This window comes from Amycolatopsis sp. PS_44_ISF1, from assembly GCF_032335455.1.
Lineage (GTDB): Bacteria > Actinomycetota > Actinomycetes > Mycobacteriales > Pseudonocardiaceae > Amycolatopsis.
In genome coordinates, this window is sequence record NZ_JANUXO010000003.1 from 342,705 (window position 1) to 568,756 (window position 226,052).

Annotated in this window: 210 protein-coding genes, 1 tRNA gene, 3 pseudogenes and 1 riboswitch (2 of these 215 cut by a window edge); of the genes and pseudogenes, 129 read left to right on the top strand and 85 right to left on the bottom strand. The window is 73.0% G+C overall.

Features of this window, described 5'->3' with window-relative positions; all coding sequences use genetic code 11:
• Positions 1-600, top strand: partial view of an aldo/keto reductase gene (locus NYF13_RS27865; protein WP_315660753.1) — the 3' portion only. The gene continues 426 nt to the left of window position 1, outside the view; only the last 600 of its 1,026 coding nucleotides appear in the window; its start codon lies off the left edge, out of view; its stop codon occupies positions 598-600.
• Between the two features lie 24 nt (positions 601-624).
• On the opposite strand, the gene NYF13_RS27870 is transcribed toward NYF13_RS27865, so the two are convergent.
• Positions 625-1,608 (bottom strand): zinc-binding dehydrogenase, encoded by a 984-nt coding sequence (locus NYF13_RS27870; RefSeq protein WP_315660754.1) that lies wholly within the window; start codon positions 1,606-1,608, stop codon positions 625-627.
• 58 nt (positions 1,609-1,666) lie between these two features.
• Positions 1,667-2,251, bottom strand: a complete 585-nt coding sequence (locus NYF13_RS27875; RefSeq protein WP_315660755.1) for an NAD(P)-binding domain-containing protein — start codon at positions 2,249-2,251, stop codon at positions 1,667-1,669.
• A gap of 327 nt (positions 2,252-2,578) precedes the next feature.
• Between NYF13_RS27875 and NYF13_RS27880 the strand changes: the two genes are divergently transcribed.
• Positions 2,579-3,358: an SDR family NAD(P)-dependent oxidoreductase gene (locus tag NYF13_RS27880; RefSeq protein WP_315660756.1), complete on the top strand. Its 780-nt coding sequence runs from the start codon at positions 2,579-2,581 to the stop codon at positions 3,356-3,358.
• Positions 3,359-3,445: 87 nt separating this feature from the next.
• Complete coding sequence (locus NYF13_RS27885; RefSeq protein ID WP_396287732.1) at positions 3,446-6,313, top strand: RICIN domain-containing protein; 2,868 nt, start codon at positions 3,446-3,448, stop codon at positions 6,311-6,313.
• Positions 6,314-6,761: 448 nt separating this feature from the next.
• Here NYF13_RS27885 and NYF13_RS27890 read toward each other — a convergent pair whose 3' ends face one another.
• Positions 6,762-7,502: a DUF4232 domain-containing protein gene (locus NYF13_RS27890; RefSeq protein WP_315660759.1), complete on the bottom strand. Its 741-nt coding sequence runs from the start codon at positions 7,500-7,502 to the stop codon at positions 6,762-6,764.
• 131 nt (positions 7,503-7,633) lie between these two features.
• Positions 7,634-8,035 carry a hypothetical protein gene (locus NYF13_RS27895; protein ID WP_315660760.1) on the bottom strand — a complete coding sequence of 134 codons (402 nt, stop codon included), beginning with the start codon at positions 8,033-8,035 and terminating at the stop codon, positions 7,634-7,636.
• Positions 8,036-8,182: 147 nt separating this feature from the next.
• On the opposite strand from NYF13_RS27895, the gene NYF13_RS27900 reads away from it, so the two are divergent.
• Entirely contained in the window at positions 8,183-9,001 is an 819-nt protein-coding gene (locus NYF13_RS27900; RefSeq protein WP_315660762.1) for a DUF1206 domain-containing protein, read from the top strand.
• A gap of 87 nt (positions 9,002-9,088) precedes the next feature.
• Here NYF13_RS27900 and NYF13_RS27905 read toward each other — a convergent pair whose 3' ends face one another.
• Positions 9,089-9,631, bottom strand: coding sequence for a CHAP domain-containing protein (locus tag NYF13_RS27905; protein ID WP_315660763.1), 543 nt, complete (start codon positions 9,629-9,631; stop codon positions 9,089-9,091).
• A gap of 166 nt (positions 9,632-9,797) precedes the next feature.
• Entirely contained in the window at positions 9,798-10,727 is a 930-nt protein-coding gene (locus tag NYF13_RS27910; RefSeq protein WP_315660765.1) for an XRE family transcriptional regulator, read from the bottom strand.
• A gap of 346 nt (positions 10,728-11,073) precedes the next feature.
• Here NYF13_RS27910 and NYF13_RS27915 point away from each other — a divergent pair, with 346 nt between their 5' ends.
• On the top strand, positions 11,074-13,797 hold the full coding sequence (locus NYF13_RS27915) for a protease pro-enzyme activation domain-containing protein (RefSeq protein ID WP_315660766.1): 2,724 nt from the start codon (positions 11,074-11,076) through the stop codon (positions 13,795-13,797).
• Here NYF13_RS27915 and NYF13_RS27920 read toward each other — a convergent pair.
• The gene (locus tag NYF13_RS27920) at positions 13,784-14,113 is read right to left on the bottom strand and encodes a hypothetical protein (RefSeq protein ID WP_315660768.1); all 330 of its coding nucleotides are present in this window, start codon (positions 14,111-14,113) and stop codon (positions 13,784-13,786) included. The two genes, NYF13_RS27915 and NYF13_RS27920, sit on opposite strands and share 14 nt — an antisense overlap.
• A gap of 105 nt (positions 14,114-14,218) precedes the next feature.
• Between NYF13_RS27920 and NYF13_RS27925 the strand changes: the two genes are divergently transcribed.
• A complete protein-coding gene (locus NYF13_RS27925; RefSeq protein ID WP_315660770.1) occupies positions 14,219-15,226 on the top strand; it encodes a YncE family protein in 1,008 nt (335 codons plus the stop codon).
• Positions 15,227-15,263: 37 nt separating this feature from the next.
• Here NYF13_RS27925 and NYF13_RS27930 read toward each other — a convergent pair whose 3' ends face one another.
• The 3 genes from NYF13_RS27930 to NYF13_RS27940 all read right to left on the bottom strand — a co-directional run bounded on the left by NYF13_RS27930 (position 15,264) and on the right by NYF13_RS27940 (position 16,714).
• Entirely contained in the window at positions 15,264-16,067 is an 804-nt protein-coding gene (locus NYF13_RS27930; RefSeq protein WP_315660772.1) for a methyltransferase domain-containing protein, read from the bottom strand.
• 162 nt (positions 16,068-16,229) lie between these two features.
• Positions 16,230-16,496, bottom strand: a complete 267-nt coding sequence (locus NYF13_RS27935; RefSeq protein WP_315660774.1) for a hypothetical protein — start codon at positions 16,494-16,496, stop codon at positions 16,230-16,232.
• 144 nt (positions 16,497-16,640) lie between these two features.
• Positions 16,641-16,714: transfer RNA gene (locus NYF13_RS27940), tRNA-Ile, on the bottom strand.
• 159 nt (positions 16,715-16,873) lie between these two features.
• Here NYF13_RS27940 and lexA point away from each other — a divergent pair.
• Positions 16,874-17,530 (top strand): transcriptional repressor LexA, encoded by a 657-nt coding sequence (lexA, locus tag NYF13_RS27945; protein ID WP_315660775.1) that lies wholly within the window; start codon positions 16,874-16,876, stop codon positions 17,528-17,530.
• 120 nt (positions 17,531-17,650) lie between these two features.
• Positions 17,651-18,520, top strand: a complete 870-nt coding sequence (locus NYF13_RS27950; protein WP_315660776.1) for an NAD(P)H-binding protein — start codon at positions 17,651-17,653, stop codon at positions 18,518-18,520.
• On the opposite strand, the gene NYF13_RS27955 is transcribed toward NYF13_RS27950, so the two are convergent.
• Positions 18,482-19,057 carry a TetR/AcrR family transcriptional regulator gene (locus NYF13_RS27955; protein ID WP_315660777.1) on the bottom strand — a complete coding sequence of 192 codons (576 nt, stop codon included), beginning with the start codon at positions 19,055-19,057 and terminating at the stop codon, positions 18,482-18,484. The two genes, NYF13_RS27950 and NYF13_RS27955, sit on opposite strands and share 39 nt — an antisense overlap.
• 126 nt (positions 19,058-19,183) lie before the next feature.
• Here NYF13_RS27955 and NYF13_RS27960 point away from each other — a divergent pair, with 126 nt between their 5' ends.
• From NYF13_RS27960 to NYF13_RS27970, 3 genes are all read left to right on the top strand, one after another.
• On the top strand, positions 19,184-20,359 hold the full coding sequence (locus NYF13_RS27960) for a serine hydrolase domain-containing protein (RefSeq protein WP_315660779.1): 1,176 nt from the start codon (positions 19,184-19,186) through the stop codon (positions 20,357-20,359).
• 193 nt (positions 20,360-20,552) lie between these two features.
• Complete coding sequence (locus NYF13_RS27965; RefSeq protein WP_315660780.1) at positions 20,553-21,653, top strand: agmatine deiminase family protein; 1,101 nt, start codon at positions 20,553-20,555, stop codon at positions 21,651-21,653.
• A gap of 6 nt (positions 21,654-21,659) precedes the next feature.
• Positions 21,660-22,229, top strand: coding sequence for a TetR/AcrR family transcriptional regulator (locus NYF13_RS27970; protein ID WP_315660781.1), 570 nt, complete (start codon positions 21,660-21,662; stop codon positions 22,227-22,229).
• 48 nt (positions 22,230-22,277) lie between these two features.
• On the opposite strand, the gene NYF13_RS27975 is transcribed toward NYF13_RS27970, so the two are convergent.
• Together NYF13_RS27975 and NYF13_RS27980 are read right to left on the bottom strand one after the other, a co-directional pair.
• Complete coding sequence (locus tag NYF13_RS27975) at positions 22,278-23,648, bottom strand: fused response regulator/phosphatase (RefSeq protein ID WP_315660783.1); 1,371 nt, start codon at positions 23,646-23,648, stop codon at positions 22,278-22,280.
• Positions 23,649-23,826: 178 nt separating this feature from the next.
• On the bottom strand, positions 23,827-23,988 hold the full coding sequence (locus NYF13_RS27980; protein ID WP_315660785.1) for a hypothetical protein: 162 nt from the start codon (positions 23,986-23,988) through the stop codon (positions 23,827-23,829).
• Positions 23,989-24,760: 772 nt separating this feature from the next.
• Between NYF13_RS27980 and NYF13_RS27985 the strand changes: the two genes are divergently transcribed.
• The 5 genes from NYF13_RS27985 to NYF13_RS28005 all read left to right on the top strand — a co-directional run bounded on the left by NYF13_RS27985 (position 24,761) and on the right by NYF13_RS28005 (position 33,398).
• Positions 24,761-25,816, top strand: coding sequence for a hypothetical protein (locus NYF13_RS27985; RefSeq protein WP_315660786.1), 1,056 nt, complete (start codon positions 24,761-24,763; stop codon positions 25,814-25,816).
• A 68-nt stretch (positions 25,817-25,884) separates the two neighbouring features.
• On the top strand, positions 25,885-30,054 hold the full coding sequence (locus tag NYF13_RS27990) for a polymorphic toxin-type HINT domain-containing protein (protein ID WP_315660788.1): 4,170 nt from the start codon (positions 25,885-25,887) through the stop codon (positions 30,052-30,054).
• Positions 30,055-30,070: 16 nt separating this feature from the next.
• Entirely contained in the window at positions 30,071-30,364 is a 294-nt protein-coding gene (locus NYF13_RS27995) for a hypothetical protein (RefSeq protein WP_315660789.1), read from the top strand.
• A gap of 64 nt (positions 30,365-30,428) precedes the next feature.
• On the top strand, positions 30,429-32,519 hold the full coding sequence (locus NYF13_RS28000; protein ID WP_315660791.1) for an AbfB domain-containing protein: 2,091 nt from the start codon (positions 30,429-30,431) through the stop codon (positions 32,517-32,519).
• A 216-nt stretch (positions 32,520-32,735) separates the two neighbouring features.
• Positions 32,736-33,398 carry a hypothetical protein gene (locus tag NYF13_RS28005; RefSeq protein WP_315660792.1) on the top strand — a complete coding sequence of 221 codons (663 nt, stop codon included), beginning with the start codon at positions 32,736-32,738 and terminating at the stop codon, positions 33,396-33,398.
• A gap of 44 nt (positions 33,399-33,442) precedes the next feature.
• On the opposite strand, the gene NYF13_RS28010 is transcribed toward NYF13_RS28005, so the two are convergent.
• From NYF13_RS28010 to NYF13_RS28080, 15 genes are all read right to left on the bottom strand, one after another.
• Positions 33,443-33,631 (bottom strand): hypothetical protein, encoded by a 189-nt coding sequence (locus NYF13_RS28010; protein ID WP_315660793.1) that lies wholly within the window; start codon positions 33,629-33,631, stop codon positions 33,443-33,445.
• A 132-nt stretch (positions 33,632-33,763) separates the two neighbouring features.
• Positions 33,764-34,585, bottom strand: coding sequence for a hydrolase (locus NYF13_RS28015; protein ID WP_315660794.1), 822 nt, complete (start codon positions 34,583-34,585; stop codon positions 33,764-33,766).
• A gap of 55 nt (positions 34,586-34,640) precedes the next feature.
• Positions 34,641-35,474 carry a carbohydrate ABC transporter permease gene (locus tag NYF13_RS28020; RefSeq protein ID WP_315660796.1) on the bottom strand — a complete coding sequence of 278 codons (834 nt, stop codon included), beginning with the start codon at positions 35,472-35,474 and terminating at the stop codon, positions 34,641-34,643.
• On the bottom strand, positions 35,471-36,373 hold the full coding sequence (locus NYF13_RS28025; protein ID WP_315660798.1) for a sugar ABC transporter permease: 903 nt from the start codon (positions 36,371-36,373) through the stop codon (positions 35,471-35,473). Before NYF13_RS28025 ends, NYF13_RS28020 begins: the two co-directional genes overlap by 4 nt.
• 11 nt (positions 36,374-36,384) lie before the next feature.
• Positions 36,385-37,728, bottom strand: coding sequence for an extracellular solute-binding protein (locus tag NYF13_RS28030; RefSeq protein WP_315660800.1), 1,344 nt, complete (start codon positions 37,726-37,728; stop codon positions 36,385-36,387).
• A 94-nt stretch (positions 37,729-37,822) separates the two neighbouring features.
• Positions 37,823-38,857 carry a D-alanine--D-alanine ligase gene (locus NYF13_RS28035; protein ID WP_315660802.1) on the bottom strand — a complete coding sequence of 345 codons (1,035 nt, stop codon included), beginning with the start codon at positions 38,855-38,857 and terminating at the stop codon, positions 37,823-37,825.
• Positions 38,857-40,197, bottom strand: coding sequence for an ATP-grasp enzyme (locus NYF13_RS28040; RefSeq protein WP_315660804.1), 1,341 nt, complete (start codon positions 40,195-40,197; stop codon positions 38,857-38,859). The genes NYF13_RS28035 and NYF13_RS28040 overlap by 1 nt, the downstream gene beginning before the upstream one ends.
• The gene (locus tag NYF13_RS28045) at positions 40,194-40,973 is read right to left on the bottom strand and encodes a TauD/TfdA family dioxygenase (protein WP_315660805.1); all 780 of its coding nucleotides are present in this window, start codon (positions 40,971-40,973) and stop codon (positions 40,194-40,196) included. The genes NYF13_RS28040 and NYF13_RS28045 overlap by 4 nt, the downstream gene beginning before the upstream one ends.
• A gap of 47 nt (positions 40,974-41,020) precedes the next feature.
• Positions 41,021-41,839, bottom strand: coding sequence for a class I SAM-dependent methyltransferase (locus NYF13_RS28050; RefSeq protein ID WP_315660806.1), 819 nt, complete (start codon positions 41,837-41,839; stop codon positions 41,021-41,023).
• Positions 41,836-43,068 carry a sedoheptulose 7-phosphate cyclase gene (locus NYF13_RS28055; RefSeq protein ID WP_315660807.1) on the bottom strand — a complete coding sequence of 411 codons (1,233 nt, stop codon included), beginning with the start codon at positions 43,066-43,068 and terminating at the stop codon, positions 41,836-41,838. Before NYF13_RS28055 ends, NYF13_RS28050 begins: the two co-directional genes overlap by 4 nt.
• 15 nt (positions 43,069-43,083) lie before the next feature.
• Positions 43,084-43,749, bottom strand: a complete 666-nt coding sequence (locus NYF13_RS28060; RefSeq protein WP_315660808.1) for an HAD-IA family hydrolase — start codon at positions 43,747-43,749, stop codon at positions 43,084-43,086.
• A gap of 614 nt (positions 43,750-44,363) precedes the next feature.
• Entirely contained in the window at positions 44,364-45,221 is an 858-nt protein-coding gene (locus NYF13_RS28065) for an NAD(P)H-binding protein (RefSeq protein ID WP_315660809.1), read from the bottom strand.
• A gap of 58 nt (positions 45,222-45,279) precedes the next feature.
• Positions 45,280-45,885: a TetR/AcrR family transcriptional regulator gene (locus tag NYF13_RS28070; RefSeq protein WP_315660810.1), complete on the bottom strand. Its 606-nt coding sequence runs from the start codon at positions 45,883-45,885 to the stop codon at positions 45,280-45,282.
• Between the two features lie 177 nt (positions 45,886-46,062).
• On the bottom strand, positions 46,063-46,956 hold the full coding sequence (locus NYF13_RS28075) for a carbohydrate-binding protein (protein ID WP_315660812.1): 894 nt from the start codon (positions 46,954-46,956) through the stop codon (positions 46,063-46,065).
• 257 nt (positions 46,957-47,213) lie between these two features.
• Positions 47,214-48,050 carry a LysR family transcriptional regulator gene (locus NYF13_RS28080; protein ID WP_315660813.1) on the bottom strand — a complete coding sequence of 279 codons (837 nt, stop codon included), beginning with the start codon at positions 48,048-48,050 and terminating at the stop codon, positions 47,214-47,216.
• Positions 48,051-48,146: 96 nt separating this feature from the next.
• Here NYF13_RS28080 and NYF13_RS28085 point away from each other — a divergent pair, with 96 nt between their 5' ends.
• Together NYF13_RS28085 and NYF13_RS28090 are read left to right on the top strand one after the other, a co-directional pair.
• Entirely contained in the window at positions 48,147-48,869 is a 723-nt protein-coding gene (locus tag NYF13_RS28085) for an SDR family NAD(P)-dependent oxidoreductase (protein ID WP_315660814.1), read from the top strand.
• A 120-nt stretch (positions 48,870-48,989) separates the two neighbouring features.
• Complete coding sequence (locus NYF13_RS28090) at positions 48,990-49,214, top strand: hypothetical protein (protein WP_315660815.1); 225 nt, start codon at positions 48,990-48,992, stop codon at positions 49,212-49,214.
• Between the two features lie 27 nt (positions 49,215-49,241).
• On the opposite strand, the gene NYF13_RS28095 is transcribed toward NYF13_RS28090, so the two are convergent.
• Positions 49,242-50,084 carry an SDR family oxidoreductase gene (locus NYF13_RS28095; RefSeq protein ID WP_315660817.1) on the bottom strand — a complete coding sequence of 281 codons (843 nt, stop codon included), beginning with the start codon at positions 50,082-50,084 and terminating at the stop codon, positions 49,242-49,244.
• Positions 50,085-50,199: 115 nt separating this feature from the next.
• On the opposite strand from NYF13_RS28095, the gene NYF13_RS28100 reads away from it, so the two are divergent.
• Both NYF13_RS28100 and NYF13_RS28105 read left to right on the top strand, forming a co-directional pair.
• Complete coding sequence (locus tag NYF13_RS28100) at positions 50,200-51,096, top strand: oxidoreductase (RefSeq protein WP_315660819.1); 897 nt, start codon at positions 50,200-50,202, stop codon at positions 51,094-51,096.
• Between the two features lie 39 nt (positions 51,097-51,135).
• Positions 51,136-52,047 (top strand): alpha/beta hydrolase, encoded by a 912-nt coding sequence (locus NYF13_RS28105; protein WP_315660820.1) that lies wholly within the window; start codon positions 51,136-51,138, stop codon positions 52,045-52,047.
• 167 nt (positions 52,048-52,214) lie between these two features.
• Here the strand turns inward: NYF13_RS28105 and NYF13_RS28110 are convergent, their stop codons facing one another.
• Together NYF13_RS28110 and NYF13_RS28115 are read right to left on the bottom strand one after the other, a co-directional pair.
• Positions 52,215-53,183, bottom strand: coding sequence for a LysR family transcriptional regulator (locus NYF13_RS28110; RefSeq protein ID WP_315660822.1), 969 nt, complete (start codon positions 53,181-53,183; stop codon positions 52,215-52,217).
• The gene (locus NYF13_RS28115; RefSeq protein ID WP_315660823.1) at positions 53,159-54,112 is read right to left on the bottom strand and encodes a LysR family transcriptional regulator; all 954 of its coding nucleotides are present in this window, start codon (positions 54,110-54,112) and stop codon (positions 53,159-53,161) included. Before NYF13_RS28115 ends, NYF13_RS28110 begins: the two co-directional genes overlap by 25 nt.
• 200 nt (positions 54,113-54,312) lie before the next feature.
• Between NYF13_RS28115 and NYF13_RS28120 the strand changes: the two genes are divergently transcribed.
• From NYF13_RS28120 to NYF13_RS28150, 7 genes and pseudogenes are all read left to right on the top strand, one after another.
• The gene (locus NYF13_RS28120) at positions 54,313-54,996 is read left to right on the top strand and encodes a tRNA-dependent cyclodipeptide synthase (protein ID WP_315660824.1); all 684 of its coding nucleotides are present in this window, start codon (positions 54,313-54,315) and stop codon (positions 54,994-54,996) included.
• A pseudogene (locus tag NYF13_RS28125) lies at positions 54,993-56,174 on the top strand (purine-cytosine permease family protein); the annotation flags it as partial. The gene NYF13_RS28120 and the pseudogene NYF13_RS28125, both read left to right, overlap by 4 nt.
• Before the next feature lie 105 nt (positions 56,175-56,279).
• Positions 56,280-56,675, top strand: a complete 396-nt coding sequence (locus NYF13_RS28130) for a rhodanese-like domain-containing protein (RefSeq protein ID WP_315661257.1) — start codon at positions 56,280-56,282, stop codon at positions 56,673-56,675.
• Positions 56,676-56,685: 10 nt separating this feature from the next.
• Positions 56,686-57,147: a thioredoxin family protein gene (locus NYF13_RS28135; RefSeq protein ID WP_315660826.1), complete on the top strand. Its 462-nt coding sequence runs from the start codon at positions 56,686-56,688 to the stop codon at positions 57,145-57,147.
• 75 nt (positions 57,148-57,222) lie between these two features.
• Positions 57,223-58,428 (top strand): S8 family peptidase, encoded by a 1,206-nt coding sequence (locus NYF13_RS28140; protein WP_315660827.1) that lies wholly within the window; start codon positions 57,223-57,225, stop codon positions 58,426-58,428.
• 82 nt (positions 58,429-58,510) lie between these two features.
• Positions 58,511-59,689 carry an MFS transporter gene (locus NYF13_RS28145; RefSeq protein WP_315660829.1) on the top strand — a complete coding sequence of 393 codons (1,179 nt, stop codon included), beginning with the start codon at positions 58,511-58,513 and terminating at the stop codon, positions 59,687-59,689.
• A 260-nt stretch (positions 59,690-59,949) separates the two neighbouring features.
• Positions 59,950-60,372, top strand: a complete 423-nt coding sequence (locus tag NYF13_RS28150; RefSeq protein WP_315660831.1) for a MarR family transcriptional regulator — start codon at positions 59,950-59,952, stop codon at positions 60,370-60,372.
• 56 nt (positions 60,373-60,428) lie between these two features.
• On the opposite strand, the gene NYF13_RS28155 is transcribed toward NYF13_RS28150, so the two are convergent.
• A complete protein-coding gene (locus tag NYF13_RS28155) occupies positions 60,429-61,454 on the bottom strand; it encodes a bile acid:sodium symporter family protein (protein WP_315660832.1) in 1,026 nt (341 codons plus the stop codon).
• Positions 61,455-61,551: 97 nt separating this feature from the next.
• Here NYF13_RS28155 and NYF13_RS28160 point away from each other — a divergent pair, with 97 nt between their 5' ends.
• On the top strand, positions 61,552-62,400 hold the full coding sequence (locus NYF13_RS28160) for a LysR substrate-binding domain-containing protein (protein WP_315660833.1): 849 nt from the start codon (positions 61,552-61,554) through the stop codon (positions 62,398-62,400).
• 215 nt (positions 62,401-62,615) lie between these two features.
• Here the strand turns inward: NYF13_RS28160 and shbA are convergent, their stop codons facing one another.
• Both shbA and NYF13_RS36825 read right to left on the bottom strand, forming a co-directional pair.
• Entirely contained in the window at positions 62,616-63,173 is a 558-nt protein-coding gene (shbA, locus tag NYF13_RS36820) for an RNA polymerase sigma factor ShbA (RefSeq protein ID WP_396287755.1), read from the bottom strand.
• A 180-nt stretch (positions 63,174-63,353) separates the two neighbouring features.
• Positions 63,354-63,755 (bottom strand): annotated as a pseudogene (locus NYF13_RS36825) (RNA polymerase sigma factor); the annotation flags it as partial.
• A gap of 445 nt (positions 63,756-64,200) precedes the next feature.
• On the opposite strand from NYF13_RS36825, the gene NYF13_RS28170 reads away from it, so the two are divergent.
• The 3 genes from NYF13_RS28170 to NYF13_RS28180 all read left to right on the top strand — a co-directional run bounded on the left by NYF13_RS28170 (position 64,201) and on the right by NYF13_RS28180 (position 67,187).
• Positions 64,201-64,476 (top strand): WhiB family transcriptional regulator, encoded by a 276-nt coding sequence (locus tag NYF13_RS28170; RefSeq protein ID WP_315660837.1) that lies wholly within the window; start codon positions 64,201-64,203, stop codon positions 64,474-64,476.
• Between the two features lie 377 nt (positions 64,477-64,853).
• Positions 64,854-65,597, top strand: coding sequence for an SDR family NAD(P)-dependent oxidoreductase (locus tag NYF13_RS28175; protein ID WP_315660838.1), 744 nt, complete (start codon positions 64,854-64,856; stop codon positions 65,595-65,597).
• Positions 65,598-65,882: 285 nt separating this feature from the next.
• Positions 65,883-67,187: an LCP family protein gene (locus tag NYF13_RS28180; protein ID WP_315660840.1), complete on the top strand. Its 1,305-nt coding sequence runs from the start codon at positions 65,883-65,885 to the stop codon at positions 67,185-67,187.
• A gap of 92 nt (positions 67,188-67,279) precedes the next feature.
• Here the strand turns inward: NYF13_RS28180 and NYF13_RS28185 are convergent, their stop codons facing one another.
• The 10 genes from NYF13_RS28185 to NYF13_RS28230 all read right to left on the bottom strand — a co-directional run bounded on the left by NYF13_RS28185 (position 67,280) and on the right by NYF13_RS28230 (position 76,181).
• Complete coding sequence (locus NYF13_RS28185) at positions 67,280-68,473, bottom strand: acyl-CoA dehydrogenase family protein (RefSeq protein WP_315660842.1); 1,194 nt, start codon at positions 68,471-68,473, stop codon at positions 67,280-67,282.
• 1 nt (position 68,474) lies between these two features.
• Positions 68,475-69,419: a 3-hydroxyacyl-CoA dehydrogenase NAD-binding domain-containing protein gene (locus NYF13_RS28190; protein ID WP_315660843.1), complete on the bottom strand. Its 945-nt coding sequence runs from the start codon at positions 69,417-69,419 to the stop codon at positions 68,475-68,477.
• Positions 69,416-70,162, bottom strand: coding sequence for an acetoacetate decarboxylase (locus NYF13_RS28195; protein ID WP_315660845.1), 747 nt, complete (start codon positions 70,160-70,162; stop codon positions 69,416-69,418). Before NYF13_RS28195 ends, NYF13_RS28190 begins: the two co-directional genes overlap by 4 nt.
• Positions 70,163-70,169: 7 nt before the next feature.
• Positions 70,170-70,934 carry a crotonase/enoyl-CoA hydratase family protein gene (locus NYF13_RS28200; RefSeq protein ID WP_315660846.1) on the bottom strand — a complete coding sequence of 255 codons (765 nt, stop codon included), beginning with the start codon at positions 70,932-70,934 and terminating at the stop codon, positions 70,170-70,172.
• Positions 70,935-70,965: 31 nt separating this feature from the next.
• Positions 70,966-72,126 (bottom strand): CoA transferase, encoded by a 1,161-nt coding sequence (locus tag NYF13_RS28205; RefSeq protein ID WP_315660848.1) that lies wholly within the window; start codon positions 72,124-72,126, stop codon positions 70,966-70,968.
• Positions 72,127-72,252: 126 nt separating this feature from the next.
• A complete protein-coding gene (locus NYF13_RS28210) occupies positions 72,253-73,161 on the bottom strand; it encodes a LysR family transcriptional regulator (protein WP_315660850.1) in 909 nt (302 codons plus the stop codon).
• A gap of 327 nt (positions 73,162-73,488) precedes the next feature.
• Positions 73,489-74,847, bottom strand: coding sequence for a HAMP domain-containing sensor histidine kinase (locus tag NYF13_RS28215; RefSeq protein WP_315660851.1), 1,359 nt, complete (start codon positions 74,845-74,847; stop codon positions 73,489-73,491).
• Positions 74,844-75,530 carry a response regulator transcription factor gene (locus tag NYF13_RS28220; RefSeq protein WP_315660853.1) on the bottom strand — a complete coding sequence of 229 codons (687 nt, stop codon included), beginning with the start codon at positions 75,528-75,530 and terminating at the stop codon, positions 74,844-74,846. The genes NYF13_RS28215 and NYF13_RS28220 overlap by 4 nt, the downstream gene beginning before the upstream one ends.
• A 49-nt stretch (positions 75,531-75,579) precedes the next feature.
• Positions 75,580-75,759, bottom strand: coding sequence for a hypothetical protein (locus tag NYF13_RS28225; RefSeq protein ID WP_315660855.1), 180 nt, complete (start codon positions 75,757-75,759; stop codon positions 75,580-75,582).
• The gene (locus tag NYF13_RS28230; RefSeq protein ID WP_315660856.1) at positions 75,756-76,181 is read right to left on the bottom strand and encodes a hypothetical protein; all 426 of its coding nucleotides are present in this window, start codon (positions 76,179-76,181) and stop codon (positions 75,756-75,758) included. The genes NYF13_RS28225 and NYF13_RS28230 overlap by 4 nt, the downstream gene beginning before the upstream one ends.
• Before the next feature lie 265 nt (positions 76,182-76,446).
• Between NYF13_RS28230 and NYF13_RS28235 the strand changes: the two genes are divergently transcribed.
• Both NYF13_RS28235 and NYF13_RS28240 read left to right on the top strand, forming a co-directional pair.
• Complete coding sequence (locus tag NYF13_RS28235) at positions 76,447-77,019, top strand: TetR/AcrR family transcriptional regulator (protein ID WP_315661258.1); 573 nt, start codon at positions 76,447-76,449, stop codon at positions 77,017-77,019.
• A gap of 50 nt (positions 77,020-77,069) precedes the next feature.
• Positions 77,070-77,441: a helix-turn-helix domain-containing protein gene (locus NYF13_RS28240; RefSeq protein WP_315660858.1), complete on the top strand. Its 372-nt coding sequence runs from the start codon at positions 77,070-77,072 to the stop codon at positions 77,439-77,441.
• A 55-nt stretch (positions 77,442-77,496) separates the two neighbouring features.
• Here the strand turns inward: NYF13_RS28240 and NYF13_RS28245 are convergent, their stop codons facing one another.
• Both NYF13_RS28245 and NYF13_RS28250 read right to left on the bottom strand, forming a co-directional pair.
• Positions 77,497-78,147 (bottom strand): response regulator transcription factor, encoded by a 651-nt coding sequence (locus tag NYF13_RS28245; protein WP_315660859.1) that lies wholly within the window; start codon positions 78,145-78,147, stop codon positions 77,497-77,499.
• Positions 78,144-79,367 carry a histidine kinase gene (locus NYF13_RS28250; protein ID WP_315660861.1) on the bottom strand — a complete coding sequence of 408 codons (1,224 nt, stop codon included), beginning with the start codon at positions 79,365-79,367 and terminating at the stop codon, positions 78,144-78,146. The genes NYF13_RS28245 and NYF13_RS28250 overlap by 4 nt, the downstream gene beginning before the upstream one ends.
• A 168-nt stretch (positions 79,368-79,535) precedes the next feature.
• Between NYF13_RS28250 and NYF13_RS28255 the strand changes: the two genes are divergently transcribed.
• From NYF13_RS28255 to NYF13_RS28275, 5 genes are all read left to right on the top strand, one after another.
• The gene (locus tag NYF13_RS28255; RefSeq protein WP_315660862.1) at positions 79,536-81,017 is read left to right on the top strand and encodes a glycosyltransferase family 39 protein; all 1,482 of its coding nucleotides are present in this window, start codon (positions 79,536-79,538) and stop codon (positions 81,015-81,017) included.
• Positions 81,014-81,637: a GPP34 family phosphoprotein gene (locus NYF13_RS28260; RefSeq protein ID WP_315660863.1), complete on the top strand. Its 624-nt coding sequence runs from the start codon at positions 81,014-81,016 to the stop codon at positions 81,635-81,637. The genes NYF13_RS28255 and NYF13_RS28260 overlap by 4 nt, the downstream gene beginning before the upstream one ends.
• Positions 81,638-81,882: 245 nt before the next feature.
• Positions 81,883-82,137, top strand: a complete 255-nt coding sequence (locus NYF13_RS28265; protein ID WP_315660865.1) for a hypothetical protein — start codon at positions 81,883-81,885, stop codon at positions 82,135-82,137.
• A 4-nt stretch (positions 82,138-82,141) separates the two neighbouring features.
• Positions 82,142-83,164 carry an aminotransferase class V-fold PLP-dependent enzyme gene (locus NYF13_RS28270; RefSeq protein WP_315660867.1) on the top strand — a complete coding sequence of 341 codons (1,023 nt, stop codon included), beginning with the start codon at positions 82,142-82,144 and terminating at the stop codon, positions 83,162-83,164.
• A 34-nt stretch (positions 83,165-83,198) separates the two neighbouring features.
• The gene (locus NYF13_RS28275; protein ID WP_315660869.1) at positions 83,199-83,867 is read left to right on the top strand and encodes a hypothetical protein; all 669 of its coding nucleotides are present in this window, start codon (positions 83,199-83,201) and stop codon (positions 83,865-83,867) included.
• 36 nt (positions 83,868-83,903) lie between these two features.
• Here NYF13_RS28275 and NYF13_RS28280 read toward each other — a convergent pair whose 3' ends face one another.
• Complete coding sequence (locus NYF13_RS28280) at positions 83,904-84,839, bottom strand: ferritin-like domain-containing protein (RefSeq protein WP_315660870.1); 936 nt, start codon at positions 84,837-84,839, stop codon at positions 83,904-83,906.
• A 135-nt stretch (positions 84,840-84,974) separates the two neighbouring features.
• Here NYF13_RS28280 and rimP point away from each other — a divergent pair, with 135 nt between their 5' ends.
• The 6 genes from rimP (at position 84,975) to rbfA (ending at position 90,947) form a co-directional block, all read left to right on the top strand.
• Positions 84,975-85,502: a ribosome maturation factor RimP gene (gene rimP, locus NYF13_RS28285; protein ID WP_315660872.1), complete on the top strand. Its 528-nt coding sequence runs from the start codon at positions 84,975-84,977 to the stop codon at positions 85,500-85,502.
• Positions 85,499-86,545 (top strand): transcription termination factor NusA, encoded by a 1,047-nt coding sequence (nusA, locus tag NYF13_RS28290; RefSeq protein ID WP_315660873.1) that lies wholly within the window; start codon positions 85,499-85,501, stop codon positions 86,543-86,545. The genes rimP and nusA overlap by 4 nt, the downstream gene beginning before the upstream one ends.
• Positions 86,546-86,685: 140 nt before the next feature.
• Positions 86,686-86,955 (top strand): YlxR family protein, encoded by a 270-nt coding sequence (locus NYF13_RS28295; protein ID WP_315661259.1) that lies wholly within the window; start codon positions 86,686-86,688, stop codon positions 86,953-86,955.
• Between the two features lie 82 nt (positions 86,956-87,037).
• Positions 87,038-90,076: a translation initiation factor IF-2 gene (gene infB, locus NYF13_RS28300; RefSeq protein WP_315661260.1), complete on the top strand. Its 3,039-nt coding sequence runs from the start codon at positions 87,038-87,040 to the stop codon at positions 90,074-90,076.
• A gap of 73 nt (positions 90,077-90,149) precedes the next feature.
• Positions 90,150-90,443: a DUF503 domain-containing protein gene (locus tag NYF13_RS28305; protein ID WP_315660875.1), complete on the top strand. Its 294-nt coding sequence runs from the start codon at positions 90,150-90,152 to the stop codon at positions 90,441-90,443.
• A 27-nt stretch (positions 90,444-90,470) separates the two neighbouring features.
• Entirely contained in the window at positions 90,471-90,947 is a 477-nt protein-coding gene (gene rbfA, locus NYF13_RS28310; protein ID WP_315660876.1) for a 30S ribosome-binding factor RbfA, read from the top strand.
• A 236-nt stretch (positions 90,948-91,183) separates the two neighbouring features.
• Here the strand turns inward: rbfA and NYF13_RS28315 are convergent, their stop codons facing one another.
• The gene (locus NYF13_RS28315) at positions 91,184-91,567 is read right to left on the bottom strand and encodes a hypothetical protein (RefSeq protein ID WP_315660878.1); all 384 of its coding nucleotides are present in this window, start codon (positions 91,565-91,567) and stop codon (positions 91,184-91,186) included.
• 51 nt (positions 91,568-91,618) lie between these two features.
• Complete coding sequence (locus NYF13_RS28320) at positions 91,619-92,503, bottom strand: LysR family transcriptional regulator (RefSeq protein WP_315660880.1); 885 nt, start codon at positions 92,501-92,503, stop codon at positions 91,619-91,621.
• A 100-nt stretch (positions 92,504-92,603) separates the two neighbouring features.
• Between NYF13_RS28320 and NYF13_RS28325 the strand changes: the two genes are divergently transcribed.
• The gene (locus NYF13_RS28325) at positions 92,604-93,947 is read left to right on the top strand and encodes an aspartate aminotransferase family protein (RefSeq protein WP_315660882.1); all 1,344 of its coding nucleotides are present in this window, start codon (positions 92,604-92,606) and stop codon (positions 93,945-93,947) included.
• Positions 93,948-93,965: 18 nt separating this feature from the next.
• Here NYF13_RS28325 and NYF13_RS28330 read toward each other — a convergent pair whose 3' ends face one another.
• Positions 93,966-95,003 carry an SAM-dependent methyltransferase gene (locus tag NYF13_RS28330; RefSeq protein ID WP_315660884.1) on the bottom strand — a complete coding sequence of 346 codons (1,038 nt, stop codon included), beginning with the start codon at positions 95,001-95,003 and terminating at the stop codon, positions 93,966-93,968.
• Positions 95,004-95,028: 25 nt separating this feature from the next.
• Here NYF13_RS28330 and NYF13_RS28335 point away from each other — a divergent pair, with 25 nt between their 5' ends.
• The 13 genes from NYF13_RS28335 (at position 95,029) to NYF13_RS28395 (ending at position 110,003) form a co-directional block, all read left to right on the top strand.
• Positions 95,029-96,039 (top strand): DHH family phosphoesterase, encoded by a 1,011-nt coding sequence (locus NYF13_RS28335; protein ID WP_315660885.1) that lies wholly within the window; start codon positions 95,029-95,031, stop codon positions 96,037-96,039.
• Positions 96,040-96,394: 355 nt separating this feature from the next.
• Positions 96,395-97,744: an MATE family efflux transporter gene (locus NYF13_RS28340; protein ID WP_315660887.1), complete on the top strand. Its 1,350-nt coding sequence runs from the start codon at positions 96,395-96,397 to the stop codon at positions 97,742-97,744.
• 698 nt (positions 97,745-98,442) lie between these two features.
• Positions 98,443-99,255, top strand: a complete 813-nt coding sequence (locus NYF13_RS28345; protein ID WP_315660889.1) for a PhzF family phenazine biosynthesis protein — start codon at positions 98,443-98,445, stop codon at positions 99,253-99,255.
• Positions 99,256-99,442: 187 nt separating this feature from the next.
• Positions 99,443-100,771: an MFS transporter gene (locus NYF13_RS28350; protein WP_315660891.1), complete on the top strand. Its 1,329-nt coding sequence runs from the start codon at positions 99,443-99,445 to the stop codon at positions 100,769-100,771.
• A 686-nt stretch (positions 100,772-101,457) separates the two neighbouring features.
• A complete protein-coding gene (truB, locus tag NYF13_RS28355) occupies positions 101,458-102,372 on the top strand; it encodes a tRNA pseudouridine(55) synthase TruB (RefSeq protein ID WP_315660893.1) in 915 nt (304 codons plus the stop codon).
• A 43-nt stretch (positions 102,373-102,415) separates the two neighbouring features.
• A complete protein-coding gene (locus NYF13_RS28360; RefSeq protein WP_315660894.1) occupies positions 102,416-103,384 on the top strand; it encodes a bifunctional riboflavin kinase/FAD synthetase in 969 nt (322 codons plus the stop codon).
• A gap of 126 nt (positions 103,385-103,510) precedes the next feature.
• Positions 103,511-103,984, top strand: a complete 474-nt coding sequence (locus tag NYF13_RS28365; protein ID WP_315660896.1) for a helix-turn-helix transcriptional regulator — start codon at positions 103,511-103,513, stop codon at positions 103,982-103,984.
• 4 nt (positions 103,985-103,988) lie between these two features.
• Positions 103,989-104,468, top strand: coding sequence for a 2'-5' RNA ligase family protein (locus NYF13_RS28370; RefSeq protein ID WP_315660898.1), 480 nt, complete (start codon positions 103,989-103,991; stop codon positions 104,466-104,468).
• A 131-nt stretch (positions 104,469-104,599) separates the two neighbouring features.
• Entirely contained in the window at positions 104,600-104,869 is a 270-nt protein-coding gene (rpsO, locus tag NYF13_RS28375; RefSeq protein ID WP_091616679.1) for a 30S ribosomal protein S15, read from the top strand.
• A 233-nt stretch (positions 104,870-105,102) separates the two neighbouring features.
• A complete protein-coding gene (locus tag NYF13_RS28380) occupies positions 105,103-107,352 on the top strand; it encodes a polyribonucleotide nucleotidyltransferase (RefSeq protein WP_315660903.1) in 2,250 nt (749 codons plus the stop codon).
• Positions 107,353-107,449: 97 nt separating this feature from the next.
• The gene (locus NYF13_RS28385; RefSeq protein ID WP_315660905.1) at positions 107,450-108,814 is read left to right on the top strand and encodes a pitrilysin family protein; all 1,365 of its coding nucleotides are present in this window, start codon (positions 107,450-107,452) and stop codon (positions 108,812-108,814) included.
• Positions 108,811-109,560: a 4-hydroxy-tetrahydrodipicolinate reductase gene (gene dapB / locus NYF13_RS28390; RefSeq protein WP_315660907.1), complete on the top strand. Its 750-nt coding sequence runs from the start codon at positions 108,811-108,813 to the stop codon at positions 109,558-109,560. Before NYF13_RS28385 ends, dapB begins: the two co-directional genes overlap by 4 nt.
• On the top strand, positions 109,557-110,003 hold the full coding sequence (locus NYF13_RS28395; protein ID WP_315660909.1) for a hypothetical protein: 447 nt from the start codon (positions 109,557-109,559) through the stop codon (positions 110,001-110,003). Before dapB ends, NYF13_RS28395 begins: the two co-directional genes overlap by 4 nt.
• Positions 110,004-110,060: 57 nt before the next feature.
• Here NYF13_RS28395 and NYF13_RS28400 read toward each other — a convergent pair whose 3' ends face one another.
• A complete protein-coding gene (locus NYF13_RS28400) occupies positions 110,061-110,585 on the bottom strand; it encodes a hypothetical protein (RefSeq protein WP_315660911.1) in 525 nt (174 codons plus the stop codon).
• A 181-nt stretch (positions 110,586-110,766) separates the two neighbouring features.
• Here NYF13_RS28400 and NYF13_RS28405 point away from each other — a divergent pair, with 181 nt between their 5' ends.
• Entirely contained in the window at positions 110,767-111,252 is a 486-nt protein-coding gene (locus tag NYF13_RS28405; RefSeq protein ID WP_315660912.1) for a GtrA family protein, read from the top strand.
• Here NYF13_RS28405 and NYF13_RS28410 read toward each other — a convergent pair.
• Entirely contained in the window at positions 111,229-111,783 is a 555-nt protein-coding gene (locus NYF13_RS28410; protein ID WP_315660914.1) for a GNAT family N-acetyltransferase, read from the bottom strand. The two genes, NYF13_RS28405 and NYF13_RS28410, sit on opposite strands and share 24 nt — an antisense overlap.
• A 62-nt stretch (positions 111,784-111,845) precedes the next feature.
• Between NYF13_RS28410 and NYF13_RS28415 the strand changes: the two genes are divergently transcribed.
• Positions 111,846-113,060 carry a DNA glycosylase AlkZ-like family protein gene (locus tag NYF13_RS28415; RefSeq protein WP_315660916.1) on the top strand — a complete coding sequence of 405 codons (1,215 nt, stop codon included), beginning with the start codon at positions 111,846-111,848 and terminating at the stop codon, positions 113,058-113,060.
• 248 nt (positions 113,061-113,308) lie between these two features.
• Here NYF13_RS28415 and NYF13_RS28420 read toward each other — a convergent pair whose 3' ends face one another.
• Both NYF13_RS28420 and NYF13_RS28425 read right to left on the bottom strand, forming a co-directional pair.
• Positions 113,309-114,205 carry a DUF4097 family beta strand repeat-containing protein gene (locus NYF13_RS28420; RefSeq protein ID WP_315660918.1) on the bottom strand — a complete coding sequence of 299 codons (897 nt, stop codon included), beginning with the start codon at positions 114,203-114,205 and terminating at the stop codon, positions 113,309-113,311.
• Between the two features lie 326 nt (positions 114,206-114,531).
• Positions 114,532-115,038 carry a toxin-antitoxin system HicB family antitoxin gene (locus NYF13_RS28425; protein ID WP_315660919.1) on the bottom strand — a complete coding sequence of 169 codons (507 nt, stop codon included), beginning with the start codon at positions 115,036-115,038 and terminating at the stop codon, positions 114,532-114,534.
• A 129-nt stretch (positions 115,039-115,167) separates the two neighbouring features.
• Between NYF13_RS28425 and thyX the strand changes: the two genes are divergently transcribed.
• The 5 genes from thyX (at position 115,168) to NYF13_RS28450 (ending at position 120,726) form a co-directional block, all read left to right on the top strand.
• Positions 115,168-115,920, top strand: a complete 753-nt coding sequence (gene thyX / locus NYF13_RS28430) for an FAD-dependent thymidylate synthase (RefSeq protein WP_315660921.1) — start codon at positions 115,168-115,170, stop codon at positions 115,918-115,920.
• On the top strand, positions 115,920-116,318 hold the full coding sequence (locus NYF13_RS28435) for an ACT domain-containing protein (RefSeq protein WP_315660923.1): 399 nt from the start codon (positions 115,920-115,922) through the stop codon (positions 116,316-116,318). The genes thyX and NYF13_RS28435 overlap by 1 nt, the downstream gene beginning before the upstream one ends.
• Positions 116,319-116,472: 154 nt before the next feature.
• Positions 116,473-117,714, top strand: a complete 1,242-nt coding sequence (locus NYF13_RS28440) for an Nramp family divalent metal transporter (RefSeq protein ID WP_315660925.1) — start codon at positions 116,473-116,475, stop codon at positions 117,712-117,714.
• Between the two features lie 304 nt (positions 117,715-118,018).
• Positions 118,019-119,032: a 4-hydroxy-tetrahydrodipicolinate synthase gene (gene dapA / locus NYF13_RS28445; protein WP_396287737.1), complete on the top strand. Its 1,014-nt coding sequence runs from the start codon at positions 118,019-118,021 to the stop codon at positions 119,030-119,032.
• Positions 119,029-120,726 (top strand): ribonuclease J, encoded by a 1,698-nt coding sequence (locus tag NYF13_RS28450; RefSeq protein WP_315660929.1) that lies wholly within the window; start codon positions 119,029-119,031, stop codon positions 120,724-120,726. The genes dapA and NYF13_RS28450 overlap by 4 nt, the downstream gene beginning before the upstream one ends.
• A 326-nt stretch (positions 120,727-121,052) precedes the next feature.
• On the opposite strand, the gene NYF13_RS28455 is transcribed toward NYF13_RS28450, so the two are convergent.
• The 4 genes from NYF13_RS28455 to NYF13_RS28470 all read right to left on the bottom strand — a co-directional run bounded on the left by NYF13_RS28455 (position 121,053) and on the right by NYF13_RS28470 (position 123,880).
• Positions 121,053-122,000 (bottom strand): EamA family transporter, encoded by a 948-nt coding sequence (locus NYF13_RS28455; RefSeq protein ID WP_315660931.1) that lies wholly within the window; start codon positions 121,998-122,000, stop codon positions 121,053-121,055.
• Positions 122,001-122,041: 41 nt separating this feature from the next.
• A complete protein-coding gene (gene wrbA, locus NYF13_RS28460; RefSeq protein ID WP_315660933.1) occupies positions 122,042-122,656 on the bottom strand; it encodes an NAD(P)H:quinone oxidoreductase in 615 nt (204 codons plus the stop codon).
• Between the two features lie 52 nt (positions 122,657-122,708).
• Positions 122,709-123,530 (bottom strand): lysophospholipid acyltransferase family protein, encoded by an 822-nt coding sequence (locus NYF13_RS28465; protein WP_315660934.1) that lies wholly within the window; start codon positions 123,528-123,530, stop codon positions 122,709-122,711.
• 197 nt (positions 123,531-123,727) lie between these two features.
• Positions 123,728-123,880, bottom strand: coding sequence for a hypothetical protein (locus tag NYF13_RS28470; RefSeq protein ID WP_315660936.1), 153 nt, complete (start codon positions 123,878-123,880; stop codon positions 123,728-123,730).
• 73 nt (positions 123,881-123,953) lie between these two features.
• Between NYF13_RS28470 and NYF13_RS28475 the strand changes: the two genes are divergently transcribed.
• Both NYF13_RS28475 and NYF13_RS28480 read left to right on the top strand, forming a co-directional pair.
• Positions 123,954-126,305 (top strand): DNA translocase FtsK 4TM domain-containing protein, encoded by a 2,352-nt coding sequence (locus NYF13_RS28475; protein WP_315660938.1) that lies wholly within the window; start codon positions 123,954-123,956, stop codon positions 126,303-126,305.
• Positions 126,306-126,402: 97 nt separating this feature from the next.
• Entirely contained in the window at positions 126,403-126,840 is a 438-nt protein-coding gene (locus tag NYF13_RS28480; RefSeq protein WP_315660940.1) for a hypothetical protein, read from the top strand.
• A 57-nt stretch (positions 126,841-126,897) separates the two neighbouring features.
• Here the strand turns inward: NYF13_RS28480 and NYF13_RS28485 are convergent, their stop codons facing one another.
• Complete coding sequence (locus NYF13_RS28485; RefSeq protein ID WP_315660942.1) at positions 126,898-127,419, bottom strand: amino-acid N-acetyltransferase; 522 nt, start codon at positions 127,417-127,419, stop codon at positions 126,898-126,900.
• A 178-nt stretch (positions 127,420-127,597) separates the two neighbouring features.
• Between NYF13_RS28485 and NYF13_RS28490 the strand changes: the two genes are divergently transcribed.
• From NYF13_RS28490 to NYF13_RS28525, 8 genes and pseudogenes are all read left to right on the top strand, one after another.
• Entirely contained in the window at positions 127,598-129,637 is a 2,040-nt protein-coding gene (locus NYF13_RS28490; RefSeq protein ID WP_315660943.1) for an acyltransferase family protein, read from the top strand.
• A gap of 119 nt (positions 129,638-129,756) precedes the next feature.
• On the top strand, positions 129,757-131,265 hold the full coding sequence (gene rimO, locus NYF13_RS28495; RefSeq protein WP_315660945.1) for a 30S ribosomal protein S12 methylthiotransferase RimO: 1,509 nt from the start codon (positions 129,757-129,759) through the stop codon (positions 131,263-131,265).
• On the top strand, positions 131,262-131,963 hold the full coding sequence (gene pgsA / locus NYF13_RS28500; RefSeq protein WP_315660947.1) for a CDP-diacylglycerol--glycerol-3-phosphate 3-phosphatidyltransferase: 702 nt from the start codon (positions 131,262-131,264) through the stop codon (positions 131,961-131,963). Before rimO ends, pgsA begins: the two co-directional genes overlap by 4 nt.
• Entirely contained in the window at positions 131,963-132,457 is a 495-nt protein-coding gene (locus NYF13_RS28505) for a CinA family protein (RefSeq protein WP_315660949.1), read from the top strand. Before pgsA ends, NYF13_RS28505 begins: the two co-directional genes overlap by 1 nt.
• Before the next feature lie 100 nt (positions 132,458-132,557).
• Positions 132,558-133,025: a helix-turn-helix transcriptional regulator gene (locus NYF13_RS28510; protein WP_315660951.1), complete on the top strand. Its 468-nt coding sequence runs from the start codon at positions 132,558-132,560 to the stop codon at positions 133,023-133,025.
• Between the two features lie 242 nt (positions 133,026-133,267).
• Entirely contained in the window at positions 133,268-134,128 is an 861-nt protein-coding gene (locus NYF13_RS28515) for a PspA/IM30 family protein (protein WP_315660953.1), read from the top strand.
• Between the two features lie 596 nt (positions 134,129-134,724).
• A pseudogene (locus NYF13_RS36830) lies at positions 134,725-134,844 on the top strand (hypothetical protein); the annotation flags it as partial.
• 631 nt (positions 134,845-135,475) lie between these two features.
• Complete coding sequence (locus NYF13_RS28525) at positions 135,476-137,215, top strand: allophanate hydrolase (protein WP_315660956.1); 1,740 nt, start codon at positions 135,476-135,478, stop codon at positions 137,213-137,215.
• Here NYF13_RS28525 and NYF13_RS28530 read toward each other — a convergent pair.
• The 4 genes from NYF13_RS28530 to NYF13_RS28545 all read right to left on the bottom strand — a co-directional run bounded on the left by NYF13_RS28530 (position 137,184) and on the right by NYF13_RS28545 (position 140,931).
• Positions 137,184-138,215: a quinone-dependent dihydroorotate dehydrogenase gene (locus tag NYF13_RS28530; RefSeq protein WP_315660958.1), complete on the bottom strand. Its 1,032-nt coding sequence runs from the start codon at positions 138,213-138,215 to the stop codon at positions 137,184-137,186. The two genes, NYF13_RS28525 and NYF13_RS28530, sit on opposite strands and share 32 nt — an antisense overlap.
• 46 nt (positions 138,216-138,261) lie before the next feature.
• On the bottom strand, positions 138,262-138,822 hold the full coding sequence (locus NYF13_RS28535) for a GNAT family protein (RefSeq protein WP_315660960.1): 561 nt from the start codon (positions 138,820-138,822) through the stop codon (positions 138,262-138,264).
• A gap of 435 nt (positions 138,823-139,257) precedes the next feature.
• The gene (locus NYF13_RS28540; protein WP_315660962.1) at positions 139,258-140,061 is read right to left on the bottom strand and encodes a DNA-formamidopyrimidine glycosylase family protein; all 804 of its coding nucleotides are present in this window, start codon (positions 140,059-140,061) and stop codon (positions 139,258-139,260) included.
• Positions 140,062-140,064: 3 nt separating this feature from the next.
• The gene (locus tag NYF13_RS28545) at positions 140,065-140,931 is read right to left on the bottom strand and encodes a ParA family protein (protein ID WP_315660964.1); all 867 of its coding nucleotides are present in this window, start codon (positions 140,929-140,931) and stop codon (positions 140,065-140,067) included.
• Positions 140,932-141,047: 116 nt separating this feature from the next.
• On the opposite strand from NYF13_RS28545, the gene NYF13_RS28550 reads away from it, so the two are divergent.
• The 3 genes from NYF13_RS28550 to NYF13_RS28560 all read left to right on the top strand — a co-directional run bounded on the left by NYF13_RS28550 (position 141,048) and on the right by NYF13_RS28560 (position 144,500).
• Positions 141,048-141,779: a methyltransferase domain-containing protein gene (locus NYF13_RS28550; protein WP_315660966.1), complete on the top strand. Its 732-nt coding sequence runs from the start codon at positions 141,048-141,050 to the stop codon at positions 141,777-141,779.
• Positions 141,780-141,842: 63 nt separating this feature from the next.
• Complete coding sequence (gene dinB / locus NYF13_RS28555) at positions 141,843-143,060, top strand: DNA polymerase IV (protein WP_315661261.1); 1,218 nt, start codon at positions 141,843-141,845, stop codon at positions 143,058-143,060.
• 1,032 nt (positions 143,061-144,092) lie between these two features.
• Positions 144,093-144,500, top strand: a complete 408-nt coding sequence (locus NYF13_RS28560; RefSeq protein ID WP_315660968.1) for a DUF3040 domain-containing protein — start codon at positions 144,093-144,095, stop codon at positions 144,498-144,500.
• A 225-nt stretch (positions 144,501-144,725) separates the two neighbouring features.
• Here NYF13_RS28560 and NYF13_RS28565 read toward each other — a convergent pair whose 3' ends face one another.
• The 3 genes from NYF13_RS28565 to NYF13_RS28575 form a co-directional block, all read right to left on the bottom strand.
• Positions 144,726-147,290 (bottom strand): transglutaminaseTgpA domain-containing protein, encoded by a 2,565-nt coding sequence (locus tag NYF13_RS28565; protein WP_315660970.1) that lies wholly within the window; start codon positions 147,288-147,290, stop codon positions 144,726-144,728.
• Positions 147,291-147,480: 190 nt separating this feature from the next.
• Positions 147,481-148,749, bottom strand: coding sequence for a DUF58 domain-containing protein (locus NYF13_RS28570; protein ID WP_315660972.1), 1,269 nt, complete (start codon positions 148,747-148,749; stop codon positions 147,481-147,483).
• A 24-nt stretch (positions 148,750-148,773) separates the two neighbouring features.
• The gene (locus NYF13_RS28575) at positions 148,774-149,865 is read right to left on the bottom strand and encodes a MoxR family ATPase (protein WP_315660974.1); all 1,092 of its coding nucleotides are present in this window, start codon (positions 149,863-149,865) and stop codon (positions 148,774-148,776) included.
• Between the two features lie 272 nt (positions 149,866-150,137).
• Here NYF13_RS28575 and NYF13_RS28580 point away from each other — a divergent pair, with 272 nt between their 5' ends.
• The 17 genes from NYF13_RS28580 (at position 150,138) to NYF13_RS28660 (ending at position 168,833) form a co-directional block, all read left to right on the top strand.
• Entirely contained in the window at positions 150,138-150,515 is a 378-nt protein-coding gene (locus NYF13_RS28580; protein WP_315660975.1) for a hypothetical protein, read from the top strand.
• Positions 150,508-151,065, top strand: coding sequence for a DUF3558 family protein (locus NYF13_RS28585; RefSeq protein WP_315660977.1), 558 nt, complete (start codon positions 150,508-150,510; stop codon positions 151,063-151,065). Before NYF13_RS28580 ends, NYF13_RS28585 begins: the two co-directional genes overlap by 8 nt.
• 71 nt (positions 151,066-151,136) lie before the next feature.
• Entirely contained in the window at positions 151,137-151,709 is a 573-nt protein-coding gene (locus NYF13_RS28590; protein ID WP_315660979.1) for a PPE domain-containing protein, read from the top strand.
• Positions 151,706-152,482, top strand: a complete 777-nt coding sequence (locus NYF13_RS28595; RefSeq protein ID WP_315660981.1) for an ESX secretion-associated protein EspG — start codon at positions 151,706-151,708, stop codon at positions 152,480-152,482. Before NYF13_RS28590 ends, NYF13_RS28595 begins: the two co-directional genes overlap by 4 nt.
• Before the next feature lie 450 nt (positions 152,483-152,932).
• Entirely contained in the window at positions 152,933-153,364 is a 432-nt protein-coding gene (gene mraZ, locus NYF13_RS28600) for a division/cell wall cluster transcriptional repressor MraZ (protein WP_315660983.1), read from the top strand.
• Between the two features lie 218 nt (positions 153,365-153,582).
• Entirely contained in the window at positions 153,583-154,539 is a 957-nt protein-coding gene (gene rsmH / locus NYF13_RS28605) for a 16S rRNA (cytosine(1402)-N(4))-methyltransferase RsmH (protein WP_315660985.1), read from the top strand.
• On the top strand, positions 154,536-155,246 hold the full coding sequence (locus NYF13_RS28610; protein ID WP_315660987.1) for a hypothetical protein: 711 nt from the start codon (positions 154,536-154,538) through the stop codon (positions 155,244-155,246). The genes rsmH and NYF13_RS28610 overlap by 4 nt, the downstream gene beginning before the upstream one ends.
• Positions 155,246-157,171 (top strand): penicillin-binding protein 2, encoded by a 1,926-nt coding sequence (locus tag NYF13_RS28615; RefSeq protein WP_315660989.1) that lies wholly within the window; start codon positions 155,246-155,248, stop codon positions 157,169-157,171. Before NYF13_RS28610 ends, NYF13_RS28615 begins: the two co-directional genes overlap by 1 nt.
• A gap of 294 nt (positions 157,172-157,465) precedes the next feature.
• A complete protein-coding gene (locus tag NYF13_RS28620) occupies positions 157,466-159,010 on the top strand; it encodes a UDP-N-acetylmuramoyl-L-alanyl-D-glutamate--2,6-diaminopimelate ligase (RefSeq protein ID WP_315661262.1) in 1,545 nt (514 codons plus the stop codon).
• Positions 159,007-160,542: a UDP-N-acetylmuramoyl-tripeptide--D-alanyl-D-alanine ligase gene (gene murF, locus NYF13_RS28625; RefSeq protein WP_315660991.1), complete on the top strand. Its 1,536-nt coding sequence runs from the start codon at positions 159,007-159,009 to the stop codon at positions 160,540-160,542. The genes NYF13_RS28620 and murF overlap by 4 nt, the downstream gene beginning before the upstream one ends.
• Positions 160,539-161,621 carry a phospho-N-acetylmuramoyl-pentapeptide-transferase gene (gene mraY / locus NYF13_RS28630; RefSeq protein WP_315660993.1) on the top strand — a complete coding sequence of 361 codons (1,083 nt, stop codon included), beginning with the start codon at positions 160,539-160,541 and terminating at the stop codon, positions 161,619-161,621. The genes murF and mraY overlap by 4 nt, the downstream gene beginning before the upstream one ends.
• Positions 161,622-161,639: 18 nt before the next feature.
• A complete protein-coding gene (murD, locus tag NYF13_RS28635) occupies positions 161,640-163,046 on the top strand; it encodes a UDP-N-acetylmuramoyl-L-alanine--D-glutamate ligase (RefSeq protein ID WP_315661263.1) in 1,407 nt (468 codons plus the stop codon).
• Entirely contained in the window at positions 163,033-164,523 is a 1,491-nt protein-coding gene (gene ftsW, locus NYF13_RS28640; protein WP_315660995.1) for a putative lipid II flippase FtsW, read from the top strand. The genes murD and ftsW overlap by 14 nt, the downstream gene beginning before the upstream one ends.
• Positions 164,520-165,644 (top strand): undecaprenyldiphospho-muramoylpentapeptide beta-N-acetylglucosaminyltransferase, encoded by a 1,125-nt coding sequence (gene murG, locus NYF13_RS28645; protein WP_315660997.1) that lies wholly within the window; start codon positions 164,520-164,522, stop codon positions 165,642-165,644. The genes ftsW and murG overlap by 4 nt, the downstream gene beginning before the upstream one ends.
• Positions 165,637-167,055 carry a UDP-N-acetylmuramate--L-alanine ligase gene (murC, locus tag NYF13_RS28650; protein WP_315660999.1) on the top strand — a complete coding sequence of 473 codons (1,419 nt, stop codon included), beginning with the start codon at positions 165,637-165,639 and terminating at the stop codon, positions 167,053-167,055. Before murG ends, murC begins: the two co-directional genes overlap by 8 nt.
• The gene (locus tag NYF13_RS28655) at positions 167,052-167,915 is read left to right on the top strand and encodes an FtsQ-type POTRA domain-containing protein (RefSeq protein ID WP_315661001.1); all 864 of its coding nucleotides are present in this window, start codon (positions 167,052-167,054) and stop codon (positions 167,913-167,915) included. Before murC ends, NYF13_RS28655 begins: the two co-directional genes overlap by 4 nt.
• Before the next feature lie 81 nt (positions 167,916-167,996).
• A complete protein-coding gene (locus NYF13_RS28660; RefSeq protein ID WP_315661003.1) occupies positions 167,997-168,833 on the top strand; it encodes an NAD(P)H-binding protein in 837 nt (278 codons plus the stop codon).
• A 93-nt stretch (positions 168,834-168,926) separates the two neighbouring features.
• Here the strand turns inward: NYF13_RS28660 and NYF13_RS28665 are convergent, their stop codons facing one another.
• The 3 genes from NYF13_RS28665 to NYF13_RS28675 all read right to left on the bottom strand — a co-directional run bounded on the left by NYF13_RS28665 (position 168,927) and on the right by NYF13_RS28675 (position 171,549).
• Positions 168,927-169,361, bottom strand: a complete 435-nt coding sequence (locus NYF13_RS28665; protein ID WP_315661005.1) for an OsmC family peroxiredoxin — start codon at positions 169,359-169,361, stop codon at positions 168,927-168,929.
• Between the two features lie 143 nt (positions 169,362-169,504).
• Entirely contained in the window at positions 169,505-170,284 is a 780-nt protein-coding gene (locus NYF13_RS28670) for a DUF1295 domain-containing protein (RefSeq protein WP_396287739.1), read from the bottom strand.
• Positions 170,281-171,549, bottom strand: coding sequence for a cyclopropane-fatty-acyl-phospholipid synthase family protein (locus tag NYF13_RS28675; protein ID WP_315661006.1), 1,269 nt, complete (start codon positions 171,547-171,549; stop codon positions 170,281-170,283). The genes NYF13_RS28670 and NYF13_RS28675 overlap by 4 nt, the downstream gene beginning before the upstream one ends.
• Positions 171,550-171,632: 83 nt before the next feature.
• Here NYF13_RS28675 and NYF13_RS28680 point away from each other — a divergent pair, with 83 nt between their 5' ends.
• From NYF13_RS28680 to NYF13_RS28760, 17 genes are all read left to right on the top strand, one after another.
• The gene (locus NYF13_RS28680; RefSeq protein ID WP_315661007.1) at positions 171,633-172,904 is read left to right on the top strand and encodes an FAD-dependent oxidoreductase; all 1,272 of its coding nucleotides are present in this window, start codon (positions 171,633-171,635) and stop codon (positions 172,902-172,904) included.
• Positions 172,901-173,704: a DUF1365 domain-containing protein gene (locus tag NYF13_RS28685; RefSeq protein ID WP_315661008.1), complete on the top strand. Its 804-nt coding sequence runs from the start codon at positions 172,901-172,903 to the stop codon at positions 173,702-173,704. The genes NYF13_RS28680 and NYF13_RS28685 overlap by 4 nt, the downstream gene beginning before the upstream one ends.
• Positions 173,697-174,317: an ECF RNA polymerase sigma factor SigK gene (gene sigK, locus NYF13_RS28690; RefSeq protein ID WP_315661009.1), complete on the top strand. Its 621-nt coding sequence runs from the start codon at positions 173,697-173,699 to the stop codon at positions 174,315-174,317. Before NYF13_RS28685 ends, sigK begins: the two co-directional genes overlap by 8 nt.
• Positions 174,314-175,078 carry an anti-sigma factor gene (locus NYF13_RS28695; RefSeq protein ID WP_315661010.1) on the top strand — a complete coding sequence of 255 codons (765 nt, stop codon included), beginning with the start codon at positions 174,314-174,316 and terminating at the stop codon, positions 175,076-175,078. The genes sigK and NYF13_RS28695 overlap by 4 nt, the downstream gene beginning before the upstream one ends.
• A gap of 300 nt (positions 175,079-175,378) precedes the next feature.
• A complete protein-coding gene (ftsZ, locus tag NYF13_RS28700; protein WP_315661011.1) occupies positions 175,379-176,680 on the top strand; it encodes a cell division protein FtsZ in 1,302 nt (433 codons plus the stop codon).
• 85 nt (positions 176,681-176,765) lie between these two features.
• Entirely contained in the window at positions 176,766-177,470 is a 705-nt protein-coding gene (gene pgeF, locus NYF13_RS28705) for a peptidoglycan editing factor PgeF (protein WP_315661012.1), read from the top strand.
• A gap of 70 nt (positions 177,471-177,540) precedes the next feature.
• A complete protein-coding gene (locus tag NYF13_RS28710; RefSeq protein ID WP_315661013.1) occupies positions 177,541-178,272 on the top strand; it encodes a YggS family pyridoxal phosphate-dependent enzyme in 732 nt (243 codons plus the stop codon).
• Positions 178,273-178,352: 80 nt separating this feature from the next.
• Positions 178,353-178,946: a cell division protein SepF gene (locus NYF13_RS28715; protein WP_315661014.1), complete on the top strand. Its 594-nt coding sequence runs from the start codon at positions 178,353-178,355 to the stop codon at positions 178,944-178,946.
• A gap of 114 nt (positions 178,947-179,060) precedes the next feature.
• Positions 179,061-179,336, top strand: a complete 276-nt coding sequence (locus NYF13_RS28720) for a YggT family protein (protein WP_315661265.1) — start codon at positions 179,061-179,063, stop codon at positions 179,334-179,336.
• 52 nt (positions 179,337-179,388) lie between these two features.
• A complete protein-coding gene (locus NYF13_RS28725; protein ID WP_315661015.1) occupies positions 179,389-180,237 on the top strand; it encodes a DivIVA domain-containing protein in 849 nt (282 codons plus the stop codon).
• 172 nt (positions 180,238-180,409) lie between these two features.
• Positions 180,410-181,129 carry a hypothetical protein gene (locus tag NYF13_RS28730; protein WP_315661016.1) on the top strand — a complete coding sequence of 240 codons (720 nt, stop codon included), beginning with the start codon at positions 180,410-180,412 and terminating at the stop codon, positions 181,127-181,129.
• Between the two features lie 361 nt (positions 181,130-181,490).
• Positions 181,491-184,661 carry an isoleucine--tRNA ligase gene (ileS, locus tag NYF13_RS28735; RefSeq protein WP_315661017.1) on the top strand — a complete coding sequence of 1,057 codons (3,171 nt, stop codon included), beginning with the start codon at positions 181,491-181,493 and terminating at the stop codon, positions 184,659-184,661.
• 137 nt (positions 184,662-184,798) lie between these two features.
• Positions 184,799-186,430 carry a penicillin-binding transpeptidase domain-containing protein gene (locus NYF13_RS28740; protein WP_315661018.1) on the top strand — a complete coding sequence of 544 codons (1,632 nt, stop codon included), beginning with the start codon at positions 184,799-184,801 and terminating at the stop codon, positions 186,428-186,430.
• A gap of 195 nt (positions 186,431-186,625) precedes the next feature.
• Positions 186,626-188,104 (top strand): potassium/proton antiporter, encoded by a 1,479-nt coding sequence (locus NYF13_RS28745; RefSeq protein WP_315661019.1) that lies wholly within the window; start codon positions 186,626-186,628, stop codon positions 188,102-188,104.
• 154 nt (positions 188,105-188,258) lie between these two features.
• Positions 188,259-188,373: riboswitch (SAM riboswitch) on the top strand.
• 40 nt (positions 188,374-188,413) lie between these two features.
• Entirely contained in the window at positions 188,414-189,784 is a 1,371-nt protein-coding gene (locus NYF13_RS28750) for an aminotransferase class V-fold PLP-dependent enzyme (RefSeq protein WP_315661020.1), read from the top strand.
• 296 nt (positions 189,785-190,080) lie between these two features.
• Positions 190,081-190,641, top strand: a complete 561-nt coding sequence (gene lspA, locus NYF13_RS28755) for a signal peptidase II (protein ID WP_396287757.1) — start codon at positions 190,081-190,083, stop codon at positions 190,639-190,641.
• Positions 190,638-191,564: an RluA family pseudouridine synthase gene (locus tag NYF13_RS28760; protein WP_315661022.1), complete on the top strand. Its 927-nt coding sequence runs from the start codon at positions 190,638-190,640 to the stop codon at positions 191,562-191,564. The genes lspA and NYF13_RS28760 overlap by 4 nt, the downstream gene beginning before the upstream one ends.
• Here the strand turns inward: NYF13_RS28760 and NYF13_RS28765 are convergent.
• Complete coding sequence (locus NYF13_RS28765) at positions 191,561-192,742, bottom strand: AsnC family transcriptional regulator (protein ID WP_315661023.1); 1,182 nt, start codon at positions 192,740-192,742, stop codon at positions 191,561-191,563. The genes NYF13_RS28760 and NYF13_RS28765 overlap by 4 nt on opposite strands.
• A gap of 825 nt (positions 192,743-193,567) precedes the next feature.
• On the opposite strand from NYF13_RS28765, the gene NYF13_RS28770 reads away from it, so the two are divergent.
• The 5 genes from NYF13_RS28770 to NYF13_RS28790 all read left to right on the top strand — a co-directional run bounded on the left by NYF13_RS28770 (position 193,568) and on the right by NYF13_RS28790 (position 200,970).
• Positions 193,568-196,885: a DUF885 domain-containing protein gene (locus NYF13_RS28770; RefSeq protein ID WP_315661024.1), complete on the top strand. Its 3,318-nt coding sequence runs from the start codon at positions 193,568-193,570 to the stop codon at positions 196,883-196,885.
• A 13-nt stretch (positions 196,886-196,898) separates the two neighbouring features.
• Positions 196,899-198,104, top strand: a complete 1,206-nt coding sequence (gene fahA / locus NYF13_RS28775; RefSeq protein ID WP_315661025.1) for a fumarylacetoacetase — start codon at positions 196,899-196,901, stop codon at positions 198,102-198,104.
• Between the two features lie 273 nt (positions 198,105-198,377).
• Positions 198,378-199,418, top strand: a complete 1,041-nt coding sequence (locus tag NYF13_RS28780; RefSeq protein WP_315661026.1) for an LLM class F420-dependent oxidoreductase — start codon at positions 198,378-198,380, stop codon at positions 199,416-199,418.
• Positions 199,419-199,687: 269 nt separating this feature from the next.
• Positions 199,688-200,725 (top strand): exopolyphosphatase, encoded by a 1,038-nt coding sequence (locus tag NYF13_RS28785; RefSeq protein WP_315661027.1) that lies wholly within the window; start codon positions 199,688-199,690, stop codon positions 200,723-200,725.
• Between the two features lie 41 nt (positions 200,726-200,766).
• Positions 200,767-200,970 carry a hypothetical protein gene (locus tag NYF13_RS28790; RefSeq protein ID WP_315661028.1) on the top strand — a complete coding sequence of 68 codons (204 nt, stop codon included), beginning with the start codon at positions 200,767-200,769 and terminating at the stop codon, positions 200,968-200,970.
• Between the two features lie 69 nt (positions 200,971-201,039).
• On the opposite strand, the gene NYF13_RS28795 is transcribed toward NYF13_RS28790, so the two are convergent.
• The 5 genes from NYF13_RS28795 to NYF13_RS28815 form a co-directional block, all read right to left on the bottom strand.
• Positions 201,040-203,415, bottom strand: a complete 2,376-nt coding sequence (locus NYF13_RS28795; protein ID WP_315661029.1) for a glycosyl hydrolase family 65 protein — start codon at positions 203,413-203,415, stop codon at positions 201,040-201,042.
• Entirely contained in the window at positions 203,412-204,143 is a 732-nt protein-coding gene (locus tag NYF13_RS28800) for a beta-phosphoglucomutase family hydrolase (protein ID WP_315661030.1), read from the bottom strand. The genes NYF13_RS28795 and NYF13_RS28800 overlap by 4 nt, the downstream gene beginning before the upstream one ends.
• A gap of 99 nt (positions 204,144-204,242) precedes the next feature.
• Positions 204,243-205,442, bottom strand: coding sequence for an ROK family protein (locus NYF13_RS28805; RefSeq protein ID WP_315661031.1), 1,200 nt, complete (start codon positions 205,440-205,442; stop codon positions 204,243-204,245).
• Between the two features lie 155 nt (positions 205,443-205,597).
• Complete coding sequence (locus tag NYF13_RS28810; protein ID WP_315661032.1) at positions 205,598-206,905, bottom strand: carotenoid oxygenase family protein; 1,308 nt, start codon at positions 206,903-206,905, stop codon at positions 205,598-205,600.
• Positions 206,906-206,908: 3 nt separating this feature from the next.
• Positions 206,909-207,469 (bottom strand): hypothetical protein, encoded by a 561-nt coding sequence (locus tag NYF13_RS28815; RefSeq protein ID WP_315661033.1) that lies wholly within the window; start codon positions 207,467-207,469, stop codon positions 206,909-206,911.
• 80 nt (positions 207,470-207,549) lie between these two features.
• Between NYF13_RS28815 and NYF13_RS28820 the strand changes: the two genes are divergently transcribed.
• The gene (locus tag NYF13_RS28820) at positions 207,550-208,107 is read left to right on the top strand and encodes a PadR family transcriptional regulator (RefSeq protein WP_315661034.1); all 558 of its coding nucleotides are present in this window, start codon (positions 207,550-207,552) and stop codon (positions 208,105-208,107) included.
• Between the two features lie 183 nt (positions 208,108-208,290).
• On the opposite strand, the gene mgrA is transcribed toward NYF13_RS28820, so the two are convergent.
• Positions 208,291-209,319 carry an L-glyceraldehyde 3-phosphate reductase gene (gene mgrA, locus NYF13_RS28825; protein WP_315661035.1) on the bottom strand — a complete coding sequence of 343 codons (1,029 nt, stop codon included), beginning with the start codon at positions 209,317-209,319 and terminating at the stop codon, positions 208,291-208,293.
• A gap of 123 nt (positions 209,320-209,442) precedes the next feature.
• Positions 209,443-209,874: a pyridoxamine 5'-phosphate oxidase family protein gene (locus NYF13_RS28830; protein ID WP_315661036.1), complete on the bottom strand. Its 432-nt coding sequence runs from the start codon at positions 209,872-209,874 to the stop codon at positions 209,443-209,445.
• Between the two features lie 181 nt (positions 209,875-210,055).
• Here NYF13_RS28830 and NYF13_RS28835 point away from each other — a divergent pair, with 181 nt between their 5' ends.
• A complete protein-coding gene (locus tag NYF13_RS28835; protein WP_315661037.1) occupies positions 210,056-210,937 on the top strand; it encodes a MoxR family ATPase in 882 nt (293 codons plus the stop codon).
• Positions 210,934-212,298: a VWA domain-containing protein gene (locus NYF13_RS28840; protein WP_315661038.1), complete on the top strand. Its 1,365-nt coding sequence runs from the start codon at positions 210,934-210,936 to the stop codon at positions 212,296-212,298. Before NYF13_RS28835 ends, NYF13_RS28840 begins: the two co-directional genes overlap by 4 nt.
• Here NYF13_RS28840 and add read toward each other — a convergent pair.
• A complete protein-coding gene (gene add / locus NYF13_RS28845; RefSeq protein WP_315661039.1) occupies positions 212,276-213,259 on the bottom strand; it encodes an adenosine deaminase in 984 nt (327 codons plus the stop codon). The two genes, NYF13_RS28840 and add, sit on opposite strands and share 23 nt — an antisense overlap.
• A gap of 128 nt (positions 213,260-213,387) precedes the next feature.
• On the opposite strand from add, the gene NYF13_RS28850 reads away from it, so the two are divergent.
• A complete protein-coding gene (locus tag NYF13_RS28850; RefSeq protein WP_315661040.1) occupies positions 213,388-213,594 on the top strand; it encodes an antitoxin in 207 nt (68 codons plus the stop codon).
• An 82-nt stretch (positions 213,595-213,676) separates the two neighbouring features.
• On the opposite strand, the gene NYF13_RS28855 is transcribed toward NYF13_RS28850, so the two are convergent.
• Both NYF13_RS28855 and recQ read right to left on the bottom strand, forming a co-directional pair.
• Positions 213,677-214,948, bottom strand: coding sequence for an FAD-binding protein (locus NYF13_RS28855; protein WP_315661041.1), 1,272 nt, complete (start codon positions 214,946-214,948; stop codon positions 213,677-213,679).
• A gap of 62 nt (positions 214,949-215,010) precedes the next feature.
• Positions 215,011-216,852, bottom strand: coding sequence for a DNA helicase RecQ (gene recQ / locus NYF13_RS28860; protein ID WP_315661042.1), 1,842 nt, complete (start codon positions 216,850-216,852; stop codon positions 215,011-215,013).
• Positions 216,853-217,055: 203 nt separating this feature from the next.
• Between recQ and NYF13_RS28865 the strand changes: the two genes are divergently transcribed.
• Together NYF13_RS28865 and NYF13_RS28870 are read left to right on the top strand one after the other, a co-directional pair.
• Positions 217,056-217,484, top strand: coding sequence for a DUF6314 family protein (locus NYF13_RS28865; protein ID WP_315661043.1), 429 nt, complete (start codon positions 217,056-217,058; stop codon positions 217,482-217,484).
• 42 nt (positions 217,485-217,526) lie between these two features.
• Positions 217,527-217,910: a VOC family protein gene (locus NYF13_RS28870; RefSeq protein ID WP_315661044.1), complete on the top strand. Its 384-nt coding sequence runs from the start codon at positions 217,527-217,529 to the stop codon at positions 217,908-217,910.
• A gap of 18 nt (positions 217,911-217,928) precedes the next feature.
• Here NYF13_RS28870 and NYF13_RS28875 read toward each other — a convergent pair whose 3' ends face one another.
• Positions 217,929-218,090 carry a hypothetical protein gene (locus NYF13_RS28875; RefSeq protein ID WP_315661045.1) on the bottom strand — a complete coding sequence of 54 codons (162 nt, stop codon included), beginning with the start codon at positions 218,088-218,090 and terminating at the stop codon, positions 217,929-217,931.
• A 192-nt stretch (positions 218,091-218,282) separates the two neighbouring features.
• On the opposite strand from NYF13_RS28875, the gene NYF13_RS28880 reads away from it, so the two are divergent.
• The 4 genes from NYF13_RS28880 (at position 218,283) to NYF13_RS28895 (ending at position 220,635) form a co-directional block, all read left to right on the top strand.
• Positions 218,283-218,915, top strand: a complete 633-nt coding sequence (locus NYF13_RS28880; RefSeq protein WP_315661046.1) for a hypothetical protein — start codon at positions 218,283-218,285, stop codon at positions 218,913-218,915.
• A gap of 1 nt (position 218,916) precedes the next feature.
• Positions 218,917-219,552: a hypothetical protein gene (locus tag NYF13_RS28885; RefSeq protein WP_315661047.1), complete on the top strand. Its 636-nt coding sequence runs from the start codon at positions 218,917-218,919 to the stop codon at positions 219,550-219,552.
• A gap of 131 nt (positions 219,553-219,683) precedes the next feature.
• A complete protein-coding gene (locus NYF13_RS28890) occupies positions 219,684-220,190 on the top strand; it encodes a mycothiol transferase (RefSeq protein WP_315661048.1) in 507 nt (168 codons plus the stop codon).
• A 70-nt stretch (positions 220,191-220,260) separates the two neighbouring features.
• Positions 220,261-220,635, top strand: a complete 375-nt coding sequence (locus tag NYF13_RS28895; RefSeq protein WP_315661049.1) for an NAD(P)H-dependent oxidoreductase — start codon at positions 220,261-220,263, stop codon at positions 220,633-220,635.
• A 28-nt stretch (positions 220,636-220,663) separates the two neighbouring features.
• Here NYF13_RS28895 and NYF13_RS28900 read toward each other — a convergent pair whose 3' ends face one another.
• The 3 genes from NYF13_RS28900 to NYF13_RS28910 form a co-directional block, all read right to left on the bottom strand.
• Positions 220,664-221,215, bottom strand: coding sequence for a hypothetical protein (locus NYF13_RS28900; protein ID WP_315661050.1), 552 nt, complete (start codon positions 221,213-221,215; stop codon positions 220,664-220,666).
• On the bottom strand, positions 221,212-222,594 hold the full coding sequence (locus NYF13_RS28905; RefSeq protein ID WP_396287758.1) for an ATP-binding protein: 1,383 nt from the start codon (positions 222,592-222,594) through the stop codon (positions 221,212-221,214). The genes NYF13_RS28900 and NYF13_RS28905 overlap by 4 nt, the downstream gene beginning before the upstream one ends.
• Before the next feature lie 65 nt (positions 222,595-222,659).
• A complete protein-coding gene (locus NYF13_RS28910) occupies positions 222,660-223,346 on the bottom strand; it encodes a response regulator transcription factor (protein WP_315661052.1) in 687 nt (228 codons plus the stop codon).
• A gap of 112 nt (positions 223,347-223,458) precedes the next feature.
• Between NYF13_RS28910 and NYF13_RS28915 the strand changes: the two genes are divergently transcribed.
• A complete protein-coding gene (locus NYF13_RS28915) occupies positions 223,459-224,355 on the top strand; it encodes a phosphatase PAP2 family protein (RefSeq protein ID WP_315661053.1) in 897 nt (298 codons plus the stop codon).
• Between the two features lie 207 nt (positions 224,356-224,562).
• Positions 224,563-225,945: a pyridoxal-dependent decarboxylase gene (locus NYF13_RS28920; RefSeq protein WP_315661054.1), complete on the top strand. Its 1,383-nt coding sequence runs from the start codon at positions 224,563-224,565 to the stop codon at positions 225,943-225,945.
• Here the strand turns inward: NYF13_RS28920 and NYF13_RS28925 are convergent.
• Positions 225,917-226,052: the end of a pirin family protein gene (locus tag NYF13_RS28925; RefSeq protein ID WP_315661055.1), read on the bottom strand. Its footprint extends 845 nt past the window's final position; only the last 136 of its 981 coding nucleotides appear in the window; its start codon lies beyond the right edge, outside the window — the gene reads right to left on this strand; the stop codon is at positions 225,917-225,919. The two genes, NYF13_RS28920 and NYF13_RS28925, sit on opposite strands and share 29 nt — an antisense overlap.

Here is a 226,052-nt window from a genome sequence, read left to right on the forward strand (position 1 = left end):
GGCAAGGTCCGCGCGATCGGCCATTCGAACCTGCCTGCGGCGGAGATCGTCGAAGCCCAGTGGGTGGCCGAACGGCGCGGGCTGGCCCGCTTCCGCGCCGAGCAGCCGCACTACTCGATCCTCAACCGCGGGATCGAACGCGAAGTCCTGCCGGTCTGCGAGCGGTACGGCCTGGGCGTGCTGGTGTGGAGTCCGCTGGCGATGGGCCTGCTGGCCGGCCGCCTCCGCCGCGGCAACGCGGAAACGGCGTCACCCGGCCGCCTGCACTGGGCCCGGCGGCACCTGACCGACGAGCGCAAGCTCGACGCCGTCGAGGCCCTGGCCGTGGTGGCCGAGCAGTCCGGGTTGCCGTTGCCGCACCTCGCGCTGGCCTTCGCGACCGCCCACCCGGCGGTCACCTCGGCGATCCTCGGCCCCCGCACCCCCGATCAGCTGGACGAACTGCTCGCGGGCGCCGGTGCGGCGCTTTCCGACGAGGTGCTCGACCGCATCGACGAGATCGTGCCCCCGGGCACCGACGTCGGCCCGATCGACGTGGCCTACCAGCCGCCCGCGCTGGCCCGCCCCGACCTCCGGCGGCGTCCGCCCGGCCTGCGGTGAAATCCTCACCCGGGCCCGCCGGGCTCAGGTGAGGATCACGGTCTTGCCGATCGTCCGGCCGCTTTCGGCGAGGGTGTGGGCCGCCCGCGCGGTTTCCGCGGTCAGTCCGGTGAGGATGGTGGTCACGATCGGACGCAGCCGTCCCGCGGCGACGTCCCGGGCGGCCTGGGCCAGGATCCGGCCCTGCGCGGCGGCGCCGGATCCGGCGATGAGCCGGCTGAAGACCATTTCACTGTGCAGCGAAAGGGATTTCGCGGTGAAGGCGCCCGGGTCGAACGGGGCGGTGAGGTCGAGGGCGGCGAGGTGGCCGAACGGCCGCAGCACCTCGGTGATCCAGCCCAGGTGACTGCTCGTGCCGGTGGTGCAGAGCACCAGGTCGACGTGGCCGCCGAGCTGCGCGGGCACGTCGGCGCGGTGGTCGACGACCAGGTCGGCGCCCATCTTCGCCGCCCATTCCCGTGAGGCGGCGCGGGAAGCCGTGCTGATCACGAAGGCGGGGGTCCGGGTCTTGAGCAGCTGGGTGGCCAGCGAGCCCACGCCGCCGGCCCCGCCGACGACGAGCACCCGGCCGACACCGGGCGGCAGGCCGTCCCCGTCGCGGAACAGCGCCTCCCAGGCCGTCAGCACGCCGATGGGCAGCGACGCGGCGTCGGCGAAGGTGAGCTCGTCCGGCATCTTCGCGACGACCCGGTGGTCGACCGCGACGCGTTCGGCCCAGGCGCCGTCCCGCGTGAGGTCGCCGGTGCCCAGCACGCGGTCGCCGACCGCGAAACCGGTGGCCTCCGGCCCGGTGGCGGCCACCACGCCGGCGAACTCCCAGCCCAGGACGACCCGGTCACCCGGTCCGGCGCTGCGGGTCCGCCGGATCGCCGCCTCCCCGGGGTTGATGCCGATCGCGCGCACGTCGACCAGCAGGTCGCCGGCCCGCGGGCGCGGCTCGGCGACGTCGGTCAGCTCGATCGCGAACGCTTCGAGCGGGTGCGCCCGGGTGTAGGCCAGTGCTTTCACGGTAACGCTGCTTTCACGGTGCTGCTCCGTCCTGTTTGAGGCCCGGCCCGGCGGGGGGTCAGTCCTGCTTGAGCGCGTGCAGGGCCGAGAGCGGTCCGCCGACCTGCATCAGCCGGCCGCCCTCGCGCAGCGTTCCGGCGTCGACCGGCGCGAACCCGATCTCGTCGGCGATCGAGTGGAACGTGTCCTTGGCCCCGTCGTCGTCGCCAGCGTAGAAGAGCAGTTGCCGGCCCGCCGGATGCCGGGGATCGGCGGCGATGTACCGGGCGAACAACGTGTCGAACGCCTTGACCACGCGCGCCCCGGGCGCCTGTCCGGCGACGAACTCGCTGGCCGTCTCCGCGCCGAGCCCGGCCGGCGCCGGGATCGCGTTGGTGGTGTCGACCAGGATGCGGCCGTGCCACGGGGGCAGTCCGGCCAGCGCGTCGCGCACCTCCGCCCACCCGACGGCGAGGAACACCAGGTCCGCGGCGGCGGCCTCCGCGACCGTTCCGGCCGAGGCCAGGGGGCCCAGCCGGGTGACGAGGTCGCGCAACGTCGCCGGGCCGCGGCGGTTGCTGAGGATCACGGGGTGGCCGACCGCCACGAGGTGGGCGGCGATCGCCTCGGCCACCGTGCCGGCCCCGATGGTTCCGCAGTTCATGTCGGGCTCCTCGTCCGGACGGGGTTCTCGGTCATTTTTGATGTTACTCGTCATCATTAAACGGTCAAGGGGTGGCCGGGGGTGCCGATCGGGCCTTGGTGGACGGTCCGGTGCGGGCGGCCCGCCGGTCACGGCTTCCCGGAATGCACCCGAAGGTGGCCCTGTCCCTCCCCGGCCCGCGGGGGCACTGGCGCCGGTGGCCCCGGCGTCCGACGATGGGGTCACCGCGGTGGCGGGCACCGCGCGGGTCCTTCCGGCCGCCGCGATCCGGCGACCCGGCAACAACAGCTAATCCCGGCAACGACAACAGGTGAGGAACATCGGAAAATGAGCAAACTCGCACTGATCACCGGCGCCACCTCCGGAATCGGCCGGGCGTTCGCCGAACGGTTCGCCGCCGAGGGGTACGACCTGGTGGTGGTCGGGCGGCGGCGGGAGCGGCTGGCGGAGTTCGCCGCCGCCCACCCCCGGGTGGAGGTCCGCCCGGTCGCCGCCGATCTGGCCACCGACGAGGGCATCGACGCCGTCGCGGGGATCTGCGCCGCCGAGCCGCTGGACGTGCTGGTGAACAACGCCGGGGTCGCCCACTACAAGCCGCTGGCCGAGCTGCCCGCCGCCGAGGCCCGCGAACTGCTCGGGGTCAAGGTGCTCGCGCCCACGCTGCTGGCCCGGTCCGCGGTCGCGGGTATGCAGGAGCGCGGCCGGGGCACCATCGTCAACGTGGCCGGGATGATCGCCTTCAGCGGGCCGGCGCCGCACTCGCAGATGCCGCGGCGCGCGGTCTACGCCGGCACGCTCGCGCACCTGGTCGCGCTGTCCCAGACGCTCGCCGCGGAGCTCGAGGGCACCGGGGTGCGGGTGCAGGTCGTCTGCCCCGGCGTGGTCGCCACCGAGTTCCACGAGCGGCAGGGGCTGGACCTCGGCGCGGTGCCGCGGATGAGCGCCGAAGACGTGGTCACCGCGTCCCTGCGCGGGCTGGAGCTCGGCGAGGTCGTCTGCGCCCCGGGGGTCGAGGACGCGAGCCTGCTCGACCGGGTCTTCCAGGCCGATCTCGCCGCGTTCGGCGGCCAGAGCCCGGAGCTCGCCGGCCGGTACCGGAACGCCTGACCTCCGACGAACGGCGGTTGTAGAACCGGGTGCGGCCGGGTAGTTGTTGTTTTTACAACGTTGTAACGACGAGCGGAGGCCCGTCCCGTGCCGCTGAACCGCAGACACTTCGTGACCGGGGCCGTCGCCGCCCTGCTGGCCGGGGCGAGCCCGGCGAAGGCCGGGGCCGCCGTGCTCAGGGGGCCGGCGGTGGCGCCCGCCCGGGGCGGGCTCTACGCGCCGAACGCGGCCCCGCTCCAGCCCACCGCGTTCCTCAAGCTCCCACCCGGCGCGGTCACGCCCCGCGGCTGGCTGGCCGGGCAGCTTCGCCGGCAGCTCGACGGGCTCTGCGGGCACTACGCCGAGACGTCGCACTTCCTGGACTTCGACACCACCGGCTGGGTCCATCCCCAGTACGACGGCTGGGAGGAGGTGCCGTATTGGCTGCGCGGCTACATCGACCTCGCCGCCGTGACCGGTGACGCCACCGCGCTGGCCACGGCCCGCCGCTGGGTGGACGCGATCCTGGCCACCCGGCAGCCCGACGGCTTCTTCGGCCCGTCCGGCCTGCGGACCCAGCTCAAGGGCGGGCCCGACTTCTGGCCCCACCTGCCGATGATGCAGGCCCTGCGGACCTGGGAGGAGTACACCGGCGACGCGCGGATCGTGCCGTTCCTGACCTCGTTCCTGCGGTACATGAACGCGCAGGGCCAGGACGCGTTCGACTCGGACTGGGTGTCGGTGCGCTGGGGGGACGGGCTGGACAGCGTGTTCTGGCTGTACAACCGCACCGGCGACGGGTTCCTGCTCGATCTGGCCGACAAGATCCACCGGTGGGGCGCCGACTGGGTCGCCACCCTGCCGAGCCTGCACAACGTCAACGTCGCGCAGGGCTTCCGCGAGCCGGCGCAGTACGCGCTGCGCTCCGGCGACGCCAGCCTGGTCCGGGCGACCTACCAGGACTACGACACGGTCATGGGCGCCTACGGCCAGTTCGCCGGGGGCGGGTTCGCCGGGGACGAGAACGCGCGGCCCGGCTACGGCGACCCGCGGCAGGGGTTCGAGACCTGCGGGATCGTCGAGTTCATGGCCAGCCACCAGCTGCTCACCCGGCTCACCGGCGACCCGGTGTGGGCCGACCGCTGCGAAGACCTCGCGTTCAACTCCCTGCCCGCCGCGCTCGACCCGGCCGGGCGCGCGGTGCACTACATCACCAGCGCGAACAGCGTCGACCTGGACGACGTGCCCAAGACCGAAGGGCAGTTCCAGAACGGTTTCGCGATGCAGGCCTACCTGCCCGCCGTCGACCAGTACCGCTGCTGCCCGCACAACTACGGCATGGGCTGGCCGTACTTCACCGAAGGGCTCTGGCTGGCCACCCCGGACCAGGGGCTGGCGGCGGCCATGTACGCGGCCAGCAGCGTCACGGCGAAGGTCGCCGACGGCACCTCGGTCACCATTGCCGAGGACACGACCTACCCGTTCTCCGAGCAGATCACCTTCACCGTCGGGGCACCGAAGCCGCTGGCTTTCCCGCTGTACCTCCGCATCCCGGCCTGGTGCGCGGCACCACGGCTGACCGTGGCGGGCGCACCGGTCACGGCGCCGGCCGGGCCCGCGTTCGTGAAACTCGACCGGACCTGGAACGACGGCGACGTCGTCACGCTGACCCTGCCGCAGCAGACCGCGGTGCGGACGTGGAGCGCGAACCACGACTCGCTCTCGGTGGACCACGGCCCGCTGACCTACTCGCTGGAGATCGGGGAGCGGTACGAGCTGCTCGGCGGCACCGGGCAGTTCCCGGAGTACGCGGTGCACGCGACCACGCCGTGGAACTACGGGCTGGCCGTGGACCCGGCGACCGCCGCCTCGGCCATGACGTTCGCGGCCACCGGCGGGCCCCTGCCGGACAACCCGTTCACCCCCGGCGCCGTCCCGGTCCGGATCACCGCGCCCGCCCGCCGGATAGCCGAGTGGACCGCGGACGACCAGGACGTGGTGACCCCGCTGCAGGCTTCACCGGCGCGGAGCACGGCGCCGGTCGAGCCGGTCACGCTGATCCCGATGGGCGCGGCGCGGCTGCGTGTCACCTCGTTCCCGACCGCCTCGCCCGAGGGTCACCCGTGGTCGTCCGGCGGCGCGGGGGCGGGCTGGCGGATCGTGAACCGCAACTCGGGCAAGGTGCTGGGGGTGGACCGGATGTCCACTGCGGACAGTGCGCCGGTGGTGCAGTTCGCGGACAACGGCACGGCCGACCACGTCTGGCACCTGGTCGCGAACGGCGACGGCTGGTACCGCGTCCGCAACCACAACTCGGGCAAGGTGCTCGGGGTCGATCGGATGTCCACTGCGGACAGCGCCCCGGTGGTGCAGTTCGCCGACACCGGTACCGCCGACCACCTGTGGCAGCTGATCGACAACGGCGACGGCTGGTGGCGGCTGAAGAACCGCAACTCGGGCAAGGTGCTGGGGGTGGACCGGATGTCCACTGCGGACAGTGCGCCGGTGGTCCAGTTCGCCGACACCGGCACCGCCGACCACCTGTGGCAGCTGATCCCGGACGGCCAGGTGCGGATCGAAAACCGCAACTCGGCCAAGATCCTCGGCGTCGACCGGATGTCCACGGCCGACGGGGCCCACGTCGTGCAGTTCGGCGACACCGGCACCGCGGACCACCGGTGGACCTTCCAGCCCACCGCGGCGGGCTGGCTGCTGATCCGCAACGTCAACTCGGGCCGGGTGCTGGGCGTCGAGCAGATGTCCACGGCGGACAGTGCTCAGATCGTGCAGTCCGGCGACGACGCCGCGCCCGGCCGGGAGTGGCGGCTGCTCGACGACGGCAGCGGCTGGTTCCGGATCGTCAACCGCACCTCGGGCAAGGTGCTGGGGGTGGACCGGATGTCCACAGCGGACAGTGCGCCGGTGGTGCAGTTCACCGACAACGGCACGGCCGACCACCTGTGGCGGCTGCGCTGAGGGCGGCCACGAGCCGGACCGCTCCGCAACGGCGCCGTGCGGGCCGAGGGCGGCACCTTCCAGGGGAGCCGGATCCTGGACCGGCGAAGCCCTCGCTCTTGTCGCCCGGGCCGGGCCGGGGACGTCCGCGGTGTCGGCCGGAGACCGTGATCGCGGACAAGGCGTATCCGCATCCCTCGGCCCGCCGGGCGATGCGGGGACCGGCGGGTCAGCTTCGTCGGCCCGGGGCGGGATGACCGGATCGCCCGCCGCGTCGCCACAGGCTCGCGCGGCGGGAGACCACCACCCGCTGCGTCGAACGCGCTGCTTACTCCCAGGCCGAGCCGACCATCGCCGTCATCGCGCTCCGGCTCCGATGACTCACAGGACACCGCCTGGGCACCCGGGGCCACCCTGGACACCGGCGACCCGGAGCCCGTGCGAGCCCCGCCGGGCCCGGAGCCGGTGATCAGGCCGGGGCGGTGCCCGGGGTGACCGCGCCGATGTCCAGCCCGCCCGCGTGGGAGGGGTTCGCGTCGACCGGGCCGAGGGTCCAGTCGAGCAGCGTGTTGGGGTTCACGTACTCACCGCGCGGGGTTTTCTCCGACGGAGCGGCGAAGGTGAGGCCGTTCGGGGTCTGCTGCTGGTCGTCGGGCTCGAAGGTGGTCCAGCGCAGGGGGATGTAGGCCGAGGAGCCGCCGGTCATCAGGACGGCGGGCGCGTTGGCCGGGGCCTGGTCCTCGACCCGCACGTTGTCCCCGCCGGAGAGCGAGAGGTCGGGCACGCCCTTGAGCAGGCAACGCCGGCCGGGCTTGGCGGTGAGCTGGACGGCGGCGTTGTGGTTGCCGGTCGAGGTGCCGCCGGCGACGACGCGGAGGGCGACGTCGTCGGAGGTGCAGTTCACCGGCGGGGGCGGGGCTCCGGGCGCGGCCTCCGGCCCCACGCCGGGCAGGGCCGCCGGGCCCGGCCGGGCCACCGAGGGGTACGGGGTGGCCGGGAGCGGGCCGAGGCTGGAGGCCGGGGGAGAGGTGGGGGCGTTCGCGCGGGGGCGGCCCTCGCGCGGGGTGGCCGGATCGGCCGGCGAAGCCGAGGTGCCCACGGCCCGGTCCGAGGGCTCCCGGTGCCCGCCCAGCACGGCCGCGGACACCAGCGCCGCGGCGGCCACGACCGTGAACGCGGTGACGAATTGCCAGCGGTACTCCGACAGCATCGAGCGTGACCTCCCCTGAACCGGACCGGGCGAACCTCGTGCCCGGCGAAATTATGCCCTCCGGCCGGACCCGGCCGGGCACCAGCGGTTCGCCGCGCCGCCGCCGGACACCCCGCCGGACCCCCCGCAGGTCAGCGGCGGGACCGGACCGAAACGAAGCTCAGGGCGCACACCGCGGCCCACCCGCCGGCCACGAGCGCGGCGTTGCGCCGGGCCTTCGCCTCCGGCAGCCCGCGGCCGAACACCACGGCGTCGGACGCGTCGCAGGCCACCCGCACGCCGATCGCGACGGTCATCGCCAGGCGGCTCGGCGCGACGGCCATGGCCAGGCCCGACACCAGGTCACGCGCGCCGACCGCGCGCGAGAGGACCGTGGTGGACTTCGACAGCCGCCCGTCCGCCTCGATCAGCCCGCACGGTCCGGCCAGCACCCGGGGCCGGGCCAGCACCGCCGCCCCGTAGCCGGCGGTGGCGGCGCCCAGCAGCCGGGGGAACACCCGCCGCGGGCTGCTCGCCGGGGACAGTTCGGCCATCTTGGTGCTCCGTTCGCCGGGACGTGGTCGTCTGGAGGATACCGGCGATCACCCGGGCGGGAACCCCGGCGCCACTGGGCCTGCTGCCGAGGTGAATTGGGCCGCACGGCCCAGCGGCGCCGGGCTCTCGGTGGGTACCAGAAGGGCATGAACCGGATAACGGGCACGGTCGCACGAAGCGAGAAGACGGACACCGCGCAACTGCTCGGCCGGGTGGGGATGGCCTGTTACGGCGTCGTGCACCTGATCCTGGCCTACCTCGCCCTGCAGGTGGCGTTCGGCAGCGGCGGGCAGCAGGCCGATCAGAAGGGCGCGCTGCAGAAGGTCGGCTCCACCGCGTTCGGGCAGGTGATGCTCTGGGTGCTCGCGATCGGCCTGGTCGCGTTCGGGCTGTGGCAGTTCCTGATGGCCGCCACCGGCTACAGCTGGACCAGCGGCTCGAAGCGCACGCGCAAGCGGATCGGGGCCGGCGCGCGCGGGGTGGTCGTGCTCGCGCTCGGGGTCAGCGCGTTCCGGCTCGCCACGGGCAGCGGCGCGGGCAACTCAAGCGATCAGACCCAGCAGGAGTTCACCGCGAAGCTGCTCCGGCTGCCGGCCGGCCCGGCCCTGGTGGTGATCGCCGCCGTGGCCGTGCTGGGGGTCGCCATCGCCTCCGGGGTCAAGGGCGTGAAGCAGAGCTTCCTCGAAGACCTCGACCCCGGCAACCTGCCCGGCCAGGCGAAGCGCTGGATCGGCTGGCTCGGCACCACCGGCTACCTGGCCAAGGGCGTCGTGCTGGCGGTGACCGCGATCCTGCTGGGCTACGCCGGGTTCACCGCCGACCCGAAGCAGGCCGGCGGGCTGGACGACGCGCTGCGCACGCTCGCGGCCCAGCCCTTCGGCACCGTGCTGCTGACCGTGGTGGCGCTGGGCCTCGCGGCGTTCGGCGCGTACTGCCTGGGCGCGGCCTGGGTGCACAAGCGCTGAGCGCCGCCGGGCGGACGCGGCGGCCCGCCCCCCGGCCCCCGCCATCGGGTCGCCGGGGGACGGGCGGCGGGCCACCGCCGGGGTGGGTCAGCTGTAGAAGTGGATGTAGCGGAAGTCGTTCTTGTTGATGTTGTGCTGCAGGTAGTGCCCGGTGCCGTCCCAGTTGTAGTCCTCGACGGTGACCGTGTTGCCGTTGACGCTGTCGACGATGGCGACGTGGCCGTACTGGCCGGCGTCGGTCTGGGCGGTGGAGCCGACGGTCGGGTTGTTGTCGACCCGGAAGCCGTTCTGGCGGGCGTTGTCGTCCCAGTACTTGGCGTTGCCGTAGTTGGCCGCGCTCTTGCCGTGCCGGGCGATGTTGTAGGCGTTCCAGGACACGCACTCGCGGTTGTACATGTTCCAGTCGTCGACGATCGAGTCCTGGGGCGCGTTGCGCCACTTCGCCGGGTAGATGTCGCCGATGGTCGTGGCCGGGGCCGCGGCCGGCGTGCTGGTGCCCAGCAGCGCGGCCATCGACTGGGCGGCGTGCGGGGCGGCGGTGGCGGGCGCCGCGGTGGCGGCGGGCGCGGTGGCGAGGCCGACGGCGAGAGCGGCGGCCGCGATCAGGCCACGAGTGGTTTTGCGAGACATTGCTGTCCTCTCGGGAAGGTCGGGAATATGCCAATACGGTAATAACCGACATCGCCCGACGGCCAGTTAATGTGGACGAAAGTGCTCCATTGTGAACGGCGACCCGCGCTGAACTGGGGGAACCGCCGAAATCCCGCGCGGGAAATGTGAACGGCGGTGAACGCCGTCAGTCCCATTCCCACTGCAGGCCGAGCAGTCCGGGGCCGGTGTCGGGCACGGCGAGGTGGGCCGTGCCCGAGCCGCCGATCCACAGCGGCTTGCCGGGCCGGCGGGGGCTGTTCAGCGTCGGCTGCCGGTAGGGCACGCAGTGCGGCGGCACCTCGCCGGTGAACTGGACCTGCAGCAGGTACAGCCGCGCGGACCGGGTGAACCGCCGGTGGAACGAGGTCAGCACCGAACCGGACGGGTAGGACCAGGTGTACTCGACGACCGTGCGCTCCCCGGCCGAGAGCCGTTGCTCCAGCAGCAGTTCGCAGACCGTCGCGGTGCTCGCCTCCTGCGGCCGGGTCCGGCCCTGCCGGCAGTACCGCAGCCCGCTCAGCACCGGGCGGGAGGACTCCTCGGCCCACTCGTAGACCACGCAGCGGTCGGTGCGGTCGGTCGTCGCCTCGATCACCAGCGTGGTCCGGACCTCGGCGAGCCGGCGGTGCTCGTCGACCAGCACGTGCTCGTGCACGTCCAGGTAGCGGACCTGGCCCTCGGGCGGGGCGTCCATGGCGGCCAGCGCCGGCCCGCAGGACGGCCACAGCCGGGCGCGGTCCACGGCGCCGGGCTCGGCGTCGGCCATCCGGCCCCGCGGCCGCGGCGGCCCGAGCAGCACGACCAGCGAGCCCGCGGGCAGCCCGATCAGGTCCTCCAGCGCGCGCACGGCCCGCAGCGACTCCTCCCGTTCGGGCCGGCTCCGCCCGCGCCGCCAGTAGCTCAGCGCGGCGCGGCTCACCCGCACGTCGCGGTCGGCCAGCCGCCGTTGCACCTGCTCCAGGCTCAGTCCGCGGACGACGAGGGCGCGGTCGAGCGCTTGGGCGAAGGTGCCGTGGCGCAGCAGCCGGCGCAGTTCGCGGTCCATCGGGATCGCCGCCAGGGTGGTTCCCGTCATCGGACCTCCAAGCTCACTGGCTCCGAGCGTCCGCGGACGGTAGCCGGGTGATCGCGAAAAGTGGTAGGGCCGAAAGGCGGATTCGCCGCATAGCGGATCATTCGGATGCGCACCCCGGTGGTGCCGGTGAACTGAACGACCGGCGCCGGCTGTGGAGATCTGGCTACGGAAATGGCCGCCGGCCTGCTCCGGGAACGGGACCGGGCCAGGTCTCGGTGGACAAGCCCGAACGTTCAGGCCGTCCTTCACCCGGCGATCGGCCGCGCCTACGGTGGGCGGTTCTCCGGTGCCGGCTGCTCGCCCCGTCGGGCCGGAAGACGCCGCTACCGCACCTTCGGAGGCCCGCATGTCCCTGTTCCCCGGCGCGAGCAGGGCAGCCGCCGCGGCGACCACCCTGCTCGTGGCGGCGGCCATGATGAGTGCCGGACCGGCCGCCGCGCAAGCGCGGAACCCCCTCGTGCCGCTGGCCGGCGCGGCCCCGGCCCCGGCCACCGCCCACCGGGACGGCGCGGTCGCGGGCGGGCGCCGGATCGGTGTCGCGGTCGCGCTCAAACCGCACGACGAGGCCGGGTTGAACCGGTTCGTCGCGTCGGTGGGCGACCCCCGTTCCCCGGCCTACCGCCACTACCTGAGCAGTGCGGACTACAACGCCCGCTTCGCCCCCCGGGCCTCCGACGTGGACCAGGTGACGAACTACTTGCGGGACCAGGGTTTCCTGATCACCGGAGTGGCCGGGAACCGGCAGGTGGTCGACGCGACGGGCTCGGCCGGCGCGGTCGAGGCGGCGTTCGGCACCTCCCTCGGGAACTACACCGGTCCCGGCGGGGCGCACTTCTACGCCAACGACACGGCCGCGTCGATCCCGGCCGGACTGACCGGGATCGTTCGGGCGGTGACCGGCCTCTCCGACCGCCCGGTCGCGCACCGGGCCGGGCCCCCGGTGCTGCGGCGCAAACCGGCCGGCGCCGGCCCGGGCGGTCCCGGCGGGGGTTACACCCCGGCCCAGTTCCGCACCGCCTACCGCATGGACGAGCTGTCCGGCGCCTACACCGGCGCGGGCCGGCGCGTCGGGCTGATCGAGTTCGACGCGTTCGAGCAGTCCGATCTCGACGGCTGGACGAGGAACTTCGACCAGCCCCCGGTCCGGCCGGAGGTCGTGCCGGTCGACGGCGGGGTCCCCCGGCCCGGCCGCGATCAGCTCGAAGTCACCCTCGACGTCGAAGCGGTGGCGGCGACCGCCCCGGGCGCGGCCCAGACCGTGTACGAGGCGCCCAACCGCGACGACGCCTGGGTCGACGAGCTGGCGAAGATAGCCAGCGACGACAGCATCACCGTCCTGTCCGGCTCCTGGCTCGAAGGCGAGAAGTGCGGTTCCCCGCCCATCGGGGCCTCGCACGATTCCTACACGCAGATGGCCGCGCAGGGCATCACCCTGCTTTCGGCCTCGGGTGACTGGGGTGCGACCGGCTGCGGCTACGACGGCGACACCAGCACCGTTCAGGCCGACTTCCCGGCCAGCGACCCGCTGGTCACCGGGGTCGGCGGCACGCAGTTGCGCACCGGTGACGGCGCGGGCACCTACCAGGCGGAGAGCTGCTGGAGCGAGGGCGGCTCCGGCCCCACCCGCTCCGGCGGCGGGTACTCGCAGATCTTCGCCAAGCCGGACTGGCAGCCGGGGGACAGCCGGTTCCGTTCGGTGCCCGACGTCGCCCTCGACGCCGACTACGGCGCCGGAGCCCTGTCGGTGTACGTGAACGGCGGCTGGCAGGACGCCGGCGGCACCAGCCTGTCCTCGCCGCTCTGGGCCGGCTACGTCGCCCTGGTCGACCAGAAGGCCCAGAGCGAGGGCAAGAACGCCCTCGGCGCGATGAACCCCACCCTCTACTCGATCGCGGGTTCCCCGCGGTACTCCTCGACCTTCCACGACGTCACCACGGGCGGCAGCGGCACCCACGGCGCCGGAACCGGTTACGACCTGTGCACCGGCTGGGGCTCGATGCAGGGCGACAACCTGGCGGACCCGCTGATCAACGGCGCGGCTCCCGCGCCCGGCCCCGACTTTTCCGTCGCCCCGCCCGCCCCGGTCGGCGTCGAGCCCGGCGAGTCGGTCACCACCGTCATCCCCACCGCCGTCATCAGGGGCAGCGCGCAGGACGTCACGCTGGCGGCCGCCGGCCTGCCGTCCGGGGTCACCGCCTCGTTCGAACCGGCCACGGTCACCGCGGGCCGCTCCTCGACGCTCACCCTCACCGCCGCGGCCACGGCCCCGCCGGGCACCACCCCGGTCACGGTGACCGGCAAGGGCACCGACGCCAGCCACACCGCGACCGTTGCCCTGACGGTCGACCGCGCGGACCAGGGCGAATTCTCCCTGGCCGTCTCACCGGCTCCGGGCCCGGCCGACGCCGGGCAGCCGGCCCAGACCACGGTGAAGGCCGTGGCGATCACCGGGGCCCGAGACGCCACTCCCGAGGCGGCTGGCAGCAGTCCGTCCACAGTGGACGAAAGCCCGCCGGAGACCTCCACCCACGGGAAGGACGACCCGGGGGACAAGCGGTCCGCTCGCGGGCGCGCCGACCTTGAGGAAAGCGGGTCCTGGTCCGGAAACCAGGATTCGTGGGCCGAACCGGACTGCGCCCGGCACCGCCGATCCGGCGACTCTCGGGCGAGCACCCACTCCGGCGCGAGCGAGGCGCATCGGGGCCCCACGGACCCGGCCGGGGAAATTTCCCTGACCGCTTCCGGGCTTCCCGCCGGAGCGGCTGCGCAGTTCGGCCCGGCCTCGATCGGCATCGGCGACTTCTCGTCGCTGACGGTGGCGACCAGCCCGTCGACCCCGGCCGGCGATTACCCGATCACCGTCACCGGAAAGAGCGCGGACAAGACCGGCACGGTCACCTTCGTCCTCGAGGTCCGAAAAGGCGGCCCCGGCCCGTCTCCCGGCAAGTCCGGATCCGGGTCTTCGCCCCCTTCCGGCTCAGCGGACCGGCGAGCAGCGGACTCCGGCGGAAGTCACCCGCCGGTCCCACGCGAGGGGATCTTCGGGCGGCTGAGGGTCAGGGCGCGGTGACCGCCACACCGGCCGCTTCCAGCGCGGCGGCGGTGACGCGGTCCGCGGTGCTCACGCGGACGCCGCACTGGGTCCGCCGGGCCCGGATCGCGGCGCCGGTGATCGCGCGGACCACCAGGGTGGGATCGCCGGTGCCGGTGCGCAGATCCAGCACCACGACACCGCTGCAGAGCTCGTACGCCGCGGCGAGTTCGGCGACCACGGACGGCAGGTCCGGCTCGGTGAGCCGGCCCGAGACGGTGACGGTGATGGTGCCGTCGGCGACCTGCACCCGGATCGAGAGCCGGCTGTTCGTCCGCAGGCCGAATGTCGTCATCGTGGCTCGCTCCTTCGCCGCACGCCGGATGGGTGCGGGTAGCCAGGTTACCGAGTTCTTACACATGGTCATCAACCGGTCGCGCTACGGCTACCGTGGGCGCACATGCGCCGAGAACTCCTGCCGTTCGCCGTGGTCCTGCTCGCCGTCGTGACGGCCTGCGGGTCGCCACCACCGCCGCCTCCGGCCGCGCCGTCGCTGCCCCCGGCGGCGGAACCCGCGCAGTCGCCGCCCACGGCCGCGGCGCCCGCCGGGACGGTCGTGCGCGTCGGCGACCTGCCGGAGGGCATCGTCGCCGACCCGGTCACGCACCTGGTCGCGGTCGGGGTGCGCAACCCGGACCGGCTCGCCGTGCTCGACGCCGCGACCGGCCGCACCACGGCGTCGGTGCCGTTGCCGGGCCACCTGCGCCACCTGCAGCTGGCCGCGCCCGGCGGACCGGTGCTGGTGCCGGACGAGAACTCCAACCGGCTGCTGAGCATCGACCTGCCGTCCGGCCGGGTCACCGGCGAGATCCCCACCGGCTCCTCGCCGCACGACGCCACCCGAGCCGCGAACGGCCGGGTCTTCGCCGCGAACGAGAACGGCCGCAGCGTCGCCGTGGTCGAAGGCGGGAAGCTCGTGCACACCTTCACCGACGTGACCCAGCCGGCCGGGCTGGCCGCGGTGGGGAACCTGGTCGGCCTGGTCGACGTGCGCCAGAACGACCTGTCGGTCTACGACGCGGCCACCCTGACCCGGGTCGCCCGCCTGCCCGCCGGCGGCGGCCCGACCCACGTCGTCGCCGACCGCCGCGGCCACTTCGCGGTGATCGACACCCGCGGCGGCGCCGTGCTGACCTACGATCCCGCGGCCCCCGCCCACGCCCTCGGCCGCCTCGACCTCCCCGGCACCCCGTACGGCGTCGCCTACGACGCGAACCGCGACCGGCTGTGGGTGACCCTGACCGCTCGCAACCAGCTCGTCGGCATCGACCTCTCCGGCGCCGAACCCCGCGTGGTGGCCACCTTCCCGACGGTCCGCCAGCCGAACACGGTGGCGGTCGACCCGGCCACCGGTGTGCGTTACGTGACGGGGACCGTCGAGGGCAGTGTGGAGATCATCCCGGCGTAGCGCCGGTGTCTGCTTGCGACTGTCTACTTGTGACCGTCTACTTGCGACAGAGCACTTCGCCGTGCGGGATGGCGAAGAAGCCGTCCGGGTGCTGCGCCCACTCCCGCCAGCCCTGGGAGATCTCCCGCAGGTCCCCGGGGCTGGCGTGGCCGCCCTCCACCGCCTGCGCGGCGATGCGCGAGTCGAGGATGCGCTCGGCCCACATCCCGCCCCACCGGGCGCGTTCGGCCGGGGTCGAATGGCTCCAGATGGACGCGCTGGGGGTGACGTCGGTGGCCCCGGCGGCGTGCGCCCAGGACAACAGGCGGCGGCCGGCGTCGGGCTCGGCGCCGTTCGCGTGGGAGACCGCGCGGTAGACGGTGCGCCAGCGGTCCAGGCGTGGGTCGGCGGGGAACCACAGAGCGCCGAGGTAGTCGGTGTCGCGCACGGCGACCACGCCGCCGGATCCGGTCACCCGCAGCATTTCGCGCAGCGCGCCGACCGGGTCGCGCAGGTGCAGCAGGACCTGGTGGGCGTGCACCACGTCGAAGCTGCCGTCGGGAAAATCGAGGGCGTTCACGTCGCCGAGCACGAACTCGGCGTTGCCGTGGCCGGCCGCGTGCGCGCGAGCCTGGCCGAGGACCTCCTCGGCGACGTCGAGCCCGGTGACCCGGCCCGGGGCCACCAGCCGCGCCAGGTCGGCGGTGATGGTGCCGGGCCCGCAGCCGACGTCCAGCACCCGCAGCCCGGGACGGAGCTCGGCCCGCAGGTAGGCGGCGGAGTTCTCGACCGTACGCCACTGCTGGGAGCGCACCACGCTCTCGGCGTGCCCTTGACCATAGGACTGCGCGGCGTCGCTCATACCGGCCAAGCTCCCATGGCTGTCCCACATCGTGCAACCATCTTCTCAAGATGCGGGAAAGTCTACTGTGGACAGGAGGTTTGGCGTTGGCGGATAGAACCGCGGGTGGTGGGGCGGGTCGGGCTCGAACCGATGGCCAAGGGATTATGAGTACCGGGCGCCTCAGCGCTGTGCTGAACAGGGGAAACCATGGTCGACGAGGTCCGCGTTGTTCTGCTCGGGTAGCTTGGCGATGACGCTTAGCGAGTTGGTGCGCAGGGTCGCCGTATCGCCGTCGACCGCCCACTGACGGAACATCGCGGCGCCTGCCTCCGTGACGTGATTACCGAGCTCGACGCCGGTACGGTGCACAGTGGACTTCGTCCGCAAGACTCCTGGGTCGCCGGTCTCGACTGCCCGGAGCAGCGTGTCGCGGCTGGCCTTGTTCACCGTGAGTACGTGAGAAGACTGGCCATCTCGGCTGCGATGATCCTGAGCTGGACCGGGCGGGCTTGCCTGCGTTCGATGCTTACGCCCACCGCCTCGGTCACGGCCTGTGGCTGTGTCCGATCAACTTCTTGAGTGGCGAAACCGTGGGGCGGGTCGGGCTCGAACCGACGGCCAAGGGATTATGAGTCCCCTGCTCTAACCAACTGAGCTACCGCCCCGTCGACCGGCACTCGTTTGCTTTAGCACATGAGCCCCAGTTCGATCAAAACTATCACAGGGGCCCGGTCCGGCCCAGGACGCCGCGCTCCGGGCGCGCGGGCGCTGGGCCGGGAGTGCCGCCGCGGGGGTCACGGGCGGTGACGACTAGCATTTCGCCGGTGACCGCCTACGACGACACCTTCGACCACCTGGACGCCTCCTCCCTGCCCCGGCGCCAGCAGCAGATTCTGGTGACGATCCGTGATTGGGTGGTCCGGCACGGGTACTCCCCGAGCACGCGGGAAATCGGGGAAGCGGTGGGGCTGCGGTCGTCCTCCTCGGTCTCCAGGCACCTGGCCAGCCTGGAGGACAAGGGATTCCTCCGGCGCGGCACCACGGTGTCGCGGCCGATCGACGTGCGGCTGTTCCTCGACGGGTCCGCGGCGCGGGAGCAGTCCGGGGACTCGGTGCCGGTGCCCGTGGTCGGCCACATCGCGGCGGGGACGCCGATCTCGGCCGAGGAGCACGTGGACGACGTGCTCACGCTGCCGCGCGGGCTGACCGGGCGGGGCACCGTGTTCGGGCTTCGGGTGCGCGGTGACTCGATGGTCGACGCGGCGATCTGCGACGGCGACATCGTCGTGGTGCGCCAGCAGTCCGAGGCCCACTCGGGTCAGATCGTCGCCGCGATGATCGACGAGGAGGCCACGGTCAAGGTCTACCGCCGCCGGGGCGGCCACGTCTACCTCGAACCGCGCAACCCGGCCTACGACGTGATCGACGGCGACCGGGCCGTCGTGCTGGGCACCGTCGTTTCGGTGCTGCGCAGCGTCTGAGCCCTTCGTCCACTGTGGCCGCACCGCCACCCGTGTTATCGACGATAACACATCCTTGATTCCATCGTATTAACGGTGATAACGTAATTGGCGTTCCACTGTTAATGCGAAAGGCAGCCCATGATCGTCATCACCGGAGCCACCGGCCGGCTCGGCTCGCAGATCGTCGACCGCCTGCTCACCCGGGTCCCGGCCGGGCAGGTCGCGGTCAGCGTCCGCGACGCGGCCAAGGCGGCGGGGCTCGCGGCGCGCGGGGTGCGGGTCCGGGAGGCCGGCTTCTCCGACCCCGCCTCGCTCGCCCACGCCTTCGAAGGAGCTTCGCGAGTCCTCATCGTCTCGTCCAACGATCCCGGCGCGGATGCCGTCACCCAGCACAAAACCGCCATCGACACGGCCCGCGCGGCCGGGGCCGAGCGCGTGGTCTACACCAGTCACCAGGCGTCCGCGGCGGACTCCCGGTTCGACCCGATGCGGAGCCACGCGGCCACCGAGCAGTACCTGGCCGGCCAGAGCGGGAAGTTCACCGCGCTGGGCAACGGCTTCTACGCCAGCACCGTCCCGTGGCTGATCGGCCGGGCCCTGGAGACGGGCACCCTCTCCGCGCCCGCCGACGGTCCGGTGTCCTGGACCGCGCACGCCGACCTCGCCGAAGCCGCGGCCGTCGTCCTGGCGCAGGAGCACCCGTTCGAGGGCGTCACCCCGCCCCTGACCGCCCCGGACGCGCTCGACCTGGCCGAGGTGGCCGAAATCCTGTCCGAGCTGACCGGCCGGACCATCAACCGGGTCGTCGCCGAAGACGACGAGTGGCGGGCCGCCCAGGTCGAGCAGGGTCTGTCCGAGGCCCGGGCCGAGTCCAGCCTCGGCCTGTTCCGCGCCGCGCGCCGCGGCGAGTTCGCCGTGACCGGCCCCGCCCTCGGCGAACTGCTCGGGCGCCCGGCGACCCCGCTGCGCTCACTGCTGGCCGGGTTCGCCGGCCGGCAGCCCGCGTAGCAGAACCCCGAGGAAGAGGTCGAACCGCGGGGCGGACGGGCCGAGGTCGAGCCGGTGCTCCTGGAAGGCGAGCCAGCCGACCACCGAGGTGACGAAGACGTACCAGCTCTGCTGGGCCGTTTCCGGGTCGATCCCGGCGTCGAGGAAGGCCGCGACCACGGCGTCGCGCAGCCGGCCGAGTGCGCCCTCGTTGTGCTGGTGCGGCCGGGAAAGCCGGGTCGCGAACCCGGGCAGCGCGAGGAACTCCCCGTGCATGGCCCGGGCGATCCGCTCCAGCCTCGGCCGCCAGTCCGGGCCGGTGTCCGCCCCGGGGGGCAGGACCCGGTCGACCAGGACCGCGCTGATCAGGTCGAACAGCTCGTCGCGGTTCCTGACCCAGCGGTAGAGCGCGCCGTGGCTGACTTCGAGCCGCCCGGCCAGCTCGCGCATGGTCAGCGTGTCGAGGTTCCCGGCCGAGGACGCGGCTTCCACGATCCGGTCCCGGCTGATCCGCGCCGGGCGGCCCGGAGAGCGGCGCGCCGGCCCCGGATCCGTCATGCCCGGAACCGTACGACACCGGCCCGGCCCGGTGCGACGGGCGTCACCGCGCTGATTAGTGACCAATGGTCATTAAAGCGCTAGCCTGATGGCGTCCGGGTCGGCGCGGAAGGTGGCGAGGTAGGGATGACCGAGGTTCGGGGCACGGTGGCGGCCGGGTACGAGGCCGTCCGCGAGGAGTTCGCGGCGGTGCTGGCGGCGGAGGGGGTGGAACTGGACGCCCAGGTGGCGGCCTACCACCACGGCGAGCTGGTGGTCGACCTGTGGGCCGGTCCGGAGACCGGGAGCGATTCGCTGCTGGGGATCTACTCCGCGAGCAAGGGGCTGGCCCACCTGGTGGTGGCCCGGCTCGTCCAGGACGGGGTGCTGGACCTCGATCAGCGGGTCAGCCACTACTGGCCGGAGTTCGCGGTGCTGGGCAAGCGCGAGATCCGGCTGCGCGAGCTGCTTTCCCACCAGGCCGGGCTGGTCGGGGCGGACGCCGGCTTCACCGTGGAGGAGCTGGCCGACGACCGCGTGGTGGCCGAACGGCTCGGCGCCCAGCGCCCGTACTGGCGACCGGCCACCGCGTCCGGCTACCACGCCCTGGTCATCGCGGCGCTGAGCGGGGAAGTGGTGTGGCGCGCGACCGGTGAGACGGTGCAGAGCCGCTACGCCCAGCTCCTGCGCGAGCCGTACGGACTGGACCTGCACCTCGGGCTGCCCGAGAGCCAGGACCACCGGTTCCGGCCCGTGCAGCCCATGGTGGGCACGCCCGAGCGGCTGCGTGAGCTCGCCGCCGCCGCGACCGCCCCGGACAGCGTCGGCGGCCTGGCCTTCAACCGCCACCACCCGGGCCACCCCGAGGTCTGGGAGCTGCCGAACCGGCCCGTGGTCCGGCGGCGGGGCCCGGCGTCCTTCGGCGGCGTCGGCACCGCCCGTGACCTGGCCAAGGCGTACGCCGCCGCGATCGGCCCGGTCGGGGGCCGGGCCCCGCTGCTCACCCCGGACACCGCCGCGGTCTTCGGCCAGATCCAGTCCGACGGCTGGGATCTCGTGCTGCGCCGGCGGAAAGCCTGGGCGGTCGGCTTCCACGCCGCGGCCGAGACCTACCCGGGGCTGGGGCAGGGTGCCTTCGGGCACAGCGGCGCCGGCGGCCAGCAGGCGCTGGCCGATCCCCGCAGCGGACTGTCCTACGCCTTCCTGCGCCGCCGCTTCCTCACCCCGCCGCAGGCCGACGCCGACCACGACCGCCTCCTGCGGGCGCTGCGCACGGCGGCCCTTGCGGGGTCCGGTCCGGAGCGGGTGCGCGCGGTCGGGTGATCGAGCCGGCCCGAGCGCATGCCGTGGCCGGGGTGGAGCCGTGACCGGACGAGGCTTGAGCCCGCTTCGGTCTTCCCCCCCGTCCGCCTCGGGCTTCCGCCGGCGTCGGCCGGTTGTGGTTCCGCTGCTGACTGAAAAATCAGTCAGGGTATGGTCCCTGGTCGAACCGTTTCGAACGGCAGGGGAGTGGACAGTGGAACGACGTCGGTTCGTCCGGTCGGTCATGTCGCTGGCCGGTGGGGCGCTGGTGGCCGCGTGCGGTGAGCGGACTTCCGCCGCCGCGCCCGCGCCCGGGGTGCGGCGGGTGATGCCCGACGAAGGTGACCCGCACCGGCGCACGTGGATGGCGTTCGGCGTCAGCGACCGGGTCTGGGAGCCGGCCCAGGTGCCCGTGGTCCAGCGGAACCTCGCGGCGATCGCGAAGGCGGTGGCCCGGTTCGAACCGGTGACGATGCTGGTCCGCCCGGCGGAGCGGGACCTGGCGCGCGGGCTGCTCGGCGACGCCGAGGTCGAGCTGGTCGCCACCGAACTGGACGATCTGTGGCTGCGCGACACCGGTCCGGTGTTCGTCACCGGCGGCGCGGCCGTGGACTTCAACTTCACCGGCTGGGGCGGCAAGCAGCAGCACTCGAACGACCGCCGCCTGGCCGGCCTGGTCACCGCCCGGGCGGGCGCGCGGGCCGTCCACACCGGACTGGTCCTCGAAGGCGGCGCGATCGAGGTCGACGGCGAGGGTACGGCCATCATCACCGAAAGCTGCGTGCTGAACCGGAACCGCAACCCGGGATTGTCCAAAGAGGACGTGGAAGACCGGCTCGGCGGGTTGCTCGGCCTGGAGAAGATCATCTGGCTCCCGGGCATCGCCGGGCACGACATCACCGACGGGCACACCGACTTCTACGCCCGCTTCGCCGGCCCGGGCGTGGTGGTCGCCGGGCTCGACCCCGATCCGGGCTCCTACGACCACGAAGTCACCCGGCGCCACCTCGAAATCCTGCGTTCGGCGTCCGACGCGCGCGGCCGTGAGCTGCGCGTCGAGGTGATCGAGGCGCCGACCCGGCTGCGAAGGGAGCCGGCCGGGCCGGACTTCGCCGCCGGTTACGTCAACTTCTACCTCTGCAACGGCGGCGTGCTCGCCCCGGAGTTCGGCGACCCCGAGGCCGACGCCGCCGCGCTGGCCACGCTGCGGCGGCTGTTCCCGGACCGCGAGGTGGTCCAGCTCGACATCGACGGCATCGCCTCGGGCGGGGGTGGCATCCACTGCACGACCCAGCAGGAACCCGCTCTAAGGTGAGCTCCCGTGTCCGAGCGTCAGACCCAGATCCTGCAGGCCGCCGTGCGGGTGCTCGCCCGCGACGGCGTGCGCGGCCTGCGGGTGGACCGGCTCGCGGCCGAGGCCGGGGTGTCGACCGCGCTGATCTACTACCACTTCAAGGACCGGGCCGGCCTCCTGCGCCACGCGCTCGACCACATCAACGAGCGCGCGGTGCGCTACACCGCGCCCGCCTCGGCGGACCCGCGCACGCAGCTCGAGCAGGTGCTGCTGAACGAGGTGCAGGACACCGGCGAGGTCAGGGAAAACAGCATCGCCTGGGGTGAGCTGCGCGCGAGCGCGGTCTTCGCGGACGAGCTGCGCGACCGGCTGCGCGCCGGCACCCAGGAGTGGTCCGACGACGTCTCCGCGCTGATCCGCGCGGCCCAAGCGGCGGGCCGCGCGAAGCCGGAAGCGGAGCCCGACGAGGCTGCGGAGCGCCTCACCGCGTTGGTCGAGGGCTTGAGCGAACGCTGGCTGAGCGGCTCGATCACCGCCGCCCGGGCGCGGGAGCTGCTTTCGGGCGCGGTGGTGGCCGAACTGGGCCCGCCCCGCTGATCGGGGGAACGGCCCGCCGCGCGCCGGTGTCCAGGACGAGGAAAGCCGCTACCGGCGGCGGAACGCCAGCAGCGCGATGTCGTCCTGAGCGTCGCGGCCGAAGCGGTCGAGCAGGCCGTCGCAGAGTTCGTCCAGGCCGGTGTCGTGGGTGACGGCCGCGGCCAGGGCGGCCATCCCGTCGTCGATGGTCTCGCCCCGGCGTTCGATGAGCCCGTCGGTGACCAGCAGCACCAGCGCACCGGGTTCCAGCTGCCACCGGGTGGGCTGCGGGCGGCTCAGCCCGATGCCCAGCACCGGTCCGCGGACGTCGAGGTACCGGGTCCCGCGGGCGTCGGCCGTCAGCGGCGGGATGTGCCCGGCCGAAGCGATGTCGACGGCCCCGCTCTCCGGATCGAGCAGGATCAGGCACATCGTGGTGAGGTCGCGCGGGTGGAAGCGTTGGAGCATGGCGTCGAGACGGTCGAGGATTTCCACCGGGCCGTGGCCCTCCACGGCGTAGGCGCGCAACGCGTGCCGCACCTCGCCCATCACGGTGGCCGCTTCGAGTGAGTGCCCGGTGACGTCGCCGACGGCGATCAAGGTCCGGCCGCCCAGCTCGGCGACCTCGTAGAAGTCGCCGCCGATCTCGGCGTGCCGGGACGCGGGCCGGTAGCGGGCGGCCATTTCGAGACCGGGCGGGCTGGGCAGCTCGCGGGGCAGCAGGCTCTGCTGGAGGGTGACGGCGAGCGAGTGCTCCTGCGAGAGCGCGCGCATGCCCTCGTAGGCCAGAGCCGCCGCCTGGCCGAGCTGGGTGAGCAGGTCACGGTCCTGGTCGGCGGACGCGACGGCACGGTCCACCGCGATGCAGATGGCCGGCGTGGCCGGGGTGGAGCGGGCGAGCACCAGGGTCGAGGCCGCTCCCCGGCGCCAGTCCAGCTCCCGGTCCTCGGCCACCGCGATGCTGGCGTCGGAGCCGAACACCGCGTCGCTGAGGGTGTCGAGGACCGGCGCGGCCTCGGAGCCGAGCCGCACCGGGCCGCCGGGGACCTCGACCGCGGCCGTGCGCAGCACCCCGAGCGGGGTCAGCGCCAGCGCCGTGGCGGCGCCGTCGAGCACGGCCGCCGTGCCCGTCGCGGCCGCGACCAGGAACTCGTCGAAGGTGGCGGCGGAGTTGATCGCGATCGACGCGGCGGTCAGCAGCGCGAGCCGGCGCGCCAGGCGCTCGGCCGCCGCCCGGGCCCGGTAGTACCGCAACGCCGCTTCGACGGTCGCTACGAGCACGGCCGGGTCGACCGGTTCGGTCAGGTACCCGTCGGCCCCGCGGTTGAGCCCGGTGGTGCGGTCCTGCGGCTCGATCGCCGTGGCCGAGATGTGGATGACCGGCAGCGCCGCGGTGCGGGGGTTGCCCTTGACCCGTTCGCACACCTCGAACCCGCTCACGTCCGGCAGGCTGACAGCGGAACGTCGTGACGGAAGTGCTCGAAGTCCGGGTCGATCGGCTTCCGGCCGGGCGCGCTCGAGGCCGCCTTGTGCTTCTCGATGGCCGGGCCGACGGCGCCGCGATCGTCGAACAGGTCGACGATCGAGCAGCCGCAATCTTCGGCTCAGTGCACCGATCTCACTGCCGCTGCGCGACCGTGCCGTGACCGATCAGCCGGCTCAGTTCGGGTCCGATCCGCTTGTGCTGCGTCGTGGTCGTGTGATTCATCGTGATGGGCGCGAATTGCCGCGACAGCCCAGCCGAGACGTAATTTCCCCCGTCGGCGACCACCAGTGCCACAGCGGTCAAGACGGCGGGGACTCCGTCCCGGCAAGTGCAGCAGCGAGCAGGCCGGGTGGTGCAGGGCCCCGGCCGGGACGGGCGCGCCGAGCGGCAACAGCACGGCCGAGGCCGGGCCACGACGGGCCAGCGCGGGCAGCCCAGCGAAGAAGGCCAGGGCGCCGAGAGCGGTGGGCAGGAACGACAGCCAGGCTGCCTAGGGGTATTGACCCGCGTACGTCACAGCGCCGTTTGAGGAGCCCAGGCGCCTCAGGACTTCCGCAGGGTTTTGATGATGGGTGGACCCGGAACCGCCGAGCCGGGCATCACCCAGCTGAAGGCGAACCTACGGCACCGCCACCACCGGTGCGGCCAGCGCCGACTGCCCCGTCCCAAGGCTGCGTCGGGTGGGGGACCGGGTCAGCGCGAACACCCCGTCGGCACCAAGCCGACGACTACGGGCACCAGTAACCGCAGCCGGTCGGGCTCCTTCTGCACAAGCAGGGCCTGCTACTCGGGGCACCGAGCGGAAGCGTGCGCAGGGTAACCGTCCGATATTGGGTGCACGGGATCGAGGGTAACGGGGTTGACGTGGTCGCCCGGGCCTTTCGGGCTTCGTGCCTCCCTGAGGATGATGCAATTGCGGTGTTCGGTTCGCCCACTCGTTTCGTTACCGGATGTCCGGTGGGTTGGCCCGTGATGATCGTCTCACTGGTCTGTGCTAGACCGTTCCATTACCTTCACTTTATCCGCGTTCGGCGATTTCGCCCGCGGTCCCGGGGGAGGGGAACCGATGCGTAAACGCGCGCTGGTGTCTGCGGTCTGCTTGTCGACGGCGATCGCGCTCGGCTCGGCGGCTTCGCCGTCGGTGGCGTTGGCGTCTGCTGCCGCTGTTCAGGATTTCGGTGCGGACAAGGCATGGGTGCAGTACCTGGCGCTCAACGATCCGCGATCCGTCGTGCGCATCTCCGCGTGGCAGGCGTTGCTGTCCAGCGCGCCGGAGGCGGCGATCCAGCAGTTCAAGGATTCCGGTTACGACTATGCGGTCAAGCTGTCCGCGCAGAAGAAGGCCCGTGACGCCGACTTCGCCAGGCGGGTGCTGGCCACCTATCCGGCGGAGTTCTCCCCGGAGGTGCACGCAGCGGCGCAACTCGCGGCGAACAGCCGTGACGACGCCGACCGTGAGCGTTTCGCCAACGGCGGTTTCGCGGCGGCCAAGCAGCGTGACAGCGCAGCCCGCGACGTCAAGGGCGAGCAGGCGAAGGCACTGGCGGAGGAGGACCGGAAGTTCGTCCGTGCCCTCAGTGTCGACGACCTCGGCGAGCAGGTGCGGGTGAGCGCGGCGTATGCCGTTCGCGTCGGCGCGACCGACAGCGACGTCGTCGACTTCTTCGCCACCGGTTGGGCGTTCGGCGCCAAGCTCGACCTGGACGCGCACCGCCTGCGCAGCGCCGACGACGAGATGCGTTGGCGAGCGGCCCTTTCCGGGCTGCTGAGTGAGGCGGCCGCCGCCGAACAGGCCGCACGAGACGCCTCGAGCGACCTCGCCGAGAAGGCCCGCGCCGCCGCGGTGCAGGCGTGGCAGGCCGTCGGCGAGCAGACCACGCCCGCACGTTCCTACTGGGATGAGGCCCGGCTCCTGGCCGACCGGCAGGCCGCCAACTGGACTGCGGTGCTGACCGCGGTGAACGCGGCGAGCGGCCCGAACTGGGCCGCGATGGCCGGACCCGCGCAGGAAAACCAGGGTGCGTGGACCGAGGAAGGCAAGGTTGCCACGCAGCAGGCCCAGTACTGGACCGCACTGCTGCAGCAAGCTCGCGACGGTGAACAGCGCGTCCGCGCCGCCTGAATTCGTTTATTTCGTATTTCTCCGTGCGCTTCAGGCGCATCCGGAATGGTCTACAACAGGGGGATCTGGTGAAGCACGCCCGAAGACTGATGATGGTCTTCCTCGTGTTCGCGGTGTTCGCCGGGCTGGTCCAGTCAAATGCTGCGTCGGCCGTGCCGGTCCGGACTGCCTCGTCGCCGGCCGACGTGCCGGCCGACAGTCCGGCTCGGCCGATGCCGCCGGACCCGTACCAGGAGTGGGACGGCTCCGCGGGCGTGCCGGACTGGGGTGACCCGCGGTTCCGCCAGATCGTGGTGGACAACGCCGAGCTGGCCGAGGACCAGGAGGTTCGCGACGCTGCGGCGGCCGCACTCGCCGCCGGCGGCAACTCGGCCATCATGGACTTCCTCAACCGGGGGATCACCGAGGCGAGGGCCAGGGCCCAGGCCCGCAAGGACGAGACGGCGCGGTCGGAACTGGCGCAGGTACAAGCGTTGCGTGACACCGGTGGCCCGTACCTCAAGGCCGAGGTCGAACGGGTGCTCGCGGGCAGCGCGAACGACCGCAGGCTGTTCCTGGCCTACGGCAAGGACATCGCGGACCAGCGCGACGCCGATACGGCCAAGGGCGCGCAGGACGTGCGCGACCGCGACCGGGCACGCGTGCAGATGCTCGTCGGCGTCGCCGGTCCGGCCGTCCAGCGGGCGGCCCAGTCTGCTTTGGACGGTGGGGACATCGCCGTCGCCGCGTTCCTCCAGACCGGTTACCTGGCGGCGGCCAAAATCGACGCGGAGGCGCGACAACAGCAGATCGAGGACGAGGAGGCCCGCACCAAGGCCGCCGAGGAGCTGTCCGAACTCGCGCGCCGGGCGGCACGCGCCGCGCAGGCCCGCCGCGATCTGCTGGTGGCGCACGGAAACGGCGTTCACGCGCTGGAGAAGTCGTCGAACGCGCTGATCTCGGCGGGGAACGAGGCGCGCAAGGCCGCGCAGGTCCTCGCCGCGAACACCGCGGGCGGTCAGCACCCGGCGGACGCGTTCGACCGGCAGAAGGCGGAGGTCACCCGCCAACTCGGTTACGCACGGCAGGCCGCGACCGATGCGCAGCAGGCCGCGGCGTCGGCGAAGGTGCAGGCGAGCATCCTGATCGACACCGGCTTGACCTACGGCATCCAGTGGGCGCAGATGGCCACCGGAATGGCTGCTGCGGCGCAGGCGGCGGCGAGTGCATCGGAGACCGCTCAGCACGCGATCGACGCGACGGCGTTCACCGACCAGGCCCGTGACGCGCAGGAGAAGGCGCAGCGGCACGCGGAGGAGGCGAAGCAGTGGCGTCTGCACGCCGAAGAGCACGCCCGCGCGGCGGCGCAGATCGCCGAAGCAGCCCGTGTGCAGGCGGAGGCGGCGAAGGACGCGGCGGCGCGGACGAAGTCGGCCCGGCAGGTCGCGGAGGCGGCCGAGGCCCAGGCGTGGGCTGCGGCCGAGCGGGCGCGTACTGCGCGGGTCACCGCGGAGCGTGAGGCAGCCAATGCTGCGGCCGCGCGGTCGACGGCCGAGCGTGAGCGCGCGGCGGCCGCGTCGGCCCGCGCGCGGGCCGATCAGCAGGCGGCGGTAGCGCACTCGGCGCGGGCCGAGGCGGACCGGCAGGCCGGGATCGCGTCGGCGGCCCGGGGTGTCGCCGATGCGGCGAATGGCCGCGCGGCGGACGCGGAAGGTCGTGCGCGGGGCGAGGAAAAGAACGCGGCGGACGCGCGGGACCGGGCGTACCGGGCCGAACGGGAGCAGCGAGCGGCTGAGGCTCGCGCGGCGGCGACGGATGCGATGGCCGCCGCGGCGCGCGGTGGGCAGTATGCGAAACCGGCTCAGGATGCGGCGGATGAGGCTCGCGGCGCCGCGGTGACCGCTCGTGGCGCGGCGGGTGCGGCGCGGGGTGCGGCGAACACGGCGACCGGTGCGGCGGCGGGCGCCCGCGCGGCGGCGACCGAAGCGGGTGCGCATGCGGCCCGGTCTCGGGCCGCCGCGCAGCAGGCGGCCGCGGCGGCGGCACGGGCGAATGCGGCAGCGAACCAGGCCGAGGCCGAAGCGGCCGTGGCACATGCAGCGCGGTTGAAGGCCCAGTCGGCGGCGTCGGACGCGACGTTCTCGGAAGCGCAGGCGACCGAGGCCGCGCGTAACGCCGTTTCGCTGGCCGAGCAGGCGGCGTCGGAAGCGGTGCAGGCGGTCCGGTCGGCTGAGCGGACCAAGGCTGAGGCGGATGCGGCAGCGGCGGAGTCGGTGTCGGCGGCGACGCAGGCCGGGCTGGCGGTACAGGCCTCGGTCGCGGCGCGGACGTCGGCTCAGGCGATCACCGATCCGGCGAACACGGCTATCACGGTCGTCGCGCCGTTCACCGCCGGGGACGTTGGCGCCGACTTCGTGCTGCTGGTGGCGAATCAGGCCAAGGCTGTCGGTGCGGAGCAAGCCAAGGCGGCGCAGCAACGCGCGACCGAAGCACTCGAAGCTGCGCGGCTCGCGCAGGAGGCGGCGGACCGTGCAGCGGGTGAGGTGAAACCGGCTTATGCCGCTTCCGCCGCGGCGGCGCGGTCAGCTGCGGCCGCGGCGAAGTCGGCCGCAGAAGCCCAGCAGTCGGCAGCGGACGCGGCCGTCGACGGCGCCGCCGCCCGCGCAGCCGCCTCCCGGGCGGCGAACGCGGACGCCCAGGCCCATGCGGACGCGGTCAAGGCCCGTGCCGCGGCGAACGCGGCAAGCAACGACGCGGTCATCGCCGGTCGCTCGGCCTCCTCGGCCGCGGCCGAGGCCACCGCCGCCCGAGCGGCCGCCGGCCGGGCGGAATCCGACGCGGCCGCGGCCCGGGGTGCGGCGAGCCGGGCGGAGTCGGACGCATCGGCGGCGGAGACGGCCGCGTCGGAAGCCCAGACCCACGCCGATGACACCGCCCAGGCCGCGCGCAACGCCATGCAGAGCGCGGTCGACGCGGGTCACGCCGCCGACCGCGCCGAGCAGGCGGAGCGGGACCGGCAGGCGTCCGACCGGAAGAACCTCGCCGACCAGGCGGGGCAAGCCGGTCCGGATCTCTCGGTCGGGGATGACGGCGCGCTGCTGGCGGCCTGCCGGGAGCAGACCCGCGATGTCGACCAGTGCCTGGCGGACTACCACTCCGCCTACGACCAGGCCAAGAAGAGCGTTCTCGACTGGATCATCGAAAACGGCGGCGAGGTCCTGCTCGACGTCATCGGGTACACCGACGCCAAGACGTGCTTCGGCGACGGCGATGTAGCTGCCTGCCTGTGGACTGTGGTCAACGTCGGCTCGCTGCTGGCGCTGGTCGCCAAGCTCCCGGCGGTGAGCGGGGCCATCGCGAAGATCGCCGGTGGGCTGACGAAGTTCCTGGAGGGTTCAGCCGCCGGCCAGAAGCTGCTGGAAAAGGCTGGCGACCTGGTCGACAAGCTCAGGAAAGTGTGTGGCGGCAACAGCTTCACCGCGGAAACACCGGTACTCCTCGCGGACGGGCGCTGGCGACCGATCGGGAAGGTAGCGATCGGCGACCTGGTCGTCGCGACCGATCCGGCCAGCGGGCGGACCGAAGCCCGCCCAGTGCAGGAAGTCATCCGCGGCACCGGGGTGAAGTCGATGGTCACGGTGACCGTCGACACCGATGGCGCAGCCGGGGGCGCGACCGCCGACATCGACGCCACGGACGGACACCCGTTCTGGGTGGCCGACCGGCATGGCTGGCTGGCCGCGCGGCACCTGCAGGCCGGGGAGCAGCTTCGCACCCCCGAGGGCCGGTCGGCCACCATCTCGGCCACGAGGGCGTGGTCGGCCCCGCTCGAGGTCTTCAACCTGACGGTCGAAGGCATCCACACCTACTACGTCCACGCCGGCCCGGCCGGCGGGTCGACGGTGGGCGTGCTCGTCCACAACCGGACCGCCTGCGTCGATGCAGGGCTGGACAACGCGTCCGAGGCCAAGATCCGCGAAACGCACATGCCCGGCGGGGCCAAGGCGACCAGGGAGAAGGGCCTCTTCGAGGCGAACGTCGATCTCGACGCGCTGGTCGACCAAGCGAACCTGTGCGCCTGCCTCGGCCCCAACAAGAACGGCAACTTCGAGCGGCTGGTCGATCACGGCAGCCCCGTCGGCACGGTGTCCCAGGATCTCGGTGGGCTGTCGACCAACTGGTACATGATGGTGCAGGACCGATACGGCGGCATCATGTCGATGTACCCGGTCCCCAAGCCGATCCAGGTACCGAACTGAGCCGGAAGAGAAAACCATGGGACTTTCCGTTTATCGGCGCAACCAGGTCCACGACCAGGTGTATCTCGACGATTCGACCGGGCGGTACCTGACTGAGGTGCTCGCTCACGTGCGCCCGGACAGCCTGCTCCACACCGTGGCACTCCACGCCGACACGATGTTCAACACCGTGCAACTGCGCAGGGCCGGCGAAGAGCTCGAGGAGATCGCCGGGCGGAAACCGGAGCTGGCATTCGAAGTGGCGCATCTCCGGGCGCTGTTCGAGTCGATCGAACGGGAACGCGGCTACTTGTGGATCAACGGGGACTGACCATCGGCCTTCAGGGCCGAACCACTGGGCAAGAGGGAAAACAGGGGAAATGAGAGAGCCTGTCATGGACAAGAAGAGAGCCGGCCGGCTGGCCCGTGCGGTGGTCGCCGCTACCACGGCCGGCTTGCTCATCGGACTGGGAGCGCCATTCGCGTCGGCGGCCACCCTGCCGGCTGCACCGCCGACGGCGCCGTCGGTGCCGTCGGTGCCGTCGGCGGAGGTGTTGGCCGAGGCTCCGGCGGGTCCGGCGGCAGCCGCACTGCCGGAGGCGACGCCGGAGGAGAAGGTCAACGCAGTCCGGTCGCTGGGGTTGGACATCGACAACGGCTGGCTCGTGCTGCGTGACCGGGATTTCGTCTTCAAGATCTTCGACACCGCCGACCCGGCGCGTTTCCCGATGGTCAAGGCTGGTGCGCTCCAGGCGTACCGCGACGGAGACACTGCGTCGACGCTGTTCATCCGGTCCGGGGTGACGGACGTTGCCGGGCGTGACCGGGACAATTACGCGCGCGGGCAGCTGGAACGCGATCAGGCTCGGCGGCTGAAGCAGAGCGCCGCGGCGCTCATGGCCATGCCGGTCACCGAGCAGCAGCTCGATCTCGGTTACCGCGACTTCATCTACGAGCTGTGGCATTTCGTCACCGGCTACCCGAAGGTGAAGGCCGCCGCGCTGGCGGCGTTCGACGCGCCCGAGGCGGACCAGAAGACGTTCCTCGCCAGCGGCTTGCTCGCAGCGAAGCGGCAGGACCAGGTGGACGCCGCCAACGCCGACAAGGACCGCACCGAGGCGGAGAAGGCCCGGCTCATCGCCCGTGCCGCGCGGGAGAACGCGGCGACCGTCGTCGGGCTGACGACCACCGATGTGATGCTCGACCTGGCCGATGACTTCTTCATCCGCAAATTGCTGGAGAAGGCCGTCTCCGGGACGCAGGTCGCGATCGCCGGGCAGGCCGCGCTGAACAGTGCGAACCCGGCGGACTGGAAGGCCTACATCGCGAGCGGCATCTACACCGCGCGCGATCGCGATGTCGCGATCGAGAACGAGAAGAAGGCCGCCGAGAACCGGCGGGTCGCACGGGAGATCAAGGCCCGAGCCGAGAACGGTGGTATGCGGCCCCGCCTGGTCGCGGCCGCCGCGGCCGCCCTCGCCGGTTCCGACTCCGACGTCGAGACCTTCCTGCTGACCGGCCAGGATGCTGCGCCGGCGCAGTCGCTGGAGGCGACCACGCGGGGTTCCCGCGGCGGGTACGTCACCAGCAACGGCGGCAACACCTACGTCGTCGGGGGTGACCCCGGCACCCAGGGCAGCGCAAAGCTGACCGGAGCCACCTGGAAGATCAGGGACGGCCTGGCCGACGCGAACTGCTTTTCGCTGGAGTCGACCCAGCTCGCGGGCAGCTACCTGCGGACGGACGGCGACGTCGTGAAGCTCGCCGCCAGTGACGGTGGCACTCCGTTCAAGAACGACGCCACCTGGTGCTCCAGCCCCGGCCAGTCGGGTTCCGGGGTCTCTCTGGAGTCCTACTCGCACCGCGGCCACTTCCTGCGCCACTGGGGCGGCCAGGTCTACGCCGCCACCAGCGCCGACGACGCCGGCTACAACGCCAGCCGACTGTTCAAGGAGGACATCACCTGGTCGGTCGTCGACCCGGATCCGGAGGTGACCACGCCGATCGTCTCGCGCTGGAAGAACGACGACGCCATCCGGGTCATCCTGGGCGCTCCGGTCGCCCCCGAGGTGTACGACGCGTTCAACGGCGGCGTCCGCTACCGCGACTACGCAGGCGGCCGGATGTACTGGAGCGCCGCCACCGGTGCGCACGCGGTCACTGGTGCGGCATTGGAGAAGTACGAAAGCGTCGGCGAATACCATTGGCAGTTGCCGATCATCGACACCACACCCACGCCGAACGTCGCGGGCAGCTTCACGCACGTGGCGAACGGCGGCTCGATCTACTTCTCGCCCGCCACCGGCGCGCACCTGATCTACGGTGCGATCCGCGAGCGCTGGGCCCAGCTCGACTGGGAACGGTCCTACCTCGGCTTCCCCACCGCGGACGAAGCCTCGGTCGGGACCCTGCGCCGCAGCACCTTCGAGCACGGCATCATCGACCACGACCCGGCAACCGGGAAGACCCGGGACTACCGGGCCTGATCCCGAGAACGAATCGGGCCACCCCGCGTCACCCGCGGGGTGGCCCGATTCGTTCTTCCGGACCACCACCGCCGATCCGGCCCTGGCGCTGACTCCTTGCCCGTACCGCTGGCCGCGCCGAGGCACCATCCGAAGTGGACGATGCGGGAAACTCGCGGCGACGAGCCGGTGTGATGGGCTTGACCGGGCGTTCGAGCGGCCTGCTTGGATGTCGAGGTGACCGTGTACGACCTCGCCCGCCGCTTGCCCGCCGTTGCCGAGCTTCGCGCGCTGTGCCGGGCGCTGGCCGCGTTGGACGTCGTGTTGAGCCCTGATGACGACGACCGGTACCACCTCTACGACACTGCGTGGGCGCCGGGCGAGGAGTTGGCCTCCATGCGGGACGGGGCGGGCAACGAATACTCCGTCGTGTTCACGGCCGCGGGTGCGTACGTCCGCGGTTTCGACCACGAGTCACCGATGAGTCCCTACGCCACCGACGACGAGCAACCGTGGCCCGGTGTGCTCGACGCGGTGCCCGAAGTGTTTCGCAAGTGCGTGGCGGAGCCGGCGTTCTCCGACGAGTCCGGCACGCCGTGCGTCACGGTGTGCCTGTGGCGCGAGCACCGCGACACCGGCTGGCAGCACGGGGTCATCGAGTTCCCCGGCGGGGGCGGCGACGGGGCCGGCTGGATGTTCGCGCTGCTGGCCGACGGCACCCCCGAAGCGTTCCAGAAGTGGGCGCAGGGCTACTACGAAAAGCCGATCGACCTCGACGCGGTGCGTCACGTCTACGCCGGGTACCCGCTGACCGCGAATGTCGTGACCGCGCTCAACCCCGCGACCACCCTGGCGGCCATCGCGGACAGCGTCGCCGCGACCGGCTACCCGCTCCGCTGACCGGTGGCCTTCGGTATTCGACGCCGCCAGAGCCCCGGCCTCCGCTACCGACGACCCCGGCCGGAGGTGCTTCGCCGCTTCCGGCGGTAAAACGCGGTGACGATCGGAACAGCCAAGATGGCCAGCGACAACACCACGAGGATCGCGATACCCAGCACGTCGCTGCTGGGCAGCAGGGGCCGGATCAGGAGCGGATAGGCGATGAACCAGATCGCCAGGACCAGCATCTCCACCGCGAAACCCCGCCACTGCCGCTTTCGCCTGGTGACCACAGCCGGCTCTCCTCCCGCTCTTCACGCAAGCCTTCCACAGGAAGCCCGGTCACCGCACCGTGCCCGGTCGCCGGGGGTGTGGGTTCGCCTGGCTCAGCCCAGGTGGTCGTTGGCTCCGCTGACCCAGGCGATGTAGCGCTGGGCGGACCGCCGGACCGCGTTCTTGGCGTCGTGGGGTACTACGCCGCCCAGCAGGCCGTACAGGCGGTCGAAATCGTAGGGTTCGAGCCGGTCGGCGATCTTGCGCACCAGACCCGCGGACAGGGGGATCTTGTTCGGGTAGCTGCGCATGAAGGTCACCCAGCCTTCGGCGGGTACGGGGACGATGGTGTCCCCGGCGAGCAGGGCGCCCCCGGCGGCGTGGGCGAGGTGCGCCACCGCCGCGCCGGGGAAGTGCCCGCCCGCTTCGATCAGGGTGATCCCGGGCAGGACCTCCCGGACCCCGGCCCACTCCCGGATCACCGGATCCTCCCGCCGCACCCATTCGCGGTCCGCGGAGTGGACCAGCACGGGAACGTGGCCCAGCCGATGACTCCAGCTGACCTGGCAGCCGTACATGTGCGGGTGGCTGGCCACGATCACCGCGGCGCCACCCAGTTCGTCCACCTTGGCGGCCGTGGCGGGATCGAGGTGGTTCGGCGGGTCCCACAGCAGGTTGCCCCCGCTGGTCTGGACCAGGTGCGTCCACTGGCCGATGGCGGACGCCGGTTCCCGGTTGAGCCGGTGGACGCCCGGCTCCAGTTTCTCGTGCACCAGGGCCGGACCCCCGGCGGACAGCTCGGCCAGGGTCGTCCAGGACTGGCCCGATCCGGGGACCCATTGCCGCTCGTCCGAACAGATCGCGCACACCCCGGCCGGGGGCGAACCGGTGTCGGGGTGCTCGACCCCGCAGGTCCCGCAGATCCAGATCGTCATGGGACCAGCACGAACCCTCTGCCGAAGCAGCGGCCGAACCGGGCGCGCGGCGCGGTCACTTCAGCCCGGTGCGGGTGAAGCCCTGGACGAAGAACCGCTGGAACACCAGGAAGAGCGTGACCATGGGCAGTACGCTCAGCAGGGCGAACGCCATGGTGCCGCCGTAGTCGGATCCGTACTGGCCCTGCAGGTACAGCAGGCCCACGGGGGCGGTGAAGAGCCGGTTCTCCTTCAGCGCCAGCAGTGGCCAGGCGAAATCGTTCCAGTTCTGCAGCAGGGACATCAGCAGGAGCACGGCCAGGAGCGGTTTGCACAGCGGCAGCACGACGCTGACGAAGGTGCGGAACTGGCCGGCGCCGTCCATGCGCGCGGCGTCGACGAGCTCACGCGGGATCGCCAGCATGAACTGCCGGGCCAGGAAGACGCCGAACGCCGAGGCGACCGCGGGCAGGATCACCGCCCAGTAGGTGCCGTAGAGGTGCAGGGAGATCACCAGCTTGAACTGGGCCACCATGATGACCTGCACCGGCACCATCAGCGTGGCGAGCGCGACCAGGAAGATCGCGTTCGAGCCCCGGAACCTCAGCTGGGCCAGTGCGTAGCCGGCCGCGGTGCTGACCACCACCGTGAGCACGGCCGACACCAGCGAAATGGCCAGCGAGTTGCCGAGCCAGGTGAGCACCGGGTAGGTGGCGAACAGGCTGGTGAAGTTGCCGGTGGTGAGGTGCTCGGGCCACAGCCGCACTTCGCCGTCGAGCAGGTCGGCGCGCGGGGAGAACGCCACCACCGCCATCCAGTACAGCGGGAACAGCAGCACCAGGGCCACGGGTACGGCGATGAGCAGCCGCAGCGTCCGGCGGCGGCGGCGGGCCCGCTCCCGGGGGGTCATCCGGTCACGTCCGCGGTGCGGCCGGTGCGCCAGCGCGCCACGGTGAACCCGAAGGTCAGCAGCAGCAGGACCATGCCGATCGCGGCGGAGTAGCCGTGGTCCCGGGTGGTGAACGCGGTCTCGTACGCGTAGGTCACCAGCACCGACGTCGCGTCCCGGGGCCCGCCCCCGGTCATCACGAACACGATGTCGAACACCTGGAACGAGTAGATGACGTTCATGATCACCAGGAAGAACGACGACGGGCCGACCATGGGCACGGTGATGTAGCGGAACCGCTGCCGGCGGCCGGCGCCGTCGAGCCGGGCCGATTCGTAGAGGACCGGGTCGATGCCCTGCAGTCCGGCGAGGTAGATCAGCATGTTGAAACCCACTCGCCACCACAGGGTGACCAGGGCGACCGACGCGAACGCGGCCACCCCGCCGGACTGCCACTGCACCCCGCCGAGCCCCAGGGAACCCAGCAGGGCGTTGAAGATCCCGTTGTTCTCGTTGAAGACCAGGGCCCCGGTCAGCGCGGTCGCCACGCCCGACACGGCCATGGGCAGGATGAACACCGACCGGAACACCGCCCGGCCCGGCAGCACCGGGTTCAGCAGCGTGGCGGCGCCCAGGCCCAGGGCCATCGACAGCGGGGTCACCACCGCGGTGAACAGGGCCGTGTTCAGTGCGGCCAGCCAGAAGTGGACGTCGGTGGCCAGCCGCACGTAGTTGTCCAGTCCGCTCCAGCGCGCGTCGCCGAACCCGTTGTCCTGCTGGAAGCTGATGGTCAGGGCCCAGAACAGGGGCAGCACCATGAACAGCGCCAGGGTGAGCAGGTAGGGCCCCAGGAACGCCCACGCCGCACGAGCTTCACCGGCTCGACGTCGCCGCCGCGGCCCCTCACCGGGAGAACGCACCGCCACCGGCTTCACGGCCGCCTCGCCGTCGCCGCCGCGATGCCCTCGGCCATGGCCGCGAGGGTCTTGCCGGTGTCCTGCCCGCCCACGAACGCTTCCTCCAGCTGGTCACTCAGCACCAGGTTGATGGCGTCCATGGCGGGCGAAGCGACCTGCGCGGCGTCCTGCGGCTGCACCGTCGCCGCCTGCCCGAGGAAGACCGGGGTCAGCTCCGGCCGGGCGGTGAACCGCAGGTTCGCCGCGGTGAGGTCCCGGCGAGTGGGCAGGGCCGAGGACGCCGTGCAGAACTGCCGCATCGGTTCCTGCTGGGTGACCAGGTCGAGGAACGCCGCGGCCAGCGCGGGTTTGGTGGTCGCCGCGGTCGCCACCAGTGCGTTGCCACCGAGATCGCTGCCCGCGCGCACGTGCCGGGGCGCGTAGGTGGCGCCCCAGGCGAAATCCAGGGTCGAGTTCGCGTCCGGCAGCAGGAACGCGCCGCCGAAGGTCATCGCCGTGGTCTGGGCGTACCAGGTGTCGCTGGCGTAGGTCGTCGCCTTGACCGACGAGTTCGGGGGCACCAGCCCCCGCTGGAAGAAGCCCCGCGTGAAGTCGAGCGCCGCCCGCCCGGCGGCGGCATCGATGGCGGGGGTGCGCAGGTCGGGCCCGAGGAACCGGCCTCCCGCGGCGAAGAGCCACGTCAGCCAGCGCGTGACCCCGGTCGATTGCCAGTTCACCACGAACGGGTAACGGCCGGCCGGCGCGCTCCGCCGCAGCTTCACCGCGACCTGGTCGAACTGCTCCCAGGTCCACGCTTCCTCGGGCGTGCGCGGAACTTCGGTCACGCCCGCGGCCCGAAGCGCCTCGACGTTGTAGAGGATCACCGAGGTGTCGGTGTGGTGCGGCACGCCGAAGGGGGTGCGGCCCACGCACACCGCCTGCCACATCGCCGGGGTGAAGCGTTCACCGAACCCGGGCGGAAGCAGCTTCGAAAGGTCGAGGAGCTGCTTCGCACCGGCGTACACCCCGAAGGTGTCGTAGTCCACGCGGAACAGGTCGGGTGGGCGGCCGGCTTGCAGGCGGGCGTCGATGTTGGTGAAGAAGTTCTCGTACGGGGCGATGTCCAAGGCGACCCGCGCCCCGGGGTGCCGCCGGGCGAACAGGTCCGCCAGCGCGCGGAACGCCGCCAGCTCCGCCTCGGTACCCCAGAGCGCCACGGTGAGCACGTCCGGTTCGTCCGCCGCCTGTTCGCCGGGCACGAAACCGCAGGCCGCCGCCGATGCCGCCGTGGCCACGGCCCCGGCCAGGCGGAGGAAGCGACGACGGTCGGGCCACGCCACCGCACCTTCGCCGCCGGCCCGCCCCACACCCTCGATCACCAGACCATTGTGCGGCGCGGGCGACGTTCGTGCGCTGCGAGCGCTCCCCCCGAAGATCCCGGACGAGGCCGGGCGGGGCGCCTGCCGCCGGCACTCACCGCCCACCCAGCGCTTGGCCCAGCACATCGGAGAACAGCTCCGGCACCTCGATCCCGGCCGCGGCGGCCATCGTGCACAGCACGCTGGCTCGGGCGAACGAGCAGTACAGGCTCGCTTCCAGGAACCACGGCCGCCCGGCCGGGTCGACGCGGAAGTCGAACAGGCTGTACTGGCGGCACCCCAGGGCCCGGTGGCAGCGTTTCGCCGCTTCGCCGACCACGGCGGTGACGGGGTCGGCCGGATCGACGATCCAGGCGTGCGTCTCGTCCTTGGCCACCAGCTTGAGCCGCGGTTCCCGGGAGCCGCCCGCCGCCAGCTTGTCGGCCCGGTGCCGGATGGGTTTGGTGACCGGGTCGACGGCGTACTCCTCCAGGGGCAGGACCACCAGTTCGCCCCCGCGGTCGATGACTCCGCAGCGGACTTCCCGGCCCAGCGGGATGAAGTCCTCGACCAGCACGTCCGGGCCGTGGGCGAAGGCCCCGGCGAGCGCGGCTTCGAGTCCGCCGGGCTCGGTCACCAGCGAGACGCCGGTGGAGTTGTCGGCGTCGGCCGGTTTGACCACGACCGGCAACGGCCGGTCCGTCCGGTCCCCCCGGCGGAGCACGTCACCGGCCGGGACCGCGACACCGGCCGCGGCGACCACGGCTTTCGCCCGGGCCTTGTCCGCGCCGAGGGCCATGACTTCGGGGGCATTGCCGAGGTAGGCGATGCCCAGCAGATCCAGTACCGCGCGGTAGGCGGTCATCCCGGGGCGGCAGAACATCTGCGGCACCGCGACGTCGGGGCGCAGGGCGTCGGTGTGCGCGAGCGCGGCCGGGAACGTCATCGGTGCGGCGGCCGAGATGGCGCTCTCGGAAAGGCCGGACGGGAAGCGCCAGCGGCCGTCCGGGGTCACGTGGGCGTGGAGGACTTCGTACCGCCGCGGATCCCGCACGGACTCGACGCAGTCACGGGCGTAGAGCAGGGAAAGCTCGGCGAAGAAGGCGCTCTCGGCCGATCCGGTGAGGTGCAGCACGCGCAGAGCCGCCATCAGTCACCCGCCGGTTCGACCAGTTTGCCGATGTTGAAGTCGATCCGGTGCCAGTCGCGGCCGGTGACCAGGTTGCGCAGGAGCAGCCCCGGGATCTGCACGTGGTGGACCAGGAGGAAGGGCAGCGGATCGGATCGGTCGAAGATGGCGTCGGTGCCGCGGGCGAACACCCGCAGCCCTTCGCGCAGCCCACGCTGCCGCCGCAGCAGCCGCCACAGCTCGTGGTAGGTCCAGTAGGTCGGCCGGCTGTCCGGCCGCGGCGTGACCGGTGGTGCGCCGGGGTCGAGGTAGGCGGGGGCCAGGCCCGGGTGGTCACGGAAGAGGGTGATGGCCGAATGGGTGCGCGGGTTGCATTCGATCGGGAACACCCGGCCGTCCTCGGCCTGGATGAGGTCGAAGCTGATCTGGCCGGTCAGCCGGTGGAACGAGGCGAAGCGCCGGACCCACGCCTCGATCCCGGGATGGTCGGACCTCGCGTAGTTCACCTGGAACGCGGAGGACGCACAGCACACGTAGACCTTGATCTCGCCGTCCCGCACCGTGGTGTGCACGCAGTACTCCTGGCCGGCGATGAATTCCTGCATGATCCACGGGTTCCGCGGCGAGATCGGCTTGGACCGGGCGTGGGCGGCGGTCTCCGGCCGGGTGGGCCGGGGCAGGGTGGTCAGGTCGAGCCGGTTGACCGGGTCGTAGGCGATGCTCTTGAGCAGGTACGGCCGCTGCCCGGCCGCGAAGTCGAATTCGGTCACCTGCCGGGCTTCGGTGACCCGATGGGAGTCCGGTGTGGACAGACCGGCCGCGCGGGCCATGCGGGTGAACTCGTACTTGTCGTCCAGCGCGCGGACCACCTCGGCCTCCGGGTGCAGCACCGTGCAGTGGGGCTCCAGCAGGGGTTTGGCGAGGGCGTCGTAGTAGCTCGACACCGGGCTGCACACCGGGATGTAGACGTCCACGCCCTCGGCGAGCACGATGTCGAGCAGGGCCTGGGCGTACCCGGGCGCGGTGGGCGGCGGGACGGTGCGGAACCGGTCGACGGCGCGGGAGAACCGGTGCCCGGTCAGCCGGTAGCGGGCCGTCTCCACCAGGATCACGCGGTGCCCGGCCCGGTGCATCGACCGGGCCAGCTGCAGCGCCTTGGTCATCTTGCCGCCGCTGATCAGAATGGTCTTCGACGAGGTGCCGGGGGCAGCAGCGGCGGGCGCGTCGCGGCGCGGCCACACCAGCGCGACGGCGGTGAGGACCAGGTTCACCGGCAGCACGAGTTGCAGCAACGCCAGCGTTCCCAGGGTTTTCGACGCGGTCCGCAGCTTCCCCGGGCCCACCGGTGGGTTCGTCCTCATGGCGTCCCCCGGTAGGCGGCGACCATGCCGCGGTGCAGGGTGCGGGTTCCGACGACGTCGCTGTGGTCGGCCCGGTGCAGAACGCACCCGTTGTCCCACATGACGAGGTCACCGGGCGACCAGGTGTGCCGGTAGGTGCCGGCCTCGGCGGTCGAATGGGCGTAGAGGAACCGGATCACCTCGGCGGCCTCCTCGTCGTCGAGCCCGCTGATGGCCGGGCAGCGTTGCGGGGACGAGAGGTAGAGGCTGGTCCGCCCGGTGATCGGGTGCCGCCGGAAGAGGGGGTGCTCGGCCTCGCTCTCCTGCGCACCGCCCGGATCGACCCCGGTGACCCGGTGGGTGACGGTCCGGCCCGCCAGCCGGGCCCGGAGCTCGCCCGGCAAGGTGTCGAACGCGCGGTACTGGTCGGTGAACAAGGTCTGCCCGCCGCGTTCCGGGACGGTCACGGCCCGCAGCGCGGTGTAGGCCGGAGGTTCGCGCACGTAGCTGGTGTCGACGTGGAACACGCTTCGGGGTGGCTCCGATCGTCCCGCGTTCGTGACCAGGTTGAGGTCCGGGTGCCCGGGCACCGGGGTCTCCCCGGCGGTGAACACCAGCTCGCCGAAGCGGCCCAGGAACCGCGTGAAACCGCGGTCGTCGAGGTCCTGGCCGGGCAGCACGGCGAACCCGTGCTCGGCCAGCAACCCGGCCAGCACACCGATTTCTGCGTCTCCCAGCTCGGCCGGCCGCAGCCGGGTGAGCTCCACCCCGAGCGGCTCCAGCACCGTGATCCGCATGACCGCCTCCCTTTCCGGACCGCCGCCGGGGTGATCCGGCGGCCGGGTCATCGGCCGTCCACCCGGTGGATCAAGGTCACCCCGTCTCGCAGCGGGAGCAGGACCTGCTCGACGCGCGGGTCGGCGGCCACCGCGGCGTTGAACTCCGCGATCGCCGTCGCGTTCGGCGATCGCCGGCCGGTCCACGGCTCGCCCTGCATCAGCGTGTTGTCCACGCACACCACCCCGTGCGCGGACAACAGGTCCCGCTCCAGCACCGTGGCGAGGTAGCCCAGGTACCCCGCCTTGTCCGCGTCGAGGAACACGAGGTCGAACCGGTGGCCGGTCGCGCCCAGCTCGGCCAGCGTGGCGGCCGCGGGGCCGATCCGGACCTCGATCCGGCCGCCGCACCCCGACGCGCGGAAGTGCTCCGCCGCGAAGGCGGCCGCGGCGGGATCGAGCTCGCAGGCCACCACCCGGCCTCCGGCGGGCAGGGCCTCGGCCATGGCCAAAGCCGAGTAGCCGGTGAACATGCCGATGTCGAGCACCCGGCGCGCCCGGGTCAGGTGGACCAGGGTCTTGAGCAGCTGGCCTTCGACGTGCCCGGAGAGCATCTCCCGCTCCAGCACCACCGCGGCCCGGCCGGTCCCGCTCCAGTCGTGCCCGGCCGTCGCCGCGGCCAGCGCCCGCAGCGCCGGTGACTCCGGGGTGGTGTGCCGTTCCAGGTAGGGGTCCAGTCCCGCGGCGAGCTGTTCGGCTTCGCGGACCGCCCGCTCGATCTCGGAGGAGACCCCGGCCTCGTCGAGCAGCGCGGCGAGGCGGTGGAGCCGGGCGGCCAGGATGCCGATCGGGGTGACCGGACGGGCCGCGGGCGGGGCGGCGCTCACGAGGCGGGCCCGATCGCGCCTTCGGCGGCCAGGAACGGATTCAGCCCGATCCCGTCGCGGTCGTAGATCCGGCAGGTCTGCCGGTGCGCGCTCAGCGCCTCGGTCAGCTCGATCTCGGTGAGGTCGTTGACGAAGTCGCAGTGCCCGATCGGGCGCGGGACCGCGGCGCGTTGCCGGCCGTCGCGGGTCTGCACGATCTGGGCGGTGGCCCGCGCCAGCAGCTCGGGGGTCAGGTGCTCGCTGTCGAGCGAGAGCCCGAGTTTGGTCAGCAGCCACAGGATCCGGTCGCGTTCGCCGGCGGAGATGTAGCCCCGCCGCTGCGCGATCGTCGTGGACAGCGCCATGTCGACGGAGATCGCGTGGCCGTGGAAGAACGGGACCGCCGGGGTGAGCTCCAGGGTGGGGCTCCAGGTGTGGCCGAAGGCGATCACCCGGTCCAGATCCAGTTCGTGCAGGTTCGGCACCTCGAGCTCGAGCATCGTCCTGATCGCCCCGTGGGTCAGCCGATCGGCGATCCGGCGCAGCTCCGGGGTGCCGTCCAGATGACCGAAGCGGGTGCTCACCAGATCCTCGGCGTACTTCTCCAGCAGCTCGAACAACTCGGCGTTGCCGACGGTGGCGATCTTGACCAGCTCGGCCATGCCGTTGCGGATCTGCTCGGCGGGCAGCGTCCGCAGGAAGGAGAAGTCCAGCAGCACCTGGTGCGAGGCGTGGAAGGCCCCGAGCCGGTTCTTGGCGCTGCCGTGGTTGACCGCGACCTTGATCGCCACACTGGCGTCGATCAGCCCGATCAGCGTCGTCGGCACCCGGATGTAGTTGGTCGAGCGGCGGAACACCGCGCAGGCGAAACCGGCCACGTCGGTGGTCAGCCCGCCGCCGACGACCAGCACCGGTTCCTTGCGCACCAGGCCGAACTCGCCGAACACGTCCACGATCCGCTCGGCGGTCCGCAGGGTCTTGCCGGTCTCGGAGACCACGAGCGGGTACAGGACCAGCGCGATGCCGTGGTGCTCGAAGTAGGCGCGGATCCGCTCGCCGTAGAGCTGCGCGACGGTGGCGTCGACGATCGCGAGGCAGCGGTTCCACTCGCGGTAGGTCTCGGCGAGCCCGGTGTTCGCGACGTCGAACACCCCGTCGACGAGGGTCAGGGTGTAGCTGATCGGCTGGAGCGCTTCCACGGCGAAGGACGAGTCCGTGGTGGTCAGCGCGTGCGTGGCCTCGGTGGACATGAGGTGGCCTCCCATTCAGCGGTGCTCGCCCGCCGCGGCGAGCTCGCCGAATTCGAGCTGCCGCACGACCTTGGTGTCGCCGAAGTCGTGGTCGCGGGTGTTCTCGTTGGGGAACGCCACCACCGTGATGCCGGCCGCCCGCGCGGCCTCGACGCCCCCGAGGTTGTCCTCGACGGCGACGCATTCACCGGGCTCACGGCCCAGCTCGTCCAGGGCGAGGCGGTACACCTCCGGTGCCGGCTTGGGCTGCTCGGCATCCTCGGCGGCGACCACGACGTCGAAGTCCGCGGCGCGCACCTGCGGTTCCAGCGTGTCCAGCAGCGCCGTGACGTTGGCGCGCGCGGTGCTGGTCACGAGCCCGACCGGCCACCCCCGCGACTTCGCGCCGGCGATGACCTCGGCCACCCCGGGACGCGCGCTCAGCCCGGCCGTGGCCAGGTTGCGCTGGAACAACGCGGACTTGGTGGCGTGCACCGCTTCCGCGTCGACGGTCTCGCCCTGCGACCGGGCGTACTCGGCCACCCGGTCCCGGCCACCGCTCTTCTCCAGCAGGGCGCGATAAGTTTCGGGATCCCATTCCCAGCTCAGGCCGTGCTCCCGAAAGGCTTGATTGAAAGCCTCGCGCTGGAGCTCGGAGCTGTCGGCGAGCGAACTGATGGAGCCGAAAAGAACAGCGAACATGGAAATCTCCAAGGTGGGTGTGCTGATTCTCCAAGGTGCTCCCGGGCGATAGCGCCTTCGGGAGCCTCCGCGTCAGCGGACTTCACGAGCCCTCAAGGATCGGTATTCGAGCCAGGAATGATTCTGGCACGGAAAGCACCGGCGCGCGAACCGGCGGAATCCCCGGCGCGCGCGGTACCGGCGGGAAAATCGGTGGTTTAAAACGGGAAAATCAGCTCTGCGTCAGGATGGCGACCCGGATAGACCAGACCCCGCCCCGTTTGCCGTAGCCGGTGGTCCGGCCTGCGGGTCCGGGGACCACCGGCCGCGAACCATCCGCGGCTAGGCTTTCTCCAGCGACCACCCGGTTTCGCCGCGGCACGGGCGGCACGGGCGGCACGGGCGGCTCGGGCGGCTCGCACGGCTCGGACGGGGGAAAAGAACGGGTCGAACTCGACGATCGTGGACCCGTTACCGCGCGGCTGCACGTGCATAACTCCGGTTTATCGGCCCCAGTGGGTGAAATCCCGGAAATCGAAGGGTGTACCCCGCCCGGAACCACCGCCACCGCCCGGCCGCCGGTGATCGTGCCCCGGCGCGCCGGGCGGGGTGAAAGGGCCCGCCGCCGCCCTCGTTCAGGCGGAGTTCGCATCCGCGAGCTGTCCGGCGACGCTGCGGGGCTCGCGGCCCAGCAGTTCGGCGAGCACCGGGTCGACCGCCGCGAAGCGGCCTTCGCGGGCGGCCTGGAAGGTGGTGAGCGTCATCCGCGCCATCGCCTCGGGAGTGCCGGCGGCGACCTTGGCCGCGATCCAGGTTTCGTCGTCCAGCGTCACGCGCGTGATCTCACGGCCACTGGCCGCCGACGCCAGCGCGGCGACGTCGTCGAACGTCACGGCCCGGCCGGCCGTGAGCGTGACCGGGCCGTCGAAGGGGCGGTCGCCGGCCAGGATGACCGCCGCCGCTTCGGCGGCATCCGCGCGATCGGTCCAGGAGACCGGTCCGTCGGCCGGGGCGGTGATGGTGCCGGTCTGCGGCCACGGACCCAGCAGCCAGGCGAGGCTGTGGGCGTAGAAGCCGTTGCGCAGCGCGGTCCACGCCACGCCCGAATCGGCCAGGAGCTGTTCGGTGGCGGCGTGGTCACGAGCCGGGCGGAACGGGCTGTCGGCCCCGGCGCCCTGGTGGCTGGTGTAGAGGATGCGCCCGGCTTTGGCGGCGACGGCGGCCTCGATACCGACGCGGTGCAGCGCGACGGCGTCGGCGTGCGGGTCGTTGGAGGAGACGAGCAGCACCTGCTCGGCGCCCTCGAAGGAGTGCCGCAGGGCGGCCGGGTCCTCGTAGGACCCCTGGCGGACCCGCACCCCGCGGTCGGCGAAGGGCTGTGCCTTGGCGACATCGCGGACGCTGACGCCGATCTGCTCGGCGGGCACGCGCGCGAGGAGGTGTTCGACGGTGGCACCGTTCAGGGCGCCGGTCGCTCCGGTGACGACGATCACGAGGGTCTTCCTTTCGTTACCGCGGTGCGCCGGGCCCCGCGGAGAGGTTTCGGTGAGTTCAGTGGTCGCGCAACAGCGGCAGGAGGATGTCGTCGACGAGGTGCTCGAGGAACGGTTCGTCGCACGCTTCGCCCGCGATCACGATGCGGTGGACGATCACCGCCGGAGCGACTTCGGCGAAGAGCCCGGCCGCCCGGGGCGAGAGCCGCTCGCCGGGCCGGGCGGCCTCGAGCAGCGGCCCGCCGGTCATCGCCGCCTCGTCCCGGCGCAGGATGCGGCGCATCTCCTCCGCCAGCCGCGCATCGCTGCGCATCCCGGCGAACAGGGCCCCCAGCAGGCCGATCTGCTGCTCGGCGATCTGCCGGCTCAGCCAGGTGACCAGCCCGAGGAGGTCTCCTCTCAGCTCGCCCGCGGCCGGCGGGGGAGGCGTGGCGGGGGAGCGATGCTCGACCGCGGCCGCGACCAGCGCGGCCTTGTCGCGGTAGCGGCGGTAGATCGTCGTCTTCGCGGTCCCGGCCCGGCTCGCGACCGCCTCCATGGACAACTGCTCGTAGCCCACCTCGGTCATCAGCGCCAGCGTCGCTTCGAGGATGGCCAGACCACGGCTGGTGTCGCGCGGCCGCCCCGGGCCGCCCCTGCTCGAACCGGTCGGTGCGCTCCCCACGGGTCACCTCCCTTTCGATACGCTACGGTTTCGTATCGAAAATAACCCGGAACGGTCCCGTGGTCAATTCGGGCCCGGTGGTGTTCGTCTCGTCGGCCGGCTCCTCCGAACCCTCGCGCGCCCCGGCCGGACCGAGGGGATCGGTCCGGCCGTGGCGCGCGAGTGGGCCTGGCGGGCTCAGACGCTGACGCGCCAGTTGCTGTTCGGGGCCGGGACCTCGAACCGCAGCGACGAGCAGTCGTAGCTGCCGGGGTTCGGGTGCGCGGTGGGCCGCAACGGCGAGTTCGACGGGGTCGCCGCCACCCAGCTCCCGCGGACGCGCAGCTTCAGGGAACTGGACTCGAACACCTTGCCCCGGGCGTCCGCGCAGTAGTACGCCTCATCGGTCGAAGGGTCGACCGTCGAGTACAGCTCGAAGATGTCCCAGCCTTCGTCGAGACCGCTCTGGTCGCTCCCGCTCTGGGTGAACAGGGTGTCCCACGCGCCGGTCTTCACGTTGTAGAGCGAGGCGGTCCAGCCGTTGCTGCCGGAATTGGTCTTGACCTCCTGCACGGTGTAGGCCGGGTGCCCGTCCACCGTGCTGGTGTAGCGGGAGAGGAACGAGCTGTCGATGGGCACGACCTTCGCCGGGGACACCGACCGGCACCAGTCCCAGGCCCAGACCTGCCCGGCCTGGCCGAGCCCGTAGGCGGTGACGACCTCGATGCAGGAGTGCCCGGTGGGCTTCACGGTCGGTGCGTAGACGACGTCCGAGCTGTTCGAAATCCGCAGGTCCGGTACCACGCTGTGGGTCACGACCAGTCCGTCCGCGCCCGTCGAGAGCTGGGGCTCGGGTCCCCAGAAGGTGTGCTGCTGCGCGTCGGGCCGGGCGGTGCCGGCCCGGTGCGCCTGGGTCCGGCGCATCTGGAGGAACCGGTCGGCGGCGGGCCCGGCCGCGGCTTTCGCGGCGGCGCCGGTGAGTCCGGGCACCACGCCGCCGGCCGGCGCGGCGGAAGCCGGCGAGCTGCCGGCGGCGGCCGTGACGGCCGCGGCGATCAGGAGGGAGGTGAGCAGGGCAGGGAGTTTCCGCATCGAGGCATCTCCTCGTCGGTGGCGAAGGGCACGCGCGGACGGCGGGGAGGGGGAGTGGGGCCGGTCCGCGAGAACTGGATGTTAGGTCCGCGATTCCGTTACCTGGCACCGACTTTCGGCGGGTCTTCGGTATCACCGCTGGTGGGGGTGGTCATCGGGTTTTTTCCGCCGGCCGGGTTATGCCGCCATTCGGACCAAGACCGCGCCCGCCCCGGGCTTTCGATCCACAATGGACGTCCGGCGCCCGGCCGGGACGCTCAGGCGCGGGCGGCCACGCGGACCAGTGCGGCCAGCGCCCGGGAGCGGCTGTGCGGCGGCCAGGCGATGACCGTCGTCACCGCCGGTGCGTCCAGGACCGGCACGGCGGTCAGGCCCTCGGACAGCGTGGTGCGGCTGGATTCGGGCAGGACGACGGTGGTGCGTCCGAGGGCGATGAGCTGGAACAGCTGCGTCAGGTTGTGCACTTCCGCGCCGGGGCCCTGGGGGTAGCTGCCGTCGGGCCCGGGCCAGCGGGCGAGCGGGAGCTCCGGCCGCCCGGTGACCTCGGCCAGCCTCAGGTGCGGCCGCAGCGCGAGGGGGTGGGCCGTGGGCAGGACGGCGATCTGGGCTTCGGTGGCCAGGACTTCGGTGTCGAACCCGGTCGTCGAATCGAAGGGCTGGTGCAGCAGGGCGACGTCGGCCCGGCCGTCGCGGAGGGGCTGGTGGGGCTGGGATTCACAAAGCAGCAGTTCGACGGCGGCGGCGTCCGGTTCGGCGGCGTACGCGGCGAGCAGTTTCGCCAGCCGTTCGCCACCCGCGCCGGCCTTGGCGGCCAGGACGAGGGCGGGGCGGCTCGCCGTGGCGTGCCGGGTGTGCCGCTCGGCCGCGGCCAGCGCGGACAGGATCGGGCGAGCCTCGGCCAGCAGCACCGCACCGGCCTCGGTGAGGCCGACCCGGCGGCTGGTGCGTTCCAGCAGCGCGACGCCGAGCCGCCGTTCCAGCCGGGCGATCGTGCGCGACAGCGGCGGCTGGGCGATCCCCAGCCGCCGGGCGGCGCGACCGAAGTGCAGTTCCTCGGCGACCGTGACGAAGCATCGAAGCTCCCGGGTCTCCACCGGCCCAGGCTACCGGGCGATCGATGCCGCCCGGGTATCGCTGCGGGTTCGCCGGTGGTGTTGGTCCCCGGCCGGTTCGCCGCCACGATCGAGGGCATGAGCGAACAGACGATCGCACTGGTCACCGGGGCGAACAAGGGAATCGGTTACGAGATCGCGGCCGGGCTCGGCGCGTTGGGCTGGAGCGTCGGCGTCGGGGCCCGCGACGAGCAGCGTCGCGCGGACGCCGTGGCGAAGCTGCGCGCGGCCGGGATCGACGCGTTCGGCGTGCCGCTCGACGTCACCGACGACGCGAGCGTCACCGCCGCGGCGGCCCTCATCGAGGAGCGGGCGGGACGGCTCGACGTGCTGGTCAACAACGCCGGTACCGCCGGGGCGTGGCCGGATCCGCCCTCGACCCTCACCCCGGCGGCCTTGCGGGCCGTGGTGGAGACCAACGTGATCGGCGTCGTCCGGGTCATCAACACGATGCTGCCGCTGCTGCTCCGCTCCGGGCACCCGCGCATCGTCAACCAGTCCAGCCACGTCGGGTCGCTGGCCCGGCAGACCGATCCCGGGGCCGGCTTCGGCGCGGCCAGCGGGGCCTACTCGCCGTCGAAGACGTTCCTCAACGCGGTCACCGTCCAGTACGCCAAGGAGTTCGGCGACACCCTCAAGATCAACAACGTCTGTCCCGGCTACGTCGCGACCGACCTCAACGCGTTCCAGGGGACCAGCACCCCCGCGGAGGGCGCCCGGGCCGCCATCCGGCTGGCCACCCAGGCGGACGACGGGCCGACCGGGGGCCTGTTCGACGACGCCGGACCCGTGCCCTGGTAGCCCGCCCGCCGGTTCTCATGCTTTCGGCCAGGGTGCGCGCACAAGATCGTCCGCTCGGTCGAGGGCCCCCGGCGCCGGGGCGCCTACCGTGTTCGCCGTACGGACGACGCGGAGGTAGTGATGGACGAGAAGACCCACCGGCGGTTCACCTTCATCCCCGGCACCCGGGGCGGCTGCTGGTTCAGCCTGGTGGCCGGCGTGCTCCTGCTGGCCCTGGAGGTGGCCGACCTGACGACCCACACGGTGGGCAACGTGTACCTGACCGTCCTCGTCGCGGTCCTGGCCGTCATCATGATCGTGCTCGCGGTCGTCGGTCTGGCCGTGCCGCGGTTGCGGGGGCGCTGACCCCGGTCCCTCGGCCGCCCGGCGTCGCTACCCTCCGCCCTGGCGAAGGCGGAGGGTCCGCGTGGCCCACCGGTTCCACTGCTCCGGTTCGGTGGCGCACAGCTCGGTCAGGTGCCGGGCCGAGCGCGGGAAGACGATCACCTCTTCGTTGCGATCCACGCCGCCGACGATCTCGTCCGCGGCCTCGGCCGCGGAGATCGCGTCGGCCGGGACGTTCGCGTCACCGGCCGCGGACCGGCTCGTGCGGGTCGTTGCCGGGGTGTGCAGGATGGCTTTGGCGAAGATGTCCGTCGCGACGTTCCCGGGGCACACCACGCTGACGCGGACCCCGTGCGGCGCGGCTTCGATCCGCAGCGTCCTGGACAGCCCGACCACCGCGAACTTGGTCGTGTTGTAGAGGGTCTGCCCGGGGACGGGCACCAGCCCGGCCACCGAAGCCGTGTTCACGATGTGGCCGTGGCCCTGCGCGGTCATCACCCGGTAGGCCGCGGTGGTGCCCTCGATGACCGAGCGCAGGTTGAGCTCGAGGATCCGGTCCCTCTGCTCGGGGGTGGCCCGGTCGAACGGCAGGGTGCCCCCGATACCGGCGTTGTTGAACAGGTAGCCGAGCCCGTGGCTTGCGGCCACGTCCTCGACCAGGCTCGTGAGGCGCCCGCGCTCGGTGACGTCGACCCACCGGCCGGACGCGCTTGCGCCTTCGGCCTCGACCGCCGCGATCGTGGCTTCGAGGCCGGCCTGGTCGAAGTCGGCGACGACCACGGGCACCCCCCGCCGGGCGAGGACGAGCGCGAGCGCGCGTCCGATCCCGGCGCCACCGCCGGTGATCAGAGCCGCCCCCGGCCCGTTCCCGTTCCCGGACGGGCCGGTCATCGGAAAATCCGTTCAGGCATTCAGGTCCCATCCAGTGCTTCTCCGCCCTCACGGTACGCGGCCGTCGGACGAGCGGCGGCGCCGTCGCTTCGGACGGGCGCTTAAGCTGGTGATCGTGACCAAGCACAAGTGGACCGCCGCTGATCTTCCCGACCTGAGCGGGCGCACGGTCGTGGTGACGGGCGCGGCCAGCGGGGTGGGCCGCGGCACGGCGGCGGCCTTCAGTGCAGCGGGGGCGCGCACGGTGCTCGCGGTGCGCGACGTCGCGGCCGGTGAGCGGGCGGCGGCCGCGATGCCCGGGGACACCGAGGTGCGCCAGCTGGACCTGGCGGACCTGGCGTCGGTGCACGCGTTCGCCGGGGCGTGGCGGGGCGGGATCGACGTGCTGGTCAACAACGCCGGGGTGGCGATGACCCCGCACGGCCACACGGCGGACGGGTTCGAGCTGCAGTTCGGCACCAACCACCTCGGTCACTTCGCGCTGACCAACCTGCTGCTGCCCTCGATCACCGACCGCGTGGTCACCGTGGCTTCCGGGGCGCACAAGGCGGGCAGGCTCGACCTCGACGACCTCGACTACGCCCGCTCCGGCTACCACCCGGCGAGGGCCTACGGCCGGTCGAAGCTGGCGAACCTGCTGTTCACCCTGGAGCTGGAACGGCGGTGCCGGGAAGCCGGTTCGCCGGTGCGCGCGTTGTCCTCGCACCCCGGCTATTCGGCGACCAATCTCGGGACCAAGGGCCGCAACGCGCAGCTGGTCAAGATCGTTCACCTGGCCGGTCGCTACCTCGCGCAGACCGAGGCGCAGGGCGCGCTGCCGTCGCTGTACGCCGCGACCCAGGACCTGCCGGGCGCCAGCTACGTCGGCCCGGACGGGCGTTACGAGCTGCACGGGCACCCGGCGCTGGTCGGCCGGTCGGCACCGGCCAGCGACCCGGTGCTGGCGCGGCGGCTGTGGGAGACGTCGGAGCGGCTGACCGGGGTGGGTTTCCCGCTGAGCGCGAAGCCCTGACCGGATGCGATCGGCCCGGTCACTGCGGAAGGAGACGCGATGGTCCGCGAGGAAGTGAGCTTCGGAGCCGCCGGGCAGCGCCGGGCGGCCTGGTTCTACCGGCCGGAGACCACCGGAACCACCGAGACCGCCGAGGCGGTGCCGGGGGTGGTGATGGCGCACGGGTTCGGGGCCGTCCGGGCGCTGGGGCTGGACCGCTACGCGCGCCGGTTCGCCGCGGCCGGGTTCGCCGTCCTGGTGTTCGACTACCTGGGTTTCGGTGACAGCGAGGGGTTTCCCCGGCAGGTGCTCGACATCGACGCGCAGCTGCGGGACTGGTCGGCGGCGGTGGACGATCTGCGCGGACGGCCCGGGGTCGATCCCGATCGGGTGGCCCTGTGGGGGTCGTCCTTCAGCGGGGGCCACGTGGTCTCCCTCGCGGCGCGGGACGCCCGGGTGGCGGCCGTGGTCTCCCAGGTGCCCTACCTGGGGCTCGTCCGCAAGCGCGCGCTGCCCCAGCCGAGGCTGGTCAAGCTCGTGCTCAAGGCGCTGGCGGACCGGGTGGCGGGGGCCCGGTCCCCGGTGCTGGTCCCGGCGATCGGGGAGCCCGGGTCCGGCGCGCTGCTGTCGATGCCGGCCGCCGAGGCCCGGTTCCGCTCGCTGCTGGAGCCGGGCGCGCAGTGGCGCAACGCCGTCGCCGCGCGGATCATCCTGCGGCTGCCGGGCTACCGGCCGGGCACCGTGGCGGGGGAGATCGCCTGCCCGGTGCTGTTCTGCGCGTGCGAGGACGACGACATCACGCCCCGGAGCCTGATCGTGGCCGCGGCCGGGGCCGCACCCCGGGGCCGCCTGGTCACCTATCCGGGGGAGCACTTCGGGATCTACCAGGGCGAGGTGTTCGAGCGGGCGGTGCGGGACCAGACCCGGTTCCTGACCGAGCACCTCACGCGCGGGCCGCGTCCACGACCGTGACCGGGGGCCGGGCCCAGTGCGGTTCGGAGCTGGCCGGTGGTGCGCGTTGCTGCGCGAGGCGCCGTGGCCGTTCGACGGGAAGTACGCGGGCGCCGCGGCCGAGGCCGTTCCCAAACGGCCCGGCTGGACGAGGGCGCGCGCCGGTCGCCCCGGGTCGGGGCGAAGACCTACCGGCCCCGCCCCAGCAGCGCGGTCAGGCATTCGGCGTGCGCCCGGGCCGTGGCGTCGCGGACGCGCGGCAGGCAGGCGGCGAGCGGGCCGTCCGGGGACCAGACGAGGGCGAGCGTGGAAACCGTGGCCGCGCACTGCAACGGGCGGTAAGCGGTGTCCGGCATCGGGGTGGTCGGCGGGGTGGTCAAGGTCAGGATTCCCGCGCCGTGGCCGAGGCAGAGCGCGGCCCATTCGGTGCTCGCGTAGCTCAGGCGCGGGTCGGCGCCGGAATCGGTGAACGCCGCGAGCACCGCCCGGGTCAGCGGCTGCGCCGCCTGGTCGAGCAGCACGCACCGGTACCCGGACAGCGCCGCCGGGGTGAGCAGGTCCGGGACGCCGAGCGGATGGCCGTGCGGAATGCCGACCAGCAGCGGTTCCGCGGCCACCGCCGTGCCCGCGAGGCCCGGCTCGCCCGCGGGGACCGGCGCCGGCTCGTGCCCGGCGGGACACCGCACCAGCGCCAGGTCCAGTTCCCGGCCCAGCAGGGCCTCGGCCGGTTCCGCCCCGGGATCGAGGATCCGCACCGAGAGCTCGGCGGCCGGGTCGAGCGCGGTGAGTTCGCGGACCAGCCCCGGCAGGACGGGACTGGCCACCGCGGCGATCCGGATCCGGTCGTACCCGGGCCCGGCGGCCGCGGCGGCCAGCATCCGGTCGAACTGCGGGACCACCACCGCGGCGTGTTCGAGCAGCAGCTCCCCGGTTTCGGTGAACAGGCCGCCGTCCGGGCCGTCGGCCAGCAGCGCGGCGCCGGCCATGCGTTCCAGGCGCTGGAGGCGCGAAGCCAGTTTCGCCGGCGTGGTCCCGAGCACGGCCGCCGCCGCGGTCACGCTCCCGGCCTCGGCGACCGCGACGAGGATCTTCAGCTGCCGCAGCTCGATGTCCGGTGGTCCCCAGGCCGGGGTCAGCTCGTGCGGGCGGCCAGCCACGGCAGTTCCCCCACCCGCCCGCGCGGACCGGGAATCCGGCCGCGGTCCTCGTAGGAGGCTTCGAGGATCAGCTCGGCCAGCAGCTCGACGCGACCGGCGACCGGGCTGTCCTCGCGGTAGAGCAGGAAGTGGCTGGTGCGCACCAGCAGGTCCGGGATCGGCCGGTGCACGACCCCGGGCGCCAGCGGACGCGACTGCTGCACCAGCGTCACATCCCCTTGGTAGCGCACGATGTCGTCGCGCGGTCCGGAGACCGGCACGTGGTGCGCGATCACCGGGGCGAAGCCGAACGGCCCGCAGACCCGGGCGAGGAACTCGCGGCAGCGATCCGGGCCCACCGAGGAGATCCACCGCTCGTGCTCCAGCTCGGGCAGGTGCACCGCGGGCTGCGAAGCCAGGGGGTGCCAGTCCGGCAGCATCACCATCAGCGGGTCTTCGACGAGGTCGACGCGGCCGGTGTCGGCGGGCAGCTCCACGTCGCACTGTTCGGACAGCACCGCGAGTTCGAGGTTCCCGCGGCCGAGCCAGTCCAGCACCTGCGCGGTCGATTCGGCCGTCCGGATCTCCGCCTGGTCGCCGAGCCCGGCGCCGTCCAGGGCGTTGAGCAGGAAACCGGAAAACGCGGTTTCGGCCCAGCCGACGCGCAACGCGCCGGCCCGCTGGGCGCACTGGTGCGCGAGGTCCGGGCCGATCCGCGCGGTCCGCGCGAGGATCCCTTCGGCGTAATCGAGAATGAGCTGCCCGAACGGCGTCGGCCGCACCCCGGTGCGTTCCCGTTCGAACAGCGGGCGGCCGAGCAGTTCCTCGACCCGCCGCAGTTCACGGCTGAGCGCGGGCTGCGGCAGCACCAGTTGGGTGGCGGCCCGGTTGAGGCTGCCGGCTCTCGCGATCACCTGGAGGTGACGCAAATGCTTCAGTTCCAACTCCACGGATGATCACGGTATGACGCCGGGCCGGTCGGGTGCACCGGCGAAAGTAGGAAATGCTCCTTCCGAAGCGCGGATTCCACCGCGGCATAACCCGCAGGCATTACCCGGGGCCGCCGAATCCGGTGACAGTGGTGAGGCCAGCGAAGGCAGTGCCGACGGAAAAACTCTGGAAACGACCCCAGGAAAGGTGGAAGTCCCTCATGTTCGACGCGACTCCGCTCTCTTCCGACTGTGCCCGGCTGTATCCGGAGGTATCCCACGCCTGCGTCGGGGTGAGCCCGTTCAACGGTTATTTCACCGCGGACCGGCTGGTCCGGCTGGCCGCGTGGACCGCGGAGCACTTCGAGCACTTCCATTTCTTCATCCCGGACGAGGTCACCGCGTACACGCTCGAAGCGCTGGGCTACCCGCCGGCCCGGGCCCGGCAGAAGGCCCACCGGCAATCCTGCCACCTGCACAACAAGATCGGCGCCGCGCTGAGCGCGCTCGGGGTGCCCGACCCCGGCTCCCGGATCCTCGGGATGGCCCGGTTGCGCGAGCTGCCCGGCTACCGGCGGCTGGCCCGCGAGGTGGAGCACCGGTTCGAGACCGACCTCGAATTCCGCTCCGCGTGCTACGGCGCCTCCACCTGGGTGCTGCAGGACAAGGCCGGCGCCCTGCCGGACGAGGGCCGGATCCGGCTCGCGGTCCGCTACTTCCTGGCCGAGCTCCCGTTGTTCGCCGGCTCCGGGCTGATCACCGGCCACCCGCGGTCGATGTTCGTCTACCACCAGCGCGTGCCGTTCCTGCAGCAGTTCTTCGACCGGCAGCTCGGCTTCCGGCCGGAGCCGGGGCAGGGTTTCCTGGTCGTGCGGGAAGCGGCGCTGGAGGTGAGCGGCCGATGACCGACCGCCACGACGACCACTCGCTCACCCCGGTACCGCCGGCCGAGCGCCGGTCCTGGCCCTCGGTCGCGGTCCAGCGCTTCGGCCAGGTCTCCTCCTTCCAGCAGTTCATCGTCGGCGCCCTGCTCGGGTACGGCATGACCTTCGGCAACGCGGTGCTGGCCATCACCATCGGCTCGGTGCTGCTGGAGGTGATCACCGTGCTGCTCGGGATCGCCGGAGTCCGCGAAGGGCTTTCCACCTCGGTACTGGCCCGCTGGGCCGGGTTCGGCCGCAAGGGCTCCGCGCTGGTCGGCCTGCTCGTGGCGGTGAGCCTCGCGGGCTGGTTCGGGGTGCAGAACGGGGTGTTCGCGCACGGGATGCACGCGCTCGGCGGCGGGATGCCGGAGTGGGCGTGGGCGGTGGCCGGCGGGGTCGCCATCACCGCGATCACCGTCTACGGCTTCCGGCTGATGGCCTGGACCGCCTACCTGACCGTGCCCGCCTTCCTGCTGCTGGCCGGGTATTCCGTGATCGACGCGCTGGGCCACCACTCCCTCGCCGCGCTGGTGTCCGCGCCGCCGCCGGGACCGGCGCTGTCGCTGGGCGCCGGGACCACGCTGGTGTCCGGGGCGTTCATCCTCGGCGCGCTGATGACCCCGGACATGACCCGCTTCAACCGCACCCCCGCCGACGTGGTCAAGCAGACGCTGATCAGCGTGACGCTCGGCGAGTACCTGATCGGGCTGATCGGCGTGCTGCTGGCGCACGCCGCCGCGACCTCCGACATCGTCGGCATCGTCACCTCGTCCTCGGGGGTGCTGGGCACCCTGGTGCTGGCCACCGCGATCCTCAAGATCAACGACTGGAACCTGTACTCCTCGTCGCTGGGCCTGGTCAACGTCGTCGACGTGCTGTTCGGCCGCCGGATCGGCCGGGTGCACACGGTCCTGCTGCTGGGCGTGCTCGGCACGGCGGCCTCCGGGTTCGGCATCGCCGGGCAGTTCGCGGGCTTCCTGACCGCGGTCGGCGTGCTCACCCCGCCGGTCGCCGGGGTGCTCATCGCGGAGTACTTCGTGCTCCGCGACTGCCGTCCGGCGCTGGCCGCGGTGCGGGCGGGGCGGGCGGAACCGGGCCGCGACTGGGTGCCGGCCGCGCTGGTCAGCTGGGCGCTCGGAACGGCGTGCGCGATCTTCTTCGATTTCGGGATCCCCACGATCAATTCGGTGGTCGTGGCGTTTGTCTGCTACCTCGCGGCGGGCCGGTTCGCCCGCGCCCGCCGCCGGAGAACAGGAGGAACCACCGTGGTGCCGTTGATCGGCCGTGACGAGCTGAAGCGCGCGATGGACGAGGGCACGGTGATCGTGGTCGACACGATGCCGGCCGAGTACTACGCCCGGGAGCACCTGCCCGGCGCGCGCAACATCCCGGGCTTCCCCTACGAGCGGGCGGCGGAGTTCACCGATAGCCACGCCCCGCGCGTCGTGCCGGACAAGACCGCCGCGATCGTCGTGTACTGCGCCAACACCCCTTGCCGCAACAGCGAATTCGTCGGCAACCGGCTGCTCGAACTCGGCTACACCGACGTGCGCAAGTACCGCGAGGGGATCGAAGACTGGGCCGCGGCCGGGCATCGCACCGAGTCCGGCCACGGGTCTCCGGCGTCGCCGGCGCCGGTTTCTTCAAACCGCAGCGAGTAAGGAGAAAAAAATGGGAACCAGGATTCGTGTCTTCGCGGCCGCGTTCGCGATGACGGCCGGGGTGCTCGGCGGCGTGGCGGCGACCCCGGCGATCGCCGCGGAAGCGCCCGCGGTGCTCGCGCCCCAGGACAGCACCGTCATCGACGTGACCTCGGCCAACTACGACCAGGTGATGGCCATGTCCAAGACCAAGCCGGTGGTGCTGGACTTCTACGCGAGCTGGTGCGGCCCCTGCCAGAAGATGGCCCCGTACCTGGAGAAGTACCACTCCGCCGACGCCGGCAAGTGGATCTGGGCCAAGGTCGACGTGAGCAACCAGGGGCAGAACAAGGACATCGCCGACAAGTACGGGATCGAGTACATCCCGACGCTGATCGACATCGCCAGCGGGCAGGAGAAGGGCAGCCGCGTGGTCGGCTTCGACGAGGGCAGCGGTCCCAAGGACCTGCGCACCTGGCTGAACAAGCTCTGACCCGTTGATCGCCGCCGGGGCCGCGCGCCCCGGCGGCGATCGCCATCCGGCTTTCCTCGAAGGGGTACTTCCATGATGCGCCAACCGAAAACCGCCGTGCTGGTGGCTCTGCTGGCCACCGCGGCCGGGGTGCTGCCGGCCGGTCCCGCCGCCGCCGGCACCCCGGCCGCGGCTCCCGCTCCGGCGAGCGCCCGGGCCGGCGACACCGCGGTGTACATCGTGCGGCTGAAGCCGATGGCCGCGGACAAGGGCAAGGTGACCGCCGCGGCGAACGCGCTGATCGCCAAGTACGGTGGCACGCTGCGCCGCGTCTACTACTCGGTCTCGCAGGCCTTTTCCGTTTCCCTGAGCCAGGAGCAGCACGACGACTACCTGACCGACGCTTCGGTGACCACGGTGGGGGACAACCAGGTCTACACCGCGGCCGGCACGCAGGCGAACCCGCCGTCCTGGGGGCAGGACCGGATCGACCAGGCCGCGCTGCCGCTGGACCACAGCTACACCTACCCGAACACGGCGGCGAACGTGCACGTCTACGTGCTCGACACCGGGGTGCGCACCAGCCACCACGACTTCGGCGGGCGGGCGCACGCCGCCTTCGACGCCGTCGACCCGGGCGGCAACCGCAGCGGCACCGACTGCAACGGGCACGGCACCCAGGTCGCGGCCACGATCGCGGGCGGGTACTTCGGCGTCGCCAAGGCGGCTTCGGTCGAATCGGTGCGGACCCTCGGCTGCGACGGCCGGGGCACCTCCGAGCAGATCCTCTCCGCGCTGGACTGGGTGAACCTCAACGCGCAGCGCCCGGCGCTGCTCAACCTCAGCTTCGCCGGCCCCAGCGGCACGGTGCTGGACATCCAGCTGTACAAGATGACCCAGCTCGGGCTGACCTACACGACGGCGGCGGGCAACGGCTCGCCGGGCGCCGGGGTCAACGCCTGCGACACCACCCCGGCCCGCCAGACCACCGGGATCACCGTCGGCGCGACCGACCGGGCCGACCGCCGCCTGCCGTGGTCGAACTTCGGCAGTTGCGTGGACCTCTACGCGCCGGGCGAGGGCATCCGGACCGCGGGCAACGGCAGCGACACCGCGTGCACCACGGTCTCGGGCACGTCGATCGCGTCGGCGGAAGCGGCCGGGGTCGCGGCGATGTACCTGTCCGCGCACCCGCAGGCCGGTCCGGACGAGGTGACCACGGCGCTGACCACGGCCGCGACCAAGGACGAGGTCACCGACCCGGGCGACGGTTCGCACAACCTGCTGCTGCACACGGCATAACCGGCGGGCGCGGGGTGGTGCGGCCCGCGCCGCCCCGCACCGCCTCACCCGGGGGTGGCCGTCACGACGAGGGGAACCGACCATGGACGTCACCGTGTCACCCGGCCGGGCCACCCGGCTCCCGGCGCGCCCGCTGCCCGCGCTCCTGGCGCTGGCCACCTCGGTGTTCCTCGGCTGCCTGACCGAGGTCGTGCCGGCCGGGATCCTGCTCCCGGCCGCGGCCGACCTGGGGGTGTCGCCTTCGCTGGCCGGGCAGCTGGTGACCGGGTACGCGATCGCCACCGCGGTCACCGCGCTGCCGTTGACCGCGGCGACCGCGCGGATGCCGCGCCGGAAGCTGCTGCTGGTGCTGGTGGCCGGGTTCGCGGCGACGAACCTGGCCGTCGCGGTGTCCCCCTGGTTCGCCCTGGTGCTGGTGGCGCGGGTGGCTTCCGGGGCGATCACCGGGGTCCTGTGGTCGCTGGTGGCGAACTACGCCATGCGGCTGGTCCCGGCGGAACGCTCCGGGCGCGCGCTCGCCGTCGCCATGGCCGGCACCCCGCTGGGGTTCGCGCTCGGGGTGCCGGCCGGGGCCGCGCTCGGCGAGCTGGTGGGCTGGCGCTGGGTGTTCGCCGGGATGGCGCTCGTCGCGCTGGCCCTGCTCTGGTGGATCCTCGCGGTGGTCCCGCCGCTGCCCGGTGAGCCGCCCGGCGAGCGGGCCCGCCTCGGCCCGGTGCTCGCGACGCCCGGACTGCGCCCGCTGTTGCTGCTGGTGGTCACGTTTTCCTTGGCGCACAACATCTTCTACACCTACCTGGGCCCGTTCTACGCCGGGCGCGGGCACGGCGGTCTGCTCAGCACCGGCCTGCTGCTGTTCGGCCTGGCCACGGTCGCCGGGCTGTGGCTGGTCGGGCTCACCCTCGACCGGCACCCGCGCGCGGTTCTCCTCGGCTGCGCGGCGACCGTCGTCGGCTGCTTCGTCGTGCTCGCCGTCGGCGGTGACCACCCGGCGGTGCTGCTGGCGGCCAGTGCGTTGTGGGGACTGGCTTTCGGTGGTGCCCCGACTTCCTTCCAGGCCGTCACCGCGGTCCTCGCGGGCCGTCGCGCGGATCTGGCGCAGTCGGTGACCGTGGCCGGCTGGAACGGCGCCGTGGCCGGCGGTGCGCTGATCGGCGGCGTCCTGCTCGGCTCGGCCTCGGGACTGCTGGCCTGGGCCGCGGTCGCGCTGATGACGGTGCCGGTCCTGGTCGCCGGTCGGGTATTGCCGGCCCGCCGCCGATGACACGCCGAGCCGGCCGCCGCGTTTTCCGGGCGCGAGGCCCAGCGCCACGATGCCCGCACACTCTTCGATATCCCGGCTCATTTCGGTGACACACTCCGTAAAGCGGCCGAAAATCCGGCGCCGGCCGCGTTCCGCGCACTGGGTGGCCGTGGCCGGCCACGCGCCGATCCGGGGCCGGGGCCGCACTTTCTCCCGGAACCTCGGTGGCGCCCGGCTTCCGGCGGTCGTTGCCGGTCGCAAGAACCGCTAGCATCGCCCGGATGCGAGGCGACGACGCGTTCCTCACCCGGATCACGACCGTTTCGCGCCGGCTCAAGAGCGAAACCGAGCGGCGCCTGCGGACGCACGGCGTGCACGCCGGCCAGCAGTTCGTGCTGGGCTGCCTGTGGGAGCGCGACGGGCTGACCCCGGGCCAGCTCGCCACGCGCATCGGCGTGGAGGCCCCGACCATCACCCGTGCGGTCCAGCGGATGACCACCACCGGCCTGGTCCGCAGCGATCCGGACGAACGCGACGGCCGCCGGGTGCGAGTCTGGTTGACCCGCAAGGGCGAACGCCTGCGCGAGGTGGTGCCCGGAGTCAGCCGCGGGCTGCAGGAGGACGCGCTTTCCCTGCTGTCCTCGGAGGAACGCGTTACGCTGAACGACCTGCTGGGCCGGGTCGAGCGCGCGCTCGACGACTGAGGCGGGCCGGCCGGCCGAGGGGAAGGCTTTCTCGCCCGGGGTGTGTGAACCGCTGGTCAGGCCGACGCGAGGGCCTCGGCTCCGGCTGCTTCCCGGGCGTACCGGCGGGCCAGTGTGGCGCAGACGATGAGCTGGATCTGGTGGAACAGCATCAGCGGCAGCACGATCAGCCCGACCTGGGCGTGACCGAACAGCACGGTGGCCATGGGCAGGCCGCTGGCCAGGCTCTTCTTCGAGCCGCAGAACAGGATGGTGATCCGGTCGGCGCGGTCGAAGCCGAGCAGCTTCGCGCCGGTGCCGGTCACGGCGAGCACCACGGCCAGCAGCACCACGCACACGGCGAGCAGCACGAGCAGCGGCCCGAGGTCGAGCTGGTGCCAGATGCCCTCGGTCATGCCCGCGCTGAACGCGGTGTAGACCACCAGCAGGATCGAGCCGCGGTCCACCAGCTTCAGCGGCGCCGAGTGCTTCCGGATCCACTCGCCGATCCAGCGGCGGGCCAGCTGGCCGGCGACGAACGGGACCAGGAGCTGCAGCACGATGTTCAGCACCGCCGCACCGCTCACCCCGGGCCCGTCGCCGGAGAGCAGGACCGCGACCAGCAGCGGGGTCACCACGATGCCGAGCAGGTTCGACACCGACGCGCTGCAGATGGCGGCGGCGACGTTGCCCTTCGCGATCGAGGTGAACGCGATCGAGGACTGCACGGTCGAGGGCAGCAGGCACAGGAACAGCACGCCGGTGTAGAGCGGGCCGGTCAGCAGTCCGGGCGAGAGCACGGAGGTGGCGAGGCCGAGCAGGGGGAACAGCACGAACGTCGCGGCCAGCACCGTGACGTGCAGGCGCCAGTGGCGGAGCCCGTCGAGCGCCTCCTGACCGGAGAGCCGGGCACCGTAGAGGAAGAACAGCAGGCCCACGGCCACGTTCGAGGCGATCCCGAAGCCGGTAGCGGTCGCGCCGGAAGCGGGCAGCAGCGACGCGATGCCGACCGTGACCAGGATGGCCGCGATGAACGGGTCGATCCGCAGCTTGGCCAGCAGGGTGGCGACGGGGCGGGTCAGGGGCGCGAGCACGGTGGTCATGGAACTCCTCTCCCGCTCATCCTCGCCCCGACGATGATCATTCGGAACCCCGATGACCATACTGACTGTCATTGCGAATTCCGATAGGATGGGCGGCGTGCTGGATCCCCGTCTGTGCCGCTCGTTCCTCGCGGTGGCCGAAAGCCGCAGCTTCACGGCCGCGGCCCGGCGGCTGGGGGTGGGCCAGCCCACCGTCAGCCAGCACATCCGGCGCCTGGAGGCGGCGGCGGGCGGTCTGCTGTTCGCCCGCGACACCCACGCGGTCGACCTCACCGCGCGGGGCCAGGCCATGCTCGGCTTCGCCCAGACCATTGTGGACACCGAGGAGCGCGCGGCCCGGCACTTCCGCGGCGCGCAGGTCCGCGGGCGCGTCCGGTTCGGCTGCTCGGAGGACTTCGCACTCGAGGTGCTGCCGGAGCTCCTGCGCCGGCTGCGGCGCAGCCACCCGCTGGTCGACGTCGAACTGCACGTGGAGTTGTCCGACGTGCTGGCCCAGCGCCTCGCCGAGGGCCGGCTCGACCTGGTGCTCGGCAAGCGGCGGCCCGGTACCGGCCCCGGCCCGCCGCTGCGCCGTGAGCCGCTGGTCTGGATCGGCTCCGAGGCCACCGCGCTGGAGCCGGGCGAGCCGGTGCCGCTGGTGCAGTACCCGATGCCGTCGGTCACCCGGCGGCTCGCGGTCGAGGCGCTGGAACGCGCGGGCCTGGACTGGCGCGCGGCCTGCCTCACCTCCAGCCTCACCGGCCTGCGCGCCGCGGCGGCCGCGGGCCTCGGCGTCACGGTGCACGCCCGCAGCCTGGTCCCGGCGGGACTGCTCGCGCTGCCGGTGGGGCCCACCCTCCCGGACCCGGGTGAGGTCGAATTCATGCTGCTGTCGCAGGACGACGCGGAAGGACCGGCCCAGGCGCTCGCGGACTTCGTGCGGGCCCGGCTCGGCGCGCAGGGCTGACGCCCGCCCCGGCTCCCGGCCCCGGCGGACGCTCCGGCCGTGGCTTGCCCCACCGACCCCGGCTTACCCCACCAACCGTGGTCTACCCCGCCGACCCCGGCCTGTCCCACCGGCCCCGGCTTACCCCACCGACCGTGGTCTGCCCCACCGGCCCCGGCTTACCCCACCGACCGTGGTCTGCCCCGCCGACCCCGGCCTGTCCCACCGGCCGTGGCTCAGTCCGGCCGTCCGCGGGAAAGCAGCCGCCGCAGCCGCAGCAACGCCCGGTGCTGCGAAACCCGGATCGCGCCGGGAGTCGAGCCGACCGCGTCAGCCGTCTCCTCCGCCGAAAGGCCGACCACGACCCGCAGCAGGACGATGTCGCGCTGGCGCTCGGGCAGGACCTCCAGCAGCCGGGACAGCCGGTCGTTCAGCTCTCCCCGCAGGGCCAGTTGTTCCGGGCCCGGCCCGGTCGCGGCGCGGTCCGGGAGGTCGGGGACCGCGTCGGCGCGGTCGCGGGCCGCGGCGCGGCGGGCATCGGCGACCTTGTGCTGCGCGATGCCGTAGACGAAGGCGAGGAACGGGCGGCCCTGGTCGCGGTAGCCGGGCAGCGCGGTGAACACCGCCAGGCACACCTCCTGGGCCAGGTCGTCGGCGGTGGCGTACCCGCGCTCCAGGCCGCCGATGCGGCCGCGGCAGTACCGGACCACCAGCGGCCGGATGATCTCCAGCAGCCGGGCCGCCGCCTGGGGGTCCCCGGCGACCGCACCGGCCACCGGGCCGTCCAGGGACAGCCACTCCGCCGGGAACGCGGGCGCCGGCTTCTCGCGCGCCTGCTCCTTCGCCCGGATCAGCGCCGCTTCCACGTCGAGGCCGAGCTTGAGCGAGCCGAGCAGGGCAGCGTCCGCTTCGAGCACCACGGCTTCCTCCGCTTCGCCGCGCACGCCGGGGTGGCGGCGCTGGAGCCGGTCCCGTGCGTGGCGCAGGTTGGAGCGCACGGTGGCCGGGGGCATCCGCAGGGCCGCGGCGACCTCGGCCGGGGTGAACCCGTCCAGTGACCAGGCCAGCACGGTGCGCTGGGTGTCGGGCAGGGCCGCCAGCACCTCGATGACCCCGGCGTTCGGCTCGACCAGCGCGGTCAGCGCCTGGTCCCCGTCCCCGGGCTGGTCCTCTTCGAGCCAGGACTGCTCGTCCGCGACGCGCGCGGCGGCCAGCCGCACCCAGGCCCGCGGGTCTTCGGCGGGGGGCCAGGCCGCCGCGGCCTGGGACAACGCCTCGGCCGCGATGTCACGGGCCAGCGTGGGCTCCAGCCCCAGCTTGCACAGGAACGCCACCAGCGGCGCGTACTCCGAGCGGAAGAAGTCCTCCACCCCCACCGCTCCACCACCCCACCGTCCGGGAAACCGCCCTCGTTGAGTTCAGGTGCGGTGAGCGGCCCGCCAGGTGTAACGATCGGATCACGGAAGCACGCATGACTCCGCACCCGTCGGGGTACCTCCCGGAATGGCCACGAAGAAGGAACGGTTCGCCGCGGATTTCTCCGCCGGTCCGCGCGTGTCGCGCTGGACAGCGCCGGGCGCCGGGTCTTCGGACCCGGTCGCTGGTGTGGTGCGGAAAACCCGGGGTGTGACCTGGAGCGGAAGGACTGGGAAGATTCGCCATCCCTGGTACGTTGGATGTTCGGTTGCCCACCCGCCCGGTTCGGGCCGGGGCCGTGCCACCGGGAACCCATCGAGTGCCGCACGTGGTGAATCGTGCCGCGCCCGGAAGAACCCGGTTGACCGGGCAACGACCATGAATGGCAGGAGGTGAAACGCGAAAATGGAACTCACGACCACCGGCTGGCTGTCTGGCGCAGCCTGCCAGGACGAGGATCCGGAACTGTTCTTCCCGATCTCCGAGGTCGGGCCCGGCGCCCGGCAGGTCGCTCAGGCCAAGGCGGTCTGCGCGCGCTGCCCGGTCCGCGAGGCCTGTCTCTCCTACGCCCTCGACAACGGGCTGGACAACGGAGTCTTCGGCGGTACCACCGAGGTGGAGCGACGCAAGCTGGTCCGCACCAGGACCGCCGCCGCCGGCGAACGGCACCGCGCCGCCTGACCGCGCGCCGGTGACCACTTCCCGGCGACGAGGGCGAGAGCGCTTCTCCCGGAAGACCACTGGGGATCCGGCATCGGGCCCGGCCCGGCGATTCCACCGCGAATCGCCGGACCGGGCCCTTCGCCATCACCCGAAGATCTCCGGCCCATCCGAATGCGGCGGTGTTTCGAACGCGGCTGCCGCCCTTGCCAATCCGTGGTCGACCGTGAGCGCAGCGAAACCGAATCGGATCGTTTCGGTGCGGAGAAACGGGTTCGACCACCGCGCTCGCCGGGAAGTCCTCTTTGGACGCGAAACACTCGGCCGTGACGCGGGTCGGTGGGGGTGCGCGGAAGCCACTCGTCCGTGACCGTCCGGGGGCTGGCAGACTACCGCGCGTGAACGGAACTGTGCTGGTGCTGGGTGGCCGGAGCGAGATCGGGACGGCGGTCGCGGCTCGGCTGGCCGCGGGCGGGGCCCGGCGGTTCGTGCTGGCCGCGCGGCCGGGTTCGGAGCTGTCGGCCCAGGTGGCGGACCTGCGCGCGGCCGGCGCCGAGACGGTGGTGACCGCCGGCTTCGACGCCGACGACCTCGCCGCGCACCGCCCGTTGCTCGACGGGCTGATCGCCGAGCACGGACCACTGGACGTGGTGGTACTGGCTTTCGGCATCCTCGGCGACCAGGCCCGGGCCGAGACCGACGCCGCGCACGCCGCCGCGATCGTGCACACCGACTACCTCGCGCAGGTCGCGGTGCTGACGCACGCCGCGGAGTTGCTGCGCGCGCAGGGATCCGGGCAGCTGGTGGTGTTCTCCTCGGTGGCCGGAATCCGCGTCCGCCGGGCCAACTACGTCTACGGCTCGGCGAAGGCCGGCCTCGACGGTTTCGCCTCCGGACTCGCCGACGCGCTGCACGGCACCGGCGTGCACCTGCTGCTCGTGCGGCCGGGTTTCGTCGTCGGCCGGATGACCGAGGGGATGCGCCCGGCGCCGTTCTCCAGCACCCCGGACCAGGTGGCCGACGCCACGGTGGCCGCGCTGCGGCGGCGGCGCGAGGTGGTCTGGGTACCGGGCGTGCTGCGCCTGGTGTTCGCCGTGCTGCGACTGCTGCCGCGCGCGGTGTGGCGGCGGATGCCGCGCTGAGCCGCAGTCACACCAGCCCCGTCCGTCACGATCCGCGCAGCGAGCCCCAAACCGCCGTCTCCGCGCGCGTGTGGTGCGACGCCCTCGTCAGAACTCCGGGTACCCGAAGCGGCACACGGTGTCGCGAAGCCTTGTCGCGCCGGTCACAATGGCTGCGCCGAACGGGGTTCATCACAGGTTTACGACCGGATTCTCAGCTTATTCCCAGCAAACGCGGTGATCCTCGAAGGAGCGGCCCCCGATCACCGGGGCCGGTCTCTTCCGGGAAGCTAAGGGGAATCTGCCGTGCCGGTCACGTCTCGGGGCAGCCGTGTGGGCCGCCGCGTCGCGGTGGGCGTGGTGTCGACGCTGGTGCTGGCCGCCACCGGGTACGCCTGGGCGCAGCTGAGCCGGCTGGACGACGGCCTGGTCACGGCCGACCTCATCCCGCCTTCGGCCCGGCTGCCCGAGGCCCAGTCCGGCCAGCCGCTGCGGGTCGCGCAGAACATCCTGCTGGTCGGGCTCGACTCGCGCACCGGCCCGGACGGCAAGCCGCTGCCCCAGAACGTGCTCGACACCCTGCACGCCGGCAGCGGCTCGGACGGCGGCGACACCACCGACACCATGATCGTCGTGCACGTGCCGGTCGGCGGCGGCGCGGCCACCGCGATCTCCATCCCGCGTGACTCCTATGTGGACATCCCGCGGTTCGGCAAGCACAAGATCAACTCGGCCTACAGCCGCGCCCGCGCCGCCGCGCGCCCGCACCTGTCCGCCCAGGGCCTCAGCGGCCCGCCGCTGGAGGTGGCGGCCGACGCCGAGGGCGCGAAGTCCGCGATCGCCGCGGTCGAGGGGCTGACCGGACTGACCATCAACCACTACGCGGCGGTGAACCTGGCCGGGTTCGCCGCGCTCAGCGACGCCGTCGGCGGGGTGCAGGTGTGCCTCAAGGAGCCGGTGAACGACAGCTATTCCGGCGCGCACTTCCCGGCCGGGCGGCAGACCCTTTCCGGGGCCCAGGCCCTGGCCTTCGTCCGGCAGCGCCACGGCCTGCCGAACGGCGACCTCGACCGCATCGCCCGCCAGCAGGCCTTCCTGTCCGGGATGGCCCAGAACGTGCTCAGCGCCGGCACCCTGACCAACCCGGCGCAGCTGTCCGCACTGGTCAGCGCGTTGCAGGGCTCGGTCGTGCTGGACCAGGGCTGGAACATCCTGAGCTTCGCCCAGCAGTTGCACGGCCTCAGCTCGGGCTCGCTCGGCTTCGTCACCATCCCGGTGCAGAGCCTCTCGCTGTCCACCCCGTCCGACGGTGACGCGGTGAAGGTCGACCCGGCGCAGGTCAAGGCGTTCGTGCAGGAGCAGGTCGGCTCCGTGGCCAGCTCCGCCGCCGGTGGCGGCACCGAAAACAGCACGGAGAACGGCACTGAGAACGGCACGGAGAACGGCACCGTGAACGGCACCGGAAACGGCACCGGGAACGGCCGCCTGACCACCCCGCCCGGGCGCACCACCGGCGTCCGCCCGATCGCGATGACGGAATCGGCCGCCCCGCCGGCCTCGGGCACCCCGCAGCAGCCGCTGACGTCGAACGCCGCCGACTGCGTGAACTAAAGCCGGTCCACCCTGCCCGGCGGGGCTCCGGTTGACGCATCCCGGCTCGTGAGTGCCGCTGTGGACACCCACGAGCCGGTGGTGCGGACAGCTCAGACGAAGGCGCTCTGCCCGGTGATCGCCTTGCCGACGATCAGGGTGTTCATCTCGCGGGTGCCCTCGAAGGAGTAGATCGCCTCCGCGTCGGCGAAGAAGCGGGCGATGTCGTAGTCCAGCACGATCCCGTTGCCGCCGAAGATCTCACGGCTCCAGGCCACCACTTCGCGCATCCGCGCGGTGACGAAGGCCTTGGCCAGAGCGGAGTGCTCGTCCTTGAACACCCCGGCGTCCTGCAGGCGGGCCAGGTGCACCAGCATGCCCCAGGAAGCGGTGATGTGGCCGAGGCTCTTGACCAGCAGGTCCTGCACGAGCTGGAACCGGGCGATCGGGCGGCCGAACTGCTCGCGCCGACCGGCGTAATCGAGGGCCAGCTCGTAGGCGCCGATCATCACGCCCAGCGCCTGCCAGGCGACCCCGCCGCGGGTGGCCCGCAGGATCTCGGCGACGTCGCGGAAGGAGGCGATGCCCTGCAGCCGGTCGGCCTCCGGCACCCGGACGTCGGTCAGGGTGATTTCGGCGTTCTCGACGATGCGGAACGCGAGCTTGCCCTCGATCTTCACCGCCGAGAAGCCCGGGGTGCCCTTCTCGACCACGAACCCCTTGACGTTGTCGTCTTCCACGTCGCGGGCCCAGACCACCACGTAGTCGGCGAAGGTGGCGTTGCCGATCCAGCGCTTGGCGCCGTTGAGGACCCAGGAATCGCCGTCGCGCCGCGCGGTGGTGCGCATGCCGCCGGCCACATCGGACCCGCCCAGCGGCTCGGTCATCGCGAACGCGCCGATCTTGTCCATCGCGGCCAGCTCCGGGAGCCAGCGGTCGCGCTGCTCCTGGCTGCCCCCCGAGTGGATCGAGTACATCGCGAGTCCGTTGTGGACGCCGAAGAAGGTGGCGACCGAGGCGTCGACGCGGCTCATCTCCATCGCCATCAGCCCCGACAGCAGGTTGCTCACCGCGGGGCGGTGCTCGCCGTAGCCTTCGTAGGGCAGGCCGGCCAGTCCGCTCTCGCGGAACTTCCCGATCAGCTCCTTCGGAAAGGTGCCCGCGGCCCAGTTCTCGTTCACCAGAGGCTTGACTTCCTCGCGCATGAAGGCCCGGGCCTTGAGCAGCAGCTTGCGCTCCTCGTCCGAAAGCAGCGACTCGTAGTCGTAGAAGTCGGCCACGAGCTGGTCTTCGAGGGTGGTGGTCATGTCAGTCCTCCTCCGGGCGAGCACTGTCCAAAGCGGACAGCACAGCGAGCTGCTTGCGGTCGCGCGTCCCGGCGAGTTCCGAGTACGTGGAGGAGCCGTAAGCCTTTTCCACGGCTTCGATGAGCCGTTCGGTCTCTTCCGGGCCCTGGGCCGGGTGGCCCAGCCCGTCCCACAGCTTCTTCATCGACCCGCCGATGTGCTCGGCCATGTGCCGGTAGCCGCCGGGGCCGCCGCCCAGGTGCGAGCCGAGGAACGGCCCGACCGTGGACCAGCGGATGCCGAGCGAGTTGGTCATTACCGCGTCGAGCTCCTCCGGCGTGACGACACCCTGTTCGACCAGGTAGATCGCCTCACGGTTCAGCGCGTTCTGCAGCCGGTTGCCGACGAAGCCGGGCATCTCCTTGCGCTCGAGCACCGGGACCCGGCCGAGGAACCGGTAGAAGTCCATGGCCGCCCGCACGGCGTCCTCGCCGGTCCGCTCGCCCGGCACGACCTCGACCAGCGGGATCAGGTGCGGCGGGTTGAACGGGTGCCCGATCAGCACCCGCGAGGCGTCGGCCAGCTCGCCGGTGAACGCGGTGGCCGGGATGGCGGAGGAGGAGCTGAGCAGCAACGCCCGGGCCGGTGCCTCGGCCACCAGGGTGGCGAACAGGTCCTTCTTGAACTCGACGCTCTCGGGACCGTTCTCCTGCACCACGTCCGCGTCCCGCACGGCCTCGGCCACGCTGCCGGCGAGGTGCACCCGGCCGGCCAGACCGGCGACGTCGAGGCCGCGGGCGGCCAGGTGCGGGGTGAACTCGGCCAGTGCGGCGGCCACCGCCTCGGCCAGGTCCGGCCGCGGGTCGCTGACCCGGACGGTCAGCCCGTGCCCGGCGAACAACGCGGTCCACGACAGGCCGATGGTGCCGGCGCCGATCACCGCGGCGTGGGTGAATTCCGGGTTCATGACCGCGCTCCCGTCAGGTAGTCGTGGACCGGTTCGACCGGCGCCAGGGTCAGATCGGTGAGGATGTGGCTGGCCGAGACGATCTCGAGCACCGGCAGGTCGGCCAGCGGCGCCAGCACGTGCTGGAACAACTGCAGCCGCGCGGGCCCGGTCCAGGCCTGGCTGACCACGACGTCGGTGATCTGGGTGCGCACGAGCTCCAGCACCCGGGGCGAACCGTCGTAGTCCGGGATGGTCTTGAGCATGAAGGTCGGCACGGTGATCTGCGCGGTGGCCTCGGCCGGGTCGAGCGGGTGGTGCTTGTAGCCCATGGTCGCGGTGGCGACCCGGAGGCGGCCGTGGTCGAGCGTGCCGACCAGGGCACCGTTGTCGACATAGAGGTTCGGCGCCCCGACGGTCTTCGGGTAGGCGCTGACCTCGCGGCCGGACGCGGTGGCCGGGAAGTTGTCGAGGTACATCGCGTGCAGGTACTCACCGCGCTCGCCCTCGAACACGACCGGGATCGCCTGGCCGGACTCGGTGTACGGGCCGTAGCCGCTGACGTCGCCCATCTTCATCACTTCGAAGCGCACCAGCGGTTCTTCGATCCGCAGGGGCTCCGGGACGACGGCGCGCAGGGCGCCGGGGTCGGTGCGGTAGACGATGTTGAGGTATTCGCGGTCGGTGAACCGCGGGACCACCGGGGCGAACGCGGGGTTCGCCAGCGGGGTGGTGACGTGGTTCCGGACTTCCGATTCCTTCATGGTTTCCTTACCGTCCCGTCCATTTCGGAGCACGGCGCTCGGCGAAGGCGGTCATGCCCTCGCGGACGTCGGCCGAGGCCATCAGCGGCCCCATTTCCTCGCGCTGCGCGGCGAACGCGTCGGCGTCCGGCACGCCGTCGGCGGCGCGCACGATCCTCTTCACGGCAGCGAGCGCCAGCGGGGCGTTCGCCGCGAGCCCTTCGGCCAGTTGCAGGGCCACACCGGCCGCGTCCCCCGCCGGGACCACCCGGTTGGCCAGACCCAGCTCGCCCGCGCGGCGGCCGCTCACCGGCTCGCCGGTGAGCAGCAGCTCCAGGGCCAGGTGGTGCGGGATCCGCCGGGGCAGCCGGATCACCCCGCCGCCCGCGGCGATCAGCCCGCGCTTGACCTCGGGCAGCCCGAAGCGGCTGTCCTCCGCGGCGACGATCAGGTCGCAGCCCAGCGCCAGCTCGAACCCGCCGCCCATGGCCCAGCCCTCGACCGCCGCGATCAGCGGCTTGGTCAGCGCGGCCTCGGTCAGCCCGCCGAACCCGCGGCCCGGGATCTCCGGGGACTCGCCGTTCAGCGCGGCCTTGAGGTCCATGCCGGCGCTGAACGTGCCGTCGGCGCCGGTGAGGACGCCGGCCCGCAGCCCGGGGTCGGCCTCCAGGGTGTCCAGCGCCCCGGCCAGCCCGGCCGCGACCGCCGCGTTCACGGCATTGCGGGCCTTCGGCCGGTCGATCGTGATCAGCAGGGTCCCGCCGACCCGTTCGGTGCGCACCTCGGTGCTCATGACTTCACTTCTTTCCGGCTACCAGGGTGGTTCAGCGGTTCGCGAGCTCGGCCAGCACTTCGGCGGTGTCCTGCCCGGCGACCGGGGCCGGGCGGCGGATCGAGGCCGGGGTGGCGGAGAACCGCACCGGGATGCCGACCGTGCGGATGGTGCCCTCGGTCGGGTGCTCGACGGTGTCGAGCAGGTGGCCTTCGCGGACGTAGGGGTCTTCGTGGGCCTGGTCCAGCTCCAGCACCGGGGCCATCGGGATGCTGTGCTCGGCGCACACCTCGGCCCACTCGGCGGTGGTCAGCGCCGGGGCGCACTCGTCGATCAGCTCGGCCAGCGCGTCGACGTCGGCGCTGTCGATCGCCTCGCCGTTCACCCGCGGGTCCTCGGCCAGGTCCGCCCGGCCCGCCGCGGCGAAGAAGTCGCGGAAGTTCCGCGGGTTGTAGGGGATCACGCAGGCCAGGCCGTCCTTGGTGGGCGCGGCGCGGTGGCCCTTCGACATCGACAGGCCGAAGCCGGTGGGGCCCTCGGCGGGCTCGAACACGTGCCCGGCGAGGTGCTCGACCAGGGTGAACGCGATCAGCGTGTCGGTCATCGGGATCTCGACCCGCTGGCCCTGCCCGGTCCGGTCCCGGTGCAGCAGCGCGGCGAGCACGCTGTAGGCGATGGTGAGCGAGGAGACCTTGTCACCGAGGATCGTGGGCAGGTACACCGGCCGGCCGAGGGCGCGGTTGGCGATGTCGACCAGCCCGGAGGCGGCCTGCACGGTCTCGTCGTAGGCGGCGTGGCCGGCGCGGTCGGAGTCGCTGCGGAAGCCCTGGGCGTGGGCGTAGACCAGGCGCGGGTTGCGGGCGGCGACCTGGTCGTGGTCCAGGCCGAGCCGGGCCAGCGCGCCGGGGCGCATGTTGGTGATCAGCACGTCGGCGGTCTCGATCAGCGCCAGCGCCTGCTCGCGCTCGCCGGCGTCCTTCAGGTTCAGCGCGACGCTGCGCTTGTTGCGGTTGACGTTGAGGTTCAGCGGGGTCATCCCCGGCGTGGTGCGGTACGAGCCGACCCGCACCGTGTCGGCGGGCGACTCGATCTTGATCACGTCGGCGCCCAGGTCGCCGAGGATCTGCGCCGCGTACGGACCCATGACCACGGTCGAAAGGTCGATCACGCGCACCCCGTCCAGCGGGCCGGCGGCGGTTTTGGCGACGTCCATCTTCTTCCCTTCGCGACTGCGGTTCCTGCTCTGCCACCGAAGTTAGTGGCGCCGCCCGGGAAAGGGAATGATCGAAAACCTCGGAATGGCATGACCGCGGCGGTCATGCCATTTCTCTCCGAGAATTCAGCTGGTCAGCGGCTCGGTGAAGACCTCGCGGGCGGCGGCGACCAGTGCGGCCAGGTCGCCCGATTCGCCCCGGTCCCGTCGCCAGACCAGGTTGGTGTCCAGTTCGGCGTGGAAATCGGTGAACGGCAGCACGGTCACGTTCTCCAGCCGGTACAACTGCATGGGGCTGGCTTCGTCGAGCATGGAAATGGAGAAGGCCAGACCGGAGGAAATGATTTCGGAGACGCCGCCGTATCCGGTGTTGGACAGTTTGATCCGCTTTTTGATGCCGAATGAGGCCAGCTGGTGATCAAGCTGTTCGAAATAGGCCGGAGTGGATTCCTCGGGTGAAGCGACGTAGGCGTATCCACTCAGCTCCGACAGGCTCACGGCCTCGCGCCCGGCGAACTGGTCGGCCGGGACGACGGCGCCGAGCCGCTCGGTCATCACCGGCAGCGCGTCGAGCGCCGGGTCGGTGACCGGCATCCGGGCCAGCGCGAGCGCCAGCTTCCCGTCCTGCACGGCCGTGAGCAGGTCGGGACTCGCCCCGGGCCACCGCTTGAGCTCGAACCGGTCGCGGACCCGCTCGGCCAGGGCGTTCACGCGCTCGCGCAGGTCCGGGTGCACCCCGGCCGGCATCCCGAGGAACACGGTGCTGCGCCGGGGTTCGGTCGCTTCGCGCAGCCGCCAGGGGATGGCGTTGACCTGCTCCAGGACCTCGCGCGCGAGCGGCAGCAGCGCGGTACCCGCGGGGGTGAGCGTGACGTGGTGGGTGCTGCGGTCGAACAACTGCTGGCCCAGCTCGTGCTCGAGGTCCTTGACCCGCTGGCTGAGCGGCGACGCGGCCATGTGCAGCCTGCGGGCGGCAGCGGCGAAATTGAGCTCCTCGGCGACCGCCACGAAGTATCGAAGGTGCAGCATCTCCACACCGGTCAGCCTAACCGCCCGGGGCGGCCGGGCCGGGCGGGTGCGGGCGTGGTGGTGACCGGGTTCACCGGGCCGGGGCGCGGCTGCGGTGGTCCTTCCACCGCGGTCCGGCTCACCGGTCCGCCCGCTCGGATCGTCCGAAGTGGACAATCCCGGTTCCCGTTCGCGCCGGCGGCCGGGGGAAACCGGCGGTACCGCGCCGCGTCCGGGGCGTCCCGCGCCCCCGCCCGCCGCTTCTGCTCGATCGGGACGGGAACCGGCCGACGCACACCGCCCGGTGGGCCTTCCGGCCCGGAAACCGCCGCCGGGGGTCACCGGCCGGGCCGATCACCACGCAGCCGGCAGGGTGATCGTGAACGCCGCCCCGCCCTCCGGGGCCGGGCCCGCCGCCAGCGTGCCGCCCATCCGGGTGACCAGCCCGTGCACCAGCGCGAGCCCGATGCCGGAGCCGACCGGCCGGCGGTCGCGGTAGCGGGCGTTCAGCACACCGCGCTGGAACGCCACTTCGTAGTCCTCCGGGGCGAGGCCGGGGCCGCCGTCGCGCACGGACAGCCGCGCCTGCGGTCCCGCGGTGAGGGCGAAGACCATCGGCGCGCCCGCGGGGGTGACGCGCAGCGCGTTTTCGGCGAGCCCGTCCACGACCTGGTGCAGCCGCCGCGCGTCGGCCAGCACCGGGACCGGGCCGTCGGGGACTTCGACGGTCAGCGGCACGTCCTCGCGCCCGCAGCGCAGCCGCCAGACTTCGGCGCAGTCGCGGACCAGGGCGGTGAGGTCGAGGGTGGCGAGGTCGAGGCGGAACTCGTCGGCGCCGAGGCGGGCGAGTTCGAGCAGGTCGCTGACCAGCCGTTCGAGCCGCTGGGCCTCGCGGTGGATGGTCTGCCCGGCGCGGCGCGCGTCCGGGCCTTCGGCGACCCCGTCGGCGATCGCTTCGGCGAAGCCCGTCACCGCGGTCAGCGGGGTGCGCAGCTCGTGCGAAACCGACAGCAGGAACTCGCGCTGCCGGGCCTCGCTGTGGGCGAGCGCGTCGGCCAGCGCGTTCAGCGAGTCCGCGACCTCGGCGACCTCGGCCGGGCCCTCCACCGGCACTCGCACGTCCCGCCGTCCCGTGCGCAGGCTGCCGGCGACGGCCGCCGCCCGCCGCAGCGGACGGCCCAGCAGCCGCCCGCTCACGAACCCCGCCACCGCGGCCACGAGCAGCCCGATCCCGAGGGCCAGCGCGATGTTGCGCACCAGCGCCCGCTGGGTGCCCTCACCGCTGCGCGTGGGCTGGACCAGCGCGAATCCCGCCGCGCCGACCGAGCGGACCTCCACCAGGTACTGCTGCTCGTCGACGCTCACCCGGGCCGAGCGGTCCTGACCGGAGGCCAGCCCGGCCCGCACGGCCGCCCGCACCGGCACGGCCTCACCGAAGTCCTGCCCGCCCGGGCGCCGCACGACCACCGCGATGCCCTGGCCGCGCACCACGTCGGCCATCTTGCCGACGCCGAGCCGGTTGCCGATGCCGGTCGGGTCGAGCTGGCTGGCCACCACGTCGGCCTGCGCCTCGAGCGACTGCTGCAGCACGGTGTCGCCGGTGGTGCGGACCAGCCGTGCCGCCACCAGTCCGGCCACGATCACCGCGACCCCGGCCACGGCCAGGCACACCACGGTGATCCGCAGCGCCAGGGTGCCGCGGCGCCCGCTCATCCGGCGTCCGCCGCGTAGCCGATGCTGCGGACCGTCCTGATCGGACTGTGCTCGCCGAGCTTCGCCCGCAGCTGGGCCACGTGCACGTCGACCGTGCGGGTGCCGGCCGCCGCGGCGTAACCCCAGACCGCGCTCAGCAGCTGCTCGCGCGAAAGCACCTGGCCGCGGTGGCGGACCAGGTGCGCCAGCAGGTCGAACTCGGTGGAGGTCAGCGTCACCTCCCGCTCGCCCGCCCACACCCGGCGCCCGCCGGCGTCCACCCGGACATCGCCGCAGGAGTAGGTGTCACCGGCCCCGCCCGGGCCGGATCCGCGGCGCAGCACGGTGCGCACCCGCGCGGCGAGCTCCCGCGGGCTGAACGGCTTGGTGAGGTAGTCGTCGGCGCCGATCTCGAGGCCGAGCAGGCGGTCCAGCTCGTCGTCGCGGGCGGTCACGAACAGCACCGGCGTCCAGTCGCCCGCCGCGCGCAGCGCCTGGCAGATCTCGATACCGTCCATTCCGGACAGTCCGATGTCGAGCACCACGGCCACCGGCCGCAGCCGCCGGATGGTGGCGAGCGCGGCCGCGCCGTCGGCCTCCACGTGCACCCCGAACCCGTCGCGCCGCAGGTACAGCGCGGCGAGTTCGGCGATCGCGGCCTCGTCCTCCACGACGAGCACGAGGCCGCGGTTCGCTGACCCCATCCGGGCTCCCGTCTCCTCGCCGGCTACGTCGGGGAAGACGCTACGCGAGTCAGGGGGAACCGTCGCGCGCCATGTCCGAGTCGATCCCGTCGAGGGTCGACTGGATGCCGTTCAGCTCGCTGGTGGCCGCGGCCCCGCCGCCGTCGTTCGCGGCCGGGGTGCCGTTGTCGCAGGCGGTGGTGCCCAGCAGCAGGACCACCGCCATCCCCGCGACGGCCGCGAGCTTCACTTCGTCCCCGCGGGCTTGCAGTGCGCCGCGGCGAAGGCGTCGAGCTTCTGCTTGGCGGTGGCGAGCTGGCCGACCTTGCCCTGGCGCTGCTCGGCGCGCTTCTGCAGCCGGTCGGCGGCGGCGGTGTGGCCCTTGGCCTTCTGGTCGGCCGCGCGGGCCTTGAGGTTCGCCACGGACCCGGACACCTCGGCGCCGCCGTTGATCCGCTCGGTCAGGTTCTGGGCGTGCTTCTGCAGCTTCGGCACCCAGTCCCCGCAGACCTGCTGCGACTCCTCGGGGCTCAGCGTGACCGGCGCCACCGGCTGGGGTGCCGGCGCCGGGGTGCTGCTCTGGGCCGACGCCAGTGGCGCGGCCACCAGCAGGGCGGCCGCGACCCCGCCGCCCGCCAGCGTCAGCCGTCGCGTCCAAGTGGTTCCTCGCATGCTCGGTGCTCCTTGTCGTGACCCCGGCGGTCGTCCCGGGTACGGATTCGAGACTGCGGGTCCGGTGTTCGGGGGGTGTGGGGCGAATGTTCGGGTTCGGTAAAGCCCACCGGGCGTTCACGAGGGGGCCGCCGAGCGCCGCGGCCCGGCCACGGGCCCGGTCCCGGCTACCGGCGCGGGCGGACCGGCGCCCGAATAGAGTGGGCGCATGTCAGCGCCACGACGGGGGAGCACCGGCCGCACCCAGGAGGAGCGCAGCGCCGCGATGCGGGTCCGGCTGCTCGACGCCACGATCGACTGCCTGGTCGAGTACGGCTACGCGGGCACCACCACCACCCGCGTCGCCGTCCGGGCCGGGGTCACGCGCGGGGCGCAGGTGCACCACTTCCCGGCCAAGGCCGACCTCGTCACCTCGGCGATCCGGCACCTGGCCGAGAAGCGCACCGAGGTCGCGATGGCCGAGCTGGACCGGCTGCGCGCCTCGGCCGACCCGGTCGGCGACACGCTGCAGCTGCTCTGGGAGATGCACCAGGGCCCGGTGTTCACCGCGACCGTCGAGCTGTGGGTCGCCTCCCGCACCGACGCGGACCTGCGCCGCCAGATGGCGCTGGTCGAGCCGATCGCCACGGAGAGCCTGGTCGCCTTCGGCCGGGCGGTGCTGCCGGACCAGGCGGGTCACGGCGAGTTCCTGCACTCGGTGTACACCGCCATGGACGTGATCCGCGGCATCCTGATCGCGAGCTGGGCCACCCGCGACCGGGAAGACCTCGGCGCCCGCTGGGGCCGGGCCAAGCGGCACCTGCGCGTGCTCTTCACGGCCCTGCTGGAGTCCGCCTGAGCCTGTTACTCTCCAGGGGAAAGCGACTTCCGGACGAGTGAGGCGGCCAGATGACGGGGAACCCGTACGACCCGGACTGCCCGACCCGGCAGCTGCTCGACCGCATCGGCGACCAGTGGACGGTGCTCATCGTCGGCGCTCTGGCCGACGGCCCGCTGCGGTTCACCCAGGTCGGCAAGCGGGTGGAGGGCATCTCGCAGAAGGTGCTCACGCAGACCCTGCGCAGCCTGGTCCGCGACGGCATCCTCACCCGCACCGCGTACCCGGTGATCCCGCCGCGGGTCGAGTACGAGCTGACCGCGCTGGGCCACAACCTGGCCGAGCCGCTGGACCTGCTCGACCGCTGGGCCCGCCGCCACATGGACCAGGTCCAGACCGCCCGCGAAGCGTTCGACGCGGAGCAGGCCGCCGCCTCGGCCTGAGCCCGGCGTCCGAGTGGTGGTGGCCCCCGGACCGGCCCGGGCCGAGAGCGCCGGCTCAGCGCGCGACCAGCCCCGCTTCGTGGGCGAGCAGGCCGGCCTGGGTCCGGTTGGCGCAGCCGAGCTTGACCAGCATCCGGGAGACGTAGCTCTTCACCGTGGCCTCGGCCAGGTGCAGCCGCGCGGCGATGTCCGCATTGGACAGTCCCGCGCCCAGGCCGGCCAGCACGTCGCGTTCGCGCTCGGTCAGGGCGGCGGTGCGGCGGCGGGCCTCGTCGCCGCGTTCGCGGCCGTCCGCGGACAGGGCGACGAGGCGTTGCGCGGCCGAGGGGGAGAGCACCGTGTGCCCGTCGGCGGCCACGCGCACCAGCCCGATCAGGTCCTCCGGCGGCGTCGACTTGACCAGGAAGCCCGAAGCGCCGGCGCGCAGCGCGCGGATCACGTACGTGTCGGCGTCGAAGGTCGTGAGCGCGACCACCGCCGGCGGCTCGGGCAGGGCGGTGATGCGCTCGATCGCGCTCAGCCCGTCGACCCCGGGCATCCGCAGGTCCATCAGCACCACCCGCGGCCGGTACCGGATCACCGCCTCCACCGCCGCGGCGCCGTCCTGGGCCTGGGCCACCACGTCGATGTCGCCGGCCGAGCCGAGGATCGTCCGCAGGTGGGCGCAGACCATCGGCTCGTCGTCGGCCACGACCACCGTGATCACCGCGGAAGACCCTCCTTCGTCGGGACGTAGGCGGGCAGTATCGCACCCACGCGGAACCCGCCGCCCGGCCCGGGACCGGCCTCGAACCGCCCGCCGACCAGCTCCACCCGCTGCCGCAGCCCGGTGAGCCCGGCGCCCGAGCCGGTACCGGCCAGCGCCGGGTCGGGCGGCCGGGTGGCGCGGGTGCTGGTGACCTCGACGTCGATCCCGCCCGCGTGGTGGCGCAGCGAGACCTCGGCGGTCGAGCCCGGCGCGTGCTTGCGCACGTTCGTCAGCGCCTCCTGGACCACGCGGTAGGCCGTGCGCGAGATCGCCGGCGAGACCGGGCCGGGTTCGCCGGTGACCGAGAACCCGGTCGCCACCCCGACCGCCACGGACTCGGCCACCAGTTCGGCCGGGTCACCGGCCGGGGCGGCGGCCGGGGGCGAGCCGGCCGGGGTCTCGGCGCCGTTGCGCAGCACACCGACGAGGTCTCGCAGCTCGTCCAGCGCGCACGCGCCCTCACGGCGGATGTCCTCGGCCGCGGTGCGCACGGCCGGGTCCGCCGACGTGACGCCGAGCGCCCCCGCGTGCAGCACCATCAGGCTCAGCCGGTGGGTGACCACGTCGTGCATCTCGCCCGCGAGCCGCCGCCGCTCCTCGGCCCGGGCCCGCTCGGCCAGCAGGTGCTGCTCGCGCTCGGCCCGCTCGGCGCGGTCGCGCAGGGACCGCAGCAACTGCCGCCGGGCCTCGAAGTACATCGAGATCGCCACCGGCAGCGCGGTGGCCACCAGCCCGAACGGGGTGGTGTTCCAGGCCGGTTCCCACGGCCGCGTCGCCAGCACCACGAGGAGGCCGGCCAGCCACAGCAGCCGCCGCCGGTCCAGCAGCCGGGCGCCGTTGCCGAGCACCACCGAGGTGACCGTCGGGACGGTCATCAGCGTCGGCTTGACCACCGGCACCAGCAGGCCGGGGAAGAACAGATCGGAGGCCAGCATCGCCAGCCCGGCCACCACGAGCAGGCCCCCGACCTGGACCGGGTACCGCACCAGCAGCAGCAGGGAGAAGTCGCAGACCAGTTGCAGCACCAGCGGGGCGTACGGGCCGAGCGGCCCCGGGCTCGGGCCCGAGGCCAGGAACAGCCCGGTGTCGAGGGCCGCGAACACCAGCGCCGCGCCCAGCAGCCAGAGCCCGTCGGCCGGCCGGGGCCAGAGCGGGCGCCGGGCGGGGGAGTCCGTCACCCGGCCACGGTATCCGCCGGCCCGCGCGTCCGGGCCGGATCATCCACCGGCGGGGGAGGCGCCGTCGACGAAAGTTGCGCCCCGCGCCCCGGCGGGCGACTTTCGTCGACCCGATCGGCTACCGGGCCCGCTTACCCGCGCCCGGCCCGGCGCGGTGGACTTCGGCCCATGACGAGTGCAGGGCTCACCACGGGGGATCCGGACGTCGGCGCCGCGGCGCGGGAGGTGCCGGCGTTCGCCCGCGGACCGGTGTTCACGATCGCGGTGCTGGTGGCGGCCGTGCTGGTGGCGACCAGCGCGCGGTACGCGCACGGGTTCGACGAGCTCTACTTCCTGGTGGCCGGCCGGGATCACCCGGCCTGGGGGTACTTCGACCAGCCCCCGCTGGTGCCCCTGCTCGCGGGCACGCTCGACCGGCTGTTCCCCGGCTCGCTGATCGCCTTCCGCGCCCCGATGGCGCTCGCCGCGGCGGCCGGTGTGGTGGTCACCGCGCTGATCTCGCGTGAGCTCGGGGGCGGTCGCGGCGCCCAGGCCATGGCGGCGGGCGCGTACGCCACCTCCGGGCTGATCGTGATCAGCCACTGGATGGGCACCTACGTGCTCGACCCTCTCCTGTGGACGGTCGTGGTCTTCCTGCTGGTGCGCTGGACCCGGACCCGGCGCGACGGCCTGCTCGTGTGGGCGGGCGTGGTGACCGCGGTGTCCCTGGAGACCAAGTTCCTGATCCCCGCGCTGTGGGCCGCGGTGGCGCTTTCGGCCCTGGTGCTCGGCCCGCGGCGGCTGCTCTCCCGGCCGAAGCTCCGGCTGGGCGCGCTGATCGCGGTGGCTGCGACGATTCCCACGCTGGTCTGGCAGTGGCGGCACGGCTGGCCGTACGCGCACATGGCCGACGTCGTCTCGGCGGAATTCCCCGGCTACTTCCCGTTCGTCCGGGACGGGCTGCTCGGCGCGGGCCTGGGGATCGGTTTGCCGGCCCTGCTGTACGGCGGGTGGCGGCTGGTGCGCTCGCCCGAGCTGCGCCCGTACCGCTACCTGGGTGTGGCCCTGGCGCTGGTGGCCCTGGCGGTGCTGCTCACCCACGGCCGGTCGTACTACCTGATGAGCTTGTTCGCGCTGCCGTTCGCGGCCGCGGCGACGGAGCTGACCCGCCGGAACCTGGTGCGGTGGTGGAAGGTCCCGGTGTGGCCGGCCTTCGCGCTTTCGGCCGTGGTGGTCGTGGCCGGGCTCCCGGTCTGGCCGGCCTCGATGAAGACGACCTCGTTCGGCCCGGTCCCGCTCGGCAGCGGGTTCGCCGGCGGCGAGACCGCGCAGAAGGAGCTGGCCGAGGGGCTGGGCCGGACCTACGCCGCGCTGCCGCCGCGGGTGCGCGAGCAGACGGCGGTGTACTCGGAGATCTACCCGTTCGCCGCCGCCGACGAGTACTACGGACCGCGGTACGGGATCACCGACGTCTACAGTGGACACCGGGGGTACTGGTACTTCGACCGGCCGCCGGATTCGGCGCGTGACGTGCTGTTCCAGGGCTTCGACCCGAACCTGCTGCGCCCGTACTTCGCTTCGGTGACCGAGGTCTCGCCCGGGCTGATGTGGCTCTACTCCGGGCGCAAGCAGTCCTGGGACCGGATCTGGCCGGCGGTGAAGACGCAGTGATCCTCTCCCTGCCCGCCCGCTGCTACCTCCTCGCCGGTGCCGGGGGCCGGGGGCGGATCCACGATCGGCGCCGCGTCGCGATGGTGGTGCGCGCGGCCGTGCTCACCGAACTGCTGCTGCACGGCCGGATCGCCGACCACGACGGCGAGGTCTCGGTCACCGGCCGGGGCGCGACCGGCGACCTGCTGCTCGACGACGTGCTGGCCGGCCTCGCCGAGGACGGTGCGCGCTCCTGGCGCTCACTGGTGCGCCGTGACGGCCCGGACACGCTGAAATCGCTGGAACTCCAGCTCGCCGCGGCCGGACTGCTCCGCCGGCGCCCCACGAGGTTCCTCGGCCGGCCGGTGCTGGAGGTCGCCGATCCCGCGGTGGCGCACCACGAACGCGTCCGGGCCGAAGCCGCACTGCGCACCCCACTGTCCGATGTGGACGAACGAGACGCGGCGGTGGCCGCCCTCGCCGCGGTGGCCGCCCTCGGCCTGTCCCGCCGGGAGGCCCGCTCGCACTCGCGGCGCCTGGCCGAGCTGGGGGAGCGGGCGGGCCCGGCGGTGCCCGCCCTGCGGCACCTGGTCCGGGGACTGCGCCTCGCCCGGGCCTGGGCGGTGAACCCCGGGGGCTGAGGCGGGCCGGGGCATGGAGATCCTGGGGGGCGTCCGGGGGTGACGAGGCGGTGGCCGGACGCGGTCACCGCCTCGCCCGCGCTTCCGCCGTTTTCGATGGACGGATGAACCCAGCCGGACCCGGGGCAAGGTGCCCGGTACGGGGGCCACCGCACCGAGTGGTCACCCGGTGCCGCGCCGGGCCCCGGATCAGCCCTTCGGGCAACTCGGGGCCGCGGCGGCGCCCGCCCGGGCATCATGGGGCCATGGGACCACGACTTCGGCTGGTCACCGTGCGCGGGCGCGCGCTGCGGTGCCTGGTCTGCGGCGACCGGGAGTTCTCCTCCCGTGAGGTGAAGCTGAACAGCTCCGGCGCCGAGTTCCTCGGTCTGGGCTGGGCCAACCGGTCGGCCGTCGCCGTCATCTGCGGGTCCTGCGGCTACGTGCACGAGTTCGCGGGCCCGCGCCCGGACCTGTTGCGGCCCGAGCAGGGTTACCCGGCCGACGTCCGGGTGGACTGACCCGGTGCGCCCGCGGATCTGGGGCAGCGGCCGGTTCGCCGTGCCCGAGGGCTACCTGGACACGCCCAGCATCGGGATCCCGCCCGCCGCGGTCGCCGACGCCGTGGCCGGTGCGGTCGCACGGTGGCGCGCCGGGAGCGACCGGGCGCCGGACTTCGACGAACACGTCGCGCGGTCCCGGGCCGGGTTCGGGCGGCTGGCCGGGGTGCCGGCGGAGCGGGTGGCGATCGGGGCGTCGGTCTCCCAGCTCATCGCGAACGTCGCGGGCGGTCTGGGGGAGGGGGCGCGGGTGCTGGTCGCGGAGAAGGACTTCACCAGCGTCACCTTCCCCTTCGCCGCGCGGCCGGGCACCCGGCTGACCGAGGCACCGATGGCGAAGCTCGCCGACCACGTCGAGGGGCACGACCTCGTGGCGGTGAGCCTGGTGCAGTCCTCGGACGGCTCGGTGCTCGACCTCGCGGCGCTGCGGGCGGCGGCGGAGAGCGCGGGCGCGGGCGTGCTGCTGGACGTCACGCAGGCCGCCGGCTGGCTGCCGCTCGACCTCGCCTGGGCCGACTGGGTCGTCTGCGCCGGGTACAAGTGGCTGTTCTCCCCGCGCGGGTGCGCCTGGCTCGCCGTGCACCCCCGGGCACACGAGCGTACCCGGGCCGTCGCCGCCAACTGGTACGCCGGGGACGACCCCCGGGCCTCGGTCTACGGCCTGCCGCTGCGCTCGGCGCGCGACGCCCGGGCGTTCGACCTCTCCCCGGTCTGGCTCGCCCACGTGGGCGCGGCGGCGGCACTGGACTACGTCACCGGGCTGGACCTCGCCGCGGTCCGCGAGCACACCACCGGACTGGCCGATTCCCTGCTCCGGGCCCTCGGCCGGCCGGCGCGCGGGTCCGCGATCGTGGCGCTGGAGGCCGATCCGGCCCGGGTCGCCGCCGCGGGGGTGGTGGCCTCGGTGCGCGCCGGCCGCGTGCGCGCCGGGTTCCACCTCTACAACACCGCTGACGACGTCGAACGCCTTCTCACCGCATTCGGGTGAAGCCGCCGGACGCGGTGAACTACGGTATGTGCCCGTGGCTGGTCCCCATTTCTCCTCCGATCCCTCGGACACGGCACCGCTCGGCGCGGTCCCCGCTCACCCGGGGCCGCCTGCGCCTGGCCGTGGCCCGGCCCGGGACAACCGCACCCTGCTGCTGCGCGGCGCCGGCCTGGTCGCGATCGCCGTGGTGTCCGGCCTGGTCTGGTTCCTGATCCGGCACGACAGCGCGCCCGATCCGGTCGCGCAGCCGCCCGCGAAGACGAGCCAGTTCGACTTCAAGCTGGTCGAGGGCCCGAGCAAGTCCACCGACTGCGCGGCGAACTCCTACGGGAAGGCGCAGGGCTTCTTCACGGACACGCCGTGCGCCTCGCTCGCCCGGGCGCTGTACACGGTGGAGTCCGGCGACGCGAAGGCGCTCGTCTCGGTGGCGCTGGTCTCCATGCCGCAGGCGAGCCAGGCGGCCGACCTGAAGAAGCTGACCGACCAGGACGGCACCGGCAACATCACCGACCTGGTGCGCGACCACACCTACAAGGCCTCCGGCGCACCCAGCGTGAGCGGGGAAAAGGCCGCGTACGAGTCCGAAGTCGCCGGCTCCGACGTCACCATCGTGCTCACCGACTTCTTCGAAAAGCACAAGGACCCGGTCCTGCTCAAGCGCATCGCGAAGGACGCCCTCCAGTTGTCCGCCGGCCTGCGCTGACTCCTCGACGGCGGGGGAGCCGGGCGTCCCGGCGGTTCAGGAGTGCTGTCCGGGCAGCGCGATCGCGACCGGCTTCTCGGCGGCCTGCTGGCGCCACGGGGTGCCGCGCCGGGCCGCCGCGACGAGGGCCTGCAGCGCCAGGCCGCGCACGCCCGCGTCGTCGGTGTGCGTCACCACTCCGAGCCACGCCGCGGCGCAGTCCGCTTCGGCCGTGGCGACCACCGAGGCGGCCGAAGGGCCATCGGTGACCGGCTTGGCCGGTACGTACGCGGCCTCCGGCGCCACCGGCGTGGCCGAAGCGGCGGTGATCGCCTGGATCAGCACGTCGCGGCGCGCGGTGTGCTCGGCCCGCCCGCTCTTGAGCGCGTTGCCGAACTCGGCCGACAGGAAGGCCGAAACCAGCCCGTAGACCCAGAGCGCGGCGTGTTCGGCGGCCAGCGCCTTCTGCAACGGGTCGACGGCCTCGTCGGGCAGCTTGCCCGAAGGCGCGGCGATCGGCTTGGCGTCCTCGCCGCCGCCGATCGACGGCGAGACGCGCTGCAGCGCCGCGCAGCCGGCGGCCACGGAGGCGGCCAGCCCGGCGCGGTAGGCGGGCAGCCCGGGCACCAGGTCCTCGGCCTGCTGGCGCACGGCGGCGAGCCGGTCCTTGAACCCGGCCACGTCCGCCGGCCCGGCCGCGGGGGCGGTGCTCGCCGCGGGCTTCGGCCGGTTGAGCCGGTCCACCTCGGGCTTCAGGGCGGCGGCGTGGGCGGCGCGCGCGTCGGCGATCTGGGCGGCGACGTCGCCGCCCTCACCGGAAGCGAGCTTCCGCGCGGCCGCGGCGTCCGCGTCGGCGGCGGCCAGCAGCGGGGCCAGCGGGTCCGGTTCTTCGTAGTTGCCCGTGGAGCAGGCGGCCAGCGGGAGGGCCACGGCGGCGACGGCGCCGGGGCGCAGCACGCGGCGCCGGCTGAGGTCGGTCGGTCTTGCGGTCACGTCGGCCCATCCTGCCAGGCCCGGCCCCGGCCCCGCCGCTCGCGCGTCCCGGCGGGGCCGCACGATAAGCTGGTCCACCACCGCCCACCCGTCGTGACCAGCCCGCGTCACCACCGCCGAACAGGAGTGCTCCACGTGCCCAACGAACTCGCCAGCCGGCTGGAGCCGTTAGTGGCCGAAGCCGTCAGCACCGCGGGTTTCGACCTCGATTCGCTCGAGGTGCAGCAGGCCGGCCGGCGCCAGCTGGTCAAGGTCGTCGTCGATTCCGACGACGGGATCGGGCTGGACGAGGTCGCCGAGGTCAGCCGCAAGGTCTCCGCGGTGCTCGACGAAAACGAGCACGTGCTCGCGAGCGCGTACACCCTCGAAGTCACTTCGCCGGGCCTGGACCGGCCGCTGACCCTGCCGCGGCACTGGCGGCGCGCCAAGTTCCGCCTGGTGCGGGTCACCCCGGCCGAGGGCGCCGAGTACGTCGTGCGCGTCGGCCGCGCCGGCGACGAGACCGTGCGCGTGCTCGCCGACGGCCGCCTCCAGGACGTGGCCTACGCGTCGGTGGCCAAGGCCGTGATCGAGATCGAGTTCAAGCAACCACCGGCCGCGGACCTGAAACTGCTGGAAGACGACGCGGCCGGCCGGACCGAAGCGAAGGAGGAGCCGAAATGAACGTGGACATCGCCGCGCTGCGCGCGATCGAACAAGACAAGGACATCCCCTTCGACACGGTGATCGAGGCCATCGAGACCGCCCTGCTCACCGCGTACAAGCACTCCGAGGGCCACCAGCCCCACGCCCGCATCGACATCGACCGCAAGACCGGCCTGGTCCGCGTCCTCGCGCACACCCTCACCGCCGAGGGCGAGGTCGACGAGGAGTGGGACGACACCCCGGAGGGCTTCGGCCGGATCGCCGCCACCACCGCGCGCCAGGTCATCCTGCAGCGGCTGCGCGACGCCGAGCACGAGAAGACCTTCGGCGAGTTCTCCGCCAAGGAGGGCGAGATCATCGCCGGGGTGGTGCAGCGCGACGCGCGCGCCAACGCCCGCGGCATGGTCGTGATCCAGGTCGGCGACACCGAGGGCGTGCTGCCCTCGGCCGAGCAGGTCGCGGGGGAGTCCTACGAGCACGGCACCCGGATCAAGGCGTACGTGGTCGGCGTTTCGCGCAGCAACCGCGGTCCGCAGATCATGCTCTCGCGCAGCCACCCGAACCTGGTGCGCAAGCTGTTCGCGCTGGAGGTCCCGGAGATCGCCGACGGCGCGGTCGAGATCTCCGCGTTGGCCCGCGAGCCGGGGCACCGCAGCAAGATCGCGGTCCGCTCCACCATCGCCGGGGTGAACGCCAAGGGCGCCTGCATCGGCCCGATGGGCGCGCGCGTGCGCAACGTGATGAGCGAGCTGGCCGGCGAGAAGATCGACATCATCGACTACTCCGAGGACCCGGCCCGCTTCGTCGGGAATGCGCTGTCGCCCGCGAAGGTTGTCTCGGTCCGGGTGGTGGACGAACGGGCGAAGACCGCCCGGGTCGTCGTGCCCGATTTCCAGCTTTCGCTGGCGATCGGCAAGGAGGGCCAGAACGCCCGCCTCGCGGCCCGCCTGACCGGCTGGCGAATCGACATCCGGAGCGATTCGGCCCCCGCCGAGGACGAGGGTGACCAAGCCCACGCCGGACCGGAGCGGCCCGCTGCGACAACCGGTTCGGCTGAGTGAGGGTCGAAGCGCTAGACTCGGAGGTGGTTCAAGGCCCGCGGCGGGCAGCCGACCCCCAGTGCGACCCGGGTACCCCGGTGCGCACGTGTGTCGGGTGCAAGCGGCGGGCCGTGATCGGTGAGCTGCTGCGAGTGGTCGCGGTGGCCGGGCGGCTGGTCGTCGACGAAGGTCGGCGGCGGCCGGGCCGGGGAGCATGGGTGCACCCCGGGCCGGACTGCCTGGCTAAGGCCGAGCGGCGGCGGGCGTTCCCCCGGGCTCTCAGGGCCCAGGGCGCGCTCGACGCGGCGGGGCTGCGCGAGCACCCGGCACTCGCAGGGCCCACAGGGCCCGTCATGGAGACCGGACCCGGGACGTACCCGGGGCCGACAGGAATCAAGGAAGCAGGTCGACCCGTCATGAGTCAGCCGTGAAGCTGAAGCCATGAACGCGCGACAATAAGGACGAGGTCAGCGGGTGTCTTCACCGCCTGGCCTCCCCTAGATGAGGAGAGCTGTGCCAGGCAAGGCCCGTGTACACGAGCTCGCGAAAGAGCTCGGCATCACCAGCAAGGAAGTTCTCACCAAGCTCAAGGAGCAGGGTGAGTTCGTGAAATCCGCGTCGTCCACGGTCGAGGCGCCCGTCGCCCGCCGGCTGCGCGACGCCTACCCGGCCAAGGGCGGATCGAAGCCCGCCCCCACTCCCGGACCGCCGGCCCGCCCCGCGGCGCCCGCCGGAAACGGGAGCCCGACCGCTGCCCCGAGCACCCCGCAGGCCCCCCGGCCCGCCACGCCCGGTCCGCAGCACAACCAGCAGGCGCCGGCCGCCCAGGCGGCCCCGGCCGCTCCCGCGCAGACGCCGGGACCGCGCCCCGCGGCCCAGCCCGGCGGCGGACGCCCCGGACCCGGCCCCCGGCCCGGTCCGCGCACGCCCGCTCCGGCCCCGGAGGTCCCGGCGGCCAAGGCCGAGCCCGCCGCACCGGCGGCCCCGGCCGCGCCGAGCGAGCCCGCCAAGCCCGCCCCGCAGCAGCAGGACGCGGCTGCTTCGACCGGCTCGACCGGCTCGGTCGTCCCGCCGCGCCCGCAGGGTCCGAAGCCCGGCGGTCCGAAGCCCGGCCCGCGCACCCCGCGCGTCGGCAACAACCCGTTCGGCGTCGGTTCCGGTTCCCCGGCCCCGCGCCCGCCGCAGCGTCCCGGCCCCGGTGGCCAGGGCGGCGACACCCGGCCCCCGCGTCCCGGCGGTGCCGGTGGCACCGGTGACCGGCCCGCGCCGCGTCCCGGCGGCGGCGCCGGCGGCAACCGGCCGAGCCCGGGCAACATGCCCCCGCGCCCGAACCCCGGCATGATGCCGGGCCGGACCCAGCGCCCGGCCGGCCCCGGTGGCGGCGCCCGCGGTGGTCCCGGTGGCGGAGCCCGTGGTGGCCCCGGTGGCGGGGCCCGGGGCGGTCCCGGTGGCGGCGGCGGTGGCTTCCGCGGCGGTCCCGGTGGCGGTGGCGGCGGTGGCGGCTTCCGTCCCGGTGGCGGCGGCGGTGCCGGTGGCGGCTTCCGTCCCGGCGGTGGCACGGGTGCCCCGGCCGGCGGCGGCGGTTTCCGCGGTGGCGGCGGCCGTGGCGGCCCCGGTGGCCGTGGCGGCACCGCGGGTGCCTTCGGGCGCCCCGGTGGTCCCTCGCGCAAGGGCCGCAAGTCGAAGCGGCAGAAGCGCCAGGAGTACATGGACAACATGCAGGCGCCCAGCGTCGGCGGCGTCCGCCTGCCCAAGGGGCAGGGCGAGACGATCCGGCTGCCGCGTGGTGCCTCGCTGACCGACTTCGCCGAGAAGATCGACGCCAACCCGGCTTCGCTGGTGCAGGTGCTCTTCCACCTCGGCGAGATGGTCACCGCGACGCAGTCGGTGTCCGACGACATCCTCGAGCTGCTCGGCGGCGAGATGAACTACGTCGTCCAGGTCGTGTCCCCCGAGGAGGAGGACCGCGAGCTGCTGGAGACGTTCGACATCACCTACGGCGACGACGCCGGCGGTGAGGACGACCTGCAGATCCGGCCGCCGGTCGTGACCATCATGGGTCACGTCGACCACGGTAAGACCCGCCTGCTGGACACGATCCGGAAGACGAAGGTGCGCGAGAGTGAAGCCGGTGGCATCACCCAGCACATCGGCGCCTACCAGATCGAGACCGAGCTCGACGGCAACGAGCGGCTGATCACCTTCATCGACACCCCGGGTCACGAGGCGTTCACCGCCATGCGAGCCCGTGGTGCGAACTCCACGGACATCGCGGTGATCGTGGTCGCGGCCGACGACGGCGTCATGCCGCAGACGGTCGAGGCGATCAACCACGCGCAGGCCGCCAAGGCCCCGATCGTGGTGGCGATCAACAAGATCGACAAGGAGGGCGCGAACCCGGACAAGATCCGGCAGCAGCTCACCGAGTACAACCTGGTGGCCGAGGAGTACGGCGGCGACACCATGTTCGTCGAGATCTCCGCGCGGCAGAACATCAACATCGACGGACTGCTCGAGGCGATCCTGCTGACCGCGGACGCCGCTCTGGACCTCCGGGCCAACCCGGACATGGAGGCCCAGGGCGTCGCGATCGAGGCCCACCTCGACCGCGGCCGCGGCCCGGTGGCCACCGTGCTGGTCCAGCGCGGCACGCTGCGCGTCGGCGACTCCGTCGTCGCGGGCGACGCCTACGGCCGCGTCCGCCGCATGGTGGACGAGCACAACGTGGACGTCACCGAGGCGCTGCCCTCGCGTCCGGTCCAGGTCATCGGGTTCACCTCGGTGCCCGGAGCGGGCGACACCTTCCTGGTGGTCGACGAGGACCGCGTCGCCCGGCAGATCGCCGAGCGCCGCTCCGCCCGCACCCGCAACGCGCTCAACGCGTCGCGTCGCAAGCGGGTCAGCCTCGAGGACCTCGACTCCGCCCTGAAGGAGACGAGCAGCCTCAACCTGATCATCAAGGGTGACAACTCGGGTACGGTCGAGGCGCTGGAAGCGGCGCTGCTGCAGCTGGACGTCGGCGAAGACGTCGAGCTGAACGTGGTGCACCGCGGTGTCGGTGGCGTGACCGAATCGGACATCGACCTGGCGACCGCGTCCGACGCGATCGTGCTCGGGTTCAACGTCCGGGCCCAGGGCAAGGCGACCGAGCGGGCCACCCGCGAGGGCGTCGACGTCCGGTACTACACGGTCATCTACCAGGCGATCGACGAGATCGAGCAGGCTCTGAAGGGCATGCTCAAGCCGGAGTACGAAGAGGTCGAGCTGGGCCGCGCGGAGGTCCGCGAGGTCTTCAAGTCCTCCAAGATCGGCACGATCGCCGGTTGCCTGGTCATGTCCGGCGAGATCCGGCGCAACGCCCGGGCCCGCCTGCTCCGCGACGGCACCGTCGTGGCGGAGAACCTGCCGATCAGCTCGCTGCGGCGGTTCAAGGACGACGCGGTCGAGGTGCGCGAAGGGTTCGAGTGCGGTTTGACGCTGGGCTCGTACGGTGACCTCAAGATCGGCGATTCGATCGAGACCTACGAGCAGCGGGAGAAGCCCCGCGCGTAACGGTCCTCCGGTCCGGGGTGCGGTTTCGCGCCGCACCCCGGACCGGGCCGGTACGGCCCAACATTCACCGCCTATGTACGTCGGAGCCCTGGAGCTCGACATCCTGCTCGACGACGTCCGTTCGTTGAAGCAGAAGCGTTCGGTGATCAAGCCGGTGGTGGCCGAGGTGCGCAGGCGCTTCGCCGTTTCGGTGAGCGAAGCGGGTCATCTCGAACTGCACCGCCGCGCGCTGATCGGGGTGGCCGTCGTGGCCGCGGGTGGCGAACACGTCCGTGACGTGCTCGACTCCTGTGAGCGGTTCGTGGCCTCGCGACCGGAGTTCGTCCTGTTGTCGGCGCACCGCCGGCTGCTGGGCCCGGACGATTAGACAAGCACTGCCAGAAGGAGAAGTTCCATGGCCGATCCGGCTCGGGCTCGCAAGCTCGCCAAGCGGATCTCGCAGATCGTGGCCTCCGCCATCGAACACGAGGTCAAGGACCCGCGGCTGAACTCGGTGACCATCACCGACACGAAGATCACCGCGGACCTGCACGACGCCACGGTCTACTACACGGTGCTGGGCGAGAGCCTCGACGCGGAACCGGACTTCGCCGGGGCCGCGGCGGCGCTCGAATCCGCACGTGGGGTGCTGCGCACCAAGGTCGGGCAGGGCACGGGGGTCCGCTACACCCCGACCCTGGCCTTCGTCGCGGACAGCATCCCCGACGATGCCCGCCGGATCGAGGAGCTGCTGGCCAAGGCCCGCGAGGCCGACGCCGAGGTGGCCCGCCGCTCGGCGGGCGCGCAGCACGCCGGCGAGCCCGACCCGTACAAGGCCCCACGCGTCGACGAGGACGACGAGGACTTCGTGGAAGAGGAGACCCGGGGCTGAAGCGTTGTGGTGGGGGCCCGATGTCTCGTGAAGCGGCATGCTGTTCGGCCGCTCCGCGCCGGTTGTCGCCCCCTGCTCCGGGCGCCCCGCCCCGGTGGGTCCTACGGCCCCGGCAGCCCCGGCCGCCGGGCCGCCGGCCCTGAACCCGCTCGGGCCCGGGTGAAGACCGGTTTCCCGTTAGCGGCCAAGGCGCCCGGGTCCACGTCGGGCGTGGACCCGGGGGCCTTGGCCCTTTCTCAGCTGTCGGTCGTCTTGGCGCAGATCACCGGCTGGCCCGCCGCGGCCGTCGTCTTGGCCAGTTCCCGCGTTTCGTCCAGCAGGATCCGGCAGGTCAGCGCCGCGTCACCGGAGGGGGTGGCGGTCACCTTGGCCTCCTGGCCCGCGCTGACGACCACGTCCAGCCGCCACGGCAGGCCGAGCGGGCCGCGCAGCTCGTGCTGGGACACCTGGTCCTGGTACCGGTCGACGGACTCGGCGTAGCTCAGCTTCGTCACCGAGCCGGGGCTCTGGCCGGTCAGTTCGTAGCTGATGGCCCAGGACTTGCCGGTGGGGTTCGAACAGGCCGTGAGACCGGCCACCAGCACGAGGGCCGCGGTCGCGAGAGCGGTTCTCTTGATCACCCGTGGGAGCCTACTGAACCGGGCCGCGCCCCGCCTCGTCTGCCGCGGGCGTCAGCCTTCCACCGGGTGGCGCAGCGCGTCGAGCACCACGTTGACCGCGGCGCGCGGGGGAGAGCCGCGGCGCACGGCGGCGGTGATCGTGCGCGTGACCGGGACCGCCAGCTCTCGCGTCGTGACGTGGTAGCGCGGGTCCACGGCCAGTCCCGGCAGCAGCGCGATCGACAGCCCGGCCTCGACGTGCTGGAGCGTCAGCACGGAACTGCTGAACCGGCACACCACCCGCGGTTCGAAACCCGACTCCCGGCACAGCCGCGTGGCGAGGTTGGCCATGTAGGACTGGGGCGCCTCGAACGCCCAGGGCTCGTCCGCGTACGCGGACAGCTCGGCCGGCCCCCGCCCGGCCCGCCCCGGCGGCAGCACCAGCACGACCGGGTCGGTGGTCAGCGGCACGAGATCGAGGTCCGGACCCAGTGGCTGTTCGACGAAATCCGGGGTGGTGATGATGATGTCCACGTCGCCGGCCCGGAGCGCGGGCAGGCTCTCGTGCGGCTCCAGGTGCAGCAACTGCACCTCCAGGTGCGGGTGCGCCTGCGCCAGCCGGGTCACCGCCGGCATGGCCAGCGTGGGCACGGCGCTCTGGAAGGCGCCGAGCCGCACCCGGCCGACCGGCTCCTCGCCGAGACTGCGCAGCTCCGCCTCGACGGCGTCCATGTGGTCGAGCACCGCGCGCCCGCGGCGGGCCAGGATGAGCCCGGCCGGGGTCAGCCGGACCCGGCGCCCGGTGCGTTCCAGCAGCTGGGTGCGGGTCTCGGTCTCCAGCACCGCGAGCTGCTGGGACACGCTCGACGGACTCTGGTTCGACGCCTGCGCGACCGCGCGGATCGTGCCGAGCGAGTCGAGCCGGCTGAGCAGCGAAAGCCGCCACGGGTTCAGCATCCGCCCAGTGTGCGGGACCTCGATCGTTCGGTAAAGCCGAACAGCACGGCCGGAATCGTGAGCTGGACGTGACGCTCGGACCGGCTTTACCGTCGAGAGCATGGCTGCCCCCACCTCCGCCCCGCTGTCCACCCCGTCCTCCCGGCCCTTCTGGGAGGACGCCGAGCGCCACCTGGTCCGGTACCTCGGCACCGGCGGCTTCTCCCGCGAGATCATCACCCGCGCCGAAGGGAGCTTCCTGCACACCGAGGACGGCCGCCGGATCCTGGACTTCACCTCCGGCCAGATGAGCGCGATCCTCGGGCACTCGCACCCGGAGGTCGTCGAGACCGTCCGGCGCCAGGTCGGCGAGCTGGACCACCTGTTCAGCGGCATGGTCAGCCGCCCGGTCGTCGACCTGGCCCGGCGGCTGGCCGCGACGCTGCCCGCCCCGCTGGAGAAGGCGCTGCTGCTGACCACCGGCGGCGAGTCGAACGAGGCCGCGATCCGGATGGCCAAGCTGGTCACCGGCGGGCACGAGATCGTCTCGTTCGCCCGCTCCTGGCACGGCATGACCCAGGGCGCGGCCGGCGCCACCTACAGCGCGGGCCGCCAGGGCTACGGCCCCGCCGCGCCGGGCAACTTCGCCATCCCCGCCCCGCACGCCTACCGGCCGGACTTCACCACCCCCGACGGCGAGCTGGACTGGCGCCGTCAGCTCGACTTCGGCTTCGACCTCGTAGACGCGCAGTCGACCGGGAACCTGGCTGCCTGCCTGGTCGAGCCCATCCTCAGCTCCGGCGGCGTGATCGAGCCGCCGCCCGGCTACTTCGCGGCGCTGCGCGACAAGTGCCGGGAGCGCGGCATGCTGCTGATCCTCGACGAGGCGCAGACCGGCCTGTGCCGCACCGGGACCTGGTACGCGTTCGAGCGCGACGGCGTGGTCCCGGACCTGCTCACCCTGTCCAAGACGCTCGGCGCCGGGCTGCCGCTCGCGGCCGTGCTGACCAGCGCGGAGATCGAGGGGCAGGCGCACGAGCGCGGATTCCTGTTCCTCACCACGCACGTCTCGGACCCGCTGGTCGCCGCGGTCGGCAACACCGTGCTGGACGTGCTGGTCCGCGACCACCTCGACCAGCGGGCCGCCGCCCTCGGCGCGTTCCTGCGCACGGGACTGGAGCGGATCGGCGAGCGCCACGGCGTGGTCGGCGACATCCGCGGCCGCGGCCTGCTGGCCGGGCTGGAGCTGGTCGTGGACCACGAGACCAAGCAGGGTTCCGACGAGCTGGGCGCCCTGGTCACCCGCCGCTGCCTGGAACTGGGTCTGCACCTGAACATCGTGCAGCTCCCGGGCATGGGCGGGGTGTTCCGCATCGCCCCGCCGCTGACCGCCACCGAGGAGGAGCTTTCGCTGGGCCTGTCCATCCTCGACGAGGCCATCGGCGACGCGGTCGCGCGGCTGTGAGCTAGCGGCGGGGCGGCTTCAGGCCGGTTTCGCGGCCACCACGAGGTCACGCACGATGGCCTGGTCCACGCGGTGCGCGAACTGCTCGTACGGGCCGCCCTCGCGGACCTCCAGCCCAGCCCGCTTCAGCACCGCGACCAGCTCTTTGCGGGGCAGCACGTGGGTGTTCCAGGAGATCCCGAGGGCGCCGCCCGGCCGCAGCACGCGCGTCCACACCGGAACGGCGGCGGCCAGGAGGTCGCGCGGGCTGCGGGTGAGACCGGCCTCACGGTGGCTGCCGTGCTGCACGCCGTACGGGGCGTCCGTGACGACGATGTCCACCGACGCCGGGCGCAGCAGTTCGTCGGCGGTGAGGGTGTCGGCGTTGAAGAAGGTGAGCTGGCGCGTCTCGCCGGAGCGGTAGGCGTCCTTGTCGAAGGCGTACTCGACGGCGAGCCGCCGTCCGAGCCGGATCTTGTTGCGCCGCAACGGTCCCGAGTCGGCGGTGTGCTTCACGCGCTTGTTCCGCAGCCAGGTCTTGAGGAAGGCTTCGTAGGCCTCGAAGTCCTTGCCGTCCACGTCGAGGCCGGTGGCGTCGAAGCCGTACATCATGGCCTGGTTGAGCGTGGTGCCGCGGCCGCACAGCGGGTCGAGCAGGCGCAGCGGGCGGCTCGGCCACGCGGCCGGCACGTCGGTGGCCAGCAGCGTGATGTTGAGCAGCAGCTTGGTGAACTGCTCGTTGGTCTTGCCCGGGTACTTCTGGATGGTGAGCAGGTCCGAGTCCGTCTTGGCCAGCGGCGTCACGGTGACCGGGCGCAGCACCCCCTCGCCGAGCTCGAACAGCGCGTACAGCGAGGAGAGGTTGGACAGCAGCGCGAGGTCGTCCGCGGTGAGCGGGGAAGGGCTGGTGAACTTGACGTAGCCGACCCCGCCCAGCTCCACCTCCTCCACCTCGGTCAGCCCGGCCGCCAGCCCGGCCGCGCCGAACACCGCCAGCTCGGCGCGCAGCAGGGCGGGCGACGAGGCGGCGTAGACCCGGTTGGCGGACGGGTGCACGAGGATCACGTACTCAGGCATCCCGCAGAGCGTAGCGTGACGCACTGTGACAGCTACTTCGGCGCAGGACATCGAGACCGCGGCCCGGCTGCTGGCCGCGGCCACCGACGTGACCTTGCTCGGTCACGTGAACCCGGACGCGGACGCGCTCGGCAGCGCACTCGCCCTCGGCCGGGTGCTGCAGCAGCGCGGGGCCGACGTGCGGGTGTCGTTCGGCGAGCCCGATGAGGCTCCCGAGACGCTGCGCTGGCTCGACGACGGCGGCCTGCTGACCAGGGCCGACGCCCTGCCCGAAACCGACCGGCTGCTGGTCGCGCTGGACACCCCGACCCCCGCGCGGCTGGGACGGCTCGGGGCGCGGGTCGACGCCGTCCGCGCGGCCGGTGGCGACGTGCTGGTCGTCGACCACCACGCGACCAACGCCCGCTACGGCACCCACCACGTGGTGGACGAGCGCGCGGAGGCGACCGCGGTCCTGGTCACGCGGATCCTGGAGGCGATGGGCGCGCCGATCGACGAGCCGGTCGCGCGCTGCCTGTACGCCGGGATCGTCACCGACACCAGCGGATTCCGGCGGGCGAGCCCCGAGACGCACCGGATCGCGGCGCGGCTGCTGGAAGCGGGCGTCGACCCGGCGGAGGTGGCCCGGCGGATCGTCGACGACCACCCGTTCGCCTGGCTGCCGATGCTGGCCGAGGTGCTGGCCGAGGCCCGGCTGGAGCCGGAAGCCGCGCAGGGCTTCGGATTCGTGCACGCCGTGGTCCGGTCGGCCGCGGCCGAGACCGTGCGAGGCGAAGAGGTCGAGTCCGTCATCGACGTGGTGCGCGCGACGCGCGAGGCGGGTGTGGCGGCGGTGCTGAAGCAGACGGGTCCTGCGCTGTGGAACGTTTCGCTGCGCTCGGCGGGCGGCGTCGACGTGTCGGCGGTCGCCTCGGAGTTCGGCGGGGGCGGGCACCGCAGGGCCGCCGGCTGCACGGTGCCGGGCACTTCGGAGGAGGTGCTCGCGGGCCTGCGGGCGGCGTTGGAACGGGCGCCGCTGCTGGGCGCCGAGGGGTAGAGGGGCCTGAACCGGTCCCGTTCGTCCAGGACTGCGCTCGCGCCGAAGTCCCGCGTGAGGCGAAGCGCGCACTGGGAAACGGCGTCGTCGAGCTGCTCGCTGCCGTTCTGCCCGGAGCTTCTGGGGTCCACTGTCGACGGTGTGCTCCGGCTCGCTTCCCGCCGCAACCGGTCATCCGCCGGACGTGGTGATCGGTGGAGTTTCCGCCGGGTGAGCAGCGATCCCGGGCGACCGAGCCGAAAGTGTCGGTGCCGGTGGTTACCCTCCGGAGGTGTCCGAAAAAGCCCCGACGCCGGGATCCCCGCCACCGGAAGCCCGGCCGTCCGAAACCGTGTCCGCAGTCGTGTCTCCAGCGGTGTCTTCAGGAGCTGGGCCCTCGGCGGATCCGGCGCTGAAGGCCGGCCCCGGCGACCGCATCCCCGCGCGCCGGGTGCTCGGCCTCGCCCTGCCCGCGCTCGGGGTGCTGGCCGCGGAGCCGCTGTACGTGCTGGTGGACACCGCCGTGGTCGGGCACCTCGGCGCGTTGCCGCTGGCCGGGCTGGCGCTCGGCGGGGTGGTGCTGTCGCAGATCTCCACGCAGCTGACCTTCCTGTCCTACGGCACCACCTCGCGCACCGCGCGGCTGCACGGCGCCGGCCGGCGGACCGAGGCGGTCAGCGAGGGCGTACAGGCCACCTGGCTGGCGATCCTCGTCGGGCTCGTGCTGCTGGTGGCCGGGCAGTTGCTCGCGGAGCCGGTCGCCCGCGCCCTGTCCGGCAGCGGCGAAGTCGCCGGCGCCGCCGTGTCGTGGCTGCGGATCGCGCTGTTCGGCGCGCCGCTGATCCTGGTCACCATGGCCGGCAACGGCTGGATGCGCGGAGTGCAGGACGCGGCCCGCCCGTTGCGCTACGTGCTGGCGGGCAACGGAATCTCGGCCGTGCTGTGCCCGCTGCTGGTCTACGGCGCCGACCTCGGCCTGGAGGGCTCGGCCATCGCGAACGTGGTGGCCCAGGTGGTCTCCGCGTCGATGTTCCTGATCGCGCTGGCTCGCGAGCGCGTGCCGCTGCGCCCGGACTTCGGCGTGATGCGCGCGCAGCTCACCCTCGGCCGGGATCTGGTGCTGCGCAGCCTGGCCTTCCAAGCCTGCTTCGTGTCCGCGGCGGCGGTCGCGGCCCGCACGTCCACCGCAGCGGTCGGCGCGCACCAGGTCGTGCTGCAACTGTGGACGTTCCTGTCCCTGGTCCTGGACTCCGTGGCGATCGCCGCGCAGTCACTGGTCGGCGCCGCTCTGGGCCGCGGGGCCGTGCGGCAGGCGCGGGGGGTGGCCTCGCAGATCGTCGCGTACGGGCTGGTGCTGGGCTGCTTCCTGTGCGTGCTGTTCGCCGCCCTGTCCACCACCCTGCCGCACGCGTTCACCTCGGACCCCGGCGTGCTGGGCCAAATCCCGCACGCCTGGTGGTTCTTCGTGGCCCTGCAACCCATCGCCGGCGTCGTCTTCGCCCTGGACGGCGTCCTGCTCGGCGCGGGCGACGCCGCCTTCCTCCGCACCGCGACCCTGGCCAGCGCCGCCACCGGGTTCCTGCCGCTGATCTGGCTGGCCCTGGCCCTGGGCTGGGGCCTGACCGGAATCTGGGTCGGCCTGTCGCTGTTCATGGTGCTGCGCCTGGCCGCCGTGCTGGCCCGCTGGCGCTCCGGCCACTGGGCGGTAGCGGGCGCCGTGCGCTGACCCTCCCCGCCCGCCCCGGCCCCGGCCAACCCGACCCCGCCCCGCCGCTGACCCCGCCCCTTCGCCGCGCCCCGCCGCCCGCCACCACTCCCGGCCCCCGCCCCCGCCGCCCGCCACCACTCCCGGCCCCCGGCCCCGGCCCTAAGCCTGCCGTCCCGCTGCCGAGTCCTGTCGCCTGCGGGCCCGGTCGCCTGAGAGTCCGGCTATCTCGAGCCTGACCAACCAGCCATCCGGTCCTGGCCCGAATCGGGGCCTGCCGCCTTCTGCCGAGTCCGGCTGCCTGCGGGCCCAATTGCCTGCAAGCCCTGCTATCTCCGAGCCCGGCCACCTCCGGGTCCGGCCACTTCCGGGTCCGGCCACTTCCGGGTTCGGCTACTTCCAAGTCCGGCCAGCCCGGGTTCTCCTAGCCAGGAACCCGGTCGAAGACTGGGCCCCGGCTGGCCTCGCACCTGGCCCGCGACCGGCCGTCCCGGTGCCGAGCCCTTACCCGCTCCGGGTCCCGGGACCGGGGCCCGCTGGCCCCGCACCTGGTCTGGGCCTTCCCCGCCGCTGCCGCACCCCGGCTTTCGACCCCAGCAACCGTGCCTACCCAGGTGCCGGACCTCGCCGCCCCACCGCTGCCACCCGCCAACCCCGTCCCGGCCCCGGTGCCGGAACCCGCTGGCCTGCGGGCCCCGGTCCGGTGCCAGGGTGGGCGCATGCTGCCCTTCCACCAGGTCGACGTCTTCACCGGCGAGTTCCTGCTCGGCAACCCCCTCGCCGTGGTGCACGGCGCCGAATGCCTCACCGACGAGCAGATGGCCGCCTTCGCCCGGTGGACCAATCTCAGCGAGACGACGTTCCTGCTGCCGCCGAGGCACGCGGATGCCGACTACCGGGTGCGGATCTTCACCACCGAGGGCGAATTGCCCTTCGCCGGACATCCGACGCTCGGGTCCGCGCGGGCGTGGCTCGAGGCCGGCGGGGTGCCGAAAGGCGGGCACCTGATCCAGGAATGCGAGTCCGGGCTGGTGCGGGTGCGGTGTACGGGCGAGCGGCTCGCGTTCGCCGCGCCGCCGTTGATCCGTGGTGGTGACGTCGACGCGGCCGACCTCGAACAGGTGAAGCGCGCCCTGCACGTGGCGGACGAGGACGTCGTCGGCGCCCAGTGGGCCGACAACGGGCCCGGCTGGATCGCCTTGCTGCTCAAGGACGCCGAAACGGTGCTCTCGCTCAGCCCGGAACCCGGGATCGGCAACGTCGGTGTCGTCGGCCCCCACCCGCCCGGCTGCGAAGCCGCGTACGAGGTCCGCGCGTTCTCCGGCCCGGTCGAGGATCCCGTGACCGGCAGCCTCAACGCCGCGATCGGGCAGTGGCTCATCGGCACCGGGCAGGCCCCGGACTCCTACGTCGCCGCCCAGGGCACCAACCTCCACCGCCGCGGCCGGGTCCACGTCGAACGCCTCGGCGCCGACATCTGGACCGGCGGCCACACGGTCATCGGCATCACCGGCTCGGTCCGCCTGCTCTGACCGCCGCCCCTGACCGCCCCGGGGCCGGGGCCGCCCACCGGCCGCTGTGGCGAAGACCACCCAGGTGACGGCTATGGTCCGAGCTGGTCGAGGCGATACAACGGTCGAGGCGGCAGTGTCGGCGTCTTCCCCGATCACCGGCCGCGCGTGATCGGCCCCGACCCCCGGCTACCTCCTGGAGGAACCCTTGTCGCCCGGCCGCGCCACCGTCCGGTCCTGGCTCATCTGGCTCACCGCGGTCACGGTCTACCTGCTGGCCGTGTTCCACCGCACCTCGTTCGGCGTCGCCGGGTTGCAGGCGGCGGAGCGGTTCGGCGTCGGCTCGGCCGCGCTCGGCACGTTCACCGTGCTGCAGGTCGGGGTCTACGCGGCGATGCAGATTCCCACCGGCGTGCTGGTCGACCGGTACGGGCCGCGGCGGGTGCTCACCGCCGCCGTGCTCATCCTCGGGCTCGGCCAGGTCCTGCTGGGCGTCGCCGGCACCTACGGGGTCGGCCTCCTCGCGCGCGCAGTGCTCGGGCTGGGCGACGCGCTGACGTTCGTCAGCGTGCTGAGGCTCATCGCGGCGCACTTCCCGGGGCGGCAGTACGCGCTGCTCACCTCGTTCACCGCCGCGATCGGCTACGTCGGCAACCTCGCCGCCACCGTCCCGCTGACGCTGCTGCTCGATGGTCCAGGATGGACGGTCACCTTCCTCGCCGTCGGCGCGATCACCCTGCTGTACACGATTCCCGTCCTGCTGCGGGTGCGCGACACCCCGCTCGGCGTGCCCGAGCCGGTGCGCCGGCCGGTGCGCGCGGCCGAGCTGGGTCACCAGGTCCGCACGGTCTGGCGGGTCCCGGGCACCCGGCTGGGCTTCTGGGTGCACTTCACCACCATGTTCGCGCCCAACGTGCTGACGCTGCTGTGGGGCGTGCCGTTCCTGGTGCAGGGCCAGGGTCTGCCGACCGCGACGGCGAGTGCGCTGCTGACCGTGTTCGTCTTCGGTTCGATGGCCGGCGGACCGTTGCTGGGCACGCTGATCGGCCGCCGCCCGTCGCTGCGGATGCCGCTGGTCGGCGGATACCTCGGGGGCGCCGCGCTGGTCTGGTCGGTGCTGCTCGGCTGGAGCGGGCCGGTGCCGATGGGGGTGCTCATCCCCGCGTTCGCGTTCCTGGCGCTGGGCGGTCCGGCCTCGATGATCGGCTTCGCGCTCGCCCGCGACTACAACCCGATGGAGCGCGTCGGCACCGCGACCGGCGTGGTGAACGTCGGCGGCTTCGTCGCCACCACCATCGCCGCGCTGGCCGTCGGCGTGCTGCTGCAGTGGACGGGCGGGAACTTCCGCCTGGCGCTGCTGGCCGTCGTGGCCGTGCTCGCCCTGGGCACGGCCCGCATGCTGGTGTGGTGGCGGCGGGCCCGCGCGCACCTGCTCGCGGCCGAAGCCCGCGGCGAGGTCGTGCCGGTCCGCATCCGCCGCCGCCCCTGGGACGCCGCCACCGAAAGCACCGCCACCACCACGACCGTCGCCGCCTGACCGACCCGGCCCGGCCTGACCGACCGCACCCGGCCCGGCAAACCCACCGGGTCCGGCCAACCGCACCAGGCTCGGCGAACCCCACCAGGCTCGGCGAACCCCACCAGGCTCGGCGAACCCCACCAGGCCCGGCGAACCCCACTGGGCCTGGCCCGCCGCGCCTGGCCCGGCAAACCTCCGACCCGTCAATCCACCGGCCCGTCAACCCACCGGGCCCTCGCATCCCTCGCGCCCCAGTCTCCTCGCCAGGCCCGCAAACCCCGGTCGATCCCGCAGACCCCCAGCCCCACCGATCCGGCCGACCCCACCTGATCGACCGCGCCCGGCCCGGCAAACCCGCCGGGCCGGGCTAACCGCGCCTGGCCCGGCAAGCCCCCCTGGCCCGGCAAGCCCGCTGGGCCCTCGCGTCCTGCATCCCCCAAGCACTTCGCTGGTCCCCCCAACCCCGGCCGACCCCTCCGACCCCAACCCCGCCGATCCCACGCACCTCACCTGCCTCACGCACCCCACTTACCCCTCCGACCCAACCCCACCGATCCCACGCACCCCACCTGCCTCACGCATCCCACCGACCCCGTAAACCCCACCACCGCACACACCCGCCCGTCCTCGACAGCGTCCGCCCCAGACCTCGGCGCCGGTCCTGCCCGCAGGCCGCTTCCCCCCGTCTGGATACAGTTTCGCCCGTGTCTCGCCCGAAGGAACCGCGCCGCCCCGCTCCGCCGCCCGGTCTGCTCATCGTCGACAAGCCGGCCGGGATGACCTCGCACGACGTGGTCGCGCGGGCCCGGCGGATCATGGGCACCCGCAAGGTCGGCCACGCCGGCACGCTCGACCCGATGGCGACCGGGGTGCTCGTGCTGGGGATCGAGCGGGCCACCAAGCTGCTCGGCCACCTCGCCCTCGACCGCAAGACCTACCTGGCCACGCTGACCCTCGGCCGCTCCACCACGACCGACGACGCCGAGGGCGAGACGCTCACCGAAGCCGGGCCCGGCGCCGTCGAGAAGGTGACCGACGAGCGGATCGCCGCCGGGATCGCCGCGCTCAGCGGCGACATCCAGCAGGTGCCCAGCGCGGTCAGCGCGGTGAAGGTGGACGGCAAGCGCGCGTACGCCCGCGTGCGCGCCGGGGAGGAGGTCGTCCTGCCACCGCGGCCGGTCACCGTCTTCCGCTTCGACCGGCTGGCCACCCGCCGCGAGGGCGACCGGATCGAGCTGGACGCCGTGGTCGAGTGCTCCTCCGGCACCTACGTCCGCGCGCTGGCCCGTGACCTCGGCGCCGCGCTCGGCACCGGCGGTCACCTGATGGCGCTGCGGCGCACCACCGTCGGGCCGTTCACCCTGGCCAAGGCGCGCACGCTCGACCAGCTCGAACAGCAGCCGGAGCTTTCGCTGGACCTCGACGCGGCCGTCGCCGCCGCGTTCCCGCGCCACGAGCTCGACGAGGCCGCCGCGCGCGCCGTCCGGTACGGCCGGCACATCCCGGCGGCGGGCATCCAGGGTACCTACGGGCTGTTCGGTCCGGACGGCCGCGTACTCGCGCTGGCCGCCGACACCGAGGGTGTGGCCCGGTCGGTGGTGGTCCTGCTCCCCGCCTAGGCTGGGCCCGGAGCGGAGACCGGCGCGGGGAGGGTTGAGGACAGTGCAGCGGTGGCGTGGCCTGGGGGACCTCCCGGGCGGCTGGGGACGGTGCGTGGTCACCATCGGCGTGTTCGACGGCGTGCACCGCGGGCACCAGGCGCTGATCGCGCGCACGGTGGCGGCCGCGGCCGAGCGCGGACTGCCGGGCGTGCTGCTGACCTTCGACCCGCACCCGTCCGAGGTGCTGCGCCCGGGCAGCCACCCCGCGCAGCTGACCACCTTGCGGCGCAAGGCCGAACTGGTCGAGGGGCTCGGCATCGACGCGTTGGCCGTACTGCCGTTCACCCTGGAGCTGTCCAAGCTGAGCCCGCACGAGTTCGTGCACGAGGTGCTGGTGGACCGGCTGCACACCGCGGCCGTGGTGGTGGGCGACAACTTCACCTTCGGGCACAAGGCCGCGGGCGACGTCGCCCTGCTGCGCGAGCTCGGCCAGCGCTTCGGCTTCGTCGCCTACGGCGCCCAGCTCCAGGGCCGTTCGCTCGCCGAAGGCGACCGCGCGGCCAACGACATCACCTTTTCCTCCACCTACATCCGCTCGTGCATCGACGCGGGCGACGTGGTGGCGGCGGCCGACGCGCTCGGCCGGCCGCACCGGCTGGAGGGCATCGTGGTGCGCGGCGAGCGCCGGGGCCACGACCTCGGCTACCCGACGGCGAACCTGTCCACGCCGCGGTTCGCCGCCGTACCCGCGGACGGGGTGTACACGGCCTGGTTCACCCGCTCCTCGGACCCCGGGCGGCGGCAGCGCGCGGCCGTCTCGGTGGGTACGAACCCGACTTTCTCCGGCCGTGAGCGCACCGTCGAGGCGTTCGTGCTCGACGTGGACGAGGACTTCTACGGCCAGCACGTGGCGCTCGACTTCGTCACCCGGTTGCGTGACCAGGTGCGCTTCACCCGGTCGGCGGACCTGGTCACGCAGATCGACGAGGACGTGGACCGCACCCGGCGGGAGCTGGCCACCGGAGACTGACACCGGTTCCCCTGGCCGGGGCGGCTCGCGGGGTGGAAAGGGCAGTTCCGCCCACCGCGCGGCCCGGCCGGTGGCAAGATACTCACCGGCGGTACCGGACGACGCGGGGTTAGGGGAGCGGAACGGGTGGAGGACCACAAGATCGTTCAGCGGAACGTGGCGCTGCAGCGGGAGTGGTACGGGGAGCCGCTCGGTGACCGTGTGCGCAGGCTGGTGGTGGCCTTCGACGTGTCCCAGGCGTTCCTCGCCGAGGTGCTCGGCATCAGCGCGCCGATGCTCAGCCAGGTGATGAGCGGGCGCCGCGCGAAGATCGGCAACCCCGTGGTGCTGGCGCGGATGATCATGCTGGAGCGCAAGATCCTCGTGCCCGAGGTCGCGGCGGGCAACCGCGACGCGATGCAGGCGGCCCTGGAGGACGTGCGCGACGCCCGGCCCACGGTCGGCCGGGACAACATCCCGCTCGGCTCGGACGACAAGACCGTGCTCGCCGCATTGCGCGAGCTGGCCGAGGATGAAGACCTGGCCGAGGCGGCCAAGCGCCTCGACGAAGACTTCCCGGCGATCGCCGACCTGCTGCGCCGCGCCGGGTCGGGCCAGTAGCGCGGTGCGGCTGTTCTCCGCACTGCGGCCGCCGGCCGAAGTGGCCGCCGAGGTGGCCGCAGCGCTCGGCGAGGGCGGGCCGGGGCTGCGCTGGTCCGAGCCCGGGGGCTGGCACGTCACGCTCGCGTTCTACGGCGAAGCCGATCCGGCCGAACGCGTCGCCTTCCTGCGGGAGGCGCTGGCCGGGCGGCCGCCGGTCGAGGTCCGGCTCGGCGCCGCGGGAACCTTTCCGGGCGTCCTGTGGCTGGCAGCGGGCGGGGCCGGGTTGGCCGAGCTGGCCGAAGCCGCGGGGGCCGGGGCTGCGAGGCCGTACCGCCCGCACCTGACGCTGGCCCGGTTCCCGCCGGACCGCGGTCCGGGGGAGTGGCCGGCGCGGCTCGCCGGGTTCGCCGGAAGCCCGTGGTCCGCCGGCCGCGTGGTGCTGATGGCGAGCGGCGGCGGCCGGTACCGCGAGGTCGCGGCGTTCCCCCTGCACCGCGCGTGAAGCCGCTGATCACGCGGCTGGTAACCTCGATGATCGGGTCCGGCTGCAGTCCGTGGCGGCCGAGACCGGCTATCCGGCCGCGCAGCGCGGTGCGGGCTCCACGGCACTGATGAACATGAGGAGTTACCCCAGTGGCACTGTCCACCGATGAGAAGAAGACGATCCTGGCCGAGTACGGCTTGCACGACTCGGACACCGGATCCCCGGAGGCGCAGGTCGCGCTGCTGACCAAGCGCATCGTCGGGCTCACCGAGCACCTCAAGGAGCACAAGCACGACCACCACTCCCGTCGTGGCCTCCTGCTGCTGGTCGGCCGTCGCCGCCGGCTGCTGAACTACACGGAGAAGGTGGACGTGGCGCGGTACCGGGAGCTGATCAAGCGCCTCGGCCTGCGCCGATAGCTTCGACCCGAGGGGGAGTGACCACCGGTCGCTCCCCCTCGGTCTGGCACCACCCACAGGCGGCGCGAGCGCGCTGGAGGAACCGTCCGCCGGTCCTCGGTAGTGGTTCCCGGGCCCACGGCCCGGGGGCTTCGATCGAAGACCGGCCTCACTCCTCGAGCGTCCTCAGGCGAAACGGGTCCCAGGATGGGAGACTCGCGCCGTACGAAGGAACTAAAGAGGAGATACACCCTATGACCGACTCCACCGGAGTCACCGTGCACGAGACCGAAGCCGTGATCGACAACGGCCGTTTCGGCACCCGCACCGTCCGCTTCGAGACGGGCCGCCTGGCCAAGCAGGCCGCCGGCGCCGTGGTCGCGTACCTCGACGAAGAGACCATGCTGCTTTCCGCCACCACGGCGTCGAAGCACCCGAAGGAGCACTTCGACTTCTTCCCCCTGACCGTGGACGTCGAAGAGCGCATGTACGCCGCGGGCCGCATCCCCGGCGCGTTCTTCCGCCGCGAGGGCCGCCCGTCGACCGACGCGATCCTCACCTGCCGCCTGATCGACCGGCCGCTGCGCCCGTCCTTCGCCGACGGGCTGCGCAACGAGATCCAGGTCGTCATCACCGTCCAGAGCCTCAACCCGGACGACCCGTACGACGTGCTCGCGATCAACGCCGCCTCGGCCTCGACCCAGATCGCCGGGCTGCCGTTCTCCGGTCCGGTCGGCGGCGTCCGCGTCGCGCTGATCGAGGACCAGTGGGTCGCGTTCCCGACCTGGTCGCAGCTGGAGAAGGCCACCTTCAACATGGTGGTGGCCGGCCGGATCGTCGGCGACGACGTGGCGATCATGATGGTCGAGGCGGAGGGCACCGAGCAGACGCTCGACCTGATCGCCGCGGGCTCCAAGGCGCCGGACGAGGTCTCGGTCGCCGAGGGCCTCGAGGCGGCCAAGCCGTTCATCAAGGTCCTGTGCGAGGCGCAGCAGCGCCTGGCCGCGGACGCCGCCAAGCCGACCGGTGAGTTCCCGGTCTTCCTGGCCTACGAGCAGGACATCTACGAGGCCGTCGCCGCGATCGCGACCGACGACCTGGCCAAGGCCCTGCAGATCGCCGGCAAGCAGGACCGCGACGCCGCGACCGACGAGGTCAAGGCGGCCGTGCTGGCCAAGGTCGGCCTCGGCGAAGGCGAAGCCTTCGAGGGCCGCGACAAGGAGATCGGCGCCGCGTTCAAGGCGCTGTCGAAGAAGATCATGCGCCAGCGCGTGCTCACCGACAAGATCCGGATGGACGGTCGCGGGCTGACCGACATCCGCTCGCTCTCGGCCGAGGTCGCGGTGATCCCGCGGGCGCACGGCTCGGCGCTGTTCGAGCGCGGCGAGACCCAGATCCTGGGCGTCACCACGCTGAACATGCTCCGCATGGAGCAGCAGATCGACTCGCTCTCCCCGGAGACGCACAAGCGCTACCTGCACCACTACAACTTCCCGCCCTTCTCCACCGGTGAGACCGGCCGCGTCGGCTCGCCGAAGCGCCGCGAGATCGGCCACGGCATGCTCGCCGAGCGCGCCCTGGTGCCGGTGCTGCCGAAGCGGGACGAGTTCCCGTACGCGATCCGCCAGGTCTCCGAGGCGCTGGGCTCCAACGGCTCGACCTCGATGGGCTCGGTCTGCGCGTCCACCATGGGCCTGTACAACGCCGGCGTGCCGCTGAAGGCGCCGGTCGCGGGCATCGCGATGGGCCTGATCTCGGACGAAGTGGACGGCGAGACCCGCTACGTCGCGCTGACCGACATCCTCGGCGCCGAGGACGCCATGGGCGACATGGACTTCAAGGTCGCCGGCACCAAGGACATCATCACCGCGCTGCAGCTCGACACCAAGCTCGACGGCATCCCGTCGGAGGTCCTCGCGGCCGCGCTGAAGCAGGCGAAGGACGCCCGGCTCACCATCCTGGAGGTCATCGCCGAGGCGATCGACGGCCCGGACGAGATGAGCCCGTACTCGCCGCGCGTCACCAGCGTGAAGATCCCGGTGGACAAGATCGGCGAGGTCATCGGCCCGAAGGGCAAGATGATCAACTCGATCACCGAGCAGACCGGTGCCGACATCTCGATCGAGGACGACGGCACGATCTACGTGGGCGCGGCCGACGGCCCGTCGGCGGAGGCGGCGATCGACCTGATCAACGCCATCGCCAACCCGCAGCTGCCCAAGGTCGGCGAGCGCTTCCTCGGCACCGTGGTGAAGACGGCCGCGTTCGGCGCGTTCGTCTCGCTGCTGCCGGGCAAGGACGGCCTGGTGCACATCTCCAAGCTGGGCAACGGCAAGCGGATCAACAAGGTCGAGGACGTGGTCAACGTGGGCGACAAGCTCCGCGTCGAGATCGCCGACATCGACAACCGCGGCAAGATCAGCCTGATCGTGGTCAAGGAAGACGAGACCGCGGACGCGGCTCCCGCCGCCGACGCCCCGGCCGAGACGGCCGACGCCCAGTAAGTCCGCTTCGCCGCGGTGCGCAGCGGAAGCAGTTGTCCTTGGAGGCCTCCTTACCCGCGCGGTAAGGGGGCCTTCACGGCATGTGAGTAAGGAACCCATGGCACGGCAGGTTTCCGGGCACGAGCAGCCCGTCGGCAGCACCCGCACGCTCGAGTCCACTTCGGATGGTGCGGTGGTCAGGCGCAGCGTGCTCCCCGGCGGGCTGCGGGTGATCACCGAACACGTCCCGGCCTCGCGCTCGGCCACGGTCGGGCTCTGGGTGGGCGTGGGCTCGCGGGACGAGCCGACGGCCGTCGCCGGGGCCGCGCACTACCTGGAGCACCTGCTGTTCAAGGGCACGGCCAACCGCGACGCCACGCAGATCGCCGAGGAGATCGACGCGGTCGGCGGTGAGTTCAACGCGTTCACGGCCAAGGAGCACACCTGCTACTACGCGCAGGTGCTCGACGCGGACCTGCCGCTGGCCGTGGACCTGGTCACCGACGTGGTGTTCGAGGCGCTCTGCGCCGACCGGGACATGGACACCGAGCGCAGCGTGGTGCTCGAAGAGATCGCCATGCGCGACGACGATCCCGAAGACCTGCTGCACGAGACCTTCGTCGGCGCGATCCTCGGCGACCACCCGCTGGGCCGGCCGGTGCTGGGCACCGAGCAGTCCATCACCGAGATGGCGCCGGCCGCGTTGCGCGGGTTCTACCGGCGCCGCTACACCATGCCGCGGATGGTGCTGGCGGTGGCGGGCAACATCGAGCACGCCCAGGTGCTTCGCCTGGCCCGCAAGGCTTTGCGCGACCGGCTGAACGGCGCGGGCACCCCGGTGCCGCCGCGGTCGGGCCGCGCGCGCATCCACACCGTGCCGAAGCTGGCGCTGCACACCGACGACACCGAGCAGGCGCAGGTGATGCTGGGCCTGAAATCGTTGTCGCGCCACGACGAACGGCGGTTCTCGCTGTCGGTGCTGAACGCGGCGCTCGGCGGCGGCATGAGCTCCCGGCTGTTCCAGGAGATCCGGGAACGGCGCGGGCTCGCCTACCAGGTGTACTCCTCGGTCGCCAGCTACGCCGACACCGGCCACATGGCCGTGTACGCGGGCTGCCAGCCGGAGAAGCTGGGAGAGGTCGCGGGCGTGATCCGCGAGGTGCTCGACCAGGTCGCGGCCGACGGGCTCAGCGAGGCCGAGGTGTCCCGGGCCAAGGGCCAGTTGCGCGGCGGGCTGGTGCTGGGCCTGGAGGACACGGCCTCGCGCATGTCGCGCATCGGCAAGAACGAGCTGAACTACGCCCACTACCTGGGCGTGGACGACACCATCGCGCGGATCGACGCGGTCACCACCGAGCAGGTGTGTGCCCTCGCTCGCACTCTGCTGCGCCGCCCCGGTGGCGTGTCGGCCGCCGCGGTGGTGGGGCCGTACGCTCACGCCGACGACCTGCCGGACGACCTGCACGAGGTGATCGCGTCATGACCGAGTCCCCGATCCGCGTCGGCGTGCTGGGCGCGCGCGGCCGCATGGGACAGGCGGTGGTCGCCGCCGTCGAGGGCGCACCCGATCTGGAGCTGGTGGCGGCGCTCGACGCGGGTGAGGACTTCGCGCCGCTGGCCGAGGCCGCCGCGGTCGTCGACTTCACCCACCCCGATGCCGTCATGGACAATCTGAAGTACCTGGTGGAGCACGATCTGCACGCGGTGGTCGGCACCACCGGCTTCAGCGAGCAGCGGCTGGGCCGGCTGCGTTCGCTGCTGGAGCCGAAGCCTTCCCTCGGTGTGCTGATCGCGCCGAACTTCGCGCTCGGCGCGGTGCTGGCGATGCGCTTCGCGGCCCAGGCGGCGAGGTTCTACCAGTCCGCGGAGATCATCGAGCTGCACCACAACCGCAAGGCCGACGCGCCGTCCGGCACCGCCTCGCACACCGCGCGGATGATCGGTGCCGCGCGGCGGGCCGCCGGGCTCGAGCCGGGCTCGGACGCGACCACGGCCGAACTGGACGGGGCCCGCGGCGCGCGGGTCGAGGACGTGCCGGTGCACTCGGTGCGGCTGCCCGGGCTGGTGGCGCACGAGGAGATCCTGTTCGGCGGCGAGGGGGAGACCCTGACCATCCGGCACGATTCGCTCGACCGGACCTCGTTCATGCCCGGGGTGCTGCTCGGCGTGCGCTCCGTGGTTTCGCGGCCCGGCCTCACGGTCGGCCTGGAGAACGTGCTCGACCTGTGAGGGCCCGCAACGTCGCGCTGCTGCTGACCGCGGCGCTGGTGGTGTACCTGGTGCTGCTGGCCGACCGGGCGGTGGCGTTGTTCGCCACCGGTTCCCCGGCCGGTGTCGCGCTCGGCGTCGGCGTGTTCCTGCTCCCGCTGCTCGGCGTGTGGATCATCGTGGTGACCTGGCGCTCCGGCGTCCAGATCCAGCGGCTCTCCCGGCGGCTGGACGAGGAGGGCGGCCTGCCCGACGTGTCGGACCTGCCGCGCCGCCCGTCCGGCCGGGTCGACCGCGACGCCGCCGACGCGTGGTTCGAGGGCCGCCGCGCCGAGGTCGAGCAGAACTCCGGCGACTGGCGCGCCTGGTACCGCCTGGCCTATGCCTACGACGTCGCGGGCGACCGCCGCCGGGCCCGGGCGACCATGCGCAAGGCCGTCGACCTGGAATCCGCCGACCGCTGAAGGAAACCAGACCGGCCGGAGACCCGGGATCACCTTCCCAGGCGCTCGTACATCCGATCAGCCGTGCAGCCAGCCGGCGAACAGCGCGGGTGAAGCGGCGAGCAGGCTGAACCGCACCCAGCGCCCGGCGAGCCCGGCGGCCAGGAACGTGCTCATCCGCATCCGCACCATCCCGGCCAGCACGCTGGTGGCCATGAACGGCGGCAGCCCGACCAGCGAGCTGACCCCGTAGGTGCCGGCCATCCAGTTCGGGTGGCGGCGGCAGCGCTCACGCAGGGTTTCGACCTTGGCCCGCAGGGCTTTCGTCCGCTGGAGCCAGCGCTCCCGGCGCTCGCTCGGCGGGCGCAGGCGGACCCGGTGCAGCCGCTCGTGCAGGAAGTCCGGCAGCTTGATGCTGCCGCGCGCGGCCAGGAAGTACAGCAGCTTCCCGGCGATCTGGCCGGCCGCCACGGCCGCGCCCAGCCACAGCCAGTGCGGGCTGTGCTGGCTCGCGCACAGGCCGAGCACGAACAGCTCGGCGTTCACCACCGGCACGATGGCCGAGCCGAACGCGACCGCGAAGGTGATCAGCAGCCAGCCCATCGTGCCTCCCCTCCTGAGTGATCCCGTCCGAGTGATCCCGTCCGAGTGATCCCGGTCATCCCAAGCTAGCAGCCGTCACGAAAAGGTCACGGGGGTTAACCCCCCAATCGCGGCGGTGGCGGACACCGGAAGGCCATGTGGACGTGGGGCTGCGGTCACCTGGCGCTGCCAGTCTGACGGCGTGACCGACGCGCGTTCCGCCGATCGCTTCGCCGGTGCCTGCGCGGCGGTCGTGCGGGTGCTGCCGTTCGGCCTGTCCCGGCTCGTGGCGCCGAGCTTCCTCGGCTTCGCGGTGATCAACGGCTTCACCTTCGGCGTCGACCTGCTCCTGCTGACGCTGCTGCACGGCGGGCTCGGCTGGCCGGTGTGGCTGGCCATCAGCCTGTCCTACGTGGTGGCGTTCGGGTTGAGCTTCGTGCTGAACCGCGCGCTGAACTTCCGCTCGCACGCACCGGTCGGCCGTCAGGCCGTGCGCTACGCGGTGGCGGTCGGCGTCAACTACGCGGCGTTCCTGCTCGGCGTGGGGACCGGGCTGACCGCGCTGGGCGTCGAATACCACCTGTCGCGGCTGGTGGCGGGCGCGTGTGAGGGCGTGTTCATGTACTGCGTGCTGCGCTGGGTGGTGTTCGCGCCGCGCGAGCGGTCAGTGCGTGAGCTCCAGCCGTAGCGTGCCGGTGAGCCGAACCTCGCGCAGCATGCCGCGGCCGGTGTCGAGGGTGCGGACGGTGCCGTCGGGGGCCCAGCCGGCCCGGCGGTAGAAGCCGAGGGTGGCGTGGTCGGACTGCGCGACCCAGGTGATGCCGCGGTCGACGCCGGTTTCCCGGAGCGCGGCGGCGGTGGTGGCGAGCAGGCGCCCAGCGTGTCCGCGGCGGCCCCAGCGCGGCTCCACCACCAGCGCCGCGATCAGCCCGGTGGTGTCCTCGGGGGCGGTGCCGTCGGCGGCCGCGGCCTCCTGCTCCGGTGCCGGTCCGGCCACGCAGTAGCCGACGGTGAACTCGCCTTCGACGGCCAGGAAGACCAGGGAACCGGGGAACTCGATCGTCTCGGTCCAGGTGCCTTCGAGGTCGGCGGCGTCGAGCTCGTCGATGGCCTCGGCGCCCAGCAGGCCGGTGTAGGCCGCCCGCCAGGTCAGCCGCTGGATCCGGGCGATCTCGGCGGCGTCGGACGGGGACGCGGGACGGACTTCGGCGGCACTCACGCGGGCAATCTACCCGTCGCCCGCCGGAAACTGTCGGGGGTGGCTGGCACCATGGCGGGATCATGCAGACGATCAGCCTTCCGGTCGCCCGGCGCACGGCGCTGGCCGCCCAGGGGTTCGCCGAGCCCCGCCCCGCCACGACCCCCACCCGCCGGCACCTGGCCAAGGTGCTCTCGCGGGTCCAGCTGCTGCAGCTGGATTCGGTGAACGTCGCCGTGCGCGCGCACTACATGCCGGTGTTCTCGCGCCTGGGCGCCTACGAACCGGCGCTGGTGGACGAGGCCGCGTGGTCGCACAGCGCACGCCGGCCCCGGCTGCTGGTGGAGTCGTGGGCGCACGAGGCCAGCCTGCTCCCGGTGGAGGACTGGCCGCTGCTGCGCTCCGGCGCGAAGCGCGACGGCTGGTGGCGCCACTACACCAGGGACATCGACACCGTGCCGGGCCTGCTGGAAGACGTGCTGGCGGTGGTCGAGGAGCACGGGCCGATCAGCGCCGGCGGGATCGAGAAGATGCTGGAGTCCGAGGTGGTGGGCCGTGGGCCGGGGGCGTGGTGGGAGCGCTCGGTGGTGAAGAAGGCGTGCGAGTACCTGTTCGGGCTCGGGCGGCTGAGCACGGGCACCCGGCAGTCGTTCGAGCGGCGCTACGACCTGACCGAGCGGGTGGTGCCGCCGGAGATCCTGGCCCGGCAGGTGAGCGTGGCCGAGGGCGCGCGCGGCCTGATCGACCGCTCGGCCCGCGCCCTGGGCATCGCCACCGAAACCGACCTGCGCGACTACTACCGGCTGGGCCCGGACGTGACCCGCCAAGCCGTCGGCGAGCTGGTCGAGGCAGGCACGCTGGAGCCGGTGGGCGTCCGGGGCTGGCGCGGGGTGGCCTACCGCCACCAGGACGCCCGCACCCCGCGCACGGTGACCGGCCGGGCCCTGCTGTGCCCGTTCGACCCGCTGATCTGGGAGCGGGGCCGCACCGAGCGGCTGTTCGGCTTCCGCTACCGCATCGAGATCTACGTGCCGGAAGCCAAGCGGGTGCACGGGTACTACGTGTTCCCGTTCCTGCTCGACGGCGCGCTGTCGGCCCGCGTGGACCTGAAGTCCGACCGGGTGGCCGGCGTCCTGCGAGTGCCGGGCGCTTTCGCCGAACCGGAGGTGGATTCGGCGCGGGTGGCCGCGGAGCTGGCGGGGGAGCTGAAGCAGATGGCTTCCTGGCTGGGCCTGGACCGGGTCGAGGTGGGGGAGCGGGGCGATCTGGCGGCGGCCCTGCGGCGGGAGGTGGGCTGACGGCTGGGCTGGGTCCCCCGGCACCGCTGCGTGACCTCAAAAGCGTTTCTTGGCACCGTTTTTGCTGTCCAGGTGAGCGGAAACCTTTGCGCCGCAACGATGTGGGTCTGATCGTGTTCGTGACCCTGTGATTCTGAAACCTTATGCGCCCGCACCGCCCCGGACCTGAACACCCCGCGTCCTCATCGCTGCGCGCACGAAGCGGCGGGCCGCCCGGTGTTCCCCGGACGGCCCGCCGCCTCCCCCTTTCAGCCGGCCGCGCGGGTGACGACCGCGTTGCCGGTGCCGGTGCGGGCGCGGATGCGCAGGGCCGCGCCGGTTGCCGGTGGTGTGTCGGAGACGTCCAGCTCGCTGGACACCCGGCCCGCGGCGGAGGCCAGCTCCACCTCGGCCGCGACGCCGCCGCGGATGCCGATCCGGACCTCGCCCGAGCCGGTGGTCAGCTCGAGCGAGCCGGACGCCGCGTCGGCGACCGAGAGGTCGCCGCTGCCGGTACGGGCCAGCACGTCGCCCGCGACCGCGCCCAGCCAGACGTCACCCGTGCCCGTGGCCAGGGTCGCCGAACCCGCCACCGAAGCCGCCTCCACCGAACCGCTGCCGGTGCGCAGCTGTAATCCGGCCAGGGTCGGGCCGAGCTTCACACCGCCGGTGCCGGTGCGCACGATGGCCGAGCCGTCGGCCCGCTCCAGGGACACTTCGCCCGATCCGGTGAGGATGTCGGCCCGGCCCGCGGAACCGGTCACCGTGACGTCCGCCGCCCCCGCGCGAACCTCCACATGAGACCCGGACGGGGCGTGCACCGTGACCGACAGCGGCACGTTGCGCAGCTGCCACGCCTTCGGCGCCCGGACCACGAGCCGGTTGCCCGTCTTCTCGACCCGTGCCTGCTGCACCGCGTCGGCGGCCGACCCACCCGGGTCGACGCCCAGCTGGTCCCCGAACCGCTCCCCGACCCACGACAGCAGGTTCGACACCCCACTGACCCACGGCGGCTGCTCACCCGCGTCGTGCCGCAGCTCCACCCTTGCCCCCGACGCGCGGTCGAGCACCAGCTCGACCCGCCCGATGGTGACCCCGACGTCCAGCTCCAGCGGCCCGTCCGCGTCGAACTCCCGCGACCGCGCGGTCGCGGACGAATCACCCACCGGGCGCCCCGGGTCCGCGGCCGTCCCGCCTTTCGCACCAGCCCCTTCCGCGCCAGCCCCTCCTGCGCCAGCCTCGCTCCCGGCCGCCCGGCCGGTTTCCCCGCCCTCACGCGCCCCGGCCGCACCCTCCGGTTCGGCCCCGGTGTTCGAAGCCCCGCCTCCGGAAGCCCCGGCACTCGAAGCCCCGTCGCGGGAAGCCGGGCCGCGGGAAGCCGGGCCGCTGGAGGCCCCGGCACTCGGAGCCGCACCGCCGGATGCCCCGCCGCTCGAAGCCGTGCCCCCGGTCATGGTGGTGTCCTCGTTCTCGTCGCTCATGAATTCCCCTCCTAGCCCTCGACCCAGCCGTGCAGCTTGGTCTCGGTGCGGCTGCCCGGGCGCCACTGCCCGTGGCGCTGGTGGTGCTGCTGTCCCTGGCCGAGCGCCCCCTGCACGGCCTGCGCGACGAACGTGTTCAGCGACACGCCCTGAGCGGCCGCGGCCTGCTCGGCCTGGCCCTTGATCTGCTCGACGAGCCGGAGCGTGATGCGCGTGATGTCACCGCCGTCGATGGGAGGCGAGGGCTGCGGGCGGTCCGGGCGGGGCGTCTCCTCGGCGGCGCCGGTCACGACCACGCGGACGTCACGGCCGTCGAGGCGGACGTCGACCACCTGGCCGGGCAGCGCGGCGGTGACCTCCGCGGCCAGGTCGGCCAGCGCGTTCATCAGCGTCAGCCGGGCCGAGGGCTCGAGAGCGGCAGAAAGCAGGGCGGCCGCGCGCCGGGTGTGCTCGTCCCCGGCGGAGGCCGTGTTCGCGAGGTCCTCGCGAAGGTTGGCGATGTACGGCGTCAGGTCCATGACGCCACTATGGCGTCACAAATGATGTCAGTCAAGAAATCGGTGACACCACGCGGTGTCACGGCCGTGAGGTCCGGAGCCCCGGTTACGCTGCCGTTCGGAGTAGCCAGAGGAGAGGGAGTGCTGGAAGTGGCCGAGACCGTGTCGCCGAGGGTGCAGCTGATCGCCAAGACGGAGTTCTTCCCGCCGGAGGACGTGCCGTGGTCGACCGACGCCGACGGTGGCCAGGCGCTGGCCGAGTTCGCCGGACGCGCGTGCTACCAGTCGTGGAAGAAGCCGAACCCGAAGACGGCGACCAACGCCGGCTACATCGACCACATCATCGAGGTGGGCCACCTCTCGGTGCTGGAGCACGGTTCGGTGAGTTTCTACATCACCGGCATCTCGCGCTCGCTCACCCACGAGCTGATCCGGCACCGGCACTTCTCGTACTCGCAGCTTTCACAGCGTTACGTGCCGGAGAAGGACGCCGCGTTCGTGGAGCCGGAGGTGATCGCGAACGACCCGGAGCTGCACGAGAAGTTCCTCAAGGCCGCCCAGGCCAGTGTCGACGCCTACACCGAGCTGCTGGCCGGCCTGGAGGACAAGTTCTCCGACGCGCCGAGCGCCACCCTGCGCCGCAAGCAGGCCCGCCAGGCCGCCCGGGCGGTGCTGCCGAACGCCACCGAGACCCGCATCGTGGTCAGTGGCAACTACCGCGCCTGGCGGCACTTCGTCGCCATGCGCGCGACCGAGCACGCCGACGTGGAAATCCGCGCCCTGGCCATCGACTGCCTGCGTGAGCTGCAGAAGGCGGCGGCCAACGTGTTCGCCGACTTCACCATCTCGACGCTGCCCGACGGCACCGAGGTCGCCTCCAGCCCGAAGGTCCTCGAAGGCTGATGAAGCGTCTCGCGATCGACGTGCGGCCCGGTGACTACTCCGTGGTGCGCCTGCCCGCCGACGCGCCGGTGCCGGCCGAGCTGCTGGCTCCCGGCGAGCCGGTGCTCGTTTCCGTCACCCGCACGCCGGAAGAGCTTTCGGTGATCTGCCCGGCCGGGCGCGAGCCCGCGGGCGGGGTGGTCGAGCACGGCTGGCGGCTGCTGAGCGTCCGCGGCCCGCTGGAGTTCACGCTCACCGGCGTGATCTCGGCGCTGGCCTCGGAACTGGCCGCGGCCGGCGTCGCCCTGTTCTCCCTGTCCACTTTCGACACCGACCACATCCTGGTGCGCTCGGCCGAACTCGAACTCGCCGTGAAGGCGTTCCGCGACAGCGGCCACGAGGTCGGGCTGCCCGCCTGAGCTTCCGCCGCCGAAGGCCCTTCGTCCCGTATGAGGGGTCTTCGGTGTTCCCGGGTCAGGAGAGCACCGTGTCCGAAGACACCCTTGCCCGGTAAAGTTCGGCACGCCTAAAATTCGAATTAGGTATCCCGACAGGTGGCGGAGGGTGAGCGAGATGACGGTGGCGACAGCGGCCCGGCCGCGACGGCTGGCCCGGTTGCGGGCGGGCTCGGCGCTGCTGGGGCCCGCGTTCGTCGCGTCCATCGCCTACGTCGACCCCGGCAACGTGGCGTCCAACATCAGCGCGGGGGCCCGGTTCGGCTACCTGCTGGTGTGGGTGATCGTCGCGGCGAACCTGATGGCCGTGCTGGTCCAGTACCTCTCGGCCAAGCTCGGCCTGGTCACCGGCCAGTCGCTGCCCGAGGCGCTGCGGGAGCGGATGCCGCGCCGCGCCCGGCTGGCCTACTGGGCCCAGGCCGAGGTGGTGGCCGTCGCCACCGACCTGGCCGAGGTGGTCGGCGGCGCGATCGCGCTGAACCTGCTGTTCGACCTCCCACTGGTCGTCGGCGGGCTGGTCACCGGCGCGGTCTCCATGGTCCTGCTGGCGGTCCAGGACCGGGGCGGGCAGCGGAGGTTCGAGCGGGTCGTCACCGGGCTGCTCGCGGTGATCGCCATCGGGTTCCTGGCCAGCCTGTTCGTGGCGCCGCCGTCGGCGTCCGGCACGGCGGGCGGCCTGCTGCCCCGCTTCGAGGGGTCGGGCAGCGTCCTGATCGCCGCCGCGATGCTCGGCGCCACCGTGATGCCGCACGCGGTCTACCTGCACTCCGGGCTGGTCCGGGACCGGCACGGGACGGCCGGGCCCGGGCAGCGCCACCGGCTGCTGCGCGCGACCCGCGTGGACGTCGGTCTGGCCATGCTGCTGGCCGGCGCGGTCAACCTCGGCATGCTGCTGCTCGCCGCGACGAACCTGCAGAGCCGGACCGGCGTCGATTCGATCGAGGGCGCGCACGGCGCCGTCGCCACGGCGCTGGGCCCCGGCATCGCCCTGCTGTTCGCGGTCGGGCTGCTCGCCTCCGGGCTCGCGTCCACCTCGGTCGGTGCCTACGCCGGCGCCATGATCATGGACGGGCTGCTGCGCAAGCGGTTCCCGATCCTGCTGCGCCGGCTCGTCACGCTCGTCCCGGCCGTCGTCGTGCTCGGGCTGGGCGCCGACCCGAGTGCGGCGCTGGTGGTCTCGCAGGTGGTGCTGTCGTTCGGCATCCCGTTCGCGCTGGTGCCGCTGATCCGGCTGACCTCGGACGCGGGGCTGATGGGCGCGGCGGTCAACCGGCGCCCGACCACGGTGCTGGCCTGGCTGGTCGCGGGGGTGATCATCGTGCTGAACGTGGTGCTGATCTACCTGACCTGCACCGGCTGAACCCGGGCGCACCCGGCGGAACCGGCCGCGGCGGGGTGGGCGTGGCCTGGCGGCCCCAGGCGAAGGTGATCGGGCTCCTTCGGTGGCGATCGAGGAGCTGGTGGCCGCCCCGACCCTGGCCGAGCCGGGGCCTGCTCGCCCGGGAGGGCCACGGGCGGATCCCGGCGCAGATCACCACCGAGGTCGAGTGGTCCCGCGCGAAGAGTTCCGGCCCCCGCGCGCCGGAGGCGGAAGATCTCCGCGGCCGCCGGACCCCACCAGGTCGGGAGGGGGTTGACCGAGCCGAGGAGGTACCGTCATGACCATGTCCACCCCACCTACCGCAGCGCCCGGACGGCCGTTCGGGCGTGTGCTCACCGCGATGGCGACCCCCTTCGACCGCGACGGGGCGCTGGACGTCAAGCGGGCCCAGGAGCTCGCCGAGCACCTCGTGGAGCTGGGCAACGACGGACTGGTCGTGAACGGCACCACCGGCGAGAGCCCCACCACGAGCGACGCGGAGAAGACCGAGCTGGTCCGCGCCGTGGTCGAGGCGGTCGGCGACCGGGCCACGATCGTGGCCGGGGCCGGGACCAACGACACCGCGCACAGCGTCGAGCAGGCCCGCGCCGCCGCCGAAGCGGGCGCCCACGGCCTGCTCGTGGTCACGCCGTACTACTCGCGGCCGAGCCAGGCCGGGCTGTTCGCGCACTTCACCGCGGTCGCGGACGCCACCGACCGGCCGGTGATGCTCTACGACATCCCGCCGCGCTCGATCGTGCCGATCGAGGTCGACACGCTGCTGCGGCTGGCCGAGAACCCGCGGATCCTCGCGGTCAAGGACGCCAAGGGCGATCTGATCGCCGGCTCCGAGGTGATCGCGAATAGCCAGCTCGCCTACTACTCCGGCGACGACGGACTGAACCTGCCGTGGATCGCCGTCGGCGGCGCCGGTGTGGTCAGTGTGATCGGCCACGTGGTGGCCGGCCGGATCCGCGCGATGCTCGACGCCTACGAAAACGGCGACACCTCCACCGCGCGCACGAACCACCGCAGCATGCTGCCCGTGCTGCGGGCGTTTTCGCGGGTCGGCGGGGTCACTTTCGCCAAGGCCGCTCTGGGTCTGCGGGGCTTCGGCATCGGCGACCCGCGGCTGCCGGTCGTGCCCGCCACCGAGGAGCAGGTGCAGCTGATCGCGGCCGATCTTGCCCAGGGCGGCGTGCCGCTGGGCGACACGGCGGCTCCGGACTGGCATGGTGCACGGGTGGCACAAGCAGATTCCCAGGCGGCCTACGTGGCCCCGACCTCACACACCAGCGTTGGGACCCTGCCCCGGTGAGCTCACTTCCCGCCGGTCCCGGCCCCACCAACCTCCCGCCCAAGCTGCCGGAAGGCGCCCTGCGCGTGGTCGCGCTCGGCGGCATCGGCGAAGTCGGCCGGAACATGACCGTGTTCGAATACGACGGACGCCTGCTGATCGTCGACTGCGGCGTGCTCTTCCCCGAGGACACCCAGCCCGGCGTCGACCTGATCCTGCCGGACTTCCGGGCGATCGAGGACCGGCTCGAGGACATCGACGGCCTGGTGCTCACGCACGGGCACGAAGACCACATCGGCGCCGTCCCGTTCCTGCTCCGGCTCCGCCCGGACCTGCCGATCTTCGGCTCGCGCTTCACCAACGCGCTGCTTGCGGCCAAGGCCAAGGAGCACCGCCAGCGGCCGAAGCTGACCGAGGTGCGCGAGGGCGAGCGCCGCCGGGTCGGCGCGTTCGACCTCGAGTTCTTCGCGGTCAACCACTCCATCCCGGACGCGCTGGCGGTCGCCATCCGCACCCCGGCGGGCGTGGTCCTGCACACCGGCGACATCAAGCTCGACCAGTTGCCGCTGGACGGCCGGCTGACCGACCTGGCCGGCTTCTCCCGGCTCGGCGACGAGGGCGTGGACCTGTTCTGCGTCGACTCGACCAACGCCGAGGTGCCCGGCTTCGTCATGCCCGAGCGCGACATCGGCCCGGTGCTCGACGACGTGATCCGCCGGGTCGGCCAGCGCGTGATCGTGGCCTGCTTCGCCAGCCACGTGCACCGCGTGCAGCAGGTGCTCGCGGCGGCGGCGCGGCACGGGCGGCGCGTCGCGTTCGTGGGCCGCTCGATGGTCCGGAACATGGGCATCGCGGCCGACCTCGGCCTGCTGCAGGTGCCCGACGGCCTGCTCGTCGACCTCGACCAGGCCAGCGGCCTGCCGGAGAGCAAGGTCCTGTTCGTCTCCACCGGTTCGCAGGGCGAGCCGCTTTCGGCGCTCTCGCGCATGGCGCGCGGGGAGCACCGGCAGATCTCGATCCGCTCCGGCGACACCGTGGTGCTGGCCAGCTCGATGATCCCGGGCAACGAGACCGCGGTGTTCGGCGTGGTCAACGGCCTGACCCGGCTCGGCGCGAACGTGGTGCACCAGGGCAACGCCAAGGTGCACGTGTCCGGGCACGCGTCGGCGGGTGAGCTGCTCTACCTGTACAACGCGGTGCGCCCGAGCAACGTGATGCCGGTGCACGGCGAGTGGAAGCACCTGCGCGCCAACGGCGAGCTGGCCATCCGCACCGGTGTGGCGCCGGAGAACGTGGTGATCGCCGAGGACGGCGTGGTCGTGGACCTGGTCGACGGCAAGGCCAGCCGCACCGGCCGGGTCGAGGTCGGGCACGTCTACGTGGACGGCCTCTCGGTCGGCGACGTCGGCGAGTCCACCCTGTCCGACCGCCTGGTGCTGGGGGAGGGCGGCTTCATCTCGATCAGCGTGGCCGTCGACTCCAACACCGGCCGCGCGGTCAGCAGCCCCACGGTGTCCGGCCGCGGCTTCTCCGACGACCCGAAGGCGCTCGACTCGGTCGTGCCGCTGGTGGAGATGGAGCTGGCGCGCACGGAGGCCGAGGGCATCACCGACACCCACCGCATCGCGCAGGCGGTGCGCCGGGTGGTGGGCCGCTGGGTCGCCGACACCTACCGCCGCCGCCCGATGATCGTGCCCACGGTCATCCCGGTCTGATCCGGCTGTTCCTTACGCCACGCCGCCGCGTCCCCCTGCGGACGCGGCGGCGTGGCGCGTTTTGCCGACTGACCACCTCACCGCTGCTGCGGGCACCGTTCCGGGGATTTCTGGCTGCGCACACCGTCTCGCTGTTCGGTGCCTCGGTGCCTCGGTGCCTCGGTGTCTTCGGTTGCGCTGGTGCCGCTGACCGGACGGTTCGATCTGGTGCTGGTCTCGGCGCTGACGATGCTGAACGGCGCGTTCGAAGCGTTCGCGGGCGCGATGGGAATCGCGGCCGCCGGGATGATTCGGAAACCGCGGTCCGCGAACTGTCCCCGGCCGGCCTACGTAACGGTCTTCGAAGTGGCCTGCACCGCCGCGGCCCCGCCGAGCAGGATCACCGCGCCCAGGATCTGGGGCCAGGTCAAGGCCTCGCTCAGCAGCGCCCACGCCAGCACCGTCGCGAGCACCGGTTCGGCCAGCCCCAGCACGCTGGCCACCGGGGCGGGCAGATGCCGCAGGGCCGAAATGCTCAGCAGATAAGGGAAAACCGTCGAGAACAGCACCACGCCGAGCACCAGCAGCCCGATCGGCGGCAGCCACGGTCCGAACGGGACAGTGGCGGCCAGCAGCGGCCAGGGGACCGTCCACGGCGGCGCGACCACGCCCACCACGGCCGCGCCGATCACCATGCCCCAGGTGACCAGGCCCAGCGGGTCGCGCCCGGCCACCGCGCGCTCGCCGAGCAGGAAGTAGCCCGCCGAGCACACCCCCGCGCCGAGGCCGGCGAGCAGACCGGCGGGGTCGAGGCCGACGCCTTTCCAGACCTGCGCGACCAGCGCCAGCCCGGCCATGGCCAGCGCGATCCCGCCCCACATCGCGCGCGGCAGCCGCGTCCGGCGCACGAGCCGGACCCACAGCGCGATCAGCACCGGCGAGGTGAAGTCCAGCAGGATCGCGATGCCCACCGGGATCCGTGAGGCGGCGATGAAGTAGAGCAGCTGCGTCCCGGCGACGCCGAGCAGCCCGTACACGAGCAGCGTCGGCCATTCCCCGCGGCGCACCTTGAGCGCCCGCGGGGCGAACAACGCCGTTCCCGCGAGCAGCAGCAGACCCGCGATGCCGATCCGCAGCGTCGCCGCTTGCTCCGGCGACACCCCGGCGAGCATCACCGGCTTCCCGAGGACACCGGAGGTGCTGAACAGCAGCGCCGAGGCCAGGACCAGCCCGGCGCCGCGCTCGCGGTGCGGGACGGGGGACCGGGGGGTGATCGCGGCCGGCTCGATGGTCACCCCGCGACCCTACGGCCGGGGCCGGAGGGACCGGAACTGGTTTACCGCCCGGTTTTCAGCCCGGCGGCCACGTATCCGGTGACCCTGGCCAGCCGGTGGCCCTGCCGCCGCAGCGCGCCGAGAGCCAGTTCGTCCGGCGCCGCGGACTTGCGCGAGACGAACGATCCGCCGTAGGGGTTGCCGGATTCCTTGAGGTGCGCGTCGCCGTAGCCGAGCGGCACCACGATCGCACCCCAGTGGTAGAAGATGTTGTTGGTGGCCAGCACGGTCGCCTCCAGCCCGCCGTGCGTGGTGGAGGCCGAGGTGAACGAGGTGGCGACCTTGTCGGCCAGCTTCCCCTGCGCCCACAGGCCGCCGGTGCTGTCCAAAAAGGACTTGAGCTGCGCCGCCGGCCCGCCGAACCGGGTCGGGCCGCCGACCGCGAGGCCCTCGGCCCACTCCAGGTCGGCCAGGGTCGCGTACTCGTGGTGCGGGCCGGCGTCCACCCAGGCCTGCCAGCGCGGGTTGCCGGCCACGGCCTCGGGCGGCGCGGTCTCCGGCACCGTCCGCACCCGGACCTCGGCCCCGGTCTCCCGGGCGCCCTCGGCCAGCGCGGACGCGAGGGCGGCGGCGTTGCCGGTGGCGCTGTAGTAGACGACGAGAATGCGGGTGCTCACGCCTCGCGACTCTAGGCCAGGCCCCGGGCCGGTCCCAGGATCCGGAACGCGGCTAGCGCGCCGGCCCGGGCTTCCACGGGCTGACGGTGTCCGTCGGCCGGGTCGGATCGGTGAACCGCGGCCGCACCGGCTCGTCGCGGCGCAGCGGCACCAGCCCGCCGGTGATGGCCCGCATGATTTCGGCGTGCGCCCGCACCCCGGCGCCCGGCCGGTCCGGCTCGACCCCGGAGAGGTCGACCGGATCGCCGAAGTGCACCTTGAACCGGGGCCGCCGCAGCGGCGCGCTGAGCCCCGAGCGGGCCAGCGGCGCCAGGTCGGCGGGACCGTTCACGGTCTCGGTGCCCCAGTACACGGCCTCGTGCGCGCCCCACTGGCTGATCGGGATCACCGGCACGCCCGCGCCCAGCGCGAGCCGCGCGGCGCCGGTCTTGCCGCGCTCCGGCCACAGCCCGGGATCGTGGCTGATCCGCCCCTCGGGGTAGACGATGATCGGCTCGCGGGTCTCGCGCAGCTGCGCCACGGCCTCGGCGAACTGCCCGACCGCGGTCGCCGCCACCTGCCGGTCCACCCGCAGGTGCCCGCTGGCCCGCAGCGCCGGCCCGATCACCGGCGCGTCGAGGATCCCCCCGGCCAGCATGAACCGCGGGTTGAGGCCGATCCGCTTGCACGCCGCCATCAGCACGAACGCGTCGAACACCCCGATGTGGTTCGCCGCCATCAGCAGCGGCCGCCCCCGCAACGCGGCCGGCACCGACCCGGACACGGTCAGCTTCCCGACCAGGTTGACCAGCCCGCGATCGATGGTCAGCATCGTCCGCCAGATCGCCGGGGCCCGGCGCGGAGCCGGTGATTCGTCCTGATGCAGCGCGAACATGGGGCAGAGTTTGTCACGGGGCCGCCCACCTGGGACAACGCGGCTCACGCCGATCCGCTCGGCGGCCGTTGCCACTGGTCAGGGGGCAGACCGTGGCCGGGCGCGCGTGGGGCTTCGCTGCCTGGCCGGCGCCGCATTCCGGGGCGATTGTTTCGCCTGTGCTGCGAGTGGCGCGTGGGACTATGGCCCCGCGCCCGTTACCGTGGAAGCATGGCTGGGTCGGCGACGAGGAAGCGGAGCAGTTCGAGCAGCGGCGGGAAGGCACCGGCGCGCGGTTCGCGCAGCCCGGCCAAGCCGCGGTCGACGGGCTCGCGTTCGGGTAGCACGCGGGTGTCGTCCTCGGCTCGCAAGCCTGCCGCCTCGACGCGAAGGCCGCCGGCGCGAAAGGGCCGTTCGCGCTCCTCCGGGGCGTTCGGCCGTGGTGTGCGCGGCACCTGGAACGTGCTGGCCAAGGGGCTCGGCACGGTGGCCCGCACGGTCGGGCGCACCCGTGAGCTGGAGGCCGAGCACCGCCGGGACGGGCTGGCCCTGGGCCTGATCGCGGTGGCCATCGTCGCGGCCGTGGGCGTGTGGTGGCGCGCGGCCGGGCCGATCGGCGCCGGCGTGGAGATCGCGACGCGCACGGTGCTGGGCGCCGGCGCGGTGACGCTGCCGCTGGTGCTGGTCGTGGTCGCGATCGCGCTGATGCGGTCGGAGCCGGATCCGGAGACCCGGCCGCGGATGGTCGTCGGCACGCTGCTGGTGGTGCTGTCCGTGCTCGGGATGCTGCACATCTTCACCGCGCTGCCGCAGACCAACGACGGCCGCATGTACGCCGGCGGGGTGATCGGCTGGTTCTCCGGCGGGCTGCTCACGCAGGGCGTCACCAGCTGGGTCGCGGTGCCGCTGCTGATCCTCGCGCTGCTGTTCGGCGTGCTGGTGTTCACCGGGACGCCGGTGCGCGAGATCCCGCACCGCCTGCGCACGTGGGGCCTCGACGAGGACGAGCTCGCCGACGTCGAGGGGGAGCGTGACGCGGCCGCCACCGAGCGCGAGGCCGACGCCGTCACCGAAGCCGACCCGAAGTCCGCACGGCTGCGCAAGCCTGCTCGGCGTCGCCAAGGCCGCGACGAGTCCGATGGCGAGCAATTGGACCTCGACGCCGCGCTGGCCGAGACGCCCACTCCGCTGCGTGCCCCGAAGCCCAAGCCGCCCACGCCCGCCGCCGAGGTGCCGGAGAAGAAGCCCAAGAAGGCACCGGAGCCGACGCTGGCGGTGACCCGCACGGTCGAGGGCGACTACCAGCTCCCGCCGCCGGACCTGCTCAAGCTCGGCGACGTGCCGAAGTCCCGCAGCAAGGCCAACGACGCCATGATCGAGGCGATCACCGGCGTGCTGGAGCAGTTCAGCATCGACGCGCAGGTCACCGGCTTCACCCGCGGGCCGACGGTCACCCGGTACGAGGTCGAGCTGGGTCCGGGCGTCAAGGTCGAGAAGATCACCGCGCTGACCAAGAACATCGCCTACGCCGTGGCCACCGACAACGTCCGGCTGCTGGCGCCGATCCCGGGCAAGTCCGCCGTCGGCATCGAGGTGCCGAACTCCGACCGCGAGATGGTGCGCCTCGGCGACGTCCTGCGCGCACCGAGCACGGTCAAGGACAACCACCCGATGGTGATCGGGCTGGGCAAGGACATCGAGGGGCACTTCGTCACCGCGAACCTGACGAAGATGCCCCACCTGCTGGTGGCCGGCTCCACCGGCTCCGGCAAGTCCAGCTTCGTGAACTCCATGCTGGTGTCGCTGCTCGCGCGGTCGACGCCGGAGGAGTGCCGGATGATCCTGATCGACCCGAAGATGGTCGAGCTGACGCCGTACGAGGGCATCCCGCACCTGATCACGCCCATCATCACCCAGCCGAAGAAGGCCGCCGCCGCGCTGGCCTGGCTGGTGGAGGAAATGGAGCAGCGCTACCAGGACATGCAGGTCAACAAGGTCCGCCACATCGACGACTACAACCGGAAGGTCCGCTCGGGCGAGATCACCGCGCCGCCGGGCAGCGAACGCGTGTACGCGCCGTACCCGTACATCATGGCGATCGTCGACGAGCTGGCCGACCTGATGATGACCGCGCCGCGGGACGTGGAGGACGCGATCGTCCGGATCACGCAGAAGGCCCGCGCGGCCGGCATCCACCTGGTGCTGGCCACCCAGCGGCCCTCGGTCGACGTGGTCACCGGCCTGATCAAGACGAACGTGCCCTCGCGGCTGGCCTTCGCCACCTCCTCGCTGACCGACTCGCGGGTCATCCTCGACCAGCCGGGCGCGGAGAAGCTGATCGGCATGGGCGACGCGCTCTACCTGCCGATGGGCGCGGGCAAGCCGGTGCGCATCCAGGGCGCGTTCGTCGGCGACGAGGAAATCGCCGCGGTCGTCAACTACGCCAAGGAGCAGGCGCAGCCGGAGTACCAGGACGGCGTCACGGCGCAGAAGGCCGGCGAGGCCAAGGAGATCGACCCGGACATCGGCGACGACCTCGACGTGCTGCTGCAGGCCGCCGAGCTGATCGTCACCTCGCAGTTCGGCTCGACCTCGATGCTGCAGCGCAAGCTCCGCGTCGGCTTCGCCAAGGCCGGCCGGCTGATGGACCTGCTGGAAAGCCGCGGCGTCGTGGGCCCCTCGGAGGGCTCGAAGGCCCGCGACGTGCTGATCAAGCCGGAGGAGCTGGAGTCGGTCCTGTTCATGATCCGCGGCGGCGACGCTCCGGCCCCGGAGCCCGCGGACGAGGACTTCTGATCCGCTCCTGACGGGTGCCGAGCGGCCGGAGGCCCGTTCGCGGAAATCGGCCGGCCGGCGGTGCAACCACCGCTGCTGTGATCTCCGTCTGCGCACCATGGACGCCAAGAGGCTCGTTCCGGTCCTGGGGACGCTGGCCGTTCTCGCCGCGGGCGCGGGGGGTTCGGCGGCCCTCGCGCAGACCCACGACGGGGCGCCGGCCCCGCCGCGGCCGGTGGCCCCGGGCACGGTCACCGCCGATCCCGGGCACGACGTCTCGCTCGGCCTCGGGCAGGAGGCCGAGCTGAGCACCAAGGACGTCACCGTCCGTTACACCCGGCTGATCGGCGACTCCCGGTGCAAGCCGGGACGGCACTGCTTCTGGGCGGGTGACGCCGTCGTCGCGGTGTCGCTGACGCAGCCCGGGCGCGGGGAGCACTCCGACGCTCAGTTGCACACCGGGACCGAGCCGCACGCCACGACGTTCGCCGCCGCCCGGGTCGAGCTGGTCAGCGTAAGCCCGCGCGGCGACCGGATCACCCTGCGCGTCCGGTGAAGGGCCCGGCCGGACGCTCGGGATCGGCCTGGCGCCGCCCGGGAGCAGGTGCCCGGTTCAGAACTCCAGGAGCATGCGTGAGTTGCCGAGGGTGTTCGGCTTGACGTAGGGCAGGTCGAGGAATTCCGCGACGCCGGGGTCGAGCGAGCGGCGCATCTCCTCGTAGACCTCCTGGGAGACCGGCGTCCCGTCGATCTCGACGAAACCGTGCCGGAGGAAGAAATCCGTCTCGAAGGTCAGCACGAACAGGCGCTTGAGGCCCAGCTCGCGGGCCTCCTGCACGAGCCGGCCGACGAGCCGGTGCCCGACCCCGCGGCCGCGGGCCGCCTTGTCCACCACCACCGTGCGCAGTTCGGCGATGTCCTCCCAGAGCACGTGGAGCGCGGCGGCGCCGAGCACCTCGTCGCCCTCGCCGGCGGCGACCCAGAACTCCTGGATCGCCTCGTACAGCGTGACCAGCTCCTTTTCGAGCAGCACGCGGCCCGCGTCGGAGTCGACGAGCGCCTTGATCTTGCGGACGTCGGCTATCCGGGCGCGGCGGACGGCCGGTGGGACTGGGTCGGAAGGCACACCGGTCAAGATATCGAGCCCCGGAGCCACGGCGCCGGGGGTGCCGATGGCTCGATCGGGGGACCCCGGTTCCGGTGACACCAGGTAACTCACGTATAGCTAATGCAACTAAGCGACCGTGCGCGTCACCGTCGCGCCGACAGCCAGTACGCGCATCGGAGCGCGACGACGACGGGGAGGCGCCCGCATGCCCGGGAGCACGACGGTGTCCACCGGACGGGTGTCCGCCCCCTCGGCCGAGCAGTCCCGGTTCCGGCCCGAACTGCAGGGCGTCCGCGCGCTCGCCTCGGTGCTGGTGGTCGTCTACCACGTCTGGCTGGACCGGATCTCCGGCGGCGTGGACGTGTTCTTCCTGGTCTCCGGCTTCCTCATCACCGGGCAGCTCTACCGCGCGTCGCTGCGGGGCCGGATCGAGCTGCGGCCGATCTGGGGCCGGATGATCAAACGGCTGTTCCCGGCCGCGATGACCGTGCTGCTCACCGTGACCGTGGCCTCGGCGCTGCTGCTGCCGGAGGACCGCTGGTTCCAGACCGTCCGGGAGGTCTTCGCCTCCGCCCTGTTCTACGAGAACTGGCAGCTCGCGGCCGACTCGGTCGACTACTTCGCCCAGCACAACGGCGCCAGCGTCGTCCAGCACTTCTGGTCGCTGTCGGTCCAGGGCCAGTTCTACCTGCTCTGGCCGCTGGTCTTCGTGGCGCTCGGGCTGGCCGTGCGCCGCTTCGGCTGGCCGCTGCGCCGCACCGTGAACGTGATGCTGGTGGCGCTGTTCACGGCTTCGCTGGCCTACTCGGTCTACCTGACCGCGGCCGATCAGCAGCTCGCCTACTTCCACGGCCTCACCCGGGTCTGGGAGTTCGCGCTCGGCGGGCTGATGGCGATGTTCCTGGACGCGTTCGTCCTGCCGCGCCGGCTGCGCGTGCTGCTCGGCTGGATCGGGGTGGCCGGGCTGGTGCTGTGCGGCATCGTGCTGCGCGTCGACACCGTCTTCCCGGGGTTCATCGCGCTGTGGCCGACGCTCTCGGCGGGCCTGGTGCTGGTGGCGGGCCAGACCGGCAGCGGCCTCGGTGCCGACCGCTGGCTGAGCTCGAAACCGCTGGGCTACCTGGGGAAGATCAGTTTCTCCCTGTACCTGTGGCACTGGCCGGTGCTGGTGTTCTACCTGATCCTGCGGGTGCGCGAGCAGGTCGGGCTGCTCGGCGGCGCGGTGATCCTGGGGGTTTCGTTCGGCCTCTCGGTGCTCACCTACCACTTCGTGGAGAACCCGATCCGGCTCTCGGAGATCGGCACGGTGAAGCGCTGGGGGGCCTACCGGTTCGGCCTCGTCGCCCTGGTGCCGGTGCTGGTCGCGGCCGGGCTGTGGGGCGGCTACACCACGGCCGAGGCCAACTACTCCATCGCGCTCGGCGACCCCGACCACCCCGGTGCGCTCGCGCAGAGCCCGGGCTTCGTCTACCGCGGCTCCCCCTCGCCGCGGGTGGTGCCGCCGACGTTGAAGCTGCCCGAAGACTGGGCCGGCATCGATTCGGACAACTGCACGACCTCGCCGCGCGACGAGGAGCTGGACATCTGCACCCAGAGCCCGGCCGGGCGGCCGGCCAAGCGGGTGGTGCTGGTCGGCGACTCGCACATCCAGCAGTACCTCGCGGCCTTCCTGCCGCTGGTCCGGAGCAAGGGCTGGCAGGTGACCGCGATGCTCAAGGGCGCCTGCCCGTTCTCCGCGGCCTCCGAGCTGATGCCGGGCGACGAGGCCTGCACGAGCTGGAACGAGGCCGCGGCCGACGAGATCGTGGCGATGCACCCGGACGCCGTGGTCGCGCAGGGCAGCCTGAACACCGGCGCCGGGGTCACCGAGACCACCCCGCCCGGGCTGCTCACCCAGTGGTCCCGGCTGGCCCGGGCCGGCATTCCCGTGGTGGCGCTGCGCGACAGCCCGCGGTTCAGCTTCGACGTGGCCGCCTGCGTCGCCGAACGGACCCCGGGCGACCCGGCCTGCGGCCGCGACCGCGAAGACCTGCTGCCGGCGGACCCGTCCTATTCGGCGGTGCCGGAAATCCCGGGCAACGTGTCGTTCCTCGACTTCACCGACTACCTCTGCACCGGCGAGGTCTGCCCGGCGACGGTCGGCAACGTGCTCGTCTACATGGACGACAACCACGTCACCGCGACCTTCCTGACCACGCTCTCGCCCATCCTGGACCAGGAGATGACCGCGGCTCTGCACTGGTGACCGCCCACCCCGTCGCCCGGCCCGAAGCCTCCCGCCGCCCGCCGTGGTCACCGGTCCGTCCCGCCGTCTGGGCGACGCCGTCGCCGTCCGGCCCGAGCCCGGCGGCTACGCTGGACGTCGTGCCTTCTCCCACCACTGAGCCCGCCACCGCCGAACCGGCCGAGGGCCGTCGTGTCTCCCTCGTGACGCTGGGCTGTGCCCGCAACGAGGTCGACTCCGAGGAGCTGGCCGGGCGGCTGGCGGCCGGGGGCTGGGAGCTGGCCGCCGATCCGGAGGACTCCGACGTCGTCGTGGTCAACACCTGCGGGTTCGTGGAGTCGGCGAAGAAGGACTCGGTGGACACCCTGCTCGCCGCCGCCGACACCGGCCGCAAGGTGGTCGCCGTGGGCTGCATGGCCGAGCGGTACGGCCACGAGCTGGCCGACAGCCTGCCCGAGGCCGACGCGGTGCTCGGCTTCGACCACTACGCCGAGCTCTCCGACCGGCTCGACGACGTGGTGGCTGGCCGCAAGCTCGCTTCGCACACCCCGTCCGACCGGCGCAAGCTGCTCCCGATCAGCCCGGTCCAGCGACCCGCCGCCAGCGAAGCGGTCGAGGTCCCCGGGCACGCCCAGCACGGCTGGGGCCCGCGGGTGCTGCGCACCCGGCTCGACACCTCGCCGGTGGCGGCGCTGAAGATCGCCTCCGGGTGCGACCGGCGCTGCTCGTTCTGCGCGATCCCGTCCTTCCGCGGCTCGTTCGTCTCCCGCCGGCCCGACGAGATCGTGGCCGAGGCGCAGTGGCTCGCCGAGAACGGCGCGAAGGAGCTGTTCCTGGTCAGCGAGAACTCCACCTCCTACGGCAAGGACTTCGGCCGCGACGGCGCCAGCGCGCTCGAGCGCCTGCTGCCGCGGCTGGCCGAGGTCGAGGGCATCGACCGGGTGCGCGTGTCCTACCTGCAGCCGGCCGAGACGCGGCCGCAGCTGGTCAAGGCCATCGCCACCACGCCCGGCGTCGCGGACTACTTCGACCTGTCGTTCCAGCACTCCAGCGAGCAGGTGCTGCGCCGGATGCGCCGGTTCGGCTCCACCGACTCCTTCCTCGCGCTGACCGAGCAGATCCGCGAGTACGCCCCCGAGGCGGGCATCCGGACCAACGTGATCGTCGGCTTCCCGGGGGAGACCGAGCACGACCTGGCCGAGCTGGAGCGGTTCCTGACCGGCGCCCGGCTCGACGCGGTCGGCGTGTTCGGCTACTCCGACGAGGACGGCACCGAGGCCGAGACCTTCGAGGGCAAGCTGGACCCGCAGGAGGTCGCCGCCCGCGTCACACGGATCTCCGCGCTGGTCGAGGAGCTCACCGCGCAGCGCGCCGAGGACCGCATCGGCACCTTCGTCGACGTGCTGGTCGAGCGGGCCGCCGGGAACAGCGCCGACAGCGCTGACGGCATTGACGGCACTGATCCCGACAGCATTGATGCCGACAGCGCGGTGGGCCGCGCCGCGCACCAGGCGCCCGAGGTCGACGGCGAGTGCGTGATCCTGGAGGAGGAGCCGGTGCTGCGGCCCGGCGACCTGGTGCGCTGCGAAGTGGTCGAATCGGCCGGGGTCGACTTGGTCGTCCGCCCGGTAGCGGGCGCCGGCCGGTGAGTGCCGCCCCCAGCGACGCCGGTGAGGGCATGACCCGGGGCGGGGCCGAATCCCGTTCCGCCGCGTCCGGGCCCGCGGAGCCCCGCCCGGCCGCCGGGCCGCACGCCGAGGCCGCGGTGCCGGAGCCGACCCCGGTGCCCACGCTCAACCTGGCCAACCTGCTGACCCTTTCGCGGCTGGTCCTGGTGCCGCTGTTCGTGTTGGCGCTGTTCTCCGGCGACGGCGCGGACACCGCCTGGCGGGCCGTGGCCACCGGGCTGTTCGTGATCGCCTCGGCCACCGACCAGGTGGACGGCTGGGTGGCCCGCAAGTACGGGCTGATCACCGACTTCGGCAAGATCGCCGACCCGATCGCGGACAAGGCCCTGATCGGCGCGGCGCTGATCGGGCTGAGCGGGCTCGGCGAGCTGTCCTGGTGGGTGACGATCGTGATCGCGGTGCGGGAGATCGGCGTCACGCTGCTGCGCTTCTGGGTGATCCGCCACGGCGTGATCCCGGCCAGCCGCGGTGGCAAGGCCAAGACGATGACGCAGATCCTGGCCATCGTGGTCTACCTGCTGCCCCTGCCCGCCGGGGCCGACCCGGTCCGCTGGGTCCTGATGGGCCTGGCCGTGGCGCTGACCGTGGTCACCGGCGTGGACTACCTGGTGCGCGCGGTCCGCCTGCGCGCCGCCGGCCGCCGCGCCACCGGCTCCTGATGACCGGCCCTGACCCCGTGACCGGCCCCGATGCGCAGGCCGCCCGCCTGGTGACAGCGCTGACCCGCCGCGGCGAGACGGTGGCCGCGGCCGAGTCCCTCACCGCCGGGCTGGTCTGCGCCACCCTGGCCCGCATCCCCGGGGCCAGCGCCGTGCTGCGCGGCGGTCTTGTGGTCTACGCCACAGAGCTCAAGCACGTGCTCGCCGGGGTCGACGAGGAGCTGCTGGCCGCTCGCGGCGCGGTCGACCCCGAGGTCGCGGTCCAGCTCGCGGCCGGGGCCCGGGCGCGCTGCGGGGCGACCTGGGGCCTGGGCCTGACCGGCGTCGCCGGGCCCTCCGGCCAGGACGGCGCCGCCCCCGGGACGGTGCACCTCGGGCTCAGCGGGCCCACCGGGACGACCGTCCGCAGCCTCGGGTTCGACGGGGATCGCGACGCCGTGCGGACCGCCTCGGTGAGCGCCGCCTTCACGCTGCTCGAGGAACAACTAGACTGAACGTGGCGTTCGCCCTTGGCGTACGCACGGGTCAAGTCCTGCGCTCGGGGCACTGCACTGGGTAACGTAGGAGGCACCAGTTCGGGAAGGGAGGCGCGTGATGACCGTGCTGTTGCGTGAGGCGATCGGTGATCGGCTCCGTCATGCCCGCACCAACCAGCGTCGAACGCTGCGTGACATCTCTCGCGCCGCCAGGGTGAGCCTCGGGTACCTGTCCGAGGTCGAGCGTGGTCAGAAGGAGGCTTCCAGCGAGCTGCTGGCCTCCATCTGCGACGCACTGGAGCTTCCCCTGGGCGAGTTGCTGCACAAGGTCGCGGCCGATGTCTCGGCCCTCGACAAGGTCGAGGTCGCCCCGGTCGGCGAGCGAGGGGCCGAAGGCGCGCCGCGGGAGACCGTGCCCGAGCGGGAGGCGCCGGCCCGGACCGGCGGGTTCGAGGGCGGCAGCCTGCTACCCGAGCTGATCGGCGACGACCTGTCCGACCTGCGGCTTTCGCCGTCGCCGCGGCTCAACCCCACTCTGCGGACCACGATCGGCGTGCCGAAGCTCGCGTCGACCATCGCTGCGTGATCATCGCCGCACGACCACGCTTCGCACCCGCACGGCCCCGGGCAGTCACCCGGGGCCGTGCGTTTCTGCCCGGGACGGATCGGGGCCATCCCTGAATTCCCCCGGGGTCGCCTGGAACGACGACGGCCGACCTGACACGATGGAACCCAACGCCGGGGTCGGGACGTTGTGTGAACTAGGGGAGTGACGCCCCACCTCGAGGTAACTGAGGCCCGTGGGACGCAAGAAGGCAGGCGGAGGAGATGGCCAACCCGTTCGTGAAGTTCTGGAAGTACATGATGGCGGCGTTCTCGTCGAAGATCGACGAGCACGCCGACCCGAAGGTACAGATCCAGCAGGCCATCGAGGAGGCACAGCGCAACCACCAGGCGCTGACGCAGCAGGCCGCCTCCGTGATCGGCAACCAGCGCCAGCTGGAGATGAAGCTCAACCGGCAGCTCGGCGACGTGGAGAAGCTGCAGGCCTCGACCCGTCAGGCCCTGGTGCTGGCCGACGAGGCCCGGGGCAAGGGTGACGAGCAGAAGGCGACCGAGTTCGAGAACGCGGCGGAGAGCTTCGCCGCGCAGCTGGTCACCGCCGAGCAGAGCATCGAGGACCTGAAGACCCTGCACGACCAGTCGCTGCAGGCGGCTGCGCAGGCCAAGAAGGCGGTCGAGCGCAACGCGACCATGTTGCAGCAGAAGCTGGCCGAGCGCACCAAGCTGCTCTCGCAGCTGGAGCAGGCGAAGATGCAGGAGCAGGTCTCCGCCTCGCTGAACCAGATGAGCCAGCTGGCCGCCCCGGGCAACACCCCGTCGCTGGAGGAGGTCCGCGACAAGATCGAGAAGCGCTACTCCACGGCGCTCGGCTCGGCCGAGCTCGCGCAGAACTCGGTCCAGGGCCGGATGCTCGAGGTGCAGCAGTCGGCCACGCAGATGGCGGGCCACTCGCGGCTGGAGCAGATCCGCAACTCCATGCGCGGCGACTCGGTCGCGCAGGTCACCGACGGCGGCGCGGCGGCGAAGGCCCCGGCGGCCGGTGGTGCCGGTAGCGCCGGTAGCGCGGACATCCAGCGGGAGATCCAGGCCCGCGTGCAGGCCGAGCAGGGCAAGAACCCGGCCTGACCACCGCGTCGAGGCCGTACCAACTCCGGGGGCGTGCGTGATGGGCAACAGCGGCAGAAGACGGGACTTCAGCGAGTTCAACGCCAAGCTCGAGAAGCACATCGAACGGCTGCCGGACTACGCCCAGCGGGCGCAGGAGAAAGCCCAGCGCGCCCAGGAGAAACTGCAGCGGTACTTCCCGCCGGCCGACCAGGCCGGCGGGAAGCCCGCCGCTCAGCCGTCACCACGACCGGAGCCCTCAGCGGGGCACTTCCAGCACCGGCCCTCGCCGCGCCCGCTCGTGCCGCGGCGTTCCACCCTGCCCACCACGTTCGCCGCGGTCGCCGGGCAGGTGCCCGCGGTCGCGGAGGCCCGGCAGAAGTGGAACCGGTGGAACGAGCCCGCGGCCAAGCTGGCCCGCCGCAAGCGGCGTACGTCCCGGGTGCTGACCCTGTGGGTCCTGATCACCATCCTGCTCGGCGTGCTGACCGTGCTGGCCGCGACCGGGCTGCTCGCCACCGGGCGGCCGGATGTGGCCCAGGCCGTGCTGACCGGGTTCGCCACGGTGGTGTTCGGCACGTTCAGCGTGCGGACCGGGCTCAAGCTGCGCGGCCTCAACCAGATCCGGCTGCCGTCCACGCCGAGCGCGCCGCCGCCGCTGCCCGCGGCCGGCTCCCTGGCCCGGGAGCCGATGGAGCGCCTGGCGGAATCGGAAGCCTCCCTGGCTGAGCTGCTGAACCAGCTTTCGGTGCCGTCCCCGCTGGGCACCTTGCCCGTGCCGGAGATCTCGGTGGCCGACGCCCGGGCGACGGCCGAGCAGGCTGCGCAAGCGCTGCGCGGGCTGGCCGGGCGGATCCAGGCCATCGAACGCGGCCGCAACTCGGCGCCGTCGCGGGAGCGCGGCGCCCTCGACGCGGCCGTGGGCAAGCTGCGGGAGCAGCTCGACGACGGCATCGAGGGCTACGGCGGCCTGGTCGCCGCCGCGGGCCGCGCGGTCGCCGCCAGCAGCGACGGGCTGGGCGCCTCGCGCGAAGCCCTCACCGACGCCACCGACCACCTCGCCGGGCTCGCGCTGGCCCTCAAAGACCTCTCCTGATCCGGTTCCGGGACGACACCCCGGCCCAAGCGGCCGCACCCGGCGTCTGGACGGCAGCGCGGCGATCGAGGATCGAAACACGGGCGTAATCGGAATCGTCCGGCCGCGGAAACGTGGGCTGCTTAACGTATTTCCCAGGCCACCGGTGGGCGCATCCGACCGGGACGGTGCTGAGCCCTGAGGTTCCGCGCCGCCGCACGCGCACGGTGCGACGGCCCGCAGTGGATCTGTACACAGTGGACTTTCTCGAAGCGCCGAGGAAAGGACGCCCCGTGACCACGCTCCCGCCGGAAGCCGAACCCGTCCCCGTTGCCCAGCCCAGCGCGCACCAGCGGGTGGTGGCCGCCTTCGACCGGATCGCCGCGGCCGGCCGCCCCGAAATCTGGATCACGCTGCGCGCCCGGGAGGAGGTGCTGCTCGACGCGAAGGCCGTCGACGAGCGGGTCCGGGCCGGCGAGCACCTCCCGCTGGCCGGGACGGTGCTCGCGGTGAAGGACCTCGTCGACGTCGCCGGGACGCCGACCACCGCCGGTTGTCCCGGCTTCTCCCGCGTTCCCGCGACCAGCGCGACGGTGGTCTCACGGCTCACCGCGGCCGGCACGGTGGTGCTCGGCAAGACCAACCTGGACCAGTTCGCGTCCGGGCTCACCGGTACCCGCAGCCCGTACGGCCCGGTGGCCTCGGCACTCGGCCCCGACCGGGTGGCGGGCGGGTCCAGCAGCGGCTCCGCCGTGGCCGTGGCGCTGGGCATCGCGGATCTGGCGCTGGGCACCGACACCGGCGGCTCGGGCCGGGTGCCCGCGGCGCTGAACGCGGTGGTCGGGCTCAAACCCACCCTCGGGCTGGTGCCGAAGACCGGCGTGGTCCCGGCAGCACCTTCGTTCGACTGCGTTTCGGTGTTCGCCCGCAGCCTGGCCCTCGGCCAGCGCGCGCTGGCCGTGATGACCGGGCCCGACGGCGTCGACCCGGCCGTGCGCGTCTGGCCCGCCGATGTCCGGCTGAGCGCCGGGCCCCGGCCGCGCGTCGCGATCCCGGACGAGGCCGGTCTCGCCCCGCTCGGCGCCGCCGCCCGCCAGGCGTTCCACGTCGCGGTGCGCGCGCTGGAGGCCGCCGGCGCGAGCATCGAGGCCGTGGACGTCAGCACCCTCCTGGACGCCGGGAAACTGCTCTACGGCAGCGCTTTGGTGGCCGAACGGCACGCCTCGGCGGGGGAGTTCCTGGCCGGGCACCCGGAGGGGGCCGACCCCACGGTCTCCGGCATCGTCGCGGCCGCGGGCCGGCACCTCGCGCACGAGCTGGCCGAAGTCCAAGGCCGCGTGGCCGAACTGCGCGCACGGTCCCGGGAAGTCCTCGCCGGCCACGACGCCCTGCTGCTGCCCACGGTCACCGACCACCCGGCGATCACCGAGGCACTGGCCGACCCGGTCGGCGTGAGCAGCCGGCTCGGCCGGTACAGCAGCTTCGTCAACGTGCTCGACTTCGCGGCCGTCACGGCGCCGGTGGCGCCGGGGGACCAGCGGCCGTTCGGCGTCACCATCGCCACCCGGGCGTTCGAGGATCAGATCGGGTTCGACCTGGCCGCGGTGCTCACCGGTGAGCAGGAGCGCGAACCGTATCCGGTGGAGGGCATCGACGTGGTGGTCTTCGGCGCGCACCTGCGCGGCCAGCCGCTGCACGGATGCCTCGACTGCGCCCGGTTCACCGGGCCGGTCCGCACCGCCGAGCGGTACCGCATGGTGCGGCTGGAGGCCGAACCGCCGCAGCCCGGGGTGCTCCCGGGCGAAACGGCTCTCGACGGCGAGCGCTGGCGGTTCTCCCCCGGGGCGTTCGGCCGGTTCGCCGGCGGGCTGCCGGAGCCCCTGGTCCTCGGGCGGGTCGAGCTGGAGGACGGCAGCACGGTGCTCGCGGTGCTGGCCGGCCACGGCGTCACGGGTGAACCCCTGGACCGGTACGACTCTTGGCGCGGCTACCTGAGGTTCGTCAGCACGGCCGACCGGCGATCCCCCGGCTGATCCGGCGCACCAGCCCGGGCCCGTGCAGCGCGAAGCCGGAGTAGAGCTGGATCAGCGAAGCCCCGGCGTCGAGCATCCGCGACGCGTCGTCGGGGCCGAGGATGCCGCCGACGCCGATGATCGGCAGCCGGCCCCCGGTGCGCTCGTGGACGAACCGGACCACTTCGAGCGACCGCGCGGTCAGCGGGCGGCCGGACAGCCCGCCGGCCTCGGCGGCGAGGTGCGCTTCGGCCGGGGCGACGCCCTGGCGGGACAGGGTGGTATTGGTGGCGATCAGCCCGGAGACGCCGTGCTGCAGGCAGACCTCCAGCAGCTCGGCCAGCGCCTCGTCGGTGAGGTCGGGGGCGACCTTGACCAGCAGCGGGGTGTTCCCGCCCAGCTCGGCCGAGGTCCGGCGCAGCTCGCCCAGCAGCTCGGCCAGCGCGGTCTTGTCCTGCAGTTCGCGCAGCCCGGGGGTGTTCGGCGAGCTGACGTTGATGGCGAAGTAATCCGCGTACGGGTGCAGCGCGCGCAGCGAGAAGCGGTAGTCCTCCACGGCTTCGCCGAGCGGGGTCACCTTGGACTTGCCGATGCTGATCCCCAGCGGCACGGCCGGTTTCCCGTGGGCGGCCAGCCGGTCGGCGAGCGCCTGCGCGCCCTCGTTGTTGAAGCCCATCCGGTTGATCACGGCGTCGCTCGTGGGCAGGCTGAACAGCCTCGGCCGCGGATTGCCCGGCTGCGGGTACCGGGTCACCGTGCCAACCTCGACGAAACCGAATCCCAGTGCGGGCCAGGCCGCGAGCGCACGGCCGTTCTTGTCCATCCCGGCGGCCAGGCCGACCCGGTTGGGCAAGCGCAGACCGAGGAACGTCACCGGGTCTTCGGTGCGGTAGAGCGGGCTCAGCGGCCGGAGCGCGGGTGCGGTCCGGGCCAGCAGCGCGACGGTGCGCTCGTGCACCAGCTCGGGGTCGTGGAAGGCCAGCCGGTACAGCCCGGGCCGGACGATCTTGTCGAAGAGCACGGCCCCATGCTGCCCCATGCCCGGGCGCCCGGCGTCCGGAACCCGGTCAGCGTGTGGTCTTCCACTCGTCTTCGAGCACGGCGTAGACCAGCTCGTCGGTCCACCCGCCCTTGACGACCTCGTTCTCCCTCAGGTGGGCCTCCTGGCGCATACCGAGGCGTTCCATCAGGGCCTGGGACGCGGTGTTGCGGCTGTCGCAGCGGCCGACGATCCGGTGCAGGCCCAAGTCTTCGAAGCCCAGCCGCAGCAGTTCGGTGACCGCCTCCAGGGCCAGCCCCCGGCCGTGGTGGTCGGGGTGGAAGACGAAGCCGATCTCGCCCTGGCGGTGCTCGGCGCTCAGGTACTCGAGGTTCAGGTCGCCGATCAGCCGGCCGGTGGCGGCGAGCTCGACGGCCACGGCGAGCATCTGGCCGTCCTGGCTGATGGTCGAGCTGTGCACGCGCTTCGCGAGGGCGGCGGCCGACTCGGCCTGGCTGCGCGGGCTCCAGTACAGGTAGCGGGTCACGTCGGCGCGGGACTGGATCGAGTTCAGCGCGTCGAGGTCGTCCGGCCGGAACGGGCGCAGCACGATCCGCTCGGTGGCGATCGGATAGTCGGGCCTGAGCACGCCGTTCAGGCTGGCCACCTTCGTCCGTACAGGATGGGTATCCGCCGTCGGCTCCGGCCGGAGCCGACGGGGAAGTGCGAAAGATCGAGGGGTGCTCCCGGGGCGGCTCTCGGACGCCGTCAAACGTCCGAGCCCGAGCCGGACCGGTGCCCGAGGGCCCCGGGAGCCCGGTGGCTGCCTGGTATTCGCTATCAGGCACACACGCGAAGCAGGCGATGAGCCGAAGGTGGCTCGTGTTGCATCGCTGCTCAAAGTCCCTACGCGTGCTATCCGCTAGCGGACAGTCACCTCACGAGTCCTGTGTGAATACAACTTAGGACCACCTCCTCTCTCGTGTAAGACCACGCTAACCGCGAACCTCGGTGCGCGGCAACATCAATTCCGTGATCGGCGGCCGGGCGCGGTCTGCGTCCGCCGTCCGCGAACGCGCGGGGCTCAGCCCGCCGGGGCCGGTCCGGGCTGGCAGCGCGGGCAGAACCAGGTCGGCCGGCGCCGGACGCCCTCGCCCTGATCGGCCACCCGCACCCGGCCCCCGCAGCGGAAGCAGCCCGGGCGGCCGCGTCCGTACACCCAGTTCTGCCGGCCGCGGCCGGGGTCGCCGGTGGTGATCTGCTCGTGCCGCCAGGCGTTGGCGAGCAGCAGCCGCCGGGCCAGTGCCACGGTCTTCGTCAAGTCCACTTCGGACACCGGAGTCCACGGCGAGACCCCGAGCAGGAAGCAGATCTCCACCTTGTACATGTTCCCCACGCCGGCCATGACCCGCTGGTCCAGCAGGGCTTCGCCCAGTTCGCGGCCCGGCTCGGCGCCCAGCGCGGCGACGGCGCGGGCCGCGTGCTCGTCGGTCCACTGTGGATCGAGCAGGTCGGGGCCGAGGTGGGCGACCAGCCCGGGCGCCTCGGCGGACGGCACGAGGTCCAGGTCGTGCAGGCGGAAGCCGACGGCCTCGAGGTCGGCGGTGGTCAGCACCACCCGCGCGTGATGGCCCGGAAGTGGCCACTTCGCCCCGGCCGCGTGGATCCGCCAGGTGCCGTCCATGCGCAGGTGGCTGTGCAGGGTCAGCTCACCGGAGAAGCGGGTGAACAGGTGCTTGCCCACCGTGTCGACGCCGAGCACCTCGTGCCCGGAAAGGTCCACCCCGGCCAGCGCGGGATGGCGGAACTCGCCCCGTACCAGCGTTTTCCCGGCCAGCGCCTTGTCGAGCAGCTTCCCGGCGAGGAAGACCGTGTCACCTTCGGGCACGGCTCAGCCCGCGTTGCCGGAGAGCTCGGCCGGCGCGTCGGTGGTGTCCGGCGAGTCCTCTTCGCTGCGCACCCGGTGGCGTCCGGCGCGGCTGGAGCGCAGGATCTTGGCCAGCACCATGTTGAACGTCAGCGCGATCTCCTGCGCGCCGGGCGAGTGCCATTCGTGGATCGGGCTGCACGCGCCCTGGGCCTGCTGCACCGCCAGCCGGTCCGGGATCGCCGTCGGCATCACCAGGGAGCCGAAGTTCTCCCGCAGCTCCGCGACCCGGAACTGGTGCTCGTAGGAGCGCACGCGCAGCTTGTTCACCAGCACCCCGATCGGGCGCAGGTCCGGGTTGTGCTCCTCGCGGATCCGCTCGATCGCCTCCAGCGCGCGCTGGGCGCCCGCCACCGCGTACATCGTGGGCTCGGTGACGATCAGCGCGCTGTCCGCCGCGACCAGCGCCGACTTGGTCAGCCGGCCCAGCGACGGCGGGCAGTCGACGATCGCCAGCTCGTACGGGTCTTCGCGCAGCGGCCGCTGGTGCAGCTCGTCGAGCGCGCGGGAGAGGTTCTCCAGCCGGCGGCCCTCGTCGCCGGGTTCGTTGAGCAGCTCCAGCTCCTCGGCGCCGACCAGGACGTCGACCTCCTCGGACCACACGCTCGGCGCGATGGCCCGCTCCAGCACGGCGCGGGCCGGGGTCTCCAGGACGTCGGCGAGCGTGGCGTCGGTGTAGGGCGGGTCGAGCGAGGTGGTGGCGTTGCCTTGCGGGTCGAGGTCGGCGACGAGGGTCCGCGTCCCCCTACGCAGCGCGGCCGACGCGATACCGAGCGCGACCGTCGTTTTGCCGACGCCACCCTTGAGGCTGAGTACGGCGACCGTGTGCACTCGGCACAGCCTACGGCCCGTCGCCCGGATCGGCGCCGAGGAAGGGGCCGAACACCGCTGCCGGGCGGTGCGGGTGACGGCGAGTGACCAGGACAGGGGCACTACCCTGTCCGACTATGAACACGGACACCGTGGCCGCCCGGGGTTCCGGCGCCGTTCGCCGGGCGCTCGAGGCGGAGCTGCGCGCGGCCCGCGCCCGGGGGGTGGAGCAGCCCGTCGTGGTCGACGTCGGTGGGGGCAGCGGCGGCTGGGCGGTGCCCTTCGCGCGGGCCGGCTGCCTGGTCACCGTGGTCGAGCCCAGCTTGGACGCGCTGGCCACGCTCCGGCGGCGCGCGGAGGAGGAAGCGGTCTCGCACCGGATCACGGTGATCGCGGACGACTCCGACGCCCTCGCGGCCCACGTGCCGGCCGGTTCGGCCGACCTGGTGCTGGCCCACGGACTGCTCGAGGTGGTCGACGACCCGGCCGTGGTGCTCGCCGCGCTCGCGGCCGCCGTCGCACCCGGCGGGGCCGTCTCGGTGCTGGTGGCCAACCGCAACGCGGCCGTGCTGCACCGCGCGCTGGCCGGCCGGATCGCCGAAGCCCAGCGGCTGCTCGACGGGGATGGCGGCGTCGCGCCGGGGGAGCGGGACACCGTGCTGCGCCGGTTCGACACGGCCGGGCTGACCGAGGGGCTGCTCGCCGCCGGGCTCGAGGTGAGCCTGCTGCAGGGGGACCGGGTGATCTCGGACGTGGTGGCCGGCGAGGTCCGCGAAGACGAGCTGGCGGAGTTCGAACTGGCCGCTTCGGTGGTGCCCGCGCTGCGCGACGTCGCGGCCCGGCTGCACGCGATGGCCCGGCGCGCCTGAAACTGTCGGTGCCCCCGGGTAGCGTCCGCGGGCGTGGGGAGAAACACCGAACTGCCGAGCGGGATGGCCCGCTACCGCGTCACCACCGGGGCCGCGGCGCTGCCGGACGACACCGGCTGCCCGATCCTGCACGTCGACATGGACGCGTTCTTCGTCGCCTGTGAGCTGCGCACGCGGCCCGAGCTGGTGGACCGGCCGGTGGTCGTGGCCGGTGGCGGCCCGCGCTCGGTGGTGGCCGCGGCCAGCTACCCGGCCCGCCGGTTCGGGGTGCGCTCGGCGATGCCGTTCTCCATGGCGAAGCGCTTGTGCCCGCAGCTGGTCTGCATCCAGCCCACCTCAGGGCTCTACGGCGAGGTCTCGCGGGGCGTGATGGACATCTTCCGGGAGCTGACCCCGCTGGTCGAGCCGCTGAGCCTGGACGAGGCGTTCCTGGACGTCGGCGGCGCGCTGCGGCGGCTGGGGGCCACCCCGGCCCAGCTGGGCGCGCGGATCCGGGAACGGGTGGTGGCCGAGCACGGGATCACCTGTTCGGTGGGCGTGGCGAAGGTGAAGTACATCGCCAAGCTCGCCTCGGGCATGGCGAAGCCGGACGGCATGGTGGTGGTCCCGGCGGCGGAGACGCTGGCGTTCCTGCACCCGCTGCCGGTCTCGGCCCTTTGGGGCGTCGGGCAGCGCACCGAGGAGCACCTGCGCCAGCAGGGTCTGCACACGATCGCCGACGTCGCCGCGGCCCCGCCGGCCCGCCTGCGGCGGTCGGTGGGCCGCGCGGTCGGCGACCACCTGTGGGCACTGGCCAACGGCCACGACGACCGCGCGGTGGTCCCGGAGTCGGCGGAGAAGTCGATCGGCGCCGAGCGCACCTTCGACGTCGACCGGCACAGCCGCGCCGAACTGGGCCTGGAACTGCTCCGCCTGGCCGAACGGGTCGGCGCCACCCTGCGCGCCCGCGGGCTGCGCGGCCGCACCGTCTCGATCAAGGTCCGCTTCGGCGACTTCCGCACCATCACCCGCGCCCGCACCCTCCCCTCGGCCACCGACGTGGCCCGCGACATCCACCGCACCACCGTGGAGCTGCTGGCCGAGCACGCCCCCACCGGCCCGGTCCGCCTGATCGGCGTCCGCGTCGAGAGCCTCGACACCGGCGAAGGCGGCGAGCAGCTCCAGTTCACCAGCACCGAACCCCGCTGGCGCGACGCGGAACTGGCCGCCGACATCGCCCGCACCAAGTACGGCGCCGCAGCCGTCCGTCCGGCGTCGCTACTGGCCCCACGAGGGGAGTGAAGCTGCTGGTGGGCCTGGCCGGGAGGCGCCGCGCTTTGCCGGAAGGTTGTGGGCTTTGCCGGGAGGCGCTGGGGCTGCCTGAAGGCGCCGGGATTTGCCTGAGGGCGCTGGGGCTTGCCGATAGTTTCTGGAGTCTGCCGGGCGTCTCCGGGATTTGCCGGGCGTGTTCGTGGTTGGCCGGAAGTTTCCGGAGGCTGCCGGGGGGTTGCTAGGCATCTTTGGGGTTCGCCGGGCCTACTGGCGGCTATGCCGGGCCGTCGCTGGCTTCTGGCGATTGTGCCGAGGGGCCTGGACGGACCCGGCCCTGTCCGCCCAGACCGCATCGGTCCGGTGCGGCCCGGCTCTGCCCGGACCGATCTGGCCTGGAATGGACCTGGCCTGGCCTGCCTTGAACCGGACCGGACTTGGACCGGACCGGACCTGGCTTGGCCTGCCTTGGACCAGACCTGGCTTGGACCGGACCGGACCGGACCTGGCCTGGCTTGGCCCGGATCTGGCCTGGACTGGACCTGGCCCGGACCGAGTCTGGCCTGGCCTTGCCTGGCCTGGGTCCGGATCGGATCTGGCCTGGACCGGGCGGGCCGGACCGGCCCGGCGGTACCTCGGGCAATGCTGCAACCGCACCGGGCGCCTTGTCCACACGCCCCGGGATCGAGTCGTCGCCGGGGGCGGGGGTCCCGGCCGGAGTTGTCACCACCCCGTGGGGTGATGGCCGGGTTCCGTGGCGCAGCGGATCTCGGACCGACCGACGGACGGGTCCGATGGGGTCACCGGGGCCGGACGGAAGGGTCGGCGCAGGCTGCCTGGGGTGTGCCCGACCTGGTGGGTGGCGTGAGTTCGGTCGCGGTGACCCCGGGTCGACCCACGTCGAGCGAGATTTCTCCCAATTTGATCCCGTCCGGATGCGGGATCGGGTAGTCGGACGCGCGCGGGGCTCGTATCCTGGACAGTGCCACCCCGCCTGGGGTTGGCTGTTGGGTCCAGGACGTTGCGCGGCCCGGCGCCCGCGACAGCTGTGCCGGAGGAGGAAAGATGCCACTCTCCGAGCATGAGCAGCGGCTGCTCGATCAGATCGAGCGCGAGCTCTATGCCGAGGACCCCAAGTTCGCATCGACGGTGCGAGGCACCCGGATGCGCCGGCCCGCCCGCCGGCGGCGCATCCAGGGGATCGCCCTGTTCGTGGTGGGCGTCGCGCTGCTGGTGCTGGGGGTGGTGGTGCCCGTGCTGCGGGTCGCCGACATCCCGCTGATCAGCGTGCTCGGGTTCCTCGTGATGTTCTTCGGGGTGTTGATGGCCATGTCGGCCCTGCGCCAGGGCGACAGCGGCAAGGACAGCGGCCCCCACGACAGCGGGGGAGGCGGCGGCAAGCAGCCGAGCCGTCGCAGCTCGTTCACCCAGCGCATGGAGGAACGTTTCCGCCAGCGCTTCGAAGAGCAGTAACGCGCCACGGCTTTCGAGATCCGCGCCTCGTCCCTCATGGGGGCGGAGTGCGGATTTCTCGTGCGCGCGAACGACGATCCGCGGCGGGCTGCGCGTCGCTCCGGCTGACGCGAACGGCCCGTTCGCTCCCACCGCGCGGACAGGTCCGCTCATCACCCGGGTGCGAGGCCAGCCCGCTCCCGGGCCTCGGCCGGCCACCGGTTCCCGGCAACCGCCGGGCCACGGTCAGGAACGGCGGCGCAGCACCGACTTCGGGAACAACCGGCCGCGCCAGGGCAACGGGGCGGTCCGGCCCAGACCGCGGCGCAGCTCGTCGAACGACGGGCCCAGCTGCGGATCCGCGGCGGGGACGTCGCTGTACCAGGTCCGCTCGACCGCGTCGACCACCGTGCGCAGGCTCTCGCGGCCGGACTCGTCCAGGTGATTGCCCGCGGCGATCTTCCGGCCGGCCACCCGGACGGTGTCGCTGTCCGAGATCGGCACCCCCCGGTCGGCGCACTCGGCCTTCAGCTCCCGCCAGGCCGCGTCCGCGGCATCCGGCGCGTGGGTCGCGATGGCCTGGAGACGGCGGCGGCGCAGGAAGTCGCGCACGGCGGCCGGGCCGCCGAGTCCCGCGAGCACCAGCACCACGATCAGCGCGAACCACCAGGCCACCAGCGCGGCCAGGAACCCGGCCGCGGCCACGAACAGCACGCCCGCGGCCAGGGGCAGCCACAGCGCGGCCAGGTGGACGCGACCGGGAGCCGCGGCGGGGGCGTGGACCAGCAAGCTGCCGTCCGCGTCCGGTGGCGGCGGGACGCCGGAACTCGCCGCCGGGCTCCCCGGGCCGCCGCGCCGTCGCGAAGAACGCAGCAGGTACGCCAGCAGCACGGCCACACCGCCGAGCACCGCCAGCACGGCGGCGAGCACGAGCAGCCAGCCGTTGCCCGGACCCTGGTCCGGAGCCGGTCCGGGCGCGGCCTGGCCCGGGTTCTTGGCCTGCGGGCCGTTCGCCGAGGGGGCGTTGGACTTCGGCGCGGTCGGCACGTCTTCGGTCGCGTTCGGCTGCTGGGTGCCGGGATCGTTCTGCTGCAGGTACGGCGGGACGATGCCACGGCCGTCGGCCAGCGGCGTCGGGTCGAAGCTGACCCACCCCTTGTCGCCGAAGTACGCCTCGACCCACGCGTGTGCGTCCTGCGAGCTGATCGACTGGTAGTCGCCCCGCTGCACGCCCGGGGTGAAGCCGATCGCGACGCGCGCGGGGATGTGCGCCACCCGCAGCATCACCGCCATCGCGGACGCGTACTGCTCGCAGTATCCGCGCTTGCCGTTGAGGATGAAGTCGGCGAGCGCGTCGGCGTCGGTGGCGTCGGCGGTCTTGGTGTCGTAGACGAAACCGTTCTGTGCGCTGAAGAACTGCCACAGCGCGCTCGCCTTGTCGAAATCGTTGGCCTGGCCCGCCACGATCTGGTCGGTCTTCGCGACCACGCGCTGGTCGACGCGGCTGATGGTCCGGTAGATCGCCGGCACCTCGTCGGACTTCGGTTCGGTGACGCGCAGGTCCGCAGCGGTCGGCTCCTGGAGCGAAGCCGTCTCGACGTACGGGGGCGCGGGCTCGCTCTTCGTGGTGAAGACGGAGCCGCTCACCCGGTCGTACAGCCACTGCGGCGAGACGCCGCGAAGGGCGCGCGGGGCGCCGTAGACCGGCAGCCAGTTGTCGACCCAGCGGGTGGGCTGGATCTGGATCTGCCGGGAGACGCTGCTGCCGTCGTCGCCGGGGGCCGCGGGCAGGGTGGAGCCGGCGAGCACGCCGGTCTGCGCCTGGCCGTCGCCGCGCAGGCCCCAGCCCTTGTTCGGCGTGTAGGTGTCGAGGGTGAACGCGCGCAGCAGCCGCCGGTCCGAGCCGAGGCCGCGGACCTGGAACAACTCGGTGTTCGCGCCCTGGTCGAGCAGCCCGCGCAGCTGCGTGAACGGGGCCCCGCCGAACCCGCCCGCGCCGTCTCCGCCGGTGCCGCCACTGGCCCCGAACGGGATCTTGCCGACCGTGCCGACCACGGTGATCCCACCGCCGAGCAGTCCGAGCGCGAGGGCGGCGCCGACCACGGCCACGGGGGCCTGCAGCGCTCGGGCGGGGCCGCCAGAGCCCGGGGCGTCACGGGTGCGCCAGCGCCGGTGGCGGTGGCTGCCGTCGATGGCGAGCAGGCAGGGGAACGCGGCCGCGCCGAGCAGGAAGGTCCACCACGGCAGCAGGCTGTCGGACAGCGCCGCGGGCACCGCGTAGACGCACAGCAGCACCAGTCCGGTGGCGGCCGGGGCCGCGGCGGACACCGCGAGCGTGTCGACGAGCACCGCGACCAGCCCGATCGCGATCGTCACCAGGCACAGGATCGGCTGCGTGCCCTCGACCGGCGGCAGTCCGGTGCGGATCTGCTCGGCCGAGGCCACGAGCGTCGCCTGCAACTCCCCGAACGCCGTCGGGCCGGGGAAGACCTTCAGGACGCCTTGGGTGGTGAACGCGCCGGTGACCAGGAACAGCAGCACCAGCAACTGACCGAGCCCGACGACCACGGTCGGCGCCCGCAGCGAGCGCAGCGCCAGCCCGGTCGCCGCGACCAGGATGACGGCGACCAGCAGGTACCCGAACCACGCCCAGCCGTGCACGACACCGGTCAGCGAGGTGGCCGCGCAGAGCGTCGCGCCCCCCGCCGCGGCCGGAGGCAGCACACCGCTCGCCCACGCCGATTCCGGCGCCGCAGGCCGCGGTGTGGGCGTGTGCGGAATCGGCGGACGCGGCGGGGCCGTGGCGGTCATCGGACACCCCCGGTCAGCCGGACGGGACGGCCCGGGCCCACGGTGGCCGGGCGCGCGGTGGCCCGATCTTCAGCGGTCCAATTCGCAGGGTCCCAATTCGCAGCGGTCCAATTCCCAGCGGCCGAGTGCGGGGGAGCGGTGTGAACCACCTGCGGCGCCGCGGTTTGCGAGCCACCCACTGCTACCGCCCTCATCGCTGGCCGCCGATCAGGGCGCCGCGGTGGGAACCGGTGCGGCAGAGTTCGGACCACAGTTCGGGCATCGGCGAATCCGGGCCGGCGACGACCACGCCCCAGCCGGCGGCGCGGAGCAGTTCGGCCGAGTCTCCGGTGGCCGAGGCGCGCTGGCCGGTCGGGGGGCCGGACCAGCTCGGGGTGTCCAGCAGGACCGCGAGGCTGCGGACGCCGCGGCGGCGGTAGCGGGACAGCTCGTGCACCGACTCCGCGCTGACCGTGCCCAGCACGGCGATCAGCTCCTGGCCTTCCGCCGGGTCGTGGCCGAGGGTGATGTCGCGCTGGTGCGCGGGCTGCAGGGTGGCCAGCGCGTCGAGCACGACGTTGTCGTAGCCGTCGCCGCTGTCGGCCGGGGCATCGGCCAGGGTCAGGCCGTGCTCGTTGACCAGCCGCACGTGGTGGCCCGAGCGGCGCAGGTGCAGGGCCACCGAGGCGGTGAACGACACGGCCCACTCCAGGCTGGCCGCCGGGCCGGTGCCGTGGTGGGCGGCCGCGCGGTGGTCCAGCAGCAGGGTGGTGCCTCCGCGCCACGGGCGTTCCTCGACGCGGACCATGATCTCGTCGCGGCGCGCGGTGGAGCGCCAGTGCACCTTCCGCATGTCGTCGCCGGTGCGGTAGTGGCGCACGATCACGTCGGGCTCACCCTGACCCGCGTGCAGGCGGACGGTGCCGTCGTCGCCCGCGCCCGAGCCGGAACCGCCGGGCAGGCCCCACAGCGAAACCACCCGCGGAACCACGACCAGGCGCGAGTGGCCGATCAGCTCACGTTCGAACTCGCACAGCCCGAACGGGTCGGTGATGGTCGCGCGCAACGGTCCGACCTGCTGGATCCCGCGCAGCACCGGCTTCAGCGGGTAGCGCAGCAGCACCCGGCGGTCGTGCGGCAGCCGCTCGACCACGAACCGCGGCCGCGAGCCCAGTGCGTAGGGCACGCCGTCCTCGAGCAGCACCTCGCCGCCCGGCAGCCGTCCGCTGCGCCACAGCTCGAGGTGGACCTCGCTGCTCGCCCCGGCCGAGACGCGCTCCGGCCGCAGCGCCCGCGCCGCGCCGAGGCGCAGCCGGGTGGCCGAGATGTACGCGGCGACCAGCATCGGCAGCGCCACCACGAAGATGGCGACGCGCAGCAGGTCACGCTCGTTGAGCACCAGCGAGCACACCGCCGCGGCGATGCCCGCGGCCAGGAGGCAGCGGCCGCGGGTGGTCAGGCCGGACAGTGCGCGCAGCATGCGGTCCTCTCTGCTTCGGGGGAGCTACGACCGGGTCCCGGCCGAGCCCTGCGGGACGGGCACGCGGTGCAGCACGGCGCGTACCACGTCGGTGGCCGAGCGGCGGGCCGCGTGCGCCTCGGTGGTGAGCACCAGCCGGTGCGCCAGCACGGGACCGGCGACCGCGTGCAGGTCGTCCGGGACCACGTACTCCCGGCCGGACAGCGCGGCCTGCGCCCGCGCCGCCCGCACCAGGTGCAGCGTCGCGCGGGGGGAGGCGCCGAGCCGGATCTCCGGGGCCTGCCGGGTCGCGGCGGCCAGGTCCACGGCGTACCGGCGGACCTCCGGGGCCATGTGGATCGCGCGCACCGTCTCGATCAGCCGCTCGACCGCCGCGCCGTCGGACACCGGGCCCAGCTCCGCCAGCGGGTTGTGCCCGGCGTGCTCGTCGACCATGGCCAGCTCGGCCGCCTGGTCGGGGTAGCCGATGGACACCCGCGCGGTGAACCGGTCGCGCTGGGCCTCGGGCAGCGCGTAGGTGCCCTCCATCTCGATCGGGTTCTGCGTGGCGATCACCATGAACGGCGCGTCGAGCCGGTAGGTGCTCGTGTCCACCGTGACCTGGTGCTCCTCCATGCACTCGAGCAGCGCCGACTGCGTCTTCGGCGAGGCCCGGTTGATCTCGTCGCCCACCACGATGTTGGCGAACACCGGTCCGGGCCGGAACTCGAACTCGCCGGTCTGCCGGTTGTAGATGGAGACGCCGGTGACGTCGCTGGGCAGCAGGTCCGGGGTGAACTGGACCCGGCTCACGGTGCAGTCGATGGACCGGGCCAGCGCCTTGGCCAGCGAGGTCTTGCCCACTCCCGGCACGTCTTCGACCAGCAGGTGGCCCTCGGCCAGCAGGGTGACCAGCGCGATCCGGATGACCTCGGGCTTGCCGACCAGCACCCGCTCCACGTTCGCGGCGATCCGGCGGGCCGTTTCCTGCACCTCTTCGAGGGAGGCTTCGAGGGAGGCCCGGGGTGCGTGGCCGTTCGGTCGCCCGTTCGGGGACTCAGCCGCCGGGTAGGCCGGCTGCCCGCCCGCCTCGCCCGGGGTCGCGGCGGCGGAAGCGGACTGGGTTCTCGACGTCACTCGTCCTCCTGGTGGCGCAGGGCTGTGCGGGTTTAACCGGCTCCGCCGGGTCGCTCACTGTCCACGCAGCGATCAGCCTCCCCTTCAGTGTGTCAAACCTGGGCGAACTCGGCGGCGCAACCCCGCGAACACCCACTGATGACGCTGTGCCACCACCCACCTTGACCCTTTCGGGTGAGCGATGGGGCATTTCCGGGTGATCCCGCTGACCCAGCGCTTTCCCGTATGCTTCCCAACCGAGGTCGCTCGACTACGGAGAGGCGTAACCGCACATGAGCGAGGTGGGAGCGGCGCCACTGCCCGACGTGCCGGGACTGACCGGCTCCGGCCGCGGCGGCTTCGCCGTGGCGCCGGAACTGGCGGCCGACACCTACGCGAAGCTCGGCGCGCTGCAGGACGTGGTCGGCGAAATGGTGCGCGAGGCCAAGGTCCTCGGCCGCTCGGTGCCGCTCGGCAGCGGGTACGCCGCCGAAGTCGGCGATTTCATGGCGCGCTACGGCATGGGCGGCGGCGAGAGCTCGGCCGTCGAGCAGCTCACCTCGTTCGGCAAGGAGCTCGAAGACCTGAAGCGGCGGATCGCCGGCGCCCTGGAGAAGTACCGGGACCGGGACGAGGACGCGGCCGGCGGGGTGGACTGCTCCGGTGGCTGACCGCACGAGGCTTCTGCTGCTGGTTCCCGCGCTGCTCGCGGTCGCCGCCTGCGGCGCCCGGGTACCCGCGGGCCAGAACGCGATGGCCGCCCACGTGCTGCCTTCGACCGGAGGCGACGCTCCCGGAACCGCCCCCTCGGCTGCGCCGGATTCCCTGGCTCGGCTCGACCCGTGCGCGCTGCTCTCGCCGGCGGACCGCTCGAGCGCCGGGCTGACCCAGCTCGGGAAGCCGAAGACGATCGGCGAGGCGCGGGCCTGCGACTGGACCGCGCCGGCCACCTTCGGCGTCACCGTCACCCTCGATGGGGAGAACGGGCTGTCCAACCTCGACGTCTCGCACGGCACCCGCACCAAGAAGAAGGTGGGCGCGCACCAGGCGGTGCAGCTCGCGGACCGCAAGGCCACCGACGGGACCTGCGCGGTGCTGCTCGGCGTCGGCCGCTCCGCGAGCGTGCAGGTGGACGTCAGCAACTCGACCTTCGCCGACACCCCCCTCGCCTGCACCCGGGCCACCACCGTGGCCGGTCTGGTGGAGCCCAAGCTGCCCTGACCCCCGCTCCTGACCTCCCTGCTCCAGAAGAACTGCCCGAGAAAACCGCCCCGCGAAACGGAAGGTGTGCCGTGTCCGCTGCTTTCCCGGCCGTCCCGGAGCCGACCGCCCGGTACGAGTCCTACAGCCACGAGGCCCTGGCCGCCCAGACCGAGCAGGGCAACGACCCGGCGTCGGCCGGTGCGGCGGGCGCGCGCTGGAGCGAGCTGTCCCGCCGCCTGCGTGACTCCACCGCGGAACTGGCCTCGTTGGTCGCCGGCAGCCAGGAGTCGTGGCGGGGCGAGACCGGGGACGCGGTGCGCGCGGTGCTGGGCCGGGCCGCCGGCTGGCTCGTCGACTCGGCCGCGGTGGCGGGGGTGGTCGGGGAGTCCGTGGCCGGTCAGGCGGAGGTCGCGGCGCGGGCCCGGGCGGACATGCCGCCGCCGGTGGAGCTCGACCCGGCCGGGATGATCCGCTCGGCCGCGGCGAGCGGGAACGTGCTGGCGCTGGCCGGGCTGTCGGCCGTGCTGGACGCCCGCCGCGCGGAAGCCGAGGCGGCGCGGCAGAAGGCGATCGACGTGCTGCACACCCGGGACGCCGCGTTGCACGCCCTGGTACCGGGCGTGGCCTTCCCGGCGGTGCCGGCCCTGGGGCAGCCGGCTTGATCCGGGTCTCCGCGTCGGCCTTCGACGTGCTGTGGACCGACCTGGGCCTGGGCCCCCCGCCGGTGCCGCTGACCGTGCGCAGCGTCGGGTCCACCACCGGTGAACGGGCGGAGATCCGGGCCGAGGTCTACCGCAACCTCGGCGAGCGCGGGCTGTTCGACGGGCGGTCGGTCGACCCGGTCCTGGAAGGACGGCTGCGCCTGCTGGACGGGGCCGAACGGCTCGTGGCCGGCGAAGCCCTGGTCGACATGACGGCGGAGGTGCCGTTCCGCGCGGTGGCCGCGGTCCGCGGCCGGTCCGGGGTGCTGGCCGTGCAGCCCTCGCAGACGATCGCGCTGAGCGGGATCCGCGGCGGGGAACTGGGTACCGCGATCGTCGAGCTGCTGCCGGAGCTGGGCGCCGGCCCGGGGTACGGGGTCAGCCTGCCCGCGGAGCAGGTCGCCGGGGCCGAGGACTCGTTGTTCGGCGGCCGCGGGGCCAGAACGGCGGCTGCGGCGGCGGCCCCCGCCTCGGCGGCGTCGGCGGCCCAGGTGCGGGAGGTGCTGGCCATCCAGGCCCGGCCGGTCTACGCGGCGGGGCAGTTCAGTGCTTATGCTCGGGGTACCGGCGGCCGGGTGACCCGGCTGGGCGGCTTCACCTGGTTCGACACCGACGTGGGCGCCTACTGCGCGTCCACCTCGGCCGGCCGGGGCGGGCAGGACTGGGTGAACGTCTCCCCGGTGGACGGCGCCCGGCTGGCCGAGCGGATCACCGGGCTGTTCGCTTCGGACTGAGCACCGGGCGCGCGCGGCGAGCCCCCGAACGACGACCGTCCCGGCCGCAGGTCCTCCGGCGGCGACGGCCCACTGATCCCCACCGGTCCTCACCCCGTTCTCCACCGGTCCCCACCCCGTTCCCCACCGGCCCCCACCCAGTCCCCATCGAGCCCCCGAAGTAGGGCGGATTGGTCCTCAGACGGACGAAAACCGGACGCGTCAGGCCCGGTCCGGGTTGCCCGTCGCCCCCGCAGCGGGGGATCTTGACCACGGCCCCCCACCCACCCCCCACCAGCACCCACCGTTCTGACCTGCGCAAACGGCAGACACGACGGAGTGGTGGGCGGGTTTCTCGCGTTGACTGTGGTGAAAAGTGGGGTACGGTGGTGATTAGTGGGGCGGAAGGGAGCCCCGTGGCCGGAGCTGGAGTGGTTCGCCAAACCGGAGCCGGTAGGGAGGTGGTGGCCGATGTTCCTCGGCACCCACACCCCGAAGCTGGACGACAAGGGGCGGCTCACGCTTCCCGCCAAGTTCCGCGACGCCTTGGCCGGCGGGCTGATGATCACCAAGGGGCAGGACCACTGCCTCTTCGTCTTCCCCAGGGCCGAGTTCGAGCAGATGGCTCGGAAGGTCGCCGACGCCCCGTTCACCAACGAGGCGGTCCGGGCCTACCAGCGCTACCTGTTCGCCGGGACCGACGAACAACGCCCGGACGGGCAGGGGCGCATCGCCATCGCGTCCGAGCTCCGGCGCTACGCCGGGCTGAGCAAGGAATGCGTGGTGATCGGTGCGATCACCCGGCTGGAGATCTGGGACGCCCAAGCGTGGCAGGGCTACCTGGACGAACACGAGGACAGCTACGCGAAGGCTCGAGAGGAAGTTCTACCGGGCGTCTTCTGAGGACGTGGCCAGCGGAGCACCTGCGTCGTCGGGGGACGAAGGTAGGCCGTGGCCGGGTCATCGGGAGGCCGTCCACCGCGGATGCCGTGAGGCCTCTGTCCGCTCTTTGACCCTGGCGCACCTTCCCCGGTGCCAGGTCGGCAAGCGGGCGGGCAGGGACCTGACGGCATCCGCCGCATCTTCCCCGGGGTGGGCGAGCACGAGAGGGGGGAGGAGCCGTGACGGACGGGCCCGAGCACGTTCCGGTACTGCTGGCGCGCATCATCGAGCTGTTCACCCCCGCGTTCGCCGACCGCGACGCCGTGCTGGTGGACGCGACCGTCGGCCTCGGCGGCCACTCCGACGCCCTGCTCGAAGCCTTCCCCCGGCTTCGCCTGATCGCGCTGGACCGCGACCCCGCCGCGCTGGAGCGCTCGGCCGAGCGGCTCGCGCCCCACGGCGACCGGGTCGACTTCGTGCACACGGTCTACGACGGCCTCCCGGAGGCGCTCGACGGTCTCGGACTGTCCCGTGTGGACGGCATCCTGTTCGACCTCGGCGTCTCCTCGATGCAGCTCGACCGCGCCGAACGCGGCTTCGCCTACGCGAAGGACGCCCCGCTGGACATGCGGATGGACCCGACCACCGGCTTCACCGCGGCCGACGTGCTCAACACCTACGCACCCGGTGAACTGATCCGGATCCTGCGCGACTACGGCGAGGAGCGGTTCGCGCAGCGGATCGTCCGGGCCGTGGTCAACGCGCGGGAGAAGGAGCCCTTCACCCGCAGCGGGCGGCTGGTGGAGCTGCTCTACGACGCGGTGCCCGCGGCGAGCCGCCGCACCGGCGGCCACCCGGCCAAGCGCACGTTCCAGGCGCTGCGGATCGAGGTCAACGGCGAGCTGGAGGTGCTGCGCCGGGCTCTGCCCGCCGCGCTGTCCGCGCTCGCCGTGGACGGCCGCATCGTGGTCGAGTCCTACCAGTCGCTCGAAGACCGCCTGGTCAAGCAGGCCCTGGCGGCGCTGGCCAAGTCCCGGACACCCGAGGGGCTGCCGGTCGAGCTGCCCGGGCACGGCCCGGAGCTGAGACTCCTGACGCGGGGGGCCGAGAAGGCCGGCGAAGGCGAGATCGAGCACAACCCGCGCGCCGCCTCGGTGCGGCTGCGGGCAGCACAGAGGATCGGAGAGCCGCGATGACCGCACCCACGAAGTCCCGTCGCCGTTCGGGCGAGCAGGCGACCCGCCGGCGCGCGCAGGCGGGGACCACGCTCGAGCAGGAACCGGAGACCGCCCAGCCGGAAGCTTCGCCCCGGCGTGGTTCGCGCGGCAAGCCCACGGCGGCGGACCGGGCCTACGCGCGCCGCGCCCAGCGGGCCGACCTGCTCCAGCAGCGCGGGCCGAAGCGCGCGGTGGCCGAGGCCACCCCGCTGAAGGTCACGCCCAAGGTCAAGCGCGGGCTGCGCTGGCCGCGGTCGCGCGCCTCCTTCGTGCTGATCATGATGGGCTTGCTCGTGGCCGGTGTCGCCTCCACGCTCTGGCTGACCACGCAGGCGATCGCCGACTCCTACCGGCTCGAGCAGCTGCGCACCGCCAACGCGACCCTGGCCGAGTCCAAGGGCCGGCTCGAGCGCGAGGTGGCCAAGGCGCAGTCGCCCGCCTCGCTCGCGCCCGCGGCGAAGCAGCTGGGCATGGTGCCCGGCGGCGACCCGGCGCGCCTGGTGGTGGGTGCGGACGGCAAGACCACGCTGGTCGGCGATCCGCACAAGGCCCAGGGCGACGACCAGCCGGCGCCGGTCGCGGAGCCGGTCGCCCCGGCCGCCGGGACCCAGGGCACCGCGCCGATCGAAGGGGACCAGCCCGCGGTGCCGGCCGACGCCGGGCCCGTGATCCAGGGGGGACAGTGATGGCGGCCGGTCGGACGAGCCAGGCGCGGGCGCGCGCGGCGGGCAGCGCGCGGCGCACCTACGCCGCGGGCACCCGGCGCGCGGTGGCCAAGCGCACCAACGGCGGGCACCGGGGCCGGTTCTCCGCCGTACGGCTCCTGCTGGTCGCGCTGATGGTGATCGCGGGCGCGAAACTGGTGCAGGTGCAGTGGTTCGAGGCCCCGACGCTGTCGGCCGCGGCCGAGCGGCAGCGCACGCTGACCATCGACATCCCGGCCCAGCGCGGGTCCATTGTGGACCGCAATGGGGCCAAGCTGGCGTTCAGCGTGGAAACGCGCACCCTGTCGGTGAACCTCAAGACGCTGCACAAGTCGATGGACGACTACGCGGCCAAGAACCCGGGCAAGGGGCGGAACTTCGAGACCGAGGTCACCGCGGCGGCCAGGTACATCTCGGCCAGGGTGCCGAACCTGAGCACCGAGCAGGAGCTGCTGACGCTGCTGCACAAGCCGGCCTCGTTCACCTACCTGGTCAACGACGTCGAGCCCTCGGTGGCCGACGACATCGTGAAGAAGTTCGCCTGGATCGCCGTGGAGAAGCGGGCCAAGCGCGAGTACCCGGGTGACACGCTGGCCTCGAACATCGTCGGGCTGGCCAACTGGCGGCTGGACGACCCCGACGTCTCCAAGCACAACCTGCACGGCGTGGTCGGGCTGGAGCAGTCGCGGGACAACGACCTGGCCGGCACGCCGGGCCGGGAGATCGTGAACACCCAGAACGGCAACGACAACCTGTACCTGCCGGGCACCGAGCACGTGCTGCAGGCCGCCATCCCGGGCTCCGACCTGGAGCTGACCATCGATTCGGACCTGCAGTACGAGCTGCAGCGCCAGCTCGGGGACTACGTCGCGCAGTCGCACGCCAAGGGCGGCCAGGCCGTGGTGATGGACTCGAAGACCGGTGAGGTCTACGCGCTGGCCGACGACCAGACGTTCAACCCCAACGACAAGTCCACCTTCCAGGACGAGCTGCTCAACGACCGCGCGGTCACCACGCCGTTCGAGCCGGGCTCGGTGAACAAGGTCGTCACCGCCACCGCGGCGATCGACGAGGGCGTGGCCACGCCCACGTCCACCACCTCGGTGCCCGGCCAGCTCCAGATCGCCGACGCCACCGTGCACGACGCCTGGGTGCACGGCACCCAGAACTTCACCACGGCCGGCATCTTCGCCAAGTCGTCCAACATCGGCACCCTGCTGCTGGCCCAGCAGGTCGGCCCGGACCGCTACTCGGCGCTGCTGAAGAGGTTCGGCATCGGCCAGCGCACCGGGCTCGGCCTGCCGGGCGAGAGCCCCGGTTACGTGCCCGCGCGCGACCAGTGGGCGGCGACCACCTTCGGCAACCTGCCGATCGGGCAGGGCCTGTCCATGACGGTCGTGCAGATGACCGGGATGTACCAGGCGATCGCGAACGACGGGCTGCGCGTGCCGCCGCGGGTCGTCAAGGCGAAGCAGAACCCGGACGGCACCCTGGTGCCGGAGCCCGCGCCGAAACCGGTGCAGGTGGTGAGCCCGCAGACGGCCAAGACCGTGCGCGAGATGTTCCGCGCGGTGGTGCAGAACGCCAAGGGCGGGCAGTCGGGCACCGCGCCCACCGCCGAGCTCGAGGGGTACCAGATCTCCGGCAAGACCGGCACCGGCCAGCAGGTGGACCCGCGGACCAAGGCCTACAGCGACCACCTGTACAACATCACCTTCGCCGGCATCCTGCCCGCCGACCACCCGCGGTTCGTGGTCGGCATCCGGCTCGACGCGCCGGACACCACGCTGCCCGCCGGGCACTCCGCGGCGCCGCTGTTCCACACCATCGCCTCGTACCTGACCCAGCGGTACCAGATCCCGCTCTCGGACGGCCCGGCGCCGGTGGTCCCGCTCGTCCAGCCCTGAGCCGCGGCTCCTGCGCCCCCGAGTCCCCGAGGCCCCCGGCCCCACGTCCGACGTGGGGCCGGGGGCCTCGGCGGCGTTCCGGCCGGGATAGTCCACATGGGCTGGTGGCGTCACCGGAAATCGTTGCGCCGCAAGGGTCTGCTCGAGCTCCTTTAGCACAAGGCCCCTTCGCGCACCCTTTGGCCGTACCGCCTTGGGTCACCCGGATGCCACCTCGGTAACCTCTCGGGCGTGTCCGTGTCCTCGTCCCAGTCCCAGAGCGAGCCGGCGGCCCCGGCGCCGCCGGGCAGCCCGGTGAAGGCGGTCCCCGCCCCGCCGCGCCCGGCCCGGATCGAACCGGTGCCGCTGGCCACCCTGCTCGCCCGCGCGGGCGCGCGGCTCGCCGCCGACCACCCCGGCGCGGACGGCCTCGCCGTCGCCGGAGCCACCCTGCGCGCCCAGCAGGTGCGGCCCGGCGACCTGTTCGCCGGCCTGCCCGGCGCCCGCGCGCACGGGGCCGACTTCAGCGCCCAGGCCGCCGCCGCCGGGGCCGCCGCGGTGCTCACCGACCCGGCCGGCGCCGAGCGGCCCGCGGTGCGCGAAGCGGGCGTGCCGGTCCTGGTGCACCCGGACCCGCGCGCCGCGCTCGGCGAGATCGCCGCCTGGATCTACGGCGAGCCCTCGCTGCGGCTGTCCGTGCTCGGCGTCACCGGCACCTCGGGCAAGACCACCACCTCCTACCTGGTCGACTCCGGGCTGCGCGCGGCCGGGCTGAGCACCGGGCTGATCGGCACGGTGGAGACCCGGATCGCGGGCGAGCGCCTGGCCAGCGGTTTCACCACCCCGGAGGCGCCGGACCTGCAGGCGCTGCTCGCGGTGATGCTGGAGCGCGGGGTCACGCACGTGCCGATGGAGGTCTCCAGCCACGCGCTGGCGCTGGGCCGGGTCAACGGCACCCGGTTCGCGGTCGGCGCGTTCACCAACCTCTCCCAGGACCACCTGGACTTCCACCACGACATGGCCGAGTACTTCGCGGCCAAGTCGCTGCTGTTCGACGGCCGCGCCACCACCGAGGTGGTCGTGGTGGACAACTCCTGGGGCCGGATGCTGCTCACCCCGCAGACGGTGACCGTCTCGATCGAGCCGGGCACCGACGCGCGGTGGCGCGCCTCGGACATCGAGGCCACCCCGGCCGGGGAGCAGACCTTCACCCTGCACGGTCCGGACGGGCCGGCCACCGCCGCCCGGATCCCGCTGCCGGGCGCGTTCAACGTGGCCAACGCGGTGCTCGCCGCCGCCATGCTGGGCAGCGCCGGGATCGACCCGGCCGACATCGTCCGCGGTCTGGCCGCGGTCGAGGTGCCGGGCCGGATGGAGCGGGTCCACCTGGGCCAGGACTTCACCGCGGTGGTCGACTACGCGCACAAGCCCGCGGCCGTGGCCCAGGGCCTCGACGCGCTGCGGGCGCGCACCGAAGGCCGGATCATCACCGTGCTCGGCTGCGGCGGCGACCGCGACACGGCCAAGCGCCCGATGATGGGCGAGGCCGCCGCGCGCCGCAGCGACGTGCTGATCGTGACCGACGACAACCCGCGCTCGGAGGACCCGGCCGCGATCCGCGCGGCGATGCTCGCGGGCGCCCGCGGCGCCGGCCCGTCCCGGGGCGGCGAGGTGCTGGAGGTCGGCGACCGCCGCGAAGCCATCGCCCACGCCGTTTCGCTCGCCCGCCCGGGCGACATCGTCTTCATCGCCGGCAAGGGCCACGAGACCGGCCAGGAGGTCCGGGGTGTGGTGCACCCGTTCTCCGACCGGGACGAGCTCGAGGCCGCCATTCGCGAGCATCTCGAGGTGAATGCGTGATCGAGCTCAGCCTGGCCGAGATCGCCGACGTCGTCGGCGGCCGGCTGCACGGGACCGACGGATCCCCGGTGGTGACCGGGAGGGTCGAGTTCGACACGCGGGAGCTGGGCCCGGGCGGGCTGTTCATCGCCCTGCCGGGCGAGCGCGTGGACGGCCACGACTTCGCCGCGCAGGCGGTGGCGGCCGGTGCCGTCGCCGTGCTGGCCGGGCGGGAGGTCGACGCACCCGCCGTCGTCGTGCCGCCGCTGCCCGCCGGGCAGGCGCACGAGCGCTCGGTGGCGCTGGCCGGCGACACCGACGGCTCCGGCGCCGCGGTGCTGGCCGCGCTGGCCAAGCTCGCCCGCCACGTGGTGGACCGGCTGACCGCGGACGGGCTGACCGTCGTGGGCATCACCGGCTCCTCGGGCAAGACCTCGACCAAGGACGTGATCGCGCAGCTGCTGGAGCCGCTCGGCCCCACGGTCGCGCCGCCCGGGTCGTTCAACAGCGAGCTCGGCCACCCGTGGACGGCGCTGCGCGCCGGCCGCGACACGAAGTACCTGGTGCTGGAGCTGTCCGCCCGCGGACCGGGGCACATCGCCGAGCTGGCCGCGATCGCGCCGCCGAAGATCGGCGTGGTGCTGAACGTCGGCAGCGCGCACGTCGGCGAGTTCGGTTCGCGCGAGGGCATCGCGCAGACCAAGGGGGAGCTGGTCGAGGCGCTGCCGGAAACCGGCGTGGCCGTGCTCAACCTGGACGATCCGCTGGTCGCCGCCATGGCCGGCCGCACCTCGGCCCGGGTCGTCGGGGTGGGGGAGACCGCCTCGGCCCAGGTCCGCGCCGCCGAAATCACCCTCGACGAGCAGGCCCGGGCGTCGTTCCGGCTGATCACCCCGGCCGGGGACGCGCAGGTGGCGCTGCCGCTGCACGGCGAGCACCACGTCGGCAACGCGCTGTCCGCCGCGGCCGTCGCGCTGGAGCTGGGGGCCACGCCGGCCCAGATCGCCGAGCGGCTGTCCGCGCTGCAGCGGCGCTCGGCCCGCCGCATGGAGGTCACCACCCGGGCCGACGGCGTGACCGTGCTGAACGACGCGTTCAACGCCAACCCCGAATCGATGCGCGCCGGGCTCAAGGCACTCGCCTCGATGAGCGCGAACGGGCGCCGGTCCTGGGCCGTGCTCGGCGTGATGGGCGAGCTCGGCCCGGACGCGGTGAACGAGCACGACGCGCTCGGCCGGCTGGTCGTCCGGCTCAACATCGACAAGCTCGTGGTGGTCGGCCCCGAGGCCGCCGCCCTGCACCAGGGCGCGTTCCAGGAGGGTTCCTGGGGCGAGGAGTCGGTGCTGGTGCCGGACGTCGGGGCGGCTGTGGCGTTGCTGCGCGAGCAGCTCCGGCCAGGCGACGTCGTGCTGGTCAAGGCGTCCAAGGTGGCCGGCCTGTGGCGGGTGGCCGAGGCCCTGCTGGCCGATCCCCGGCCGTCCGATCCCCCGGAAACCGCCCCACCCGCTTCCCCTTCCCCCTCCTCCGAACGCTCGAACGGTGGTCACGCGTGATCAACATCCTGATCGCGGCCGCGGCGGGCCTGCTGGTCTCCATCCTGCTCACGCCGTACCTGATCCGGGTCTTCTCCCGGCAGGGCTTCGGGCAGGAGATCCGTGAAGAAGGCCCGCAGGGTCACAAGTCGAAGCGCGGCACCCCGACCATGGGTGGCGTGGCGATCATCATCGCGATGGTCGTCGGCTACTTCGTCGCGCACCTGGTCAGCTGGCTCGGCAACGCGCACAGCGCGGCCCCGTCCGCGTCCGGGCTGCTGGTGCTGATGCTGGCCGTGGGCCTCGGGGTCGTCGGCTTCCTCGACGACTTCATCAAGATCCGGCGGCAGCGCAACCTCGGGCTGAACAAGACCGCCAAACTGGTCGGCCAGCTCGTGGTCACCGTCGTGTTCGCGGTGCTTTCGCTGCAGTTCGCCGACGAGCACGGGCTCACCCCGGCGTCGCAGAGCCTGTCCTACGCCCGAGACCTCGCGCTGATCACGTTCCCGTCGATCGTGTTCGTGATCTTCTGCTACGTGGTGATCTCCGGCTGGTCGAACGCGGTGAACTTCACCGACGGCCTCGACGGCCTGGCCGGGGGCGCCGCCGCGATGGTGCTGGCGACCTACGTGGTGATCTCGTTCTGGCAGGCCCGGCTGTCCTGCTGGCCGTCCCCGGCGCCCGCCTGCTACGACGTGCGCGACCCGCTCGACCTGGCCGTGGTCGCCGCCGCGGCCACCGGGGCCTGCGTCGGCTTCCTGTGGTGGAACGCCGCGCCGGCCAAGATCTTCATGGGCGACACCGGTTCCCTGGCCCTCGGCGGGCTGGTCGCCGGGCTGTCCATGACCACCCGCACCGAGCTGCTGGCCATCGTCATCGGCGGGCTGTTCATGGTCGAGATGATCTCGGTGGTCACCCAGATCGCGGTGTTCCGGACCACGCGGCGAAGGCTGTTCCGGATGGCGCCCTTCCACCACCACTTCGAACTGGCCGGGTGGGCGGAGACCACGGTGATCATCCGGTTCTGGCTGTTGTCCGCGGTCTGCTGCATGTTCGGCCTCGGGCTGTTCTACAGCGAGCAGCTCGGCCTCGGGAGCTAGGCCTTGTCGCGAGCCGCACTGGACCTCGACGGCCGGCCCGTGCTCGTCGCGGGCGCCGGGGTCACCGGGAAGTCGGTGGTCCCGGTGCTGCGCGAGCTGGGCGCGCGGGTCACGGTCACCGACGGCAACGCCGAGCGGCTGGCCGAGCTGTCCGGGCTGGGAGCGGAGCTGGTGCCCGGGCTGGCCGAGCCCCCGCCGGGCACGGCGCTGGTGGTGACCAGTCCCGGCTGGCGGCCGAGCTCCCCGCTGCTGGTCGCCGCGGCCGCGGCCGGGATCGAGGTGATCGGCGACGTCGAGCTGGCCTGGCGGGTCGGTCAGCGGCGCGAGCACCCGCCGTCCTGGCTGGTGATCACCGGCACCAACGGCAAGACCACCACCGTCGGCATGCTTGAGTCGATCCTGCGCGCCGCCGGGTCCGACGTCGTGGCCTGCGGGAACGTCGGCTACGCGGTGCTGGACGCGGTCCGGGCCGGGCACTCCGTGCTCGCCGTGGAGCTGTCCAGCTTCCAGCTGCACTGGTCCTCCACGCTGGCGCCGGAGGCGTCGGTGGTGCTCAACCTGGCCGAGGACCACCTCGACTGGCACGGCTCGATGGCGGAGTACGCCGCCGCCAAGGGCCGGGTGCACGCGCGTTCGCGCGTGGTCGTGCACAACGCCCAGGACGAGTGGTCCACCCGCCTGGCCGAGCAGCACGCGCCCGCCTCCGCCCGGCGCGTCGGGTTCCGGCTGGGCACCCCGGCCGCCGGGGAGTTCGGCCTGGTCGAGGACCTGCTGGTGGACCGGGCTTTCGTCGCCGACCCGGCGACCAGCGCGGAGGAGCTGGCCACACTGCCCGACGTGCGCCCGGCCGGTCCGCACAACGTGGCGAACGCGCTGGCCGCCGCCGCGCTCGCCCGGGCCCACGGCGCCGGTCCGGAGGCCGTGCGCCAGGGTCTGCGCGCTTACCGGCCGGAGCCGCACCGCGCCTCCGAGGTCGCCGAAGTCGGCGGCGTCCGTTACGTCGACGACTCGAAGGCGACCAATCCGCACGCGGCCTCGGGCTCCCTGCGCTCGCACGCCAGCGTCGTGTGGATCGCCGGGGGACAGCTCAAAGGCGCGTCGGTGGACGAACTGGTGGCCTCGATCGCCGGACGGCTGCGCGGGGTGGTGCTGCTCGGGGTGGATTCACCCGCGATCGCCGCCGCGGTCGCGCGACACGCGCCGGATGTCCCGGTGAACCGCCTCCACCCGGGTGACGATGAGCCCATGACTGCGGCGGTGAGTGCGGCCAGCGCGATGGCTCGCCCGGGAGACGTGGTGCTGCTCGCTCCCGCCGCGGCGTCCTTGGACATGTTCCCGAGCTACGGCGCGCGCGGAGACGCGTTCGCGAGCGCGGTGCGCGTCCTGGCCGACGGTGCGGCGGGGGCCTCGAATGACGGCAGTTGACGAGAAGAAGACCGAAGCCCGGCCGCGGCGGCGGCGCAAGGAGAGCCCGTTCGTGGCGCTGCGCTCGGCGCTGACCGCCTGGCTGTCGCGGCCGCTGGCCTCGTTCCACCTGGTGCTGGCGCTGACCGGGGTGCTGACCGTGATCGGCATGGTCATGGTGCTGTCCGCGTCCTCGGTCGCCTCCTACGACCCGAAGACCGGCAGCGGCGTGTACTCGATGTTCACCCGGCAGTTGCTGTTCGTCGCGATCGGCTCGATCGTGTTCTGGTTCGGCCTGCGGGTGCGGCTGGAGCGGATCCGCCGGATGTCGGCCACCACGGTGGTGGTCTGCCTCGGCCTGCTGCTGCTGGTGCTCACCCCGCTCGGCTCGACCGTCAACGGCTCGCAGGGCTGGTTCAAGCTCGGGGTGTTCACCTTCCAGCCGGTGGAGACGGCCAAGGTGGCGCTGGCCTTCTGGGGCGCGCACATCCTGGTGATCAAGTACAACCTGATCCACCAGTGGCGGCACCTGCTGGTGCCGGTGGTCCCGGTCGCGCTGCTGATGTTCGCCCTGGTCATGCTCCAGCCCGACCTCGGCGGCACGATCACCCTGGCCGTGGTGCTGCTGTCCCTGCTGTGGTTCGCGGGCGCGCCGAAACGGCTGTTCGGGGTGCTGCTCGCGGGCGGCCTGGCCGGGGTGCTGGTGCTGGCCATCATCGCCCCGTACCGGCTCGTGCGGGTGCTGTCCTTCCTCTCCCCGAGCGCCGACCTCACCACGGAGGGCTACCAGGCGAACCAGGCCAAGCTCGCGCTGGCCGACGGCGGGCTGTTCGGCAAGGGCCTCGGCCAGGGCGCGTCCAACTGGGGCTACCTGCCCAACGTGCAGAACGACTTCATCTTCGCGCTGATCGGCGAGGAGCTGGGGTTCGTCGGCTGCGCGGTGGTGCTGGCGCTGTTCGCCGGGGTGGCCGTGGTCGGCCTGCGCATCGCCACCCGCAACATCGACCCGTGGATCCGGATCGTCTCCGGCACGCTGACCATGTTCCTGGTCGCGCAGGCCGCGATCAACATCGGCTACGTGGTCGGCCTGCTGCCGGTCACCGGCGTCACCCTGCCGCTGATCTCCTACGGCGGCACCTCGCTGGTGATCACCATGCTCATCATGGGCGTGCTGGCCAACGCCGCCCGGCACGAGCCGGAGGCGGTGGCCGCACTGCGCTCGCAGGGCCCGGGTAAGTTCGGACGCCTGCTGAGGCTGCCCGCGCCCGACCCGTACCGCCCCCCGGCCACCCGCAAGGGACAGGCCGCGCGCGGACCGGGGCCGGGGGCGAAGGCCGCCCGGCCGGCGCCGCGCACCGCCCGGCCCGCCCCGGCGCAGGAGCGCCGCCGGACGGTCCGGCAGCCCGTGCGGCGGACCACCACCGCGCGGACCAGCGCGGCGCGGACAACAGCGAACCGCGGGGCCAGGGGCACCGCGAACCGGAAAGGTACTTGGTGAGCGAGCCCGTCCAGGGAGCCGGGCGATCACCCGTCGGCAAGGTGCCGACGGTGGTGGTCGCCGGAGGTGGCACCGCAGGACACATTGAACCCGCGCTCGCGCTGGCCGACGCCGTGCTGCGGCTGCGCCCCGACGCGAAGGTGGTGGCGCTCGGCACCGAGCGCGGCCTGGAGAACAAGCTGGTGCCCGCCCGCGGCTACCCGCTCGAGCTGATCCCGCCGGTTCCGCTGCCGCGCAAGCCGACGCCGGAGCTGCTGCGGCTGCCGCTGAAGGTCCGCGACTCGGTGCGCCGCACGCGCGAGGTGCTCGAGCGCGTCGGCGCCGACGTCGTGGTCGGCTTCGGCGGTTACGTGGCGCTCCCGGCCTACCTGGCCGCGCGCGGCCGGACGCCGATCGTGGTGCACGAGGCCAACCAGTCGCCGGGGCTGGCCAACAAGGTGGGCGCGCGGTTCGCCGCCCGGGTCGCGGTCGCCGTGCCCGGTACGCCGCTGCCCCGGGCCGAGGTGGTCGGCATCCCGCTGCGCCGCTCCATCACCACGCTGGACCGCGCCGCGCTGCGGGCCGAGGCCCGCAAGTTCTTCGACCTCGACCCGGACGCCCCGACCCTGCTGGTGTTCGGCGGCTCGCAGGGCGCGGCCTCGATCAACGCCGCCGTGGCCGGCGCGGCCAAGGAGCTGGCCGAGGCCGGCGTCGGCGTGCTGCACGCGCACGGGCCGAAGAACACCCTGGCCGTGCAGGAGTTCCCGGGCCGCCCGGCCTACGTGCCGGTGCCCTACCTGGAACGGATGGACCTGGCCTACGCCGCGGCCGACGTCGTGGTGTGCCGCTCGGGCGCGATGACCGCGGCCGAGGTGTCCGCGGTCGGGTTGCCCGCGGTGTTCGTGCCGCTGCCGCACGGCAACGGCGAGCAGGCGGTGAACGCGCAGCCGGCGGTCGACGCCGGGGCCGCGCTGGTGGTGCTCGACGCCGACCTCTCGCCCGGCAAGGTCGCCGAGCTGGTCGTGCCGCTGGTCGTGGACGCCGCCCGGGTCGCGGCGATGAGCGCGGCCGCGGTCGGGCTGGGGCACCGCGAGGCCGACGAGACGCTGGCCAAGATCGTGCTGGAGGCGGCCGGTGCCTGAATCCCCGCGGCTGCCGGAAGAGCTGCGCCGCGCCCACCTGATCGGGATCGGCGGGGCCGGGATGTCCGGCATCGCCCGGATCCTGCTGGCCCGCGGCGCGTTCGCCTCGGGCTCGGACGCCAAGGAGTCCCGCGCCCTGCTGTCGCTGCGCGCGCAGGGGGCCGAGCTGTTCGTCGGCCAGCGGGCGGAGAACCTGGACGCGCTGGCCGAGCCGCCGTCCGCGGTGGTGGTCTCGACCGCGATCAAGGAGACCAACCCGGAGCTGGCCGCGGCCCGCGAGCGCGGCATCCCGGTGCTGCACCGCGCGCAGGCGCTGGCCGGGCTGATGGCCGGGCACCGCGTGGCCTGCATCGCCGGCACGCACGGCAAGACCTCGACCACCTCGATGCTCACCGTGGCGTTGCAGCACTGCCGGATGGACCCGTCGTTCGCGATCGGCGGCGACCTCAACGAGTCCGGCGCGAACGCCCACCACGGTGAGGGCGGCGTCTTCGTCGCGGAGGCCGACGAGAGCGACGGCTCGTTCCTGACCTACACCCCGGCGGTGGCGGTGGTGACCAACGTCGAGCCCGACCACCTCGACCACCACGGCACGGCCGAGGCCTACGTGCGGGTGTTCACCGAGTTCATCGCCCGGATCGAACCGGGCGGCCTGCTGATCGTCTGCGCCGACGACGAGGGCGCGGCCGAGCTGGGTGACGAGGCCGAGGCGGGGGGCGTGCGCGTGCGCCGCTACGGCCGCACCGCCGGCGGGCCCGGCGACGCCCGGGTGCTCGGCTACCGCCCGGCGCCCGACGGCGGGGTGGTGCGGATCGCGTTGGACGGCGAGGAGCGCGACATCCGCGTCGCGGTGCCGGGGGAGCACATGGCCCTCAACGCGATCGCCGCGCTGCTGGCCGGGCTCGAGCTGGGCGCCCCGGTGGCCGGGCTGGCCGACGGGCTGGCCGCGTTCGGCGGGGTGCGCCGCCGGTTCGAGTTCAAGGGCCGCGCGGGCGACGTCCGGGTCTACGACGACTACGCCCACCACCCGACGGAGGTCGGCGCGCAGCTGCGCGCCGTGCGGACCGCCGCGGGGGAGGGCCGGGTGCTGGTGGTCTTCCAGCCGCACCTTTACTCGCGCACGCAGACCTTCGCCCCCGAGTTCGCCGAAGCGCTGTCGCTGGCCGACGAAGTGGTGGTGCTGGACGTCTTCGGCGCGCGCGAGGAGCCCGTTCCCGGGGTCACCGGCGCGCTGATCGCCGACCGGGTCACGGGCTCCGTGCGGTACGAGCCCGCCTTCGACGCCGCCGCCCGCCTGGTCGCCGACCTGGCCGAGCCGGGTGACCTGGTGGTCACCATGGGCGCGGGCGACGTCACGCAGCTGGGTCCGGAGATCCTGGCCCAGCTGGACTCCCGGACCGCCGGCGCATGAGCCCGACCAGGGAGCACCGCCGCTCGCCCGAGCCCGAGCAGGGCGAGCGGGACCGGGCTGCCCTGGCGCGGGAGCGGCGGGGGCGGCGCTCGGAAGCGGAGCGCCGCCGCACCCGCTCGAGCCGCGCGACGCGCCCGGCCGCGGCCTCCTCGGCGTCCGCCGTGCGGGCCCGGCCCAGCCGGCGCACGGAGATCCGCCGCCGCTGGGTGGCGCTGCTCTCGGTGCTCACCGTCGTCGCGGCGGTGTACTTCCTGTTCTTCAGCTCGGTGCTCGGTGTGCACGAAGTCGCGGTGCAGGGCGCGAAACAGGTTTCGGCGGACCAGATCCGGGCCACCGCGGCGGTCCCGGCCGGCCAGCCGATGCTGCGGGTCGACGCCGACGAGATCCGTGACCGGGTGGCCGCGATGTCCGGCGTCGCTACGGTGGACGTCTCCCGCTCGTGGCCGAACACGGTGGAGATCGCGGTGACCGAGCGGACGGCCATCGCCTTCTTCGACAGCGGCCCCGGCGGTGACGGCATCCACCTGGTCGACGGCGGCGGCGTGGTGTTCAAGACGGTCCGGGACCGCCCGGCCGGGCTGCCCGAGCTCAAGCTGCCCAAGGTCTCGGTCGACGACCCGGTGACCCGGGCGGTGACGGCGGTGCTCGGGGTGATCCCGCAGGCCATGCTCAAGCAGGTCACCACGGCCACGGCCCAGACCCCGGCCAGCGTCGAGTTCACCCTGGCCGGCGGTCAGACGGTCCGCTGGGGCAACGCCGAGAAGACCGATCGCAAGGCCAAGGTCCTCGCCGCCCTGCTCACCCAGCCGGGCAAGGTCTACGACGTGTCGGCGCCGGAGCTGCCGACCATTTCCTCCTGACCGGTCTCCGTACTGGCCGAACCTTCTCCGTAGGGCGTACGATATTTATTTCCGTACGTCATACGAAGAAATGGGGAACGCGTGACGATCCTGGTGACGGGAGCGACCGGCAACGTCGGCCGCCTGGTGGTGGACGAACTGCTGGGGCGCGGGGCGCCGGTGCGGGCGCTGACCGTCGACCCGGAGCGGGCGGCGCTGCCCGGCGGGGTCGAGGTGGTGGTCGGTTCGCTGGCCCGTCCTTCGACCCTGCCGGCGGCGCTGAACGGGGTCGAGTCGGTTTACCTGGCGCCGATGGGCCGCACGGTGACGCGGTTCTGCGAGCTGGCCGCCGAGGCGGGGATCCCGCGGGTGGTCGCGCTGTCCGGCGCCAGCGTCGGCCAGGAGCACGAAGGGTCGAGCGGGCACGAGTTCGCGGCCGTGGAACGGGCGGTGCGCGCCGCGGGCTTCGACCGGACCTTCCTGCGGCCCGGCATGTTCATGGCCAACACCCTGGGCTGGGCGCCGTCGGTCCGGGAGTCCGGGGTGGTGCGGTCGGCCTACGGCGACGCGGTCCAGACGCCGATCGACCTCCGTGACATCGCCGCGGCCGCCGCGCAGGTGCTGGTCACCGACGGGCACAGCGGGCGGACGTACGTCCTCAGTGGACCGCAGACGGTCACGCGGCGCGAGATGGCGGCGGCGATCGGGTCGGCGCTGGGACGGGAGCTGCCGTTCGTGGAGCTGACCCCGGCCGAGCAGCGGGCCGAGTGGGTGTCGGTGGGAATTCCCCCGCTGATCGCCGACTGGATGCTCGATGGCTTCGCGGACAGCCGGGCCGAGCGGCCGGAGCCGACCGGGGTGTTCGAGGAGCTAGTGGGCCGCCCCGGCACCACCTACGCCGAATGGGCGGTGGCCAACGTGGCGGCGTTCGGCGGCTGAAACCCTTGCCCGCCAAGACTTTCCGCGACTGAGCCGGACCGCGCGAAGCCCTCCCGGCCGGGTGCACCGGGGGGGAGGGCTTCGCGGGGGACGTCAGGCGAGGGCCGCGTCCAGGCTGATCGTGGTGCCCGACAGCGCCTTCGACACCGGGCAGGTCTTCTCCGCGGTGGCGGCCAGCTCGGCGAACTCCTCCGCCGTCACACCGTCCAGCTTGGCGCGCAGGGTGATCGCGATGCCGCTGATCTCGAAGCCGCCGCCCTGAGCCGGGCCGAGGGTGACCTCGGCCGAGACGTCGAGGGACTCGGCCTCCAGCTTCTCCGCCTCCAGCACACCGGAGAGGTTCATCGCCAGGCATGCGGAGTGCGCGGCGGCGATGAGCTCCTCCGGGCTGGTCTGCCCGTCGGGGTTCCCGGCGCGGGTCGGGAAGGACACGCCGAACGTGCCGGCGTTGGACGAGTCGAGCGTGACCTCGCCCCGGCCCTGCGACAATCCGCCGGTCCAGTGGGTGGTCGCGTCACGGCTGGGCATGGGTTTCTCCTCCGGAGGTTCTGCGGTCGATGCCTCCGGTAAAGTAGCGCGCAATTACATTGTGCGCAAGTTATCGACGCACACCGCGTCATCGCTTGGTGGCCCAGTCACCTCATCCTGTCGCAGAACTGCTGGTCACGGGCTTACCGGGGAGTGAGTCGCTTCGGTGGCAATGGGAAGAAGCCGCTGGTGCGCTCGACGTAGTGCGCGTAGCCGGGCCGGGTGTGCCGCATCCCCTTCTCCAGCATGGGTTTCCCGGTGCCGCGGGCCAGGGTGAAGGTCATCACGATCGGTGAGAGCACGGTCGCCGCCCCCGGCCAGGTCGAGCAGGCCAGCAGGTAGAGGCCCCACCAGACGCAGGCGTCACCGAAGTAGTTCGGGTGCCGGGTGTAACGCCAGAGCCCGGTGTCGAGCACCTTGCCGCGGTTGCCCGGGTCGGCCTTGAAGCGGCGCAACTGGTCGTCGCCGACCGATTCGAAGGTGAAGCCGACCGCCCACACGGCCACGCCGATCCAGCCCAGCGCGCCGAGCCCGTCGCCGTACATGGCGAACTGCACCGGCAGTGAGACGAACCACAGGACCAGCGCCTGCATCAGGTAGGTCCGCACGAACATCCGCGCGGCCGATCCGCGCTTGGCGATCCGCACGTACCGCGGGTCCTCGGGCTTGCCGCGGTTGCGCAGGTGCAGGTACACCGACAGCCGCACGGCCCACACCACGGTCAGCGCCGCCGTCACCAGCCGCAGCGACAGGGGACCGCTGCCGAACGGGAACGCGACCACCGCGATGATCGCGAAGCCGAGCCCCCAGAACGTGTCGACGGTGTCGTAGCGCCCGCGCAGCCGGGCCACGCCGAACGTCACCGCGGCCGCGACCAGCGTGACGCCGGCCGTGACGGCGACGAGCGGGCCGAGGCTGATCACATCCAGTCCCGGGTGGCCGGCATGCCGATGGCGCCCTCGGCCGTGGGGCGCACCGCGAGGATCTGGTCCACGCCCATCCGGTTCTCCTCGAACGCCAGCCCGCCGCCGACCAGGTACAGCCGCCACACGCGCAGCCCGGTCTCGCCGATCAGCGCGACCGCCTGGTCCCGGTTCGCTTCGAGGGTGTCCAGCCAGGCCCGCACGGTCGGGGCGTAGTGCTCGCGCATGGCGTGCACGTCGCGGATTTCGAAACCGGCCTTCTCCACGTGGGCCAGCGTGCGGCTCAGCGGGCGCATCGTCATGTCGGGGGCGATGTAGCGCTCGATGAACGCGCCGCCGCCGGGTGCCACCGCGCCGCGCGACATCTGCTGCAGCAGCAGGCGCCCGGTCGGCTTGAGCATGCGGAACAGGATCCGGGTGTACTCCGGGTAGTTCTCCTCGCCGACGTGCTCGCCCATTTCGATGGACGCGACGGCGTCGAACTGCTGGCCGGCCAGCTCGCGGTAGTCCTGCTGGCGCACTTCGACGCGGTCGGCCAGGTCGTGCTGGGCCAGCCGGGCCTTCACGTGCTGCACCTGCTCGGCCGAGAGCGACACGCCCACCGCCTCCACGCCGTGGTGCTTGGCCGCGTGGACGAGCAGCGAACCCCAGCCGCAGCCGACGTCGAGCAGCCGCATGCCCGGCCGCAGGCCGAGCTTCCGGCAGATCATCTCCAGCTTGTCGTGCTGGGCGTCCGCGACGGTGTACCCGGGCTCGTCGGAGGTCCAGTACGCCGACGAGTACGCCATCGACTCGTCCATCAGCAACTGGTAGAAGGCGTTGGACAGGTCGTAGTGGTGGGCGATGGCCGACCGGTCGCGCCGCAGGCTGTGCAGCACGCCGCTGAGCCGCGCCTCCTCGGCGGGCGGCTTCGGGGGCAGGCCGACGACGCCGAGCCGGGCGGCCAGCGAAACCGCCTGGGCCCACTCGCGCGGCCCGAGCTTGACCCGCCCCAGCTCGCCGGAGCGGGTGAGCGCCCAGATCCGCCGGAACCCCTCGGTGAGGTCGCCCTCCACGTCCAGGTCACCGGAGACGTAGGCGCGCGCGAGACCCAGCTCACCGGGGGAGTACAGCAGCCAGCGCAGCGCGCGGCGGTTCTTGAGGACCACGGCCGGGCCCTCCGGGCCCACTCGCTCGCCGTCCCAGGTGCGGACGGCGATCGGCAGCCTCGTGCCGAGCAGGTGTTCGACGAAGGTGACCAGGCGGGTCGCAGAGCTTTTCGGCATATCCGGGATTCGCCGCCGCCCGGGGGGTGGATGGGTCGGCGCTACGCACCCATCCACCCGCGCGGCGGCGCCGAATCCCCGGCGTGCACCAGACCACGGGAAAACGCATCGCAGTAATCGGCAGTGGCGTGGCCGGCCTCACCGCCGCCTACCTGCTGCAGCGCCGCCATGAGGTCCTGCTGTTCGAGGCGGACGACCGGCTCGGCGGACACGCGCACACCCACGACGTGCCCAGCGCGCACGGCGGGACGGTCGGGGTCGACTCCGGCTTCATCGTCCACAACGAGCGCACCTACCCCACCCTCCTGCGGCTGTTCGGCGAGCTCGGCGTCCGGACGCAGGAGACCGAGATGTCGATGAGCATCCGCTGCGACGGCTGTGGTCTCCAGTACGCCGGAGCGAAGGGCCTGAAGGGCATCTTCCCCCAGCGCAAGAACCTCACCGAACCGCGCTACCTGCGGATGCTGACCGAGGTCAAGCGGTTCCACCGGCACGCCTCGCGGGTGCTTTCGCGCCCGGAGACCGGCGATGTCACCCTCGGTGCGTTCATGGCCATCGGCGGCTACTCGACCTACTTCGTCGACCACTTCATCCTGCCGCTGGTGTCCACGGTCTGGTCCGCCGACCGGACGGACACCCTGCAGTACCCGGCCCGCTACCTGTTCGAGTTCCTCCGCAACCACGGCCTGCTCTCGGTGAAGAACTCGCCGACCTGGCGCACCGTGGTCGGCGGCTCGCGCGAGTACGTGGAGCTGGCGGCCAAGCAGCTCACCGCCGTGCACCTGTCCACGCCGGTGCGGTCGGTGACCCGGACCGCCCGCGGGGCCGAGGTGCACGACGACGCCGACACCCGCCACCGCGTCGACCACGTGGTCATCGCCACCCACGCCGACCAGGCGCTGCGGCTGCTGGGCCGGCCCACCCCGGCCGAGCAGGAGGTGCTCGGCTCCTTCCGCTACTCCCGCAACGCGGCCTGGCTGCACACCGACACCAGCGTGCTGCCCACGGCCCGGTCCGCGCGGGCGGGCTGGAACTACCGCACCCCGGTGTGCGGCGGGGACAGTGAGGCCGTGCAGATCAGCTACGACATGAACCGCCTGATGCGCCTCGACGAGCCCAAGGGCTACGTGGTCACGCTGAACCCGCACGACGAGCCCGCGGCCGGCTCGGTGGTCGCGAAGATGGACTACGAGCACCCGGTCTACACCCCGGAATCCGTGGCCGCGCAGCGGAGGCTGGCCGGCTTGAACGACGGCGTGGTCGCCTACGCCGGGGCCTACCACGGCTGGGGCTTCCACGAGGACGGCTGTGCCTCCGGTCTGCGGGCCGCCGAAAGCCTGGGGGCGACCTGGTGACCACCGCCGCGCCCCGCCGCGCCCCGGCGCGATCGGCCGGGCCCGCTGTCCGGTCCGGACCGGGATCGGCCGGGACCGCCCTCTACGACGCCACCGTCGGGCACGTCCGCGCCACCGATCCGCCGCACGCCTTCGTGCACCGGATGTACCTGTGGCACACCGACCTCGACCGGCTGCCGCGGCTGCCGTGGTGGCTGCGGCCGTTCGCGCGGTTCGACGCCCGAGACCACTTCGAGCCGGGCGTGGGCGGCAGCATCCGGGCCAAACTGGACGCCTGGCTCGCGCGGCGCGGGGTGGACCTGCGCGGCGGCCGGGTCACCATGCTGGCCTCCGCCCGGGTGCTGGGCTACGTCTTCAACCCGATCTCGGTGTACTGGTGCCACACCCCGGACGGCGCGCTCGAATGCGTGGTCGCCGAGGTGCACAACACCTACGGCGGCCGCCACGCCTACCTCCTGCGGCCCGGCGAGGACGACATCTCCCGCGCGGACAAGGCGTTCTACGTGTCACCGTTCCAGGAGATGGACGGTGAGTACCGGATGCACCTGCCGCGGCCGGAGGCGCTGCTCGGGCTCACCGTGGCCCTGCACCGCGGGGAAGCCCGGCCGCTGGTCGCTACGCTCCGGGGGATCCGGCGGACGGCCGACACCCGTTCGCTCGTCCGGATGGTGCTCGGCCGGCCGCTGCAGCCGCAGCGCGTCTCCGCCCTGATCCGCCGCCACGGCATCGCCCTGTGGCGGCGCAAGGCGTCGATCGCCGTCCGGACCCCGCAGAACTCCGGAGGACAGCTGAATGGATGAGACCGCTCGCCCGCGCCGGGTGGCTGCCGTGCCGCCGGTGCCCGAAGACCTCGCCGCCCCCGCGCCGGCCACGGCCGAGGAGCTGATGGCCCAGGTCGCCAAGGGCGACGAGCGCGCGTTCGAGCAGCTCTACACCCAGCTCTCCGGGCCGGTCTACGGACTGGTCCGCCGGATCGTGCGTGACACCGCCCAGTCCGAGGAGGTGGCGCAGGAGGTGCTGGTCGAGCTGTGGAAGACCGCCACCCGCTACTCCCCGGACAAGGGCAGCGCGCTGAACTGGGCGATGACCCTGGCCCACCGCCGCGCCGTCGACCGGGTCCGGTCCGCGCGCGCGAGCACCGAACGCGAGCAGAAGGCGACGTTCGAGGCGGCCCGGGAACGCCCGTTCGACGAGGTGGCCGAGTCGGTCACCGCGAGCCTGGAGCGCTCGCAGGTGCGGCGCTGCCTGAAGTTCCTCACCGACCTGCAGCGCGAGTCGGTGCTGCTGGCCTACTACCAGGGCTACACCTACCGCGAGGTCGCGGACGTGCTCTCGACCCCGCAGGGAACGATCAAAACAAGGATGCGCGACGGGCTGATCCGCCTGCGCGACTGTCTGGGGGTGACGGCATGACGACGCCGGACATGCACACATTGACCGGGGCGTACGCGCTCGACGCCCTGTCGGACATCGAGCGCGCGCAGTTCCGCCGTCACCTCGAGCAGTGCGAAGCCTGCTCGCAGGAGGTCCACGAGCTCCAGGCGACGGCATCGCGGCTGGGCGCGGCGATGGCCGAGGAGCCGCCGCCCGAGATGAAGGACCGCGTGCTGGCCGCCATGCGCACCACGCGCCAGCTCCCTCCCGACGTCGTGGCGGGGCCGCAGGAGGTTCCCCGGGCCCGCCGCCGCTGGGCCCTGGGCCTCGCCGCGGCCGCCGCGGTCGTCGGGCTGGCGCTGGCCGGGGTGTTCGGCGGAGTCGCGCTGCACACCCAGGGCCAGCTGAACACCGCGCAGGAGCGGGTCGACCAGGCCCGCGCCCAGTACCAGCCGGTTTCGGAGCTGCTGGCCGCGCCGGACGTGCGGACCGCGCACGCCGGGGCCACCGACGGCGGCGGGGGCACCGTGCTGGTGTCCAGGCAGCTCGACCGCGTGATGTTCATGGAGGACCGCCTGCCGCCGTCCCCGGCGGGCAAGGTCTACCAGGCCTGGCTGATGGGACCGGGCGTCGACCCGCGCCCGGTCGGGCTGCTGCCCGGCGGCCCGGACGGCTCGCTCGTGGTGGCCGACGGGATCGGCCGCGCCGACCAGGTCGGGGTCAGCGTCGAGCCGGCCGGCGGCTCGCCCAGCGGGAAGCCGTCCGCCGATGTCGTCCTCGTGGCACCGATGCCCGCCTGAGCAGAACCCGCCCGTGCGGGCCCGCACCGGTTCCGCACCGGCGCGGGCCCGCACGGGTTTTTCCGCCTCTACCAGACCCTCGCGCACTGCTCCGACGGGGCTGCTGCTCTTGCGTTCGCGTTCGTGTTGTGGCAAAACACCCTTGCCGCACACGGCGTGGCTACTGGATTCGAGCCAGCCCGGTGCCTACCGTCCTGCTCTAACACCGGTGGTTGACATAACTCTGATTCTCGGGTTGAGGGTGAGGGTTGGGGCCCCGGTGGGCAGCACGAGCACATCACGATCAGGAAGGCGGACCCGATGACGCCCCCGCACAACTACCTTGCGGTGATCAAGGTCGTCGGCATCGGCGGCGGCGGCGTGAACGCCGTGAACCGGATGATCGAGGTCGGCCTCAAGGGTGTCGAGTTCATCGCGGTGAACACCGACGCACAGGCGCTGCTCATGTCCGACGCCGATGTCAAGCTCGACATCGGCCGCGAACTCACCCGTGGCCTCGGCGCCGGGGCCGCCCCCGAGGTGGGCCAGAAGGCCGCGGAGGACCACCGCGAGGAGATCGAAGAGGTCATCAAGGGCGCCGACATGGTGTTCGTGACGGCCGGCGAGGGTGGTGGCACCGGAACCGGCGGTGCCCCCGTGGTCGCCCAGATCGCCCGCAAGCTCGGCGCGCTGACCATAGGCGTGGTCACCCGCCCGTTCACCTTCGAGGGCAAGCGCCGCGGCAAGCAGGCCGAGGACGGGATCCAGCAGCTGCGCAACGAGTGCGACACGCTGATCGTGATCCCGAACGACCGGCTGCTGCAGCTCGGCGACATCGGCGTGTCCCTGATGGACGCGTTCCGCTCGGCCGACGAGGTGCTGCTCTCCGGTGTCCAGGGCATCACCGACCTGATCACCACGCCCGGACTGATCAACCTGGACTTCGCCGACGTCAAGAGCGTGATGTCCGGGGCCGGTTCGGCGCTGATGGGCATCGGCTCGGCGCGCGGGGAGGGCCGGGCGATCCAGGCGGCCGAGAAGGCGATCAACTCGCCGCTGCTGGAGGCGTCCATGGACGGCGCCCACGGGGCGCTGCTGTCCATCGCCGGCGGCTCCGACCTCGGCCTGTTCGAGATCAACGAGGCCGCTTCGCTGGTGCAGGAGTCCGCGCACCCGGACGCGAACATCATCTTCGGCACGATCATCGACGACTCGCTCGGCGACGAGGTCCGGGTCACCGTGATCGCGGCCGGCTTCGACGCCGGCGCGCCCACGCACAAGAAGCTCGACCCGCCGGCCTTCGGCTCGCGCCCGGGCAGCACCAGCACGGCTTCGGCCACCTCCGGGCACGTGGGCGGCCCGCCGTCGGCCACCCCGCCCTCCGGCGCGACCCCGGTGCCGCCCGCGAGCAGCTCGGGCTACCCGGTGGCGCCGCCGCGCACGCACGCCCCGCTCCCGCAGCCCGGCACCCCGCCGGGCGGCCTGCCTCAGCCCGGCGGTGGCTCGCGCGGCTACTCGCCCATCGGCTCCGGCACCGGCGGCAGCCTGCCCAGCCGCCCGGCCACGGTGCACGACGACCCCTCGGACGACGAGGTCGACGTGCCGCCGTTCATGCGCCGGTAACGACCGTTCTGCCCCGCCGAAGGCCACCTCGACCCGTTCGAGGTGGCCTTCACCGCGTTCGCGCGTTCTTTGGGAGGATGACCGGGTGCGAGTACGACGAGTGGTCACGACCAGGGCGGGCGGCGCCTCCCGCCCGCCGTACGACAGCTTCAACCTCGGTGACCACGTCGGTGACGACGAGGGCGACGTCCACGCCAACCGCCGGCGGCTGGCCGCCGAACTGGGCCTGCCCGAGCCGCGGCTGGCCTGGATGGAGCAGGTGCACGGCCGCACGGCGACCGTGGTCGACGGCACCGAAACCACCGCCGCCGAGGCGACCGACGCACTGGTGACGGCCGAGCCCGGCGTCGCGCTCGTGGTGCTGGTCGCCGACTGCGTGCCGGTTTTGCTGGCCGACCCCGAAGCCGGGGTCGTCGCGGCCGTCCACGCGGGCCGCGTCGGCACGCGGGTGGGGGTGGTGCCGGCGGCACTGGACGCGATGCGCGAGCTGGGTGCCGAGCCCGCCCGGACCGAGGCGCTGCTGGGCCCGGCCATCTGCGGCGACTGCTACGAGGTGCCCGCCGCGATGGCCGCCGACGTCGAACAGCACGTCCCCGGTAGCGCGACCAGGACCCGCCGGGGCACGTCCGGCCTCGACCTGCGCGCGGGGCTCTGGCAGCAGCTCGCCGCGCACGGCGTCGGCCGGATCGGCGTGGACCCGCGCTGCACCGCGGAGGACCGGACCCTGTTCAGCTACCGCCGCGACGGCACCACCGGCCGGATCGCGGGCGTCACCTGGCTGGAGGCGTGATGGGCCGCCGCGGGTGGCCACAGTGTTCTCGGTGGCCACAGTGTTCCCGGTGGTTGCTGGTGAGTGCCCGATGACCGACGGACGCCGTGAGGAGATCGCGGCCGCGCTCGGCGCGGTGGAGGAGCGGATCGTCGCTGCCTGCACCGCCGCCGGGCGCGCCCGGGACGAGGTGCGCCTGATCGGCGTCACCAAGACCTTCCCGGCCGCCGACGCCGCCCTGCTCACCGACCTCGGCCTGACCCGGCTCGCGGAGAACCGCGACCAGGAGGCCGGGCCGAAGGCGGACGAGGTGGCGCGGCTGCGCCCGGACGCGTCGCCGCGGTGGCACATGGTCGGCCGGCTGCAACGCAACAAGGCCCGCTCCGTGGTCCGGTGGGCGGCCGAGGTCCAGTCGGTCGACTCGGCCCGGCTGGCCGACGCGCTCGGCCGCGCCGCCGGTCACGCCCGGGAGGCGGGGGAGCGCACCGCACCGCTGGACGTGCTCGTCCAGGTGAGCCTCGACGGCGACCCGGCGCGCGGCGGGACTCCGCTCGCGGAGCTCGCCGCACTCGCCGACCACATCGCTCGTGTGGGTGAGCTTCGGCTGCGGGGGGTGATGGCCGTGGCCCCGCTCGGGGAGGACCCCGAGCGGGCCTTCGAACGGCTGGCCCGGGCGGCCGGGCGGCTGCGGGAAGACCACCCGGACGCTGGGGAGATGTCGGCCGGTATGAGCCATGATCTCGAACCGGCGATCACGCACGGCTCGACCTCTGTGCGTGTCGGAACCGCGTTGCTCGGTGGACGCGGTTTAGCCTCGCCGTAGGGAGTCCGCGTGGCCGTCACGTTTAGTGCGCGGCGGGGTGGGGTAGCACGGTGCGGGAGTCGCTAGGGCTAGGGAGAGGCATGAGCGCGCTGCAGAAGCTGAAGGCCTACTTCGGGATGGTGCCCGCGGACGAGGACGGCTACGAGGTCGAGGACGAAGAGTACCGCCGTGGTTACGACGACGAGTACGACGCCTACGACGAGCCGCCGACACGATCCAGGTCACGATACCGTGAGGCCGATAACACTTACGACGAGCCCGCCTCGCGCCTCCGGTCACGGCCGGTGACCGCCGAGCCGGCCACGCACGGGGCGCTGGCCATCGACCGCCAGCCCGAGCCGGTGGCCCGGTTGCGCCCGCTCACCGAACCGGTGCGCACCCCGGCGCGCGATGCGCTCAGCCGGATCAAGACGTTGCACATGACCAGCTACGTCGAGGCCCGGCAGATCGGCGAGCACTACCGCGAGGGCATCCCGGTGATCATCAACCTCACCGAGATGGAGAACGGGGACGCCAAGCGGCTCGTCGACTTCTCCGCGGGGCTGGCCTTCGCGCTGCGGGGCTCGATGGACAAGGTCACCAACAAGGTGTTCCTTCTCTCACCGCCGGACGTCGACGTGACCGCCGAGGACCGCAGGCGGATCGCCGAAGGCGGATTGTTCCTGCGTGGCTGAACGAAGCGGACCGCTGGGCGCAGCAGAACGTGATTTTGTCGACTCGATCGCCGGTGGTGGCCGCTGGCTGCGGCCTCCGCGGCGATCCCCCGCTAGAGTGGTCGCGTGAACGCTGTGTTGCTGGTGGTCTGGTACGTGCTGTTCGCCTTCTGGCTGCTGTTGACGGCACGTATCGTGATCGAGCTCGTGCGGACCTTCGCACGGGAGTGGCGGCCCGCCGGAGGGGTTGCGGTCACGCTCGAGACCATCTACACAGTGACCGACCCGCCGGTTCGTCTGTTCCGACGAATGATCCCGATGGTTCGGATCGGCGGGATGGGACTGGACTTATCGATTATGGTTCTGCTGTTGGTTGTGTTCTTCGTGATGCAACTGGCAACTCCCAGGTGATCGGGGAGACCTGGGTGGATCCTGCAGGCCATGGAGTGCGTGAGGTGATCTGATGTCGTTGACCCCCGCTGACGTGCACAACGTCGCGTTCAGCAAGCCGCCCATCGGCAAGAGGGGCTACAACGAGGACGAGGTGGACGCGTTCCTCGACCTGGTGGAGACCGAGCTTGCCCGGTTGATCGAGGACAACAACGAGCTGCGGCAGCAGGTCGAACAGCTCGACAACGAGCTGGAGTCGACCCGCGGTGAGCTCGAGAACGCGAAGGTGAGCGGTCCACCGCCGGTGCGGGAAGAGCCCTCCCGCCGCCTGGCGCCCGTGCCCCCCGCTTCGGCGATGGAGCAGACGCAGGCCCATTCGATGGTCGGTGGCGACAGTGGCGAGCCGAATGTCCAGGCGGCCAAGGTCCTCGGCCTGGCCCAGGAGATGGCCGACCGGCTGACCGCCGAGGCCAAGACCGAGTCCGACGGCATGCTGGCGGAGGCGCGGACCAAGTCCGAGCAGCTTCTGTCCGACGCCCGGGCGAAGTCCGACTCGATGGTCAACGAGGCTCGCACGCGGGCCGAGACCATGCTCAACGACGCGCGCACCCGGGCCGAGACGCTGGAGCGTCAGGCCCGCGACAAGGCGACCACCATGGAACGCGAGTCGCAGCGCAAGTACACCGAGACGATGAACAACCTGAACGCCGAGAAGGGCGCTCTGGGCAAGAAGATCGAGGAGCTGCGCACGATCGAGCGGGAATACCGCACGAGGCTGCGGGGATTCCTCGAATCGCAGCTGCGCGAACTCGACGACCGTGGTTCGGCGGCGCCGGCTTCGGCCTCGTCGAACTCGGGCCAGCCGGCCGGCTCGGGCAGCGGCCAGGGCTACTCGTTCGGCCCGCGGGCCGAAGCGGGCTGAGTCCCGCTCCAGCTCAGTTTTTTTCGCGCACGCCCCGTCGTCCGCCGCATTCCGGCGACGGCGGGGCTTTCGCCGTGCACCCGATTTCCGCCACCACGGAAAGCACTTGCGGCGGTACGTGGCGTGGGCGTTTCGTGACCCGGTATTCCTGCGGTTCGTGCTGTAATTCAGCGTGCTCTACATAGTCCTCGTTCTGGTGCTGGCGGCGCTCGCGCTGCTCGTCACGGCCCTCATCACGGCCACCTCGCTGTGGGCCTGGGTCTCGATCGGTCTTTCGGTGCTCGCCGGGCTGATCCTGGTGGCCGACTGGCTGCGCCGCCGCCGGCGGGCCACCGCGGCCGAACCGGCCTCCGAGAACGGCACCGGCACCGCCGAGGAGACCGCCGAGGGGGACGACTCCGAGCCACCGGCCGAAGAGGACACGGAGGCCACCGCCCTCATCCCCGCCACGGGTGAACTCGGCGATCCCGCCGACGTACCGGAACCGGTGCCCGCACCGGACGGCGAGCCCGAAACCGCCGCCCCGGCCGAGACGCGCGCCGAGGGCACGGCCACGGATCCGACCGAGCCGGCGGCGCCCGCCGAAGCCGAAACGGCCGTGGCCGGGCTCGGTGCGACCAAGGCCACCGACGAGGATTCCACCACCCCGCCGCCCGCCCGGGAGAACGCGCCGGGCGAGGAGAAGACCGGCGCCGAGGACCTGGCCATCGTCTCCGACCTCGAGGACGAGGTGGTGGTCGTCGACGAGTACCCCCGCTACCACCTGGTCGACTGCGGCTGGCTCTCCGGCCGCGACACCATCCCGATCGGCGTCGGCGAGGCCCGCCAGCTCGGCTTCACCCCGTGCGCCCGCTGCGGCCCGGACGCCGTGCTCGCCGCCGCCCACCGCTGAAGCCACGGTCTGCGCTGCCCCGGGCTGTGCCGCTGTGCCGGGCCCGGGCGACGGTCCGCAGTCCGCGGTGACCGCGGGTCACTGGTAACCGGGTTGCGCCGGAGAGCTAATCTGGTCCCAGCACGGCGTCGATCCGGCCATCACCGGGGAGCCTCCGGGAGAACGGGGCGTCCGCGCCCCCAGTAGAACCGGACGGGTGCGGCCCGTGACAGCCGTCCACGAGTGGCCCGCGGCGCGGAGTTCCGCGCCCGGGCAAGCGGGGTGGTACCGCGTGACGTGCGAGCGTTTCGTCCCCGTGTGGCCGACCGGTGTGGCGCCGGCCGTCCGTACGCGAGCGACGAACGTGAAGGAGCGCACCCGGATGTACCCCCAGGCCCAGCTGGACGGAGACGGCACCGTCCCGTCCCAGCCATCGTTTCCCGCGCTGGAGCAGCGCGTCATCGAGTACTGGGAGACCGACCGGACGTTCCAGGCGTCGATCGACCGGCGGCCCGCCGGCGAGAACGGCGACAACGAGTACGTCTTCTACGACGGCCCGCCCTTCGCCAACGGCCTGCCGCACTACGGGCACCTGCTCACCGGCTACGTCAAGGACATCGTCCCGCGCTACCAGACGATGAAGGGCAAGCACGTCGAGCGCCGGTTCGGCTGGGACACCCACGGGCTGCCCGCCGAACTCGAGGCGATGCGCCAGCTCGGCATCACCGAGACCTCCGAGATCGAAGAGATGGGCATCGCGAAGTTCAACGAGGCTTCGCGTGAGTCCGTCCTGCGCTACACCGACGAATGGCAGGACTACGTCACCCGCCAGGCGCGCTGGGTCGACTTCGAAAACGGCTACAAGACCCTCGACGTGTCCTACATGGAGTCGGTGCTGTGGGCGTTCAAACGCTTGTGGGACAAGGGACTCGTCTACGAGGGCTATCGCGTCCTGCCCTACTGCTGGCGGGACGCGACCCCGCTGTCCAACCACGAGCTGGGCATGGACGCCGACGTCTACCGCAACCGCCAGGACCCGGCCGTCACCGTCGGGTTCCGCCTGGAGGGCAACGACAACGAGCTCGACGGCGCGTACCTGCTGATCTGGACCACCACGCCGTGGACGCTGCCGTCGAACCTCGCCACCGCGGTGCACCCCGAGGTGGACTACGTCGTGGTGGAGAGCGCGAACCTGCCCGGCCAGCGGTTCCTGCTGGCCGAAGCGCGCGTCGCCGCGTACGCGCGTGAGCTCGGCGAGGAGCCGGCTGTCGTCGCGCGCTACGCCGGCGCCCAGTTGCTCGGAAACCGCTACGCACCACCGTTCCCGTACTTCACCGGCACCGAGAACGCGCACCGGGTGCTGTCCGCCGACTACGTCACCACCAGCGACGGCACCGGGATCGTGCACATCGCGCCCGCCTACGGCGCCGAGGACAAGGTGGTCACCGACGCCGCCGGGATCCCGCCGGTCACGCCGGTCGACGCGCACGGCCGGTTCGACGCCACCGTGCCGGACTACGCCGGGCAGCAGGTGTTCGACGCCAACCCGGAGATCGTCCGCGACCTCAAGAACGGCACCGGGTCGGCCGGGCGGCAGGGCGCGGTGCTGCTGCGCCACGAGACCTACGACCACTCCTACCCGCACTGCTGGCGCTGCCGGAACCCGCTGATCTACCGCGCGGTGTCCTCCTGGTTCGTCGCGGTGACGCAGTTCAAGGACCGGATGGTCGAGCTGAACCAGCAGATCACCTGGTACCCGGAGAACGTCAAGGACGGCCAGTTCGGCAAGTGGCTGGAGAACGCCATCGACTGGTCGATCTCCCGCAACCGCTACTGGGGCACGCCGATCCCGGTCTGGCAGTCGGACGACCCGGCCTACCCGCGCACCGACGTCTACGGCTCGCTCGACGAGCTGGAGGCTGATTTCGGCGTGCGGCTGGACAATCTGCACCGGCCCTACATCGACGAGCTGACCCGGCCCAACCCGGACGACCCGACCGGGCGCTCGACCATGCGCCGGGTGCCCGAGGTGCTCGACGTCTGGTTCGACTCGGGCTCGATGCCCTACGCCCAGGTGCACTACCCGTTCGAGAACTCCGAGTGGTTCGAGCACCACTACCCGAGCGACTTCATCGTCGAGTACATCGGCCAGACGCGCGGCTGGTTCTACCTGCTGCACGTGCTCGCCACAGCGCTGTTCGACCGGCCCGCGTTCCGCACCTGCGTCTCGCACGGCATCGTGCTGGGCTCGGACGGGCAGAAGATGTCCAAGTCGCTGCGCAACTACCCGGACGTGAACGAGGTGTTCGAGCGCGACGGCTCCGACGCCATGCGCTGGTACCTGATGTCGAGCCCGATCCTGCGCGGCGGCAACCTGGTCGTGACCGACCGGGGGATCCGCGACGCCGTGCGCCAGGCCGTGCTGCCCCTGTGGAACTCGTACTACTTCCTGGCCCTGTACGCGAATGCCGAGGGTGTGGAGGGACACTGGCGTACCGATTCGAAGCACTTGCTCGACCGGTACGCGCTGGCGAAGACCCACGAGCTGGTCACCGACGTCGAGTACGCGCTGGACCACTACGACGTGGCCGGAGCCTGCCAGACCGTCCGGGACTTCCTCGAGGTGCTGACGAACTGGTACGTCCGCCGGTCCCGTGATCGCTTCTGGGCCGGCGCGCAGGACGCGATCGACACCCTGCACACGGTGCTCGAGGTGACTGGCCGGGTGGTCGCGCCGCTGCTGCCGCTGACCGCGGAGACGGTGTGGCGCGGGCTGACCGGCGGCCGCTCGGTGCACCTGGCGGACTGGCCGAACTCGCTCGACCTGCCCTCGGACGCGGCGCTGGTGACCTCGATGGACCGGGTGCGCCAGGTGGCGTCCTCGGCGCTGTCGCTGCGCAAGGCGAACAAGCTGCGCGTGCGGCTGCCGCTGGCCCGGCTGGTGGTCGCGGCCGGCGACGTCGAGGCGCTGCGGGAGTTCACCGACATCCTGCGCGAGGAGGTGAACGTCAAGTCCGTGGAGCTGACCACCGACGTGGCCGCGCACGGTTCGGCCGAGGTCGCGGTCAACGCGCGGGCGGCCGGGCCCCGGCTGGGCCGGGACGTGCAGCGGGTGATCAAGGCGGTCAAGGCCGGCGACTGGACCACCGGGCCCGGCGGCGGGGTGCTGGCGGCCGGGATCGAGCTGCAGGAGGGCGAATACGACCGGCGCCTGGTGGCCAGGGACGGCGGCGCGGCGGCCGAGCTGCCCGGGGGCACCGGTCTGGTCGTGCTCGACACCGAGGTCACCGGCGAACTGGCCGACGAGGGGGTGGCCCGGGACCTGGTGCGGGTGGTTCAGCAGGCCCGCCGCGACGCGGACCTCGACGTCGCCGACCGCATCACCCTGGTGGTCGACGCGCCGGAGGCCACGGTCGCGGCCATCCGCGGGCACGAGGAGTTCGTCGCGGCCGAAACGCTGGCCACGGCGGTGTCCTACGGCGAGGCGCCCGAAGGGTTCGAGGGCACGGCCGGGGAAGGCGTGAAGGTGCGCGTGCGGGTGGCCAAGGCCTGATCCGGGCCGTCCCGGCGCTGATCACGAATCGGTGTCGGGACGGTCGCTCAACCGTCGAGTAACACCCCGGTACCCGCGGCGATGGGCAAGCTGGGCCGGGTGCGCGAACGCCGCACCGGCCAGGGGGAGCGTGCGCGGTGAGTCCTGCGGGCAGAAGAAGGGTGCTGATCGGCGGCGCGGTCGCGGTGGTCGCGATCGTCGTGGCGGCGGTGGTGCTGCTCAGCGGTGGTGATCCGGCTCCGGCGGCGTCCTCGCACCCGGAGGAGACGACCGTCTCCGGGGTACAGGCATCCGACCCGGCTTCGGCGGCGAAGCAGTACTTGAGGGCCTTCGCCTCGGGCGACGCCGACACCGCGAGCCGGCTGACCGACGACCCGCCCGGCTCGGCCGCCGTGCTGCGCGACGCCTGGTCCACGCTGAAGCCGGCTGGGGTGCGGGCCGAACTCGGCCCCGTGGGCGCGGCCACCGGGCCCAAGGCGACCGCGGCGTACACCACGACCTGGACGCTCGCGGCGGGCCGCGTGTGGTCCTACGACGGCACGTTCGACGTGGTCCGGTCCGGTTCGCAGTGGCGGGTGCACTGGACCCCCGCGGTGCTGGAGCCGAAGCTGGAGGCCGGGCAGCGCCTGGTCGTCGCGACCGCGGCGGCGGAGGCGCCCGCGGTGATCGACCGCGACGGCAAGCCGATCCTGGTGACCGGCCCGGGCGGCCCGCACGCGGCCGGCGGCGCGGCGTTCCCGCTGCTGTCGTCCGCGCTGACCGGGCAGGTCCACGCCAGCGCTTCGGACTCGTTCGCGGTCGAGCGGGTGGACACCTCGGGCCGGAGCCTGGAGACGCTGTTCGGCAAGACCACCGGCGGGTTCGAGGCGCTGAAGTCCACGCTGAGCGTCGGGGTGCAGTCGGCGGCGCAGTCGGCCGTGGACTCCTTCGGCGGCAAGGCGGTGATCGTGGCGATCCAGCCGTCGAACGGCGGGATCCTGGCGGTGGCGCAGAACGCCGGGGCCGGGACCGGGCCGTCCGCGCTGAGCGGGCTGTACGCGCCGGGCTCGACGTTCAAGATCGCCACGGCGACGGCCGCGCTGGAAGCCGGGACCGCGACGCCGGACGCGGCCCTGCCCTGCCCGCTGACCGCGCGGATCGGTACCCGGACCCTGTCCAACGAGGACTTCGACCTGGGCACGGTGCCGATGCACCGCGCGTTCGCGAAGTCGTGCAACACCACGTTCGGCACCCTCGCCTCGCAGCTTCCGGCCGACGGGCTGGCCAACGCGGCCACCCAGTTCGGCCTGAACGCGGACTTCGACATCCCCGGCATCGCCACCGAGACCGGCGAGGTGGTCCCGGCCCAGGGCGCCGACGAGCAGGTCGAGGACGGGATCGGCCAGGGCACGGTGCAGGTCAGCCCGTTCGGCGAGGCGCTGATGGCGGCGACGGTGGCGGCGGGCCGGGCCGTGACCCCGCGCCTGTGGACGGACCCGGACCGGGCGACCAAGGTCTCGACGCGGTACAGCGCGCCGCCCGCGGGCGTGCTGGCCTCGGTGCGCTCGATGATGCGCGAGGTGGTCACCGGCGGCACCGCGACCGGGCTGGCGCGCTCCGGCACCGTGTTCGGCAAGACCGGCACCGCCCAGTTCGGCTCCGGCGCCGAGGCCCACGGCTGGTTCACCGGCTACCGCGGCGACCTCGCCTTCGTGGTCTTCCTGGAGGGCGCCAACGATTCCGGCCCCGCCGTCACGCTGGGGGCGAAGTTCCTGGCCGGGGTGAAGTAATCCGTCGAACGGGTGACGGCGGCCCGTGGGCCCCGCGACCGGCAGCGTTCGCCACGCTCGGCGTCCGGCTCACGACGCTCGGTACCGGGAAGACGCCCTAGCACGCCACTTGTCCGAATTATCCGGTGGTACACGAAGGAGTGAGTACCCCCGCTCACTATTCTGGACTCCGGCGGAGACCGGAGGGAGCGGAAGATGGACCAGCTTCCCGTGCTCCTGGGGATCGGCGGTGTGGTGCTGCTGGCGTCCGTCGTGGCCGTGCGCGTCTCGATCCGGCTCGGCTTCCCCTCGCTGCTGCTGTACCTCGCGATCGGCGTGCTGCTCGGTGAATCCGGGCTCGGCATCCGGTTCGACAACCCCGGCCTGACCCAGTCGCTCGGCCTGGCCGCGCTGGTCATGATCCTCACCGAAGGCGGGCTGACCACCCGGTGGCCCGCGGTGAAACCCGCGCTGGCGCGGGGAATCGCACTGTCCACAGTGGCTGTCGTGCTGAGTGTCGCGATCACCGGCGCCGCGCTGCACTGGCTGCTGGGCCTCGACTGGCGGCTCGCGCTGCTGTGGGGCGCGGTGCTCGCCTCGACCGATGCCGCGGCGGTGTTCTCCGTGCTGCGCTCGGCCGGGGTGGGCAAGCGGATCGTCGGCACGCTGGAGCTGGAATCGGGCATCAACGACGCGCCCGCCTACATCGCCGTGGTGGTGCTCGCCTCGGGCGAGGCGGTGGACTGGTCGCTGCCGCTGCTGGTGGTCTACGAGCTGGTCGCGGGCCTGGGCATCGGGCTGCTGTTCGGCTGGCTGGGCGCGATGGCGCTGCGGCGGGCGGCGCTGCCGGCCACCGGGCTGTACCCGCTCGCGACGGTCGCGGTGTGCGTGCTGGCCTACTCCTCCGGGCAGCTGGCGCACGCCTCGGGCCTGCTCGCCACCTACGTCGCCGGCCTGGTGCTGGGCAACTCCCGGCTGCCGCACCGCTCGGACACGCTGTCGTTCGCCGAGGGACTGGGCTGGCTGGCGCAGATCGGCCTGTTCGTGCTGCTCGGCCTGTTCGCCTCGCCGAGCCGCCTGCTGGAAACGCTGGTGCCCGGACTGGTCGCGGGCGCGGTGGTGCTGCTGCTGGCCCGGCCGCTCTCGGTGGTGCTCTCGATGCTGCCGTTCCGCCTGCCCTGGCGGGAGCAGGCGTTCCTGTCCTGGGCCGGTCTGCGCGGGGCGGTGCCGATCGTGCTCGCGATGATCCCGCTCTCGGAGGGCGTCGGTGGGGCCGAGCAGCTGGTGGACGCGGTGTTCGTGCTGGTCATCGTGCTGACGCTGCTGCAGGGTGCGACCCTGGGCCCGTTCGCCCGCTGGCTCGGCCTGGCCAAGCCGGCCGAGGCCCACGAGATCGAGGTGGACGCCGCCCCGCTGGACGAGCTGGGCGCAGAACTGCTGCAGGTGCGCATCCAGAAGGGCTCGAAACTGCACGGTGTGTACATCTCGGAGCTGGGCCTGCCGCCCGGCGCCACGGTCAGCCTGATCGTCCGCACCGGCGCCGGCTTCACCCCGCAGAAGACCAGCCGGCTGCAGGTCGAAGACCAGCTCCTGGTGGTCACCACGGCGAACGTCCGCGACGCCGTGGAGCGCCGCATCCGCGCCGTGGACCGCGCCGGTCGCCTGGCCCGCTGGCGTGGCGAAGACGGCCGCTGAAGGGGACGAAACCCCGGCGTGGAGCGACCACCGTCGTGGCCTGGGCCGCGCGAAGCGTCGCGCACGTGACTCCTGCGCCGAACGTGTGAGCGCGGTCTCAGATCGCGGGACGGGTCTGGCTCCGGGCCGCTCCGGTCGGTTACCTTCGAAACCAGGTCATGAGTGCCAGCGCGAAGCCCCGGCTCGCTGGCCGGCAACCCTCCTACCGCGGTGGGGTGCCCCGGGTGAGGACCAGGCCGGTCGCGTGGTGCGGCAGGCAAGCGCGGGCCCCTCGCCGGGGGTCCCCCGGACTGCCGAGGAGGCACTCCCATGACTCTCGCCCTCGATCGCACCTCCACCGAAGCGCCCGGCGCCTTCAGCTCCGCCGTCCCCGAAACCCGTGCGCCGCAAGGGATCCCGGCCGTCGCCGGCGCGAGCCTGCGGGTGCCGCTGGTGACCGGCGGCGACATCGGCTACGCGAACCTCGACCACGCCGCGAGCGCGCCCTGCCTGCAAGCCGTGCGTGCGGCCGTGGACGAGTTCTTGCCCTGGTACGCGAGTGTCCACCGCGGCGCGGGCTTCGCGTCGCAGGTCTCGACGCGGCTGTACGAGCGCACTCGAGACATCCTTCGCCGTTTCGTCGACGCGCGCGCCGCTGACACCGTCGTGTTCACGCGCAACACCACGGATTCCTTCAACCTCCTGGCCCGCGCTGTGCCGCCGAACACCTCCGTGGTCGTGTTCGACACCGAGCACCACGCCGCGCTGCTGCCGTGGCGCGGCCGGAACGTCCGCCGGGTCGGCCTCCCGCGCACGCGGCTCGCGGCAGTGTCCGTTGTGGACGAAGCGCTCGCGGACTGCCCGCCGGGCCCGCGGCTGGTGGTGGTGACCGGGGCGTCCAATGTGACCGGTGAGCTGCTCCCGGTGGCCGAGATCGCCGCTGTGGCGAGGAAGCACGGCGCCCGCATCGCGCTCGACGCCGCGCAGCTCGCGCCGCACCGCCGGATCTCGCTGCGGGAGCTGGACGTGGACTACGTCGCTCTGTCCGGCCACAAGCTGTACGCGCCTTTCGGCGCCGGCGCGCTGATCGGTCGCGCGGACTGGCTGCGCGCTGCTCCGCCGTACCTCGCGGGCGGCGGCGCGACGAAGCTCGTCACCGAAGAAGCCGTGGTCTGGAATTCTGGCCCCGAGCGCCACGAAGCAGGCTCGCCGAACACCGTCGGCGTGTACGCGCTCGGCGTCGCGTGCGAGCAACTGGCCGCGCGGTGGGACGCCGTCGGCGAGCACGAAGCCGAACTGCTGGAGCGGCTGCGCAAGGGCCTGTCCGGTATCCCCGGCTGCGCCGAACTGCGGCTGTTCGACGCGGCCGTCGACCGCGTCGGCACGGTGAGCTTCGTCGTCGACGGCTTCGAACCCGGCTGGCTCGCCGCGGTCCTGTCGGCCGAGTACGGCATCGGTGTCCGCGACGGCGCCTTCTGCGCCCACGTCGCCACGAAGCGCCTGATCGGCGTCGCGGGCGGAGACGGGCAGCAGGCCGTGCGCGTCAGCCTCGGCCTCGGCAGCACGGCTGAGCACGTCGACCGCCTGGTGCTCGCCCTGCGTCAGATCGCCGCCCGCGGCGCACGCTGGCAGTACGCCAAAGTGGACGGCCGCTGGGCGCCGGTCGGGGACCCGCGCGAGCTGCCGCCGTTCTGCGCCTGAGCCTCCACTCCCGAGGCCCGGGGGAGGGCGGAGGGGGTTCGTGCTGATCGCCTCCACGGTGTTCGCGGAGGTGGCTCTGCTCTCGTCCGCTGACGTCGTGCGGCGGGGTTCACCGGGTTCGCGGGTCCGCGAAGAGGGGTCCGCGGCCTGCCGCCGGGACCACCTGAGCCCGTAACGTGGACAATGGGCGGGTGAGCACCGAGCCCTCCTCCTCCGAACCCGACCTCGCGCGGCCCGCTGAGCCGGCCGAGGCCGGAGATCCCGCCGAGGCCCCCACCCCGGCCCCGGCCGAGGCCGTGGCGCCGCCGGAGCCCGAGACCGGGCCGGCCGCCCCGCTGCCCAAGCGCCGGGTCGGGCTGGTGTTCGCCGCGGCCGTGCTGCTCTGGGCCATCGACCTGGTGACGAAGAACCTGGTGGCCGCGAACCTCGAGGGCAAGGAGCCGGTCCGGATCCTCGGCGGGCTGATCTACCTGCAGGTGATCCGCAACCCCGGCGCCGCGTTCTCCATGGCCACCGGCATGACCTGGGTACTGGCCCTGGTCGCGGCGGCCGTGGTGGTGGCGATCGTGTGGCTTTCGCGGCGGCTGCGCTCGGTCGGCTGGGCGATCGGCCTCGGACTGGTGCTCGCGGGCGCGCTCGGCAACCTGACCGACCGCGTCTTCCGCGCCCCCGGCCCGCTGCGCGGCCACGTCGTGGACTTCATCTCGGCCTTCGCCCCGAACGGCGAGGGCTTCGCCATCTTCAACATCGCCGACTCGGCCATCTGCTGCGGCGGGGCGCTGATCGTCCTGCTGTCGCTGCTCGGCAAGGACTACGACGGCACCTCGACCCGGACCAAGAAGGAGGAGGCCGCGTGAGCGCCCGGCTGCTGCCCGTTCCCGACGGGCTCGACGGCATGCGCGTCGACGCCGGGCTGGCCAAGCTGCTCGGCCTGTCGCGCACGGTCGTGGCCGAGCTCGCGGCGGCCGGTGACGTGCTGCTGGACGGCCGGCCCGCGGGCAAGTCCGACCGGCTCGCGGCCGGCGGGCTGCTGGAGGTGACCCTGCCCGAGCCGGCCAACCCGGTCGAGCTGGTGGCCGAGCCGGTGGCGGGCATGCGGATCCTGCACGACGACGAGGACATCGTGGTGATCTCGAAGCCGGTCGGCGTCGCCGTGCACCCGAGCCCGGGCTGGACCGGTCCGACGGTGGTCGGCGGCCTGGCGGCCGCGGGGCTGCGGATCTCGACCTCGGGCTCGGCCGAGCGCCAGGGCGTGGTGCACCGGCTCGACGCGGGCACCACGGGCGTGATGGTGGTGGCCAAGAGCGAGCACGCGTACACGGTGCTCAAGCGCGCGTTCAAGGAGCGGACGGTCGACAAGGGGTACCACGCCGTGGTCCAGGGCCACCCGGACCCGACCCGCGGCACCATCGACGCCCCGATCGACCGCCACCCCCGCCACGACTACAAGTTCGCCGTCGTGGCCGGCGGACGACCGAGCGTGACCCACTACGAGGTGGTGGAGGCGTTCCGCGCGGCGTCGCTGGCCCACGTCAAGCTGGAGACGGGCCGGACGCACCAGATCCGCGTGCACTTCTCCGCGCTGCGCCACCCGTGCGTCGGTGACCTGACCTACGGCGCGGACCCGGTGCTGGCGCGCAAGCTGGGCCTGACCCGCCAGTGGCTGCACGCCCGTACCCTGGGCTTCGCCCACCCGGCCGACGGCCGCTGGGTGGAGTTCGAGTCGGATTACCCGGACGACCTGGCCGATGCCCTGAAGCTGCTGCGCGACGAGAACTAACCCTCGACCGCCCAGGTCAGCGTGCGATCGTCCGGTTCGGGCCGTGGGCTCCAGCGGACCGAGACCACGCGGGTGGCGTCGGGCAGGAGGTAGACGGTGTGCCCGCCGAGCGTCTCGCCCGGCCGCACCCCGATCTTGTGCGGTGGCCGCGAGGTGAGCGAAACGGGCGCCTTGCCGATCGCCGCCCCGTCCTCGGTGACCAGTTCGAGGTAGTTGTCGGGCAGCGAAGCGAAACCGGCCGCCCCGCGATTGGTGATCTCGGTGTGCACCACCACGGCCCGCTCGCCCTCCTGCAGCCGGTACCCGGCCGCGCCGAACAGGTAGTCGGCCGGGTCCTGGACCTCGAGCAGCTGCACGGTGAGCTGCTCGCCCTCGAGCCCCTCGGTGGCCAGCACCTCGCCGACCCGCCCGTGCCGCCCCCCGGCCGGCCCGCTCCGCCGCGGTTCGTCACCGCGCGCCCAGGACGCGGTCTGCGGAACTCCCCAGGTGCTCACGAGGGGGTTGAACTGGCCCTGACCCGGGCTTGCGGGATCGGACGGCCCGCCTGGCCCGGCGTACGGTCCCGACCCGGGCGGGCCGGGGTGAGGACCGGAGATCGCGCCGGGCCGAGCCGGGGTCGCGCCAGGGTGGGGGCCGGAGACCGCGCCACCCCCGGACTGTCCACCGTGGACGGTGCCCGGCCACCCCAGCGGCGTCGAAAGGTACGGCTGAGACGCCACCGGCTGTGACTGATGCGCCTGAAGGTACTGCGGTGACGGCGGTTGCTGCGGCGGCGGCATCCGCCCGGCCGGAAAGGGCCCGGACGGAACCGAGCCGGGCGGCACCGACCCGGGTGGCATCGATCCGGGTGGAACCGATCCGCTCGTCGGCGCCCCGGGCATCGGCTGCTGCCCAGCCATCCGTCCCGACCCCGGCTGGTGCGGGCCGCCCTGGTTCCAGGACGTCTGCGGTGACTCGGCCCAGGACGGCGGTGCCGCCGAGATCGCGGCCCGCAGCCCGCCGGGGTCGCTCTCGACCCCGACCAGCAGCGGCAGCCCGCTCCCGGACAGCGACACCAGCCGGTACGCCACCTCCCGCGGATCCATGCCGACCTTGGCCGCCAGCTCGTGCACGGCCGTCTTGCCCAGTTCGGCCAGCGCGGCGAGCAGGCGAAGGTCCACAGGATCGGTCACGGCCACTTCCCGAACGCTACCGCCTCACCACCCCGGATCCCCTCCGAACCCGCCCGTGTCCCCGCCACCGCCACCCCCGCTGACCGGCTTCCCCCTTGCACCCGACTCCGCCGCGACGTCCTTGCCCGACCCCGGCCACCGTCAGTCCGTACACCCGCGACGATCCGGCTGGATCGCACCGCCCGCAAGCCGCGATCACCCCAGTTCGACCAGACCACGACCACCTCGTCGAACCCCGACCGTCCTGCCGAACCACCACCACCCTGCCCGAACCACGATCGCCTGACCGAATCACGACCACCTGGCCGAACAACGACGCCCCGCCGCATCACCCATCGCCCTGCTGGATCGCCATGGCCTGGCCGAACCACGACCGCCCGGCCGAATCACGACTGCCCCGCCGAATACCACCGCCCCGCCGAATACCACCGCCCGGCCGAATACCACCGCCGGCCGCGGTACCACCGCCCGGCCGCGGTACCGCCGCCCTGCTGGATCACCACCGCCCGGCCCAATCACGACCACTCCCGGCCGGACCGTGTCACCCCGTCCGGCCGAACACCCGCCTAGCCCCACTACCGCCCGCCCGGCGGACCACGACTTACTCAGCCGGACGATCACTCTCCGCAAACCCCCGCCGTCCACCCGCCCTCACCCCGGCCACGACCGCCGCCCATCGGTCCCGCCCCGCACGCGGAGTCACCAATGCGGCGCGAATCCGCCGTTCTCCCAGCGTGAACGGGACTCTCGTGCCGCACCGCCCCTCCCGGAGCCGATCTCCATTAGGGTCGGAAATGCACCTGCACCACCGAAGCTGGGGGTCCGATTCCCATGACCGTCGTCACCGATCTGGCCGACGAGTTCGTCGATGAGCTGTTCGCCGCCGAGCCGCTGACCGCCGCGTTGCTGGGCATCCGGCCCGACGCACCGGGGCTCGACGATCCGAGCGCCGAGGCCGAGGCCGCGCATCGAGAGCGGCTGTCCGCGTTGCTGGAGCGGGCGCGCGCGGTGGACGGCGAGGGGCTTTCCCGAGAAGACCGCGTGACGCGTGACGTGCTGGTCCGGTCCGTCGAGGGGCGGCTGGACCTGATCGACAGCCACTTCACCGAGTTCACCGTCAGCGACCTGTTCGTCGCGCCCGCGGCGGGGCTGCTGTCCTCGCTGCCCATGGTCTCCGTCAGCGCCGGCTCGTCGGCGGAGGCGCACCTCGGGCGGCTCGCCGGCGTGCCCGGCTATCTGCGCGCGGTCGCCGGGCGGCACCGCGCCGGGATCGCGGCCGGGCGGGTGCCGGTCGCGCGGCTGGTACGCGGCGCCATCGCCCACCTCGACCGCTACCTCGCCGAGCCGGCGGGCGACCCGCTGCTGCGCCAGCCCGCCCCCGACGACGGGTTCGCGGCCCGGCGAGACGAGCTGCTGCGCGACGTCGTTCGTCCGGCTTTCCAGGAATACCGCGACTTCCTCGAGGCCGAAGTCCTCCGGCACGGCCGCCCGGACAACCGGGCCGGCGTTTCCTGGCTGCCCGGCGGTGACGAGATCTACGCCCGCCTCGCCCGGCTGCACACCACGACCGCGCGCGGACCGCAGGAGCTGCACGACACCGGCCTCGAAGTGATCGCCGGCCAGGTCGAGCAGTACCGTGAGCTGGGCGCGCGCGTGTTCGGCACGCGGGAGCTGCCGGAGATCTTCGAGCGGCTGCGCACCGACCCGAAGCTGCGCTGGTCCAGCGCCGAAGAGCTGCTCGACACCGCTCGCTCGGCCATCACCCGCGCCGCCGGGGAGTCCCCGAAGTGGTTCGGCCGGGTCCCGGAGCAGCCGTGGACGGTCGAGGCCGTCCCGGAGGATTCCGCCCCCGGCGCACCGCCCGCCTACTACATGCTGCCCGCCGCCGACGGCTCCCGGCCCGGCACCTACTTCGCCAACACCCACGAGGCCACCGAGCGCTTCCGTCACACGGCCGAGGCCACGGCGTTCCACGAGGCCGTCCCGGGCCACCCCTTCCAGCTCAGCACCGCCCTCGGGCTGACCGACCTGCCGCTGCTGCGCCGCATCGGCGACTTCACCGCCTACACCGAGGGCTGGGGCCTCTACACCGAGCGCCTCGCCGACGAGATGGGTCTGTACTCCGACGACGTGTCGCTGCTCGGCCTGCTCACCCTGGAGTCGATGCGGGCCGGGCGGCTGGTGGTCGACACCGGTCTGCACGCGCTGGGCTGGAGCCGGCAGCAGGCCGTCGACTACCTGATCGAGAACACGCCGATGGCGCCCGTCGAGATCGAGGCCGAGGTCGACCGGTACATCGGCTACCCGGGCCAGGCGCTCGCCTACATGGTGGGGCGGCTGGAGATCCAGCGCGTCCGCGCCGCGGCCGAGGCCCGCCTCGGGAGCCGCTTCGACGTGCGCGCTTTCCACGACGTGGTGCTTTCCGGCGGTGCGCTCCCGCTTTCGGTGCTGGAAGCGGTCGTCTCGGAATGGGTGGCCGGACACGGTGACACCGTCAACGGGCTGGCCGAGGAGCTCCTGGAGCTGGAATTCGAACGCGATCCGCTGGAGCGTTCGGTCTACGGCCTGCCCGGTGCGCACGACAAGCTCGGCGACCCCAGCCTCGCCGCGACACAGCGGTACCGCACCGCGTACGAGGGCATCGCCGCGCGCGCCGAGGCGGTCGACCGCTCCGGACTGGACCGGACCGAGGTCGTCACGCGTGACGTGGTGATCACGCGCGCCCGGGGCGTGGTCGACTCGCTCGACTCGCGCCTGTCCGGCTTCGCGGTGAGCGACGGCTTCAGCTCTCCTGCGCTGTACCTGCTGATGATCATGTCCGAGCTGAGGCCGGACGACGAGCAGAAGGCCCGCGGCCACCTCGCCCGCCTCGGTGCGATCGGCGAGTACCTCGACTCGCTGATCGAGGCCCAGCGCGCCACCATGGCCGAGGGCCTGGTGCCGGCGGACTTCCTGGTGCGCATCGGGATCGGCTACGTCGACCGTTACCTCACCGCCGAGACCGATCCGCTCCGGGTCACGCCCACGACCGAGATCGAAGGCTTCGCCGAAGAGCTCGACCGCCTGCTCGCCGAGGTGGTGCGCCCCGCCTTCGCGCGCTATCGGGCGTTCCTCGCCGACGAGGTGTCGCCGCTGGCCAAGCCGGAGACCGAGCCGGGCCTCGTGCACCTGCCCGGCGGCCGGGAGAAGTACCAGGGCCTGATCCGCGCGGAGACCACCACCGGCCGCACCGCACAAGACCTGCACGACACCGGGTTGCGGCTCGCCGAGGGGCTCGCCGCCGAGTACCGCGAGCTGGGGGCCAAGGTGTTCGGCACGACCGAACTACCGGAGATCTTCGAGCGGCTGAGGTCGGACCCGGAGCTTCGCTGGCGCGACGCCGAGGAACTGCTCGAGGGTGCCCGGTCGGCGATTGCCCGGGCGGAAACCGCGGCCCCGCAATGGTTTTCCCGGGTCCCGGAGGCCCGGTGCGTGGTGGCCGCGGTGCCCGAGGCCGAAGCGGCGAGCGGCACCATCGCCTACTACCTGCCGCCTTCGTTCGACGGGTCGCGCCCCGGCACCTACTACGCCAACACCCACGAGGCGGGCTCGCGGCCCCGGTTCACCAGCGAGGCCATCGCGTTCCACGAAGCCGTGCCGGGCCACCACTTCCAGCTCTCCTTCGCGCAGGAGCTGACCGGGCTGCCGATGCTGCGGCGGATCGTGCCGTTCACCGCGTACCTGGAGGGCTGGGGCCTCTACGCCGAGCGGCTGGCCGACGAGATGGGCCTCTACCTCGACGACATCACCCGCCTGGGGATGCTCACCCAGGACTCGATGCGGGCCGGGCGGCTGGTGGTCGACACCGGCCTGCACGCGCTGGGCTGGAGCCGGCAGCAGGCCATCGACTACCTCCTCGGGAGCACGCCGATGGCGAAGCTCGAGATCGAGGCCGAAGTGGACCGCTACGTGGCGAACCCCGGTCAGGCGCTGGGCTACATGGTGGGCCGGCTGGAGATCCAGCGGGTGCGGGCCGAAGCCGAGCGGGCGCTGGGCGCGGACTTCGACATCCGCGAGTTCCACGACGTGGTGCTGGGCAACGGGGCCCTCCCGCTGTCTACTTTGGACGATCTGGTGACGGCGTGGGTCTCGGCCCGCGCCGGCCGTTAGGAAGGGATCCGCGGTGACTTGGCTCGACCTCGCCGAAGACAGCCCGTTCGGCCTGGACAACCTGCCCTACGGGGTGTTCTCACGCGGGGGAGAGCCCGCCCGGCGCGTCGGCGTCGCGGTGGGGGAGCACGTGCTCGACCTGCCTGCGGCGGCCGAGGAGGCCGCGGCGCCGTTCGCCGGGCTGCTCGGAAGCGGGGTGCTGAACCCGTTGCTGGCGGCCGGTCCCGCGACCTGGCGCGAGGTGCGCGCGCAGGTCCGGGAGTGGCTGACCGAGCCGCGCTACGCCGACCAGATCGGGGCGCACCTGGTGCCGCTCGCGGAGATCACGAACCACCTGCCGTTCGAGGTCGCCGACTACGTCGACTTCTATTCGAGCGAGCAGCACGCGATCAACGCCGGCCGGATCCTCGGCGGCGAGGACGCCCGGCTGCCGCGGAACTGGAAGAGCGTGCCGATCGGCTACCACGGCCGGGCCGGCACCGTGGTGGTCTCCGGCACGCCCGTGGTCCGGCCGAGCGGGCAGCGGTGGTGGGACCGGGCCGCCGGGCCCTCGTTCGGGCCGTCGGAGCGGCTCGACGTCGAGGCGGAGGTCGGCTTCGTCGTCGGCACCGGTTCGGCGATGGGCACGCCCGTGCCGGTCGGGGACTTCGCCGAGCACGTGTTCGGCGTGTGCCTGGTGAACGACTGGTCCGCGCGCGACCTGCAGATCTGGGAGTCCCAGCCGCTGGGGCCGTTCCTGGGCAAGTCGTTCGCCACCTCGGTGTCGCCGTGGATCGTGCCGCTCGACGCGCTGGAGCACGCCCGTGTGCCGCAGCCGCCGCAGGACCCGGAGCCGTTCGCGTACCTGAGGGGGGCCGAGCCGTGGGGGCTGGACCTGGCCTTGGAGGTGCGGCTCAACGGGCACCTGGTGGCCAGTCCGCCGTTCGCCACGCAGTACTGGACGGCGGCCCAGCAACTGGCGCACCTGACCGTGAACGGTGCGAGCCTGCGCACCGGCGACCTCTACGCGTCGGGCACCGTCACCGGGCCGGAGCGGCACCAGCGAGGTTCGCTGCTCGAGCTGAGCTGGGGCGGGCGGGAGCCGTTCGAGCTGGCCGGGGGCGAGACGAGGACGTTCCTGGAGGACGGCGACGAGGTCGTGATCAGCGCGAGCGCACCCGGCTCGGGCGGGCGCCGGATCGGCTTCGGCGACGTGCGCGGGCGGGTGGTGCCGCACTGATTTCCCGCACCGATGTCCCGCCCTGAGTCCCGGCAGGCTGCCCGGAACCCGGCCGAGGCCGCGCCGGACCGTGGGGATGGGGGTGGGGGCGGATCGAGGAGGTGGACCGGGGTCGTCGGCAGCGGGCGGGCCGGGCGTCCGCCCTCGCGTTCCGGCGGGTGGACGGTGCGGCGCCGGGCCGTTGCACGGGACGAGCGGGTGGGGAGGGCCGTTCCCGTGGTAGACATGAGCGGGCGCTTAGCCGGTGGAACCCCTGTGTGGAATGAGGCGAGGATGCGGATCGGGACGGGACTCAACTACTCGGGCGGCTTCGCCGAGAGCGTCGCGGATGTCGTGGCGCTGGAGAAGGCCGGGCTGGACATCGCGTTCGTGCCCGAGGCCTACAGCTTCGACGCGGTCAGCCAGCTCGGCTTCCTGGCCGCGAAGACCGAGCGGGTCGAGCTGGCGTCCGGGATCTTCCAGATCTACACCCGCACGCCGAGCCTCACCGCGATGACCGCGGCCGGGCTGGACTTCGTCTCCGGCGGGCGGTTCACGCTCGGGCTCGGCGCGTCCGGGCCGCAGGTGATCGAGGGCTTCCACGGGGTTAAGTACGACGCACCGCTCGGCCGCACCCGGGAGATCATCGACATCTGCCGCCAGGTGTGGCGCCGCGAGCGCGTGGTCCACGACGGCAAGCACTACCAGATCCCGCTGCCCGCGGACCAGGGCACCGGTCTGGGCAAGCCGCTGAAGCTGATCAACCACCCGGTGCGCGAGCGCATCCCGATCCTGCTCGCCTCGCTCGGCCCCAAGAACGTGGCCCTCACCGCCGAGCTGGCCGAGGGCTGGGAGCCGATCTTCTTCCACCCCGAGAAGGCCGCCGACGTCTGGGGTGCGTCGCTCGCCGAGGGCAAGGCCAAGCGTGACCCGTCGCTGGGCGAGCTGGACGTGTACGCGGCCCCGGCGCTGGCCATCGGCGACGACGTGGACCACCTGCTGGAGCAGGTGCGCCCGCTGGTCGCGCTGTACGTCGGCGGCATGGGCGCGCGCGGCAAGAACTTCTACAACGACCTGGCCGTGCGCTACGGCTACGAGGCCGAGGCCAAGCAGATCCAGGACCTCTACCTCGACGGCAAGAAGGACGAGGCCGCCGCGGCGGTGCCGATGGAACTGCTGCGCGCCATCTCGCTGGTCGGCCCGGCCGGCTACGTGAAGGAGCGGCTGGCCGCGTTCGCCGAGGCCGGGGTGACCACGCTGAACGTCAGCCCGTTGCAGCCGGGCCGGGAGGCCCGGGTCGCCGTGGTCTCGAAGCTGAAGGACCTCATCGGCTGAGTGAGTGGCCGGTCACCCGGCCGCGGAACCGGCGAAAGGGCGGAGATCGGTGCGATCTCCGCCCTTTTGTGTTCTCCGTCACGCCCAAACGTGGCTGTTGTGCTGGTCAACCGCCTACAGGGGTTATTCTTCCGTACTCGGCCGATTGGCTGAACCGTAAAAAAAGGCACTGTTCCTGGGCGGGAAAAGAGCAATTGCGCCGCAATTACCCGCGTTGCGGGTGTAGGAAAGAGAGCTGGAACCGGAACGGAAGCGAGGTAGGGCGGACTGTGCACAGCATCACGGTGCCCGCGGTCGGCGTGCTGGACGTGGGCTCGTTCAGCGCGCGTCTGGTCGTGGTCGAAGAGGGCGGCACTCCGCTGGAGCCGGCGCTGAGCCACCAGACGCGCCTGCGCCTCGACCGTGAGCTGGACGAGGAAGGCCGCCTGAGCCCCCGGGGGATCGACACGATCTCCGCCGCGGTGGGGGCCGCCGCGGCGACCGCGGCCCGCCACGGGGTCACCGACGTGTTCCCGCTGGCCACCTCCTCGATCCGCGACGCCGCCAACGTGCGCGAGGTGGTCCGCCGGGTCGCCCGCGACACCGGCGTCGAACTGCAGTTCCTGTCCGGCCGCCGGGAAGCCGAGCTGGCCTACGTCGGCGCACGACGCTGGTACGGCGCGTCCAGCGGCCCGCTGCTGGTGCTGGACATCGGCGGGGGCACCGTGGAGCTGGCGGCGGGCCACGGCGGGCACGCCGACTTCGCGCGCTCGCTGCCGCTGGGCGCCCGCTCGGTCACGCGCGACTGGCTTTCGGCCGAGCCGCCGGTGCGTTCGAAGATGGTGCGGGCTCTGCGTGAGCACGTGCTGGAGCAGGTGAAGACCGCGCTGGGCGACGTCGCGGACGAGATCGCCGACCACCGCGTGGTCGGCTGTTCGAAGGTGCTGCGGCAGCTGGCGCGGCTGGCCGGCGACCGCCCGGGCCAGGCCCGCGAGCTGTACCTGGACGATCTGCGCGCGTGGATCCCGAGGCTGGCCGCGATGCCTTCGGCGCGGCTCTCGAAACTGCCCGGCATCACCCGACGGCGGGCCGAGCAGGCGCTGGGCGGCGCGATCGTGGCCGAGGCGCTGGTGACCGTGGCGGGCGGGCCGGTGAGCATCTGCCCGTGGTCGACGCGTGACGGGCTGCTGCTCACCCTGCTGGACCAGCTCACCCTGGACGGCCCCGGGAAGTCCCAGCGGCACCGGGCTGCGCGGGAGAAGCGCGGGCACGGGAAGGGCTCGCCGGAGAAGACGCGGGAGAAGAGCCAGTCGCGTCCGGCCGCGTGAGCACCCTGGTGCCGCGCTGGAAAAGCGGGTATGCCGGAGGTATGAGCCCCCGTAGCGAGCTGTTCCCGCGCGACCACCCGGACGACGGGGAAGACGACCTCGGCGCCCGCCCCGGGCGGCCGCGCCTGCCCGATCCGCAGCAACTGCGCGCAGACGTGCCCTCGATGCCCGGCACGGACCTCACCCCGGCCTCGACCGAGGAGATCGACAGCCCACCCGGCACCGGGAAGCCCCACCCCGCCTGACCCCGTCGGTACCGAACGGGGCCCTCCACCTGCGGCGAGCGCAGGTGGAGGGCCCCGTTCCGAACCGGGTTACTTCTCCTGGGTGGCGAGCTGCCGCACCCGCTCCGGCGTGCGCCGCATCGGGGCGCGGCCGATCGGCTGGTGCGGCGGCTGGCCCGGTTCGATGGCCGGGATGGCCAAGGTGACCGGGTCCTCGCCCACCACGAAGCGCTCGCCGTGGTGGACCAGCTCCAGCGGCTCGCCCTCCAGCACGTGGTAGACCGCGTCGTCGTGGCCGATCTCGACCTGGAACCGCGTGCCCCGGAAGGTGAGCCGGAACTTGAGCCGGCCGAGCTGCCGCGGCAGCCGGGGCGCGAACGACAACTGCCCGCCGTGGTCGCGCAGACCGCCGAGGCCCGCCACCGCGCCCTGCCAGGCCCCGGCGAGCGAGGCCATGTGCAGCCCGTTGCGGACGTTGTTGTGCACGTCGTGCAGGTCGGTCAGCGCGGCCTCGGACAGGTAGTCGTAGGCCAGGTCCAGGTGCCCGACCTCGGCGGCGATCACGGCCTGGGTGCCGGCCGAGAGCGAGGAGTCCCGCACCGTGCGGGCCTCGTAGTAGGCGAAGTCGCGCGCCTTCTCCTGCGGGCTGAAGGAATCGCCGCACAGGTGCAGTGCCAGCACCAGGTCGGCCTGCTTGACCACCTGCTTGCGGTAGAGGTCGAAGTACGGGAAGTTCAGCAGCAGCGGGTAGAAGTCCGCCTCGGTGGCCGCGTAGTCCCACTCGTCGTGCTCCAGGAAGCCCTCCGACTGCGGGTGGATGCCGAGCTCCCGGTCGTACGGCACGGCCATCGCGTCGGCCGCGGCGCGCCAGGTGTCGAGCTCGGTGGTGTCGGCCTCGAACTCCCGCGCGAGCTCCGGCAGCCGCGTGCACACCTCGGCCGCGGCCAGCAGGTTCCGCCGCGCCATCAGGTTGGTGTAGATGTTGTTGTCCGCCACCGCGGAGTACTCGTCCGGGCCGGTGACCCCGTCGATGCGGAACTTCCCGTGCCGGTCGAAGTGCCCGAGCGAAGCCCACATGCGCGCGGTCTCCACCAGCAGCTCGGCGCCGTATTCGCGTTCGAAGGACTCGTCGCCGGTCGCGTTGAGGTAGCGGATCACCGCGTCGGAGATGTCGGCGCTGACGTGGAACGCCGCCGTGCCCGCGGGCCAGTAGGCCGAGCACTCGGCGCCGTTGATCGAGCGCCACGGGAAGGCCGCGCCGTGCAGGCCGAGCTGGGTGGCGCGCTCCCGGGCCTTGTCCAATGTGGAGTGACGCCAGCGCAGCGCGTCCCTGGCCGCGTCCGGCGTGGTGTAGGTGAGCACCGGCAGCACGAAGGTCTCGGTGTCCCAGAAGGCGTGCCCGTCGTACCCCGGTCCGGTCAGGCCCTTGCCCGGGATCGCGCGGCTCTCCCCTCGGGCGCCGGCCTGCAGCAGGTGGAAGAGGGCGAAGCGGACCGACTGCTGGAGCTCGGGATCGCCTTCGATCTCGATGTCCGAGGTGGCCCAGAAGTGGTCGAGGTACTGCCGCTGCTCCGCCAGCAGCCCGTCCCAGCCGGTCTGGCGCGCGCCGGCCAGCGCGGCCTCCACCTGGGCGCGCAGCGCGGGCACCGAGCGCTGCGCGGACCAGCCGTAGGCCAGGAACTTGGTGATCCGCAGCTTCCCGCCCCGCGGCACGTCCACGGCCACGGTCAGCCGGGCCAGATCGCCCTCGGCGTGGATGTGCGTGCGGATGCCGTCGTCGACCTCGATGTCGTGGTCCATCGCGGCGGCCATCCGCAGCCCGGACACCCGGGTCCGGTGCACCAGCACGGCCTCGTAGTCCGAGGCGTGGCAGAACTCCGCCACCAGCGGCGAATCCAGCGCCGCGGCCACCCGCGGGTCGTGGGTGTCCGATTCGACCGGCTCGTTGGCCAGCAGATCGGACTGCACCACCAGCTGCAGCTGTTCGTCCACCGGCTCCACCTCGTACCGGATGGCGGCCACGGCCCGCTGGGTGAACGACACCAGCCGCTCGGTCTTCACCCGGACCCGGCGGCCGGTGGGGGAGGACCACTCGGTGGTACGGCTGAGCGTGCCCCGGCGGAAGTCGAGCACCCGGTCGTGCGCGTCCGCCGCGCCGTAGCGCATGTCGAGCGGCTCGTCCTCGACCAGCAGCCGGATGACCTTGCCGTCGGTCACGTTGACCACGGTCTGGCCCGCCTCCGGGTAGCCGTAGCCGCCCTCGGCGTAGGGCAGTTCGTGCTCCTCGTAGAACCCGTTGAGGTAGGTGCCGGGCAGCCCGCGCGGCTCCGCCTCCTCGAGCGTGCCGCGGAACCCGATGTGGCCGTTCGACAGCGCGAACGCCGATTCCGTGCGCTGCAGGGCATCCACGTCGAGACCGCGCCACCGCAGCTCCCACGGGGCGCACTCGTAACCGTTCGAGCTCACCGGTCCCCCAGCAGCTCGGCGAGATCGTCGACCACCACGTCGGCGCCGTGCGCGCGCAACTGCGCGGCCTGGTCCACGCGGTTCACCCCGACCACGAAGCCGAAGCCGCCGGCCTTCCCGGCCTGCACCCCGGACTGCGCGTCTTCGAACACCGCCGCCTGCTTCGGCTCGACGCCCAGCGCCTTGGCCCCGGCCAGGAAGGAGTCGGGCGCGGGCTTGCCCTTGAGGCCGTCGCGCCGGATCACCAGCCCGTCCACGCGGGCCTCGACGAACTTGGTCAGGCCGGCCGCGTCGAGCACCTTCGCGCCGTTCGCCGAAGAAGTCACCACGGCGATCTTCAAGCCCGCTTCACGCGCTTTCTCCAGATAGCGCACCGATCCCGGGTACGGGTTGACACCGCGCTCCTCGATGATCTTCAGCACCAGCTCGTTCTTGCGGTTGCCGAGGCCGTTCACGGTCGGCTCGTCGACGGCGTCGTCCGGCCGGCCCTCGGGCAGCTCGATGCCGCGCGAGCGCAGGAACTCGCGCACGCCGTCGGCGCGCGGGCGGCCGTCCACGTAGGACGCGTAATCCTCGTCGGTGAACTCCTGGAAGCCGTCGCCGTCGCGGGCGCGCAGAAAGTCGTCGAACGTCCGTTTCCACGCCTCGCGGTGCAGCACGGCCGTTCCGGTCAGCACGCCGTCGAGGTCGAACAGACAGGCGGTGATGGTGTCGGGCAGTCCGATCATGCCGTCAACCTACCGGGCCGGACCGGCTTTCGCGGGCTCGTCGGACGCGCCGCGCCGCCGGCCGGACGACGGGCGGGTCCCGGTGCGGTCCGGCCCGGCTCAGACGGCGCCGACCCGCCGTTCGAACACCAGCCCCTCCGCCGCGCGCAGGCCGACGCTGATCGCCCCGGTCAGCACCGCGTCGTCGCCGAGCTCGCCCTGCACGACCGTGGGGACCAGCGGGGTGAAGGCGCGCAGGGCGCGGTCGATGGGCTCCAGCAGGAGGTCGGCCGCGGTGCCGACGCCGCCACCGAGCACGATCAGCTCCGGGTCGATCACCGCCGCCACCGAGGCCACCGTGTAGGCCAGCCGGTCGGCTTCCGCCGCGACCGCGCGCTGGGCCAGCTCGTCGCCGTCCCGGGCCAGCCGGAACACCTCCCGAGCCGATTTCGCCGTGCCCAGGCCGAGTTCACGGGCGCCGCGCACCACGGACCGGGCCGCGGTCGCCTCCTCCAGGTGCCCGCGCGCGGGCGGCTGTCCCGGCTCGCCGGCCGAACGCATCCGCCCGTAGGGCAGGTAGCCGATCTCCCCCGCGGCGCCGGTCGCCCCGCGGAAGACCCGGCCGTCGACCATCAGGCCCATGCCGACGCCGGTGCCGATCGTGACGCAGCCGAACACCGAGGCCCCGCGCGCCGCGCCGCTCTCCCATTCGCCGACCGCGGTGAGGTTCGCGTCGTTCTCCACCACCAGGTCTGGGCCGAGCGCGGCCTCCAGGTCGTCCAGCAGCCCGGCGCGGCCCCAGCCGGGCAGGTTCGGCGCGTGCCGGAAGCACCGCTTCACCGGGTCCGCGACGCCGGGGGAGCCGAGCACCCGCACCACGATGTCCTCGGCGGTCAGCCCCGCCTCGGCCACGATCGCGGCGGCGAGCCGCCCGACGGCGCCGATGAGCGCGCTGCCGGACCGGGCGGTGTTGCGGGCGTCGCGGCGCGCCACCGTGGTGCGGCCGAGGTCCGACACCGCGACCCGCAGGTGCTCGCGGCCGATGTCGATGCCCAGCACGTGGCCCGCGGTGGGGTCCGCCTCGTAGAGCACCGCGGACCGGCCGGTGCCGGTGGAGGTGTGCCCGGTCGCGCGCGCCAGCCCCGCGCCCTCCAGCGCCAGCAGGGCCTGGCTCACCGTCGGCTTCGACAGCCCGGTGTCCTTGGCCACCTGCGGGCGCGTCGCCGCGCCGCCCCGGCGCAGCAGGTCGAGCACCGCCCGCTGGTTGATCCTGCGCATCCCGGCCGGCGTCCCGACCGGCGGAATCCCCGCGCCCACCACCCGAATCCCGTTTCCTCACGTCGTCGGCGTTGCCCGTCCCGGCCACGGTGTCCGCCGGTGGCACCGGGTGCGGCAGGAAACCTTCCCATCGACTCCCCGCGCCGACGATACGGGGCGGCGCGGGGGAACCGGGGGAGGCCGCGCGGGGCACCGGCTCAGGCCTCCGGCAGCCAGTTCCCGTGGAAGCCGGCCGGCACGCGCTGCGGCAGGCGCACGGTCGCGACCGGCGGCGCGGCGACGTCCTGGGCGTCGAGCACCACGAGGTCGCTGGCGTCCTCGGCCGCGTCGTGGACGTAGGTGAGCAGCCAGCCCGCGCCTCCCGGGGTGTCGTCCGCGGGCACGAACACGGCCTCGCCCGGGATCCGGCCGGTCGCGAACCGGTGCTCCTCGACGGCGCCGGTGTGCAGGTCGTGGCGCCGCAGCGAACTGCGCTCCGCCGGCCCGCGGGCGGCGGTGACGTGGCCGAACCGGGCGTCGGCCCCGGCCAGCCGGTCGTCGATCCGGGGGAACTCGGCGTGACGGTCGTCGAGCCGGTCCTCGGTGACGGTGCCCGCCGCCGGGTCGATCGTCCAGCGCCACAGCGTGCCGCCGGGCTGCGGGCCCCCGGGGCGGAACACGTGCTCGTAGCGCACCACGTGCAGCACGATCCGGCCGTCGGCGGTGTCGTGGGCGTTGAGCGTGTGGAAGACGTAACACGGGTCGATCGGCAGCCAGCGCACTCCGCCCGCTGGGTCTTCGCGGCGCAGCAAGCCGAGCCGCGCGCCGTAGGTTTCGCTCCAGCGGTAGGGCATCCCGTGCCCGGCCGATTCCCGGTCGAAGACCACCGGCAGGTCGAAGAACACCACGTGCTGCCGGGTGAGCGCGAAATCGTGCATCATGGTCAGCCCCGGCACGTCGATCGGCTGCTTCACCTCGAGCCGCCCGGCGGCGTCGGCGCGGTAGTAGCTCACGTGCGGGGCGGTGATGCTGCCGTAGCCGAAGAAGTGCAGCTCCCCGGTTTCCGGGCAGATCTTCGGGTGCGCGGTCATCGAGTCGGCCAGCTCGCCGCCGAAGTCGTAGGGCCCCACCGTGTCCAGCTCCCGGGTGATCTCGTACGGCAGCGAGGATTCGACCAGCGCGAGGGTGCGCCCGGCGTGGGTGACCACGTGGGTGTTGGCCACGCTGGTGCGCAGGTTCCGCGAACCGTCGGCCTGGTACAGCACCGCGTCCGGCTGGTCGAAGCTTTCGGTGCGGATCCAGCGGTTGCGGTACCAGGCCGCGCGGCCGTGCTCCAGCCGGACGCCGTGGACCATGCCGTCCCCGGTGAACCAGTGGTCGCTGGCCCCGCGGGGGTTTGGCCCGTTGCGCAGGTACCAGCCGGTCAGCTCGGGGGGCAGCGCGCCGCTGACCGGCAGTTCGTAGGTGGTCAGCTCGTCGTGCACCGGGGCGTAGTGGCCGGTCAGCTGGAATGCGCTGGTGGTCATGGCTCACGCGGCTTTCTGCGCGCGGGCCTGGACGGCCCGGCGGTAATGGAGGGTGAAGGCGGCGGGGACGGCGAAGCCGAGCACCTTGATCACGATCAAGGCGGCGGTGGCGTGCGGCGCGGCGCTCAGCAGCAGGGCCGAAGCGAGGCCGGCGACGGTGAAGCTCGCCGCCCACACCGCGGTGATGACCAGGTTGACCCGCAGGAACGCCGGGGTGGCCCAGACCGCCCGCGGCACCGTCGTCTGGGCGATGCCGAGGGTGAACGGCCGGCGCACCGCGATCGAGCCCCACGCGGTGAGCGCGAGCCAGCCGTCGGACAGCGAGCCTGTGTAGTCGCGCAGCGGCGAGCCGGGGTCGGCGAAGGACCAGCCGGTCAGCACCGCGAAGAACACCGTGGCGGACAGCTCGATCACCAGCGTGCCCCAGCTCCGGCCGCGCCGGCGGTCCAGCCCGAGCAGACCGGCCGCGAGCACCAGCCCGACCGGCCCGGAGTAGCGCCAGTCGGCCTGGGTGGACACCACTGCGAAAGCGATCCACGGGATGAAGCTCTTCAGGTATTTCACGGCCGTCCCTTCGACGTTCCACTTATGACATGTCGAAAGTAAAACGTGTGACGTGGACATGTCAAGGTAGGATGGTCGGCATGAGCCTTCGACACGCGGTGCTCGGCCTGCTCGCCGAACAGCCCGGCAGCGGGTACGACCTGCTCAAGCGGTTCCAGACGGTGATGGCCAACGTCTGGTCGGCCACCCAGAGCCAGCTCTACGGCGAGCTGGGCAAGCTGGAGAAGGCCGCGCTGATCAAGGTGACCGAAGAGGGGCCGCGCGGTCGCAAGGAGTACGAGATCACCGAGGCCGGCCGCGAGGAGCTGCGCGCGTGGCTGCTCTCGCCGAACGACCCGCCGCCGCCCCGCAGCGAATCGCTGCTGCGGGTGTACTTCCTGGACTCGGTGTCACCGGAGCAGGCGCGGTCCTACGTGGCGGGCATGGGCGAGATCGGGTCGCGGCGGCTGGCGCACCTCGAACGGCTGGAGGAGTCGGTCGACTGGGACCTCGCCTCGGTCTACGACCGCCTGGCCCTGGAGTGGGGCAAGCGGTTCTCGCGGATGCAGGCCGAGTGGGCCGAGTGGTCGGTCGCGCGGATCGCCGGGAGCACGGAGACCGCCGGAGACGCGGACGCCCCCGGCGACGACCGGGGCTGACGCCGGGGCAATCCGGGACGTCGGGCTGGGCGGAGCCACTGACCACTGTGGACACTCCAGCGCTGGGGCGCCCGGCACTGAGACACCCGGCACCGGGGCACTCCGGTACCGGGCCGCCTCAGCGTCGGGACACCTCGGCGCTGGGAGATTCCGGTACCGGGACGCCCCGGTGGGGCCGGATGGTCAGGCGTCGGTGGAGCGCTTCCACAGATTGATGCCCTCTTCCGTCGCGTACCGGTCGATCTCGGCCAGTTCCTCGGTGCTGAAGTCGAGGTTGTCCAGCGCGGCGATGTTGTTCTCCAGTTGCGGCACGCTGCTGGCGCCGATCAGCATCGACGTCATGCGGGGGTCGCGCAGGCCCCAGGACAGGGCCAGCTGGGCGAGGGTCTGGCCGCGGCGGGTGGCGATGCCGTCGAGGGCCCGGATCTTGCCCAGTTTCTCCTCGGTGATCGAGTCCGGGTTGAGCGATTTGCCCTGGGCCGCACGGGAATCCTCGGGCACGCCCTTGAGGTAGCGGTCGGTGAGCAGGCCCTGGGCGAGCGGCGAGAACGCGATGCAGCCGGCGCCGGCCTCCTCGAGGGTGTCGAGCAGGTGGTCCCGTTCGGTCCACCGGTTGAACATCGAGTACGAGGGCTGGTGGATCAGCAGCGGCGTGCCCAGTTCCCGCAGCAGGCGGGCGGCTTCGGCGGTGCGCTCGGAGTTGTAGGACGAGATGCCCACGTACAGCGCCTTGCCCGAGCGAACGGCCCGGTCGAGCGCGCCGACCGTCTCCTCCAGCGGCGTCTCCGGGTCGACCCGGTGGGAGTAGAAGATGTCGACGTAGTCCAGGCCCAGCCGGCCCAGCGACTGGTCCAGCGAAGCCAGCAGGTACTTGCGCGAGCCCCAGTCGCCGTACGGGCCGGGCCACATGTCGTAGCCGGCCTTGGTGGAGACGATCAGCTCGTCGCGGTAGGGCTTGAAGTCCGTCGCCAGCAGGCGGCCGAAGTTCTCCTCGGCCGAGCCGTAGGGCGGGCCGTAGTTGTTCGCCAGGTCGAAGTGCGTGATGCCCAGGTCGAACGCGCGCCGGGTGATCGCCCGCTGGACGTCCAGGGGACGGTCGTGCCCGAAGTTGTGCCACAGGCCCAGCGAGATGGCGGGCAGCTTCAGCCCGCTGCGCCCGCAGCGGCGGTAGGGCAGGGAGTCGTATCGGCTGGTCGCCGCAACATAGGTCACGCCCGGATGCTAACCGGTGCCGGCCGGGCCGCCGATCGGGTGCGGCGGCCCGGCCGGGGCCGGTGCTCGGGGCGTGCCGGTGCTCACCGCCACCGTTCACTCGCCGACGCCCCGGCTGCCCGGTCAGAAGTCGCCGGAGTAGTCCGAAGTGACCCAGCGGTCGGGGCGGATGGTGAACAGCACGCTCTCGTCGCCGTTCATGCTCTCGGCGAACCGGCGTCCGCCCTCCTCGCCGAGATAGCGGGTGGCGATGGCGTACCGCTCGGCGAACGGGGCCGGGACGACGGCGTCGAGCACGGTGCCCTCGACGATCACGTACTGGTAGGGCAGCTCCTCACGCTGGATGACCAGCGTGACCCGGCCGGCTCGCTCGATGAGCCGGGCCTTGCGCCGCCCGGCACCGGTGTTGATCCGGAACTCGCCGCCCGGGGTGTAGTCGTACCAGATGGGGACACTCGCGGGCGGGCGATCGTCGGTGGTGGCGACGGAAAGGACGGCGATGTGCCGGCCCGCGAGGAATTCGTCTCGCTCGGCATCGCTGAATGGCTTCGGCATAGGGGCTGGAACGCAACGCGCGGGCGGGATCATTCCCGGCGCGTCGTTTCGGTCCGGTGCGGCCGGACGGGGCGCGACGGCGGTTCCCGATCCGCGGCCGCGCGATCCGGTCGGCGGGCTCGCCGGAGCGAGGCGGGCTAATTCGCGCATAATGCTGGTAAGCAATCGCTTAGGAGGTCGTGTGGGTACCGGGTTCTTCTCCTCAGTCGACGAGGTGTCGGCGAAGCTGGCCGAGGCCGGTTACCTCGCGTCGACCGCGGTGGCGACCACCGTGTTCCTGGCTGATCGGCTGGGGAAACCGCTGCTGGTGGAGGGGCCGGCGGGAGTGGGCAAGACCGAGCTGGCCAAGGCGGTCGCCGAGGTGGGCGGGGCGCGGCTGGTGCGGTTGCAGTGCTACGAGGGGATCGACGAGGCCCGGGCGCTGTACGAGTGGAACCACGCCAAGCAGCTGCTGCGGATCACCGCCGGGCGGGAGGAAACCTGGGCGGACGCGCGCACCGACATCTTCGGTGAGGAGTTCCTGCTGCGCCGGCCGCTGCTCACGGCCATCTCGGGCAGCGAGCCGACCGTGCTGCTGATCGACGAGACCGACAAGGCCGACCTGGAGGTCGAGGGACTGCTGCTCGAGGTGCTGGGCGACTTCCAGGTCACCGTTCCCGAGCTGGGCACGATCACCGCCACGCGCGAGCCGTTCGTGGTGCTGACCTCCAACGCCACCCGCGAGCTGTCCGAGGCCCTGCGGCGGCGCTGCCTGTTCCTGCACATCGGCTTCCCGGACGAGGAGCTGGAACGCCGGATCGTGCGGCTCAAGGTGCCCGGGCTCACCCCCGCGCTGGCCGACTCCGTGGTCCGCGTGATCTCCGCGCTGCGGGCGATGGACCTGCGGAAACTGCCTTCGGTGGCGGAGACCGTCGACTGGGCGCGCACCCTGCTGGAGCTGGGCGCCGAGCAGCTCGACGACGAGCTGGTCGGCCAGAGCCTGGGCGTGATCCTCAAGCACCAGGACGACATCGTCAAGGCCGGGGCCGCGCTCGAGCTCGAGCGGGTGCTGGACGCGTCATGACCGTCACCGACCGGCTGACCGGGTTCGTGCGGGCGTTGCGGGAGCACGGCATCCCGGCCGGGCCGAGCGAGACCGTCGACGCGGCGGCCGCGCTCGAGGTGCTCGGGTTCGACGACCGGGAGCTGGTCCGTGAGGGGCTCGCCGCCGCGCTCGTGCGCCGGGGCGGGCAGCGGGCGGTGTTCGACGCCACCTTCGACCTGTACTTCCCGGCCGGGGTGGGGGCGCCGGAGCTGGCGCGCGAGGACCGGCCGCGCGACCTCGCGCACCTGCGGGACGCGGTGAGCGCCGCGCTGGCCGAGGGCGACCGGCCGGCCCTGGCCCAGCTCGCCGGGCTCGCGGTGGACCTGCTCGGCCACTACGGCGGCGGGTCCGGGCCGGGCGGGGGCTTCTCCGCGCACCAGACGCTCGACCGGCTCCAGCCGCAGACGCTGATCACCCGGGTGCTCGCGGCCATGCGCGCGGGGGCCGGGACCGAAGAGACCTTCGCCGACCGGCTGACCCGGGACGAGATCCGCCGCCGGGTCGAGGACTTCCGCGGCCAGGTGCGCACCGAGGCCCGCCGCCGGGTGGCGGAGGTCCGAGGCCGTGAGCGGGTCGCGAAGCACGCCATCGCGCCCGCTGCCGACCGCGTCGACTTCCTGCTCGCCAGCCGCGCGCAACTGGCCGAACTGCGCCGGACCGTGCAACCGCTCTCCCGCAAGCTCGCCACCCGGCTGGCCGCGCGGCGCAAGCGCGCCAGCCGCGGGCAGATCGACCTGCGGCGGACGTTGCGCCGCTCGCTCGGCACCGGGGGAGTGCCGCTGCGCCCGGCCTACCGGCACCGGCGCCCCGGACGGCCGGAGATCGTGCTGCTGTGCGACCTGTCCGGCTCGGTGGCCGGGTTCGCGAACTTCACCATGCTGCTGGTGCAGGCGTTGCGCGACCAGTTCGGCCAGATCCGGGTGTTCGCCTTCGTCGACAGCACCGACGAGGTCACGCACCTGCTCACCTCCGGCTCGGCCGACCCGGAGCAGCTCGGCGCGCGCATCCTGAGCGAGGCGGCCGTGGTGCGCTGGGACGGGCACAGCGACTACGGCAGCGCGCTCGGCCAGTTCGCCGAGCAGTGGCTCGACGCCGTCGGCCCGCGGACCTCCGTGCTGGTGCTCGGCGACGCCCGCACCAACGGCGGCGATCCGAACCTCGACGCGCTGCGGGCCGTCCGCGACCGCGCCCGGCACGTGTTCTGGCTCAACCCGGAGCGCCGCGCGCTGTGGTCCACGGGCGACTCGGCCGCGCTCGCCTACGCCGAGCTGGTCGAGATGCACGAATGCCGCACGGCGCAGCAGCTCAGCACCCTGGTCACCCGGCTGCTCCCGGTCTGAGCCACGCGGCGATCCCCTGGTGCAGCGCCCTTTTGGTGGCTTCGGGCGCGAACGAGGCGGTGACGCCCGCGGCGGCGATCGCGGCCAGCGCCGCGTGGTCGTAACCGAAGTTCGCGCGGGCGAGGGCGAATTCGCCGGTCAGGGTGGTGCCGGTGACCGACGGGACGTCGGTGTTCAGGGGCACGGCCAGGCCGGCGCCGACCAGCCGGGGGAGCGGGTGCGCGGCGAGGGAGGGCACCAGCCCGAGCGCGACGTTCGAGGACGGGCAGACCTCCAGCGCGACTCCGCGCGCCCGCACCTCGGCCACCAGCTCGGGGTCCTCCAGGATCCGGATCCCGTGCCCGATCCGCTCGCTGTGGCCGAGGTCGAGGGCCTCGCGGATGCTGGCCGGCCCGGCGTCCTCCCCGGCGTGGTGCACGAGGTGCAGACCGGCCTCGCGGGCCCGGTCGAACACGGCCGCGAACGGCTTCAGCGGATGGCGCTCCTCGCCGGCCAGACCGAGTCCCACCACCTCCTCGTGCCGGAGCGCGAGGTCCAGCGTCCGCTCGGCCCGGTCGACCGAGCGCCTCCGTGAGTGGTCGAGCAGCACGCGCCATTCCAGGCCGGTGCGCGCGCCGCCCTCCGACAGTCCTTTGAGGACCGACGTCAGCGGCAGATCGGGGTCACCCAGCCGTTCCCCGTGCGACGCGGCGGTGAAGGTCACCTCGGCGTAGCGCGTGCCCTGGGCGAACTCGTCCTCGCAGAACTCCCGGGCGACCCGTTCGAAGTCCTCCGCCCGGCGCAGGCAGGCGCGGACCAGCGAGTTGTGGTCGGCGAACGCGCGGAACCCGTCGAACACCGGCGTCCGGTCCGGCAGCACCACCCCGTGGACGTCGGCCAGCTCCCGCAGGGTGCCGGGCCGCACGGTGCTCTCCAGGTGGACGTGCAGGTGGGCCTTGGGCAGGGCGGCGAGCTCGCGCATGCCGGTGATCATGCCGGGGCGGGGGCCGAGGGGTCGCCCGGTTTTCCGGCCTGTCCGGAATGTTCGGCTTCGGGGAACCCTGGGTACCCGGTGGGCGTTGAACGGGAAAACCGACCGGAGGACCTCTCATGGCACTGATGAAACGGCTGGCCGTCCTGGCCACGGCGGCGGGCGCCGTCCAGTCCTACGCGCGCAAGAACCCGGAGAAGGTCAACCAGTTCGTGGGCCGGGCCGCCACCTTCGTCGACAGCAAGACCAAGGGCAAGTACCACAACCAGCTCAGCGGCGCGGTCCGCAAGGTCAGCGACGCCACCCGGCCCCGTCCCGGGCACTGACCCGGGTTTCGCCGCCGCCCCGGTCACCCGGCGCGGGCCTGGGGGCTCGACCGGGTCGGCGGGCCGGGGTTAGCGGGCGCGGCTAGCTCCCGCTCTCCCCGAACACGTGCCGCCGGACGTAGGGGGTGCGGAACTTGCCGTCCGGGTCCAGGTCCTCGGCCAGGGCCCGGAAATCGGCCATCCGCGGGTACGCCCGGGCCGGCGTGCCGTGGAAGAGCTTGCCCCAGTGCGGGCGCGCGCCGAGCGGGGCCAGCCGCTGCTCGATCAGCGGCAGCAGGGCTTCGACCTCGGGCTGGTGCGGGCGCCAGGTGAAGTGCAGGGCCACCCGGTCGCCGCCGTGGGCCGGGCTCAGCCAGAGCCCGTCGCCCGCGACGGTGCGGATCTCGCAGACCAGCAGCACCGGGGCGAGCCGGTCGGCCAGGCCGCGCATCGCCTCGATGGCGGCCACCGCGTCGCCGTAGGGCACGAAGTACTCCGACTGCAGTTCGTCCCCGACGCTCGGGGTGAACTCGAGCTGGAAGTGGGGGAGCCGCTCGTGCCACGGTCCCGGCAGGCCGAGCTGGGGTGTGCAGTGGTCGGCCGGGATCCCGGCCTTGTGCACCGGGTGCCGGGGCCCGTCGGCGGGGAGCGCGCCGAGCAGCCCGGACGGCTCGGTGAGTTCCGCGCCGGGCTCGACGCGGCTCTTGACCCAGACGTGGTCGGCTTCGTCCCCGGCCCAGTCGGTGAACAGGCTGACGCTGTACCCGGCGTCCTCGATCTCGTCGAAGTGCCGGTACACCGTGGTCCAGGGCAGGCGCTCGAAGACGTGCTGGCGGACGTCGAAGGCCGGCACCAGGTCCAGCGTCAGCCGGGTGACCACGCCGAGGGCGCCGAGGCCGACGACCAGGCCGGGGAACACGTCCGGATCGGCGTCCCGGGAGAAGGTCCGCAGAGCGCCGTCGGCGGTGACCAGCTCCAGGGCCGAGACCGCCGACGCGAGCCCGGGCTGCCTTCGCCCGGAGCCGTGGGTGCCGGTGGCGACGCTGCCCGCCACGGTGATGTGCGGCAGGGAAGCCAGGTTGGCCAGCGCGAAACCGGCTTCGTGCAGCGGACCGACGAAGTCGCCGTAACGTGCCGAACCGCTGACGGTCACGGTGGCGGCTTCGGCGTCGATCTCCACCGGCGTGGGCAACGCGCTCAAGTCGAGCAGGACGCCGCCGGGTGCGTCCGCGATGTCGTTGAAGCAGTGGCGGCTGCCCAGTGCCTTGACCGTGCCCGCGGCCGCGACCGCCGACCGCGCCTGCTCGACCGTGCGCGGGGCCAGCACCGTTTCCGCGGCATAACCGTGGTTTCCGGCCCAGTTCGACTCGACCACCGAGGTGCCTCCTGCTGTCCGGGTCTCCGGCCTCCGACCCTAACCCAGCCGGGGCCGGGCGCTCACGACCCGGCCAGCGCGGCCAGCACGCCCTCCCCGTACTTGGCCAGCTTGTTCTCGCCGACGCCGCTGACCGTGCCGAGCGCGTCCAGCGAAGCCGGCTGCTCCGTGGCGATCTGGCGCAGCGTGGCGTCGTGGAAGACGACGTACGCCGGGACGCCCTGCTCCTTGGCGGTGGCGGCCCGCCATGCCCGCAGCCGCTCGAACAACGGCGCCGCCTCCTGCAGCAGCTCCACCGCGGCGGCCTTGCGGGTCCGCGAGGAGCGGCCGGCGGCCGGGCGCTCCGGCTCGCGCCGCAGCATGACCTTCCGCTCGCCGTTCAGCACCTCGGCGCTGGCCTCGGTCAGCACCAGCGAGCCGTAGTCGCCCTGGACCGCCAGCAGGCCCTGGGCCAGGAGCTGGCGCACCACCGCCCGCCACTCCGGCTCCCGCAGCTCGGTGCCGATGCCGAACACCTTCAGCGTGTCGTGCTGGAACTGCGTGACCTTGGGCGTGGTCTTGCCCAGCAGGATGTCGGTGACCTGCCCGGCCCCGAAGCTCTGCCGCCGCTCGTTGCGCAGCCGGACCACGGTGGAGAGCAGCTTCTGCGCCGGGATCGTGCCGTCCCACTGCTCGGGCGGGCTCAGGCAGGTGTCGCAGTTGCCGCAGGGCTTCCCGGCCTGGCCGAAGTAGTTGAGGATCTGCACGCGGCGGCACTCGACCGTCTCGCACAGCGCCAGCATCGCGTTCAGGTGCGCGGCCTGGCGCCGCCGGTGCGCCTCGTCGCCTTCGGAGCTGTCGATCATCTTGCGCTGCTGCACCACGTCCTGCAGCCCGTAGGCCAGCCACGCGGTGGACGGCAGCCCGTCGCGGCCCGCGCGCCCGGTCTCCTGGTAGTAGCCCTCCACAGACTTCGGCAGGTCGAGGTGGGCGACGAAGCGCACGTCCGGTTTGTCGATGCCCATGCCGAACGCGATCGTGGCCACCACCACCAGCCCGTCCTCGCGCAGGAACCGCGACTGGTTGGCCGCGCGGACCCGCCGGTCCAGCCCGGCGTGGTACGGCACGGCCGGAATTCCGTTCTGCACCAGGAATTCCGCGGTCTTCTCGACCGAGGCCCGCGACAGGCAGTAGACGATGCCCGCGTCACCCTGGTGCTCGGTGCGCAGTAGCTCCAGCAACTGCTTCTGCGGGCTGGCCTTGCCCACGATCCGGTACTGGATGTTCGGCCGGTCGAAGCTCGCGACGAAGTGCCGGGCTTCGTCGAGGTTCAGCCGCGCGGAGATCTCCTGGTGCGTGGCCTCGGTGGCGGTCGCGGTCAGCGCGATGCGCGGTACGTCCGGCCAGCGCTCGTGCAGCGAGGACAGCATCAGGTAGTCGGGCCGGAAATCGTGGCCCCACTGGGACACGCAGTGCGCTTCGTCGATGGCGAACAGCGAGATCCGGCCCCGGTCGAGCAGCCGCACGGTCGATTCCACCGCGAGCCGTTCCGGCGCCAGGTAGAGCAGGTCCAGTTCCCCGGAGACGAACGCCGCCTCGACCCGCTGCCGCTCGGCGAAATCCTGCGTGGAGTTGAGGAAGCCGGCCCGCACGCCGACGTTGCGCAGGGCGTCGACCTGGTCCTGCATCAGCGCGATCAGCGGCGAGACCACCACCCCGGTACCGGGGCGCACGAGCGCGGGAATCTGGTAGCACAACGATTTCCCGCCGCCGGTGGGCATGAGCACCAGCGCGTCGCCGCCCGAGATCACGTGCTCGACGATCTCGGCCTGGTCGCCGCGGAAGGCGTCGTAGCCGAACACGCGGTGCAGGGTTTCGAGGGCGGAGGCGGGTTCGGCGGCGAGGGCCGTTTCGGGGTGTGCCACCCGGCCGATTCTAGGCCGGGGGTCCGGTCCGGCGGGGGCGGCCTGGCCGAGCCGGTCACCAGTGTCCCGCTCGGGCCGCTTGGCGTGACTCTGCGTGGCGGGCTGCGTGGTGCGCTGCGTGGCGGGCGGGGTGGTGGATCCGGCGGGTGTGATCCGTGCCCCGCGGGCGGACAGGGGACCGGCCGCGGGCGCAGAATGGCGGGATGCCCTTCGTGATCACCGACCTCGCGGCGCACTTCGCCGGGCGCTGGCGGCTGTCGCGGGAGATCGTGGCCACCGACGGCGAACCGATGGGCACCGCGGACGGCGAGGCGGTGTTCACGGTGGAGGACGGCGTGCTCGTCTACCGCGAGACCGGCCGGATGCGGCTCGGCGCGTACACCGGCCCGATGAGCCGCGCGCTGCTCTACCACCCGGCGGGCGGGGCCCGGGCCGCGGTGCACTTCGACCACGGCGGGTTCTTCCACGACCTCGACCTGGGCACCGGCTCGTGGGCCACCGGGCACCCGTGCCGCGACGACCTCTACCGCGGCGAGTACGTCGTGCTCGACGCCGCCCACTGGCGGCAGGAGTGGGTGGTCACCGGGCCGGCCAAGGACCACGTGATCACCACCCGTTTCGCCCGCGCCTGACCCGGACCGGGAAACCGCGGGCTCGGACCGGAAGGATCGTCGATGCGCATCGACCGGCTGGACCACCTCGTGCTCACCGTCGCGGACGTGGAGGCGACCGTCGCCTTCTACACGCGGGTGCTCGGGATGACCGAGGTGACGTTCCGGGGCGGGCGCCGGGCGCTGGCCTTCGGCCGCAGCAAGATCAACCTGCACCAGGCCGGCCACGAGTTCGAGCCGAAGGCCCGGCGCCCGGTCCCGGGCAGCGCCGACCTCTGCCTCATCACCACCGACACCCTCGACGAGGTGCAGGAGGAGCTGGCCCGGGCGGGCGTGGCGGTGGAGGAGGGGCCGGTCGAGCGTACCGGCGCGACCGGGCCGATCCTGAGCGTGTACTTCCGCGACCCGGACGGCAACCTGATCGAGGTCAGCCGCGCCCTGCGCTGAGCCCGGGCGGCCGGGGTCTCAGCGGCGGCGGTTGCGCCGGATCAGCAGCAGCACCGTCACCGCGGAGATCACGCAGACCACGATGATGAGCACGCTCACCCAGCCGGGGACGGGGACCCCGCCGAGACCGCCGGAACCCGGCAGCACCGCGGGCCCCAGCGCACCGAAGGCCGGACTCACGCCGTGGGGCACGGTGGTCCTCCCGTCTCGCCGGAATGGGGCTGTCCGGTCGAAACTACCGCATCCGGCGGTGCGGGCACCGCCACTCGGCCCAAAAATCCGGGAGTGAGGGCGATTCGCGTTTCCCCGGCGCGGCGGGGGGAACTACTCCGGCAACACAGGGCTCGACAAGATCGAGAAGGAGTTCGTGCGATGCCCACATGGCTGATCGTTGTCATCGTCGTGGTCGCCGTCGTGGTGATCGCCGCGGTGGCCTGGCTGGTGCTGCAGGAGGCGCAGCGCAAACGGCTGCAGCGGAAGTTCGGCCCGGAGTACACCCGCGCGGTGGAGGAGAACGAGAGCCCCCGGGCGGCGCAACGGGAACTGGCCGAGCGCGAGCGCCGTCACCGCGAACTCGACATCCGCCCGCTCTCCTCGTCCACTCGAGAGCGCTACGCGCAGCGGTGGGCGACGATCCAGGAGAAGTTCGTCGACCAGCCCTCCGGCGCGGTCGACGAGGCGGACGCGTTGCTGGTCTCGCTGATGGCCGAGCGCGGTTACCCCACCGACGGCTACGACCAGCAGTTGTCGGACCTCTCGGTGCGGCACTCGGACACGCTGAAGCACTACCGGGCGGCACACGACACGCACACGCGGCACGCGAAGACCAAACTGTCCACAGAGGAACTGCGGGACGCGATGGTGCACTACCGCACCGTTTTCGAAGACCTGCTGACCGACGGATCCGACCGGGCGCACGGCGCGGGCGGGACCGGGCGCGAGGAGGCCGCCGTCCGCGGCGGGGACCGGCGCGACGAAGACCACGAGCGCGATGGAGGACGCTGACATGAGCGAGCAGGAGACCCGCGGCCTGAGCACCGCCGACCTGGCTTCGACCGGGCACGAGGGTGGCGTGGACCGGGCCGTGACGTCCGGAGTGGACACTCCGGGACGGCTGGACGGCGGCCCCGGGGCACCGGTGGGCGGCACCGGGTCGCAGGCCGAATCCGCGGCGCACCCCGGGGCGGCCGAACCCGGGTACGCCGATCACACTGACCACGCTGACCGTGCCGATCGCGCCACTGACGAGGACCGCGCCGATCGCGGCCTCGATGAGGACACCGACCGGTCCGGCCGCGCTGTCGCCGACCGCACCGACCATTCCGACCGCTCCGACCGCACCGCAGCCGAGCGGGCCGGAGGCGGCGAAGAGGACGCCCCGCAGTTGTTCGAACCGGACGCGGTGACGAGCTTCCGCAGCCGCTGGCAGGAGGTGCAGACCGGGTTCGTGGACGACCCGCGCCGGGCCGTCGGAGACGCCGACGAGCTGGTGGCCGCCGTGATCAGCGCGCTGGCCTCCTCGTTCGCCGAGCACAAGGGCGACCTCGAGGCGCAGTGGCGCCACGGTGAGCCGGCCACCGAAGACCTGCGGATCGCGCTGCGCCGCTACCGCTCGTTCTTCGACCAGCTCCTCGGCCGGTAACCGCGAAGAACCCGACTCCGGGCGCCGGACCACACGGTCCGGCGCCCGGCTCCACGTCGGCACCGGGCACCGCCCGTTTCTCCCGGGCCCGATCGGGGTAGCAGGCGAGGACAAGCCTAGGAGGACAGCGGATGAACGTGGCCGATCTGCTCGTGGACGGCTTCGGCCGGATCCAGGGCGTGGTGCACCAGGCCGTCGACGGACTGACCGGGCAGCAGCTGACCGCCCGCCTCGGCCCGGACGCCAACTCGATCGCCTGGCTGGTCTGGCACCTGGCCCGGGTGCAGGACGACCACGTGGCCGAGGTCGCGGGCACCGAGCAGGTGTGGACCGGGCAGGACTGGCACCGCCGGTTCGGCCTGCCGTTCCCGCCCGCGGACATCGGGTACGGGCACCGCAGCTCCGACGTGGCCGAGGTGCGGGTCGATTCGCCCGGGCTGCTCACCGGCTACTACGACGCCGTGCACGAGCACACCGTCGGCTGGCTCTCCCGGCTCGACGGCTCCGCGCTCGACCGGGTCGTCGACGAGCAGTGGGACCCGCCGGTGACGCTCGGGGTGCGGCTGCTCAGCGTGCTGTCCGACGATCTGCAGCACGCCGGCCAGGCCGCGTTCGCGCGCGGTGTCCTCCTCGGGTGAAAGCCGCCCGAGCGCACCGGGCCGCTCGTGGCCGGGCCGGCCACCACCCGAGGACCAGGCTTGACTTCCAGTGAGTTTCGAAGTTTCAGGCTGGCTCGCAGAGCTGGGAAAGCCTTTCCCGGCCGCGGACGCGTTCGTGGTGATCACCCCCGAGTACAACCACAGTCACCCGGCGTCGCTGAAGAACCTGGTGGACTGGTTAACCGCCGGGTGGCGGGCGAAACCGGTGGCTTTCGTCTCCTACGGCGAGCTTTTCGGCGGTCTGCGCGCGGTGACCATCCGCGAGACCGTCGGCTTCCACGACGGGCACGGCCGGTTCGAACCGGACGGCTCGCCCAAGGACGCCCCGGCCGTCGCTGTCGCCGCCAAGGCGCTGCTGGACCAGCTGGAGTGGTGGGTCCGTTCGCTCGCGCAGGCCCGGACCACGCGGCCCTGCCCCGCGTGAGATCTGTCCGAAGTGGACGGAAGCGGGTTCAGCCGAGGCCGCACAGCGATTCGTATTTGTCCCCGTCCGAGCCGATCAGGGTGATCTGCCCCGAGAAGGGGGAGGGCATCGCGGTGCCGCTGTGCGCGTCGATGGACCCGACCGCCGCCGCGGTCGTGCAGACGATCTGGTTCTTGCCGGCGTCGCGCAGCTCGCCCACCGGGTAGGCCAGGCTGACCACCACGGAGCCGTCACCGGGCCGGACCACCGAGGACGAGCCGATCTCGCGGGGCAGGCCCGAGGTGTAGCCCCGTTCGGACTCGTTGCCGTTGGGTCCGATGAACAGCAGGTGCAGGGCCAGGTCCAAGGTCTTCTTCGCGCTGGGCCACGGGCGTTGCACGGGGGCCATCTGCACCCCGTCGCGCAGGAAGTACAGCGCCAGGTTGCTATCGGCGCTGCCGGAGCCGGCCATGGCCGGCGCGATCCCGGCCGAGACGACGCCGGTGGGCTGGATGCCGCAGGCGGCGGTCAGCAGCGCGACGACGGCCAGCACGGCCAGCACGGCCGGCCCCGCGCGCAGCGCCTCCCGGAGCGGCTTCACCGGGTCTCCGGGACCACGGCGTGGCGCGGCAGCCGCAGGACGAACCGGGTGCCGGTGGGGGCACTGGCCACCTCGATGTCGCCGCCGTGCAGACGGGCGTTCTCGCGGGCGATGGCCAGGCCGAGCCCGCTGCCCTCGGAGCGGGCCCGGGCGCTGTCGGCCTTGGTGAACCGGTCGAACACGTGCGGCAGCACCTCGGCCGGGATGCCCGGGCCGTGGTCGGTGACCGCGAGGGTGACCGTGGCCCCGTCGGTGGCCAGCCGGACCTCGACCGGCGGCTCGCCGTGGCGCAGCGCGTTGCCGACCAGGTTGGCCACGATGATGTCGAGCCGGCGCGGGTCCAGCGTGGCGAGGACCCCGTCGGGCAGGTCGGTCACGATGCCGTCTTCGGCGGACCAGCCGCGGGCGCTGATGCTGCCGGCCACCGCGGTGCCCACGTCCCAATCGTCGAGCCGCAGCTCGGCGCGGCCGGCGTCGAACCGCGAGATCTCCACCAGGTCCTGCACCAGGCGGGTGAGCCGCCGGGTCTCGGCCGACACCAGCCGGGCCGCGACACCGGTGTCGGCGGGCAACTGGTCGGCGTCCTCGTCCAGCACGTCGGTGACGGCGTTCATCGCCGCCAGCGGGGTGCGCAGCTCGTGGGAGACGTCGGCGACGAACCGGCGCGCGTCGGCCTCCATCGCGCGCAGGGAGCCGACGGTCCGCTCCAGCTCGGCCGCGGTGCTGTTGAACGTGGTGACCAGCTCGGCCAGCTCGTCGGAGCCCTTCGCGCGCAGGCGGACGTCGAGCCGGCCGTGACCGAGGTTGCGGGCCGCGGTGTTCAGCGCGCGCACCGGCCGCAGCACCTGCCGGGCCGCGAGCAGGGCCAGGGCCACGGCGATCGGCAGGGCCAGGGCCGTGGTCTGCCAGGCCCGGTCGGCGAGCTGGCGGATGGCCTCTTCCTGCGGGCGCAGCGAGGTGCTCGTGTAGACCTCGACCCCGGTGTGGTCGAGCGCTCCCACTCCCGCCCCGGGGGGCGCCTGCAGCACCGGCATCCCGATGAACAGCTCGGGGCCGTACTTGTCCACCGTCCGCATGAACCGGGTCTCCGAGCCGGCGGCCACCGCCCGGCGCAGCTCGGCCGGCACGTTGCCGGGCGAGTAGCTCATCCCCCCGGAGTGGTCGTGGTAGACGACGATGGTGTTGCCCTTGAGGTTCCTCAGGTTGGCCGCGAACCGGTCGAGCTGGGACTGGTCGGGGGGCAGCGTCAGCTGGGGGAGGTAGGCCGAGACCTGGGCGCGCAGCTGGTTCATCATCGGGTCCTGCACCCCGGAGAGGATGGTGGTGCGGGCCGACACGTAGCTCGCGCCCGCCGCCGCGGCCGCGCCGACCAGGGTCATCGCCGCGAACGCGAGCACCAGCCGCGGCCGCAGCCCGGCGAGTGCCTGCCGCAGGCGATGACCCTTCACGAGCGGCCGAACCGGTACCCGAACCCGCGCACGGTCTGCACGTGGTCCGGCTGGGCCGGGGAGTCCTCGATCTTCGAGCGCAGCCGCCGCACACAGGCGTCGACCAGCCGGGAATCGCCGAGGTAGTCGTGCTCCCACACGGCGGCGAGGATCTGCTGGCGGCTGTAGACCTGCCCGGGCGTGCGCGAGAGCTCCAGCAGCAGTTTCAGCTCGGTCGGGGTGAGCGCCACCGGCCGGCCGTGCTTGGTGACCTGCAGGGCGGCGCGGTCGATGACCAGGTCACCGTGCTGTTCGGCCTCGTTCTCGCGGGCGTCGTGGTCGGCGGTGCCGCGGCGCAGCACGGCCCGGATCCGCGCGTCCAGCACCCGCGGCTGGACCGGCTTGACCACGTAGTCGTCGGCGCCCGCCTCCAGTCCGGCGACGACGTCGAAATCGTCGCTGCGGGCGGTGAGCATGATGATCGGGGTCTGCGCGGTGGCCCGGATCCGGCGGCAGGTCTCGAACCCGTCCATCCCGGGCAGCATCAGGTCCAGCACCACGATGTCCGGGGACTGCCCGGCCAGCCGCTCGAGCCCCTGCTCACCGGAGCCGGCCGTGTGCACGGTGTGGCCCTGCCGGCGCAGGCCCAGCTCGAGGCCCTCGCGCACGGACGCGTCGTCTTCGATCACCAGCAGCGTTGCCACCCGGTCCATTATTCGCCCGGCCGCACGGGCGGGCGAACGGAGCCCGGTTCTGTAGCAGAACCATCACACAGTCCTGACGGTTCCGGCAAATTCGGCGCCGAGACTCGGGGCCATGGTAACGACGTGCTCCGAAACGCCCGCCGCCGCCGGGGCCCGCCACGCGCTGGTGACCCGGGCCGCGTCCCGCACGCTGCTGCTGGTCACCGCCGCGGCCGGGTGCGCGGTGGCGTTCGCCGGGTCCTACCTGCTGTTCGTGCGCACCGCCGCGGGCCAGCAGGTGGAGAACGGCGTGGTGCGCAGCGCGCAGTCCACCCGCGGCTCCACTGTGGACTGGGCCCTCCCGCTGCGCCACGTCGACCTGGTGGTCGTGCTCGGCGGGGTCGCGGTGCTGGTGCTGGCCCTCGCGCTGGCCCGCCGCCGGTTCGCGCTCGGCGTCACGGCGCTGGTGCTGCTGATCACCCCGATGCTGGCCGCGCAGCTGCTCAAGATCTACGTGCTGGACCGGCCCGGCCTGAACGACGGGAGCGCGGTCGCGGGGCACAACAGCTTCCCGAGCGGGCACGTCAGCGCGGCGATGGCCGTGGTGCTCGCGCTGGGCGTGGTGCTGCCCGCCCGGTTCCGCACCTGGGTGCTCGCCGTGGGTTCGCCCGGCGTCGCCTGGGTGGCCGCGGCGACCGTCGCGCTGGGCTGGCACCGGCTTTCCGACACCGTCGGCGGCTGCCTGCTGGTGGCCGCGGTGGTGTGCGCCGGCGCGGCGGTCGTCTCGGCCCGCCGCCCGGACGCCGGGGGTGTGGCGCTGGTGCCGGTGGTGACCACCCTGCTCGCCCCGGCCGTGCTGGTCCTGGGCGGGTACGCGGTGCTCGCCTCGGCCACCTCGGGCGCCGCGCAGTTCGTCGCGGCCATGGTGCTGGCCGCGGCCTCCTCGGTCGCGGTGGTCCTGCTGGTGGCCGGTCCGCTGCGCCGGGTGAACTTCGACCCGGCCCGGGCGGCCTCACGCCTGAGCCGCTGACCGAGCCGGGGCCGGACCTCGTGCCCGCCCGGCGCACCCTCGCCGACGCCGACCCCGCACCGCGTTCGCAGTGGATGGGCCGAACACGGGCGCTGCCGCGCTCCGGCGCCGCTCGCGCCCGCCGTCGAGCGGTCCACTTCCCCGGAATTGGCCCGGGACGCCGCGGGCGCCCGCGGATTAGGGTCGGCCCGACCCCCGGAGGTGCCCGTGTACGACAAGCTCGCCGCCGACCTGGCCGCGCTGCCGGCGCTGCTCGACGCCGCCCGGGCGCAGGCGGGGGAGCTGCTGGCCGGGCTCGACGACCGGCCCGTCGCCGGGAGGCCCGGAGCCGGCCGGGCGCCGCTGCCGATCGAAGGCGCCGGCGCGCGGGCCGCGCTCGCCGAGTTCGCCCGGCGGTGGGCACCGGGGCTCTCGGGCAGCGCCGGTCCGCGCTACCTGGGGCTGGTCACCGGCGGGGCGACCCCGGCGGCCCTCGCGGGCGACTGGCTGACCGCGGCCGCCGACCAGAACGCCGCGTCCTCCGTGGACTCCTGTGCGGCCGGGCTCGAGCACGAGACGGTGGGTTGGCTCGCGCAGTTGTTCGGGCTCGGACCGGAGTTCAGCGGTGCCTTCGTCTCCGGCGCAACGATGTCCACTGTGGTCGGTCTGGCCATCGGGCGCGAGTGGGCCGGGGAACGGCTGGGGGTCCGGGTGGCCGACGAGGGGTTCGCCGCGCTCGGGCCGGTCGAGGTGCTGAGCGGGGCGGCGCACGCCAGCGTCGGCAAGGCGATGGCGATGCTCGGCTTCGGCCGGTCCGCCCGGCAGCAGGTGCCGCTGCAGCCGGGGCGCGAGGCGGTGGACGTGGCCGCGCTCGACCGGCGGCTCGGCGCGCTCGGCGGCCGCCCGGCGATCGTCGTCGCCAACGCCGGCACGGTGGACACCGTGGACTTCGACGATCTGCGGGCGATCGCCGGGCTCAAGCGGCGGCACGACTTCTGGCTGCACGTCGACGCCGCGTTCGGCGGGTTCGCCGCGCTGTCCCCGGAGCACGCGGCGCTGGTCGACGGGCTCGACCGGGCCGACTCGGTCTGCGTGGACCTGCACAAGTGGCTCAACGTGCCCTACGACTCCGCCGTCCAGTTCAGCCGGCGGCTCGACCTGCAGACGCGCGTGTTCCAGAGCTCGGCTGCCTACCTGGGCGAGCCCGGCGAGGACCCGGACTTCATCCACCGCACGCCGGAGTCCTCGCGGCGGCTGCGCGCGCTGGCCGCCTGGTGCACGCTCGCCGCCTACGGCCGCGAAGGGCACCGCGAGATCGTGGAACGGTGCGTGGCCAACGCGCGTGACCTCGGCTCGCGGTTGTCCGGGAGCCCGCGGTGGCGGCTGCTCGCCCCGGTGCGGCTCAACGTCGTCTGCTTCACCCTGGCCGAAGACCCGATGCCGGAGCGGATCGGCGCGGTGGTCCGCGCGGTCGCCGCGGGCGGGGAGACCTCGCTGACGCCGACCGTCCACGCCGGGGTCCCGGCGCTGCGGGCCGCGTTCAGCAACTGGCGCACCGAAACCGCCGACGTCGGCCGGATCTTCACCGCGCTGGATTCCGCCGGGGCCTGATCCGCACCCGGGGCAGCGCCGGCGCCGGGATCCGCGGCGCGCCCGGCACCTCGGGGATCGCGCCGAACCGGTTCGAGCCCGCCTCCCAGGCCGCCCGGAAGGCGACG

What these genes read in the sequence shown, in the direction of transcription:
- NYF13_RS27875 (WP_315660755.1), bottom strand. Translation starts at nt 2,251, where the DNA reads ATGAACTGCGGAACCATCGGGGCCGGCACGGTGGCCGAGGCGATCGCC.
- NYF13_RS27880 (WP_315660756.1), top strand. Translation starts at nt 2,579, where the DNA reads ATGAGCAAACTCGCACTGATCACCGGCGCCACCTCCGGAATCGGCCGG.
- NYF13_RS27890 (WP_315660759.1), bottom strand. Translation starts at nt 7,502, where the DNA reads ATGCTGTCGGAGTACCGCTGGCAATTCGTCACCGCGTTCACGGTCGTG.
- NYF13_RS27895 (WP_315660760.1), bottom strand. Translation starts at nt 8,035, where the DNA reads ATGGCCGAACTGTCCCCGGCGAGCAGCCCGCGGCGGGTGTTCCCCCGG.
- NYF13_RS27900 (WP_315660762.1), top strand. Translation starts at nt 8,183, where the DNA reads ATGAACCGGATAACGGGCACGGTCGCACGAAGCGAGAAGACGGACACC.
- NYF13_RS27905 (WP_315660763.1), bottom strand. Translation starts at nt 9,631, where the DNA reads ATGTCTCGCAAAACCACTCGTGGCCTGATCGCGGCCGCCGCTCTCGCC.
- NYF13_RS27910 (WP_315660765.1), bottom strand. Translation starts at nt 10,727, where the DNA reads ATGACGGGAACCACCCTGGCGGCGATCCCGATGGACCGCGAACTGCGC.
- NYF13_RS27915 (WP_315660766.1), top strand. Translation starts at nt 11,074, where the DNA reads ATGTCCCTGTTCCCCGGCGCGAGCAGGGCAGCCGCCGCGGCGACCACC.
- NYF13_RS27920 (WP_315660768.1), bottom strand. Translation starts at nt 14,113, where the DNA reads ATGACGACATTCGGCCTGCGGACGAACAGCCGGCTCTCGATCCGGGTG.
- NYF13_RS27925 (WP_315660770.1), top strand. Translation starts at nt 14,219, where the DNA reads ATGCGCCGAGAACTCCTGCCGTTCGCCGTGGTCCTGCTCGCCGTCGTG.
- NYF13_RS27930 (WP_315660772.1), bottom strand. Translation starts at nt 16,067, where the DNA reads ATGAGCGACGCCGCGCAGTCCTATGGTCAAGGGCACGCCGAGAGCGTG.
- NYF13_RS27950 (WP_315660776.1), top strand. Translation starts at nt 17,651, where the DNA reads ATGATCGTCATCACCGGAGCCACCGGCCGGCTCGGCTCGCAGATCGTC.
- NYF13_RS27955 (WP_315660777.1), bottom strand. Translation starts at nt 19,057, where the DNA reads ATGACGGATCCGGGGCCGGCGCGCCGCTCTCCGGGCCGCCCGGCGCGG.
- NYF13_RS27960 (WP_315660779.1), top strand. Translation starts at nt 19,184, where the DNA reads ATGACCGAGGTTCGGGGCACGGTGGCGGCCGGGTACGAGGCCGTCCGC.
- NYF13_RS27985 (WP_315660786.1), top strand. Translation starts at nt 24,761, where the DNA reads ATGCGTAAACGCGCGCTGGTGTCTGCGGTCTGCTTGTCGACGGCGATC.
- NYF13_RS27995 (WP_315660789.1), top strand. Translation starts at nt 30,071, where the DNA reads ATGGGACTTTCCGTTTATCGGCGCAACCAGGTCCACGACCAGGTGTAT.
- NYF13_RS28000 (WP_315660791.1), top strand. Translation starts at nt 30,429, where the DNA reads ATGGACAAGAAGAGAGCCGGCCGGCTGGCCCGTGCGGTGGTCGCCGCT.
- NYF13_RS28015 (WP_315660794.1), bottom strand. Translation starts at nt 34,585, where the DNA reads ATGACGATCTGGATCTGCGGGACCTGCGGGGTCGAGCACCCCGACACC.
- NYF13_RS28020 (WP_315660796.1), bottom strand. Translation starts at nt 35,474, where the DNA reads ATGACCCCCCGGGAGCGGGCCCGCCGCCGCCGCCGGACGCTGCGGCTG.
- NYF13_RS28035 (WP_315660802.1), bottom strand. Translation starts at nt 38,857, where the DNA reads ATGGCGGCTCTGCGCGTGCTGCACCTCACCGGATCGGCCGAGAGCGCC.
- NYF13_RS28040 (WP_315660804.1), bottom strand. Translation starts at nt 40,197, where the DNA reads ATGAGGACGAACCCACCGGTGGGCCCGGGGAAGCTGCGGACCGCGTCG.
- NYF13_RS28045 (WP_315660805.1), bottom strand. Translation starts at nt 40,973, where the DNA reads ATGCGGATCACGGTGCTGGAGCCGCTCGGGGTGGAGCTCACCCGGCTG.
- NYF13_RS28055 (WP_315660807.1), bottom strand. Translation starts at nt 43,068, where the DNA reads ATGTCCACCGAGGCCACGCACGCGCTGACCACCACGGACTCGTCCTTC.
- NYF13_RS28060 (WP_315660808.1), bottom strand. Translation starts at nt 43,749, where the DNA reads ATGTTCGCTGTTCTTTTCGGCTCCATCAGTTCGCTCGCCGACAGCTCC.
- NYF13_RS28075 (WP_315660812.1), bottom strand. Translation starts at nt 46,956, where the DNA reads ATGCGGAAACTCCCTGCCCTGCTCACCTCCCTCCTGATCGCCGCGGCC.
- NYF13_RS28085 (WP_315660814.1), top strand. Translation starts at nt 48,147, where the DNA reads ATGAGCGAACAGACGATCGCACTGGTCACCGGGGCGAACAAGGGAATC.
- NYF13_RS28090 (WP_315660815.1), top strand. Translation starts at nt 48,990, where the DNA reads ATGGACGAGAAGACCCACCGGCGGTTCACCTTCATCCCCGGCACCCGG.
- NYF13_RS28095 (WP_315660817.1), bottom strand. Translation starts at nt 50,084, where the DNA reads ATGACCGGCCCGTCCGGGAACGGGAACGGGCCGGGGGCGGCTCTGATC.
- NYF13_RS28105 (WP_315660820.1), top strand. Translation starts at nt 51,136, where the DNA reads ATGGTCCGCGAGGAAGTGAGCTTCGGAGCCGCCGGGCAGCGCCGGGCG.
- NYF13_RS28120 (WP_315660824.1), top strand. Translation starts at nt 54,313, where the DNA reads ATGTTCGACGCGACTCCGCTCTCTTCCGACTGTGCCCGGCTGTATCCG.
- NYF13_RS28135 (WP_315660826.1), top strand. Translation starts at nt 56,686, where the DNA reads ATGGGAACCAGGATTCGTGTCTTCGCGGCCGCGTTCGCGATGACGGCC.
- NYF13_RS28140 (WP_315660827.1), top strand. Translation starts at nt 57,223, where the DNA reads ATGCGCCAACCGAAAACCGCCGTGCTGGTGGCTCTGCTGGCCACCGCG.
- NYF13_RS28145 (WP_315660829.1), top strand. Translation starts at nt 58,511, where the DNA reads ATGGACGTCACCGTGTCACCCGGCCGGGCCACCCGGCTCCCGGCGCGC.
- NYF13_RS28150 (WP_315660831.1), top strand. Translation starts at nt 59,950, where the DNA reads ATGCGAGGCGACGACGCGTTCCTCACCCGGATCACGACCGTTTCGCGC.
- NYF13_RS28155 (WP_315660832.1), bottom strand. Translation starts at nt 61,454, where the DNA reads ATGACCACCGTGCTCGCGCCCCTGACCCGCCCCGTCGCCACCCTGCTG.
- NYF13_RS28170 (WP_315660837.1), top strand. Translation starts at nt 64,201, where the DNA reads ATGGAACTCACGACCACCGGCTGGCTGTCTGGCGCAGCCTGCCAGGAC.
- NYF13_RS28185 (WP_315660842.1), bottom strand. Translation starts at nt 68,473, where the DNA reads ATGACCACCACCCTCGAAGACCAGCTCGTGGCCGACTTCTACGACTAC.
- NYF13_RS28190 (WP_315660843.1), bottom strand. Translation starts at nt 69,419, where the DNA reads ATGAACCCGGAATTCACCCACGCCGCGGTGATCGGCGCCGGCACCATC.
- NYF13_RS28195 (WP_315660845.1), bottom strand. Translation starts at nt 70,162, where the DNA reads ATGAAGGAATCGGAAGTCCGGAACCACGTCACCACCCCGCTGGCGAAC.
- NYF13_RS28200 (WP_315660846.1), bottom strand. Translation starts at nt 70,934, where the DNA reads ATGAGCACCGAGGTGCGCACCGAACGGGTCGGCGGGACCCTGCTGATC.
- NYF13_RS28205 (WP_315660848.1), bottom strand. Translation starts at nt 72,126, where the DNA reads ATGGACGTCGCCAAAACCGCCGCCGGCCCGCTGGACGGGGTGCGCGTG.
- NYF13_RS28215 (WP_315660851.1), bottom strand. Translation starts at nt 74,847, where the DNA reads ATGAGCGGGCGCCGCGGCACCCTGGCGCTGCGGATCACCGTGGTGTGC.
- NYF13_RS28220 (WP_315660853.1), bottom strand. Translation starts at nt 75,530, where the DNA reads ATGGGGTCAGCGAACCGCGGCCTCGTGCTCGTCGTGGAGGACGAGGCC.
- NYF13_RS28230 (WP_315660856.1), bottom strand. Translation starts at nt 76,181, where the DNA reads ATGCGAGGAACCACTTGGACGCGACGGCTGACGCTGGCGGGCGGCGGG.
- NYF13_RS28235 (WP_315661258.1), top strand. Translation starts at nt 76,447, where the DNA reads ATGCGGGTCCGGCTGCTCGACGCCACGATCGACTGCCTGGTCGAGTAC.
- NYF13_RS28240 (WP_315660858.1), top strand. Translation starts at nt 77,070, where the DNA reads ATGACGGGGAACCCGTACGACCCGGACTGCCCGACCCGGCAGCTGCTC.
- NYF13_RS28255 (WP_315660862.1), top strand. Translation starts at nt 79,536, where the DNA reads ATGACGAGTGCAGGGCTCACCACGGGGGATCCGGACGTCGGCGCCGCG.
- NYF13_RS28265 (WP_315660865.1), top strand. Translation starts at nt 81,883, where the DNA reads ATGGGACCACGACTTCGGCTGGTCACCGTGCGCGGGCGCGCGCTGCGG.
- nusA (WP_315660873.1), top strand. Translation starts at nt 85,499, where the DNA reads ATGAACGTGGACATCGCCGCGCTGCGCGCGATCGAACAAGACAAGGAC.
- NYF13_RS28305 (WP_315660875.1), top strand. Translation starts at nt 90,150, where the DNA reads ATGTACGTCGGAGCCCTGGAGCTCGACATCCTGCTCGACGACGTCCGT.
- rbfA (WP_315660876.1), top strand. Translation starts at nt 90,471, where the DNA reads ATGGCCGATCCGGCTCGGGCTCGCAAGCTCGCCAAGCGGATCTCGCAG.
- NYF13_RS28320 (WP_315660880.1), bottom strand. Translation starts at nt 92,503, where the DNA reads ATGCTGAACCCGTGGCGGCTTTCGCTGCTCAGCCGGCTCGACTCGCTC.
- NYF13_RS28325 (WP_315660882.1), top strand. Translation starts at nt 92,604, where the DNA reads ATGGCTGCCCCCACCTCCGCCCCGCTGTCCACCCCGTCCTCCCGGCCC.
- NYF13_RS28330 (WP_315660884.1), bottom strand. Translation starts at nt 95,003, where the DNA reads ATGCCTGAGTACGTGATCCTCGTGCACCCGTCCGCCAACCGGGTCTAC.
- NYF13_RS28345 (WP_315660889.1), top strand. Translation starts at nt 98,443, where the DNA reads ATGCTGCCCTTCCACCAGGTCGACGTCTTCACCGGCGAGTTCCTGCTC.
- NYF13_RS28380 (WP_315660903.1), top strand. Translation starts at nt 105,103, where the DNA reads ATGACCGACTCCACCGGAGTCACCGTGCACGAGACCGAAGCCGTGATC.
- NYF13_RS28385 (WP_315660905.1), top strand. Translation starts at nt 107,450, where the DNA reads ATGGCACGGCAGGTTTCCGGGCACGAGCAGCCCGTCGGCAGCACCCGC.
- dapB (WP_315660907.1), top strand. Translation starts at nt 108,811, where the DNA reads ATGACCGAGTCCCCGATCCGCGTCGGCGTGCTGGGCGCGCGCGGCCGC.
- NYF13_RS28400 (WP_315660911.1), bottom strand. Translation starts at nt 110,585, where the DNA reads ATGGGCTGGCTGCTGATCACCTTCGCGGTCGCGTTCGGCTCGGCCATC.
- NYF13_RS28415 (WP_315660916.1), top strand. Translation starts at nt 111,846, where the DNA reads ATGCAGACGATCAGCCTTCCGGTCGCCCGGCGCACGGCGCTGGCCGCC.
- NYF13_RS28425 (WP_315660919.1), bottom strand. Translation starts at nt 115,038, where the DNA reads ATGGACCTGACGCCGTACATCGCCAACCTTCGCGAGGACCTCGCGAAC.
- NYF13_RS28435 (WP_315660923.1), top strand. Translation starts at nt 115,920, where the DNA reads ATGAAGCGTCTCGCGATCGACGTGCGGCCCGGTGACTACTCCGTGGTG.
- NYF13_RS28440 (WP_315660925.1), top strand. Translation starts at nt 116,473, where the DNA reads ATGACGGTGGCGACAGCGGCCCGGCCGCGACGGCTGGCCCGGTTGCGG.
- dapA (WP_396287737.1), top strand. Translation starts at nt 118,019, where the DNA reads ATGTCCACCCCACCTACCGCAGCGCCCGGACGGCCGTTCGGGCGTGTG.
- NYF13_RS28465 (WP_315660934.1), bottom strand. Translation starts at nt 123,530, where the DNA reads ATGTTCGCGCTGCATCAGGACGAATCACCGGCTCCGCGCCGGGCCCCG.
- NYF13_RS28480 (WP_315660940.1), top strand. Translation starts at nt 126,403, where the DNA reads ATGGACGCCAAGAGGCTCGTTCCGGTCCTGGGGACGCTGGCCGTTCTC.
- NYF13_RS28490 (WP_315660943.1), top strand. Translation starts at nt 127,598, where the DNA reads ATGCCCGGGAGCACGACGGTGTCCACCGGACGGGTGTCCGCCCCCTCG.
- NYF13_RS28505 (WP_315660949.1), top strand. Translation starts at nt 131,963, where the DNA reads ATGACCGGCCCTGACCCCGTGACCGGCCCCGATGCGCAGGCCGCCCGC.
- NYF13_RS28510 (WP_315660951.1), top strand. Translation starts at nt 132,558, where the DNA reads ATGACCGTGCTGTTGCGTGAGGCGATCGGTGATCGGCTCCGTCATGCC.
- NYF13_RS28515 (WP_315660953.1), top strand. Translation starts at nt 133,268, where the DNA reads ATGGCCAACCCGTTCGTGAAGTTCTGGAAGTACATGATGGCGGCGTTC.
- NYF13_RS28550 (WP_315660966.1), top strand. Translation starts at nt 141,048, where the DNA reads ATGAACACGGACACCGTGGCCGCCCGGGGTTCCGGCGCCGTTCGCCGG.
- dinB (WP_315661261.1), top strand. Translation starts at nt 141,843, where the DNA reads ATGGCCCGCTACCGCGTCACCACCGGGGCCGCGGCGCTGCCGGACGAC.
- NYF13_RS28560 (WP_315660968.1), top strand. Translation starts at nt 144,093, where the DNA reads ATGCCACTCTCCGAGCATGAGCAGCGGCTGCTCGATCAGATCGAGCGC.
- NYF13_RS28565 (WP_315660970.1), bottom strand. Translation starts at nt 147,290, where the DNA reads ATGACCGCCACGGCCCCGCCGCGTCCGCCGATTCCGCACACGCCCACA.
- NYF13_RS28570 (WP_315660972.1), bottom strand. Translation starts at nt 148,749, where the DNA reads ATGCTGCGCGCACTGTCCGGCCTGACCACCCGCGGCCGCTGCCTCCTG.
- NYF13_RS28580 (WP_315660975.1), top strand. Translation starts at nt 150,138, where the DNA reads ATGAGCGAGGTGGGAGCGGCGCCACTGCCCGACGTGCCGGGACTGACC.
- mraZ (WP_315660983.1), top strand. Translation starts at nt 152,933, where the DNA reads ATGTTCCTCGGCACCCACACCCCGAAGCTGGACGACAAGGGGCGGCTC.
- NYF13_RS28610 (WP_315660987.1), top strand. Translation starts at nt 154,536, where the DNA reads ATGACCGCACCCACGAAGTCCCGTCGCCGTTCGGGCGAGCAGGCGACC.
- NYF13_RS28615 (WP_315660989.1), top strand. Translation starts at nt 155,246, where the DNA reads ATGGCGGCCGGTCGGACGAGCCAGGCGCGGGCGCGCGCGGCGGGCAGC.
- ftsW (WP_315660995.1), top strand. Translation starts at nt 163,033, where the DNA reads ATGACGGCAGTTGACGAGAAGAAGACCGAAGCCCGGCCGCGGCGGCGG.
- NYF13_RS28655 (WP_315661001.1), top strand. Translation starts at nt 167,052, where the DNA reads ATGAGCCCGACCAGGGAGCACCGCCGCTCGCCCGAGCCCGAGCAGGGC.
- NYF13_RS28665 (WP_315661005.1), bottom strand. Translation starts at nt 169,361, where the DNA reads ATGCCCAGCCGTGACGCGACCACCCACTGGACCGGCGGATTGTCGCAG.
- NYF13_RS28675 (WP_315661006.1), bottom strand. Translation starts at nt 171,549, where the DNA reads ATGCCGAAAAGCTCTGCGACCCGCCTGGTCACCTTCGTCGAACACCTG.
- sigK (WP_315661009.1), top strand. Translation starts at nt 173,697, where the DNA reads ATGGATGAGACCGCTCGCCCGCGCCGGGTGGCTGCCGTGCCGCCGGTG.
- NYF13_RS28695 (WP_315661010.1), top strand. Translation starts at nt 174,314, where the DNA reads ATGACGACGCCGGACATGCACACATTGACCGGGGCGTACGCGCTCGAC.
- ftsZ (WP_315661011.1), top strand. Translation starts at nt 175,379, where the DNA reads ATGACGCCCCCGCACAACTACCTTGCGGTGATCAAGGTCGTCGGCATC.
- NYF13_RS28710 (WP_315661013.1), top strand. Translation starts at nt 177,541, where the DNA reads ATGACCGACGGACGCCGTGAGGAGATCGCGGCCGCGCTCGGCGCGGTG.
- NYF13_RS28715 (WP_315661014.1), top strand. Translation starts at nt 178,353, where the DNA reads ATGAGCGCGCTGCAGAAGCTGAAGGCCTACTTCGGGATGGTGCCCGCG.
- NYF13_RS28725 (WP_315661015.1), top strand. Translation starts at nt 179,389, where the DNA reads ATGTCGTTGACCCCCGCTGACGTGCACAACGTCGCGTTCAGCAAGCCG.
- ileS (WP_315661017.1), top strand. Translation starts at nt 181,491, where the DNA reads ATGTACCCCCAGGCCCAGCTGGACGGAGACGGCACCGTCCCGTCCCAG.
- NYF13_RS28745 (WP_315661019.1), top strand. Translation starts at nt 186,626, where the DNA reads ATGGACCAGCTTCCCGTGCTCCTGGGGATCGGCGGTGTGGTGCTGCTG.
- NYF13_RS28750 (WP_315661020.1), top strand. Translation starts at nt 188,414, where the DNA reads ATGACTCTCGCCCTCGATCGCACCTCCACCGAAGCGCCCGGCGCCTTC.
- NYF13_RS28770 (WP_315661024.1), top strand. Translation starts at nt 193,568, where the DNA reads ATGACCGTCGTCACCGATCTGGCCGACGAGTTCGTCGATGAGCTGTTC.
- NYF13_RS28780 (WP_315661026.1), top strand. Translation starts at nt 198,378, where the DNA reads ATGCGGATCGGGACGGGACTCAACTACTCGGGCGGCTTCGCCGAGAGC.
- NYF13_RS28790 (WP_315661028.1), top strand. Translation starts at nt 200,767, where the DNA reads ATGAGCCCCCGTAGCGAGCTGTTCCCGCGCGACCACCCGGACGACGGG.
- NYF13_RS28800 (WP_315661030.1), bottom strand. Translation starts at nt 204,143, where the DNA reads ATGATCGGACTGCCCGACACCATCACCGCCTGTCTGTTCGACCTCGAC.
- NYF13_RS28810 (WP_315661032.1), bottom strand. Translation starts at nt 206,905, where the DNA reads ATGACCACCAGCGCATTCCAGCTGACCGGCCACTACGCCCCGGTGCAC.
- NYF13_RS28820 (WP_315661034.1), top strand. Translation starts at nt 207,550, where the DNA reads ATGAGCCTTCGACACGCGGTGCTCGGCCTGCTCGCCGAACAGCCCGGC.
- NYF13_RS28830 (WP_315661036.1), bottom strand. Translation starts at nt 209,874, where the DNA reads ATGCCGAAGCCATTCAGCGATGCCGAGCGAGACGAATTCCTCGCGGGC.
- NYF13_RS28840 (WP_315661038.1), top strand. Translation starts at nt 210,934, where the DNA reads ATGACCGTCACCGACCGGCTGACCGGGTTCGTGCGGGCGTTGCGGGAG.
- add (WP_315661039.1), bottom strand. Translation starts at nt 213,259, where the DNA reads ATGCGCGAGCTCGCCGCCCTGCCCAAGGCCCACCTGCACGTCCACCTG.
- NYF13_RS28850 (WP_315661040.1), top strand. Translation starts at nt 213,388, where the DNA reads ATGGCACTGATGAAACGGCTGGCCGTCCTGGCCACGGCGGCGGGCGCC.
- NYF13_RS28865 (WP_315661043.1), top strand. Translation starts at nt 217,056, where the DNA reads ATGCCCTTCGTGATCACCGACCTCGCGGCGCACTTCGCCGGGCGCTGG.
- NYF13_RS28870 (WP_315661044.1), top strand. Translation starts at nt 217,527, where the DNA reads ATGCGCATCGACCGGCTGGACCACCTCGTGCTCACCGTCGCGGACGTG.
- NYF13_RS28880 (WP_315661046.1), top strand. Translation starts at nt 218,283, where the DNA reads ATGCCCACATGGCTGATCGTTGTCATCGTCGTGGTCGCCGTCGTGGTG.
- NYF13_RS28885 (WP_315661047.1), top strand. Translation starts at nt 218,917, where the DNA reads ATGAGCGAGCAGGAGACCCGCGGCCTGAGCACCGCCGACCTGGCTTCG.
- NYF13_RS28890 (WP_315661048.1), top strand. Translation starts at nt 219,684, where the DNA reads ATGAACGTGGCCGATCTGCTCGTGGACGGCTTCGGCCGGATCCAGGGC.
- NYF13_RS28905 (WP_396287758.1), bottom strand. Translation starts at nt 222,594, where the DNA reads ATGACCCTGGTCGGCGCGGCCGCGGCGGCGGGCGCGAGCTACGTGTCG.
- NYF13_RS28915 (WP_315661053.1), top strand. Translation starts at nt 223,459, where the DNA reads ATGGTAACGACGTGCTCCGAAACGCCCGCCGCCGCCGGGGCCCGCCAC.